This is a genomic window from Sporomusa intestinalis, from assembly GCF_055383785.1.
On sequence record NZ_AP042390.1, the window covers coordinates 1589902 to 1820587 of the forward strand.

The 230686-nt window shown below is 50.8% G+C and carries 193 protein-coding genes, 13 tRNA genes, 3 rRNA genes, 1 pseudogene, 1 CRISPR repeat array and 4 riboswitches (2 of these 215 running past the window's edge); of the genes and pseudogenes, 182 read left to right on the forward strand and 28 right to left on the reverse strand.

Annotated features, from left to right (window positions below; genetic code table 11):
* The 5 genes in view from cas8c to cas2 are tightly spaced (at most 10 nt apart) and all read left to right on the forward strand, a layout consistent with a single transcriptional unit that may run on beyond the window.
* Positions 1–1077, forward strand: the 3' portion of a protein-coding gene (gene cas8c, locus ACZ481_RS07160; protein WP_464769477.1) for a type I-C CRISPR-associated protein Cas8c/Csd1. 753 nt of this gene lie to the left of the window's left edge; only the last 1077 of its 1830 coding nucleotides appear in the window; its start codon lies off the left edge, out of view; the stop codon is at positions 1075–1077.
* Complete coding sequence (gene cas7c / locus ACZ481_RS07165; RefSeq protein ID WP_464769478.1) at positions 1070–1933, forward strand: type I-C CRISPR-associated protein Cas7/Csd2; 864 nt, start codon at positions 1070–1072, stop codon at positions 1931–1933. Before cas8c ends, cas7c begins: the two co-directional genes overlap by 8 nt.
* Positions 1930–2625: a CRISPR-associated protein Cas4 gene (gene cas4, locus ACZ481_RS07170; RefSeq protein ID WP_464769479.1), complete on the forward strand. Its 696-nt coding sequence runs from the start codon at positions 1930–1932 to the stop codon at positions 2623–2625. Before cas7c ends, cas4 begins: the two co-directional genes overlap by 4 nt.
* Complete coding sequence (gene cas1c / locus ACZ481_RS07175; RefSeq protein ID WP_464769480.1) at positions 2622–3653, forward strand: type I-C CRISPR-associated endonuclease Cas1c; 1032 nt, start codon at positions 2622–2624, stop codon at positions 3651–3653. The genes cas4 and cas1c overlap by 4 nt, the downstream gene beginning before the upstream one ends.
* A 10-nt stretch (positions 3654–3663) precedes the next feature.
* Positions 3664–3954, forward strand: a complete 291-nt coding sequence (gene cas2 / locus ACZ481_RS07180; protein ID WP_464769481.1) for a CRISPR-associated endonuclease Cas2 — start codon at positions 3664–3666, stop codon at positions 3952–3954.
* Positions 3955–4121: 167 nt separating this feature from the next.
* Positions 4122–6358: direct repeats of the CRISPR family, unit length 32 nt; unit sequence GTCACGCCCCCTGCGGGCGTGTGGATTGAAAC.
* 381 nt (positions 6359–6739) lie between these two features.
* On the opposite strand, the gene ACZ481_RS07185 is transcribed toward cas2, so the two are convergent.
* Positions 6740–8917 carry a TonB-dependent siderophore receptor gene (locus ACZ481_RS07185; RefSeq protein WP_464769482.1) on the reverse strand — a complete coding sequence of 726 codons (2178 nt, stop codon included), beginning with the start codon at positions 8915–8917 and terminating at the stop codon, positions 6740–6742.
* A 342-nt stretch (positions 8918–9259) separates the two neighbouring features.
* On the opposite strand from ACZ481_RS07185, the gene ACZ481_RS07190 reads away from it, so the two are divergent.
* Both ACZ481_RS07190 and ACZ481_RS07195 read left to right on the forward strand, forming a co-directional pair.
* Positions 9260–10243: a helix-turn-helix domain-containing protein gene (locus ACZ481_RS07190; protein WP_464769483.1), complete on the forward strand. Its 984-nt coding sequence runs from the start codon at positions 9260–9262 to the stop codon at positions 10241–10243.
* 39 nt (positions 10244–10282) lie between these two features.
* Positions 10283–10603, forward strand: a complete 321-nt coding sequence (locus ACZ481_RS07195) for a nitrous oxide-stimulated promoter family protein (protein WP_464769484.1) — start codon at positions 10283–10285, stop codon at positions 10601–10603.
* 118 nt (positions 10604–10721) lie between these two features.
* On the opposite strand, the gene ACZ481_RS07200 is transcribed toward ACZ481_RS07195, so the two are convergent.
* Positions 10722–12878 carry a TonB-dependent receptor gene (locus ACZ481_RS07200; protein WP_464769485.1) on the reverse strand — a complete coding sequence of 719 codons (2157 nt, stop codon included), beginning with the start codon at positions 12876–12878 and terminating at the stop codon, positions 10722–10724.
* 372 nt (positions 12879–13250) lie between these two features.
* On the opposite strand from ACZ481_RS07200, the gene ACZ481_RS07205 reads away from it, so the two are divergent.
* The 3 genes from ACZ481_RS07205 (at position 13251) to ACZ481_RS07215 (ending at position 17298) form a co-directional block, all read left to right on the forward strand.
* On the forward strand, positions 13251–14222 hold the full coding sequence (locus tag ACZ481_RS07205; protein ID WP_464769486.1) for a helix-turn-helix transcriptional regulator: 972 nt from the start codon (positions 13251–13253) through the stop codon (positions 14220–14222).
* Positions 14223–14872: 650 nt separating this feature from the next.
* Positions 14873–15496, forward strand: a complete 624-nt coding sequence (locus tag ACZ481_RS07210; RefSeq protein ID WP_464769487.1) for a hypothetical protein — start codon at positions 14873–14875, stop codon at positions 15494–15496.
* A gap of 41 nt (positions 15497–15537) precedes the next feature.
* The gene (locus ACZ481_RS07215; protein WP_464769488.1) at positions 15538–17298 is read left to right on the forward strand and encodes a BamA/OMP85 family outer membrane protein; all 1761 of its coding nucleotides are present in this window, start codon (positions 15538–15540) and stop codon (positions 17296–17298) included.
* Positions 17299–17392: 94 nt separating this feature from the next.
* Here ACZ481_RS07215 and ACZ481_RS07220 read toward each other — a convergent pair.
* Positions 17393–17965 (reverse strand): annotated as a pseudogene (locus tag ACZ481_RS07220) (TonB-dependent siderophore receptor); the annotation flags it as partial.
* A gap of 230 nt (positions 17966–18195) precedes the next feature.
* Positions 18196–19113 (reverse strand): LysR family transcriptional regulator, encoded by a 918-nt coding sequence (locus tag ACZ481_RS07225; RefSeq protein WP_464769489.1) that lies wholly within the window; start codon positions 19111–19113, stop codon positions 18196–18198.
* A gap of 364 nt (positions 19114–19477) precedes the next feature.
* On the opposite strand from ACZ481_RS07225, the gene ACZ481_RS07230 reads away from it, so the two are divergent.
* From ACZ481_RS07230 to ACZ481_RS07285, 12 genes are all read left to right on the forward strand, one after another.
* Positions 19478–20797 carry an S-layer homology domain-containing protein gene (locus tag ACZ481_RS07230; protein WP_464769490.1) on the forward strand — a complete coding sequence of 440 codons (1320 nt, stop codon included), beginning with the start codon at positions 19478–19480 and terminating at the stop codon, positions 20795–20797.
* Between the two features lie 83 nt (positions 20798–20880).
* Positions 20881–22107, forward strand: a complete 1227-nt coding sequence (locus ACZ481_RS07235; protein ID WP_464769491.1) for an MFS transporter — start codon at positions 20881–20883, stop codon at positions 22105–22107.
* Positions 22108–22196: 89 nt separating this feature from the next.
* Positions 22197–23303 (forward strand): uroporphyrinogen decarboxylase family protein, encoded by a 1107-nt coding sequence (locus ACZ481_RS07240; RefSeq protein WP_464769492.1) that lies wholly within the window; start codon positions 22197–22199, stop codon positions 23301–23303.
* A gap of 305 nt (positions 23304–23608) precedes the next feature.
* On the forward strand, positions 23609–25699 hold the full coding sequence (locus ACZ481_RS07245) for a sigma-54 interaction domain-containing protein (RefSeq protein WP_464769493.1): 2091 nt from the start codon (positions 23609–23611) through the stop codon (positions 25697–25699).
* A gap of 424 nt (positions 25700–26123) precedes the next feature.
* A complete protein-coding gene (locus tag ACZ481_RS07250) occupies positions 26124–28808 on the forward strand; it encodes a molybdopterin-containing oxidoreductase family protein (protein ID WP_464769494.1) in 2685 nt (894 codons plus the stop codon).
* A 5-nt stretch (positions 28809–28813) separates the two neighbouring features.
* Positions 28814–29389, forward strand: a complete 576-nt coding sequence (locus ACZ481_RS07255; protein ID WP_464769495.1) for a 4Fe-4S dicluster domain-containing protein — start codon at positions 28814–28816, stop codon at positions 29387–29389.
* Positions 29390–29393: 4 nt separating this feature from the next.
* Positions 29394–30302 (forward strand): dimethyl sulfoxide reductase anchor subunit family protein, encoded by a 909-nt coding sequence (locus tag ACZ481_RS07260; RefSeq protein WP_464769496.1) that lies wholly within the window; start codon positions 29394–29396, stop codon positions 30300–30302.
* Positions 30303–30379: 77 nt separating this feature from the next.
* Positions 30380–31072, forward strand: a complete 693-nt coding sequence (locus ACZ481_RS07265; protein WP_464769497.1) for a TorD/DmsD family molecular chaperone — start codon at positions 30380–30382, stop codon at positions 31070–31072.
* A gap of 4 nt (positions 31073–31076) precedes the next feature.
* Positions 31077–31685, forward strand: coding sequence for a 4Fe-4S dicluster domain-containing protein (locus tag ACZ481_RS07270; RefSeq protein ID WP_464769498.1), 609 nt, complete (start codon positions 31077–31079; stop codon positions 31683–31685).
* Positions 31686–31695: 10 nt separating this feature from the next.
* Positions 31696–32583 (forward strand): 4Fe-4S binding protein, encoded by an 888-nt coding sequence (locus ACZ481_RS07275; protein WP_464769499.1) that lies wholly within the window; start codon positions 31696–31698, stop codon positions 32581–32583.
* 4 nt (positions 32584–32587) lie between these two features.
* The gene (locus ACZ481_RS07280) at positions 32588–33751 is read left to right on the forward strand and encodes a 4Fe-4S binding protein (RefSeq protein ID WP_464769500.1); all 1164 of its coding nucleotides are present in this window, start codon (positions 32588–32590) and stop codon (positions 33749–33751) included.
* 129 nt (positions 33752–33880) lie between these two features.
* Entirely contained in the window at positions 33881–34036 is a 156-nt protein-coding gene (locus tag ACZ481_RS07285) for a Sec-independent protein translocase subunit TatA/TatB (RefSeq protein WP_464769501.1), read from the forward strand.
* Between the two features lie 186 nt (positions 34037–34222).
* Here ACZ481_RS07285 and ACZ481_RS07290 read toward each other — a convergent pair whose 3' ends face one another.
* Positions 34223–36451: a TonB-dependent siderophore receptor gene (locus ACZ481_RS07290; protein ID WP_464769502.1), complete on the reverse strand. Its 2229-nt coding sequence runs from the start codon at positions 36449–36451 to the stop codon at positions 34223–34225.
* A gap of 399 nt (positions 36452–36850) precedes the next feature.
* On the opposite strand from ACZ481_RS07290, the gene ACZ481_RS07295 reads away from it, so the two are divergent.
* Positions 36851–37834, forward strand: a complete 984-nt coding sequence (locus ACZ481_RS07295) for a helix-turn-helix transcriptional regulator (protein WP_464769503.1) — start codon at positions 36851–36853, stop codon at positions 37832–37834.
* 59 nt (positions 37835–37893) lie between these two features.
* Positions 37894–38529, forward strand: a complete 636-nt coding sequence (locus ACZ481_RS07300) for a LysE family translocator (protein ID WP_464769504.1) — start codon at positions 37894–37896, stop codon at positions 38527–38529.
* 801 nt (positions 38530–39330) lie between these two features.
* On the opposite strand, the gene ACZ481_RS07305 is transcribed toward ACZ481_RS07300, so the two are convergent.
* Positions 39331–39720 carry a hypothetical protein gene (locus ACZ481_RS07305; RefSeq protein WP_464769505.1) on the reverse strand — a complete coding sequence of 130 codons (390 nt, stop codon included), beginning with the start codon at positions 39718–39720 and terminating at the stop codon, positions 39331–39333.
* 17 nt (positions 39721–39737) lie between these two features.
* A complete protein-coding gene (locus ACZ481_RS07310) occupies positions 39738–40088 on the reverse strand; it encodes a cytochrome b5 domain-containing protein (protein WP_464769506.1) in 351 nt (116 codons plus the stop codon).
* A 257-nt stretch (positions 40089–40345) separates the two neighbouring features.
* Here ACZ481_RS07310 and ACZ481_RS07315 point away from each other — a divergent pair, with 257 nt between their 5' ends.
* The 6 genes from ACZ481_RS07315 to ACZ481_RS07340 all read left to right on the forward strand — a co-directional run bounded on the left by ACZ481_RS07315 (position 40346) and on the right by ACZ481_RS07340 (position 46481).
* Positions 40346–40522 carry a hypothetical protein gene (locus ACZ481_RS07315; protein WP_464769507.1) on the forward strand — a complete coding sequence of 59 codons (177 nt, stop codon included), beginning with the start codon at positions 40346–40348 and terminating at the stop codon, positions 40520–40522.
* A 65-nt stretch (positions 40523–40587) separates the two neighbouring features.
* Positions 40588–40920 carry a nuclear transport factor 2 family protein gene (locus ACZ481_RS07320; RefSeq protein ID WP_464769508.1) on the forward strand — a complete coding sequence of 111 codons (333 nt, stop codon included), beginning with the start codon at positions 40588–40590 and terminating at the stop codon, positions 40918–40920.
* A gap of 197 nt (positions 40921–41117) precedes the next feature.
* Positions 41118–41816, forward strand: a complete 699-nt coding sequence (locus ACZ481_RS07325; RefSeq protein WP_464769509.1) for a YjjG family noncanonical pyrimidine nucleotidase — start codon at positions 41118–41120, stop codon at positions 41814–41816.
* 1010 nt (positions 41817–42826) lie between these two features.
* Positions 42827–44509, forward strand: coding sequence for a LytS/YhcK type 5TM receptor domain-containing protein (locus ACZ481_RS07330; protein WP_464769510.1), 1683 nt, complete (start codon positions 42827–42829; stop codon positions 44507–44509).
* 283 nt (positions 44510–44792) lie between these two features.
* On the forward strand, positions 44793–45530 hold the full coding sequence (locus ACZ481_RS07335) for an enoyl-CoA hydratase/isomerase family protein (RefSeq protein WP_464769511.1): 738 nt from the start codon (positions 44793–44795) through the stop codon (positions 45528–45530).
* A gap of 483 nt (positions 45531–46013) precedes the next feature.
* A complete protein-coding gene (locus ACZ481_RS07340; RefSeq protein ID WP_464769512.1) occupies positions 46014–46481 on the forward strand; it encodes a DUF3887 domain-containing protein in 468 nt (155 codons plus the stop codon).
* 523 nt (positions 46482–47004) lie between these two features.
* Here the strand turns inward: ACZ481_RS07340 and ACZ481_RS07345 are convergent.
* Positions 47005–47838 (reverse strand): helix-turn-helix transcriptional regulator, encoded by an 834-nt coding sequence (locus ACZ481_RS07345; RefSeq protein ID WP_464769513.1) that lies wholly within the window; start codon positions 47836–47838, stop codon positions 47005–47007.
* A 236-nt stretch (positions 47839–48074) separates the two neighbouring features.
* Between ACZ481_RS07345 and ACZ481_RS07350 the strand changes: the two genes are divergently transcribed.
* From ACZ481_RS07350 to nrfD, 9 genes are all read left to right on the forward strand, one after another.
* Positions 48075–48626, forward strand: coding sequence for a flavodoxin family protein (locus ACZ481_RS07350; RefSeq protein WP_464769514.1), 552 nt, complete (start codon positions 48075–48077; stop codon positions 48624–48626).
* Positions 48627–49199: 573 nt separating this feature from the next.
* A complete protein-coding gene (locus tag ACZ481_RS07355; RefSeq protein ID WP_464769515.1) occupies positions 49200–49631 on the forward strand; it encodes a hypothetical protein in 432 nt (143 codons plus the stop codon).
* Between the two features lie 178 nt (positions 49632–49809).
* Positions 49810–50202: a GNAT family N-acetyltransferase gene (locus ACZ481_RS07360; RefSeq protein WP_464769516.1), complete on the forward strand. Its 393-nt coding sequence runs from the start codon at positions 49810–49812 to the stop codon at positions 50200–50202.
* 171 nt (positions 50203–50373) lie between these two features.
* Positions 50374–50949, forward strand: coding sequence for a GrpB family protein (locus ACZ481_RS07365; RefSeq protein ID WP_464769517.1), 576 nt, complete (start codon positions 50374–50376; stop codon positions 50947–50949).
* 91 nt (positions 50950–51040) lie between these two features.
* Positions 51041–52600, forward strand: a complete 1560-nt coding sequence (locus ACZ481_RS07370) for an ASKHA domain-containing protein (RefSeq protein ID WP_464769518.1) — start codon at positions 51041–51043, stop codon at positions 52598–52600.
* A gap of 135 nt (positions 52601–52735) precedes the next feature.
* Positions 52736–53521, forward strand: coding sequence for a class I SAM-dependent methyltransferase (locus ACZ481_RS07375; RefSeq protein ID WP_464769519.1), 786 nt, complete (start codon positions 52736–52738; stop codon positions 53519–53521).
* A gap of 643 nt (positions 53522–54164) precedes the next feature.
* Positions 54165–54902, forward strand: coding sequence for a hypothetical protein (locus tag ACZ481_RS07380; protein ID WP_464769520.1), 738 nt, complete (start codon positions 54165–54167; stop codon positions 54900–54902).
* A 212-nt stretch (positions 54903–55114) separates the two neighbouring features.
* Complete coding sequence (locus ACZ481_RS07385; RefSeq protein WP_464769521.1) at positions 55115–55780, forward strand: 4Fe-4S dicluster domain-containing protein; 666 nt, start codon at positions 55115–55117, stop codon at positions 55778–55780.
* Positions 55781–55792: 12 nt separating this feature from the next.
* Complete coding sequence (nrfD, locus tag ACZ481_RS07390; protein ID WP_464769522.1) at positions 55793–56731, forward strand: NrfD/PsrC family molybdoenzyme membrane anchor subunit; 939 nt, start codon at positions 55793–55795, stop codon at positions 56729–56731.
* Between the two features lie 224 nt (positions 56732–56955).
* On the opposite strand, the gene ACZ481_RS07395 is transcribed toward nrfD, so the two are convergent.
* The 3 genes from ACZ481_RS07395 to ACZ481_RS07405 all read right to left on the reverse strand — a co-directional run bounded on the left by ACZ481_RS07395 (position 56956) and on the right by ACZ481_RS07405 (position 59196).
* Complete coding sequence (locus tag ACZ481_RS07395) at positions 56956–57303, reverse strand: transposase (RefSeq protein WP_464770593.1); 348 nt, start codon at positions 57301–57303, stop codon at positions 56956–56958.
* Between the two features lie 446 nt (positions 57304–57749).
* Entirely contained in the window at positions 57750–58541 is a 792-nt protein-coding gene (locus ACZ481_RS07400; RefSeq protein WP_464769523.1) for a transposase, read from the reverse strand.
* Positions 58542–58554: 13 nt separating this feature from the next.
* Complete coding sequence (locus ACZ481_RS07405) at positions 58555–59196, reverse strand: transposase (protein ID WP_464769524.1); 642 nt, start codon at positions 59194–59196, stop codon at positions 58555–58557.
* Positions 59197–59739: 543 nt separating this feature from the next.
* Here ACZ481_RS07405 and ACZ481_RS07410 point away from each other — a divergent pair.
* The 17 genes from ACZ481_RS07410 (at position 59740) to ACZ481_RS07490 (ending at position 76070) form a co-directional block, all read left to right on the forward strand.
* Positions 59740–60948, forward strand: coding sequence for a deoxyguanosinetriphosphate triphosphohydrolase family protein (locus ACZ481_RS07410; RefSeq protein ID WP_464769525.1), 1209 nt, complete (start codon positions 59740–59742; stop codon positions 60946–60948).
* 120 nt (positions 60949–61068) lie between these two features.
* Positions 61069–62037: a phosphotransferase gene (locus ACZ481_RS07415; protein ID WP_464769526.1), complete on the forward strand. Its 969-nt coding sequence runs from the start codon at positions 61069–61071 to the stop codon at positions 62035–62037.
* A gap of 175 nt (positions 62038–62212) precedes the next feature.
* A complete protein-coding gene (locus tag ACZ481_RS07420) occupies positions 62213–64297 on the forward strand; it encodes a thioredoxin domain-containing protein (protein ID WP_464769527.1) in 2085 nt (694 codons plus the stop codon).
* 96 nt (positions 64298–64393) lie between these two features.
* Complete coding sequence (locus ACZ481_RS07425; protein WP_464769528.1) at positions 64394–64906, forward strand: ferritin; 513 nt, start codon at positions 64394–64396, stop codon at positions 64904–64906.
* Between the two features lie 68 nt (positions 64907–64974).
* A complete protein-coding gene (locus ACZ481_RS07430) occupies positions 64975–66354 on the forward strand; it encodes an FAD-dependent oxidoreductase (protein WP_464769529.1) in 1380 nt (459 codons plus the stop codon).
* Between the two features lie 98 nt (positions 66355–66452).
* Positions 66453–67478, forward strand: coding sequence for a spore photoproduct lyase (gene splB, locus ACZ481_RS07435; RefSeq protein WP_464769530.1), 1026 nt, complete (start codon positions 66453–66455; stop codon positions 67476–67478).
* Positions 67479–67670: 192 nt separating this feature from the next.
* On the forward strand, positions 67671–68456 hold the full coding sequence (gene motA / locus ACZ481_RS07440) for a flagellar motor stator protein MotA (protein ID WP_464769531.1): 786 nt from the start codon (positions 67671–67673) through the stop codon (positions 68454–68456).
* Positions 68457–69227 (forward strand): flagellar motor protein MotB, encoded by a 771-nt coding sequence (locus tag ACZ481_RS07445; protein WP_464769532.1) that lies wholly within the window; start codon positions 68457–68459, stop codon positions 69225–69227.
* 223 nt (positions 69228–69450) lie between these two features.
* Entirely contained in the window at positions 69451–70197 is a 747-nt protein-coding gene (locus ACZ481_RS07450) for a polyprenol monophosphomannose synthase (protein WP_464769533.1), read from the forward strand.
* Between the two features lie 126 nt (positions 70198–70323).
* The gene (acpS, locus tag ACZ481_RS07455) at positions 70324–70704 is read left to right on the forward strand and encodes a holo-ACP synthase (RefSeq protein ID WP_464769534.1); all 381 of its coding nucleotides are present in this window, start codon (positions 70324–70326) and stop codon (positions 70702–70704) included.
* Positions 70704–72254, forward strand: a complete 1551-nt coding sequence (locus tag ACZ481_RS07460; protein ID WP_464769535.1) for an NAD(P)H-hydrate dehydratase — start codon at positions 70704–70706, stop codon at positions 72252–72254. The genes acpS and ACZ481_RS07460 overlap by 1 nt, the downstream gene beginning before the upstream one ends.
* An 87-nt stretch (positions 72255–72341) precedes the next feature.
* Positions 72342–72617: a CopG family ribbon-helix-helix protein gene (locus ACZ481_RS07465; protein ID WP_325522140.1), complete on the forward strand. Its 276-nt coding sequence runs from the start codon at positions 72342–72344 to the stop codon at positions 72615–72617.
* Positions 72618–72619: 2 nt separating this feature from the next.
* Complete coding sequence (locus ACZ481_RS07470; protein ID WP_464769536.1) at positions 72620–72970, forward strand: type II toxin-antitoxin system PemK/MazF family toxin; 351 nt, start codon at positions 72620–72622, stop codon at positions 72968–72970.
* A 97-nt stretch (positions 72971–73067) separates the two neighbouring features.
* Complete coding sequence (locus ACZ481_RS07475) at positions 73068–73976, forward strand: ComEC/Rec2 family competence protein (protein ID WP_464769537.1); 909 nt, start codon at positions 73068–73070, stop codon at positions 73974–73976.
* A 6-nt stretch (positions 73977–73982) separates the two neighbouring features.
* Positions 73983–74210: a DUF3006 domain-containing protein gene (locus ACZ481_RS07480; RefSeq protein WP_464769538.1), complete on the forward strand. Its 228-nt coding sequence runs from the start codon at positions 73983–73985 to the stop codon at positions 74208–74210.
* Between the two features lie 134 nt (positions 74211–74344).
* A complete protein-coding gene (locus tag ACZ481_RS07485; RefSeq protein WP_464769539.1) occupies positions 74345–75478 on the forward strand; it encodes an N-acetylmuramoyl-L-alanine amidase family protein in 1134 nt (377 codons plus the stop codon).
* A gap of 13 nt (positions 75479–75491) precedes the next feature.
* Positions 75492–76070: a GerMN domain-containing protein gene (locus ACZ481_RS07490; protein ID WP_464769540.1), complete on the forward strand. Its 579-nt coding sequence runs from the start codon at positions 75492–75494 to the stop codon at positions 76068–76070.
* Between the two features lie 40 nt (positions 76071–76110).
* Here ACZ481_RS07490 and ACZ481_RS07495 read toward each other — a convergent pair whose 3' ends face one another.
* Complete coding sequence (locus ACZ481_RS07495; RefSeq protein WP_464769541.1) at positions 76111–77670, reverse strand: sigma 54-interacting transcriptional regulator; 1560 nt, start codon at positions 77668–77670, stop codon at positions 76111–76113.
* 161 nt (positions 77671–77831) lie between these two features.
* Between ACZ481_RS07495 and thiL the strand changes: the two genes are divergently transcribed.
* The 4 genes from thiL to rimI are packed head-to-tail and all read left to right on the forward strand — an operon-like array spanning position 77832 to position 80485.
* Positions 77832–78860, forward strand: a complete 1029-nt coding sequence (gene thiL / locus ACZ481_RS07500) for a thiamine-phosphate kinase (protein ID WP_464769542.1) — start codon at positions 77832–77834, stop codon at positions 78858–78860.
* 6 nt (positions 78861–78866) lie between these two features.
* Positions 78867–79361, forward strand: a complete 495-nt coding sequence (gene tsaE, locus ACZ481_RS07505; RefSeq protein WP_464769543.1) for a tRNA (adenosine(37)-N6)-threonylcarbamoyltransferase complex ATPase subunit type 1 TsaE — start codon at positions 78867–78869, stop codon at positions 79359–79361.
* Positions 79342–80034 carry a tRNA (adenosine(37)-N6)-threonylcarbamoyltransferase complex dimerization subunit type 1 TsaB gene (tsaB, locus tag ACZ481_RS07510; protein WP_464769544.1) on the forward strand — a complete coding sequence of 231 codons (693 nt, stop codon included), beginning with the start codon at positions 79342–79344 and terminating at the stop codon, positions 80032–80034. Before tsaE ends, tsaB begins: the two co-directional genes overlap by 20 nt.
* Before the next feature lies 1 nt (position 80035).
* Positions 80036–80485 carry a ribosomal protein S18-alanine N-acetyltransferase gene (gene rimI, locus ACZ481_RS07515; protein ID WP_464769545.1) on the forward strand — a complete coding sequence of 150 codons (450 nt, stop codon included), beginning with the start codon at positions 80036–80038 and terminating at the stop codon, positions 80483–80485.
* A gap of 125 nt (positions 80486–80610) precedes the next feature.
* Here rimI and ACZ481_RS07520 read toward each other — a convergent pair whose 3' ends face one another.
* Complete coding sequence (locus ACZ481_RS07520) at positions 80611–80811, reverse strand: small, acid-soluble spore protein, alpha/beta type (protein WP_464769546.1); 201 nt, start codon at positions 80809–80811, stop codon at positions 80611–80613.
* A 125-nt stretch (positions 80812–80936) separates the two neighbouring features.
* On the opposite strand from ACZ481_RS07520, the gene tsaD reads away from it, so the two are divergent.
* From tsaD to groL, 6 genes are all read left to right on the forward strand, one after another.
* A complete protein-coding gene (gene tsaD / locus ACZ481_RS07525; protein ID WP_464769547.1) occupies positions 80937–81965 on the forward strand; it encodes a tRNA (adenosine(37)-N6)-threonylcarbamoyltransferase complex transferase subunit TsaD in 1029 nt (342 codons plus the stop codon).
* The gene (locus tag ACZ481_RS07530; RefSeq protein WP_464769548.1) at positions 81965–82168 is read left to right on the forward strand and encodes a hypothetical protein; all 204 of its coding nucleotides are present in this window, start codon (positions 81965–81967) and stop codon (positions 82166–82168) included. The genes tsaD and ACZ481_RS07530 overlap by 1 nt, the downstream gene beginning before the upstream one ends.
* 232 nt (positions 82169–82400) lie before the next feature.
* Positions 82401–83846, forward strand: coding sequence for a histidine kinase N-terminal domain-containing protein (locus ACZ481_RS07535; protein ID WP_464769549.1), 1446 nt, complete (start codon positions 82401–82403; stop codon positions 83844–83846).
* Between the two features lies 1 nt (position 83847).
* Positions 83848–84429, forward strand: a complete 582-nt coding sequence (locus ACZ481_RS07540; protein WP_144349208.1) for an ANTAR domain-containing response regulator — start codon at positions 83848–83850, stop codon at positions 84427–84429.
* Positions 84430–84635: 206 nt separating this feature from the next.
* Positions 84636–84920: a co-chaperone GroES gene (gene groES / locus ACZ481_RS07545; RefSeq protein WP_464769550.1), complete on the forward strand. Its 285-nt coding sequence runs from the start codon at positions 84636–84638 to the stop codon at positions 84918–84920.
* Positions 84921–84960: 40 nt separating this feature from the next.
* Entirely contained in the window at positions 84961–86607 is a 1647-nt protein-coding gene (groL, locus tag ACZ481_RS07550) for a chaperonin GroEL (protein ID WP_464769551.1), read from the forward strand.
* Positions 86608–86787: 180 nt separating this feature from the next.
* On the opposite strand, the gene ACZ481_RS07555 is transcribed toward groL, so the two are convergent.
* On the reverse strand, positions 86788–87297 hold the full coding sequence (locus ACZ481_RS07555; protein ID WP_464769552.1) for a hypothetical protein: 510 nt from the start codon (positions 87295–87297) through the stop codon (positions 86788–86790).
* Between the two features lie 172 nt (positions 87298–87469).
* Here ACZ481_RS07555 and ACZ481_RS07560 point away from each other — a divergent pair, with 172 nt between their 5' ends.
* From ACZ481_RS07560 to ACZ481_RS07690, 27 genes are all read left to right on the forward strand, one after another.
* Positions 87470–87847 (forward strand): hypothetical protein, encoded by a 378-nt coding sequence (locus ACZ481_RS07560; RefSeq protein ID WP_464769553.1) that lies wholly within the window; start codon positions 87470–87472, stop codon positions 87845–87847.
* A 142-nt stretch (positions 87848–87989) separates the two neighbouring features.
* A complete protein-coding gene (locus tag ACZ481_RS07565) occupies positions 87990–88340 on the forward strand; it encodes a hypothetical protein (RefSeq protein ID WP_464769554.1) in 351 nt (116 codons plus the stop codon).
* Positions 88341–88492: 152 nt separating this feature from the next.
* On the forward strand, positions 88493–89101 hold the full coding sequence (locus ACZ481_RS07570) for a CBO0543 family protein (RefSeq protein WP_464769555.1): 609 nt from the start codon (positions 88493–88495) through the stop codon (positions 89099–89101).
* Positions 89102–89193: 92 nt separating this feature from the next.
* Positions 89194–89835 carry a hypothetical protein gene (locus ACZ481_RS07575; RefSeq protein WP_464769556.1) on the forward strand — a complete coding sequence of 214 codons (642 nt, stop codon included), beginning with the start codon at positions 89194–89196 and terminating at the stop codon, positions 89833–89835.
* 114 nt (positions 89836–89949) lie between these two features.
* On the forward strand, positions 89950–90690 hold the full coding sequence (gene pdaB / locus ACZ481_RS07580; RefSeq protein ID WP_464769557.1) for a polysaccharide deacetylase family sporulation protein PdaB: 741 nt from the start codon (positions 89950–89952) through the stop codon (positions 90688–90690).
* 422 nt (positions 90691–91112) lie between these two features.
* Positions 91113–92633: a glutamine-hydrolyzing GMP synthase gene (gene guaA, locus ACZ481_RS07585; RefSeq protein ID WP_464770594.1), complete on the forward strand. Its 1521-nt coding sequence runs from the start codon at positions 91113–91115 to the stop codon at positions 92631–92633.
* 124 nt (positions 92634–92757) lie between these two features.
* A complete protein-coding gene (locus tag ACZ481_RS07590; RefSeq protein ID WP_464769558.1) occupies positions 92758–92934 on the forward strand; it encodes an FmdB family zinc ribbon protein in 177 nt (58 codons plus the stop codon).
* A gap of 322 nt (positions 92935–93256) precedes the next feature.
* Complete coding sequence (ppdK, locus tag ACZ481_RS07595; RefSeq protein WP_464769559.1) at positions 93257–95914, forward strand: pyruvate, phosphate dikinase; 2658 nt, start codon at positions 93257–93259, stop codon at positions 95912–95914.
* Between the two features lie 506 nt (positions 95915–96420).
* A 16S ribosomal RNA gene (locus ACZ481_RS07600) occupies positions 96421–97978 on the forward strand.
* A 279-nt stretch (positions 97979–98257) separates the two neighbouring features.
* Positions 98258–98374, forward strand: a 5S ribosomal RNA gene (rrf, locus tag ACZ481_RS07605).
* Between the two features lie 303 nt (positions 98375–98677).
* A 23S ribosomal RNA gene (locus tag ACZ481_RS07610) occupies positions 98678–101684 on the forward strand.
* Together the 16S, 23S and 5S rRNA genes with 2 tRNA genes alongside form the textbook arrangement of a ribosomal RNA operon.
* Before the next feature lie 296 nt (positions 101685–101980).
* A tRNA-Gln gene (locus tag ACZ481_RS07615) sits at positions 101981–102056 on the forward strand.
* A 56-nt stretch (positions 102057–102112) separates the two neighbouring features.
* Positions 102113–102188, forward strand: a tRNA-Lys gene (locus ACZ481_RS07620).
* A 204-nt stretch (positions 102189–102392) separates the two neighbouring features.
* Positions 102393–102578, forward strand: a riboswitch (cobalamin riboswitch).
* A 432-nt stretch (positions 102579–103010) separates the two neighbouring features.
* Positions 103011–103973, forward strand: coding sequence for an ABC transporter substrate-binding protein (locus ACZ481_RS07625; RefSeq protein ID WP_464769560.1), 963 nt, complete (start codon positions 103011–103013; stop codon positions 103971–103973).
* A gap of 25 nt (positions 103974–103998) precedes the next feature.
* Positions 103999–106128 carry a TonB-dependent receptor plug domain-containing protein gene (locus tag ACZ481_RS07630; protein ID WP_464769561.1) on the forward strand — a complete coding sequence of 710 codons (2130 nt, stop codon included), beginning with the start codon at positions 103999–104001 and terminating at the stop codon, positions 106126–106128.
* Between the two features lie 117 nt (positions 106129–106245).
* Positions 106246–109971: a magnesium chelatase subunit H gene (gene bchH / locus ACZ481_RS07635; RefSeq protein ID WP_464769562.1), complete on the forward strand. Its 3726-nt coding sequence runs from the start codon at positions 106246–106248 to the stop codon at positions 109969–109971.
* A gap of 136 nt (positions 109972–110107) precedes the next feature.
* Positions 110108–111127 (forward strand): FecCD family ABC transporter permease, encoded by a 1020-nt coding sequence (locus ACZ481_RS07640; protein WP_464769563.1) that lies wholly within the window; start codon positions 110108–110110, stop codon positions 111125–111127.
* A 1-nt stretch (position 111128) separates the two neighbouring features.
* Positions 111129–111938: an ABC transporter ATP-binding protein gene (locus ACZ481_RS07645; protein WP_464769564.1), complete on the forward strand. Its 810-nt coding sequence runs from the start codon at positions 111129–111131 to the stop codon at positions 111936–111938.
* A 503-nt stretch (positions 111939–112441) separates the two neighbouring features.
* Positions 112442–112516 (forward strand) — tRNA-Glu (locus ACZ481_RS07650).
* Positions 112517–112677: 161 nt separating this feature from the next.
* A tRNA-Val gene (locus ACZ481_RS07655) sits at positions 112678–112753 on the forward strand.
* A gap of 107 nt (positions 112754–112860) precedes the next feature.
* Positions 112861–112937 (forward strand) — tRNA-Asp (locus ACZ481_RS07660).
* Positions 112938–113080: 143 nt separating this feature from the next.
* Positions 113081–113156 (forward strand) — tRNA-Phe (locus ACZ481_RS07665).
* Between the two features lie 5 nt (positions 113157–113161).
* Positions 113162–113236 (forward strand) — tRNA-Gly (locus ACZ481_RS07670).
* 7 nt (positions 113237–113243) lie between these two features.
* Positions 113244–113318: transfer RNA gene (locus ACZ481_RS07675), tRNA-Cys, on the forward strand.
* Positions 113319–113326: 8 nt separating this feature from the next.
* Positions 113327–113415 (forward strand) — tRNA-Leu (locus ACZ481_RS07680).
* 169 nt (positions 113416–113584) lie between these two features.
* Positions 113585–116953 (forward strand): maltose alpha-D-glucosyltransferase, encoded by a 3369-nt coding sequence (gene treS / locus ACZ481_RS07685; RefSeq protein ID WP_464769565.1) that lies wholly within the window; start codon positions 113585–113587, stop codon positions 116951–116953.
* Positions 116943–119174 (forward strand): bifunctional alpha,alpha-trehalose-phosphate synthase (UDP-forming)/trehalose-phosphatase, encoded by a 2232-nt coding sequence (locus ACZ481_RS07690; protein WP_464769566.1) that lies wholly within the window; start codon positions 116943–116945, stop codon positions 119172–119174. The genes treS and ACZ481_RS07690 overlap by 11 nt, the downstream gene beginning before the upstream one ends.
* A gap of 138 nt (positions 119175–119312) precedes the next feature.
* Here ACZ481_RS07690 and ACZ481_RS07695 read toward each other — a convergent pair whose 3' ends face one another.
* On the reverse strand, positions 119313–120248 hold the full coding sequence (locus ACZ481_RS07695; protein WP_464769567.1) for a substrate-binding domain-containing protein: 936 nt from the start codon (positions 120246–120248) through the stop codon (positions 119313–119315).
* 303 nt (positions 120249–120551) lie between these two features.
* Here ACZ481_RS07695 and modA point away from each other — a divergent pair, with 303 nt between their 5' ends.
* The 5 genes from modA (at position 120552) to ACZ481_RS07720 (ending at position 125347) form a co-directional block, all read left to right on the forward strand.
* Positions 120552–121358, forward strand: a complete 807-nt coding sequence (modA, locus tag ACZ481_RS07700; RefSeq protein WP_464769568.1) for a molybdate ABC transporter substrate-binding protein — start codon at positions 120552–120554, stop codon at positions 121356–121358.
* A 66-nt stretch (positions 121359–121424) separates the two neighbouring features.
* The gene (gene modB / locus ACZ481_RS07705; RefSeq protein WP_464769569.1) at positions 121425–122111 is read left to right on the forward strand and encodes a molybdate ABC transporter permease subunit; all 687 of its coding nucleotides are present in this window, start codon (positions 121425–121427) and stop codon (positions 122109–122111) included.
* Positions 122112–122783: an ATP-binding cassette domain-containing protein gene (locus ACZ481_RS07710; protein WP_464769570.1), complete on the forward strand. Its 672-nt coding sequence runs from the start codon at positions 122112–122114 to the stop codon at positions 122781–122783. It begins immediately after the preceding gene.
* Between the two features lie 273 nt (positions 122784–123056).
* Positions 123057–124766 (forward strand): methyl-accepting chemotaxis protein, encoded by a 1710-nt coding sequence (locus tag ACZ481_RS07715; RefSeq protein ID WP_464769571.1) that lies wholly within the window; start codon positions 123057–123059, stop codon positions 124764–124766.
* Positions 124767–124912: 146 nt separating this feature from the next.
* Positions 124913–125347 carry a hypothetical protein gene (locus ACZ481_RS07720; protein WP_464769572.1) on the forward strand — a complete coding sequence of 145 codons (435 nt, stop codon included), beginning with the start codon at positions 124913–124915 and terminating at the stop codon, positions 125345–125347.
* Here ACZ481_RS07720 and ACZ481_RS07725 read toward each other — a convergent pair.
* The 5 genes from ACZ481_RS07725 to ACZ481_RS07745 form a co-directional block, all read right to left on the reverse strand.
* The gene (locus tag ACZ481_RS07725; protein WP_464769573.1) at positions 125338–125928 is read right to left on the reverse strand and encodes a carbonic anhydrase; all 591 of its coding nucleotides are present in this window, start codon (positions 125926–125928) and stop codon (positions 125338–125340) included. The two genes, ACZ481_RS07720 and ACZ481_RS07725, sit on opposite strands and share 10 nt — an antisense overlap.
* A gap of 102 nt (positions 125929–126030) precedes the next feature.
* Complete coding sequence (locus ACZ481_RS07730; protein ID WP_464769574.1) at positions 126031–126660, reverse strand: hypothetical protein; 630 nt, start codon at positions 126658–126660, stop codon at positions 126031–126033.
* Between the two features lies 1 nt (position 126661).
* On the reverse strand, positions 126662–127963 hold the full coding sequence (gene thiC / locus ACZ481_RS07735; RefSeq protein WP_464770595.1) for a phosphomethylpyrimidine synthase ThiC: 1302 nt from the start codon (positions 127961–127963) through the stop codon (positions 126662–126664).
* A 66-nt stretch (positions 127964–128029) separates the two neighbouring features.
* A riboswitch (TPP riboswitch) is annotated at positions 128030–128128 on the reverse strand.
* A gap of 43 nt (positions 128129–128171) precedes the next feature.
* Positions 128172–131621, reverse strand: coding sequence for a pyruvate carboxylase (gene pyc, locus ACZ481_RS07740; protein ID WP_464769575.1), 3450 nt, complete (start codon positions 131619–131621; stop codon positions 128172–128174).
* Positions 131622–131765: 144 nt separating this feature from the next.
* Positions 131766–131951: a hypothetical protein gene (locus tag ACZ481_RS07745; RefSeq protein WP_464769576.1), complete on the reverse strand. Its 186-nt coding sequence runs from the start codon at positions 131949–131951 to the stop codon at positions 131766–131768.
* 159 nt (positions 131952–132110) lie between these two features.
* Between ACZ481_RS07745 and ACZ481_RS07750 the strand changes: the two genes are divergently transcribed.
* From ACZ481_RS07750 to ACZ481_RS07890, 29 genes are all read left to right on the forward strand, one after another.
* Positions 132111–134012 carry an ATP-binding protein gene (locus tag ACZ481_RS07750; protein ID WP_464769577.1) on the forward strand — a complete coding sequence of 634 codons (1902 nt, stop codon included), beginning with the start codon at positions 132111–132113 and terminating at the stop codon, positions 134010–134012.
* Positions 134013–134033: 21 nt separating this feature from the next.
* The gene (locus ACZ481_RS07755) at positions 134034–134744 is read left to right on the forward strand and encodes a response regulator transcription factor (RefSeq protein ID WP_464769578.1); all 711 of its coding nucleotides are present in this window, start codon (positions 134034–134036) and stop codon (positions 134742–134744) included.
* Positions 134745–134960: 216 nt separating this feature from the next.
* Positions 134961–137078 carry a CDC48 family AAA ATPase gene (locus tag ACZ481_RS07760; protein ID WP_464769579.1) on the forward strand — a complete coding sequence of 706 codons (2118 nt, stop codon included), beginning with the start codon at positions 134961–134963 and terminating at the stop codon, positions 137076–137078.
* Between the two features lie 101 nt (positions 137079–137179).
* Positions 137180–137872 carry an oxalate oxidoreductase subunit delta gene (locus ACZ481_RS07765; RefSeq protein ID WP_464769580.1) on the forward strand — a complete coding sequence of 231 codons (693 nt, stop codon included), beginning with the start codon at positions 137180–137182 and terminating at the stop codon, positions 137870–137872.
* Positions 137873–137914: 42 nt separating this feature from the next.
* The gene (locus ACZ481_RS07770) at positions 137915–138205 is read left to right on the forward strand and encodes a 4Fe-4S binding protein (RefSeq protein ID WP_464769581.1); all 291 of its coding nucleotides are present in this window, start codon (positions 137915–137917) and stop codon (positions 138203–138205) included.
* Positions 138206–138217: 12 nt separating this feature from the next.
* A complete protein-coding gene (locus tag ACZ481_RS07775; protein WP_464769582.1) occupies positions 138218–139462 on the forward strand; it encodes an oxalate oxidoreductase subunit alpha in 1245 nt (414 codons plus the stop codon).
* A gap of 13 nt (positions 139463–139475) precedes the next feature.
* On the forward strand, positions 139476–140441 hold the full coding sequence (locus ACZ481_RS07780; protein WP_464769583.1) for an oxalate oxidoreductase subunit beta: 966 nt from the start codon (positions 139476–139478) through the stop codon (positions 140439–140441).
* A gap of 129 nt (positions 140442–140570) precedes the next feature.
* Complete coding sequence (locus ACZ481_RS07785) at positions 140571–142151, forward strand: L-lactate permease (RefSeq protein ID WP_464769584.1); 1581 nt, start codon at positions 140571–140573, stop codon at positions 142149–142151.
* A gap of 39 nt (positions 142152–142190) precedes the next feature.
* Positions 142191–142421 (forward strand): hypothetical protein, encoded by a 231-nt coding sequence (locus ACZ481_RS07790; protein WP_464769585.1) that lies wholly within the window; start codon positions 142191–142193, stop codon positions 142419–142421.
* 97 nt (positions 142422–142518) lie between these two features.
* A complete protein-coding gene (locus tag ACZ481_RS07795) occupies positions 142519–143103 on the forward strand; it encodes an HPP family protein (protein ID WP_464769586.1) in 585 nt (194 codons plus the stop codon).
* 6 nt (positions 143104–143109) lie between these two features.
* Entirely contained in the window at positions 143110–144456 is a 1347-nt protein-coding gene (locus ACZ481_RS07800) for a chloride channel protein (protein WP_464769587.1), read from the forward strand.
* A 54-nt stretch (positions 144457–144510) separates the two neighbouring features.
* Positions 144511–145317, forward strand: a complete 807-nt coding sequence (thiM, locus tag ACZ481_RS07805; protein ID WP_464769588.1) for a hydroxyethylthiazole kinase — start codon at positions 144511–144513, stop codon at positions 145315–145317.
* 24 nt (positions 145318–145341) lie between these two features.
* Positions 145342–145851 (forward strand): energy coupling factor transporter S component ThiW, encoded by a 510-nt coding sequence (thiW, locus tag ACZ481_RS07810; protein WP_464769589.1) that lies wholly within the window; start codon positions 145342–145344, stop codon positions 145849–145851.
* 95 nt (positions 145852–145946) lie between these two features.
* Positions 145947–147020, forward strand: a complete 1074-nt coding sequence (locus ACZ481_RS07815; protein ID WP_464769590.1) for an alanine/ornithine racemase family PLP-dependent enzyme — start codon at positions 145947–145949, stop codon at positions 147018–147020.
* 1 nt (position 147021) lies between these two features.
* Positions 147022–147501, forward strand: coding sequence for a GNAT family N-acetyltransferase (locus ACZ481_RS07820; RefSeq protein WP_464769591.1), 480 nt, complete (start codon positions 147022–147024; stop codon positions 147499–147501).
* 69 nt (positions 147502–147570) lie between these two features.
* A tRNA-Cys gene (locus ACZ481_RS07825) sits at positions 147571–147645 on the forward strand.
* A gap of 138 nt (positions 147646–147783) precedes the next feature.
* On the forward strand, positions 147784–148149 hold the full coding sequence (locus ACZ481_RS07830) for an ArsR/SmtB family transcription factor (RefSeq protein WP_464769592.1): 366 nt from the start codon (positions 147784–147786) through the stop codon (positions 148147–148149).
* A 13-nt stretch (positions 148150–148162) separates the two neighbouring features.
* Positions 148163–150586 carry a heavy metal translocating P-type ATPase gene (locus ACZ481_RS07835; protein WP_464769593.1) on the forward strand — a complete coding sequence of 808 codons (2424 nt, stop codon included), beginning with the start codon at positions 148163–148165 and terminating at the stop codon, positions 150584–150586.
* A 295-nt stretch (positions 150587–150881) separates the two neighbouring features.
* On the forward strand, positions 150882–151628 hold the full coding sequence (locus ACZ481_RS07840; RefSeq protein WP_464769594.1) for a class I SAM-dependent methyltransferase: 747 nt from the start codon (positions 150882–150884) through the stop codon (positions 151626–151628).
* A gap of 80 nt (positions 151629–151708) precedes the next feature.
* A complete protein-coding gene (gene nikB / locus ACZ481_RS07845; protein WP_464769595.1) occupies positions 151709–152656 on the forward strand; it encodes a nickel ABC transporter permease in 948 nt (315 codons plus the stop codon).
* Positions 152653–153522 carry a nickel transporter permease gene (gene nikC / locus ACZ481_RS07850; protein ID WP_464769596.1) on the forward strand — a complete coding sequence of 290 codons (870 nt, stop codon included), beginning with the start codon at positions 152653–152655 and terminating at the stop codon, positions 153520–153522. Before nikB (ACZ481_RS07845) ends, nikC (ACZ481_RS07850) begins: the two co-directional genes overlap by 4 nt.
* 3 nt (positions 153523–153525) lie before the next feature.
* Positions 153526–154296, forward strand: a complete 771-nt coding sequence (locus tag ACZ481_RS07855; RefSeq protein ID WP_464769597.1) for an ABC transporter ATP-binding protein — start codon at positions 153526–153528, stop codon at positions 154294–154296.
* 17 nt (positions 154297–154313) lie between these two features.
* Entirely contained in the window at positions 154314–155282 is a 969-nt protein-coding gene (locus ACZ481_RS07860) for an ATP-binding cassette domain-containing protein (protein ID WP_464769598.1), read from the forward strand.
* A gap of 14 nt (positions 155283–155296) precedes the next feature.
* Positions 155297–156823, forward strand: a complete 1527-nt coding sequence (locus ACZ481_RS07865) for an ABC transporter substrate-binding protein (RefSeq protein ID WP_464769599.1) — start codon at positions 155297–155299, stop codon at positions 156821–156823.
* Positions 156824–156858: 35 nt separating this feature from the next.
* On the forward strand, positions 156859–157551 hold the full coding sequence (locus ACZ481_RS07870) for a class I SAM-dependent methyltransferase (RefSeq protein ID WP_464769600.1): 693 nt from the start codon (positions 156859–156861) through the stop codon (positions 157549–157551).
* An 8-nt stretch (positions 157552–157559) separates the two neighbouring features.
* Positions 157560–158519, forward strand: a complete 960-nt coding sequence (locus ACZ481_RS07875; protein ID WP_464769601.1) for a hypothetical protein — start codon at positions 157560–157562, stop codon at positions 158517–158519.
* 281 nt (positions 158520–158800) lie between these two features.
* Entirely contained in the window at positions 158801–160507 is a 1707-nt protein-coding gene (locus tag ACZ481_RS07880; RefSeq protein WP_464769602.1) for an ABC transporter ATP-binding protein, read from the forward strand.
* 13 nt (positions 160508–160520) lie between these two features.
* Positions 160521–162275, forward strand: a complete 1755-nt coding sequence (locus tag ACZ481_RS07885; protein ID WP_464769603.1) for an ABC transporter ATP-binding protein — start codon at positions 160521–160523, stop codon at positions 162273–162275.
* Positions 162276–162327: 52 nt separating this feature from the next.
* Complete coding sequence (locus tag ACZ481_RS07890) at positions 162328–162507, forward strand: hypothetical protein (protein WP_464769604.1); 180 nt, start codon at positions 162328–162330, stop codon at positions 162505–162507.
* A gap of 142 nt (positions 162508–162649) precedes the next feature.
* Here ACZ481_RS07890 and ACZ481_RS07895 read toward each other — a convergent pair whose 3' ends face one another.
* Positions 162650–163849, reverse strand: coding sequence for an ABC transporter substrate-binding protein (locus tag ACZ481_RS07895; RefSeq protein WP_464769605.1), 1200 nt, complete (start codon positions 163847–163849; stop codon positions 162650–162652).
* Positions 163850–164029: 180 nt separating this feature from the next.
* On the opposite strand from ACZ481_RS07895, the gene ACZ481_RS07900 reads away from it, so the two are divergent.
* Positions 164030–164848: a hypothetical protein gene (locus ACZ481_RS07900; RefSeq protein ID WP_464769606.1), complete on the forward strand. Its 819-nt coding sequence runs from the start codon at positions 164030–164032 to the stop codon at positions 164846–164848.
* 72 nt (positions 164849–164920) lie between these two features.
* On the opposite strand, the gene ACZ481_RS07905 is transcribed toward ACZ481_RS07900, so the two are convergent.
* Complete coding sequence (locus ACZ481_RS07905; RefSeq protein WP_464769607.1) at positions 164921–165127, reverse strand: hypothetical protein; 207 nt, start codon at positions 165125–165127, stop codon at positions 164921–164923.
* A gap of 538 nt (positions 165128–165665) precedes the next feature.
* Between ACZ481_RS07905 and nikA the strand changes: the two genes are divergently transcribed.
* The 43 genes from nikA to purH all read left to right on the forward strand — a co-directional run bounded on the left by nikA (position 165666) and on the right by purH (position 215914).
* A complete protein-coding gene (gene nikA, locus ACZ481_RS07910) occupies positions 165666–167285 on the forward strand; it encodes a nickel ABC transporter substrate-binding protein (protein ID WP_464769608.1) in 1620 nt (539 codons plus the stop codon).
* A gap of 25 nt (positions 167286–167310) precedes the next feature.
* A complete protein-coding gene (gene nikB, locus ACZ481_RS07915; protein ID WP_464769609.1) occupies positions 167311–168252 on the forward strand; it encodes a nickel ABC transporter permease subunit NikB in 942 nt (313 codons plus the stop codon).
* Positions 168249–169064, forward strand: coding sequence for a nickel ABC transporter permease subunit NikC (nikC, locus tag ACZ481_RS07920; RefSeq protein ID WP_464769610.1), 816 nt, complete (start codon positions 168249–168251; stop codon positions 169062–169064). The genes nikB (ACZ481_RS07915) and nikC (ACZ481_RS07920) overlap by 4 nt, the downstream gene beginning before the upstream one ends.
* A 70-nt stretch (positions 169065–169134) precedes the next feature.
* On the forward strand, positions 169135–170124 hold the full coding sequence (locus ACZ481_RS07925; protein WP_464769611.1) for an ABC transporter ATP-binding protein: 990 nt from the start codon (positions 169135–169137) through the stop codon (positions 170122–170124).
* Positions 170124–170945, forward strand: coding sequence for an ATP-binding cassette domain-containing protein (locus ACZ481_RS07930; RefSeq protein WP_464769612.1), 822 nt, complete (start codon positions 170124–170126; stop codon positions 170943–170945). The genes ACZ481_RS07925 and ACZ481_RS07930 overlap by 1 nt, the downstream gene beginning before the upstream one ends.
* Before the next feature lie 33 nt (positions 170946–170978).
* The gene (locus ACZ481_RS07935; protein ID WP_464769613.1) at positions 170979–171512 is read left to right on the forward strand and encodes a GNAT family N-acetyltransferase; all 534 of its coding nucleotides are present in this window, start codon (positions 170979–170981) and stop codon (positions 171510–171512) included.
* A gap of 318 nt (positions 171513–171830) precedes the next feature.
* A complete protein-coding gene (locus ACZ481_RS07940; protein WP_464769614.1) occupies positions 171831–173909 on the forward strand; it encodes a sigma-54-dependent Fis family transcriptional regulator in 2079 nt (692 codons plus the stop codon).
* Between the two features lie 255 nt (positions 173910–174164).
* Positions 174165–175190: a molybdopterin-binding protein gene (locus ACZ481_RS07945; protein WP_464769615.1), complete on the forward strand. Its 1026-nt coding sequence runs from the start codon at positions 174165–174167 to the stop codon at positions 175188–175190.
* A 73-nt stretch (positions 175191–175263) separates the two neighbouring features.
* Positions 175264–178020 carry a molybdopterin-dependent aldehyde oxidoreductase gene (locus ACZ481_RS07950; RefSeq protein ID WP_464769616.1) on the forward strand — a complete coding sequence of 919 codons (2757 nt, stop codon included), beginning with the start codon at positions 175264–175266 and terminating at the stop codon, positions 178018–178020.
* Between the two features lie 111 nt (positions 178021–178131).
* The gene (locus tag ACZ481_RS07955; protein WP_464769617.1) at positions 178132–180438 is read left to right on the forward strand and encodes a pyridine nucleotide-disulfide oxidoreductase/dicluster-binding protein; all 2307 of its coding nucleotides are present in this window, start codon (positions 178132–178134) and stop codon (positions 180436–180438) included.
* Between the two features lie 15 nt (positions 180439–180453).
* A complete protein-coding gene (locus ACZ481_RS07960) occupies positions 180454–180666 on the forward strand; it encodes a DVU_1557 family redox protein (protein WP_464769618.1) in 213 nt (70 codons plus the stop codon).
* Positions 180666–181289 (forward strand): DVU_1556 family methyltransferase, encoded by a 624-nt coding sequence (gene trsM / locus ACZ481_RS07965; protein WP_464769619.1) that lies wholly within the window; start codon positions 180666–180668, stop codon positions 181287–181289. The genes ACZ481_RS07960 and trsM overlap by 1 nt, the downstream gene beginning before the upstream one ends.
* A 198-nt stretch (positions 181290–181487) precedes the next feature.
* Positions 181488–181745 (forward strand): hypothetical protein, encoded by a 258-nt coding sequence (locus tag ACZ481_RS07970; RefSeq protein WP_464769620.1) that lies wholly within the window; start codon positions 181488–181490, stop codon positions 181743–181745.
* A gap of 11 nt (positions 181746–181756) precedes the next feature.
* The gene (locus ACZ481_RS07975) at positions 181757–182188 is read left to right on the forward strand and encodes a DVU_1555 family C-GCAxxG-C-C protein (protein ID WP_464769621.1); all 432 of its coding nucleotides are present in this window, start codon (positions 181757–181759) and stop codon (positions 182186–182188) included.
* A 39-nt stretch (positions 182189–182227) separates the two neighbouring features.
* The gene (locus ACZ481_RS07980) at positions 182228–183385 is read left to right on the forward strand and encodes a DVU_1551 family NTP transferase (RefSeq protein ID WP_464769622.1); all 1158 of its coding nucleotides are present in this window, start codon (positions 182228–182230) and stop codon (positions 183383–183385) included.
* A gap of 13 nt (positions 183386–183398) precedes the next feature.
* A complete protein-coding gene (locus ACZ481_RS07985; RefSeq protein ID WP_464769623.1) occupies positions 183399–184523 on the forward strand; it encodes an aminotransferase class V-fold PLP-dependent enzyme in 1125 nt (374 codons plus the stop codon).
* Complete coding sequence (locus ACZ481_RS07990; protein ID WP_464769624.1) at positions 184520–184831, forward strand: hypothetical protein; 312 nt, start codon at positions 184520–184522, stop codon at positions 184829–184831. Before ACZ481_RS07985 ends, ACZ481_RS07990 begins: the two co-directional genes overlap by 4 nt.
* 7 nt (positions 184832–184838) lie before the next feature.
* On the forward strand, positions 184839–186233 hold the full coding sequence (trsS, locus tag ACZ481_RS07995; RefSeq protein WP_464769625.1) for a radical SAM (seleno)protein TrsS: 1395 nt from the start codon (positions 184839–184841) through the stop codon (positions 186231–186233).
* Positions 186230–187582, forward strand: coding sequence for a DVU_1553 family AMP-dependent CoA ligase (locus ACZ481_RS08000; RefSeq protein ID WP_464769626.1), 1353 nt, complete (start codon positions 186230–186232; stop codon positions 187580–187582). Before trsS ends, ACZ481_RS08000 begins: the two co-directional genes overlap by 4 nt.
* Positions 187579–188193: a histidine phosphatase family protein gene (locus tag ACZ481_RS08005; protein WP_464769627.1), complete on the forward strand. Its 615-nt coding sequence runs from the start codon at positions 187579–187581 to the stop codon at positions 188191–188193. Before ACZ481_RS08000 ends, ACZ481_RS08005 begins: the two co-directional genes overlap by 4 nt.
* A 54-nt stretch (positions 188194–188247) precedes the next feature.
* The gene (locus ACZ481_RS08010) at positions 188248–189426 is read left to right on the forward strand and encodes a mannosyltransferase family protein (RefSeq protein WP_464769628.1); all 1179 of its coding nucleotides are present in this window, start codon (positions 188248–188250) and stop codon (positions 189424–189426) included.
* Between the two features lie 53 nt (positions 189427–189479).
* Positions 189480–189581: riboswitch (SAM riboswitch) on the forward strand.
* A 45-nt stretch (positions 189582–189626) separates the two neighbouring features.
* Positions 189627–190175 (forward strand): hypothetical protein, encoded by a 549-nt coding sequence (locus ACZ481_RS08015; RefSeq protein WP_464769629.1) that lies wholly within the window; start codon positions 189627–189629, stop codon positions 190173–190175.
* A gap of 326 nt (positions 190176–190501) precedes the next feature.
* Positions 190502–191071, forward strand: a complete 570-nt coding sequence (locus tag ACZ481_RS08020; RefSeq protein ID WP_464769630.1) for a DJ-1/PfpI family protein — start codon at positions 190502–190504, stop codon at positions 191069–191071.
* Positions 191072–191467: 396 nt separating this feature from the next.
* Complete coding sequence (locus ACZ481_RS08025) at positions 191468–192946, forward strand: class I adenylate-forming enzyme family protein (RefSeq protein ID WP_464769631.1); 1479 nt, start codon at positions 191468–191470, stop codon at positions 192944–192946.
* A 56-nt stretch (positions 192947–193002) separates the two neighbouring features.
* Positions 193003–193830 carry a GNAT family N-acetyltransferase gene (locus tag ACZ481_RS08030; protein ID WP_464769632.1) on the forward strand — a complete coding sequence of 276 codons (828 nt, stop codon included), beginning with the start codon at positions 193003–193005 and terminating at the stop codon, positions 193828–193830.
* A gap of 15 nt (positions 193831–193845) precedes the next feature.
* Complete coding sequence (locus ACZ481_RS08035) at positions 193846–194412, forward strand: UbiX family flavin prenyltransferase (RefSeq protein WP_464769633.1); 567 nt, start codon at positions 193846–193848, stop codon at positions 194410–194412.
* Positions 194413–195090: 678 nt separating this feature from the next.
* Positions 195091–196827 carry a sigma-54 interaction domain-containing protein gene (locus ACZ481_RS08040; protein WP_464769634.1) on the forward strand — a complete coding sequence of 579 codons (1737 nt, stop codon included), beginning with the start codon at positions 195091–195093 and terminating at the stop codon, positions 196825–196827.
* 435 nt (positions 196828–197262) lie between these two features.
* Positions 197263–198639, forward strand: a complete 1377-nt coding sequence (locus ACZ481_RS08045; protein WP_464769635.1) for a sodium/glutamate symporter — start codon at positions 197263–197265, stop codon at positions 198637–198639.
* A 151-nt stretch (positions 198640–198790) separates the two neighbouring features.
* A complete protein-coding gene (locus ACZ481_RS08050) occupies positions 198791–200074 on the forward strand; it encodes an aconitase X (protein WP_464769636.1) in 1284 nt (427 codons plus the stop codon).
* The gene (locus ACZ481_RS08055) at positions 200071–200490 is read left to right on the forward strand and encodes an aconitase X swivel domain-containing protein (protein WP_464769637.1); all 420 of its coding nucleotides are present in this window, start codon (positions 200071–200073) and stop codon (positions 200488–200490) included. Before ACZ481_RS08050 ends, ACZ481_RS08055 begins: the two co-directional genes overlap by 4 nt.
* A gap of 407 nt (positions 200491–200897) precedes the next feature.
* Positions 200898–202013, forward strand: a complete 1116-nt coding sequence (locus ACZ481_RS08060) for a tyramine oxidase subunit B (protein WP_464769638.1) — start codon at positions 200898–200900, stop codon at positions 202011–202013.
* A 30-nt stretch (positions 202014–202043) separates the two neighbouring features.
* A complete protein-coding gene (locus ACZ481_RS08065; protein ID WP_464769639.1) occupies positions 202044–203528 on the forward strand; it encodes a trimethylamine methyltransferase family protein in 1485 nt (494 codons plus the stop codon).
* Between the two features lie 100 nt (positions 203529–203628).
* On the forward strand, positions 203629–204258 hold the full coding sequence (locus ACZ481_RS08070) for a corrinoid protein (RefSeq protein ID WP_464769640.1): 630 nt from the start codon (positions 203629–203631) through the stop codon (positions 204256–204258).
* A 30-nt stretch (positions 204259–204288) separates the two neighbouring features.
* Positions 204289–205086, forward strand: coding sequence for a methyltetrahydrofolate cobalamin methyltransferase (locus ACZ481_RS08075; RefSeq protein WP_464769641.1), 798 nt, complete (start codon positions 204289–204291; stop codon positions 205084–205086).
* 299 nt (positions 205087–205385) lie between these two features.
* Complete coding sequence (locus ACZ481_RS08080; protein ID WP_464769642.1) at positions 205386–207227, forward strand: nitrilase-related carbon-nitrogen hydrolase; 1842 nt, start codon at positions 205386–205388, stop codon at positions 207225–207227.
* Positions 207228–207596: 369 nt separating this feature from the next.
* Positions 207597–208070 carry a NanQ anomerase/TabA/YiaL family protein gene (locus ACZ481_RS08085; protein ID WP_464769643.1) on the forward strand — a complete coding sequence of 158 codons (474 nt, stop codon included), beginning with the start codon at positions 207597–207599 and terminating at the stop codon, positions 208068–208070.
* A gap of 88 nt (positions 208071–208158) precedes the next feature.
* Positions 208159–208260, forward strand: a riboswitch (purine riboswitch).
* Between the two features lie 210 nt (positions 208261–208470).
* Positions 208471–209841: an NCS2 family permease gene (locus ACZ481_RS08090; protein WP_464769644.1), complete on the forward strand. Its 1371-nt coding sequence runs from the start codon at positions 208471–208473 to the stop codon at positions 209839–209841.
* A 125-nt stretch (positions 209842–209966) separates the two neighbouring features.
* Entirely contained in the window at positions 209967–210464 is a 498-nt protein-coding gene (purE, locus tag ACZ481_RS08095; protein WP_464769645.1) for a 5-(carboxyamino)imidazole ribonucleotide mutase, read from the forward strand.
* Between the two features lie 44 nt (positions 210465–210508).
* The gene (purC, locus tag ACZ481_RS08100) at positions 210509–211219 is read left to right on the forward strand and encodes a phosphoribosylaminoimidazolesuccinocarboxamide synthase (protein WP_464770596.1); all 711 of its coding nucleotides are present in this window, start codon (positions 210509–210511) and stop codon (positions 211217–211219) included.
* Positions 211219–212655 (forward strand): amidophosphoribosyltransferase, encoded by a 1437-nt coding sequence (gene purF / locus ACZ481_RS08105; RefSeq protein WP_464769646.1) that lies wholly within the window; start codon positions 211219–211221, stop codon positions 212653–212655. Before purC ends, purF begins: the two co-directional genes overlap by 1 nt.
* A gap of 16 nt (positions 212656–212671) precedes the next feature.
* Positions 212672–213724, forward strand: a complete 1053-nt coding sequence (gene purM, locus ACZ481_RS08110) for a phosphoribosylformylglycinamidine cyclo-ligase (RefSeq protein WP_464769647.1) — start codon at positions 212672–212674, stop codon at positions 213722–213724.
* An 11-nt stretch (positions 213725–213735) separates the two neighbouring features.
* The gene (purN, locus tag ACZ481_RS08115; RefSeq protein WP_464769648.1) at positions 213736–214353 is read left to right on the forward strand and encodes a phosphoribosylglycinamide formyltransferase; all 618 of its coding nucleotides are present in this window, start codon (positions 213736–213738) and stop codon (positions 214351–214353) included.
* A 19-nt stretch (positions 214354–214372) separates the two neighbouring features.
* On the forward strand, positions 214373–215914 hold the full coding sequence (gene purH / locus ACZ481_RS08120) for a bifunctional phosphoribosylaminoimidazolecarboxamide formyltransferase/IMP cyclohydrolase (protein WP_464769649.1): 1542 nt from the start codon (positions 214373–214375) through the stop codon (positions 215912–215914).
* Between the two features lie 218 nt (positions 215915–216132).
* Here the strand turns inward: purH and ACZ481_RS08125 are convergent, their stop codons facing one another.
* On the reverse strand, positions 216133–216849 hold the full coding sequence (locus ACZ481_RS08125; RefSeq protein ID WP_464769650.1) for an SIMPL domain-containing protein: 717 nt from the start codon (positions 216847–216849) through the stop codon (positions 216133–216135).
* Positions 216850–216944: 95 nt separating this feature from the next.
* Between ACZ481_RS08125 and ACZ481_RS08130 the strand changes: the two genes are divergently transcribed.
* Positions 216945–217580 (forward strand): HD domain-containing protein, encoded by a 636-nt coding sequence (locus ACZ481_RS08130; protein ID WP_464769651.1) that lies wholly within the window; start codon positions 216945–216947, stop codon positions 217578–217580.
* Here ACZ481_RS08130 and ggt read toward each other — a convergent pair.
* Positions 217567–219195: a gamma-glutamyltransferase gene (gene ggt, locus ACZ481_RS08135; protein WP_464769652.1), complete on the reverse strand. Its 1629-nt coding sequence runs from the start codon at positions 219193–219195 to the stop codon at positions 217567–217569. The two genes, ACZ481_RS08130 and ggt, sit on opposite strands and share 14 nt — an antisense overlap.
* Before the next feature lie 28 nt (positions 219196–219223).
* A complete protein-coding gene (gene pdxR, locus ACZ481_RS08140) occupies positions 219224–220738 on the reverse strand; it encodes a MocR-like pyridoxine biosynthesis transcription factor PdxR (RefSeq protein ID WP_464769653.1) in 1515 nt (504 codons plus the stop codon).
* 113 nt (positions 220739–220851) lie between these two features.
* Between pdxR and ACZ481_RS08145 the strand changes: the two genes are divergently transcribed.
* The gene (locus tag ACZ481_RS08145; RefSeq protein WP_464769654.1) at positions 220852–221538 is read left to right on the forward strand and encodes an AzlC family ABC transporter permease; all 687 of its coding nucleotides are present in this window, start codon (positions 220852–220854) and stop codon (positions 221536–221538) included.
* Positions 221528–221851 carry an AzlD domain-containing protein gene (locus tag ACZ481_RS08150; RefSeq protein WP_464769655.1) on the forward strand — a complete coding sequence of 108 codons (324 nt, stop codon included), beginning with the start codon at positions 221528–221530 and terminating at the stop codon, positions 221849–221851. Before ACZ481_RS08145 ends, ACZ481_RS08150 begins: the two co-directional genes overlap by 11 nt.
* Here ACZ481_RS08150 and ACZ481_RS08155 read toward each other — a convergent pair.
* Positions 221796–222935: a GGDEF domain-containing protein gene (locus tag ACZ481_RS08155; protein ID WP_464769656.1), complete on the reverse strand. Its 1140-nt coding sequence runs from the start codon at positions 222933–222935 to the stop codon at positions 221796–221798. The two genes, ACZ481_RS08150 and ACZ481_RS08155, sit on opposite strands and share 56 nt — an antisense overlap.
* A 166-nt stretch (positions 222936–223101) precedes the next feature.
* On the opposite strand from ACZ481_RS08155, the gene ACZ481_RS08160 reads away from it, so the two are divergent.
* Together ACZ481_RS08160 and speE are read left to right on the forward strand one after the other, a co-directional pair.
* A complete protein-coding gene (locus ACZ481_RS08160) occupies positions 223102–223638 on the forward strand; it encodes a YmaF family protein (RefSeq protein ID WP_464769657.1) in 537 nt (178 codons plus the stop codon).
* A 244-nt stretch (positions 223639–223882) separates the two neighbouring features.
* On the forward strand, positions 223883–224719 hold the full coding sequence (gene speE / locus ACZ481_RS08165; protein WP_464769658.1) for a polyamine aminopropyltransferase: 837 nt from the start codon (positions 223883–223885) through the stop codon (positions 224717–224719).
* 39 nt (positions 224720–224758) lie between these two features.
* Here the strand turns inward: speE and ACZ481_RS08170 are convergent, their stop codons facing one another.
* Positions 224759–225871 carry an aminopeptidase gene (locus ACZ481_RS08170; protein ID WP_464769659.1) on the reverse strand — a complete coding sequence of 371 codons (1113 nt, stop codon included), beginning with the start codon at positions 225869–225871 and terminating at the stop codon, positions 224759–224761.
* 171 nt (positions 225872–226042) lie between these two features.
* On the opposite strand from ACZ481_RS08170, the gene ACZ481_RS08175 reads away from it, so the two are divergent.
* From ACZ481_RS08175 to ACZ481_RS08190, 4 genes are all read left to right on the forward strand, one after another.
* Positions 226043–226118: transfer RNA gene (locus ACZ481_RS08175), tRNA-Asn, on the forward strand.
* 3 nt (positions 226119–226121) lie between these two features.
* Positions 226122–226196: transfer RNA gene (locus ACZ481_RS08180), tRNA-Glu, on the forward strand.
* Positions 226197–226272: 76 nt separating this feature from the next.
* A tRNA-Val gene (locus ACZ481_RS08185) sits at positions 226273–226348 on the forward strand.
* A gap of 134 nt (positions 226349–226482) precedes the next feature.
* Positions 226483–228123 carry a sensor histidine kinase gene (locus ACZ481_RS08190; RefSeq protein WP_464769660.1) on the forward strand — a complete coding sequence of 547 codons (1641 nt, stop codon included), beginning with the start codon at positions 226483–226485 and terminating at the stop codon, positions 228121–228123.
* Positions 228124–228404: 281 nt separating this feature from the next.
* On the opposite strand, the gene ACZ481_RS08195 is transcribed toward ACZ481_RS08190, so the two are convergent.
* A complete protein-coding gene (locus tag ACZ481_RS08195) occupies positions 228405–229598 on the reverse strand; it encodes an MFS transporter (protein ID WP_464769661.1) in 1194 nt (397 codons plus the stop codon).
* Between the two features lie 315 nt (positions 229599–229913).
* Here ACZ481_RS08195 and ACZ481_RS08200 point away from each other — a divergent pair, with 315 nt between their 5' ends.
* Positions 229914–230303: a zinc ribbon domain-containing protein gene (locus ACZ481_RS08200; protein ID WP_464769662.1), complete on the forward strand. Its 390-nt coding sequence runs from the start codon at positions 229914–229916 to the stop codon at positions 230301–230303.
* A gap of 321 nt (positions 230304–230624) precedes the next feature.
* Positions 230625–230686, forward strand: partial view of a tyrosine-type recombinase/integrase gene (locus ACZ481_RS08205; protein WP_464769663.1) — the beginning only. It continues 847 nt past the right edge of the window; 62 of the gene's 909 nt are visible here — the first part of the coding sequence; it begins with the start codon at positions 230625–230627; its stop codon lies beyond the right edge, outside the window.

Genomic DNA, 230686 nt, shown 5'->3' on the forward strand with positions numbered 1-230686 from the left:
GCTACCGCCCTAAATTATTTGATTTCCAGCGACCTTAATCGGGTGCGGCTGGCCGACACCACCATGGTCTTTTGGGCCGACAAAAAAGGCGGTAAAAAGGCTGAAGCAGTAATCGCCTGGAGCTTGGACCCGGTTATGAGTGATACAGAAGATACCGGGGAAGAGTCAGTGAACCGGAGAATTGATTATAGTACGGCCAGACAGGCGAAAACCATCCTGGAACGGATCAAGGCCGGTCTGCCTGCCGGTGATAGTAATATTGCCGCCGATGCCCGGTGCTATTTACTGGGGCTGGCCCCCAATGCCGCTCGGCTGTCCGTACGTTTTTGGCGGGTTAGCAGCTTTGGCGAGGTTTTGACAAAAATTGCCCGCCATTATCAGGATATGGAGATTGTCGGCATAGAACGGCTAGGCGAGCTGGTGCCGCCCTGGCGGGTTTTGAAAGCACTGGCCGTGCAGGAAGAGGCCAAAAATATTCCGCCCCTGTTGGCCGGGCAGTTTTTGCAGGCCATTTTATCCGGTCAAGCCTATCCGCAAACACTTTATAATTTAGCGTTAAGCCGCTGTCGGACCGGCGGTGAGCATGGCGGCGTCAACAGCATCCAGGGAACCATCCGGGCCGCGGTGATTAAAGCGTTTTTAATGCGGCAATATAGGCTGCGGGATCAAAACGAAAAGGAGGCAATGCTTACCATGGGGTTAAATGAGGACAATAACAATACCGGGTACCAATTAGGCAGATTGTTTTCCTTGCTGGAAAAGGTACAAAAGGATGCGTTGGGCAATCAAATCAATGCCACCATCCGGGACCGTTATTTCGGGGCGGCTTCGGCGGCGCCGGCGTCGGTGTTTCCGCTGCTGCTGCGGTTATCCCGCCATCATATTGCCAAAGCCGAATACGGCAATATTTTGGACCGAAAAATTCAGTCGGTGGTCAACCGTTTAAGTGCCTTCCCCAATTATCTGAGTCTGGAGGACCAGGGACAGTTTATTCTGGGATATTACCACCAGAATCAGGCCAATTACACGAAAAATGAGAATAAACAAGATGCGGGAAAGGGTGATAACAATGAATAAGGTGCTTGATAAGCGGTATGAATTTGTCCTTTTTTTCGAGGTGGAAAACGGCAACCCCAACGGCGACCCTGATGCCGGCAATATGCCGCGCATTGATCCGGAAACCAGCCACGGCCTGGTAACCGACGTATGCCTGAAGAGGAAAGTCCGCAACTATATTGATCTGGTGCAGGATGACAAAGACCATTTTGATATCTATGTCCGGGAAAACGCTGTGCTCAACCGGGTCAACGAAGAGGCCTACAAAGACCAGGGAATTAAGCCGGAAGCCAAAAAACTGCCGAAAGAGGCCAGCCAGGCTGAGGCTATTGTCGGCTATATGTGCCGCCGGTTTTATGATATCCGCGCTTTTGGCGCGGTGATGACGACCGAGGTCAATTGCGGGCAGGTGCGCGGCCCCGTTCAGTTCTCCTTTGCCAAAAGCTTAAGCCCGATTGTGCCGCAGGAAGTCACCATCACCCGAATGGCGGTAACCAATGAAAAGGATGCTGATAAAGAGCGTACTATGGGCCGGAAACATATTGTGCCCTACGCCTTGTATCGGGCCGAAGGGTACATTTCGGCCCCGTTGGCTCGAAAAACCGGCTTTTCTGCAGACGACCTGGAGCTTTTCTGGAATGCGCTGTTAAACATGTTCGAGCATGACCATTCGGCCGCCAGAGGGAAAATGGCTGCCAGACAACTGGTGATTTTTGAACATGAAACCCCGTTGGGCAATGCGCCGGCGCACAGACTGTTTGATTTGGTAACAGGCGATTTGAAGGATAAAACTAAGCCGCCCCGGGCCTTTAGCGACTACACAATTAGTATTGATTATGCCGCCAAACCGGATGGCGTGACCATTATGGTACGATGATAGGCTCGCTTCAGGAAGACGATTTTCTCCTGCTTTCCGGTATTCAGCACATGGCTTTTTGCGAACGTCAGTGGGCGCTAATCCATATTGAGCAGGTTTGGGCCGAGAATGTCCGGACCATCGAAGGCAAGCATTTACATGAGCGGGTGGATGATCCTTTTGCCGACGAGAGCCGCAAAGACGTGCGGATTGTCCGGAGTATGCCACTGGTAAGCCGTACCCTTGGACTGCGGGGTGTGGCCGATGTTGTGGAGTTTCACCGGAGTGAGCAGGGTAGTGCCGGTGTGAATTGCCGGCTGAAAGACCGTGCGGGCTGGTGGCGCCCGGTGCCGGTAGAGTATAAGCGGGGCAAGCCTAAAATGGACGACCGGGATGCCGTCCAGCTGTGTGCTCAGGCTATGGCCTTAGAAGAAATGATGCAGGTGAATGTGGAGTCCGCCTATCTGTTCTACGGCGAAACCAGGCACCGGCAAGAAATTGCCATTGACAAACGGCTCAGGCAGTATACCGAGGAGCTTGCCGGCAGGATGCATCAGTTTGTGCGGGAGGGAAAAACCCCTAAGGCGCAAAAGGGAAAACGTTGTTCCCAGTGTTCACTGATTGAGGAGTGTCAGCCCCATTGGATGCTGCGCCACCGTCCGGTGGACAAGTATCTGGCGCGTATGTGCCGTGTGGAGGAGGAACAAGCATGAGGCGGCTGCTCAATACGCTGTATGTGACTATGCCGGACGCATACCTGGCCTGTGACGGGGAAAACGTGCTTGTTAAGGCTCAGGATGAGATTAAATTCCGGGTGCCTATTCATAATTTGGAAGGCATTATTTGTTTTGGTTTTGCCGGAGCTAGTCCCAAACTGATGTATCTTTGCTGTGAGCGCGGCGTAGCCCTGTCTTTTCTGACAGAATACGGGAAGTTTATGGGGCGGGTGACAGGCGGGATTTCGGGAAATGTCTTATTACGGCGTACCCAATACCGCTGGGCCGATGATCCTGATATCTCGGCCCGTTTATCCCGAAGATTTATTGCTGCTAAAATACTGAACAGCCGGGCATTATTACACCGTGCCTTACGGGATCATAAAGAAGTCGTGGAATATGACTCTTTGCAGCAAGCCATCCAGTGGCTGGCAGGAACGGTAGCCAGGCTGGAAAAAGCTCGGGAGGGGAATGCCATCCGGGGCATCGAAGGGGAAGCGGCCCGCGTGTATTTCGCCAACTTTAATCAGCTTCTCTTAGCTCAAAAAAACGAGTTCCGCATGGAAAACCGTAACCGGCGTCCGCCAACAGATACGATCAATGCGTTGCTGTCATTCCTCTATACGTTACTGACTCACGAAGCAGCTGCTGCCTTAGAAAGTGTGGGACTGGACCCGCAGGTCGGCTTTCTGCACCGGGAACGGTCAGGGCGGCCGAGCCTGGCACTGGATGTGATGGAGGAGTTGCGGCCACATTTTGCCGACCGGCTGGCCGTGACCTTGATTAACCGGAAACAGATTACCGCTGATGGATTTACTGTCAAGGAGAACGGGGCGGTCATCATGGATGATGAAACCCGCAAGGAGGTTCTGACCGCCTGGCAAAAAAGAAAGCAGGAAGAGATTACTCACCCTTATCTTGAAGAGAAGATACCCTTAGGGCTTGTCCCTTATGTCCAGGCTCTGTTGCTGGCAAGGCACCTGCGGGGTGATCTGGAGGATTATCCGCCATTTATCTGGAAATGAGGAGGTTAAGATGTTAGTCCTGATTACTTATGACGTGAATGTTACGACAGATGCGGGCAAAAGACGCCTTCGCAGAGTGGCAAAACAATGTGTAAATTATGGTCAGCGCGTACAGAATTCAGTCTTTGAATGTTTACTTGACCCCACCCAGTTTGCCGAACTGCGTCACCGCTTAGAAACAATTATTGATGCGGAAACAGATAGTTTGCGTTATTATTTTCTAGGTTCCAACTGGAAAAAACGCGTTGAACATGTTGGCAGTAAAGTTACCTATGACCCGGAAGGAATCCTTATGGTCTAATGCGAACCCTAAGTGTACATCAATTTCCTGGGGTATTCGCACCTCTTGCATTTTAAGGCTTAGACGGATTTTGCAAGTTTTAAATTAGGGTTAACATGATAAAGATTGTTAGGTTCGCAAAATCAAGTGTTTGAATGCTTGATTTTTATAATGTGCTAAGGGAGACAGTCACGCCCCCTGCGGGCGTGTGGATTGAAACCCTGCTAGAAGAAAGGGTACTGCGGGAGCAGAGTCACGCCCCCTGCGGGCGTGTGGATTGAAACATAAAGCCGCACACCGTCAATAACCACGTATTGGTCACGCCCCCTGCGGGCGTGTGGATTGAAACTACTGTATAGCCGGTGTCGGCCTGTGTAATTATGTCACGCCCCCTGCGGGCGTGTGGATTGAAACATGCTGTCGGCTAAGTATTGCCAGGCATTAACCCGTCACGCCCCCTGCGGGCGTGTGGATTGAAACTCTTCAATTTGCCGCGTAATATCCATAACCTTAGTCACGCCCCCTGCGGGCGTGTGGATTGAAACTACGAAAAAATAATAGAAGTCGGCCATTTGGATGTCACGCCCCCTGCGGGCGTGTGGATTGAAACTCATGCCCCAGGTAGGACACGCGGACATCCTGGTCACGCCCCCTGCGGGCGTGTGGATTGAAACACCACACTCCCCGCAGAGACCGTTTTTAATACGTCACGCCCCCTGCGGGCGTGTGGATTGAAACATTTAAAGCATTTCCCGGTGTAACAACCTTTAATGTCACGCCCCCTGCGGGCGTGTGGATTGAAACTTCAAGCTGCAAATCATCTATCCAAAAAGTTGTTGTCACGCCCCCTGCGGGCGTGTGGATTGAAACCATCAGTTAAAATAGAGGCTACCGAACCATAACGTCACGCCCCCTGCGGGCGTGTGGATTGAAACGCCTGGGCCGCCACACCAATGCGGCCGCCGTCGAGTCACGCCCCCTGCGGGCGTGTGGATTGAAACTACCGAGAAATGGTGTTTAAACGGGAAAGCATGTCACGCCCCCTGCGGGCGTGTGGATTGAAACTTTAACAAAGCTGGCTTACGATATGTCCAGTTTGTCACGCCCCCTGCGGGCGTGTGGATTGAAACATCCTCACCGGCGGCCTATGAAGAGGAGGTGGGTCACGCCCCCTGCGGGCGTGTGGATTGAAACTGGGTGAGCTGATCGGGCGCCGGCGAATTTTAGGTCACGCCCCCTGCGGGCGTGTGGATTGAAACGCGTCCATTGGTTGTGCTACGGGCCGAACAGCGTCACGCCCCCTGCGGGCGTGTGGATTGAAACTCGGATTTGACCTCTTTGGCGTACGCTTCCAAGTCACGCCCCCTGCGGGCGTGTGGATTGAAACGTTAAATGTTCATGAGTCTGTCTTGCATGAGTTGTCACGCCCCCTGCGGGCGTGTGGATTGAAACTAACCGATGCCTATTACGGTGCCGGTGGATTTAAGTCACGCCCCCTGCGGGCGTGTGGATTGAAACAGAGACGCGCTTAAAGGTGCTTATATCATCGAAGTCACGCCCCCTGCGGGCGTGTGGATTGAAACTTCCTGCAAGGGCAGACGATTTTGTTACAGGGTGTCACGCCCCCTGCGGGCGTGTGGATTGAAACCTGGTTCCATTCTTTTGTTTTCTCTACTAGTATGTCACGCCCCCTGCGGGCGTGTGGATTGAAACCCAGCGAATGAGGCACTTCCAGATTCCTTTAGGTCACGCCCCCTGCGGGCGTGTGGATTGAAACTAAATTGTCATAAATAGGTTACAATCTTCGACATGTCACGCCCCCTGCGGGCGTGTGGATTGAAGCATACGCCGGACTTTCCGGTGTAATCTCGTAATGTCACGCCCCCTGCGGGCGTGTGGATTGAAACTACGACCGCAAAAACACAGTAGACGTGCAAATGTCACGCCCCCTGCGGGCGTGTGGATTGAAACCTCTCAAGCCGCTTTCTATAGCACACTTGGCATGTCACGCCCCCTGCGGGCGTGTGGATTGAAACATTCAAGGATTCAAATTCGCAAAAAAGACACAAGTCACGCCCCCTGCGGGCGTGTGGATTGAAACTACATATATGGGCATGAACAAAATGAATATACGTCACGCCCCCTGCGGGCGTGTGGATTGAAACCCATAACGGCGAAGGAATCATCCCCAATGGCCAGGTCACGCCCCCTGCGGGCGTGTGGATTGAAACCTTTATTTCCAGTCCATATTTCCAGGCCATTCGTCACGCCCCTTGCGGGCGTGTGGATTGAAACTTCTTCGGTTGCTTCCCGCCGCAACATGACTTTGTCACGCCCCTTGCAGGCGTGTGGATTGAAACGTAATCGCTGATAAGGATATACGGGAACGATTGGTCACGCCCCTTGCGGGCGTGTGGATTGAAACGCCATAGAAGTAGCGACACAGGCGAACTATATAGTCCCGCCCCTTGCGGGCGTGTGGATTCCGGAACCTGGAATAAGCCTATCTCATCTCCTATGCAGGAAATGGATAGGCTTATTGCCGTAGGTTTATTTTACAAGCTGGGAGAAACAGGGGGACAGGGGTATGTTTCGAGATGAGAGGTATTGAACCTTTCTAGTGATGAATGATATGGCGCCCCCAAACATCTGTCGGCAGGTTTACCCAGCGAGGCAGCTCGAGCTATGTCAGGTCACCATACAGCAGAGTGCGAGAACAACCGGGTAAACGTCCACCGGTTTGGAAAACCTGAAACGAATAGAAAAGAAGCCGCTTCCGGCTTTGAGGCGGAAGCGGCTTTAGGTATTACCAGCGGCGGGTGGCGGTTAAGAGCACCTTGCGGCCGGTGTCCACAGAGTCGTAATAAGCCCAGTAGTCCTGGCTGGTGACGACGTACTGCTTGTCGAAGACATTGGTGACATTAAGGGCGTAGCGCCAGCTGCCGGTATCATAGCGGACCATGGCGTCGGTTAGGACCGAACCGCCGAATTTGCGGGTGTTGTAGTAGTTGTAGCGGGAGCCGATATAGCGCAGGCCGGTCCCGAAGCTCCAGCCCTCCGCTGTGTCGCCGGGTTTGACGGTGTCCAGCCACAGCGAGGCGCTGTGCCTGGGCACGTCCTGGGTTCGCCGCCCGATTCTGGCAGTATCGTTGTCCTTGGTGACTTTATTATCCAGCAGGGTATAGGCCATTGTCAGATTAACACCATTGAACGCCTGCAGGTTGGCTTCCAGTTCCAGGCCTTTGGAGGTCACTTCGCCGGTCTGGACCTGAAAGAGAGTATTCACAGGGTCGGTGGTGGTGACATTTTGCTTGCGCAGGTCGAAGACGGCGGCGGTAAAACGGGCGTTCATGTTACGTGGTTCAAATTGCACACCGGCCTCATACTGCCGGCCGGTGGTGGGCTTAAAGGCCTTGCCGTGCCGGTCGGCGCCGCCCTGGCCCTCGAAGGATTCGCTGTAGCTGACATAGGGCTTGACGCCGCTGCCGGCGTCATAGACAATACCGGCCCGGCCGGTGAAAGCGTTTTGATCGGTAATAGTAGCTGTACCGGCAGACCAGTTGCGGAACGTTTGGTCATAGCGGTCATAGCGCCCGCCCAGCACGGCTGTCCATCTGTCGCCGAACTTCAACTGATCCTGCAGGTAAAAGCCGCTTTGCTTGGTATGGCCGCCGACACGGTAGGAGTAGGCGGGCGTGGTGATGGCCTGTCCGTAGTTCATCGTGGCTAGATCGAGATCAGGCGCTGTTCCGCCGCCCCACAGCCAATGATAGTTGCCTTTCTGGTAATCAAAGCCCAGCAGGGTAGTATGGCTCACGGCGCCGCCGGACCACTTGGCCTGAAAGTAGGTATCAAGGGAATCGGAACTGCCATAGCGGCTGGTGGCGTTAGCCTTCCGGCCGACAGTTCCGTCGGCATTCAGGGCAGACAGGGTGACACCCTGCTGGTGCATCGAAAAATGAAAATGATTGGCATTTTGGGTAACTGACCAGATATCATTGATTTTATGTTCCAGAATATAACCGGTTTGGCTCTGGTTGCTTTCATTGCGGTCGTAACCTGGTTCGCCATAATAGGTTTTATTGGCGATGCCGGTGCCATAGTAGGGGCTATCCGGCAAATAGACGGTGCGGAGTCTGTCGGTAGTCCCTTTGAGGTCATTTTTCTGGAAATACCCGAGTAAGGTCAGGGTGGTGCTTTCTGTAGGCTGCCAGGTCAAGGCCGGAGCAAGAAAGGAGTGGTCTTTAGTACTGGAATCGGTATAAAAGTCCTCTTTGGATTTTAGTGCGGTCAGGCGGAACAGCACTTTTCCGTCCTTGGTTGCCCGGTCGCTGACATCTAAAGCGCCGCGGTTCCAGCCGCTGCTGCCGGTTTGCAGCTGAATTTCGCGCAAAGGTTCGTTTGTGGGGCGTTTGGCCACATAGTTGACGATGCCGCCGGGACTGCCGGCGCCATACAGTATGGAAGCCGGGCCGCGCAGCACTTCCACCCGCTCCATGGCGTACAGGTCAAAATCACTGCCGTAATTGCTGCCCAGATGGCGGGAGCCGTTGTTATGGGCAGTGGCTACGCTAAAGCCGCGCAGGTTCAAAGCTGGTCCACTTTCTTCACTGTACTGCAAAGCAGTAACCCCCGGCGTATACCCCAGGGCCTCGGCAAAGTTGGTAACGCCGCGGTTATCCAGCTGTTCCCGGGTGATCACGCTGATCGACTGGGCGGTTTCGCTGAGCGGCGTATCGGTCTTCGTGCCGACGCGGCTGCGTTTGGCGACATAGCCGTCGGTTACGCGGCTGGCGGTGATCTCAACGCCTGCCAGCGTAAACTCACGCGGCAAGGCGGCTGCCGTGGCGGCAGTGTTATCGCCGGCGGCCTGTTCTGCCGGCGAAGCGGCTTCCCCGGCTGCATAAGCAGCCAGAGGCCAGACCAGGCTGCCGCTGAGTAAGGCGCAAAGCAGGCCCCGTTTGCTTAGATAATTGCTTTTCATAATTTCACCCTTTGTTGTGTTGGTGTAGCAGGAGGTTGGCAATGGTGTTGATAACGATAATTAATATCATTGATGAAGTTGCAAGCTTGCGGATTCATTATAGCAATACCGTTTTTGCCCAGTCAACGCTCCCGGAACGCCTACAATAGAGGTAGGGAAAAGACAGGCAGGCCTGATTAAATGATAGTGTTTCTCAGTTTGCGGGGGCTTAAAGTATTGGTCAGCTTCAGAATTTGGATTGGCCTTACTCCATTTTGGAGCATTGTTAGTCTGCATAATGGGTTGTTTTCAACAAAGGCATTTGTTATCATAATAGATAATCGATCTCATTTGGAGGATGGTATGGACACTAATGTATACTTGGCCGGTAATTGCGAACTGGCTGAACAGTTTGGCGCCCAACCGGAGGCCTTCCGCAGCGGGACTGCGTATCGTTTGCCTTCGCCCCACGGCGACAATTGGCTGGTCGATATTTATCCCGCCCCCGGCCTCATTTTGACGGATACGCATTTTTCCCTGCCGGAACCTGTTGTCCGGGAATATACCATTGCCGAGGCGGGGCTGTGGCTGTGCTCGTTTAATGGCGGTGACATGACCATTGTGGAAAAGGGCAAAAAAGCCCGACAGTTGCGGCCAGGCATTCATTTGCTGGTTAACCGGGGACAGCCGTTTAAAATGATTTATGGTGCGGGCAAATGGCAATGTTATACCGGCATGTGGCTGTTCGGTGATTATATCGCAACCCAGCTGACCGGACGGATGTCAGACCGGAGTTTTACTCCGGACGAGGCGTTGACCTGGCAAAGTCCGCAGTATGATACGCCCGAGCTATTGCTGGTATTTGAACAGCTGAAAGCCAATGTCCGCAATGCTGCCGCCCCACTGCCGTATTACGAACACAAAGCCTGCGAAGTACTGCTGCTCATCCTGCGCAATATACAGGATGAGCATTGGTGGAAGAGGCATCAAAAATCACAGCGTAAAAATTATTTATCTTATCATGACCGGAAATATATCATAAAAATTAAAGAGGAACTGGACAGGGATATTCTGTCCCCGCCGCCGGTGGAGCAGCTGGCCGTAATAGTCCAGATGAACATCAGCAAGCTGCAGCGCTGTTTTAAACTGTGGTACGGGGTATCCATTGCCGAGTATATTCGCGCGGGAAAGATGAAATATGCCATGCGGCTGTTGTGGAATGATGATCTTAGCATAAAAAATATTGCCGCCATGGCAGGCTATGAAAACGCCAGCAAATTTGCCGCCGCCTTTAAGAAAGTGCATGGTTTTTCCCCGCAATATATCCGTAAATCATTTGGATTATAGAAAATAGTAATCCTGACTGCGGGAGAGGAGGGCCGGTGTGTGCAGGGCAGACGTATTGCCAGAGAGAAAGTCACAATTGAAAAAATGATTCTGCTATATTGCCAGGCAAAGCATCGGACAGGCGGCGGATTGTGCGGCGATTGCCAAAGGCTGGCCGAGTATGCCCGGCAGCGGCTCAGCCATTGCCTGTTTGGCGAGCGCAAGCCGGTATGCGCAAAATGCACGGTCCATTGCTACCGCCCGGCCCTGCGGGCGCAGATCATTGAGGTGATGCGGTTCGCGGGACCACGGATGCTGTTTAAGCATCCGCAGTTAGCGGTGCTGCATGTACTGGACTCGCTGGCGAAACCGCCCCGGTGATAAAACAGCGGTCCATGCGAGGAAAAAAACTGCCGCAGCCATCTGGGATGGTATGCGGCAGTTCTTGTGGTTGCCGGTGTCAGCAAGTAAAGAATAATAAGATACCTGTTTTGGCGTTTTATAGATCCACTGTTGCGGAAAGCGTCAGCGTTCGTGGCGCACCGATGGAGAAGCCGCCGGAATGCCCTTGCCAGTAGCGCTTGTTCAGGGCATTGGTCACGGTGGCCCGGAGGGTAAGGGGAACGCCGTTGTGCTGCAAGGTATAGCGGGCGCCGACATCCAGCCGGGTCCAGGGAGCGATTTTTTGCGTATTGGCGTTGTCTATATATTGCGAGCCGTTATAAATGGCGCGGGCGGTTAAGGTCAGATCCGGCTGAAACGGGGTGTCCCATTCGACGCCCAGCGTGGCTGTCCAGCGCGATGCGCCTGCCGCCGTGTTGCCGTCATTAGAGCCATTGGCCGTACGGACCAGTTTGCCGTCCAGCAGCATGACACCGCCCAGCAGGCGGGTGCCTTTTACGGGCTCGCCAAACACATTCAGCTCCAGGCCGCGGTTGCGCTGCTCACCATCGAGGCCATAAATCCGGGTAACAGGATCAGTTTGACCGCTGGGCTGTTCAATTTGAAAGGCGCTCAGCGTTGTGGCATACAGGCCGCTGTCCAGTTTGACGCCTACTTCGTATTGCTTGGCTTTGTAGGGAGCAAAGACTTCGCCCGCATTGACGGCGCTGCTGGCGGCGGTTGGCCCCTGCTGCAAAGCTTGGACGTAATTGCCGTAAACAGACAGGTTATCTTTGGCTTTCAGGACAATACCCAGGCCGGGGGTGACGGCGCTTTTATCGTAGCCTGAGGTTTTAACGCCGGTTTGGGAATTGAATCTATCGACTTTAATTTGCTGGTGCCGGGCGCCCACTATGAGCTGCAGCCGTCCGTCCCGGGTGGAGAGCGTGTCGGTCAGGGCCAGGCCGGATAAGGTGGTAGTGGAGTTTTTCGGGATACTGCCCCAAGCAGAAAACACCGGTTGGGAAATACCGGGGTGATAAAGACTGGACGGAAATTCGGTAAGCTTCTCCGACAAACTGTACGAGTCTATCTGGCTGCGGGTACCGCTAAGTGTCAAGTGATGCTGCAGGGAGCCGGTGGCAAAGCGGCCGCGGATGCCAAGTTCTCGGGTATGAGCGTTGTTCTTCATGGGAAAGTTGTATACTTCTGTAATAAAATCGCCCTGATTGCTGGTAAAGGTACCGTTTGCATACAAGTAATCAGCGGTGCTCCGTCTGCCGCCGGCAGAGGCAAATACCGTCCAGTCTTGGTTTAAGTCAAATTCACTGTGCAGGACACCGAAGATACTCTCAATGTCGGCATAAGTCCAGGCAGGGCTGATATTCATGGTGTTCTTTGGCGGTGTTTTGGGGAGGGAAAAGCTGGTGGGTCCAATGAATTCAGTGGTTGGGGCGTCAATTTTCCTGTTCTGATAGCCCAGGTCAAAGGATGTGCGCCAGCGGTCGCTGCGCCAGTCCAGGCCGAGGGAGGCAGTGCCGGCCGTTAGCGATTCATTGTCAAAGGCGGTGTCGCCGCTGCGGTAGGAGCCGTTGAAGCGGAGGCCGAATTGCTGGTTTGCCCCGAACCGGCGGCCAATGTCAATATGGCCGCCTACCTGACTGTCACCACTATAGGAGGCAGTGAATTTGGTCAGGGGTTCCTCGCCCGCCCGCTTGGGGACAAGGTTAATGGCGCCGCCGATATTGCCGCTGGCTGTGGCCACGCCGTTCAGGAGTGCGCTGGGACCTGTCAGCACTTCGACCCGTTCGACAAAATCTGAACCGCTAAGCCAATGGGGGCTGACATTGTATAAGCCGTTAAAGCTTACGGCGGTTACTGAAAAGCCCCGGATGTTCCAGAATTGATTATAGCTGCCACTGGAAGTTACCCGTACGGAAGGATTGTTGGCAGTTACCTCGGCGATGGTGGCGGCCTGCTGGTTTTCCATCAATTCGGCGGTATAGCTGGTGAAATTGAAGGGCGTGTCCATAAAATCCCTGTTGCCCAGCACGCCCAGCCGGCCGCCGCGGGCCACCTGGCCGCCTGCATAGGCCGGCGGCAATGGATCCTCATTGGCGCGTTTGGCGGTTACCTCCACACCCTCTAACGTAAATTCCTGCCGGGCCGCTGCGGTATCAGCCTGGGCGAAAGACAGCGGGACAGGCCAGGCTAAACTGCCGCCCAGCAGGAGGCAAAGCAGGCGTTTCGGCATGTTTATTATTCTTTTATTCATCCTATTGGCTCCTTTGGGATTATTAGACTATAATAACAATCATTATCGATAATGGGACATTTGCCGGCTTGTGTATCAGTATAGCAAGGAAATTTTTAGTGCGTCAATTCCGTTGCCGGGGCGGAAAAGGGTTAAAGCAAAAGGCCTGCTTTGCCGGCTGAAGTGAGAATGAATCGCAGTTGAGGGCTTGTTTCCGTACGGCGTGGGGCGTTGCTTTGGTGCACCTTTTTGTTGCTGCGGGGCAGTTGACTGGGGCTTGCGCGGCAATAAGTTATGTTATGATAAAGGCAACAGCAGCTATCTGCCGGCTGCCGCAGTTTGTTAACGGTCAACATTACCCTAAGGCCAATTTATTTAATTATGAGGTGAAACATGGAGACTCGGATGGGCCATGCGCTGCTGGCTGCCGGCTTAGGCTGTGAAACTGTGAAGTTTGATATGGCGGTAAGGCATAAGTTCCCGCCCGGTCACGGCGACAGCTGGATACTTGATGTGTATCCGGCGCCCGGCCTGTGCGTCAGCAATGCCTATTTTACTTTGCATCAGCCCTGTGCCTTTTCCCTAACCCGGAGCGGGCTGGGGCTGTGTTCGCTCGACAAAGGCGATGCGGTTATTCGGGAAAAGGGCCGGCGCAAACGGAGTCTGCAGCGGGGCGTTCACGTGCTTGTCAATCAGGGCAACCCGGTTGATATTGTTTTGGGAGGCGGCGAATACCGGTACACCTGCATCTGGATTTGCCCCGAATTTATCGAAAACTATCTGCATTACCGGACCTTCAAGCAGCCCTTTGCCATTGCCGACGCGTTAACATGGCAAAGCCCGAACTATAATACGCCGGACCAACTACTGGTCTGGGAGCAGCTTAAGTTCGGCATCCGCAATGCCGTGGCGCCGCTGATGTATTTTGAGAGCAAAGTGCTGGAACTGCTGGCGCTGATTATGCTCCACACCAATTGCCGCTGGTATGGCAAAAGATATGTCAAAAAGGAACGCCCCCGCCACCTGACCCATCTTACCCGTCCCTATCTGCAGCAGGTGAAGGCAGCACTGGACAATAACATTGCCGACCCGCCGGATATCAGGCAGTTGTCGCGGCTGGCCGGAATGGGCGTAACCAAGCTGCGGATGGTATTCAAAAATAGTTACGGAATGCCTATTGCCGCCTATATCCGGCAGGAGAAAATGAAGTATGCCATGAGGCTGTTGTCAGGCGAGATGAGCATACAAAATATCGGGAAATTTGTAGGCTATGAAAGCGCCAGCAAGTTTGCCGCCGCCTTCAAAACAGTGCATGGCTTCACGCCCAGCCAGTTTAGAAAATCCTTTGGGCTGTATAGCCGCTAACAATAGCGGCGGGCAAGCCTGATCCGTCGGACCGTTGCCCGCTGCCGGATGTAACCGGCAACTGCCGTCCGGCAATGGCAGTATTCTGCACCCGCCGCCGGTAAAGGAACTGGCCGGCATTGCCGGCATGGCATAACCAAGCTGTGCATCCTGTTCAAGTCGTCTTATGGCCTGAGCATCACCGACTATGGGCGGCGGGAAAAGATGAACTATACGCTGCGGTTGTTATGGCACGATGAGATGCTATCCAGAATAGCAGTTCCCTGTTGGGGATATGTACGGCCGGATAAGTTTGCCAAGGCGTTTCAAAAGGACAGGGCGTAACGGCCCGGCAGGTGAGAAGTCGTTTAATTTATAATAAAGTGCGGGCAGCGCTGAAAACAGGCGCAAGCAAGGAACGGTCGCCAAAGCATCATGCTTTGGCGACCGTTCCTTTTGTGCTTCGCAGCATTCGCTCGCGTTTGCACAGCATGGCCGGTTATGTTAGGTGCTGCCAGTTGGATACTATTGTTCTTGCCCTGAAAGTAAAATGGTTGTTGCGTTTTTTTTTGTTTGTAACAGAATGCTATTGAACTTGTAACCAAGTTGTAATAATCATCCGGCATAATGTAAAAGGAAAATATCGGCAGCAAAAGAAGGAGGCGTTAGAAATGAAAAACACTGCGAGATTAATGCTAATGGTATTTGTACTGATTTGTTTTTCCGGACCTGCTTTAGCCGCTCATTCACCCAACCTGGACGGACCGCCGGCGGCGTTTATAGCGGGTGAAACTACAGGCTATTTCATGTGGCAGGATAAAGAAGGGTTGCATCTTCGAACTACCACTTCCGGGGCGAACCATGTTTTTACCGGCGTAATCCGGACAAATGGCAAATTTGGCGATATTTTGGGAAAAACGGTCGGGACAGATGATTATGTCCGTATTGATCGCAGCCGCAGTGAAATAAATTTTCGGTTTAATATTGCGGGAGGAGATGCCGGCATTGATTTATCTGTTAAGGGGGGAACCTGCATTACCTTTGCTTTGTCGATGGACGGGGAAGGGGTCGATCCTGCCAATATAGTTATTGGCCGTGATGGGTGGCAGCCGGCGGATTCTAAGTTTACGCTTCGCAATGACAGCGATAAAGCTTGTGACCACGATGACCGGGCTGTCCTCATTATTGAGAGCGGCTTTTGGTGGGAATGGGCTTGGCCGCAGCCGCACCGGCATTCTACCAGGCCTATGGCTAACCCCGGATGGGCCAAGATGAGGCCGGCTTGGAAACATTAGCAGGAAGCATTAACAAGAATTAATTGATTAGGAGCTTGAAAATGAACAAGAAAACGGCTAAATTCCTCTTAATGGCAGCTGTCGTTATGATCACAGGCCCGATGTCTTTTGTCCATGCCGAAGATTTCACGGGGAAAACAATCGCAGGTATCCGTATCAGCGGGAGCGAAGCGATAGGGGAAGACAAAATAGCCTCCGTGCTTACCGTTAAAGCTGGCGATACCGTTGACGCTGAGGCTATCAAACAGGATATGAAAGCCATCTTTGACCTGAATTACTTTTATGACGTACAAGCCAACCTTGTCAAAGTACCGGCAGGCATTGAGGTAGTTTATTCTGTTGTTGAAAAAAAAACAATTAAAGATATCGTTTTTACCGGCAATACCAAAGTTGAGGCCGAGGTTTTGCTGAAACAGGTTTCGTTGGTCAAAGGCAGTATCATCGAACACAATAGTGCCAGTGATATCTCGCATGCGATTGAACAGTATTATCATGACCAAGGCTATATACTCGCAAAAGTCACCAATATAGAAATAAGTCCGGCAGGAATAGTCAATATTACCATCAATGAAGGCCTGGTGGAAGAAATCGTGATCAAAGGCAATATAAAAACCAAAACACCGGTTATTTATCGTGAATTAAACATAAAGCCACAAGAACCGTTTAACGCCAAAGCGGCCAGGCGAAGTCTCCAGAAGGTACATAATCTCGGTTTTTTTGAGGATGTCAATGTGAAGTTGAATCCCGGCCGGGAACCGAATGCGGTTGTTGTGCAAATTGATGTTGTGGAAAAAAAGACAGGCACATTTTCTATTGGCGGGGGCTATAGTAAAAGTTATGGGTTTTCCTCGCTGGTTGGCCTGGGAGACACCAACTATAAAGGCACCGGGAACAGTTTGGATGTGGAGCTGCAGCACAGTTTTTACAAAACCCTGGGGACAAGCTGGAAAGTCAATTTTACCAACCCCCATATGGATGATAAAAAAACGTCCTTTAGTATTAGTCTATTCAACACAACCGGCGAATATAGCGATTACGGGCTCGATGGCGACAATACGGCATTGCGCTCAACTTATTACCGGCGTTCCCGGGGCTTTAGCGTTACGCTAGGCCGCCCGCAGGGGGAATATACCCGCAACTACATAACCCTGACCAAGCGGAAAGATATTTATTTAGATTATGTTTCCGGATCGGTTAACTATTTGGCAAGCGAAGACGATGACAACTATAATGCCGCTTATAACGCGGAGTATCTCAGTAATAATTTTGGCGACGTGCATAGCATCACGCTGGCCAGAGTATATGACAACCGGGACAACATTTTTAATCCAACTGCAGGCAAGCGGATTTCTATCGCAAGCGAGTTCGCCGGCAGGGCGCTTGGCGGTCAGTTTGATTTCGACAAATACACCGCTGACTACCGCCAATACGTTAAAGCCGGCAGTAAGCAGGTTGTCGCTTTTCGTCTTGCCAGCGGCGTGGCTACAGGCGACGTAGCGGACGCAAGTCTGTTTACTGTTGGCGGTATTGATACCCTACGCGGCTATGAAGATGATCTGTTCAAAGGTAAAAAAATGCTTGCCGCCTCAGTCGAATACCGTTTCCCTATTGCCAATAAAATACAGGGTCTTGTCTTTGCCGATGCAGGTAATGCCTGGAATGGCAGCTATAAGATAAGTGATTTGCATTGCAGCGCCGGCAGCGGGCTGCGTGTGGAATCGCCGCTGGGACCGATACGGCTTGAATATGGCCATGGCAGTGAAGGCGGTAAGTTCCACTTTAGCTTTGGGACTCAGTTTTAAGGCTCAGGCAGTTCGTCCGCAAGGCGGAACTGCCTGGTTTAAGAAGGAATGTAGAACTCAACCAATACAAAGCGGCAATACAGCGAACCGCTGCTTACCAGTTGCCGGTGGCGGTCAACAGGAAGGTCCGCCCCTCGCCCTGGTAAGTGGTTGTGCTGTTATAGCCGGCAATTTCATGAAAGGTATCAAATACATTGCGGATATTGAGCTTATATTGCCAGTCGCCGGCCTTATAGCCAACCGCGGCGTCAGCCAGCCAGACGTTATCAAGTCTGATGGTATGGCCGTTATTAGCGCGGGCGCCGATGTAGCGTACGCCAAAGCCGCCGTTCCACCCCGGCCGGTCTTGCGTTGCTTTGTCAGTGTCCAGCCACAGGGCGGCGGTATGCTTGGCCACACCGGCGGTGCGTGTGCCGATGTTGGCCGCGTTAGTGTCTTTGGTTACCTTGTTGTTGAGCAGGGTAAAGGAGGCGGTCAGATTCAGGCTGCGGAACGCCGCCATATTCGCTTCCAGCTCCAGCCCTTTGGCGGCAATTTCGCCGGTCTGGATGCTGAAGTTGGTATTGACCGGATCGGGGGTCAGCACATTTTGCTGACGAAGGTCGAACAGGGAGGCGGTAAAGCGGGCGTTTAGGTTGTGGGGCTCATAGTGGAAGCCCAACTCATATTGCCGGCCGGTGGCTTGTAGCCGCCCGGCAGCGGCGCAGCTTAATTAAAAAGAATGACCCTTTGGCGTATGGTTAAAGCCAAATCGCCCGGTCATGCTGTACTGCGGCTGATAGGCGTGAAAAAGGTAACAACCCCAAGCGCCTGTCAGTGAGAAGGAACAAAAGAAGCCGTTCGGGTGACATAATCACCTGAACGGCTTTATCTAATTGGCTCGGCCAAGACGTCGCTTTATATAGCCGTATTATTTGCTTTTATATCAATGGTTTCCAGTACTTTGAGGAACAGCGGGATTGCCGGGTTATTGCGGCTTTTTTTCCATTCAGCCACAATACTGCTGCAGGCGTCTTCGCCCTCCATAGCAACACAAGCCAGATTCGAGGAGACATGACGAAGTACTGCCTGCTCTTTGCCGGTAATGGAAATACCCATACCAGCTTCTACCAGCAAGTAGGCACTTTCCAGCCGTGTTGTTTTGCTGGAAAAAATCGGAGTAAAGCCCCGGCTTGCACAAAAATTTGTGAACCAGTTAAAGCCCTCTGCTGATTCTGCCTCCGACAGTATGATAAAAGGCATATTAGCAAAAGCGGCAATATCAATCGAAGATAAGCTGGCATACGGATGGTTTCTAGGCATCAGAAAACATAATGGCGTTCTATGGATTAAACGCCGCATGAATTTGGCTGAGTTATAATTCTTGCCAAGTATCGGAATAAAGCCGATATCTAATTCTTCAGACTCCAATGATTCTTCGATCATTCTGATGGAAAGCATGTGAATATCAATACTGATTTGGGGATAGATGGAATGGAATCTTCTCAAGGCGTGAGGCAGAAAGGCTTCTTCAACCCCAAAACCGCCAATTTTTATGTTCCCGCGTATTCCGAGTTTCGCTTGTCGGGTTTTTTCAATTGTTTCCGAAACTTTGTCTATAAGGGCTGTGCCTTCTCTTAATAAAGTCTTGCCTGATGGCGTTAGTTCAAGCGGCCGGTAACGGTGGCGAATAAATAGCTCGACCCCCAACTCCTCCTCCAGTTCGGCAATTTGCTTACTTAGCGCTGACTGGCCCAGATATAATTGTTTGGCTGCCTCGGTAAAACTTAGACATTGTGCCGCGGTTAGGAAGGAACGTAAATATCGGATATCCATTAATATCCCCCTAATTTTAAATGCTCTAATTATTTCATAATATATTTCCCCCTATTTGTCAAGCAAGGCCACGCTTATCTGTTTCAGTTTGATACTGCGCAGCACTTGAAATAGCTTGAAAATGGCAGGTTGCAGTGACTAACAAGATGTATATATGTATATATATGAATTGTAAGAATACAATTCAGAATTATAGGAATTGGCAAAAAAATATGCCTTGTATTATATTTAATTAAAGATTATGTTAAACGTTTTAAAGCAAAGAACATAATCTGTACGGAAGTAAAAGGAGGTATGCAGAGGTATGCATTAGTACCGTATCGTGGGCCGAGTTTATTTCTAAAAAATAAAAGGTGGGAAAACAATGAAAAAATTGTTCATGACTCTCGTTGTACTGCTAAGCTTTTGCATTTCCAATCTGGCATTTGCCGCAGGCAGCACCTTTAGTGACCTTCCGGCGCAACACTGGGCTTATGACGCTGTGAGAAGGCTGGCTGACGCCGGTATTGTCGACGGGTATGGCGATGGCACCTTCCGCGGCGACAGAACCATGACCCGGTACGAGATGGCGCTGGTTGTTGCCAATGCCTTGACCAAAGAAGATAAGGCCAATGCCGAGGACAAGGCGTTACTGGACAAATTGTCGGCTGAGTTTTCTCAAGAATTGTCGGGTCTGGGGATCCGTGTCAAAGCACTGGAGGACAAGGATGATAAACGCTTAAAATTTTCCGGCGTCGCGCGCATCCGGCATGAATGGACCGAGAATCCGCGCCCGCTTGTGCCTGACGCCGCTCTTGGGGGGGATCCGTATTACACTGGCCAACCAAAGGATAAATCGGAAATCCGCACAGCTTACTACTTGTTTATAGACAAAAAGTTTGACAGCAACAATTACATTCACGCTACCCTCGGCAATGATTCCATAGCCGGTGATACGAGAACCGACAGCTCGATTCAGTTTGAGGAAGCCTATTATGCCAGTAGGAATCGTAATTTTGAGTGGTCGGCAGGAAGATTTATTGCCACAGTCGGCAAAGGGCTGCTGTTTAGCGCCCCCTACTTGGATGGCGGCAAAGTGAGTTTTGGCAATGCTGTAAAGACGACTGTGTACTCTGGTAAAAAAACAGATTATTCCTGGCTGCTGGCCGATACGCAGTTTAGATTAAATAAGAATACCAATATATCACTTGCTTACGTTTCCAATGGTGAAGATGCCGACAAAGGTCTCGATTTTTATGATTCGAAGGCCGTGGGCGTAGAATACACCGGTATATCTAACATCAACCTGCAGGGTGAGTATGGCGTAAATACGGCAGCCAATGCCAAGGCTTATAATGATGGAAAATCGGCAAAGGGAATGTATCTTAAAGCCAAATATAAAGGGGCAAATCCGTTCACAGTAGGAACAAGCGGTGCCTGGGTAGGGTATAGAAAAGCTGACAATGGCTTTGATCGATTACAATATACCGGCGCATTAAATGCACCCAATAACTGGACGTATCCTGCGCAAGGCAGCAGTATCAACAATGTTAAAGGGTTTGAGTATGGCGTGGAAGTAACGGTTGCGCCGCAGGCTATACTTTCCGTCATATATGGTGATTTGGAAGCTGACAAAATAGGCGATATCGGTTTAGCAGATAAGAGTCAGAAATTCCTGATTAGTCAGTTAACCTGGATTTTTTAATTTAGATTATGACAAAATTTACATAATTTATTAGACCTATGGCAACTACTGCGAGAAAGGTAAACCGTTAGGAGGTTATACAGATGAGTGGTAAATCTCGTGAGTACGGAATTGCAGCGACTGCTATCTGCTTTTTGGCCATGGGGGTTATAATGCTGGATCGGCTGTCCATCAATTTCCTTATGCCTATTTTAGTGCCACAACTAGGCCTCACAAATACGGATATTGGTATACTCAATGCAGTTTTTTCCATTGCCTGGGCGGTTTCAGCATTTCTCGTTGCCGGCTGGTCCGACAAACTGGGCTATAGAAAACGCCTCCTGGTGCCAGGGCTAATTGGCACCGGCGTATTCATGGCCGCGGGCGCGCTTTGCAGCACAGTTACGGAACTAATCATTGTCCGGACAATATGCGGCATTTTCGCCGGACCGTTAGGTGCCCTGATCTATGCCATTGTTGCCGACGCCTCCATCGAGGGCACCTTCGGCCGTAATGTCGGCATTGTAAATGCCGGTATCGGCGCTATCGGGGCAACCATTGGTCCCATTTTCATTACCCAGCTTGCCGCCCAGTATTCCTGGCAAAATACTTTCCTGGTGGCCAGTATTCCCACTTTTGTTATCCTGGCTGCCGTCATCTTATGGATAAAAGAAATCGAACCACAGGCAGCAGACGCTGCCGTAGAACAAAAGGGCGGCAATGTGTATAAAGAGGTAATGCAATTTAGAAACGTTTCCCTTTGTGTCATCATGAATGTATTGGCTGTTATCGGCTATATGACACTAATGATTTTTGCTCCCGTATATCTGGTGAATGTGGCTAAACTTTCCGTGCAAGACATGGGCTGGGTAACTTCAGCCATGGGCGTACTGTATGTTGTCCTGGGCATAGCGGCCACAAAGTTGTCAGATAACTTCGGCCGGAAACCGGTAATGTTTGTATGCATAGTTTTAAGCCTGCTGGGGCCGTTAACTATGTATCTGGCCCCGGGCAGCGCGTCGGCTACCTGGATGTATGTGCTGTTCGGCGGGTTTGTGCCGGCTGTTGTTCCCTTTGTTATGACCATTATCCCCATGGAAACGGTACCAGTCCGTTTAATAGCGACTTCCATGGTGGTTGCTCAGGCCTCGGGCGATCTCATCAGCGGTGCTGTCTGGCCAATTATCGCCGGCAGGATTGCCGATGCCGCTGGACTTCCTTTTATGATGCTGGTTGTAGCGGTTTTAATGGCATTTAGCCTTGTTTTTGGATACTTTCTGGATGAATCCAATCCAAAGTTTCGTAAGCCTGCGAAATCTATCGCCGGTTAAAAAGTTATTATGCTTGCTTTAGCCCAAAGGTCAATTTTGTCAGACGATAACCACGTATAGATAATGATAATTATGGGGGAATGGTAATCATGAAAACAACACAAGAATTGCTCCGGGAACGTACAGAACGGGTAATGAAAGCAATTGCCTTGGAAAAGACCGACAGAACACCGGTAATCCAGTTATTTGACGCTTTTGCCGCCCCTCATATGGGTGTAACCATGAAAGAATATTGTTCAAGCTTTAAACGAGCGAATGAGCTCATGCTCGATTCTTTACAAGCTTTTGGCGATTTGGATGGAACAAATGTTTCTTTTGGGGCGGGTCAGCTGTTTCCGCTAATTTATATGTCTAAAGTTAAAATGCCCGGGCGCGAGTTACCGGATGACGCCGTCTGGCAAGTGGATGAACAGGAACAAATGACCAGGGACGACTATGACACCATTTTGAATAAAGGCTGGACGCCGTTTATGGTCGATTATTTAGGAAACAGACTGGGTATTGATCTGGAAAATCTTTTCGGTCAGTTGGCAGATGCTCCGCAATTAGCCAAAAATATTGAAGCTGCCGGCTATATGGTTTATACCCCGGTCTTGACCTCAGTAGTTACTGAATTTCTTAGCGGCGGACGTTCGATGACAAGCTTTATCAAGGATTTATACAAAATGCCGGATAAGGTGGAGGCTGTCCTGGATATTATCCAAAAGGAGACGGGTGATTCAGTGCGGGCACAAATACGGGCTACCGGGGCTAAGGCTGTATTTGTATCGCCGGCGCGCGGAGCAAGTGAGTTTTGGTCACGAAAATTATGGGAACGCTTTGTCTGGAAATATATCAAAGCGATGGCCGCTGTAGTCATTGAAGAAGGTGCTGTGATCAGCTTGCACCTGGATGGAAATTGGGAACGGGACCTTGCGTATTTCCGCGAGCTGCCAAAAGGGAAAGCTGTGTTTGAAACGGACGGCGCCACTAATATTTATAAAATTAAAGAAGTACTCGGCGATCATCTGTGCATTAAAGGCGATGTACCGGCTGCCAAACTGACCCTGGGTACTCCGGACGAGGTTTACGAATACAGTACCCGTTTAATCAAAGATATGGGAACAGGCTTTATCCTTTCTTCCGGTTGTACCGTACCACCGAACGCGAAGGTTGAAAATGTTAAAGCGATGGTGGCTGCCGCTACCGGGAAATAACCTGGATTGTATATAGTAACCATTTTTGAGGAGCTAGCTAGATAGTTTGCTAGCTCTTTTGTTTAGACGAGTATTTTTTATATTTGCTATCATTATTTTTCTTTATTGTATGAAATAGATTGTCTGATTAAGGAGTTCACTACATTGTACTTTACCTACCTATTGATCTGCCCGCGAAAATCTGTATTACTCTAGACTAACGGAAGGCTTTACAGAAGATTTACAGAAGATTAAAGTATATAATCTTACTGGGTTTAGCTAAGTTAATAACAGTGTTTCGTTGACATAGGAGGACGGTGAGTACGATGGGCGAAAACTACTCAATCGCATTAAATGGACTACATTTTGTAACTAAAGCGCGATGGGACGCAATGACACAAAACAAGGAACGTTTTATAAAAAATGAACTGGAAAATCCATATGATTTTCCTCATATGAATCAGGCGATTGCCGAATCCTGGATAAGATCCCGTAATTTCGGGGTGAATCCGCTTGAACCGCTAAGCTGCCAATACTTAGATCATGCAGAACTTGAATTTGTACTGCAAACAAATAAGATTCTTATCGATATTACCCAAAATCTGTTCAATTCATTCAAAGAACTGGTAGATTCTTCTGGTTACTTACTATACTTATTCGATAAGGACGGCATATTATTGCTGGTTAATGGCGATTTATTTCAAAGCAAAGCGTATCATTGGCTTGCAGGTAATCGCGGCAGAATTTGTAACGAAGGCACAATGGGGACTTGTTCCCATGTATTAAGTATGCGTTATAAAAGGCCAATACAGATAATCGGGCCGGAACAATATTGCGTTGACTTAAAAAATATGATTGGATCATCGGCTCCTATACTAGATGAGAAAGGCGAGACAATTGCTGCTTTGGTATTGAATCAGGAGTTGGTTAATCCGATTTTGGACAGTAATTATCAAAATTTGTGTGTTCATACTCTGGGGCTAATTAAAGCGATGGCAGAAGCAATTAAAGGTCAGATTGAACTGAAAGAAAATAATCAGTACATCTGTTCTGTAAATAATGATTTAAGACTTGCGTATGATACACTGGAAGCCACTCTGGATTGTATTGATGACGGTATCGTTAACGTAAATCAAAAGGGGCAAATAATTCGGATGAATCAGCAAGGTTTGCGGATTTTCAATTTCGAGCCAAACCAAAATATCAATAAAAATATTAGGGCATATATGCATGAAAATTCCAATCTTATGAAATGGATAGCCAGCGGGAAAAAAATCAGTATAGAAGAAACTATTCGCACAAACCACGAAGAGCAACCTTATATTATAGATATTCATCCGGTTTTAAATCAAGATACCCGTGAGCTAACGGGGGCGATACTCAGGTTCAACCATGTTAAAAAAATTAACGCGATGGTAAACAGCCGGTACGGGGCCAGGGCGAGCTATCGCTTCGCCGATATAATCGGTGAGAGCCAGGCCATAAAAAAAGCGGTTGGACTGGGAACCCGCTTTGCCGGTTTGCAGGAAACCATCTTATTATCAGGAGAGAGTGGCACAGGCAAAGAACTGTTTGCACAAGCAATTCATAATATGTCCTGTCCACAAGGCCCGTTTATAGCAGTTAACTGCTCGGCGCTGCCGCGAGACCTGATTGAAAGCGAATTGTTTGGCTATGAAGGCGGCAGTTTTACAGGTGCTGATCGCAATGGTCGACCGGGGAAAATTGAACTGGCTAATGGCGGTACGCTGTTTCTTGATGAAATTGGCGATATGCCGCTGGAGCTCCAATCGGTTTTATTAAGAGTTATTGAAAATAAGCAGGTTATGCGCATTGGCGGACGAGCCTATACAAAAGTTGATTTTAAAATAATTGCGGCTACCAATAAAAATTTGGAAAAACTAATGGAAAGGGGGGAGTTTCGCGGGGATCTTTATTTTCGCCTGTCGGTTTTAACCATTAAGCTGCCAACTCTATTGGCCAGAGAAAACGATATCGAGATACTCAGTAATTATTTTATTGAGAAATATTGCCAAAAAACTGGCCGCCAGGTTCCCAACATAAATGCAGATGTCAAGCAGAAAATAGTAAGCTATAGTTGGCCGGGAAACGTCCGTCAATTAGAAAACGCGATGATCTATGCGATAAATGTCAGCCAAGATAATACGATTACGCTGGAATGTCTGCCTGATGCGATCTTGGGAGAGCGGTTAGGCGTGCTTGATGGAAAATGTACCGATGCAGGGGCAAGCCACCTGATTTCGATGGCGAGTTGGGAACGGGAGGGGATAAAGACGGCGCTAATGCGAACAAATAATAATATTCCCAGGGCAGCTGAATTACTGAAAATTTCTAAACCCACGTTATATAAAAAGATTAAAGACTTTAATATAAAGATTAGAGATTTGGTACTTTAAATGTCCTGGTATACTAAAAAGGTTTTGTTGGAAATTGCAGACTCAGACTATTTGCTAAAACCACTTCCGGCTTAGGTTAGCTGGCAGTGGTTTTTTGTATTCGAATTAAAATTTTTAAAAAATGTTAAATTTTTTTACGGAAAGAGCTGGAGAGAATCCGGAAAAGCCTTGTGATATCAGGCTTTCCGGGTGCGAAGTGATTGGCATCAAACTTGCAAATATATGAATTGAGGGAGAAAAGAGGGCTTCTTATTTGGTTGCAGCGCAACATTAGGCTAGACATAGTGAAACAAGTAAACGGCCACAGGTTAGCTGAAACACAGGAGTCTGAGCCGCGGGAAGTAGCCAATCTGTGAAGGAGGTGGGTAATTTAGAATATGTATGTACGATTCGCCTGATTATTCAGCTGTAGAGGAGCGAAAAAATGAAACAACTAGTACTTACGAGAAGAGAGTTTCTCAAAGCAACTGCCATAACCGGGATTGCGGCAGCCGTTGGCAGCTCGCTACATACGGGATTCACGCAGGGTCAAGCCACGGAGAGCGCGCCAGCATCTGCGACAAAGATTGTTAAGACGAATTGCCGGGCATGTATTGCCAACTGCGGTGTTCTTGCGCATGTCAGAAATGGCCGCGTAGTCAAACTTGAAGGTAATCCCGAATATCCCATGAGCAAGGGCGCGATGTGTGCCAAAGGGCTTGCTGGCATACAAGCGCTTTATCACCCCAATCGTAATAAGTACCCAATGATTCGAGTCGGTAACCGCGGTGAGAATAAATGGAAGCGCATTTCCTGGGATGAGGCGATTGATACAGTCGCTAAGAAACTGATGGAGACTCGCGAGAAATATGGGGCGGAAACTGTCTTTTGCTCCACCGGCGGCGGTGGGAACCCGGAATTTTGGAGTATACCGCGCTTTTGCAATGCCTTTGACACACCCAACTGGTTTGAGCCTGGCTGTGCGCAGTGCTATCTGCCACGCACCTTGGCCTTTGCGTTGATGTACGGGGGTCCTGATACCAGCATCGCTGACTCCAATTGTCTAGAGCTTTACGACCCTGACGACACGCCGATTAAAACACTGGTTATGTGGGGAACGGCTCCTTCCTACTCCTGCCCTGCAGGCGGAGGCGCTGCCGTGGCGGAGCTTCGCGCCCGGGGAATGCATACTGTCGTTGTCGATCCCCGCCTGACGCCGGATGCAGCTAAGGCTGACGTTTGGTTGCCCATCCGGCCGGGAACCGATGTGGCGCTCATGCTTGCCTGGACTCGGTACATAATTGAGAACAAAATCTATGACCAAGATTTTGTTATGAGGTGGACCAATCTGCCGTATCTTGTCGATGTCAAAACACAAATGCTGCTGCGTGCCAATGAGAATCAGGCCGAAGGAACTCCGGATACCTTTATGGTGTGGGACACGACGACCAATTCGGCCCAGCCCCTGGCCTATCCGTGGAATGACAACCTGGCACCGGCTCTTGAAGGCACCTTCCTGGTAAACGGCGTGGAGTGCAAGACCGGTTTTCAATTACTCAAGGAGCGTTCCGAACCATATACGCTTGCGCAGGCGGCGGAGATATGCTGGCTTGATGCAACCAAGATCGAAGAAGCCATTAAGCTCTACGCGCTAAACTCGCCTGGCGGTATCAGCTTGGGCGTGGCGACCGACCAAAATCCCAATTCCGTGCAGGCGGCCATGGGCGCAGCTACGCTCAATGTGCTGATGGGCAACGTGGAAAAGCCAGGCGCGCTGATGCAGCGGTTTAAAACCAGTGGCATTGCGCCGATTTCCACTTATATCGTTCCACCGGCGTTAAAACTTCTTTCTGAAGAACAACTAAAAAAGCGTCTGGGAGGAATAGAGTACAAGGGTCTTCTCCAATGGTGGGCCGCCCAACCTTCAGCAATCCTTGAGGCGATTCTTACGGGCAACCCTTACAAACCGCGTGTATGGATTGAGCGGTCCGGTAATAAGTTTGGCGTGCTTGCTGACAGTTCCTCCTGGGTGCCGGCAATTGAGCAGCTTGACTTCATCGTTCACATGTTTATGTATCCTACATCGTTCTCGACTTACGCGGATATTCTGCTCCCCACCGCGGAGTGGCTGGAGACGAATATGCCGGTTGAGTCCATGAATAAGGTTTTCGCTCGCCAGGCTGTGACCCATCTTTGGGAAACCATGGATGAAACGTTGATCTGGTCTAAGTTAGCCAAACGTTGCGCGGATCTGGGACATGAGAACTGCAAAAAGGCCTTTGATCCCGAATTTATGGGTAAAGATCTCCCGTACTGGCACAGTATGGAAGATCTTCTTGATAATTTTACGAAATCTGCAGTTAATATGGACTGGAAAGAGTTCACCCAAAAGGCACCTATAGAATATATGCCGATGAAGGAATTCAAAGAGTATTATGTTTATAAGAAGCTTGATCCCCTGACAGGGCAGCCTGCAGGCTTTAATACGCCTTCCAAAAAGCTCGAAGTTTATATGGAAAACATGATCATTTTAGGAAGAACCGGAATGCCGTTTAGCACGTATCCTCTGCCTCCCGCATCGCAAGATTATAATCCGCTGCCATATTATCTGGAACCGTATGAAAGTCCGCTTCAAGGCAGTGCGCTTGCCAAGGAGTTTCCGCTGGTCATGACCAACGGCAGACTGCCGTTTTACCACCACGGGACATTACGGAATATTCCCTGGATAAGAGAAATTTACCCTGTGCCTGAAATCTGGATTAACCCGCAGGCGGCAGTTAAATATGGTGTGTCCCATGGAGACTGGGTATTTGTCGAGTCGCAGCGAGGCAAAATTCGGGCAAAGGCTAATGTAACCGCAGGGATTAATCCGGGAGTCGTCTATATGGAGAGATTCTGGAATCCGGAGACACTGGACACTGAAACTCGCGGCTGGCGTGAAATGAATGTTAACGTACTTTCAAAGAAGGATGCTCCGTTTAATGATGTTGTGGGTACCTACACATTACGAGGCTATTTGGTCAGAGTATCCAAGGCCGATGGTCCACCTAAAGGCGTTTGGCTTAAGCCGGAAGAGTTCAGGCAATGGCTCCCCGGGCCGTCCGATCCTACAAAAGAGGTTGAGGTGTAATAATTATGTCACAAAGAACGATGGTGGTTGACTTGGATCGCTGCATCGGCTGTAAATCCTGTGAAGTGGCGTGTAAACAGGAGAACGGGGTAATCCTTGGGTGTGTATGGAACAAAGTGTTGACGGTAGGACCTACAGGTACGTTTCCCAAAGTGGAGATGTACTTTTTGCCAGCGATGTGCCAGCAGTGCAAAGACGCGCCCTGTGTTAGAGTATGCCCGACCGGGGCGTCTTATAAGGCTGAGGATGGTGTTATCCTCGTCAATAAAGAAACGTGCATCGGTTGCCAATATTGTATGATGGCCTGTCCTTATGGAGTCCGGTCCTTCAACCAAGAAACGAAGGTGGTAGAGAAGTGTACGCTATGCACGCAGCTGCAGGCCGTTGGCGAGCAGCCGGCCTGTGTCAAGAATTGTCCGGCTAAGTGCCGGTTTGTCGGCGATATCGACGATCCGAACAGTGAAGTAGCCAAAGTAATTAGTAAGGCTGGCAGCGACAGTGTGCATGTGCTACCGGACGTGGGAAATCATCCTTCCGCTCGGTACGTTCTCCATAGTGAAACCGCTGAATGGAAGGAGTGATAATATGAGCATCCAATGGCCATTAGTGTTGTTTACGCTATTTATCGGGCTGGGGTGCGGAACCTTTGCCGGCTCAGTCGTCATGACCGAATGGTACGGCAAGGCAAGGCAGATCAGAACAATAAGTTCCATTGTTACCATTGCAGCTTTAGGCATCGGCGGCCTGTCAAGCACTATGCACTTAGGTCATCCTGAGCGGATATTCGGTGCGCTGAGTAATCCAAACTCCGGCATCTTTATGGAGTCAACGCTGAGCGGTCTGTTAGGTCTGGCCATTCTGGGTTATCTGCTTGCCCTGCGGAGAAATGCTTCTAATTACACCTGTAAAGTTATCGCTACCGCCGGGGCAGTACTCGCAATTGCGCTGGCCTTTATCAATGGTGATGCATATGTGATGGCTGCCAGACCTGCATGGAACACCTTGATTTTGCCGGTACTTTATGTGGTCTCGGCCGCTGTTATGGGGTGCTTCAGTCTCAATCTGTTGTTTCTGCGTGCAGAAAACTATGGCAAAGCGGCCCTGCCAACCGTAACATCAACAGAAACGGCAGCCACAACGGAAACGGCGGCGACGGCAGTAATGATAAACCGTGCGACACTGGCAGCGCTCGGAGTGCAAGCGGTACTGATTGTCGCGTATTTGATTCACATAGGCGTTGCACCTTATCCTGATGTGACCCGGTCGGTAACGAGGATTTTGACCGGCGATCTGGCACTGCTTTTCTGGGGCGGAATGGTGCTGCTTGGATTAGTGCTTCCTGCGGCCCTAGCGCTGCCGCTTTATGGGAAAAAGGCTAAGCGCATTTCGCCCTTGGCAACGGTAATGCTCGGGCTGGCTTCTGTCCTGGTTGCGGGTATTGCCTTTCGGGCATTGATGTTCCTGGTTGGCAGCAGCATAAAGCAATTTTTCTAAAAATATAAGTATAGGCAAGTGGGGGATGCGATGGGGTGTTTCTTCCCCGCTTTGGCAATAAACAATGGAGGAATATAGTGGATACAGCAGCAGAGCGTTTAGCACTTATTTCAAACCGGGAAAATTTGTACCGGTTACTGGGGCGTATCTATAAGGTGGAAGCAGAGCAAGAATTATTGGAGCAGATGCAAGGTATGCGCTTCCCCGCTGAGTGTGGAGACGATGAACTTGGCGAAGGATACCGGCTGCTTGAAGCCTATCTTCGCAGCCCTGGCAGTGATCCATTAACCGCTTTGGCTATAGATTACGCGAGGGTATTCCTTGGTGCCGGGATAGCCAAAGATGCGGCAGCGTACCCGTACGAGTCGGTTTATACAAGTCCCAAGCGGCTGGTCATGCAAGCTGCGCGCGATCAAGTGATGGCAGTTTATAGTGCCAAAGGCTTGTATAAGGCAGAAGAACTGGCGTTTCCGGAAGATCATCTAGCCCTCGAACTTGACTTTATGGCCTATTTGTGCCACGAGACACAGGCCGCTTTGGCTCAACAGGACTGGCCGGCGGTTTCGGCCTCTTTAAAGGAGCAGCTAGACTTTCTTACGCAGCATTTGTTGAACTGGGTCCCTGCTTTTTGCGCCGATATAGAAAAGTTTGCAGAGACAGGGTTCTACAAAGCGATTGCCAAAGTCACCAATAGCTATTTACGTTTGGAACGTATCATTCTTAAAGAGCTGATTGCCGAAATTGCGTTGGATGCTGCCGATAAAGGCTAGTGGCATGAGTCAATATAAATTAGAAACAAATACCTCGCGGCGCACCTTTCTTAAAATCACTGGCGGAGCCGCTATCCTTCTGCTTGGGCTTGGCGGAATTGGCAAGAGTCTCCCCCGCAAAGCGCTCCTTCGTCCGCCCGGGGGGCAGAATGAGGCAGCCTTTATCGCAAGATGCCTCAGATGTGACCGCTGCAGAAGTGTGTGCCCTACTTCCGTAATCGGTCTGGCGAGCTTAGCGGACAGTATTCTGGATGCCCGTACGCCGGTGATGAAGTTTCATCTCGGGTACTGCAATTTTTGCAGTAAATGTGTCGAGGTCTGCCCTACCCAGGCATTAAAACCTTTCGACAGTAATACTGTGAAAATTGGACGTGCGGCAGTGAGGGAGGAGATCTGCATTGCCTGGGATTCAGGCGGTTGTATAGTGTGCGTGGCGGCGTGCCCTTATCATGCGATTACGCTTGACGAACTGCGCCGCCCGGTGGTGGATTCCGATAAGTGCAATGGCTGTGGTATCTGTGAAAAAGTGTGTCCCGCGCTGGTGCTAAGGGCATACGTTGGTGGCAACATACGCGGTATTATAGTTACGCCAATTGCGCAGCGGCAGAGGTAGAAGGAAGCGTATGAACAAGAGTAAAACACGCGCACTAAGAATAGCAACGATGGCGGTTGTAGCTCTCACTGTCACTATGGGTGCGGTCAAGAATGCCGGTACAGGGTCGATTTCTGCTTTCGGCGTGGAGAATATCTCCGTGATTTGCCCTTTGGGTTACCTGGAAACGGTATTTGCCAGCGGAGAAATTATGTCGCATCTGCTGCTTTCTTTTCTGGTGATCGCCGGACTGACCATCATATTGGGGCGTGTCTTTTGCGGCTGGATCTGCCCCGTTCCCTTAGTGCGTAAATTGTTAATCAACGAAATTGACGAAGGCCAGAAGGCTTTTAAGAATAATATCCCCGATAATGGTGCGGGGCTGCCGGTGCTGAAGGTAGAGGAAAAAGCAAAGGCTTCCGTTCCGCCGGAGAAGTCGGCTAGCGAGAAGAATTCCTCCTCGGGTCTGCTTGTTTTAAGCACAACGCTGGTATCTTCTGCTAGCTTCGGGTTTCCCGTATTTTGCCTCATCTGTCCGCTTGGATTGGTCTTCGCGACTTTATTTGCACTGATCCGCCTCATTCATTTCAATGAGCCGACGCTCGATCTTATTATTTTTCCCGTTATAATTATTGTTGAACTTGTACTTTTGAAAAAGTGGTGCAGCAAGTTATGTCCCATCGGAGCATTGCTGAGCATCTTTAGCAAATTCAACCGGCGTCTTGTGCCTGCCGTAGACCGTTCCCTTTGTCTGGAGGAAAGCCGTGGTATCGGGTGTAGGCGCTGTCATAGTGCTTGCAGCTTTGGTGTGGATATTAAGAACGGCAATGGAACTGGTGACATCAGCGACTGTACTAAGTGTAAAGAATGTGCAGATAACTGCCCGGTTCAGGCCATACGATTTCCCTGGAGGCGATGATTACATGTTGTCTAAACTCGAACTATTTACGGAAGCCTGTGCCAGGCTTGACAAGCGGAGGATCGTCATGCAGGAAAAGAGATGCCTGCGCAAGCGGCATTTTCATAGTTCCTGTCTGCGCTGCTCTTTGGTGTGTCCGAATGGTGCTATTACCTGCCTGGAAGGTCTTGTCTTTGCGGTTGAAAAATGTACCGGATGTGGTGCCTGCGCTTCTGTCTGCCCCAGTGGTGCGCTTTCCGCCGAGCTGCCTTCAAACAAGGAGTTGCGTTCTCTTGTAGCCCGCCATATAAAAAGTTCAGGAGCAGTCGCTTTCGCATGCGAAGTCTATCTGAAAGCTCAGCCAGCAGAGCGTCATCGCACCATCGCTGTTCCCTGTATCGCTCGGTGTGATGAATCTATTCTTGTCGATGCGGTTCTTCAAGGTGCAATCAAGGTAGCCATTATTAACGCTGCTTGTACAGACTGCCAGCAGCACAAGATTTGTGATCTTGTTCAGACAATGGCCGATACGGCAAACCGTTTACTGGGATGCTGGAATTATCCTGCCGTGATTGCGCTTACCCGGAAAATCCCGGAGATAATTAAACCTTTGTCTATTACGGAAGGTGAGGCGGCTGGTATATCCCGCCGTGCCTTTCTCACCGAGTTCAGGAAAAAAAGCACGAGCCTCTTTACGCAAGTGCTTCCAGAAGTCATGCTCGGTGCGGATGATAAGCGTTCGGAAACTAACGGACTGACGAATGCCATCAAGGAAGCAAAGAATTTGCCGGAGAAGTGGCGCTTGTTGGTAAACTCGCTAAATTCCCTCCAGACTACGGCGGCTACTGCGGGCTTCTCCAGCAAGCTCTGGGGGAACATTAGCATTGCTGACAGCTGCAATGGCTGTGGCGTCTGTGCTGACTCCTGCCCGACTTCAGCTATCGTTGTTAACCGGCAGAATGGCCTTTGGAGCCTCTCATTCGATGCAGCGAGCTGCACTCAGTGCGGTTTGTGTCAAGACATATGCTGCCATAAAAGTATCAAAATTACTTCCACAGTAGACTTGGGCGAGATGCTTGCTCCGGCTTCGCGGATACTTATTGTCAAGCGGCAAGAAGAAATTGATACTCTATTGGAGCCTATCGACCAGCGTATGGCGCGTTTGCTGGGGTGCATGGTTAAAAATTGAGGTAAGAAGCAGCTGCACACTTGGTAAAAACGAGAGACTAATTAGATTAATGTGCAGATAGAAAGGGGATATGAAAGCTATGCTCAATTTCAGTATGGCCGAATTAGGGTTAATACTACAATTGCCCTTATGGTATTCGGACCGGGTAAGTTGCCTGAGGTCGGTAAGGCAATTGGCAAAGGGATTGGTGAGCTTAGGCGGGCCGTATCTGCTGAACCGTCTAACCATGATATTATAACTATGGAAGGTAAGCCAACGGAAAACAAAGCGGGAACAGCAAAATAGGGAGAAATCATGGGTAAACAAGACAGGGAAGCAGGCTGTATTCGCAGCAGACGGCGCCACCGATATTTAAAAAATAGGGTTGTCTCAATCAATATTTTGAGACAACCCCTTCTATTTTTTACAGTTATAGATGCGCTCATATCAATTTGTCTACAATGCAAATCATATGCGTGAAGATGAGCGTGCTTACCAGCGGTGTGTGGCCGTCAGCCGGACTGTGCGGCCGGGGCTGACTGTTTCATAGCTGCTGTCTGTCCAGGAGCCGATGACATATTCTTTGTCAAACAGATTATGCACATTCAGCGCGTAACGCCAGCCGCCAGCATCATAGCGGGCCATGGCATCGGTCAGGACAACGCCGCCCATTTTCACGGTATTGGCATAGTCCTGGCGTGAGCCGATATAGCGCAGGCCGGCGCCGAAGCCCCAGCCTGCGGCCTGTTTATCCGCGCGCGCCGCCGGGGCGGCGGTGTCAAGCCAGAGGGAGGCGCTGTGCCGCGGCACGTTTTCCGTACGTTTGCCAAGGCGGGAGGCAATATTGCTTTTGGTTACCTCATGCTTAGGCATGTAGGTATAGGCGGCCGTAATATTCAGACCTTTTACGGCGGCCATATTGGCTTCCAGCTCCAGGCCCCGGGCGGCGGTCTCGCCCGTCTGAACCTGGAAGCTCTCGCTGCCGGTGTTGAGGGGGTCGGTGGTCAGCACATTTTGCTGGCGCAGATCAAAAATAGCGGCGCTGTAGCGGATGCTGCCGTTGGCGGGCGCATATTGGACGCCGAGCTCGTACTGCCGGCCGGTGGTCGGGTCGAAGGGGCTGCCATAGCGGTCTGTGCCGGCCTGGCCTTCGAAGGATTCGTCATAACTGAGATAGGGAAACAGGCCGCTGCCGGCGTCGTAAACCAGCCCCAGACGGCCGGTAAAGGCGTTCTGGTCAATGCGGGTGCGCGTGCCGGTTTTGAGATTGCGCGTATCCTGGTCAAACCTATCGTAACGGCCGGCGGCAAGCGCCGTCCAGCGGCCCCATTTTAATTGATCCTGCAGGTAAAATCCGGCCTGCTTCATTTTGACAGCCGGCGAGGTATAGGGCGACAAGGTGGTGGGGACCGTAACCTGCTGGCCGTAGTTCAGGCGGCTGAGGTCAAGAGCGGGCGCCTCGCCGGCGAGCCAGACATTTTTATATTCAGTATTTTGATAATCAAAGCCCAGTAAAGTGGTATGGTCAACGGCCCCGCCGGACCATTTCGCCTGGAAATGGGTATCAATGACATCAGAAGAGAGATCGGTCTGCGAATAGTAGGCAGTACGCTTGGCAATGCCGTCTGTTACGCTATCTACCGCCAGGTATTTGAAATCCGCGGCCATGTCGGCGTGACGGGCGCTTTGGGTTACCGACCAGATAGCATTGAAGCGGTGTTCAAAAATATAACCGATCTGCTTGTCATCCCGGATAAACCGGTCATAACCGGGTTCGCCGTAAAACAGAGTGCCGGGGTAGCCGTATAGCTTGTGTCCCTTCAGGTAACGGTAGGGATTGGTGTCAAAGCTGCCCTTGATATCATCCTTTTGATAATGGGCCAGGATAGTCAGGCTCGTAGCCTCAGCCGGCTTCCAGGTTAGGGCGGGAGCAAGCATTTGGCGTTTGGCGGAGCTGTAGTCGGCCGGCAGGTCTTCAGCGGCAGTCAGGGCGGTCAGACGGAAAAGGACGCTGCCCTGTTCGTTGACTGTTCCGCCCAAATCGATAGCGGCGCTGCGCATACTATCATTCCCCCCCTGGAGGCGGATTTCCCGGAAATCCTCGCTGGTGGGCCGCTTAGAGACCTGGTTGATGACGCCGCCGGGATTATTGGCGCCATAGAGAATGCCGGCCGGGCCGCGCAGCACCTCAATCCGTTCGAAGCTATACGGATCATAGGCGGAGATGGCGAAGCCCCCGCTGGCCAGGCGCAGGCCGTCAGTAAACAGCGCCTCGCTGCTCACAAACCCCCGGAGGCTGCCGCGGAAAAACCGCGAATCCCGGTTGTAGCTGGCGTCGCTGAAGCCTGGCGTATAGCCGAGGACGTCAAACAGGTCAGTGACGCCGCGGGCGTCGAGCTGCGCCCGGGTGATTACACTGAGGGAGCGGGCGGTTTCTGCCAGCGGCGTGTCGGTTTTAGTACCGGCCCGGCTGCGATTGGCGACATAGCCGTTGTCGGCTGCGGCCGCTCTATTCGCCGTGACCTCGATGCCTTCCAGGTTAAATTCGCGCTGGCCGTCAGCTTTTTCAGCTTGTTCGGCTGCCGCATGGGTTGCGGGTGGTGCCGTATCCCTTGTTTCATCGGCTGCGCCGACCGGCGCAGGCAGGTGCCAGAGCAGGCTGCTGCCAAGCAGGGTATAGAGCAAGCGCTTTTGCGCGGTCCGGGACATTTTTTTATTCATGTTTTCTGGCTCCCTTTACGATAAGATATGCTGTAAATTTGGCGCCAATTAACAACAATAATCATTATCAGTAATATGATTTATTTAGCTCTAAGTTAGTTTTTGCAAGCCGGCTCACCTAACTTGGGTTCAGTATAACAAGGTGATTTTCGATTCGTCAATGAGAGGCAGGCAGGGTTGCTGCCTGGTTGGAAACATGTATAATTTGTTTCTTAGTGATAATAGTTCTCAGGTTTGAGGTGATTGTCTGGTGTTATTTTGGTGCAGTTTACTGTAATTTTGGCATAGAATCCGGCCGGGGACACTGTTTTGTTTAGCAGCACAACATGGTATCATAAAAGTGGCAGAGCATTATCCAGTAAACGTAGGCCTGACGGAGGCGATGGAAAAGGTGAAAAAATGGGGACAGATGAGTATTTTAACGGCAATGCCGGCTTAGCAGCGCAGTTTGGCTGCACCGCCAGCAATTGGGGCAAAGGTATACGCTACGGCCTGCCGCCGGAAAACGGCAACAGCTGGCTGGTGGATATCAGACCTGTACCCGGTCTGGTTCTTACCAATGCTTATTTTACGCTGCGCCAGCCTGTTACCCGTGTGTACGAGATTGAGCAGCCCGGTCTGTGGCTGTGCTCCCTGGCTTACGGCGATATTACGATTGGGGAGCGGGGCAAAAAGCCCAGACGGCTGGAGCGTGGTATTCATTTACTGGTTAATCAGGGGCAGCCGTTTAAAATGATTTACGGCTGTGAAGCGGACCATCGCTATACCTGCGCCTGGATTTTCGCCGACTTTCTGGCGGGGTATCTGCAGGACCGGCGCTGGACAGAACCGCTTACTATCGCCGATGCGTTGACCTGGCCAAGCAGTTATTACAACAGGCCGGAAATAACACTGGCCTTTGAACAGCTCAAACTTACTATCCGGGATGGAGTGGCGCCGTGGATATACCTGGAGAGCAAAGTTATTGAAATTCTTGGTCTTATCCTGCATAGTGTAGAGTTGAAGGGTTATGCGGAAAGGTACCAGAAAACAAGACGGGTTAATTATATTACCTATCAGAACAAGAAATTTCTCTGGCAGGTTAAGGCTGAACTGGATAAGGATATCCTGAACCCGCCAACCGTTCAGCAGCTGGCCGCGCTGGCCGGGATGGGCACCACCAGGCTGCGCCAGCTGTTCAAGTCCTGCTACAAGATGACGATTAGTGAATATGTACGGCGGGGAAAAATGGATTATGCTCTGCGGCTCTTATCCCATGATGAGATGAGCATTCAGAATATCGGCACTCTGTTGGGGTATGAAAGCCATAGCAAATTTACGCATGCATTTAAAAAAATTCACGGCTTTACGCCACGGCATTTTAGAAAAGCACTTTATTTGTAAGCAGCAAGAGCCTACCGCTCTTGCTTACGGTATCGGCCGGAGAGAAAGAAGGTATTTTTATGTCTATTGATTTGCACAGCCTGGTATTATTCATCATAGCATCCCTGGTCTTGGTCTTGATGCCGGGGCCGAACACCCTGTATGTTATGATGCGGGGGATAACGCAAGGCCGGAAGGCTGCTTTGATTTCAGCGTTTGGCGCCAGTGCGGGAGACCTGCTGTATGCATTATTGGCCGCACTGGGGTTGGTTGTTATCCTGCAGCAATCGGCCGCGTTATATGGCATTATAAAAATTTGCGGGGCCTTATATATGCTGTTTCTGGGTGTGCAGACATGGAGAAGTAAAGCCCTGGCCGCGGCGGATATTGTGGTACGGAAAGCAGAGCCTGCGGCAAAATTGTTTGTAAAGGGCTTTTTTACTTCGGCATTAAATCCGAAAACAGCAATATTTTTTATCAGCTTTTTTCCCCAGTTTATTGATGGCAACAGCGAGTCTGCCGCTTTTACCATGCTGCTATACGGGCTTATATTCTTTGTGCTTGGTTTGCTGGTGCTTATTCTTTACGCCCAAGCGTCGGCTTGCGTGGGGAATTGGCTTGTGGCCAAACGCGAGCTGGAGCAATATTGCCGCTGGGCAGCGGGAACCATATTTGCCGGTTTAGGGCTTAAATTAATGCTGTCAGATAACAAATAGTAACCTAGCTGACTTCGGCAGGAGCGCCCTTATGGGAGCAGGAGCCGGTGCCGCCCCTGGCCAGCGGCAGAACAGGCTGTGAGGATGCTAACTAAGAACATAGGTTTTAGTTAGCATTATTAGAGGTCTGTTGTAATGCTGTTATCCCTGGCGCTGTAAGGGCAGGAAAAGCGGATAAAAGTATGTATTCAATAAAGTTATTTGGGACTCTATTGAAGGGTATTGACCTTTATCAGCGATTAGTGTATATTTAAATTACTAAATAATAACAAATGTTAATTGCTGAAACAATGGAAAATTGCAAGTTGACTCCTGGTAATTTTTATATAAACATTTCTAATTATTATGATTCGGAAGGTATTATTAGGTAGTGCTAATAATATATATCTTTACAGTAGTGAAAGGAGTGGGGCCGGTGTATAACGAAGAGGATAAACCCAAAGTTGAGGAAGTTTTGGTTTGTGAAGAATCGCGTTGTGACAGTGAAGACACCAGTTGCTCGGAAAGCTGTGAATTAGTTGAGAAAACTGCTCCTTGAGAAAGATATTTTACCGTAAACTGCCTTTGCAATAGAAGGCAGTTTTTTACTTTCAGCGACCAAAAATGCCATAAAAAAGAGCCCCTTGTCGGGGCTGACCGGAAAGATTATGCAGTTGGGCGGCTTTTTCAGTAGTCTTGGGACTGAGCTTGTAGCCTCGCTATGCGTATCAAGTCAGAGGCTTTACGGGGCTTCTTTACTATGGATAACGATAACTGCCTGTGCAGCATTAGGCATCCCCGGAATAAGCGGCAGGCAAACTGTCAGAAAAGATAGCTGACTGCACCGGGCGCAAGGAGGTGCAGCAGTATCAGGATGGCGGACAGCAGGGCCGCACGTTTGTGAAAGGTAAAGCAGACGGGTTTGCGGGTCAAAAAGAACAGCGTTCCTAAAATGGCCGTGAGGATGAGCATGGTCGCCGCCAGGCTGCCGGTGTGAAGTCGCAATGCACCCAGGACAAGATAGCCGTGAACCGGCGGGACTATCATCAGCATAATGCCAAGCGGCTTGTGGAGCGGCCGCAGCAGTTTCGTCCAGTGATTGAGCGTTTCTCTTGTGAGTACAGGGACAAATTGGTTGCATCGCCGCAGCCAATAGGGAGCTGTGACGGTTAAAAACAGGACGGCACTCGTCCACCCCAGCACCTGATACATTTTTTCACCTCGTTATCTTATTTGGCTACAGACCCAACTATCGGCACTTTCGACAGCTTGCTTATACCATGGGGAGATTTGTTTTTAATTATATCCGTGAGATCCTGTCCAGCCTGGTAGCCGTTATGCTCGCCATTTTTCCAGGCAGGAAGATTGGTTACGTCGTAGATCACACCGTCAACAGCCACATAGGCCGGGTTGCCGTTTTTACCATTGTAGGCGGCGAGCTCCTCCAGTGTCAGCAGCAGTTTTGCCGCTGGCGGTGGCGTGGCCGTATTGTTGTCCGACTGCTCCTGCCGGGTGCAGCCTGCAGATAGGATAAGAAGGGCGGCGATAAGAGCCATAAAGATAATAACTGGCTTTCTCATTTACTTCACCTCCTTCGCAACAGTTTTTCTAAAAATAAATTTTATTTCCTTATTATAGCAATTCGTTATTTACAATACAATCCCCTTTATCCGCCGCCCTTGCTGTTAATCAGCTGCAAATAAAATTCTGGTAGTACGCCAGGGATTCTCTCAAGCAAAGGATGTTGGGACACCCTGTTGCCTTAGCTCATAAAAGGTGGCATAATGTAATCGCCGGAGCATCTGGAAAGTGCGGGCTTTTTTGGGAGGTTAATGCCATGAGACAATTTGGCAATTATATAATTACGTTTCTGGTTTTCGGAGCCTTTATGTACTACGTGCTGCCCTTGCTACGCAAAGGCCTGACGGCTCAGCAACGGCTGCTCAAGACAATCTGGGGAGCGCTGGTGTTTACTCTGATGAAAGTGATACTTGATTTTCTCCCGCCATTTTAGGGAAATGCATTTTCCGGAAATATTATCTCGTTGTCATTGCATTTTAAATTCGGACAGGTGATGTTGTGGATACAGTGGACATATTACGCGCTTTTTTCGAGGCCGAGAATAAGCGTGACTGGGAAAAATACCGGCGCTTTCTTTCTCCAGATGTAGTATGGGTTTTACATTCTAAACAAGCAACAATCGTTTATAATAACGCGGAAGCATATGTAGCGGCCATGATGGCCGCGTATAAGGACAGTAATAACACTTTTGTTTGTGAAGCCCTGTATACAAGCTCTGATGGACAAAGAATTACTGCTATTTTGAAAAACAGCCTTGGGGAACGATCCTGTGATATATTTTATTTCCGAGATGGTCTTATTGTTGAGGAGCATGAATTTATATTAGGATAATGACGTTATCAGAATATGCAAAGTAATTTTGTGGAGCCGTAGACAAATCGTCAGATAGTGAGAATTTGCCTGGTGTAATCCCAAACAATCTCCCTGTCCCCGTGTTTTTGAATTGATAGTAGCCGGCAGGCAATAGAGTAAATTAACTTAGAAAATGTGATGATGTAAAAGATTATTTATATGTTAGGGGGAGGAAAATGAGTTATAAAATACTTTTATTTGATTTAGATGATACCTTGTTAGATTTCGGTGCTAATGAAATCGATTCGTTAAACAAATTGTTTCAGCAACAGGGGTATACCTTTTCGGATGAACTGTTTCGGGTATATCATGCTGTCAACAAACAACTGTGGACTGATTATGAAAATGGAAATATTGCACTAACGGATGTGTTAAACTCACGATTTGCCAAGACTATGTTAAAACTGGGAAAAGCTGTGGATGGCATTGAATGGGAAAATATGTATAGAGAGCTTTTGGGCAATGGCTGTCAGCATATGGAAGGTGCATTGGAAGTGTGCCAGAGCTTATCTGTATCGCATAGACTGTTTGTTATTACTAATGGTATCACCAAAACTCAGATAAAACGCTTGCAGCAGTCCGGCTTATATGAATTTTTTGAAGACATTTTTGACTCGCAAAGCATTGGGTCTCAAAAGCCATCACAAGAATTTTTCAATTACGTGATGAAGCATATTAAAGATTTTGATAGAAAGGAGGCACTTATCATCGGCGACTCATTACATACCGATATCAAAGGCGGCCTCCTGTCAGGCATTGATACCTGCTGGATTAACAGAAAGTCACAAACATGTTCTGCTGAGATTCAAAGTACATACACAGTCACAAGCTTAGTGGAATTATACGATATTTGCGCCCCGAAAAAATGCGGATAATGGGTGGGGCGTCCCTCCTGTGAATGGTTGCTTCGAGATTCTCTCATATTGCAGAACAAAAATCATCGCTGTATACAAGTGCCAAAAGTTAACTGTATTTACATTGTTTTGTTTCGCACATTCTGACGTCCCCTAGAGTCTATTAAAGGAACAATCTTGCTAATGGGCCATGGTGAATGAAAAATTTACCCTGAAAATTATAATAGTGAACTTGCAATTTTACTTGGCCTATGTTATTATTTTATCAAGCACCATCCCTTATAGTGAGCTGGAAATCAAAGCCCAAGTATTTCAGAGTTAGAGTTTTCTGAAGTGGTCAAGTGGTTTAAATTCTGGATTAGGATAGTGTTTTTTGTTTACCGTTAATCGATTTTTATCCTCTCATCAAAAGTATTGGTAAGGACTGTTTGAAACAAGTTTTTTCAGCTAGTAGTGATCCATCTGGAGATTGTTCAGGCGAATCAAATTTCATTGAGTTAGGAATAGGTTGTTTGAGATTGTCGTGTATCAAATGCTATAGGGATGGTGCGAAAATAGGTAGGGGGTTTAACTTCCTATCTATTTTTATTTAGAACATTATTTAGTGTGTTGACTAAATTACGATTAATATTTTAAGGCATGTTATGAAAGACAATACAAAGGTATAAAAGTTAGAATTTATCTAGGTTTACAGGACAATCGATAACGGCATGTGATAGAAAAAATGGAATTTAGATAGGGGTCTAATCCAATTTAACGCAGGAGTGAGCCATGGCTATTCTTTTATAGTAGCTGTGGCTTTTAAATTTGCGCAGATTGACAGAACAGTGTTAGGAGAGGAATGTTTGTGTAAAAAATGGTATAGCGAAGCAAGGAGCTTAAAATTAGACATTAATGTCTAAAAATATTGAAATAAAATACAAAAATTTACAAGGGGAATTCAACGGATATAATGAATTAACAATTAGTGTAATTTATTGATGTATTTTGGCGCAATATACAACCTACTCAATACGAGGAGGGAAGTAATTTTGGATTTATTTAATGACATAACAACTCCAATTAGTAATATGTGTGTCATCATGGTTATAGCTTATGTGTTGAGTCATAGGCGGTATTACTGCGAAATACTTGAAGGAAAACTCACGTTTAAAAACAAGGCTTTATTGATACTAACTTTTGGATTATTTTCGCTATATGCTGCTGCTGCCGGTGGCATGGCTAATGTTAGGATTTTAGGACCAATGCTAGCCGGTTTATTGGGAGGGCCAATAGTGGGAATGGGGGCAGCCTTGTTTGGCATTGCCTATCGAATAGTTGATATGTATAGATATGCTTGGGCAGCCCAAGTTGTTGGCTCGGCCGTGTTAGCAACACTGCTTGCCGGATTAAGCGGCGGTCTCGTACATAAATGGAAAAAGGGACAATTGCCGCGAACGCTTCATGCGGCAATATTCGCTGCTGGCTTTGAAGTTTTTCATATGACTTTGACTCTAGTCATGGGACAATGGCAGGATACAGTAGTCGAGCTTGTCAAGCGGTTTGCTATACCTATGATTATCGCTCATGCGATGGGGGCCGCGTGTTTCATTTTTGTTACAAACAATGTTATCAATACCCGCAAAAATCAATTGGAAAAAGGAATCGCCCAAAGAGAACTGCAAAAAAGCGAAGAGCGATTTGCAACAGCCTTTCATTTTAACCCAAGTCCCATGATTCTTAAAATGATAGAAGACGGACGCTATATTGATGTTAATGATAGTTTCTTAAGCATGTTCGGCTATTCCCGGGCAGAAGTAGTTGGCAAAAAAATCAATGAAATGCCAGTTTTTAACGAAGGACACTATCATATAGCACATGTGTTACAGGCAGAGAAAACAGTTCGCAATTTGGAGGTAACAATTTGTACTAAAGCAGGAGAAAGACGGGCGGGATTGCTTTTTAGCGAAATAGTCAATATTGACGATAAGCCGCATGTATTATCCGTTTTTATTGATATTACTGATAGGAAGAGGCTAGAGAAAGAAAGACTGAGTTTAGCCGGTCAGATGGCGACAGGAATTGCCCACGAGATTCGCAATCCGCTGACTTCTGTTCGTGGCTTTCTACAGTTTTTAAGCAGGAAGAAGGATTTGGCAGGCTACCAGGAGTACATACTCTTAACTATTGGCGAACTAGATCAAATTAATTCGTTAATTAGTGAAATGGTAATATTAGCGGAAAATAAAGCGATAGAGCTGAGACCAACCAATCTTAACTCGATTTTGACGGCGCTGCACCCGGCAATTAAGGCAGAGGGCTTGCTTAGTGAAAAAGAAATTAATATAAGGATGCAAGATATTCCCGATCTGCCATTAGATGAAAGAGAAATGCGGCATCTGATTGTGAATTTGGCGAAAAATGGGTTTGAAGCAATGACTGGTAAAGGAAAGGTGACTATCAGCACATATCTCTTTAACAACGAGGTGGTATTACAGGTGCAAGATCAAGGGACAGGAATAGAGCAGGAGGTATTAAAAAGGATTGGGACTCCATTTTTTACTACGAAAGATAGTGGGACAGGCTTGGGTTTAGCTGTTTGTTATAGCATAGCCGAAAGGCATAAAGCTGTTATAACCATAGAAAGCAGTCCAGCAGGAACAAGCATTCTGGTAAAATTCCCCATGCCGGATACCCAACTGGGAAGTGATGACGTAGCAAGTAAGATAGGATAATGGTGAGACCTAGTATGATATTGACAATGGAGATGTCAGGCTGTGCGAAAACTCCAGGTTTTGTTGAGATAATACCGCATCCGTTTTGTTTTGTCGGTGGGTAAAATGAGATGCTGCTGTGGGTGCCCATGTCATATAAGTGAACCTTTTATGAAAGCGTAATTTTTCCCTATAATTATTAGCTGGCTAATAATTATCTAGCTATTTAGATTGCGCGGCATGAAAGGATTTCGGGTAAGTGTCTTTGTATTAACTAATAATTTTTAATCAGGAGGGATATGGAGTGTATTCATGTATTAAGGTTGAACAAGCAGAACTTGGTATTGGCGTAATCACACTAAACCGTCCAAACAAGCAAAACGCAATATCCATTCAAATGAGGAGAGAAATAACCGATTGTCTCGGCCAATGGAAAGAACTTGATAATATTAAAGTCGGCATCGTAACAGGGGCGGGTACTAGTTTCAGTTCTGGTTTTGATTTAGCCGAATTTGCGCAACAGGAAAAATTTCAGGACTTATATGATTCGTCAGCAAGATATCACAGGGATTTATGGAATTTTTCGAAACCGCTTATCGCTGCAGTGAATGGTCCTGCTTTAGGAGGGGGTTTTGACCTGGCTCTCTTGTGCGACATTAGAGTTTGCGCCGATAGTGCATCGTTTGGGCATCCGGAAATCAGATTTGGGGCCCCTCCTTTTATAACGCCTTTACGGTCCATCGTAGGAGAAGGTATTGCCCGGGATATCTGTTTAACGGGCCGGACGATTGACTCCCAGGAGGCGTACAGGATTGGTTTAGTCAGTCATGTAATCTCTGGCAATGCCCTAAAAAGAGCTATTGAAATTGCTCAAAGTATCCTATTAGCCCCGTTAGACACTCTGGTTTTCACAAAAAACTATCTAATCTCCAATTATGGTAAAAGCTTTGAAGAATCTATCGCCTATGAACATGATAAAGCATTTCAAGAGGTCATACTAAAGAAAGCGTTATCTGGGCAGTTAACACATAGAAAAAAGTGATAAGAAGAGATATGGAGTACAGCTCTGACACAGGGACGTTCCTTTTCTGTCATAAATATAGTAGAATAAAAGTGAGGTGATAAAATGGGCAGACAGGCCAGAAAGATGAGTGCTACAGGCTTTTACCATATAATTTTTCGGGGAATTAACCAGCAGCACTTATTCAAAAACGAATTGACGAATTTAAGGCTTTGTGGTTAAGTGCCATTGATTCAAGTGAACAGAATCAGCATTTAAACTGTATTGATCGGATTGTTTTATGAGCGTGAAGATAATGATTTAAGATTAGAGTTTCATATAAGATAATTAAATGATGTCAAAAGAGAATCTCTTGCTAAATTTGTATTAATTTGGCAGGAGTTTTGTTTTCTGTAGCCAATATCTTGACAATAGGGAAAGTGTATGTATTGTACTTGATGAAATCTGCTCAAACCAGGAAGACTCAGCAGCATCGGTGCAAACTACTAGAAGAGGGGGATATAGATGAAAAAGATTATGGCGATGATAGGCGTCTTTATGTTGTGCTGCCTGCTGAGCAGCGGTGCATTAGCCGCGGAACCAGCTGACTTTTGGCAGTATGAAAAAAATATTGAACAGGTGGCGGAACCGTTAACAGAGCAAATGATGCAGGCGTTTAACGACGAAGATTATGGCCGTTTTCAAAGTCGCCTAAGCGAAAAGATGAAAGCGGCGATTTCTGAAAGTGCGTTTAAGAAAATGGCGAGTGACTTTAAAGAGAAATTCGGTAGCTACAAAACGAAAGAAGTAATGAGCATTGAATTGCGCGAAGGTTATATGGTGGTTAACTACAAAGGCGTTTTTTCGCAAACGGCAGAGCCAGTGCTGATCCGTACGGTACTGGTGCAAGAAAACGGGCAAACCTGCATTGGGGGTGTATGGCTGAATCCGCTGAAGCTGGTTGGTCATACTGATACTAACCATAATAATTAAAGGAACGATGACCGAGACCCAGGATTGGCAATGGGGACGTTTAGAAGTATACCGTAAGATAAAGCTATGCATGGGCGGCCGTGAGCCTCATGAAATGGCAGGGTTACCAAACTAGCCCGCAATACTGCTATATGGCAGTTAAAAGAAAGAGCAGGATGGTCTATTCGCAAATAGAGCGAACTACAGGGATAGCCGAGGCTTAGAGTAGCGAAAAAAAGTTGACAAAAGGGGAGCGTCCCCGAGTGTCAAAGGTGTCCATTGATCGCTGTGGAGTGCGAGTCCATCAGCGGTCATTTTTTTTTTTTGACAGCAACCTTAATAGTGCCAGTTACCAGATTGCAGTTTGCGACGTTGCAATTCGATATCCGGCTATAAAGCCGTCAGCTAAAGAGCGAGCTACAGGAATTTCCGAGGACTAGTGTAACGAAAAAGTTGCCAAAAAAGACCGTTCCCCAAATGTGCTAGCCCAATATGGTTCAAATCGCTTTAAGTACATTGAGACTTTGATGGTGTATGTAATGAGCTAGCTCATTAGAAATTGTTTTATCTTTTTTTCTGTATCTGACCCGGGAATAGCGGTGAGTACAGACAGTTTTAAATTAGAATCAGATATAACCATATAACTGGTAAACTCAAACTTCAATTGACCTAATACCGGGTGGTTGATAGTCTTTAATAACCCCGCATCTTTTTTGACGTCGTGCATGGACCACCACGTATTGAATTCTTTGCTTTCGCTCCTGAGTTCATTTATAAAATCCTCAACCCATGGATCGCCGACGAGTTTTGCATAGACTGTACGAAAGCTGGCAATCATCTCTTGCGCTGCGAACTCCCAGCCAGCAATTGTCTTTTTATATTCGTCATTTGTAAACATGATTCGCAGCAGGTTACGTTTAGAGGCATTAATCTTACCGTAATCGAACAAAATTCTGGCAGCGGCTCTATTCCACGAAATAACATTAAAGCGGACATCAAGAATGATTGCCGGAGAAAATGCTAAGTTGTCCAGCACATGCTGCAGCATGGGATTAACCGTGTCAGTGCCAAGAGGAAAACCGGCCGGTGGCGTATGCTGAGCAAGAGTGTAAAGATGGTTGATTTCATATCTATCAAGCATCAAGGTTCTGGCTAAACTTTCAAGTACTTGTGAGGATATCTGTATAGGACGTCCCTGTTCAATCCACGTATACCATGTTAAACCGATTCCTGAAAGTAGAGCCACCTCCTCTCTTCTAAGACCGGGAGTTCTACGGCGCATTCCTGCAGGCAGGCCAACCTGTGCCGGTAAAATTTTTGCCCGGCGTGATTTTAAAAAATCTCCTAATTCTTTATGTCGTTGCTTTTCATTATCCATAAACCTTTCCTTCCTCTATCCTAGCAATTATACTACTAGTATAAATACATATCTATTACTATGATAAACCAAGTGGTAGTATAAATACAATGCTGATTAAAGAGGGGAGGCATTGTATCTATGAAAAAATGTTATTGTAAACGGCAGACCACATAAGAACAGAAAATACTACGGCACGGGTAACTGAAGTGTCAAAGTCAATGCAGGATAAAGAAATTTTTGATGGAGGTTACAGCATGAAAAAAGTGGTTGCTTTTATAGGGAGTCCAAGAAAAAAAGGCAATACGGCCACCCTTGTTAAAGAAGTTATTCGCGGGGCACAAGCTGCCGGTGCCGAAACAACTATTTTTAATCTTTATGATATGAATATCAAACCCTGTCAAGGCTGTCTTGTCTGTCGCAAGACCGGACACTGCGTCATGCAAGACGATTTCCAGATCATGTTTAACCATATTGTCGATGCGGATGTTGTGGTTTTCGGCTCGCCGGTATACATTTGCCAGGTTACAGCGCAAATGAAGCTGTTATGGGATAGACTCTGCGGCTTGTTTGATGAAACCTTTAAGCCGCGGTATGCTGCTAAAAGCCTGATCATGGTTTATTCGCAAGGAGATCCAAACGCGCAGTCTTTTCAGGCAGCCTTTCAAATCAATGAAGCTTTGCTTAAGATGTTTAACTTACATGTGGTTGATACCATTTTAGTAACAGGCGGCGGAGACCCCAACACCGCGGCTAATAATCAACAACTTTTATCACAAGCTTATGCAGCAGGAAAAGCAAACCGATAGGCAACGGTACGCTTGGCGAAGTAACCAAGAGAGCCTTTTTACCAGGGATTGTCTTTGTAGAAACTTCCTGCCGCCGGCTCATCTGTACTTGCATTTTACCGCAAACAGGCTATAATTAGAAATAGGTGGAAATTAAAAAGTCGACGTGACCTGAAAGTGTTAGCGCACTTCCAGGCCCGCGCAAGGTGCACACACACCTACACGTAACAGCCAAGCTGTCCACGACGACATTTCTATTATACACCGCTCTTCTACTGCGGCACAAGCGGGGGAGCGCGGGAGGAATAGCTGTTGCCGCAGACGCGTCGGGCTGTGAGTGCGACTGGACGCAGCAAATGATTTGGACTAGCCTCATCAGCTACTGAGCAGCAGGCAGACCAGACCAGGACCTACGGGTTTGTGGCCGCCTGGTTGTTTGGCCGGGTATACCGGCTTATTAGCGTTGAGTATGTAACAGACATCGAAACAGGACGCATGTGTAGGGTAAACCCTTTGCATGCGTTCTTTTTAATTTCCCCCTGTAAAAAAGCTGACGGCAATAATGGCCGCAGTCTAAATATAGGGGGTATATGTATGTCTGATGAAATAACGGGTTCCGGTTCAGCCGCGGGTCCCCAGCCAACATCTGTTTTGCCGGCAGCGCCGGACCGGGAGCCACCGCCGCCCGGCGCAGAACCGGACGACCGTCTTATGCTGCAAAACATCTTAAATGAGGCCTTTAATCAGTATATCTTTACCAGGGTGGACAATATCCTCAAACTGGCCGAAACCAATGATGCCGACTACCGTAAGACGGTTCATGAGGTCAGCGGCCTCCTGCACCGTCTGCTGAAGCTGGCCGGAAAACTGCAGGACCAGTATCCGGAATTGATTGACCTGGTCATGGAATTGGAGTCATTTACAGCCCTGGAATCAGGCCAGGCGGCGGACATCGCCTACAAGCAGGGGTTGCGGGACAGCGGCTATATCCACCAGGAGTTTGTAACCTTCCTGCAGCAGCGGTAGGATTAAAGTGCAGTGGTGGTTACTTTCTCCTACCAAGCATTTGAAATGCCCACAGCAGGCAAACGAGTCCATTTTTCTCATTAATTGCTTCCTATTTAAGGCTAGAAAGACGAGTGCCGCTGGCATTCGTCTATTCGCCATAAAGAGAGCTACATAGATATTTGGAGGGTCAAATTATATGCGATATGAATTTTCATCACAAGTTTCTGTAAAAGATATTTCCAAACTCAGAAAATCTGTTGGTTGGAACAGTATGGAAGATTGTTATAAAACTTCTTTAAAGCGATCATATTTCTATATTTGCTGCTATGAAGAAAGTAAACTTATTGGATTTTTAGATGTTGTAAGTAATGGTACTACAGATGCTTATATTCAAGATGTTATGGTAAACCCTGAATATCAAGGGAAAGGAGTCGGAACAAGTCTTATGAATAAGGCAATAAAAAAATTGAAAGAAGATAATATATATATGATCTCAGTTATATTTACAGAAGCATTATTGCCTTTTTATAAGAAATTTGGATTTTATATAATGCTTTCGGGACAATTAGAAACACACCAAATTATATAAATGATATCTATCCCATGTAAACTTATAGATCTTTATAATTAGCAAGCGTTACAGAAATAACAAAAAGGGTAATAGATAGAGTATAGACGCAGACGAAGGGGACAATGAACCTGTCCCTGTGTCCCTCTCCTGTGTCCCTCTGGGCTAAAAGACGAATTAGGAGGCGATGGCATGAAAGAAATGAGTGTAGAAGAATTGTGGCAGCTTTATCCTATTATTCTTAAAGACCATAACCCCAATTATCAATCGTGGTACGCCGAGGAAAAGCAGCGGCTACTGCACATCCTGCATGACTACGATATTTGTCGTATCAATCATATCGGCAGCACGTCTGTCGAAGGGCTTATTGCGAAACCAACCATTGATATTCTATTGGAATTACCTAAAGACGGTGCTGTGAATGACATTGCTCAGCTGTTGCAGAACGATGACTGGATTCTAATGCAGAAAGCTGATAAACAAAGAACGCTTGATCTGGGGAAAGGATATTTGCCCAACGGCTTTGCCGAAAAGGTATACCATCTTCATGTGAAGCCGTTGGGAGATTGGAACGAACTTTATTTTCGAGACTATCTGCGACAATACTCTAATGTTGTACGGCAATATGAGGCGTTGAAGCTGGGTCTTAAAGAGCGGTTTGAACATGACCGTGATGCCTATACCTATGGAAAGTCGGATTTTGTCATGGAACAATCGCAAAAGGCTAAATTGGAATTTGCAGGACGTTATTTGCCGCCTGAGCACTAATTCGCCTTCAAGCAGTAGAAGCCCTAATCCTAAGAAGCCGCCACCTCTTAGGTGGTAGTATGTCACATAATTCACATGAAGAGGAAGACTTATGAAGAATGTAATTTGTAAAAAGATATACCTTGAATTGAGAACGCCGGGTAACGGAGATTTTGTGGCCGATATTGACAGAATCCGTCAGGCTTTAAAACCGGAGTATGGAGAGGTTCAGATTTCTATTGAAACCATTAAATTGTCCTATAAGCTGCTGCGGGATTTTGACTGGAAGCTCACAGTCACCTTAGTACAAAAGGGTTTTGCCTGGGAAATTGTAAACCTTGAGCGGGGAAATACTTCAGCTAAGAATTTTGCTTATGCCGCTGATCTTGGGAGCACAACGGTTATTATGCAGCTGATCGATCTGAATACTGGAAATATTTTGTGTGAAGAAAGCGGGGTCAATCATCAAGTCCGTTTTGGTGAGGACATCCTTAGCCGCATCGTTTACGTTAAGGATAATGATGCCCATTTAAGGGAAATCCAGCAATGTACACTGCTGAATTTTATTGAACTCATGGATAAAATTCAAACTGCCACAGGCATTTCTCCGGACAAATGCGGCACATTTATTATCGGCGGCAACACTACCATGATTCATTTTCTGTTGGGGATTGACCCTTGGTTTGTTTTCTATACTCCCTATACGCCAGCTTTTAACCGGACCGGTTTCTTTGCTGGCCGTGAAATCGGCTTACCCTTTAATGGCTTAGTATACTGTTTCCCTTCTACAGCTAATTATTTAGGCGGCGATATTATCAGCGGGCTGTTGGCGTCCAAGATGTATGAACAAAGTGAACTGGCTCTCTATATGGATATTGGCACAAACGGCGAAATGCTTTTGGGCAACAAGGAATTTCTGTTTTCAGCTGCGGGCGCGGCAGGACCTGCCTTGGAAGGCGGTATCAGCAAGCAGGGAATGCGGGCAAAAGCAGGGGCGGTAGATTCGGTGCAGATTGTTCAAAATCAGTTGCAGATTACTACCATAGAGAAGGCAAAGCCAGTGGGTATATGCGGTTCAGGGATTGTTGACCTTCTTGCTGAAATGTTGCTGGCAGGCTGGATTGATTACTCGGGTCGGTTTATTCCCGGCAGATCAGAGCGAATCCTTAGGCGGGACGGAGAATATGTCATTGTTTACGCATGGGAGCACGAATCAGCCTTACATGAAGACTTAATATTCAGTCAGGCTGACATTTTAAGATTTATGGATACAAAAGCGGCAGCGAACACCATGGTAGCGTTTTTAGTAGAGGCATTGAATATTACACCGGATAAGATTCAACGGGTATATCTGGCCGGAGCTTTTGGAACCTACATAAATATTGAGTCAGGAATTACCATTGGGTTATATCCCGACCTGCCCCGAGAGAGGTTTGTTCAAATGGGAAATGGCTCTATAAAAGGAGCCTGCAAGTTGTTACAAGATGCAGATCAATTGTTGGTTGTAGAAGATCTAATTAGCAGTATAATCTATCTTTCCTTAGCTGAGGCGCCGGATTTCCTGAATAAAATGTCAGCGGCCAAATTTTTGCCCCACACGGATTTTTCATTATATCCCACGGTCATTGAAAAGATCAAGAGCCGTAAACACTTGGAAAGTAGTCCCCGTTAATCGTCTGTCCAGCGATTGGACAATTCCTAACTGGCAACCTATCTTGGTGCAGGAAAAATAAGTAAAATATCGAACTAGAGCCATAGCTATAAATAAAGCTATGGCTTTTTTATGGTTTCAGGAGGAGGGGCGTTAATGAATATTTTATATAAACCCAGCCCAGAATGGTATAAAAAAATATGGTCACTTGATATTCAAGATATGTCTTGGGTTGAACATACTAAAGATGAAATCAATTTTATTGTTGATATTATGGAGTTATCAGGAACCGAAAGAATCTTGGATTTAGCATGTGGTTTTGGTAGACATGCAATAGAACTCGCAAAAAGAGGTTTTTCAGTAGTTGGTGTTGACATTACACCTGAGTATATAAAAGAAGCTAGAAGAATTTCTTCTTTGGAAAAATTGAATACGGAATTTATCTGTGCTGATTTAAGGGATATTTCTTTTGAAAATGAGTTCGACGTTGTTTTAAATATGGCAGATGGTGCAATTGGATATCTTGAAAACGATGAAGAGAATCTTAAGATATTTGATTTAATTGCAAATTCACTTAAAAAGAATGGAAAGCACTTTATGAATATATGTAATGCAGAACATGCTGAAATGCATTTTCCAAAGCGAAATTGGGATATTGGAGAGAAAGAGCTTTCGCTTCCAGAGTTTCATTGGGACAAAAAAAATCGACGGATGCTATATGGAGGATGGAGCATAAAATTTGGAGAGATAGCTAAAAAACCAAGAATTGATGAATTGGCAGCAGATTCAAGTATTCGATTATATTCAATAGATGAAGTGAAAGATATTTTTAAAGCAAGGGAAATAGTGGTTAAAGACACATTTGGTAAGTTTGATAAACATATACCGGCGTCACACAAGGAAATGCAATTGCTAGTCTACTCACAAAAAAATAACCTTTAAGGGACAAAGGGAACAGGTACATTGTCCCAAGAATAAATAGATGTTACTAGTTTGGAGATGATTTAATGCCAAGAGAAGCTAAAATAATGACAGTGGGGACGTTCCTTTTTGTCATAAATACAGTAGAATAAAAGTGAGTGATAAAATAGGCAGACAGGACTAGAAAGATGAGTGATACAGGCTTTTACCATATAATCTTTTGGGAATTAACCGTCAGCACTTATTTAAAGAAAAATTAATTTTACCTTTTTTCTTGAGAGATTAAAGCAATTGAAGATCCGTCTGAGGAAGAAATTTACCGCAAGATAAAGCTATGCATAGGCGGCCGTGAACCTCATGCAATAGCGGGGGTTACTCACTGGTTCGCAATGCAGCTATAAGACAGTTAAAAGGAAGAGCAGGATTGTCTATTGGCTAAATAGAGTGAGCTACAGGTATATCCCGAGGGATGATAATAAAAAAAGTTGACAAAAAGGAACGTCCCCAAGTGTCCTAATAGATAACAAAATATATATTACTAACGGAGTTGAAGGAATTTTCAAACTTAATAGCGAAGAAAATGAATACAGACTTGTAAATTAATTCAAGCTGCAACTTGTTCGTCGCAGATTTACACACAAAAAAAGTGCTAGGAGGAAAACTGATGTCTAAGATGAAAAAGATCACTGCCGGTTTAGCTCTGTCTGTAGGATTATTGGTTTTGAGCGGATGTTCAAGTTCACAACCGGCCCAGTCCGCCCAGTCTCAATCTGCCACAGAGATGAAAGTATTCCAGGGTGTAGGTCAATCCTCCATATTCCGTGTCGGACCGGGAAAAGACGAAAATGGCGGCACTATCTACAGCCTGAACTATGTCATCTGCAGTGCGCTGTTTGACAAGGACGGGAAAATTATCGCTGTTTACTTTGACGGTCTGGAGTTGCTCTCGCCAAACGATGTCGAACATCAGGGTTCTCCCAAATTCTCGGGTTGGCCCGGACAGACCGGCTTTGCAGGAACAGAAGCCAACACGGTCGATGCTGCAGCAAAGCAAGTCGCTGCCTGGAAATCGAAGCGTGAACGAGGCGATAAAGAATATGGCATGAACTGGTCAGAGCAGGTAGCAGTTTACCAGGAATTTTTCAAAGGAAAGACCGTAGCTGAAATTGAGCAGTGGTTTGCAAAAAATTCATCTGATCTAAATGGAAGACCACTGACCGCCAAAATGACCAACCCCCAGGACAAGGAAAAGTACGACAAACTGACTGATGCTGAGAAACAGGCTCTTGTCGATGTGACTTCGGGCGCGACGATCAGCCTAAAAGACCCCCATGGTGATTTTATAAACGCTCTGCAGAAAGCCTACGCGAACAAAACCGAAGTCTCTATTACCGGTAAATAGATTCTGAATAAAAAGTGGGGGTATTCCCTAGAGGATTTATTATCCTTGGAGATACCCCTTTGTTTTACCTGCTGGATTTAGTATCAAGGTCGATAAATGGGGCAGTTTAGCGGTGCTGAGCTCACTTTTGTTGCTTATAGTAGTTTTACGCTCGAACTGGGTTATTGGATATTGATGATACTGGATATAGACTAAGAAAGGTGGGTTCGACAGTGTTTAGTAAGTTTGGTGACCGCATCAGTCGCCGGGATGCCTTAAAGCTCGGTATTTTAGCCGCTGCTACCTTAGGAATGGGTTTGCCATTAAGCGCGCTGACAAAGTCCGCGATTGCCCAGGATTTGGGTTCGGAGCAATTGGGTTTCCTGTTCAACCAGGAATTGTGCATTAACTGTAAAGCTTGTGAGAGAGCCTGCCGGTCGGCAAACCAGGAAGCACGGGATGAACAGGTGAATTGGCGACGCGTTTTGGACAATGGCGGCGATGAAGATGAAGGGCATTTCCTTTCCATCAGCTGCAACCATTGTGCCGAACCAGCTTGCCTGACCGTATGCCCGGTTACAGCCTACACCAAACGGAAGGACGGTATCGTCCTTCATAATGCAGAGAAGTGCGTAGGCTGCGGCTATTGCATGTATGCCTGTCCCTATCATAGTCCTCAGTATAGCCAAAAGACCAAACGGGTCACCAAGTGCCATTTCTGTTACAGCCGTCAGGACCAAGGGCAGCAGCCTGCCTGTGTGGAAGTTTGCCCGAAGAAAGCTCTGCTCTCCGGCAAACTGTCCGAGCTGAAAAAGATCCCAGGCGGGGTTGCAACCCTCGAAGGCCTTCCGTCGCCCACGATCACCAACCCATCCTGGGTCATCATACCGAAAGTGTAGGAGGTTACGGATATGGAACAGCATTGGCAATGGCTTGTCGTTATATATTTATTCCTGGGCGGCTTGGGAGCCGGAGCGTACATCACCTCTTTTCTGGCGGAAAAAGGTTTTTTGGGCATAGCGCCGAGTCTGACCCGGGCAGGATATTTCATTGCGGCTCCTGCCGTAGCCATCGGCACTCTGCTGCTGGTTTTTGATCTCGGGCAAGGGCTCAGGAAACCTTGGCTCATCTTCGGCCTTGTTAGCAACTCTACATCGATGATGACCTGGGGAACCTATATCTTGTCAGCCTTTATTTTTGTGGGACTTATCAAGCTCTATTTTGTGCTCAAAAACAAAAAGGCCCCCGATGTGTTAACCTGGGCCGGAACCTTGCTGGCGCTTTGTACGGCTGCCTATACCGGATTCCTTTTGTTGGCTGTCAAGGCTATTCCTTTTTGGAATTCCAACATAATACCCGTTCTCTTTGTTGTATCAGCTCTGTCAACCGGCCTGTCGGCCACTTCGCTGCTGGCGCCAGTGCTGGAAAAAGGAGTTTTTCAAGAGGGGCGGGCCAGTCAGTTCCATCTGTTTTTGGTTGTGCTGGAGATCATCATAGCGGTGTCCTTCATTATGATGATGCTAAACGGGTTTAATGGTCCTACTGGCACCAAATCGGCGAAACTCCTGATCTCAGGAAAGTATCAGATCGCCTTTTGGGGCGTGTTCCTTGTGGTGGGCCTCGTACTGCCGGCTATTATTTATATACAGGAAATTTTGAGCCGGAGAAAAAAGCCCGGGGATACCGAGAACGCTGTCCTGATGGAAGTTGTAGCCGATAGCAAAATCCACGGAGCTCATTCCCCGCTGGTTATTATTGGCGAGCTGGGTGTGATCATTGGCGGCCTGACCCTCAGAATGCTGATTGTCTTTGCGGCTCTGCCGGTATGGGATGGATTTAGCATATACTAAAGGCGAAACAGGCTGATACATCATTATATCTCAGGCCTTTACAAAGGGGTGTTGAACGCTGGGCTGAATCCAGGCTAGATTGAGTGGATTTGCGAGGTCACGGATCGCCTCCCTAATTCGATGACCTATCCACCTTTGATACAATTAAGATAAATTGTGTCAGAGGTGGATATTTTATTTTTATGAATAAAAGGAACAACAGACTGTGCGAAAAGAGGAACACTTCAGTATGCTAAGTGCCCCCAAAAGCGAATGTTAAGAAGAATAGCGGCAAAATCAAAAGAAAAGCCAGTAGCCTTTCTTCGGATTGCCGCTATCATTTCTTCGGTTCCCAAAATTGAGAGCACACGTTTAAGGTTATACACCAAGCAGTGCATAACCGCTTCCCCTCTCACGTTTTCGATGCCGCGCAGCAAAAAGTATGTATAGCCAAAACCCCGCTTGATTGTGCCAAAAGGGTGCTCGACGATCATTTGGCGTTGTTTATACAGCAAAAGAGTTTTTAGATTATTATTCTCAAGTTGTTGATGGATCTTCAGTATCCTGTATTCCAGATAAGGATATAAACGAATACTTTCTGAGACTAGTTAACTATAAACTAAAATTACTAACAAAGACTAATAATTTAATGGAAGAACGTGAAATGTCTGTAATATCGAGTCATATCGATAATATTAATAATCAAATCAAGATATTATTAAATTCAATTGGAGCTACTCTTAGTCTCATTACTGCAAAGAATTTATTATCATTGTTTTTGCAACAATACGAAATCATCTTACAAAGCTCCAACTACTTACGAAAATATTAAAAAACTTGGTATTATCAGAGAACATATTATTAAGTTATTGACTGAAACAGAACAGTTTGTCAAAGAATATGCCAATGTAATTAACGAAAAACGAATTTCTCTAAGTTTATTTGGTGATACAGCATCTCTTATGACTAAAGTTATATATGAAATTAATCAAGTGTTAATGACAGTGGGGACGTCAGACTGTGCGAAAAGAGGAACACTTCAGTATGCTAAGTGCCCCCAAAATCGAATGTTAAGAAGAATAGCGGCAAAATCAAAAGAAAAGCCAATAGCCTTTCTTCGGATTGCCGCTATCATTTCTTCGGTTCCCAAAATTGAGAGCACACGTTTAAGGTTATACACCAAGCAGTGCATAACCGCTTCCCCTCTCACGTTTTCGATGCCGCGCAGCAAAAAGTATGTATAGCCAAAGCCCCGCTTGATTGTGCCAAAGGGGTGCTCGACGATCATTTGGCGTTGTTTATACAGCTCGGGCTGTTTGGCCATCCGCTCATCGGTACGCGCCATGACTTCCTGGTAGTCTCCATGGATAATTTGCCGGCCCCGCTTGTTTTTGGTGCAATTATCCTTTTCGGGACACGTTTTGCAGGCTTTACTCCGATAGAGTTTTTTCTTGGCATCTTCTTTGCTTACCTGGTTCAGTATTTGACCTTGCGGGCACAGGTAACTGTCTTTGTCTGGGTCATATTTGAATTGATCTAGGGTATAGGCCGGATTACCGGTGGCGGAAGGGGGGGTTTGTTTCGGTATTAGGGCTGTGATCTGATCTTGTTCACACTTTTCCAGGTCTTCTCCGTTGTAATAGCCTTTGTCGGCAAGCACGGTCAGGGTATCGACTCCCAGCTGTTGTTTTGCTTGGGATGCCATTTCATAAAGTTGGCTTTGGTCTGCCGGGTTATTGGTGATATCAACCGCTACGATCAGGTGGTGTTTATCATCTACGGCCGTCTGCATGTTATAGGCTACTTCCATTCCCATGTTGTTGGCGCTCATGAGCCGTGCCTCTTTATCGGTCAAAGAGACTTCGCCGGTTTCTTCGATTTGGTGTTTGAGCTGCCTTAGTTCTTCTATACGCTTGGTTGCTCTGGCCAGTTTGGTCTGCAGTTTCTTCTTTGCTGACTACGACAGCTGTATCGCCTTCGCTCTCGTCGCTGTGCGCTAATAGTTCCAGGTAGCGTTCGGCTGCTTGTTCAAAGTAGGCTAACATTTTAGCCACTTTGTTCTTAGTTATGTTTTTTTTACGGGCATTGTTAGCCCTAAACTTGCTGCCATCAATGGCTACGATTTCTTTTCCTAGTAAACCGAGCTCACTGCATAATAAAGAAAACTGTTGGAAGATATCTTTTAGCTGTGCGATATGGTCTTTTCTAAAGTCAGCAATGGTACGATAGTCCGGCTTTATTTCTTTCAGTAGCCACATCAGCTCAATATTTCTTGTGCATTCTCTTTCCAGCTTGCGGGAGGTTCGAATGCCGTTGAAATAGCCATATAGGTAAAGTTTCAGCAGGTCGCTCGGGTTGTAGGGTTTGCGGCCCGTTTCCTTGGTGGTTGCGTATTTAAATCCTAAGGCCTTTACGTTTAAGCTTTCCACCAGCATGTCAATCACTCGTACCGGGTTGTCTTCGCTAACCATTTCATCCAAGCTCATCGGCAATAGGCTAAGTTGATACCGGTCTGTACCACGGGAGACATAGCGCGTCATCATGCACACCTCAAACCATTTTTTCTTACTTTTATTATATCATTTTTTGGTTTTCATGGCGTTCTGTTTGTGATAAGTTACCCGTTTTCGCACAGTCTGACGTCCCCAAGTGTCCTCCGAAATGGTTCAGAAGCGGATTGATGAGTTTAAGGCATTGTGGACTACTGCTATTAATCCCAATGAACAGAATCGAGCATTTAAGCTGTTGGTTGATCGGATTGTATATGATCGTGAAGATAATGATTTAAGGCTAGAATTTTGTATAAATAGAAAAGAAACTGAGAAACTCCTGCTAAACTTGTATTAATTTGGCAGGAGTTTTGTACTTTTATAGGAATATAAAATTAATAATACCGCATAAGAAAAAAACATGTATGTGTTTGCACTTACCCAATAGCAAGATATAATGGAATTTTCACATGATACTATGAACTTTCATCATTAAAAATTTATCTGCCCTGTTTTTAAAAAATAGAAAGAAGGTGCAATATGGCAAAATATATGCAACTTAGTAAGAAACTACAGGATAGAATTCAAAACGATATCGCTGAAAGAAATAAACCCGATATGTCGTTTGGAAACGATAAGGTTATACGCAGAGACAACAATAAGGATAAAAGTACGGTATGGCGTCCGGCGTTTGCAAGAGATATTGATAAAATTATGCATAGTGCTTATTACAATAGATATGCAGATAAAACTCAAGTTTTTTCATTTTATAAAAATGACGATATCACTCGCAGAGCATTACATGTTCAATTAGTGTCAAGAATTGCAAGAAATATTGGGCAGGTTTTAGGACTTAATTTAGATTTAATTGAAGCAATTGCTCTAGGACATGATCTAGGACATACACCTTTTGGGCATGCAGGTGAAGACTTTTTAAAAGAATTATACTTGAGTGAAACAGGAAGATACTTTAATCATAATGTACATAGTGTACGTGTGCTTGATGGTATCTTCCCGTATAATATTAGCCTTCAGACGCTAGATGGTATCCTATGCCATAATGGAGAATTTGAACTAAAAGAGTATTACCCCAGTGAATTAAATACTTTTACACAATTTGATGAAATAGTGGAACTGGCATATCTTGAACAGGCATCAATTAAAAAAATGATACCGGCGACATTAGAGGGATGTGTTGTAAGAATTTGTGACATGATAGCATATATAGGTAAGGATAGACAAGATGCATTTAAGGCAAAGATTATTTCTTCAGATGATGGATTTGATAAAGGACCTTTAGGAAACAGAAATGCTGAGATCATTAATAACTTGATTGTAAATATTATTGAAAATAGCTATGGGAAAAACTACATAAAATTAGATGAAGAGTATTATAATCATCTTAAGTTGTCTAAAAATCAGAATTATGAGTATATATATAAGAATCCTGAGGTTAGAGAAACATATAATACTATTCAACCAATGTTTGAACAAATCTATAAGAAACTACTTGATGATTTAAAGAACAACATAAAGAACTCAGTTATTTTCAAACACCATATCAATTTTATTGAGAGTATAAGAATAGGATTCAAATGTGTAGTGCCGTATCGTGAAGAAGAACCAAATCAAATAGTTGTTGACTATATAGCAAGCATGACAGATGACTATTTTATCGATCTATATGATTACTTATTTCCGCACAGCCAATATAAAGTTAATTATGTATCATATTTTAGCAATCTTTAAGCCACTATATAGAAACAAAAATCTCAAAATTGGGGCGATATTTCATGAAAACATTTAATTGCTATGATGCCATGATATTTTCGGCTGGGGAAATTTATTAAAATTTATTTGAGGTATCGTATGGAGAACAGGATTATAGCTGACTTAAAAAACAGTTATGGGTTAACTTACAATCAAATTACTCCTGTAACAGGAGGATTGCTCAATAAGAAATGGAAAGTTTCTACAGATAAAGGGGAATTACTGATCAAGCAATATAGCACAAAGCGCTTTGACAGAAAGAATTTGAAATTAATCGAATCTCGACTTCAACGGCAGATTTTTCTTCAAAAAAAAGGCTTTTCTTGTCCGCTTATATGGCAGAGTGGAGGACAAGTAATCCGCTGGTTAAACGAAGAAACGGTATATATGGTAATGGAATTTTGCAAAGGAGACATTAAAAATTCCGACTCAATATCAATAAATCAAATGTATAGTCTAGGAGGCACTTGTGCTTTAATGCATAGAGCACTTTCACAATTACCACAGCCGTTAGTGAAGAGTTTACCTCATTTTGGAGGCTATACACTGGATTCTCTGTGGAAAAAGTTTAGATCTAGATTAAATAAATGCTCATCGGAGGATCATAGTGGATACCGGCAAACCTTACTTGCTTTAGAGCCCATTTTGAAACGGTTAAGTCCCGAATTTTTTGACAAGTTTTCCAAAGGATATGCTCATGAAGATTTTCATTCAGGTAACATTCTGTTTAATATGGATTGTGTATCTGCTGTCGTCGATTTTGATCGCAATTGCTGGAGTTATATTTTACATGATATCGGAAGAGCGATACTGTCTTTTGCACTGGAAGAAGATAAAATGAACATTAAAAAGATATACGCTTTTCAAAAGGGTTATTCACAATATTTAGCGATCACATTATCTGATATTGCAAATGCTTTGCGACTCTCTTGGTGCATTGAAATAGTGTGGTGGATACAACCAGAATTTTTTGAGGAATGTGACAAAACTCCAAAACGTTTTAGAGATGAAATGTTATGGTTGACAAAACACTGGTTTGAAATGGATTCTATATTATATTCATATTAGTTGGAGTGTGTTATGCTGGTATGTTCAATTTTTATAAACTTTACATTGACTTACCACAACATACCAATTACAATAAAAACAACACCTAACGAATAATAACTATCCATTATATAACGTATGTAAAACCCAACCTAAGCAAATCCTAAATGGTAGCTATGAAAACGAGGTGATTTAAGTGACGGTTAAGCACGTTAACCACCTGGCCAATGAAAAGAGTCCATACCTATTACAGCATGCACACAATCCAATAGACTGGTATCCGTGGGGTGAAGCAGCTTTCGCGAAGGCGCGGGAAGAAGACAAGCCGGTATTTTTTAGTTGTGGCTATAGTACGTGCCACTGGTGCCATGTTATGGAGCGGGAATCGTTTGAGGATGAAACCGTTGCCGCGCTGTTGAATAATTATTTTGTGGCGGTTAAGGTGGACCGGGAGGAACGGCCTGATGTGGATCATATCTATATGGCGGTTTGCCAGGCGGTGACCGGACAGGGCGGCTGGCCGCTGACGATTGTGATGACGCCGGATAAAAAGCCGTTTTTTGCCGGTACATATCTGCCGAAGCATGCGATGTATGGGCGGCCGGGGCTGCTGGAAGTCTTGTCAATGCTGAAGGAACAGTGGGACCAGAACCGGGACAAGATTGAGGAGATTGGCGAAAAGCTGGCTCATTCTTTACAGCACCGGCCGGCCCAGGTGGAGCCGGGACAGTTGTCGGTAGAGACGCTGGAGCAGGCTGTGGCCCAGCTGTTAAGTGATTTTGACCCGAATTATGGCGGCTTTGGGCCGGCGCCTAAATTTCCCACCCCTCATAATCTCCTGTTTCTGATGCGCCACTGGCGGCGGACAGGGGATAAAAAAGCCATTGCCATGGTGGTCAAAACCCTGGATGCCATGAGCCGGGGCGGGATTTATGACCATCTGGGCTATGGCTTTGCCCGCTATTCCACCGACAACAAGTGGCTGGCGCCGCATTTTGAGAAAATGCTGTACGACAACGCGCTGCTGTGTTATGCCTATGTTGAGGCCTATCAGTGCACCGGCGACCCGGACTTTGCCCGGATTGCCGAGGAGATTATCACCTATGTAATGCGGGATATGACCAGCCCGGGCGGCGCATTTTATTCGGCCGAGGATGCCGACTCGGAAGGGGTGGAAGGCAAGTTTTATGTCTGGAAGCTGGCGGAGATTACGGCGGTGCTGGGACCAGAGCTGGGCCAGCTGTTTGCGGATGTCTACGATGTTACCGCGGCCGGCAATTTTGAGGGCGAAAATATTCTGAACCTGATTGAGCAGGATTTATATGACTATGCGGCCCGGCACAGCCTTGATATTAATGAGCTTGAAGCCAAGCTGGCTGACGCCAGGGCCAGGCTGTACCAGGAACGGGAGCAGCGGGTCCATCCCTTTAAGGATGATAAGATCCTGACCGCCTGGAACGGGCTGATGATTGCCGCTCTGGCCAAAGCCGGGCGGGTGCTGCAAAGAGAAGAGTATGCCAAGGCGGCGGAGCGAGCCATTAACTTTATTTTTGCCAAGCTGACGGCGGAAGACGGCAAACGCCTGCTGGCCCGCTACCGGGAGGGCAATGCGGCCTATCTGGGGTATGTCGATGATTATGCATTTATGTTATGGGGACTGCTTGAGGTGTACGAAACCACCTTCAACCCTAAATATCTGCGTCAGGCCATTGCGCTGAGCGCCGATCTGAAAGAATTGTTCTGGGACCAGGAAAACGGAGGTTTTTATTTCACCGGCAACGATGGCGAGGAATTGCTGATGCGCCAAAAAGAGATTTATGACGGCGCCATGCCTTCCGGCAATTCGGTGGCGGCGCTGGCCCTGCTGCGGTTAGGACGTTTGACGGAGAATGCCGAGTATATCGGCATGGCGGAAAAGCTGTTCAGCTGTTTCAGCAGTGAGATCTCCCGCTATCCCCGGGCCTATACCTATTTCTTGCTGGCCCTTGATTATTATCTGACCCCGCCGAGTCATATCGTGATTGCCGGGGCGAAGCAGGATCCCAATGTCCAGGCCATGCTGGCGCTGGCCGGGCAGAGTTTTATGCCGGCGACGACGGTTGTCTACAATGACCCGGACTATCAGGCCGACAACTGGGAGCTCGTGCCTGTGGCTGCCGGCCAGGGGGCAGTCAACGGCCAGGCAACCGGCTATATCTGCGAGAACTTTGCCTGCCGGAAGCCTGTCCATACGGTTGAGGAATTTAAACAGGTGTTGCCCAGGGCCAAGCTTGAGGAATAAGCCGTAGGGCTCACGGCCGGGCCGACAAAAGGCTTGTCTGAATTTCGTAAAATTAGTAAAATATAGTTGAATGGAATAGGAAGGGGGCGCAACACATTGATTACTGCCAAATTGCAAGACGCTATCAACAGCCAGATCCAGGCGGAAATGTATTCAGCTAATCTCTATCTGGCCATGTCGGGGTACTGTATGTCGAAAAACCTGAAGGGGTTTGCCAACTGGCTCCGGGTGCAGTATCAGGAAGAAATGATGCATGCCTTAAAGTTTGTTGATTATATCCTTGAGCGCGGCGGCCAGCTGGAGTTACAGGCGCTGGCGGCGCCGCCGGCCGAGTTCGGCAAACCGGTTGAGGTATTTGAGAAAATATTGGCCCATGAAGAGCATGTTACTAGTCTGATTAATCAGCTCTATGCAGTTGCTGTTGAGGAAAAGGACGTGGCAACCCAGATTTTCCTGCAGTGGTTTGTAACCGAGCAGGTGGAGGAAGAGGCTTCGGCCAGTGAGGTGCTCGAACAGTTAAGAATGGTTGGCGACAGTGCCGGTTTGTTCTATCTGGATAAAGAACTGGCGGCCAGAGTCTATCAGCCGCCGGCTGCACCTGCTCAGTAGCAATAAGAGACCCCGGGGACGGGGTCTTTTGTTTAAACAAACCCCCGCCGGGGGCAGGAGGAGTGTTTATGAACAGAATCGTCATCATTGGGGCGGTGGCGGCCGGGCTTAAGTCGGCCGCGAAGATCCGCCGGGAAGACCCGGAAGCGGAGATTATTGTGTTGGAAAAAGGCTCGCTCATTTCTTATGGCGCTTGCGGGATGCCCTTTTATGTAGGCGGCATGATTGCCGATATCAGTGATTTTGTAAAAACCTCGGCCGGGGCAGTGCGCAATCCGGAATTTTTCAAACAGGACAAGGATGTGGATGTACGCATCCGTACGCTGGTTACGGCTATTGACCGGGAAGCGAAAACGGTCGCGGCCAGAAATCTGGACACCGGTGCCGAGATGGTTTTCCCTTATGACAAGCTGGTCATTGCCACCGGCGCCAGCCCTGTCAGGCCGCCGCTGCCGGGGATTGAGCTGGGGGGAATCCATCAGTTCTGGCACCCCGATGATGCGGCTGCGGTCCGGGCCGGAATCGATAACGGCCGGATCAAGCAGGCGGTGATTATTGGCGCCGGGCTTGTGGGCATGGAAATGGCCGAGGCTTTTACGTCCCGGGGCGTTGCGGTAACGGTGATTGAGATGCAGGACCAGGTATTTGCCGCTTTCCTGGATACCGAGGCGGCGGCCGCCGTGGCCGATTATGCCCGGGCTGCCGGCATCACGCTGCGGCTGGGCGAGAAGGTGGCGCGGTTTGACGGTGAAAACGGTGCGGTTAAGGCGGTGGTAACCGATAAACGGGTTATTCCGGCTGATATTGTGATACTGGCGATTGGCGTCCGGCCCAATACGGAACTGGCCAAGGCCGCCGGTCTGGCTATCGGTCCCTCCGGGGCGATCGCGGTAAATGAATATTTGCAGACAAGTGACCCCGCTATTTACGCCGGCGGCGATTGTGCCGAGAATACCAATATTATTTCCGGCAAAAAGGTGTTTGCGCCCATGGGTTCCACCGCCAACAAGCATGGCCGGGTGATCGGCGAGAATATCGGCGGCAACCGCGTTGCCTTTCGCGGGGTGCTGAATACGGTTGCTGTCCGGCTGCTCGAGTTTCATGTCGGCAAGACAGGCCTGACCGAGCGGGAAGCGAAAGCCCTGGGTTATCACTATGTAACCGCGACGGCAGCCGCCCCGGATAAGCCTCACTATATGCCGGACTCTAAGCTGATAACGGTAAAGCTGATCGTTGAGGCAGCCAGCCGCAAGGTCCTCGGCGCTCAAATTTTTGGCAGGGGTGATGTGTCAAAACGGGTTGATGTTGTGGCGGCAGCGATTACTATGGGCGCAACGATTGATGACCTGTTTGATATCGACCTGGCCTATGCGCCGCCGTACAGCAGCCCGATTGACAATGTGGCTATTGCCGCCAATGTCGCGATGAATAAGCTGCAGGCCAAGTAAAGGGAATACCGGCCCAGGCTGGCGAGGAAAAATAAATGAAACCGGTTGGGTAAAATTCATGACGGCGGTTCACACTACTAGTGAGGTGAACTGCCGTCATGAATGTGTTTGTACCCAAACGCGCTTTTTTTGAACCTAAAGCCCTCGATTATCCCCTGGGCAAGGAAATATATGAAAAGCTGCAGGACCTGGCTGTGCCGGTCCAGTTTACCGGCTCTCATAACCGGGTGACCGGGATTCCCGGCAGCACGGCCCGCGAATCGTTCCGCGAGGCTAAGCGCACCTTGGTCGTCGGGGTCAGAAAAGGGACTCAGTTTGCCAGCTGCAAGCCTTCGGCCCATTATCAGCTGCCGCTCAACACCAGTTGTCCGAGTATGTGTGAATACTGTTATCTGGCGACTACCCTGGGCAAAAAGCCCTATCTCCGGGTATATGTAAATATTGAGGATATCTTTGCCCAGGCCGAAGCCTATATCGGCGAGCGGGCGCCCTCTATTACCTGGTTTGAGGGAGCGGCCACCTCCGACCCGATCCCGACGGAATATCTGACAGGCCTGTTGTTTAAAACCATTGAATTCTTCGGCCGCCAGGAGCTGGGGCGGTTCCGTTTTGTTACCAAGCATGACAAGGTGGACAGCCTGCTGTCGGCCCGGCATAATGGCCATACCCGTTTCCGCTTCAGTCTGAATGCGGCCCCGGTGATAGAGAAGTATGAGCATGTGACACCGTCGATGCTGGAACGGGTGGCGGCTGCCGGCAAGGTTGCCGGGGCCGGTTATCCGCTAGGTTTTATTATTGCGCCGATTTTCTATTTCCCCGGCTGGCAGCAGGAGTATGACCGGCTGGTAACGGCCCTTGACGCCCAATTACCGGCTGCGGCCAGAACGGATCTGACTTTCGAACTGATTTCCCACCGCTTTACCAAACGGGCCAAAAATAATATTTTGGACTTGTTTCCCGAGACGGATTTACCGATGGAGGAGAAGGAGCGGAAATTTAAATACGGTCAGTTTGGCTACGGCAAGTATATTTATCAGCCGGAGGTTTTGCAGGAGATCAAAGAGTTTATGACAGGCCGTTTGACCGCTGTTTTTCCTCAGGCGAAAATCGAGTATTTTGTCTGAATTTGCCTTGTCTTGCGAAATTTTCACGAATTCTTTTGCGCTTGCTCAAGTAGACAGACCACTAGGCGTTTCCTGTCGTTATTTGGCAGGACTTTTTTTTTGTTTCGAGAATCCCTTAACTATTGTCCCAAAAATTACGATATACAATTATGTGATGATGTTGTTGCTTATATGTTATTGGGAGGGCTTTCATTGGAGAAGTCAACAGTTATCGGAATCTTCCTGGGGATTTTTGCTATTATTACCGGCATGGCGCTAAAAGGCGCAAGTCCTGCTGCACTTATAAATCCGGCAGCATTTATAATTATTTTGGTGGGAACCGCAGCCAGCCTGTTTAATGCATTCCCTATGGAACATCTCAAAAATTTCCCTGTATTGCTTAAAAAGCTGTTTAACCAGGAAGAACGTATCCCCAAAGAGCAGCTGCTCCGACTATTTGTCGATTTGTCGCAGGTTGCGCGCCGGGAAGGGATTCTGGCGCTGGAAAGCAAGCTTGAGGATATTAAGGACCCGTTCTTAAAGAATGGGATGGGCATGGTCATTGACGGGATGGATGTGGATTTTGTCCGGGATGTGCTGGACGCTGACATTGAAGCGATGGAAGAACGCCATCGCAATGGGGCCCTGATTTTTTCCCAGGCCGGCATGTATGCGCCGACACTGGGCGTTTTAGGGGCGGTAATTGGCTTGATTGCGGCTCTGGGCAGCCTTGATGATATTGAAATGCTGGGCCATTCCATTGCCGCGGCGTTTGTGGCCACTTTGCTGGGGATATTTACCGGTTATGTGATTTGGCATCCGTTTGCCACTAAGCTCAAACTGATTTCCAAGGAAGAGGTAGAAGTCAAACGGATGATGGTCGAAGGGATTTTGTCGCTGCAGGCCGGTGATTCACCAATGGCTATTGAATCCAAATTGCTGGTGTTCATTCCGCAAAGGGTCCGGGAGCTGCTAAAGCCAAAACCGGAGGATAAATAGATGAGCAGAAAGAAAAAAGAACACCATGAGGAGCATGCCGATGAGACCTGGCTGATTCCTTATGCCGACCTCCTGACTTTGCTGCTGGCCCTGTTTATTGTCTTATTTGCCTCAGCCCAGCTGGATCAGAAAAAGTTTGATCAGATCGCAGCCTCTTTTAATGTGGCTTTTAACGGCAGTCCGGCTTTGCTGGAGAGCCCTAAGCCGCCGCAGCCTGAAACCAGCCAGGCCAATCCGGCTGTGCCGCAGATACCTGCTGTAATGAACGCGATGAACGGGATTAATGAAAAGGCGTACATGCAGGAAACGGCGCAATTGATCGAGTTGAAAAAGATGCTTGATAAATATATAGGTGACAATGGCCTGAGCGGTGACTTGTCGACAGCGCTGACTGATGACGGGCTGATGATCCGCATTCAGGATACGGCCCTGTTTCCGTCAGGCAGTGCCGAGCTGCGGGCCGAGTCCCGCCGTTTTGGCACACAGATTGCCCAGTTATTGTCGCCGCTGACGCAAAAAGTTACTGTATCCGGCCACACCGATACGGTGCCCATCAACACCAGGCAGTTTCCCTCCAACTGGGAGCTTAGCTCGCAGCGGGCCGTAAATTTTATGAGATTCCTGATGGTTCAGGAACCGGGGCTCAGGCCGGAGCGGTTTAGCGCCACCGGTTATGGCGAATACCGGCCGGTGGCCAGCAACGATACGGCCGAGGGCCGGTCTGCCAACCGGCGGGTTGAGGTATTCATTCAGCGCAATTATCGCCCCTGAGGCCAGGATATACATTGGGTTTTGTTTGTTTGAACGAGGCAATGGGGCCTCGTTTTTTTATTCCCTGGCAGGAAGCGGCAGCGGCTTGGGCGGATGCATTTTTTTCCAAAGCAAAAAGTTAATATAATTTACCGGCATTTGCCCAATACTATACCGGATGAACAGGAGCGGCACGTTTCGCCCCTGGTGGTGTAAAGGCGGCAGGCAGGGGAGGATGCAGTGTATGCAGCTTGTAATTATTCCGACCTTTAATGAGCGGAGTAATATTGCCCGGTTATTATATTTAATTTACAGGGCTGTGCCCGGTATTCATATTCTGGTTGTGGATGATGCCTCCCCGGACGGGACCGGGGAACTGATTGAGCAATTGCAGGCGGAAACATACGGGGGCAGGCTCTTTCTGCTCAAACGGCCAGGCAAGCTTGGTCTGGGCACGGCTTATATTGCCGGCTTTAAGTGGGCCCTGGCGCGGGGGTATGAGCTTATCTTGGAGATGGATGCCGATTTCTCCCATAATCCCAAGTATTTACCGCACTTTATAGCGGCCAGCGCCCAGTATGATGTGGTGCTGGGGAGCCGGTATGTGGCCGGGGGCGGGGTAACCAACTGGAAGCCTCTGCGCCGGTTGATCAGCATGGGCGGCAGTATCTATTCCCGCCTTATTCTTAATATTCCCTTTCATGACCTGACCGGCGGCTTTAAATGTTTTCGCCGCCAGGTGCTAGAGGCTGTTGACCTTGATAAAATCCAGTCGACCGGCTATTGTTTTCAGATTGAGATGACCTACCGCGCTTACTTGCTGGGGTTTAGGATTAAGGAAGTGCCTATTGTGTTTGAAGAGCGGCTGGGGGGAGAATCCAAAATGTCTCCTTCTATTTTCCGGGAAGCGCTGTTGATGGTTCTAAAGCTGCGGGCCCGGCAAAAATTTTTGCGGCAAAGCCTGGTTATGGGGCCCAATAATCTGAGTTAAGCGCTTTTATGGGGCTTGTATGGGCAATTTTATTGTAGCTAGGTGAAAAAACCTAGTTTTTTTATTGTCTGTTTTAGGTTATAATTAACGTTGAAGTCTTGTCTGTAAATTTATGGAAGGTGACATATGATTATTGGTATTGGCACTGATATTGTGGAGATAGACAGAATTAAGGCGGCTGTGGAGCAGGAGGCGTTCGTCCGGCGGGTGTTTACGGCCGGTGAGGCGGCCTATTGCCGCGGCCGGGGCGTTCAGCAGGCAGCCTCCTTCGCTGCCCGGTTTGCTGCCAAAGAGGCTGTGGCTAAGGCGTTTGGCAGTGGCTTTGCCGGCGGAAAGGTGAAAGACATTGAGGTTGTAACTGCCGCCAACGGTAAACCGGCTATTGTGCTGCACGGCGGCTTTGCCGAGCTGGCCGGTGAACTTGGGGTTACTGCCATCCATATTTCCCTGACGCATGCCCGGCAATACGCGGCAGCGCAGGCAGTCTTAGAGGGGGACGGAAAGTGATGAAAGCGGCAACAGCGGAAGTAATGCGGACGATTGACCGGATTGCTATCAACGAGTACGGTATTCCGGGGGCAGTATTGATGGAAAACGCCGGGGTGGCGGTGGTGCGGCATTTGGAAACAATGCTGGAGCCGCTGTCGGAACGGAAGTTTTGTATTTTGGCCGGCAAAGGCAATAATGGCGGCGATGGCTATGTGATTGCCAGGCATCTGGCCAACCAGGGCGCTAAGGTTAAAGTATTTCTGCTGGGGGAAAAAGCGGCTGTGGGCGGTGATGCTAGACTCAACCTTGATATCATTGATTTAATGGGCATTGACATTATTGAGATTAACCATGAGCGGGTGTGGGACAAGGTAAAAGTTGCCGTGACCTTTGCCGATTGTCTGGTGGATGCCCTGGCCGGCACCGGGTTTTGCGGTGAACCCAGCGGTGATATGGCCCAGCTGATTGAACTGATTAATGCCGCCGGCAAACCGGTCGTGGCGGTGGATATCCCCTCCGGTGTGGATGCTGATACGGGCCGGGTTTACGGCCGGGCGGTGCAGGCCAGCCATACGGTTACCCTGGGGCTGCCGAAGCCGGGCCTCTTCTTATATCCCGGGGCGGAATGCGCCGGCCAGCTCACGGTGGCTGATATTGGTATCCCGGCGGCGATTGTGACCGGGCAGGAAATTAAGCAAAATATCATTATGGCCGATATGATCGGGGCAATACTGCCCCGGCGCAGCCCGGCCGCCCATAAGGGCGAGAACGGACGGCTGGCGGTGGTGGCCGGTTCGCGCGGGCTGAGCGGGGCTGCGGCGATGACCGCCGAAGGCGCCCTGCGGGCCGGGGCCGGTCTGATTACCCTGGCCGCGCCCGCCAGCCTGCAGGCCGTATTGGCAGTCAAGCTGACCGAGGTAATGACAAGGCCGCTGGCGGAAACCGCTGCCGGTACTGTTGCCCAGGCTGCGGTACAGACGATTATCGACCTGGCGTCGGCCAGTGACGTGCTGGCTATTGGGCCGGGGCTCGGCCGGCAGGAAGAAACCGGGGCGATGGTCCGGGCGGTGATCGCGGCGGCCGGCTGCCCGCTGGTGATTGATGCCGATGCATTAAATGCCCTGGCCGGCTATACCGCTATTCTTGCTGACTGCAGCGCGTTGCCGGTGTTGACGCCACACCCCGGTGAGATGGCAAGGCTGACCGGTCTCTCTGTTCAGGCGGTAAACGCTGACCGGGTAACAGTGGCCCGGCAGGCGGCCGGCGAATGGGGCAGCATTGTTGTGCTTAAAGGGGCCCGTACAGTTGTTGCTTTTCCCGATGGAGAAGTATATATTAATACCAGCGGCAATGCAGGCATGGCCACCGGCGGCACCGGTGATGCCCTTACCGGGATTATTGCCGGCCTGATCGCCCAGGGGCTTTCCAGCCATGATGCGGCGGTGGCCGGGGTGTATGTTCACGGCCTGGCCGGTGATGTGGCGGCAGCTGCCGGCATGGTCGGCCTGACGGCGACAGATCTGATAAAAGCGGTGCCGGCAGCATTGTACGGAATAAAAGGCTATTAAAGTATATAAAAAAGTTGACAGTGGTATATAATTGCTTATATAATAATATTATCTTTTAATATGCTCCATACTGGCGGGGGTGAAGGTGTGGCAGAGTTACGGCGGATCATGATAAGTATTCCGAATGCCTTGTTGCAGGAAGTAGACGGCATAATAGCTATGGACAAATTGAGCAGAAGTCAGTTTGTCAGAGAAGCCATGCGTCTTTATATAGAAGAACGCAAGCGAAAAGCGGTACGGGATATGATGAAAAAGGGGTATCAGGAAATGGCGGTCATAAATCTGGCATTGGCCGAGGAAGGCCTGCTGGCTGATATTGACACATTTGAACTGATGCCCGGCCTGCTGGCGGAGCGTGAATAGCGATGATTGTCAAGCGCGGAGATATTTATTACGCTAATTTGAGTCCTGTGGTTGGCTCGGAGCAGGGAGGCCACAGGCCGGTTTTGGTCATTCAAAATGATGTTGGCAACAAATACAGCCCCACGGTTATTGTCGCGGCGATCACGTCACAGATATCCAAGGCCAAACTGCCCACACATGTTGAAGTAAATGCCAGTCAGTATAATCTTGAGAAAGATTCGGTGGTGCTGCTGGAGCAGCTCCGGACTATTGACAAGCGGCGTCTCAGGGAAAAAGTCACACATTTAAGTGAAGAGATTATGACCAGGGTGGACGAAGCGATACGGATCAGTATTGGCTTGGTTCAATTGTAGGGCTAGGTGTAGGCGGGAAACTGCCTATTTTTAGTTTGTCCTGCTGATTTTGCATGCTGCCGGTTTGGGCAGAGCTACATAGGGGAGAGAAAATGTAATGAAGTTAACACGCACTTGGTCATGGCTGGTTATAGCCGTGGCATTGTTTGCCGTTATTATTGCGACTGGCTGCGGCGGTGCCGGGACAACCGCCCAGCCTGGTGGCAAAGTGCCGGCTGCGGCTGCCGCCGGCGCGCCGCTGACTGTGCAGGTGCTTGATGTGGGCCAGGGCGATGCCATTCTGATCCGTACCAATGAACAGGTGGCGCTAATCGACACCGGCGATGTCCCGGCCAGGGATAAGCTGGTCAGGATGCTGAAAAGCCAGGGGATTACCACGGTGGATAAACTGATTATCACCCATCCGCACGCCGATCATATCGGGGGCGCTGCCGCTGTGTTGGCCAATTTTACTGTCCGGCAGGTATATGACAGCGGCCAGAAGACCACCACCAACCTGTACCGGCAATATTTAACCCAGATTAGCAAGAAAAAAATTCCCTTTACTGTGGTTGCGGCCGGAACAACCATCGAATTGGGTAATGAAGCAGTGCTCCGTGTCCTGGCGCCGGAGCAGCCGTTTATCGGCGGTTCGGAACCGGATTTGAACAATAATTCGATTGTGGCCAAGCTAGTATACGGGGATTTCTCCATGCTGATGACCGGGGATGCGGAAAAGGAAGCGGAGGAGCGGCTGCTTAAAAAAGGTGCGGCCGGCCTGAAGAGCACCTTGCTGAAAAGCGGCCACCACGGCAGCAAGACCTCTTCGACCCTGCCTTTTCTGAAAGCGGTGAAGGCCGAGGCTGCGCTTATCTCGCTGGGAGCCGGCAATGAGTACGGACATCCCCATAAAGTGGTCCTGAAGAGATACAGTGACAGAAAAATGCGGGTATACCGCACCGACACGGAGGGAACGCTGACTGTTACGAGCGATGGCAAGACCTATGCGATTATGAAGGAGCGATAAGCCTTTATGAAAGTAAAAGCAGTTATTGACCGGTTTGAGGGCAATAAGGCGGTATTATTGGTGGGGGAGCAGGAGGTGGGGGTCAATTGGCCCCGGGGGCTGCTGCCGGCAAGCAAGGAAGGCGATATTCTGGCCATCGAGATCACTGTCGATGCCGCAGCCACCAAACAGGCCCTGGCGGAGGCGGACGCCCTGCTGGAGCAGATTATTCGACAACAGGGGAATGAAAAATAACCGGCTGGGCGCCGGCTGTAACCCATTCAGGACAAATGTTGTAATTTTTTAGTAAATACGAGTCAAGTCCTGCAGGATTTTTGACAAAGATCACGAATATTATCAGGACACTTCGCGGTTTGGAGGTGCCTTGAGTGCGAAAGATAGCGTTTCTGTTTTTGCTTGTCCTGCTTATGCTTTCCTGGACAGGTGTATATGCCGCTCCGGATACAGCTCCCGCTGCCAAGCCTGCTATCGGCCTGCCGAAAGTAAGTGCCGGCAAAACTGTTGAGCCGCGCGGGTCCGGCCGTCAGTTGGAGTTGAGTCAGGTCAGGTGGGCCAATCATACCGAGGCCTTAACCGGTTCGGCCATGCTGCGGCTGGTCATGGATGTATCCGGCCCTGTGGAAGCAAGTGGTGTTGTTATTGCCGGTCCTACGCCGCAGTTAAGTGTAACCATAAAAGGGACAACCCCGGCCAAAACGATTAAAAATGTTACTTTTGACGGCAAAGTGCTGGAGAAAGTCAGCTTTGCCGTCAGCGGCAAGGATACCAAGGTGATTTTTGACCTGCCGAGCACGGTCGACGATTTGGACTACCGGGTATTTACCCTGCCCAGTGATCCCCAGGCCAAGAGGCCTTTCCGGGTTGTTGTCGATATCAACAAGCCTGTGCCTCTGCCTGATTATTCCTTTGCACCCGGTCTGAAAAACAAGGTCATTGTCCTTGATCCCGGCCATGGCGGCAGTGATCCCGGGGCAATCGGCCCCAGTAATTATATGGAGAAAACCGCAACGCTGGCGGTGGCCAAGCGGGTTCAGGCCTTGCTCGAGAAGGCCGGGGCCAAGGTCATTATGACCCGCGAGGACGACCGTGATGTTTTTGGCCCCAAGGCGTCAGCGGTGGAAGAGCTTAGCGCCCGGTCGGGGCTTGCGAACAGCCGGAAGGCGGATGTGTTTTTAAGTATCCATATAAATGCCTTTACCGACCCGTCTGTAGGCGGCACGTCCACGTATTACTACCAGAAAACAAAATATGATTTGATGTTGGCCCAGGCCTTGCAAACAAGTCTGGTGGAGGCGGGGAAACTGCAGGACCGCCGGGTGAATCCCGCCAACTTTTATGTGATTAAGCGGACCCGGATGCCGGCGGCGCTGATTGAGCTGGCGTTTATTTCGAACCCTGATGAGGAAAAACTCCTCAGCCTGCCCGATTTTCAACAGAAAATGTCTCTAGGAATAGTTCGGGGGCTGGAACGGTTTTTTGACCAGGCTGCCAAGCTAAACTAAAGAGGTGGGTATTATGAAAAATAATTTGAGATTGCTAATAATGGCCTTCCTGCTGACAGTAATGGTTTTGGCTGCCGGCTGCGACAGTTCGGCGCCTGTTAATCAGCCGGCAGCGGGAACGGAGGAGACGACCCCGGTACAATCGCCGCAACCCGGCACGGCTGCCAGTCCGGAACGGACGATGCAGCTTGTTGTTTACCATGCGACGAAAGACGCTATGCTGCTTGTGCCTGAGGTTCATAAAGTGCCTGTCAACAGCCAGCCGGCCCGCACTGCGATTGAATTGCTGCTAACCGGGACGAAAGACCCGGCCCTTGTCAGTGTTATGCCGGCCGGGACGAAACTGAAAAACCTGAAAGTTAAAGACCATATAGCCTATGTGGATTTTGACGATAAAATCATCAAAAAGAATGTGGGCGGCTCGACCAGCGAAACCTTGCTGGTCGGCGCTATTGTCAATACCCTTACCGAGTTCCCCGATATTCACCAGGTGCAGATTTTGGTTGAAGGCAAAAAGATTAACACGATTACAGGCCACATGGATATCAGTGAACCCTTGAGCCGGTCAGACAAGATTATTAAAAAACAGTAAAAAAACAGCAGTTCTTCTGAAGAACTGCTGTTTTTTAAGTTCAGTTCCGTTTTAATGTCAGCCCGTATTTGTGCAGTTTTTTGAGCACTGCTGTATGGGATAAGCCTAAAACGGTTCCTAACTGCCGGGAGGTTGTGTGCTTGGCCATCGCTTTTATGAGGACCTCCTGCTCAACCTCTCTGACAATTTCTTCTAATGTCCGGTTGCAGGCCTGGGGGAGGGCTGGTGTCACCGGTGAATAATCCTGATCGAAGATAATATGTTCGGCCTGGATGATGTTGCCGATAACGATGGTGACGGCGCGTTCAATCACATTCTCCAGCTCGCGGATATTGCCGGGCCAGTGGTAGCTGGTCAGCTTTGCCAGCGCCTGCTGGCTGATGGTGTCGGTCTCTTTCTGGAGACGGGCGGCACAGCGCTTGAGAAAAAGCTGGATCAAGAGGGGGATATCGTCTTTGCGCTCACGGAGCGGCGGGATGAATAAGGGGATTACATTTAGCCGGTAATACAGATCTTCCCGAAAACTGCCTTTCATAATCATACTTTCCAGATTCCGGTTGGTTGCTGCCAGGACCCGGACATTTACGGGAATTTCACGGCTGCTGCCGATCCGCCTGACTTTGCCCTCCTGCAGCACCCGCAGCAGTTTAGCCTGCAGGTGGGCAGGGATTTCGCCGATTTCATCCAGAAAAATAGTGCCGTTGTTGGCGAATTCAAACAAGCCCGGTTTGCCGCCTTTGGCGGCGCCGGTAAAGGCTCCGTCCTCATAGCCGAACAGCTCGCTCTCCAGCAGGGCATCGGGGATGGCGGCGCAGTTCAGCGGCACAAAGATTTTTTTACCGCGCGGTGAGGCGGCATGCAGCGCCCTGGCGATCAGTTCCTTGCCTGTACCGGTTTCCCCCCGGATAAGTACGGTCGACTCCCCTCTGGCAATGGATTTGGCAAAGGTAACGACCCGTTGCATGGACTGACTGGTAAATAGGATCTCATCAAAAGTTACTTTTAACTGGCTGGTCATAGTTAAGACCAGTTCACGGACGGCGCTGATGTCTTTAATAATGGCTACAGCGCCAATGATACGTCCGGTTTTATCAATGATCGGCCGCCCGCTTGACAAATAATGGCTTTTGGTTTTTTCCAGCATAACCTCGCGGTTGTTATAGCGGGTCCCGACATGCAAGGCCTCCAGCAGCGGACTGTTGGCGGGAAAGACAGCAGTAAATGCCTGCCCCAGCACCTCGCTCGCCGGTAGCTGGATAATTTTCTCGGCCGCCGGATTGTATTGGGTAATGCGGCCGTCAAGGTCAATCCCGATTATGCCGTCACTAACCGAGGTCAGCACGGCGTTAAGCTGTTCTGCCCGCTCCTGATGCGGCATGAGGGTAATCTCGTTTACTGCTGTTACCTGCTCAATCCTGCACAGCTCGTGGATAAGCGCTTGTTTCCCGATATCATCCAGCGGCTCGATTTCAATATAAATTGTGTTAAGTTCGAGCTCCATGGAGATAATATTGATTTCTCTGGCCGCAAGCACCCGTGAGATATCAAGGACAAGGCCGAGCCTGTCAATATTGGATATTTTTAATCGCAGCTTATCCATTTTGAGGCCTCCTGACGTTTGTGTCCACTACCTATGGAATAAATTTGCTGTTTTGACAGGAATTCCTTTGTTGCGTACAACTTTTTTTTGGTTTGTGGTATACTACCCTTGCAGGAAATGCCTGCCTAAAAGAGAAGTAATGGTAGAAACATTACGCAGCCATGAAGGTGGTGTGTTTTCCTTTGGATGAGCTTAGCGAATTAGGTGAATTTGGCCTGATTGATTTAATCAAACAGGATACGATCAATGATCCCAGCCGGGTAATTGTTGGCATTGGTGATGATGCTGCGGTGGTTTTGCCTGCGCCCCGTCAGCTGCAGCTGCTGACGGCCGACATGCTTGTGGAAAAAATTCACTTTGATCTGACGACAACAACACCCTGGCAGCTTGGCTATAAAGCGATTGCGGTTAATCTGAGTGATATTGCGGCTATGGGGGGAGCTCCGAGGCATGCGGTTGTGTCCGTGGCTTTGCCCCCGTCTATCCCGGTGGAATTTGTTGTCAATCTATATAAAGGCATGAAAGAAATATGCCGCGAGTTTGGCGTCAACATTGTCGGCGGCGATACCGTTGCCAGCCTGCAGGGGCTGGTCATTAACGTGACCGTAACCGGCGAGGTGGAACCGGCTAAGCTGGTGCGCCGTTCCGGCGCCAGGCCCGGTGACCTGGTGGCTGTTACCGGCACACTGGGCAATTCGGCCGCCGGCTTAGCCCTGCTGCAGGCCGGCAAATGGGAGGATGAGGACTTTGCCTGGCCGTTGGTTACGGCCCATCTGACGCCCCGGCCCCAGGTCAGAACCGGCCAGCTGCTGGCAGCGCTTGGCGCTACCAGTATGGACGATATCAGTGACGGGCTGGCGAGCGAGGCCCATGAAATAGCTAAGGCCAGTCAGGTAGGGATCAGACTGTTTGCCGGCCAAATCCCGCTGGCGCCGGAACTGGCTGCGGCCGCTGCCAGGTTTAGCAAACCGGCTATTGACTATGCCCTGTTCGGCGGTGAGGATTTTCAGCTCGTGTTTACAATGGAGCCGGAAAAATTCGCAACGCTGGTGACCCGGCACCCGGAGCTGGCAGTAGCGAGGGTGGGCGAGGTGGTTGCTGCCGGCGAGGGTGTGACCCTGGTCGATGCAGCAGGCTGCGGGCAAGAACTGAAACCCCGGGGGTTTAATCATTTCCGCCAGGAGGAGTAATACCTTATGCTAGTTATTAAGACTCACTCGCCTGATGAAACGTATGCCTTTGGCAAAAAGGTGGCTAGGTTATTGAAATCAGGCGATGTTTTATGTTTGTCCGGTGACTTGGGCGCCGGCAAAACCCTGTTAAGTCAGGGCATTGCCGCCGGTTTGGCTGTGGCGGCGAGTGTCACCAGCCCAACTTTCACTGTCCTTAATGTATATGAGGGAATAACCGGCAGTGGTCAGGAACTGCCGGTATATCATTTTGATCTTTACCGGCTGCAGCATCCGGCTGAACTTGCCGATATTGGCTTTGATTATTATCTGGGGGCTCACGGCATTGCTATTATTGAATGGCCGGACAAATTCCCGGAATTTTTGCCGGACGAACGTCTGTGGCTGACAATCAAGGCCGGTGGCGGCCCCGGTGAGCGGACTCTTTGTCTTACTGCCGCCGGGACAAGATATGTAGAGCTTTGTGAGGAGTTGAAACAGATTGCCGATTCTTGCCATTGATACAGCCACCCTTGTGTCCAGTGTTGCGATTGCCACACCGGCGGCGCTGGTGGCTGAACTTACAGTTCAGACACGCAAGACCCATTCCGAACGGTTAATGCCTCATATTGCCAGTCTGCTTACTATGGCCGAGATTTCGCAAACCAGCCTTAAAGCCATTGCTGTAAGCAATGGCCCCGGCTCTTTTACCGGGCTCAGAATTGGTCTGGCTACCGCCAAAGCCCTGGCCTATGCGCTTAATATCCCCTTAATCGGGGTGCCGACTTTAGCCGCAATGGCTTTTGCCTGCCCGGCGCCGGGAGTATTGCTGGCACCGATGCTTGATGCCCAGAAAGGCAATGTGTATTTGGGTTTATATGAATGGTGCCAGGGAGTTATGACGGAAGTGGAACCGCCGCGGGTGGTGCCTTTTGCCGAGGCCAAGGCGGAGCTGGCGGCTAAGGGCAAGCCTGCCCTGCTGCTGGGGGAGGCGGCTGTTATGTATAAGGACGAGATTGAGCAGCCGGCGCCGCCCCATGTTGTTATGCCCCGGGCCGGCAGTGTGGCAGTGCTGGCCCAGCAGCTGTATGACCAGGGGGTAAGACATGATGTAGCCACACTGGAACCACTATATATCAGGCGTTCCGAGGCTGAAGAGCTGTGGGAACGGCGGCATTCGCAGGAGTGTCGCTGAAATGCCGGAATGTACCGTGCGGCGCATGCAGAAGGGCGATATTGATGAAGTGCTGATTATTGAACAGGCAGCCTTTGCCACGCCCTGGTCACGGGCTGCTTTTGAAGAAGAAATCGGCAATAATGACCTGGCCCATTACCTGGTTATGAGTGACGGCCGCCGCATTGTGGGCTATGGCGGTTTCTGGCTGATTATGGATGAAGCCCATGTAACCAACATTGCACTGCTGCCGTCCTATCACGGCCGCGGTCTGGGCCTGCTCTTGCTGGAACATATGATTCTTGCTGCCAAAGTCAAAGGCGCAGCCAGTATGACGCTGGAGGTCCGTCCGTCCAACACCGCAGCCCGCAAGCTGTACTCACGGCGCGGCTTTATCGAGCGTGGCATTCGTCCCAATTATTATGCCGAAATCGGCGAAGACGCGCTTATTATGTGGCTTGATAACCTATAGGCATAAAAAGAGGAGCCACGCTAGATTGTGGCCCCAGGGTGATTGTGTAAGATAACATATGCGGGTCCCGGTAAAAAGGTGACAAAATGGAACAGGGCGGCCATAGCCGCCCTGTGCTTTACCATCTATCGGAGAGTAGATTCATACTGTTCGATCATTTTACGAACCATGTGACCGCCTACGCGACCGCAGTCAGCGGAAGTCATAGTGTACCAGCCTTGGCTGCGAACGCGCTCAGCTATACCTAACTCATTAGCTACTTCCATTTTCATTTTGTCCAGAGCGTTTTCTGCACCAGGACTAACGGGCTTGTTTGAGCGTGCCATATTATTCGCACCTCCTTTCCGGGACTGTATGTTGTTGTCCTTGGTTTTAATTTGGCTTACTTTCGGGATTCTAATACATCATTTGCACCATGTAATAATTAGCAGACACTGATGGAGGTCTTTCAATGAAACAAAGCTTAACATTGGCGCTGGAAACAAGCTGTGATGAAACCTCGGCGGCTGTGGTTGCCAACGGACGTACTGTATTGGCCAATATTATTTCCTCGCAAATACCGACACATCAGAAATTTGGCGGGGTTGTGCCGGAGATTGCCTCCCGCAAGCATATTGAAAACGTTATCCCGGTTATCGATCAGGCTCTGACCGCGGCGGGGACAACCCTGGCGGCAGTTGACGCGATTGGTGTTACCTATGGCCCCGGTTTGGTCGGCGCCCTGCTGGTCGGGGTGGCGACAGCCAAGGCGCTGGCCTTCTCTTTGCATAAGCCGCTCATTGGCGTGAACCATCTGGAAGGGCATATCTTTGCCAATTTCCTGGCCCATCCTGAACTGGAGCCGCCCTTTGTGGCCCTGGTAGTATCCGGCGGCCATACGTCGCTGATTTATCTGAAAAATTACAATGAGCTTGAACTGCTGGGACAGACCCGTGACGATGCAGCCGGTGAGGCGTTTGATAAAATTGCCCGGGTCATGAACTTTCCGTATCCGGGCGGTCCGTATATTGATCAGGCCGCTAAACAGGGCAATCCGGCCGCTATTGCCTTTCCCCGGGCTTTTACCGCCAAAAACGGGGAAAATAAATTCGCTTTTAGCTTCAGCGGTTTAAAATCAGCGGTGTTGAACTACCTGAACAGTGCGGCCCAGCGGGGGGAGACGGTCAGCATTCCTGATGTGGCTGCCAGCTTTCAGGCCGCTGTGGTTGATGTGCTGGTTATGAAAACGCTGGCGGCTGCCGACCAGGCCGGTGTTGATAACATTGTTCTGGCCGGCGGGGTGGCGGCTAATTCAGCCCTGCAGGCTGAGTTAACTGTACAAGCTAAAAGCCGGGGCCTTGCCGTTTTTTATCCGCCGCCGGTGCTGTGTACAGATAATGCGGCAATGATTGCCTGCCGGGCTCATTATCAGTACTTAGCCGGTGATTTCTCCGACCTTAATCTGAATGCGGTGCCTTCACTGACATTGGGGGCCCGGTAATGTGGACAACTATCTGTAAAATAATTGTGGATAATGTGGGTAAGATTATAAAAATAGCATATTTTCCTGTAATAAAGGGCCATATTGCTGTGCATAACCCTGTGGATATTGTGGATAACCCGGGGATAACCCTGGGGATTTTGTCAAAAGCGGCAGTAGAGTGTAACTTTGTAAATTTAGTACCAGCTAACAAGGAATTTTGAAAGTTGCAGTTGAATACATACAAGATTAAGCAGGTCTGTGTCTTGGCCATGTTATATTTTAGTTTTAGGGCGAGACAAAATGGCAAAGGGCAAGGAAGCACCGACGACGCATACTGGAAGGGGTCTGCTAGGAGGGGCTGACGCCGCCATTGGCCATTTTGGCCGTCATCAAACTAAAAAGATAATGTGGTCAAGACACTAGGTCTTGTTTCAGGGAACGGGGGAAAAGTTTATGGGGGTAGCGGCAGATATTTGCCGGAAGATAACGAGTTTAACGCCAAGCCAGACTCAATTTATTGATAAAGTATCAAGCGTTCTGGGGCTGGCTGCCGACCTCGCGCATGCTCAGGTTACCCTGTATGCTGCGGCCCGCAATGAAAACTTTTTGGCTATTGTCGCGCAGGCTAAACCCAATACCAGTTATATCGATTTTAAAACCAATATTTTGGGCAGTACCGTGCAGTCGAGTGAAGAGCCTTTGGTATGGCGGACGCTGGTTTCCGGTGCCAATATCGCCGGCCAGCGGGAATGGGCCCTTGGCATGGATGCACTGGAGATGAGGGTTTTCCCCATCAAAGACCCGGACGGCCAGATTATTGCCGCCGCCAGCTTTGAGACCAATAGCCAGGAGGCCAGCGCCAATGGTCACGGCATGCTGGTGGAAACGGCTTATATGCTGTTGACGATGGCTGCGGACGGCGGTTCGCTGGGCCGAAAAATTTACCGGCCTCTGGCAACCCGTGACGGTATTGTGATCATTGATGAGCGGGGGCATATTGTATTTGCCAATTCCGCCGCCGATGCCATTTACAAAGTGCTGGGCATCAACCATATTATCGGCCGGCGGGTATCGGACCGGCAGGTTAATATGAAACTCGCCCAGCAGGCCCTGTCGACAGGGCTGCCGGTGGAAAAAGAAGCCGAAGCCGGCAACATGATCCTGGTACAGCGGGCTATTCCGATCTTTGTCGGCGGCCTGGTGGTGCGTACTGTCTTTATTGTGGCCGATGTTACCGAACTCAGGAAAAAAGAAAAAGAACTGCTGGTCAAGTCAGCGGTCATTCAGGAGATACACCACCGGGTCAAGAATAATCTCCAGACGATTGCCAGCTTACTCAGATTACAGGCCAGGCGTACTACCACGCCGGAAGTGAAGGCCGCGCTGCGGGAAAGCGTCAACCGGATATTGAGCATATCGGTTGTGCATGAATTTTTGTCGCAACAGGACCGGGAATATATTGATGTGGCGGAAGTCACGAAAAATATATTGGATTTGGTTATTCAAAATATGCTTGAGCCTGATTTTAATATTGAAACAGTGCTTAACGGCCAGACGGTAATTTTGCCGTCTGAGCAGGCCAGCAGTCTGGCCCTGGTAATCAACGAGCTAATACAAAATTCGATTGAGCACGGCTTTGTCGGACGTAAAGAGGGATTAATTGGTGTGGATATCGCGACAACACCGGATAGTTATCAAATAGATATCTATGACAACGGTATCGGTCTTCCTGCGGAGTTTTGCCTGCAAAGTACCAATAGTCTGGGCCTCCAAATTGTCAGAACACTGATAGAAAACGACCTTGGCGGGCACTTCCGCCTGTTCTCCAGTGCCGGAACCCATGCTTTTATTACCATTCCCCGGCTGACAGAAGGGGCTAAAGAGGCGAAGGAGGAATAATATGGACGCTTTGCGGATAGTAATTGCCGATAATGAGTCAATTATCAGGATGGACCTAAAAGAATTACTGGAAGAAGCGGGACATACTGTGGTCGGCGAAGCGGCAGACGGAGCCAAAGCCGTTGAGCTGGCTCGCAAGCACCGCCCTGATCTTGTTGTTATGGATATTAAAATGCCGGAAATGGATGGCATTACCGCTGCTAAAATTATTTCTAATGAAAAACTGTCGCCTGTGCTCCTCTTAACTGCTTTCAGTCAGAAGGAAATAGTAGAAAAGGCTAAGGACTCGGGCGTATTAGCCTATCTGGTCAAGCCTGTTAAAGAAGCGAACCTGTTTCCGGCCATGGAGATTGCTTTATCCCGGTTCCAGGAGTTTGCTGAGCTGGAACGGGAACTGGAGGAGGTTAAAAACTCACTGGAAACCAGGAAGGTTCTTGACCGGGCCAAGGGAATCCTGATGGATGCGTATAGTTTAACCGAAAGCGAGGCTTATCGCCGCATTCAGCAGTACAGTATGAGCAAACGCAAATCAATCCGGGATGTGGCGGCGGCTATTGTGGAGTCAGCCACCCGCAAACGTTAAGAGCATATTTGCTGCCGGGCAGGGGTTTTAACAGTCCCTGCCCTCAGTTTTGATATTTTTTTTTATTTTTTATGCATTTTTTACTGAAATGGACTTGATTTTTTCGAGCGAATTCTATATTATAAATTATGGAATTAGCACTCAACTTAAGTGAGTGCTAACAACAAACAGTTAATTTTAACACACTATAAAGGGAGGTTCTTTACATGATTAAGCCATTAGGCGACAGAGTTGTAATTGAAGCTTTGGCAAAGGAGGAAATGACCAAGAGTGGTATCGTTCTTCCTGACACAGTCAAGGAGAAGCCGCAAGAGGGTAAAATTGTGGCTGTTGGTACAGGAAAAACTCTGGAAAACGGCCAAAAGGTTGCCTTGGATGTTAAAGTTGGCGACAAAATTATTTTCTCTAAATATGCCGGCACTGAAGTCAAGGTTGAAGGCAAAGAATATCTCATCATCAGTGAGCGCGATATCCTGGCTATTATTGAATAATCAGCTAATTATCATAAAATGAAAGGTAGGTAATACATAAATGGCTAAACAAATTTTGTTTGATGAAGAAGCACGCCGTGCACTGGAGCGGGGCGTAAATGCCCTGGCTAATGCTGTTAAGGTTACTTTAGGACCTAAAGGCCGCAATGTAGTGCTTGACAAGAAATTCGGTGCTCCAGCCATCACGAATGACGGTGTAACCATTGCCCGTGACATTGATCTGGAAGATCCGTTTGAGAATATGGGGGCCCAGCTTGTTAAAGAAGTTGCCACCAAAACAAATGATGTAGCCGGTGACGGTACAACTACCGCTACTCTGTTAGCTCAGGCCATGATTCGCGAAGGCATGAGAAATGTGGCGGCCGGCGCTAATCCGATGATCCTGAAAAAAGGCATTCAGCAGGCAGTCAACGTGCTTGTTGACGAAATCAAAAAAAGCGCCAAGAAAGTGGAAACCAAGGACGCTATCGCTCAGGTTGCCTCCATTTCCGCCGGCGATGAAGAAATCGGTTCCCTGATTGCCGAAGCGATGGAAAAAGTCGGCAAAGACGGTGTTATCACTGTGGAAGAATCCAAAACCATGGGCACCGACCTTGATGTTGTGGAAGGCATGCAGTTTGACCGTGGTTATATCTCCCCGTACATGATTACTGATCCGGACAAAATGGAAGCTGTTTTAAGCGATCCCTATGTCCTCATTACCGACCGTAAGATCGGCGCAATTGCCGACCTGCTGCCGGTCCTGGAAAAAGTCGTTCAACAGGGCAAAGAACTGCTGATCATTGCCGAAGATGTGGAAGGCGAAGCCCTGGCCACTTTGGTTGTTAACAAACTTCGCGGCACCTTCCGCGCTGTCGCTGTGAAAGCTCCCGGTTTTGGCGACCGCAGAAAAGCTATGCTGGAAGACATCGCTATCATAACCGGCGGGGCTGTGATCACCGAAGAACTGGGACGCAAGCTTGACAGCGTAACCCTTGAAGATCTTGGCCGCGCCCGTCAGATCCGCGTGTCCAAGGAAGAAACCACGATTGTTGACGGCAGCGGTCAAAATGACGAAATCAAAAAACGCGTGAATCAGATTCGTGCGCAAATCGAAGAAACCACTTCTGATTTCGATAAGGAAAAGCTGCAGGAGCGTTTGGCCAAACTGGCTGGCGGCGTAGCTGTTATCCAGGTAGGCGCTGCTACCGAGGTTGAACTGAAAGAAAAAAAACTCCGTATTGAAGACGCTCTGAACGCAACCCGCGCTGCGGTGGAGGAAGGCATTGTTGCCGGCGGCGGTACTACCTTCATCGACATTCAGGATAGCCTGGCTAACCTGAAACTGATCGGCGATGAAAAAACCGGTGTTGAAATCGTGAAACGCGCGATTGAGGAACCGGTACGTCAAATCGCCAACAACGCCGGCCTGGAAGGCTCCGTTGTTGTTGAGAATGTTAAGAAAACCGGTAAGGGTATTGGCTTTAATGCCCTGACCGAAGAATATGTTGACATGATTGCCGCCGGCATTGTTGACCCGGCGAAGGTTACCCGCTCCGCCCTGCAAAACGCGGCCAGCATTTCCTCGATGGTTCTTACCACCGAAACCCTTGTTGCCGATAAGCCGGAAAAAGACGCAGCAGCTCCTGCCGGCATGGGCGGCATGGGTGGTATGGGCGGCATGGGCGGCATGGGCGGCATGATGTAATCAGCCCCTGGAACCCCAGTAAAATCGGGATTCTAAGTGTTGCCTAACGTTTAACGCAACTATTTTGTTGCCGCAAGTAGCATAAAAAATTAGAGGTTGTCCATGAGTTGTGATCGAACTTATGGACAGCCTCTTTTTCATTTTATATCTTTAATTAAGACAAATATGGCTGGCAGTAAATTACTTCCCCGGCCGGTCTGCCGGGTCTTCGTCAAGCGGTTTGCCGGCGGCAGGCTGCAGATCCGGTACTGCTGCGCGTACTGGTTCACTTTCCTGCCAGCGCTGGTAGCCATAGATAAAGACAGACAGCGTTGTAGTAATTAGTAATATTTGAAAATAGGATATGTAAGACACCCACACGCCCCGCCGGACAAACCAATCAATCAGGAAAAAGATTAACAGATAATCCAGCACAATATTTGTGGTCAGATACAGCCAAAAGCGTCCGTACGTGTATTTGAGTATCCAGACCGGGGCAAGCAGATACGGGCCGTAAACGAAAGCGGGAATATTGACAAGCGGGTAGGACGGTTCGGTAACTGCCCACAGGCGCAAGGAAATTCCTGTTTCAAAAATAAAGATAAATGCAAGCGAACAAAATAAAGCAGCAGGCATATACCGTTTTATATCTGCTTGCCTGAGAAACACCGTGGATAGCCAGGCTAAGGCCACACTTGACCATAAAAGCATTTGATTGCTCAAAGCGATCAGCTCCATTCTTGCTATTACTATCAGTATTGCTTTGTCAGTGGTAATTATGTATGCGGCCGGCCTTCATTTTACTGGGAGCGGAAACGACTGTCATACTTTTGTCACATTTCCATATTATGATGGAAGTAGTAAATACAGGGAGGAAATGCTTATGAACAGCCTCGTTAAGAAAACCGTGGTTTATTCCCTGGTCGGGATTCTGCAATCTGGCCTGTTTGCAACCGTAGCCGAGGCTTCAGCATTATATAATTCCAATTCGCAGCAAATCGTTCAGCTTGGCCGGCATGACCGGCATGACCGGGATCGGCATGACCGCGAGCGCTATGAACGGGAGCGGCGGCGGGAGCACAAAGAGCGGTTGCGCCGGGAAAATGAACGGCATGAACGGGAAATGAGACGCCGTAAGCACGAAAGTGAACGGGCCTGGCGGGAGCGCCAAAGGCATGAAAAAGAACGCCATGACCGCCACTTGCGTGAAATTGCCGCTTTATTGATTGGTATTGCCATCGGCAGCTCGTCCAAGGATTAAACGTGTAGCCTGTCTAATAGCCATACCCTGAGGGTATGGCTATTTTAGTTTTCCACCAATATTTTCTAAAGAAATTCAAAGGAACGGATGATATAGTAAAAGTATAATAAGAAAAAGGAAGTGTATCGATATGAAAATAGCAATGAAAAAACTAGTCGTTTATTCTATGCTTGGCCTGCTGCAGGTGGGGATGTTTTCTTCCGTAGCGGCAGCGGCACCAGGCCCCTTACATAATAACGGTTCACAACGCATAGCCCATCTTGACCGTAATGATCATGACCATAAGCGGGAGCAGGAGCGGCGGCGCGAGCATGACGAACGTAAACGCCAGGAAAATGAACGCCATGAACGGGAGATGAAGCGGCGGCCGCATGAAAGCCACCGGGAATGGAAGGAACGCCAGGAACGGGAAAAAGAACGCCATGACAAGGCATTACGTGAAATCGCCGCTTTATTGATTGGTATTGCTATTGGCTCCGCTTCAAATAATTAGCTATGATGGAAGCTGTTCGCCCGCAGGGGTGAGCGGCTTCTTTTTTCTACTGGCGGCAGGCGGAGATGATCCTCAATTTTTGTTTGCCGATTGCCGATTTTATTATGTCTGATAATAGTCTGTAGAAAACTGGGGACTATATGTTATAATCGATGATTCCAGTACTTCCTGTCAGGGAGGCTATTTGTTTTGGCATATTAGAATTTAATTTGAGGGTACATACAGAGATGTTGATCTTCTTTTTTAGAGTGCTTCTGCTTTCTTCATTCCTGGTTGCGGCAATTAAATTAGGAGATTGGAAAAACTGGCAAAGATATTATCCGACTGTTCTCTTTGTTATGGTTGTTAATTTGGCTGCAAGTTTCATAACCTATCATCACATTTTGTGGAACTATAATCCGGATATATTCGTACAGACCCAAACAACTATAGAACTTATTAATGCGTTTGTACTGCTGCCGGCCGTGGTATTTATATATTTGTCCCTGTTTCCGTTTGACAGCAGCAAAGTGTATCAAGCCGGCTATATTGCATTCTGGATCCTGCTTTTCAGTTGCATAGAGTTGTTCGCCCATTATATAGTCGGCAGTCTCTCTTATAAAAATGATTGGTCATGGCTTGATTCTTTTGTTTTTGATATCGCGATGTTTTCTATTACCCGTCTGCATTATTCGCGACCTGTCTGGGCCTGGGGGATCAGTCTGATCATTACGGCCATCATTTATACTTGTTTTGGCCTTAGCGGCGGTGAGTTTAAATAGAATGAAATAAGTGGCGGACTACCCCTTCCCTGAGAAGGGGTTTCCTTATATACTAATAGTATTAAAAACTTTCAGTCGATGGAGGTAAACCGGTGGAATACAAATACATAGAGCAAAGTCGATTGCCAGCCTGTACCTTTGATGAAGCATTATTTTTCAAGCTGTGGGAGATATTTGGCCAGGATGGAGAATTCCTCTGGCATGCTGTGGTTGGCACCGGTGATGACATCCTGGGCAAGCGAGAAGAACGCTCGACTCAGACGGTTCAAAGCCAGGACGAGCTGATTGCTCTGACTAAATCGTTGTCTCATATTGATCAGTTTTCCCTTACCATTGAAGTGCCGGAAAAAGGCACCATGGCTTTGGCTTTTAAAAATTTTGTTCCTGTCAGTGGCAGAATCATCATCACCGGCCAGGAGGAAAAATGGGTACAGGATCGTTTTGATGCCTGTATAGCCCTGTTCAATGCCAGAAAAAAGGATTTAAACACATTAATTTATACCCGGCTGGGCTTTGGCGTTATTCAAACAGTCATACCGCTGGGCAGTATGTTTGTCGTTGTTATGCTGGCGGCCGGCTTGCTGATTCCCTCGGAAATCAGGCATAGTGAATGGCTGTGGTGGATAACGGCTGCAACCGTTGTTATCACTTTGCGCCTGGCCTATACGGTATCAGATAAGCTTATTTTGTATTGTATGACAAACTACCCTTATATAAAGTGGCAAGAGCGCTAGTAACTAAACTATCAGCCACGCCATTATTCTGCTGTCTTAGAGCTGACAGGCTCCTAGCATAAACGCCCTGCCTGCCGCATACATACTATTGTAGCTGCGGGAGGAGGGAGAAAGATGATTATTAACTTGCGCCGCCTGTTTTATCACCGGAATATCTTTTACAGCATCATTGGCTTGTTTGCGATATCGGCTATGTATGTACAGGTGACAGATGTAATTGCCGGCGGTCCAATGGCTATTGCCGGCACGCGTACCGACCAAAAGGTAATAGCACTTACATTTGACCATTCGTGGGGCAATAAGTTTACACCGTCGATATTAGATACATTACAGAAAAACAATATTAAATCGACATTTTTTATTATGGGGCCATGGGCTACGAAATTTCCGGAAGTAGCCCAGCGTATTGCCAAAGACGGGCATGAAGTGGCAAGCCATGGCTACCGGCATGAAAACTACGGCGACATGTCGCCGGAGTGGGTCAAAGAGGATATCTCAAAAGCTCATGCCCAGATTAAAGAGGTCACCGGTGTTGAGCCACGGCTGCTGCGGCCGCCGAATGGCCACTACAGTCAAAAGTCATTAAAAGTTACCGATGAACTTGGCTACAAAACGATTATCTGGAATGTGGATTCCCTGGACTGGAAAAATCCCGGGCGGGATGTCATTATCGAGCGGGTCATGAAAAGACTTAAACCGGGCGCAATTGTGCTCATGCATGCGTCCGATACGCCTGTACAAACAGCCGAGGCATTGCCGATTTTGATTGAGCGGATTAAGGCCGAGGGGTACACGTTTGTAACTGTCGGCGAACTGCTGGAAAAGTATAGTGATAAAGGGATACAGAGACACTAATATGGCTGAATTCAGAGTGAATTTTCCCCGCGCTTGTGCAATGCCGGCAAAGAGCCGGACATTGCCAGGCGCTGGCGTGATTTCACTCTTTTATTTTTATTCTGGCCGGTCTGCAGGAATTTGGCGATATGTAGCGAAACTGATATGATTGCATAAAGTACCTGGGTTATGCCGATAACTAAAATTACTGGCAGTTCCTGAGTATTTTCTATACATTGCAAGGTATGTGCCTTATATACGACTGCTAACATGTCAGTTGGCACAGACCGGCAGGCCGTACTGGTTACTGCTTGCCAGCCAGCCTATGGCTATGCCTTTTGAGCATGTACCCGGCCGGAATTTGGCCGGTGTGGGTGTATGAGGCCTTAATCCAAATAGCGCTAATTAGAGGAGGATTCCACGTGACGACAGGAAATCAGGAAATGATTTTAGTTATGGATTTTGGCGGCCAATACAGCCAGCTAATTGCCAGACGAATCCGCGAATGCGGGGTTTATTGCGAAATAGTTCCTTTTAATACCAGTATTGAAAAAATCCGTCAGCTGGCACCCAAAGGCATTGTTTTTTCGGGTGGTCCGTCAAGTGTATACGGCGACGATGCGCCTAAATGTGACCCGCAGGTATTTGAGATTAACCTACCGGTGCTGGGAATTTGTTATGGTATGCAGTTGACGGCCCATACGCTAGGCGGCAAAGTGGCCCATGCCACCTCCCGGGAATACGGCAATACCCGCCTGCATGTCGATAAAAATGAGGGCATATTTGCGGATATCAAACCTGAGACACAAGTGTGGATGAGCCACGGTGATTATATTGCCGAACCGCCGCCCGGATTTTCGGTTACGGCTCACACCGGCAGCACCCCGGTAGCGGCTATGGAAAACAGCAGCAGGGGGATTTACGGCGTGCAGTTTCACCCGGAGGTAGTCCATACTCCGGAAGGAATGAGAATGCTCAAAAACTTTTTATTCAATATTTGCCGCTGTGCCGGTAACTGGAATATGGGTTCTTTTGTTGATCAGGCAATTGCCAGGATTAAGGCCCAGGTTGGCAATAAACGGGTATTGTGCGCCTTAAGCGGCGGGGTGGATTCCTCCGTTGCGGCCGTTTTGGTGCACCGGGCGATCGGCGATCAGCTGACCTGCGTATTTGTTAATCACGGCTTTTTGCGCAAAGGCGAGGCCGAGCAGGTTGTTAGAACCTTCCGGGACGGCTTTAAAATGAATTTGGTGTATGTAGACGCTGTTGACCGCTTTATGGCGCGTCTGCACGGCATCACCGAACCGGAGGAAAAACGCAAGCTCATTGGTGAGGAATTTATCCGGGTGTTTGAGGCCGAAGCCGCTAAATTAGGCGAGATCGACTATCTGGTGCAGGGGACGTTATATCCGGATGTTATTGAAAGCGGCACAGCCACAGCCGCTGTCATCAAGAGCCATCATAATGTGGGCGGTTTGCCTGAAGATATGAAGTTTGAGCTGATTGAGCCGCTGCGGGATTTATTTAAGGATGAAGTGCGGGCTTTAGGCCTGGAAATCAATCTGACAGAAGACATTGTTTATCGTCAACCCTTTCCGGGGCCTGGCCTGGCAATCCGGATTATTGGCGAAATCACGGAAGAGCGGCTGGAGATTCTGCGTGAAGCCGATGCCATTGTTTATCAGGAAATTAAACAGGCCGGTCTCTACCGCAAAGTCTGGCAGTCATTCGCTGTCCTGCCGGCGATGAAAAGTGTCGGGGTTATGGGCGATGAACGGACTTATGCCTATACGGTTGGCCTGAGAATTGTGGAAAGCGAAGACGGCATGACGGCTGACTGGGTGCGTCTGCCCTATGAAGTCCTTGATGCGATCTCGCGGCGCATTGTCAATGAAGTCAAAGGGGTAAACCGGATTGTTTATGATATTACCTCCAAACCACCGTCTACAATCGAGTGGGAATAAGATAAGAAAAACCCGTAAGGCTAGCTGCTCCGCTTTTGGGGCAGCTTTCCGTTTGCTGAGAGCAAGGTAAAGGCAAGGTAAAGCTGGCCGGCAGACCGGGCGGTGTTGATAAAGGAGGCAAGAAATGAGTAAAACTGCAAAATGTATGAAGTGTGGAACCGTATTTGATGCTGAGGTAACCGTATTGAGACCAATAGGTGACGGTGGCTATCTGGCATGTTGTCCTAAATGCGGTAGTACGAATGTTTATTATCTGGATGACTTCCCCAGCGACGAGGAGAACTCCTGGCGAGGATTTTGAGAAGGCAATGAATTGTTCCGTTGTGGATGAAAGTAGCGCATGGTGTAAGTTGTTTATATGCTTAGTAATAATTTAAATCGCATGGGAAAAAGTAAACAGGTAAAAAATATGGCTGGCTGATAGCCAGCCATATTTTTTTTTAGGCAGGAAGGAGAAAAAACAATGTGTGTAGAATAAAATGAATTAGAATATGCTAATTAAAATTATGAGCTTAATTAGCATATGTTATTTTTGAAAACGCTGTTATAGAACCGGCAATTTACCTAGATCTGGTATCGAAACCTTAGGGTGATAAAGTATTTATGGGAAAGGGTAGTGAGGTATGGCTAAGTTTGTATATCTATTCAAAGAAGGAAAAGCAGAGATGAAAGCCCTTCTGGGTGGTAAAGGGGCCAACCTGGCTGAGATGACCAACATTGGTCTGCCTGTACCGCCGGGAATGACCATTACCACTGAAGCTTGCACTGAGTATTATCGTCTGGAGCGCAGATTGCCTGAGGGACTGATGGCAGAGGTTAAGCATAACTTACAAATTATTGAGGAACAGGCCGGCAAGAAGTTTGGCGATATTGCCGATCCATTGTTGGTATCGGTACGTTCAGGGGCGATGTTCTCCATGCCGGGAATGATGGATACTATCCTGAATCTGGGCCTTAATGATGTAACCGTACAGTCGGTGGCCAGAAATACCGGCAATGCCCGCTTTGCTTATGATGCCTACCGGCGTTTTATCCAAATGTTCAGCGACGTTGTGCTGGAGATTCCGAAATATGATTTTGAAGATTTACTGCATAATCAAAAAGAAGTTCAGGGTGTTCAATACGACCAGGAGCTTACTGCCGAATCGTTGCAAATCATTATTGACAACTATAAGAAATTAGTATTGGACCGGACCGGCCGCCCCTTCCCGGAGGATCCGATGGAACAGCTGACTTTGTCGGTGGAGGCGGTGTTCCGCTCCTGGAACAACGACCGGGCGATTATCTACCGCAACCTGAATAAGATTGACCATGACCTGGGAACTGCGGTTAACATTCAATCAATGGTATTTGGCAATATGGGCAACGACTCAGGTACCGGCGTTGCTTTTACCCGTAATCCCTCAACTGGTGAAAATGTACTATATGGTGAATTTTTGACAAATGCCCAGGGCGAGGACGTAGTTGCCGGCATTCGCACCCCCCGGCCGATTGCACAGCTGCAAGATGAGATGCCGGAGCTGTACAACGAGTTTGTCCGGATTGCCCGCTTGTTAGAGAGCCACTATAAGAATATGCAGGACATTGAATTTACCATTGAACGGGGCCGCCTGTATATACTCCAGACCCGCAATGGCAAACGGACAGCCCAGGCCAGTGTCCGCATTGCTTATGAATTAGCCAGCGAAGGCTTAATAACCAAACAAGAGGCCCTGTTACTGGTTGATCCGGGCCAGCTTGACCAATTACTCCACAGGCAGATTGACAGTCAGGCAGAACTTAATGTGATTGCCAAAGGATTGCCGGCATCGCCGGGAGCCGCTTCCGGGCAGGTCGTATTTGACTCCGATGAGGCTGAACGTTTGGCTAAAACCGGTAAGAAAGTGCTGCTGGTGCGTACGGAAACGACTCCTGATGATATTCATGGCATTGTTGCTGCCCAGGGTATCCTGACAAGCCGCGGCGGCATGACCAGCCATGCCGCTGTGGTCGCCCGGGGCATGGGCAAACCTTGTGTCTGCGGTTGTGAAGCCATCCGGATTGATTATATTAAAGAAGAATTCAGTGTTGGCGCTGTTGTTATTAAGAAGGGGGAGCTTGTCTCTATCGACGGGGCAACGGGCAGAGTAATTCTAGGTCAGGTACCGATGAAAGACCCGGAAATTTCAACTGAATATACGACCCTGCTGACCTGGGCGGATGAAGTGAAGTACCTTGGGATCCGGGCCAACGCCGATACCCCGGAGGATGCCAGAAAAGCGCGGCAGTTTGGCGCGACAGGCATTGGTTTGGTCAGAACAGAGCATATGTTTATGGGTCAGGACCGGCTGCCTTATGTGCAGCAAATGATTTTGGCTGAGACCCTGGAAGCAAGACAGGAGGCTTTGACTTATCTGTTGCCAATGCAAGAGGGGGATTTTTACGGTATTCTGCAGGCAATGACTGGCTTTCCGGTAACTATTCGCCTGTTGGATCCGCCATTGCATGAATTTCTCCCCAGTCTTGAGGATTTGCTGATAGAAACCACTGAACTGAGAGTAACCGGAGAAAATCCGGCTCTGCTGGAAGAAAAATTGCAATTGCTGAAAAAAGTGCGCAGCCTGCACGAGTTCAACCCGATGTTAGGACATCGGGGCTGCCGGTTGGGAATCACCTTCCCTGAAGTTTATGAGATGCAAATCCAGGCTATTTTTAATGCGGCAGCCCGCTTAACACAAGAAGGCCTGAAAGTTTTGCCGGAGGTTGAAATTCCACTGACCATTGACGTCAGCGAAATGAAATTCTTTAAAACCAGAATAGACAATATTGCGGCAGCTACGATGGCAGGTTATCATGTCAAATTCCACTACTCTGTGGGCACAATGATTGAACTGCCACGGGCCTGCGTTATCGCCGGCGAGCTGGCCGAGTACTGTGATTTCTTCAGCTTTGGTACAAACGATCTAACGCAAACAACCTTTGGCTTTAGCCGCGACGATGCGGAGGGAAAATTCTTACCCCACTATCTTGAAAGAAAAATCCTGAAAGAGAATCCTTTTATCTCCATTGATCAAAAAGGTGTCGGCAGCCTGATGGATATGGCCGTTCAGGGCGGCCGCAGGACCAAACCTGATTTGGAAATCGGCATTTGCGGCGAACATGGCGGCGAACCGACTTCGATTGCTTTTTGTCATAAGGTTGGGCTAAACTATGTCAGTTGCTCACCGTATCGCGTGCCTATTGCCAGACTGGCTGCCGCGCAAGCCGCAATCAGTGAAGGGGAAATCATCGGCACAAGGTAATTAGAGTATAAAGAGGATCGCTCTAAAAAATATACCTCCAGGTGCGAAGCGGTGCACCTGGAGGTATATTAATGCCAGTAAATACAAATAGTAAACTTATTGACATAGTAATGAACTATGTGCTACTATAAGTAGGTCACTATTGAGAACGACAAAATATTCCAAAATACCTGCTTATATTTTTATTATGGAATAGTGAATTTGAAAAGATATATTGACACGGTGATTTGCACGTGATAATATATAAAAGCTGTCGCATTCCAGCGGCAGGCAAAACACATTAGCGCATCCATGCGCGTCGGTCCCGGGCAGAGCGTATCGTCCATGATACGCCCGTGACACTAGCGCATCCATGCGCGTCGTTCCCTGAAAACTGAACAATGTAAAGAAATGCATCATAAAAGCCAGATGTGCGGTGTGCTGCCATGCAGCACAACCAACAACAATTTTGATTGAATTGAGCCGATAAAACGGCTTCAATATATATAGTCGCAAGACTATGAACTTTATTGGAGAGTTTGATCCTGGCTCAGGACGAACGCTGGCGGCGTGCCTAACACATGCAAGTCGAACGGAGTAGTTAGCAATAGCTACTTAGTGGCGAACGGGTGAGTAACGCGTAGACAACCTGCCTCTCAACTGGGGACAACACCGCGAAAGTGGTGCTAATACCGAATGTGGTATCTTGGTTGCATGACTGAGATAAGAAAGGTGGCCTCTCAAAGAAGCTACCGTTGAGAGATGGGTCTGCGTCTGATTAGCTGGTTGGTGAGGTAACGGCTCACCAAGGCGACGATCAGTAGCCGGTCTGAGAGGATGAACGGCCACACTGGGACTGAGACACGGCCCAGACTCCTACGGGAGGCAGCAGTGGGGAATCTTCCGCAATGGACGAAAGTCTGACGGAGCAACGCCGCGTGAGTGAAGAAGGCCTTCGGGTCGTAAAGCTCTGTCGTTTGGGACGAACGTATCCTATGTAAATAATATGGGGTAATGACGGTACCAAAGGAGGAAGCCACGGCTAACTACGTGCCAGCAGCCGCGGTAATACGTAGGTGGCAAGCGTTGTCCGGAATTATTGGGCGTAAAGGGCGTGTAGGTGGCCTGGTAAGTCGTGTGTCTAAGTGCGAAGCTCAACTTCGTATGGGCGCAGGAAACTGCCAGGCTTGAGTGCAGGAGAGGAAAGTGGAATTCCCAGTGTAGCGGTGAAATGCGTAGAGATTGGGAGGAACACCAGTGGCGAAGGCGACTTTCTGGACTGTGTCTGACACTGAGGCGCGAAAGCCAGGGGAGCGAACGGGATTAGATACCCCGGTAGTCCTGGCCGTAAACGATGGGTACTAGGTGTAGAGGGTATCGACCCCTTCTGTGCCGGAGTTAACGCAATAAGTACCCCGCCTGGGGAGTACGGCCGCAAGGTTGAAACTCAAAGGAATTGACGGGGGCCCGCACAAGCGGTGGAGTATGTGGTTTAATTCGACGCAACGCGAAGAACCTTACCAGGGCTTGACATTGAGCGAAAGGTCTAGAGATAGATCCCTTACCTTCGGGTAACGCGAAAACAGGTGGTGCATGGCTGTCGTCAGCTCGTGTCGTGAGATGTTGGGTTAAGTCCCGCAACGAGCGCAACCCTTATCCTTTGTTGCCAGCGCGTAAAGGCGGGAACTCAAGGGAGACTGCCGCAGAGAATGCGGAGGAAGGCGGGGATGACGTCAAGTCATCATGCCCCTAATGTCCTGGGCTACACACGTACTACAATGGGCTTAAACAAAGCGAAGCAAACCTGCGAAGGCAAGCAAAACGCAGAAACAAGCTCTCAGTTCGGATCGGAGGCTGCAACTCGCCTCCGTGAAGTCGGAATCGCTAGTAATCGCAGGTCAGCATACTGCGGTGAATACGTTCCCGGGCCTTGTACACACCGCCCGTCACACCACGAAAGTCAGTCACACCCGAAGCCGGTGGGGTAACCAGAAAAGGAACTAGCCGTCGAAGGTGGGGCCGATGATTGGGGTGAAGTCGTAACAAGGTAGCCGTATCGGAAGGTGCGGCTGGATCACCTCCTTTCTAGGGATAAGCAGAGAACCAGGTTTTTAGGAGCGAAAGCGACGCGGAAACCTGAGTGAATCGCTTAGTTCTGAGCGCAAGCGAAGAACATCATTAAGCGAGCTCTATTCCAGGTCGGTACATTTGGCAGATGCAGGAAATACTAGACGCACCATATGCGGTGGCTGTAGTAAATCCATTTACATTGTTTGGTTTTGAGGGAATGCTTTTGTTAGCAAAAGTTACTTGTTGAAACATACAGGCAACGATGATAACCTAGATATTCCTGAAAACAAGATATCCAGTGACGATAGCTGTGGGGTTCCACCTGTTCCCATACCGAACACAGAAGTTAAGCCCACAAACGCCGAAGGTACTTGGCTGGAAACGGCCCGGGAGATTAGGAAGTTGCTGGTTTTGATGAACACAGTTGTGTTCATCAGTTTAACATGTTCTTTGAAAACTGCACAGAAGAAAGCAAAGTAAAAGTACCTCTCATATGCAAATATGTGAAGTAACTTAACGAAGCGCAATTAGGATTTATTTTAACAAAACTTAAAACTGAGCGCAAGCTAAGTTTAAGTTGAGGCGGAGACTGGCTAGAAGGTGCCATATGCTAGGCGCCCCGGAAACCCGAGCCGTGCCGCGTACTCGCGTACGCAAACAATCGGGTTGAGGAGCAACAACGCAGATGGCGGCTTATAGACAGTCGGAGCTAGAAGTCAAGTTAGTAAGGGCATACGGTGGATGCCTAGGCGCCAAGAGCCGAAGAAGGACGCGGTAAGCTGCGAAAAGTCATGGAGAGCCGCAAGCAGGCCCTGATCCATGAATATCCGAATGGGGGAACCCAGTGGTGGTCATGCACCATTACCCGGCGTAAGTCGGGAGGTAAGCCGGGGAACTGAAACATCTAAGTACCCGGAGGAAAAGTAATCAAACGAGATTCCCCAAGTAGCGGCGAGCGAACGGGGAAGAGCCCAAACCGGTTGAGAGGTGAGAGGCGGGAAGTTGGAAGTGAGATTTAAATGAGAGAATTTGCAGAGCAAATTCCAACAAGAACTCACCTCTAGCATCTAACTTCTCACATCTCAATCGGGGTTGAGGACCGGCGGAAGTTTCGTCAGGCCTAGCCGAACTACCTGGAAAGGTAGGCCGCAGAAGGTAACAGCCCTGTAAGCGAAAGGCAGAGCGAAATGGCCGGAATCCAGAGTACCACGGGACACGAGGAACCCTGTGGGAAGCAGGGGGGACCACCCTCCAAGGCAAAATACTCGAGGCGACCGATAGCGCATAGTACCGTGAGGGAAAGGTGAAAAGCACCCCGGGAGGGGAGTGAAAAAGAACCTGAAACCGTATGCCTACAAGCAGTCGAAGGCCCGTAGGAGGCTGACGGCGTGCCTATTGAAGAATGAACCGGCGAGTTACAATATCCAGCAAGGTTAAGTGGAAGACACGGAGCCGAAGCGAAAGCGAGTCTAAAAAGGGCGAAAGTTGGATAGTGTAGACCCGAAACCGCAGTGATCTATCCATGGCCAGGTTGAAGCGCAGGTAAAAATGCGTGGAGGACCGAACCCGTGAGCGTTGAAAAGCTTTGGGATGAGTTGTGGATAGGGGTGAAATGCCAATCGAACGCGGAGATAGCTGGTTCTCCCCGAAATAGCTTTAGGGCTAGCCTCAGGAAGTAAGTACAGGCGGTAGAGCACTGATAGGGCTAGGGGCCTAATGGGTTACTGAACCTTGTCAAACTACGAATGCCTGTAGTGGAATCCTGGGAGTCAGACTACGAGTGATAAGACCCGTGGTCAAGAGGGAAACAGCCCAGACCATCAGCTAAGGTCCCCAATGCCGTACTAAGTGGCAAAGGATGTGGAGATACAAAAACAACCAGGATGTTGGCTTAGAAGCAGCCACCATTAAAAGAGTGCGTAATAGCTCACTGGTCGAGTGTCGCTGCGCCGAAGATGTCCGGGGCTAAAGTACGGAACCGAAGCTATGGCATGTCGAAGGACATGGGTAGGGGAGCGTTCTATACCCAGAGAAGGTATACCGTAAGGAGTGCTGGAGAGTATAGAAGTGAGAATGCCGGTATGAGTAGCGAAAAGACAAGTGAGAATCTTGTCCACCGAAAGCCTAAGGATTTCTGAGGAAGGATCGTCCGCTCAGAGTCAGTCGGGCCCTAAGCCGAGGCAAAAAGCGTAGGCGATGGACAACTGGTAAATATTCCAGTACCACCTAGGATCGTTTGAGCGAAGGAGTGACACAGGAGGGCAGGCAAGCGCGAGGATGGAAAATCGCGTCTAAGCTTGTAGGGTGCATCACAGGCAAATCCGTGATGCTGGAACCTGAGGAGTGATGGGTAGCTGTTAGAGATAATGGCGAAATTGCTGATCCCAGACTGTCAAGAAAAGCTTCTAGTGAGAGACTAGGTGCCCGTACCGTAAACCGACACAGGTAGGCGGGGAGAGAATCCTAAGGTGCGCGGGAGAACCCTCGTTAAGGAACTCGGCAAAATGTCCCCGTAACTTCGGGAAAAGGGGAGCTTGTAAACCGTGTAGACCAGAAGCGGTCGAAGCGGGAATGAGTTGCAAAAAAGAGGCCCAAGCGACTGTTTACCACAAACACAGGTGCCTGCTAAAGCGAAAGCTGACGTATAGGTGCTGACACCTGCCCGGTGCCGGAAGGTTAAGAGGAGAGCTTAGCGCAAGCGAAGGTTTGAATTGAAGCCCCGGTAAACGGCGGCCGTAACTATAACGGTCCTAAGGTAGCGAAATTCCTTGTCGGGTAAGTTCCGACCCGCACGAAAGGTGTAACGACTTGGGCACTGTCTCAACGAGGGACCCGGTGAAATTGAAATACCTGTGAAGATGCAGGTTACCCGCGACTGGACAGAAAGACCCCATGGAGCTTTACTGCAACCTGACATTGAGTTTTGGTAAATGATGTACAGGATAGGTGGGAGACTAGGAAGATAGGACGCAAGTCTTGTTGGAGTCAATGTTGGGATACCACCCTTTATTTACTGGAGTTCTAACTCAAGGAGTAACGAAACTGAGGACAGTGTCAGGCGGGCAGTTTGACTGGGGCGGTCGCCTCCGAAAGAGTAACGGAGGCGCCCAAAGGTTCCCTCAGCGCGGATGGAAATCGCGCGAAGAGTGTAAAGGCAGAAGGGAGCTTGACTGCAAGACAGACAAGTCGAGCAGGGACGAAAGTCGGGCTTAGTGATCCGGTGGTACCGAGTGGAAGGGCCATCGCTCAACGGATAAAAGCTACCCTGGGGATAACAGGCTAATCTCTCCCAAGAGTCCATATCGACGGGGAGGTTTGGCACCTCGATGTCGGCTCATCACATCCTGGGGCTGAAGTAGGTCCCAAGGGTTGGGCTGTTCGCCCATTAAAGTGGTACGTGAGCTGGGTTCAGAACGTCGTGAGACAGTTCGGTCCCTATCCATCGCGGGCGTAAGAGACTTGAAGGGAACTGCTCCTAGTACGAGAGGACCGGAGTGGACGGACCGCTGGTGTACCAGTTATCCCGCCAGGGGTAGAGCTGGGTAGCTACGTCCGGAAAGGATAAACGCTGAAAGCATCTAAGCGTGAAACCAGCCTTAAGATGAGGTCTGTCATTCGTAAGAAGTAAGGCCCCTTGGAGAAGACAAGGTTGATAGGCCAGGAGTGGAAGTGGAGTGATCCATGGAGCGGACTGGTACTAATAGGCCGAGGACTTGACTTTAAGCAGCGAACCAACTTGCCGCGAGCGAGAGCGAAACGGGAAGTTGTGTGAGTCGCTTAGTTAGAGCGGAGCGATAACATCCTTATGGAATGTTGTAACTCCGAACTGGCAACCAGTATCATTGATAATCCTAATTGTAGTGGGAACGAGAGTAATAAGGAAGTTCCGCGCTCCGCTTGGAACTAAGCGATTCACGCAGGTTCCAGCGTCGCTAACGCTCCTAATAACCTGGTTCTCTGCTTATCTTCTGTGAAGTTTTTAGGGAACATACTCTTACGAGATGTTCACCTATTAACAGGGGCGTCGCCAAGTCGGTAAGGCAACGGACTTTGACTCCGTCATGCGTTGGTTCGAGTCCAGCCGCCCCTGCCATCCAACTCTACCGTAATATTGTAGAGTGGCAGATATTGTATATCGTATTATCAATTGACCTACTAGCTCAGTCGGTAGAGCACCTGACTTTTAATCAGGGTGTCCCGCGTTCGAGTCGCGGGTGGGTCACCAGAATTCAAGCCTCTCCGGGCATAGTTTCCGGGAGGCTTTCTTTTTGCAACCTTGAATGCCTGAAATCGATTGTAAAAACCAGGATATTCCACATTTTTGCGCCTACTTCTGGGCCCCGGAGGAGCACTGGAAAAATGGATTGACTCAGCTGTAACAATATGCTACCATAAACATGATTTAAGTAAACCAACACTGCCTTCGACAATTACATGTATGGAAACAGGTGCCCTTTAAGGGGGCTTAATAGGGAAGACCGGTGCAATGCCGGCGCGGTCCCGCCACTGTAATGAGGAGTGACCCTGCATAAATACCACTGGGACGAGAGTTCTGGGAAGGTGCGGGCGAACGATGATTCAAAGCCAGGAGAACTGCCTGTTTGACAGTCACCGTAGTGCCGTTATTCTATGCGGCATTTACCCACGCGCGATGGGGAGGGGATTATGAAAGCATTTCGGCTATCTAACCTTCCTGGCATTTTTGCCGGGAATTTTTATTTAGTGGAATATCGCTGTAAAATTGACCTTTCCGGCAGGGAGAGGTCAATTTTTTTGTTGCCCCCATTCCTCATTTTGGCTGCTATGTATAACACTGCTGATGGCAGCGGGCTCCGGTCGTTTTCATTGTTCTTGTATTCTGGCAGCGCCTTGTCGCCATACGGGCGGACAGGCTGTGTTATGGATAAATAAAAGCAAAGGAGTGACAATTTGAAAAGACAGATTGACGTGGTTTTTTCCGCAACCGGGCCGCCGCGGGGCAGGATGTTTGGCGTTGACGGGAAGTTCGCCGTATCGTGATGGGCGCGGCTAAAGGAGCGAGGGGTATATGAGGAGCCAACCAGAGAAATATAGGCGCTATGCGGTTTTTTTGCTATTGTTATTGTTACTTGTGAATATCACCGGCTGCGGGCCGAAAGCGGCGGCGCCGGCGTCTGCCGTCTACCTGACCGTGACGGACGATGCCGGACGGGTTGTCACTTTACCTAAGCGGCCGCAGCGGATCGTGCCGTTGGCCGCGAGTGCTCTTGACCTGCTCTATGCGGTCGGCGGCGAGGCTGTGGGCAAGCCCAGCTCCAAGACCGGCGATACGCCGCCAATGGCGCAAGCCCTGCCGGAGGTGGGGCATATCTCGAATATTAACGCCGAGCAGCTGCTGGGGTTGCAACCCGATCTCGTTATCGGCTTTCACGGCATGCACGAAAAGCTGATTCCGATTCTGGAAAGCAGTAATATCCCGGTTATTATTGTAAAAATGAAAACAGAACAGGACGTGGCAGACAAGATCAAACTGTTCGGTGAACTGGCCGGTACACAGCAGCAGGCCGCAAAGGTAGCGGACGCCATGCAGTCACGCATCAACGCGATTGCCAGCCGTGTGCCGCCGACGGCGAAGTCGGTCGCGATTCTGCATGCTACGGCCAGCAGTGTGACTGTGCAGCTTGACAACAGCATCGCCGGCGATATTGCCCGCATCCTGCGGCTGAAGAATATTGCCGCCAGTGTTGACGGCAGCCTGGAAGCGGCGCCGTACAGCATGGAAAAGCTGGTGGAGGGAGATCCCGATATTGTTTTGATTACCTACATGGGCTCTATGGCTGATATCGAAAAGCGGCTGCGGGACGATGTCAAAGCCAATCCTGCCTGGAATGGTCTGCGGGCTGTGAAAAATGAGCAGGTCTTTTTCCTGCCAATGGAATTATTTTTATTAAATCCGGGCATTCGCTTTGACGAGGCTGTAACCTATATGGCCAAGGTCGTCTATCCGGAGGTATTTGGTGCAAATAAATAATGGGTAAATCAAGGGGGATTTTGGCATGAAAAAAGGCTCCATGATCAGAAAACAAACCACGGCGGCAGTCCTGGCCGCCTGTTGGACGCTCAGCCCGCTGGCGACAGCGGCTGAGCAAGCTGAGAAAACCGAGTTTAACCTGCCGGAAACCATTGTTACGGCAACTCGTACGGAACAGACGGTTAAGGAGACTCCGTCCACCGTTCAGGTTATCACCAGGGACCAGATCGAGGCGATGCAAAGTCAGACCCTGGCCGACGTATTGCAGCAGGCCACCGGCATTGTCATGTTCAATGACTTCCAGAGCCGCGCCAATGTAAGCATCCGCGGCTCGGAATCGCGCCATGTATTGATCATGGTCGACGGGCGGCGGTTGAGCGGCGAGCTTTCTTATAATTCCGCGAACGCCTATGATATCAGCCGCATCCGTATGGACAACGTGGAGCGGATCGAGATTGTCCGCGGTTCGGCCGGCGCTGTGTACGGCAGCGACGCCATGGGTGGCGTCATTAATATTATCACCAAAAAGCCCGCGCAGAACGAAGGCCGGTTGTCCTACGAATACGGTTTTTGGGACGGCCGGGAAAAAGCCAATCAGAATATGCAGTTTTATTATCAGGGCGTCAATGAGGACGGCAACTTTACCTGGAACCTCAGCGTCGGCCAGCATAAGCCGCAGCCCTTTACGGCTATGGCGAGGGGAACGACAACGACCATGAGCGGCATGCCTCCCAAACCGGTAGTGACGCCATACAGCCTGCCGTATACCGTGAATTATTACGGCGAGGAAACGCCGCTGGCGCTGAGCGGAACCTGGCAACTGGATAATGGCAGTCATGTGCGGCTGGATTACAGCAAATTGTGGGAAAAAACATATAAAAACACTGTATCAACAATGGGCAGTGTTAAAACCGAGTTAGTCAAGAACGATAATACCAGAACCGACTGGTCCCTGGAGTACGGCGGCGCCGACCCCGGCGGGGAATGGCTGATCAGAGCCTATCAGTCCGCCTATGACAAGGATTATAGCGGCTATGACAATGGCGCCCTTAAACGGTTTGATTTGGTTGACCGGAAGATAACCACCCTGGAAGGACGCAATTCCTGGCAGGCAGATGCCCGAAACCGGATTAGTGCCGGCTGGGAATGGCGTAAAGACCAGTCGGAAGGGACCCGGATTGATAAACCGGGGAGTGCCGGCAAACCGGTTAATTATGGTTCTCTAACCGGTATTTCTGATAAAGCGTCTTTGGAATATCGTGCTTTATACATACAGGATGAATATAAAGCAGACGATAAATTGCTGTTCATTTCCTCACTGCGTTACGATTGGAGTGATAAATTCAGTTCAGAAGTTACACCGCGGCTTGGCATCACCTATAAGGCGCAGGATGATTTGCGGATTAAAGCGGTTGTCGGCAAAGGCTATAAAACACCGACCGTTAATGAACTCTATCATAACTGGGAAATGTTCCAGGGCGGGGGCCCGACCTTTGGTCAATATTTCACCGGCGCGCCTGATATCCAGCCGGAAAGTTCCACCGATTATGAACTTTCGCTGGAAAAGGACTGGGACAAGTCTGCGGCCCGGATCAGCGTATTTCGCAGCAATGTCAAGGATTTGATCGACAGTTATTTTACCGGTACATACATGAATAGGGATGACGGTTCGACAACAACGACTAAGCCGAGCGGCATGGTAGGGGCGGATTGGAATCAGATCATGTCTTATACCAATATCGATAAAGCGACTATCCAGGGCTTTGAGACAGAACTGTCCCGCCAATTGTCAGACTCCGTCAAAGTCCGGGCCGGCTATGTCTATCTCGACGCCAAGGATAAAGAAACCAATGCCCGCCTTGCCCAGCGCGCCCGTCATCAGCTTACGCTCGGCGTCAGCTACATGCCGCCGCAGTCGACCTGGAACATGAATCTCAATGTGGTGACACTGAAGGATTATCTAACCAACGAAGGCAGTGCTATTAGCAGCCCCCTTACCAATCAATCGTACAGCGTTGTTAATCTCATGGTGCAGAACCATATCAGCAGCGACAAGATGCTATATCTGGGCATAGACAACCTCACCGACCATACCGACTACGTCCACGGCAATCCCGGCCGCGTCTACCGCACCGGCGTGCAGTACAAGTTCTAAATTAAGTAAACAGGCGGAACAGGAACGGACAGATGGCATTATGCCTGGCGGGTAGCCGGAGCCGTTTCTTTCCGTCCCCTTTGAAATATTATTTTCTCTGACAGAAAGGGTGTCAACATGAAACTGGTTGTTTTGTCCGTAGCCAATAGCGGCCTGGCCGACCTGGCCTACGCCTGGCGGGAACTGTCGGCTGACGCCCCCGGCCAGCTTCGGTTGCAGCTATTTTATGCGGCCAAGCCGCTGGACCGGCAAGGGGCCGAACAGATCCAACAGGCGGTTGCGGCGGCTGATTTTTTGCTGCTGGACCTGATGGGAGCCGCCCGCGAGTATGAAGAGCTTGTGCTGCGGGCGGCCTCCGCCTGCCGTGGCCAGATTGCGCCACTGGGCGGCGATAATGACGACATCCGCGCTTTGCTGCGGCTGGGCGGCTTTACCGGCAGGGATATGGGTTCGGGGAAAAGCGAGGGTTCGATTTCCCCCGATTCGCTGCAGAAGATGATGTCGATGGCGGAAAAGCTGGGAACGCTGCTGCCGGTCGGCAAGCTGAAGGATATGAAAAACTATGTGCAACTGGTGAAATACTGGAAGAACGCCAGCGAGGAAAACTGCCGCAGCCTGCTTTGCCTGATCGGCCGCGACTATGGCGGCCTTTCCCTGCCGAAACCGCGCGCGCCGATGGACATGGCGGATACGGGCATCCTCGATCCCGCCATGTCCTGTTGCTATGCCGGCGTGGCCGAGTACCGGCGCGCCGCCGGCTTTGACGCTGCCAAGCCGACAGTTGCCGTTCTGTTCTACGGCCACAGCTACCCGGTCAGGACCAGAGGCTGTGTCGCCGCTTTTATTGATAAGCTGAAACCGTTTGCCAATGTGCTGCCGGTCGCGTTTGCCCGCGCTACCAGCCGCGACCTTGCCAGGCTCCGGGAACTGCTGGCAGTGGAAAGCGGCGGCCTTGACCTGATTGTCAGCTTTCTCTCCTTCCGTCTCGGCGCCGGGCCGATGGGCGGTGATGCCGAGACGGCGGTCCGCCTGCTGCGGGAACTGGATGTACCGGTTTTGCACCCGTTCTTTATGACCCGGCGGCAGATCAGCGAGTGGCAGGCCTCGCCGCAGGGCATTAATCCGGCGGAATTTCTCGTGCAGATTATGCTGCCTGAACTGGACGGCTGTATCGAGACCGTGCCGGTCGGCGGCCTGGACGCGACCGCTTTCGACGATGAACTGGCGCTTGAAATTCAGGAACTGCGGCTGATCGAAGAGCGCGCCGATAAAGCCGTCCGCCGCATCGAGCGATGGCTGAACCTCCGGCGTAAGCCAAACGCGGCAAAAAAGATTGCCGTTATTTGCTATAATTATCCTCCCGGCGAAGACAACGTCTTTGGTGGCGCTTTTTTAGACACCCTGGCATCGCTGGCGGCTATTTTGGCCAAACTGGCCGACGCCGGCTATACGCTGGAGGCGGTTAATGCAGAAAAATTGCGCGAGATATTTATGGACGGCAAATTGGTGAATTCCGGCCGCTGGGCCGGCGACACGCGGCAAATCCCCTTTATTCGCTACAGCGGCGAAACCTACCGGCGGCGTTTGGCGCAGCCGCCGTGGCTGGACGCACTGCGGCGGCTGTGGGGCGAGGCCCCGGGCGAGATCATGAGTGAAGAGCAGAATTTACTTATCCCCGGTGCCGTCTTCGGCAATGTCTTTGTCGGTTTACAGCCGTCACGCGGCATCCATGAACAGCCGGACAAGTTTTACCACGATCAGTCGCTGCCGCCGCATCATCAATACATCGCTTTTTATCAGTGGCTGCGCCATGAATTTCAGGCGGACGCGATTATTCATGTCGGCACCCATGGTACGCTGGAATTCCTGCCAGGCAAGGAATGCGGCCTGTCGGGCGACTGCCTGCCGGATTATCTGGTGGGCGACATGCCGCATATTTATTTGTATTATGCCGGCAATCCGGCGGAGGCGATGATTGCCAAACGGCGGTCCCACGCCCTGCTGGTCAGTTATCAGGCGCCTGCTTTTTGCGAAAGTGAACTGTACGGCAAACTGGCTGAACTGGATAATCTGCTGCAGGCGCGGGCAGAGGCCGCCCGTATCGATCCCCAGCGCCTGCCTGCTTTAGCGGCGCGCATCGGCGCCATGGCCGCCAGTCTCAACCTGCCTGCCGATGAAGATGAGCTGGAACAGGAATTGTACCGGCTGCGGCGTTCGCTGATTCCGCATGGCCTGCATATCTTCGGCCAAGGGTATAATGCGGCGGAAGCCGCCGCCTATATGCGGTTTATCCTGCGCTACGGACGGGCGGAGGCTCCCGCTTTGCAGCGGATTGTGGCCGAGGACCGCGGGCTTGATTATGATGAGCTGCTGGCCGGTCAGGCAGTAACTGAACTGGCTGCTCTCGATCAGGCCGCCGCCGCCATCGCCGCCGCCTATGCAACCGACGGCGCGCTTCCGTCCGGCCTGCTGCATCAGGAGCGGCTGCGCCCGCTTTGCGAGCAGGTGCTGGCATTTGGCTACAACGCCTGTCAGGCCAGCCGCAGCAACAATGAGCTGGTCGGGCTGGCTGCCGCGCTTGACGGACGCTATCTGCCGGCGCGGCTGGCCGGCGACATGATCCGCAATCCGGCAGTATTGCCGTCCGGTTACAACCTTTATCAATTCGATCCCCGTCAGGTGCCTGCGCCGGCGGCGATGGAGAAGGGGGCAGTCATCGGCCATAATACCCTTGAGCAATACCGCGCCGCCCACGGCTGCTATCCGCGCAGCATGGCGGTGGTGCTCTGGGGACTGGAGACGTCCCGCACCCAGGGTGAGACTGTCGGTCAAATCCTCTACTATCTTGGTGTGCGGACCGTCAATAAAAAAAATCAGTTCTTTCCCACCTTTGCAATAATCCCCCAGGCTGAACTGGGGCGGCCGCGCGTTGATGTCGTTGTCACTATCTGTGGCTTTTTCCGCGATTTGTTCCCGCTGCTGATTGACGCCTTGCACGCTGTGTTTCAGCAACTGGCAGAGCTGGACGAGCCGGCTGCGGTCAACTATCTGAAAGCCCATACGGCTGACATCCACAGGCGGCTGCTGGCGGAAGGCTACCCGCCGGAAGCGGCGGCCGAACTGGCGGCGGCGCGCATTTTCGGACCGGCCCAAGCCGAATACGGCAGCAAGGTGTCGAAGCTGATTGAACTGAAAACCTGGAGCGAGGAACAGGAACTGGCCGCAACCTATGTCGCGAGTTTGCAGCATGTTTACAGCCGCCGTTTTCGCGGTCAAACAGTCAGCGGCTTGTTGACAGCGCATTTGGCGGCAGTGGATGTCGTCTCGCAGATCCGCAGCAACCATGAATATGAACTGGTTGATCTTGATCACTATTACGAATACGTCGGCGGGCTGGCCAAGTCGGTGGAGGCAGCGAAAGGCCGCAAGGCGGCAGTGTATGTCAGCGACACTACCGCCGAAACTGTGACGACAGAGCCGGTTGGCCGCTCGATCGCCCGCGGCGTGCGCACGCGGCTGTTAAATCCCAAATGGATCAACGCCATGCTGGAACATTCCTATCATGGCGTGCAGAAGATCAACGACCGGTTTGAAAATGTGCTGGGGCTGGCCGCTACGACTAATTCGGTCGAGAATTGGATTTTTAGCGGCCTGCATCAAACCTATGTCGCCGATACGGACCTGCGGCGGCGACTGACGGCAAATAACCGCTGGGCCTACTACGGCATGCTCGAACGGCTGCTGGAATGCCATAAACGCGGTTATTGGCAGCCGTCCGCTGCCGAACTGGCTGAGCTGCGCCAGGCTTTCCTGCAGCTTGAGGGCGACATCGAGGATGAGTAAGCCCCGCAGGTGATTACGTTGGCTGGCGGCAGGCAAATCCTGTTGTGCATAAACCGCTGCGAGATTTAACAAAGTGGTAATGTTGTTGGCAGAAGTGAAACGGGGAATTTTTTGATGAGATCACATAGCGGGGTATATGGCGATGCAAAATAACGAAATCAGGCTGCCGGCGGGCAGCGGCAAAACGATCCGGCGGCTGGCTTTGGTGCTGCTGTTTGGCCTGCTGGCCGCAGCCGGCTGTATCATCAGCCTGGCTAAAGGAGCGGTGAACATATCGCCCGGGGATATTGCGGCTGTTTTGGCAGCCGACAATAGTAGCAATGCCCAGTCGCAGGTTATCTGGAATATCCGTCTGCCACGGACGCTGGTCGCCGCGCTGGTCGGCGCCAATCTGGCGCTGGCCGGCGGCATTTTGCAGGGAGTCATGAAAAACCCGCTGGCAGACCCCCATATTATCGGTATCTCCTCCGGTGCGGGCCTGGCGGGGGTGACGGTGCTGATCCTGTTCCCGGAAAGGGAGGTCTGGCTTGTGCCGGCCGCTTTTCTGGGCGCGATGACTGCCGCCGTGCTGATTTACATTCTCGCCTGGAAGGGCGGCATCAAACCGATGCGGATTGTATTGGCAGGCGTGGCGGTATCGGCGTTTTTCGGTGCCGCCATTTCCGGGTTGCTGGTGTTTTATAGCGACCGGGTGCATGGGGCGCTGATGTGGATGGTGGGCGGGCTGTCGGCGCGCAGCTGGCCGCATTTTGCCATTGTCGCCCCCTATAGCCTGGCTGCCGGCTGTCTGGCGCTTTTATGCGGCCGGCGTTTGAATATCCTGACGCTGGGCGACGATATGGCCAGAGGTCTTGGCCTCAATGTCGAACTTACCCGTCTGCTGCTGACAGCGGTGGCGGCGCTGCTGGCAGCCAGCGCGGTCAGCGTTGTCGGTTTGCTGGGCTTTGTGGGTTTGATTGTACCCCATACCGCCAGGCTGTTGATCGGTTCCGATTTCCGTTATTTGCTGCCGGCTTCCGCGCTGCTGGGCGCGGCGGTGGTCACTGTAAGCGATACGTTGGCCCGAACCCTGTTTGCGCCTGTTGAAATACCGGTGGGCATCATTATGGCTTTTTTGGGCGCACCATACTTTCTATACCTGCTGAGGAGGGACTAACATGCCTGTCTTGAAAACAGAAGCCCTCTCGCTGGGGTTTGGCAGCCGTGTTATCATCGACACAATGGACCTGGAGGTTGAAAAAGGCGAGATCATCAGCATTCTTGGCCCCAACGGCTCCGGCAAAAGCACTTTGCTCAAGGGGATTGCCCGCAATCTGAAACCGCTGGGCGGGGCCGTTTATCTGAACGGACACGATATCCGCACACTGTCGGCGAAAGCAGTTGCCCGGACGCTGGCCGTGTTGCCGCAAAAACATGAGACGGCAGGCGATGTCAGTGTCCGGGAACTCGTCGAATATGGCCGTTTTCCTCATCAGAAATGGTGGCAGGGGACGAAAAGCGAAGACGCTGCGATTGTCGGGCAGGCCATGCGTCAGACCGGGGTTGCAGGTTTTGCCGGCCGCGCCGTGTCAACGCTTTCCGGCGGTGAACTGCAGCGCGCCTGGATTGCGATGGCTCTGGCACAAAAACCCCGGATACTGCTCTTGGACGAGCCGACCACGTACCTTGATATTTGCCACCAACTGGAAATTATGGAGTTAGTGCGCCAGTTGAATCAAGGACAGGGACTGACCGTGGTCATGGTGCTGCATGACATTAATCACGCCGCCAAATACTCCTCCCGCATTCTGGTGCTTAATCAGGGACGGCTGTACGCGGCCGGCAGCCCGGAGCAGGTTATTACCCGGGAAATGCTGGGCGCCGTCTTCGGCGTAGAGGCCGAGATCCTGACCGACAGCGACGGCTCGCCGGTGATGATCCCCCGTGGCTTGTCCCGCCGGCCCCGCGGCCATCAATCCTTGCTTTAAACGAATGACCTGGCGCTTACTACTACCTAAACTCGACAGCTGGATGAGCAGCGATTACTTTGCAGATAACCGGGAACCTAGGTGAACTGTTTGTCTGACATTAGATCATATACCTCATTGTGCATAGTGACATTTGCTCAGAATAATTATGGGATGCCATTATCACAGACTAACTGCAATTTAGATAAAAAGTATTGCCAAATGCAGTTAAATACGATATAATACCATTCGTGGCGCCAGGCAGGTGGGCTGACAAACACGGCCTTTTGTTAGAACGGTCTCAATATGCTCGCACGTGCAGGCAGGTGAGGGTTTGCCGAACAACCCTGCCGGAGCATGGTTGTTCGTAACAAGCTACAACAATGTGGTGAAAACAGGCCGGTGACAGTTTTGGCAATAAAATGCAGATTTTTCAGTATTTACAGCGTTTTGGCAAGAAAAAATGTATAAAAGTATTGCATAACATTATGTTATCTGGTATACTAAGTAAGTCACATAAATTTGGCCCGTTGGTCAAGCGGTTAAGACACCGCCCTTTCACGGCGGTAACAAGGGTTCGATTCCCTTACGGGTCACCATAAGCAGCGAACCAGGTTCTCACGAGTCGATAGACGAAATGCGAACCTGTGTGATAAGCAGAGAGCCAGATTTTTAGGAGCGTAGCGACGCGGAAATCTGTGCGAATCGCTTAGTTCTGAGCGTAGCGAAGAACCTCCTTTCTCAATATCAAAATTAATACGGGCGATTAGCTCAGCCGGGAGAGCGCCTGCCTTACAAGCAGGATGTCGGCGGTTCGATCCCGTCATCGCCCACCATAAGCAGAGAACCCAAGAAGGCGAGCCGTGAGGCGAAGACTGATTGGTGTGAATCGCTTAGTTCTGAGCGACAGCGAAGAACCTCCTTATCCTGTTATCAACTTTTTGGCCCTGTGGTGTAGCGGTCTAACATGCCGCCCTGTCACGGCGGAGATCGACGGTTCAAATCCGTTCAGGGTCGCCATCTTTCCTTAGTTTCCCGCGGGTGGCTAGAAATGTCCATATGCTAGGCGCGACGAGAACCGTAGCGGAGGCGTACACGGAGTACGTTGAGCAACGGATCGCAGGAGCAACAACGCAGATGGGCGTTTATAGACAGCTGCACACGCCTCGGTAGCTCAGTCGGTAGAGCAGAGGACTGAAAATCCTCGTGTCGGCAGTTCGATTCTGCCCTGAGGCACCATTTATGCGGAAGTAGCTCAGTGGTAGAGCATCGCCTTGCCAAGGCGAGGGTCGCGAGTTCGAATCTCGTTTTCCGCTCCATTGTGCCGGCGACATAGCCAAGTGGTAAGGCAGAGGTCTGCAAAACCTCTATTCCCCAGTTCGAATCTGGGTGTCGCCTCCAAGTTTTATGCCGGGGTGGCGGAACTGGCAGACGCAACGGACTTAAAATCCGTCGGAAAGAAATTTCCGTACCGGTTCGATTCCGGTCCTCGGCACCAATAATTTAAAGACTTCGCAAGCAATGCGAAGTCTTTTTTATTTTCAAAATGAATCCCAAAAATATACATTGTTTACATTTAGCAGGATTATATTGTCAATGTACAGAAATTATATATATAGGATGTTTCATGCTAAGCAACAGGCAGTGCTATAGGAAGGAGATGAATAATGAAAAACAGTAAAATTCATCAAGAGAGTCAGCCGCATTGGTATAAGGATGCTATCATATACCAATTGCATGTCAAGGCCTTTTATGACAGCAATGGCGACGGTATTGGTGATTTCCGGGGATTGATTGAAAAACTGGATTATCTCGCTGACCTGGGTGTAACCACGCTCTGGTTGCTGCCATTTTATCCATCGCCCTTACGGGACGACGGGTATGATATTTCTGATTATTTGAAAATTAATTCCTTGTATGGAAATATGAATGATTTTCGTGTTTTTCTCCAGGAGGCTCATGCACGGGGGATTCGCTTGATTACTGATTTGGTGCTGAACCATACGTCTGATCAGCATCCGTGGTTTCAGCGGGCCAGGACATCTCCTCCCGGCAGCCGCTGGCGTAATTACTATGTATGGAGTGATACAACCGACAAGTTCAATGGCGCCAGGGTTATCTTCAATGATTTTGCGTCATCAAACTGGACATGGGATTCTGTGGCCCAGGCGTATTACTGGCATCGCTTTTATCCTCATCAGCCGGATTTAAATTATGACAGTCCGGATGTGCGCCGGGAAATTTTAAAGACGGTCGATTTTTGGCTGCGCCTTGGTGTTGACGGTTTCAGGCTGGATGCTGTCGGCTATTTATATGAGCGGGAAGGGACAAGTTGCGATAATCTGCCGGAGACGCACGCATTTTTAAAATATCTCCGCAAATATATCGACGAAAAATATCCCAACAGGATGCTGCTGGCTGAGGTCAATCAATGGCCGGAAAATGTAATTCCCTATTTTAATGAGGGCAATGAATGCCATATGGTATACCATTTTCCGATCATGCCGCGCTTGTTTATGTCACTGGGAATGGAAGACAGCTTTCCCCTTATTGAAATAATCCGGCGCACGCCACCCATACCGGATACCTGCCAGTGGGCTATGTTTTTGCGGAATCATGATGAATTGACCCTGGAAATGGTCACTGATGAGGACCGGGATTATATGTACCGGATGTATGCCAAGGATTCCCGGGCCAGGATTAATTTAGGCATTCGCCGGCGCCTCGCGCCTTTGTTAGGCGATAACCGGCGCCGCATAGAGCTGATGAACGGGTTGCTGTTTTCCCTGCCGGGGTCACCGATTATTTATTATGGTGATGAAATTGGCATGGGTGATAATATTTACCTTGGCGACCGGGATGGAGTACGTACACCTATGCAATGGAGTGCCGACCGCAATGCCGGTTTTTCCTGGACCAGCTCGCAACGCTTGTATTTACCGGTGGTGGCAGACGCTGAATATCATTATGCGGCCGTGAACGTTGAGTCTCAACAAAACGAACCAAGCTCTCTGCTCTGGTGGATGAGGCGCCTTATCGCCTTGCGTAAGCGCTATAAGGCTTTTGGCCGGGGCACCATGGAATTTATTGATTCGGATAATCGCAAAGTACTGGCTTTTGTCCGCCGCTATGAGAATGAAACCATCCTGGTTGTTGCCAATTTATCACGGTTTGTAACGTATGCGCAGCTTGATCTGGCAAACTACCAGGGCTTGGTGCCTGTTGAAATGATCGGCAGGACGCCATTTCCGGCTATCAATGAGGACCTTTATTTTATGTCGTTAGGTCCGCACACCTTCTTTTGGTTTACGCTGGAGGAGCCACGCAGTCTGCAGCTGCGGCCCTTAAGCACCGGTTCGATTGAATCATCACCGGTAATAACGGTGAAGGACTGGTGTGAATTATTTGGGCGAGCCGCGCAGCATGAACTGACAGAGGCTTTTTCCGCTTATTTACATAGCTGCAGCTGGTTTGGCGGTAAAGGCCAGACAATTAAGGCGGTAACAGCCCGGGAATTTATTCCGCTGCTTGATACGGGTGTCCAGATGGTATTTATTAGCGTGGAATATCTGGAGGGTAGTCCGGAGGTATATTTGCTTAATCTGATGATGAAAGCGGCAGAGGAATTGAGCGGGAGACCGACTGGCTGCAGTGTCATCCTCCGTGTTCGCAAGGCCGATGAAGAACGTTTGCTATGCGAGGTCAGTGATGAGAAAAAATTTCATCAGGCGCTGTGGGCGGTGATTGACAAGCGGCGCAGATTAAAGGGCCAGTCAGGAGAAATGGTTTCCAAGCACAGCAAATTTTTTAGGGGGCTGGTGAAGGCCAACCGGACAATTCCCGATTCGCAAACTCTGGCTAATGAGCATAATAACAGCTCTATTTTATTTAAGCCTTTGTTTGTGCTTAAAGCATACAGGAAAATAGACACCGGCATTAATCCGGATCTGGAGATATTGCGGCATTTTTCCGAGATCGGATTTGGCTATGTTCCCAAAGTGCACGGGTCCATGGAATATGTCAATGACCGCGGTGAAGTGACTACAATTGCTGTCCTGCAGCAATTTGTGCCGCATCGGGGCACTGCCTGGGAGTGTGTGCTGGATCATCTGGGGGATTTTTATGAGCGGATTTTAAGCAGCCGCAAGCCGGCTTTATTGCCAGTCTCATTTTGGACGGCAATAAAAAAAGAAGTTCCTGAGAGTGTAAGCCAAATGACGGGCTCGTATCTGGAATCGCTGGTGCAGTTAGGTTTACGGACAGGAGAAATGCATATTGCTCTGGCGGGCGGGGGCGAACAACTGGATTTTACGCCAGAGCCCTTCAATGATTTTCACCGGCAAGCGCTGTATCACGGGGTGGCCCAGGAGCTAAGCGGCGTAAAATGGTTATTGAAAAAACAGCTGTTCTCTCTCTCTTCGGAGGACCAGCTGTTGGCGGCCAGGATTTTTGAATATGAGCAGGAAGTCATGCGCCGGATAGAAGCGATGAAAGTCATGGAATTTAGTGCCGCCCGTATCAGATGCCACGGAGATTACCGGCTGGAGCAGCTGTTATATACCGGCAATGACTATATGATTATTGATTTTGAAGGCAACCCGGACCGGCCGTTCAGTGAACGGCGCCTGAAACGTTCACCGCTTTTAGATGTGGCAAGTATGCTGCATTCTTTGTACTATGCCTCGCAGGCTATTCATCTGGGGGTGGTTCCGGGCATAGAGGTTTCGGCAGAAAACCAGGAGCTGCTTCAACCCTGGAGTCATTCCTGGTACAATTGGGCTGCCGCCTCATTTTTAAAGGGCTATATACATTCTGTCAAAGATACCGGCCTGCTGCCGGCTGACCGGCAGCAACTGGAGATATTGCTGGATGTTTTTCTGCTGCAGCGGGGTCTCTATCAAGTGGTTGCCGAACTGAAAAAAGACCGTCCGCCCTGGATCAACATTGTCCTGCGCGGCTTATTATGGTCCATTGAGTTTGATAAGCCAAGGCTGCCTGTAACCGCAAACTATGGAGGTGAAGAAAATGGGAAATAAATCCGATATTAAGCGTCTGTTGGTAGTATCCAACCGTCTGCCGGTGACGGTTGATAAAAAGCAGGAGGAGTACATTTTCAAAGAAAGTGTAGGCGGGCTTGTTTCCGGTTTCAGCGCCTATTTTAATTCTTTGCAGGATACCACCTTTTCTGAGAAAGACTCGGTTTGGATAGGCTGGCCTGGCATATCGGTTGCGCTGGAGGACCAACAGGCGATTAGCGAGCGCCTGGCCCGGGATTTTAGTGCCAGTCCGGTGTTTTTGGATGAAGTCACTATGGATAAATTTTATCTCGGGTTTTGCAACAAGACAATCTGGCCCCTGTTTCATTATTTTTTTAGCCTGACGACATTTGAGGATGATCTCTGGGAGCAATATGTGGCGGTGAATAAGGCTTTTTGTGAAGCCGTCTGCCGGATTGCCCGCCCTGGTGATGTGATCTGGATCCATGACTATCATCTCATGCTGCTGCCGGCCATGCTGCGGGAGCGAATGCCTGACGCGCCGATCGGTTTTTTTCTGCATATTCCGTTTCCGGACTATGAAATTTTCCGGCAGCTGCCCCGCCGCTGGGGGGCGGCTATCGTGGAAGGCTTGCTGGGCGCTGATCTTATCGGCTTCCATACCATTGACTATACCCAATATTTTTTGAATTGTGTAACCCGTATCCTGGGCCTTAGCCATACGCTTGGCCGGGTTGGGGTTAATGAAAGAACCGTGCGGGTTGACACGTTTCCGATGGGGATTGACTTTACCAAATATAATAATACAGCGAAGCACCCCCGGGTTGTGCGCGAGTCTGAGCGGCTGCGGCGGCTGCTTGGCGACCGGAAAATTGTCCTTTCCGTAGACCGGCTGGATTATACCAAAGGCATCGCCAACCGCCTGGAGGCGTTTGCCTTATTTCTGGAACAGCAGCCTCAGTGGCAGGAAAAGGTGACACTGGCCCTGATTGTGGTTCCCTCCAGAGTGGGCGTGGATCAGTACCAATCCATGAAGAGGAATATTGATGAGACCGTCGGCAGGATCAATGGCCGGTTTGGTACGCTGCGCTGGGTGCCAATTGTGTACCAATACCGCTATTTGCCATTATCGCCGCTTGTCGCCTTATATAGTGCCAGTGATGTTGCTTTGATTACCCCCCTGCGAGACGGCATGAACCTGGTGGCTAAGGAATATGTGGCTTCTAAGGCCAGCCAACAGGGCGTATTGATTTTGAGCGAAATGGCCGGCGCTGCTAAAGAACTGGACCAGGCCATTATGATTAATCCTAACAGTATTGAAGAAATTGCCGACACAATTAAGGAAGCGCTGGAGATGCCGGCAGAGGAACAACAACGGCGGAACCAGAGCATGCAGGTATTGCTGGCCAAATATGATGTGATCCGCTGGGCTGATCTATTTATTAAAAAGTTGCTTGGCATACGGGAATCAGAGAGAAATGCGGCGGCAAAATTTGTGGGCCGGCCATTACGCGATTCCATTGGCAACGAGTATAAAGCAGCGCGGAAACGTCTGATTTTGCTTGATTATGACGGAACGCTGGTGCCCTTTGCCAATGAACCGCTGCTGGCTGTTCCCGGTGACTGCCTGCTTGAGACTTTGCAGAGGCTTGCCGATAATGAACAAAATGATGTGGTTATTGTCAGCGGCCGCGGCAAGGATACTCTGCAGGAATGGCTGGGGCATATTCCCCTGCACATGATTGCTGAGCACGGTGCCTGGCGGAAGAAAAAATCAGGCGGCTGGGAAAAGATCATTCATATGCCTGCAGACTGGCGTACCCAGGTCTTGCCTATTTTTCAGTTTTACGTTGATTTATTGCCAGGTTCATTTATTGAAGAAAAAGACTGTTCTATTGTTTGGCATTACCGAAAAGTTGAAAAAGAGATTGCTGAGTTTCGCGCTAACGAATTGAAATGGGAATTGATTAATTTCACCTTGCATACTGACTTACAGGTATTGGAAGGCAACCGGGTGCTGGAAATCAGGCATAAACTGAGCAATAAGGGGGCGGCCATAAAATCCTGGCTTGATCAGGCCGAGTATGATTTTATTCTGGCCGCTGGTGATGATAGAACCGATGAGGATTTGTTTGCAATCCTGCCGGCCGAGGCTTGTTCAATTAAGATTGGCATGGGGGAAACAAAAGCCAAATATATTGTGCACAGCCAGGAAGATTTCTGCGGGTTATTGGCAGATCTGGCCGGTAATAAAAAATAGCAGGGCCTAATAAGACTGCGCAGATCATGCGCAGTCTTATTATATTGGAGTAGGCCGGCAGAAGTCTGGCTATGTATCCTTAGGCCATTTATAAGTAGGGCATAAAAAAAGAAAAGCCGGCAGCGGCTTTTCCTCTAGCTAGATGTTACCCATTAACTGACCGGTTTTGGATAAGTCATAACCACCCATACCGGCCACTTCATTGCGGAATGCATCGGAACGGATTACTGTCAGCAGCGCCTGAAAATGAGGCTTATCGGCATCTTCCTTGCGGAAGACAATATCATAACGTTCTTTCTTTTGTAATATAAAGTCAATGCCGTTAACCTGCAGGGCCGCTTTTTCAATACCAATGCCAACATCGGCTTCGCCCCGGGCAACGCAGCTGGCGACTGCCAGATGGCTGGTTTCTTCATTGGCATAGCCTTTGATCTGCTGGTAATCAATCGCCAGCACGTGCAGCATTTCGTCCAGTAGAACCCTTGCGCCGGAACCGCGCTCCCGGTTGATGAGCGTTACATCAGCGCGGGTCAGGTCATGCCAGTTGCTAATGTTTTTGGGATTGCCCTTGGCGACGTAAAAACCGGCATTGCGGTAGGCAAGGTTGTAGACCAGTGTCCGGTGTCCGGGTAAAAATCTGCGGATGTAAGGGGTATTATAGGTATCGGTGTCGCTGTCCCATAAATGAGTGGTCACGACATTGGCCGTCCCCCGGTAAAGGGCCAATAACCCGTCAATGCTGCCGGAATGGTTGCGGAAGCAGCGGATGCCGGGCATAAGTCTTTCCAGGTGCCGGGTCAGGATATCAAGGATAATATCCTGGCCGCAGATAATGAGGCTGTCCGGTTCGACGGCAGGCTGCTCGGCCGGAGACGGGGCCGCCTGCTGCTGGAGGGGACTGTTTTTTTTGGAATTCTGGATATATAGCTCTAAATCCGGGGCTTCAACCCGGACCTTCCGGCCAATGCGGTAAGCGGGAAAGTCACCCCTCTTGATCATTTCATAAACGGTGAAACGGGATATTTTCAGGATTTTGGCAATCTCATCCGGTGTATACGAAGTTGTATCGCTCATACTGCACCTCTATAAAAAAATTGTATTAAATACAGACAGGCTCTTGCAATTATCATACAACAAATATTATAATAACACCATAGAGATTATGTTTGTTTTTGTTAGTTTATATTTGAACAAATTGAACGCTATAGTCTTTCATATTACTATTGATAGCAATTTCAGTTGTGATAATCAGCTGAATTGATACATAGATGTATCAACTAACTTAGTTACAGTTTAATTATGTTAGTTGATTTTTGCTTTAAAGAGGGGGAGAATACTGCGGACAGAACGAATCGCAAAGGGGAGAAGAGGATGAAAATGATGAACAAAAGGGTCTTTCTTATTCTGGCTTTAATCGTAGCCATGGTCTTCAGCTTGGCTGGCTGTGGCGGGGAAAAGCAAGCACCGCCTGCGGCCCAGCAGGCGCAGCCTGTAGAACTAAATATTTCGGCAGCAGTGAGTCTTAAGGATGCCCTTGCTGAAATTCAAAAGAATTATCAGACCAAGAATCCGAATGTCAAGCTTGTTTTTAACCTGGGCGCATCGGGGGCGCTGCAAAAGCAAATTGAGCAGGGTGCTCCTGCCGATATCTTCATCTCAGCTGCTCCCAAGCAGATGAATGAACTGGAAGCGAAAAACCTGGTTAATAAAGCCACCCGCAAAAATCTGGTTGAGAATAAGCTGGTAGTTGTTGTGCCCAAAGAAACTAAACTCAACATAACCAAATATGAAGATCTAACCCAGAATGGCGTGCAAAAGATCGCTTTGGGTGAGACCGCCACAGTGCCTGCCGGCCAATATGCCCAGGAAGTATTACAGAAACTCGCCCTGTGGGATAAGCTGCAAGACCGGATTGTGTTTGCCAAAGATGTCCGTACGGTATTGGCGTACACCGAAACAGGCAATGTCGAAGCCGGGATTGTCTATAAGACAGATGCTGTCGCCAGCGATAAAGTAAAGATTGCTGCTATTGCTCCCGAAGGCAGTCATCAGCCGATTGTCTATCCAATTGCTGTAACCACCGGCACCAAGCAGCAAACAGCGGCAGAGGCTTTCAGTGAATATCTGTTTAGTCCCGAGAGCAAGGCGGTATTTGAAAAAAATGGCTTTGTTATGGGGCAATAGGCGCTGGCGCTGATGTTTAAAATACGGCTTTAGTTGAACGGTGTAAGCCATGAAGCAGGTGACAGTATGATAGAATGGCAACCGGTCTTTTTATCGGTCAAGGTTGCGCTTGCCGCTTTAATTTTTGTATTTATCTTCGGGGTATCTGCTGCTTATGTGATGCGCAGCTTTGAGTTTCCCGGTAAAAGCATAGTCGAGGCGTTTTTTGCCTTGCCGTTAGTATTGCCGCCTGTTGTAACCGGTTTTTTGCTGCTGGTGCTTGTTGGCAAACAGGGACCTATTGGACGATTCTTATCAGAAAGCTTACATACCCAGATTATTTTTACCCCTTATGCCGCTATTCTGGCGGCAACCGTTGTGGCTTTTCCGTTAATGTATCAAAGCACCAAAGCTGCCTTTCTGGGGGTGGACCACAAGCTGGAGGATGCTGCCCGGACGCTTGGCGCCGGCAGCTGGCGGGTTTTCTGGACAATAACCATTCCCCTGGCCTGGCCGGGACTGATAGCCGGGCTGGTATTATCTTTTGCGCGGGCCCTGGGTGAGTTTGGGGCCACCATTATGATTGCCGGCAATATTCCCGGTAAAACCCAGACTATTCCGCTGGCGATCTATTTTGCGGCCGAAGCCAATGATTTGTCACTGGCCGGCGCTTATGTACTGCTGATTAGCGGCATCACCTTCTTGCTGATTTTTTGGTTAAATGTCTGGTCTAAAAAACGGGGCGGCGAATCGTCTGTAAGGGGGTTGTTCTGAATGTTGCAAGTAACCGTAAAGAAAAAGCTCGCTGATTTTACGCTGGACATCCAGTTTTCTGTGGCCAACAAAATCCTGGTTTTGTTAGGTCCTTCGGGCGCGGGCAAAACAACGATCCTTCGCGCGATTGCCGGACTTTTGCGGCCGGATGAAGGAACGATTGCTCATGGTGAACGTATTTTGTTCTCGTCGGCGGCAAAAACGTTTGTACCACCCCAGCTGCGGCGGGTGAGTTATATGTTTCAGGAGTTTGCCCTGTTTCCGCATATGGATGTGAAAACAAATATTTGGTATGGTGTCAAAAAGAATAATAAGGCAGCAAATGAACTGTATGAGCGGCTGATTGAACTGCTGCATATTGAACACCTGACAACACGCTATATTGCCAACCTGTCAGGCGGGGAGAAACAACGCGTGGCTCTGGCCCGGGCGTTGATGGCCGAACCGGAAATTCTCCTGCTTGACGAACCTTTATCGGCCCTTGACAGCGATACCCGTCTGGAACTGCAGGAAGAGCTGAAAAGAATTCAGGGGCTGTGGAATATTCCCTTTGTTCTTGTCACCCATGACCGGGCGGAAGCGAAAGCATTAGGGGACAAATTTCTCTTTATGGAAAAAGGCAGGCAAACAGATCGTCAGCCCTTATGGCAGGATGTGCTGCTCCAATGTTAATGTAAGACAGGCTGCGGACCCCGCCGGGGATGGGCAGACCCAGGGGCTGCAAAACCAAAATGAGCAATCAACGGTAAAACTTCTTATCCTGTTTAATAGCGGGATAAGAAGTTTTTTTGTTCCCCTGCAGCGGCTGTGGTTTATTAGGCGGTGCAAAGAGGGGTTTGCACCTTCCTTTTTGTAAATAAGATTCACAAAACAGCGGCAGGGGAACTATGGTAAATAACGAATATTCCAACATATGGAATTATTTAATATTGGAGGCGGACATATATGTACCGGTTATCTGATTTTAAAACCGCGACAAAGATTTATGGGTTAATTATGTTTATGGTGCTTTGTTTATTGGGGGTGGGGGTGGCTGGTTTATTTGCGGTACAAATTCTGAGTCATGAGTTGACCCTGATGTACCATGAACGGCTGGTGCCTGTCCAGATGCTGGGCGAGGTCCGCTTGCTCAGTAAAGATTCCGAATCTAAGCTGCTTGAACTCATGCTGACGCCAGATGGGAATAAACATAAACAAATTATTCATAATATTGTGAATAATACTGAGCGAATTAATAAATTGCAGACAGACTATAAACAGCTTGCGCTTGATTCCTATCAAAAAAGCAAGCTGATTGAATTGGAAAAGGAACTGGCAGCTTACCGGCAGGCACGCCAGGATATTATTCAGCTGGCCACAAGCGGTCAGCAAGCTGCGGCTTTTGCCTTATATACCCAAAGTATGCCGATATTTATGAAAGCAACAGAGCTAAGGCGGGAATTAATCGGCTATAATAAAGATACAGCGGCAGCTGCTAACCGGCAGGGGCTTGCTGATGCAGCCCGGGTAACAAAGGGTATAGCTGCGGTTACAGGTTGTATGATTCTGCTGGCCTGTATTGGCGGTTGGCTGATCGTAAGGTTCATTGCCGACCCGTTAAAGCTGTTGACGAAAGCCGTGGCCGCCGTGGCCGGCGGCGATTTGTCCCAGCGGGCCGGACTTACGTCCCGGGATGAAATCGGCCGGTTGGGAACTGCTGTTAACAGTATGACCGCAGACCTGGGACATTTAATTGGCCGGGTAATTGATACAACCGGACAGGTCGCGGCATCTTCCCAGCAATTGACGGCCAGTGCTGACCAAGCGGCCCTAGCTGCCAGCCAGGTTGCCACAGCCATCACAACGGTCGCCCAGGCCTCTCAGGCGCAGTTCCTTTCCCTGGAGCAGACCCTGGGGTCTGTGGAGAATATGGCGGCACGCATCCGGTACATGGCGGCAAATGCCGGCGCGGTTGCCCTGGACGCAGATAAGGCGGCTAGTGCGGCCCGGGGGGGCAACCAGGCGATTGAAACTGCTATTAATCAAATGAGCCGTATTGAAAAGACGGTAATGGAATCAGCTGCGGTGATTACCGGTTTAGAGGCCCGCTCCGCCGCGATTGGGGAAATCGTGAATGTAATATCAGGCATTGCCGGTCAAACCAATCTCCTGGCTCTGAATGCAGCGATTGAGGCCGCCCGGGCCGGTGAACAGGGGCGGGGGTTTGCGGTAGTTGCTGATGAAGTCCGCGAACTGGCAGAGCAATCGCAAGCGGCGGCCAAGAAAATCGCCGCCTTGCTTGGGGAGATCCATAAAGATACCGATAAAGCGGCTGTGGCAATGCGGGCCGGCACCCAGGAGGTTATAACCGGCACGGAGGTAGTCCATTCGTCCGGGGCGACGTTCCGGGAGATTGCCGGTTTAATTGAGAATGTCTCGGTTCAGGTCAAAGTCATATCTACAGAGATTCTGGCGGTGGCGGAGAATAGCAGGCAGATTGTGACAGCAGTACAAGCTGTTGAGGAAACAGGCAAGGCTATCCTGGGACAAACAGAGACAGTTTCGGCCGCCACGGAGGAGCAATCAGCGGCCATGGCGGAGATTGCCGCTGCCAGCCAGGCTTTGGCCAGAATGGCCGAGAGACTGAGTACAGCGACCCACCGGTTCCGGATTTAGAACCGACAATAATCAACCGTATGGGCAGGACGGAAAAAAAGGCTTGTGCCGGCATCTCTACGGGACCCGGCAAAGCCTAATATTTAAATGTTTAAAAATTCCAAATTTTGTAATACTAAGTATTATTGGCAAAGGAGTGATACTTAGTGGACAAATGCGGCCATAACGGTGAACGGAATGAGTCGAAACTGCTGTGTGTTAGATGCAATACAACCCAGTTTGAGGTGGTCGATAAACTGGGGACAGATGAGGTGGTGGCCCGCTGTGGCTCGTGCGGGCAGGAAACCGACCTGGGAGTGATCGTCGGCACCCGCTATAGCGGAGCCGTGGAGGTCATTGCCGCACTCCGGACCTTATATGCTGTCAGCCATTATAAAGCCCGGAAAAATCAGGATGAGCTGGGCGTGCTCAGATATTGCAAAAAACATGATCAGCTGCAAGCGATTATTACCGGAACCATGTATCATAATCCCCTGGATATGGCGGCTGACTTATATAAGCTGATTGAGAATAGGCCGATTAATATTGTTGAAGCCAAACAAATCATCGCGAATATGGTTAAGAAAGGCAGTCATGAGTGATTACCGGTGTAATCCATGTCTACGTTGCCATCATAGATATTATGAATGGCGCCAATAATCTGGAGACCTTTGGCAGGGATTGCTTTTCTGAGGACAGGGCTGGCTGACTTTAATTTGTCAATGTTAAAGTCGATGTTAGCCCTGATTGCATTTGGGAGCAGTTCACCTGTACAGTGTTTGGCGTTTTCAACGGCCGGGACAATCGCCTGCAGGATTGAGCAAAGATGCAGGGGCGCCTCGGCCCCGGACAGGGCAGCCTTCACTGCGCCGCAGTCCTGATGCCCCAGGACGAGGATCAGCCGCACTGCCAGGTGTTCAACGGCATATTCCAGGCTGCCTAAAACAACAGTGTCCACAACCTGGCCGGCAGTTCTGACGACAAACAAATCTCCCAGTCCCTGATCGAAGATGATCTCAGGGGGGATGCGTGAATCGGCGCAGCCCAGGATGGCGGCAAATGGCTGCTGCCCTCGGATCAGCTCCAGCCGTTTTTTATAACCAATGTCAGGCTTGGCATACCTTTCGGTTACATAGCGCTTGTTGCCGGCGATTAGTTTCTCCAGGGCTTGATAAGCATCCATAAAAACACCCCTTCTGATAATTAATTTTGGCGTCAGATAATAAAAGTGGTACTGTTACAAGTAATAAATGCTTAATTACTTGCCAACAGTACCACTAAGAGCTTACAGTGCAGATGATCTGCGGCCTGAGCGGGCATGAGAAGTTGCTTGGCGAATAGTTGTTTGCGGTTTTGCCGGCAGAATAGAGACTAAGTTGCCGATATCTTTTAAAATCGTAAACAGCAAGAGGGGGTTTATCAATTCGGCCGTATACCCGTAGGTCGTGATATAATGCTGGCCGCGGTAACTTGTCAGGGCAAGGCGGCCGCTTTCCGCCAGAATGGTTTGCTGGCGGAGTAAGCTTGCCTGCATGCTATCCAACAAGTCAAAGGCGCGGGCGAGATCGGCCTGGCAATTCTGTTGGCATACCTGGCGGTAGACTTTGCCAAGAGGCTGATTTATTGTTTCAGCCTGTAATCCCGGCTGGTCTGGGGTTAAGCTCGCCAGCAGGCTGCCAATACAGTCAAAGGCTGGTTGGAAAATGATGAAGGTGATGATCCAGCGGAAATTTTGCTGGTGCCGATGAGCGCCCGGGCGACAGCAGGTAAGGTTCTGAAGCATTTTTTTAAAAAACTGACTGCGCCCATCATCGACACCGAACTTGTCACATGCCAACAATAGTTTCGAGCGATAGAAATCGACTAATTCCTGCAATAGTGCCGGTTCCGAAACAGATGTCATGGGTGTGTCCATGTTAGGCGATGCTCAGATCTTCCCCATTGAGGATTTTTTTCATATTTTTCATGGGGCACATTTTACCACACATCGTACAGGTATCTTCACACTCCGGTTGCGACTCCGCCCGGTATCTGCCGGCTTTTTCCGGATCAATAGCCAGTTCAATCATCCGGGGAAAGTCCACATCAGCCCGGGCTGCGCTCATCTGGTTATCCCAGGCGCGGGCCCCGGGAATTCCTTTAGCGATATCGGCCGCGTGAGCCGCTATGCGGGAGGCAATAATCCCTTCCTTCATGTCATCCAGGTTGGGCAGGCGCAGGTGCTCGGCCGGTGTCACATAGCAAAGGAAATCGGCGCCATTGGCCGCGGCGATGGCACCGCCGATCGCACTGGTGATATGATCGTAACCAGGCGCAATATCAGTGACCAGCGGGCCTAAAACGTAAAAGGGGGCGCCGTGGCAAAGCCTTTTTTCCAGCAGCATGTTGGCGGCAATTTCATTAATAGCCATATGCCCCGGGCCTTCAATCATCACCTGCACATTCCGCTCCCAGGCCCGTTTGGTTAATTCACCCAGGGTAATAAGCTCCTCAATCTGGGCAGCATCGGTGGCATCCTGAATAGAACCGGGACGGCAGGCATCGCCCAGGCTCAAAGTGACATCATATTGCTCGCAGATAGCCAGCAGCCGGTCATAATACTCATAGAAGGGGTTCTCCCGGTTGTTAAGCTCCATCCAGGCAAACAGCAAGGAGCCGCCGCGGGAAACTATATTGGTCAGCCGTTTGTTCTGCTTCACCCGTTCGGCTGTTTTCCGGTTCATACCACAGTGGATGGTCATAAAATCCACGCCGTCTTCAGCATGGCGTTCGACAACGGAAAAGAATTCATCGACAGAGATGTCTTTTAAATCCTTGTCAAGCATGCCGACCGCGTCATACATCGGCACTGTGCCAATCATAACCGGCGAGGTCTCTATCAGCCGGCGCCGGAATTCGCGGGTTTTGCCATAGCAGCTTAGGTCCATGATGGCTTCGGCCTTTAACTCAATGGCTTTTTGCGCTTTTTGCAATTCAAGCTCAATATCATAACAGTCTTTGGAAACACCGAGATTGACATTAATTTTGGTGCGGAGTTTTTCGCCGACTCCCATGGGATGAAGGCGGGTATGATGACGGTTTGCAGGGATAACCACCCTGCCGCTTGCCACTAATGTACGCAGCAGCTCAGGCTCAAGCTGTTCCTCCCGGGCTACAATTCGCATCTGGTCGGTAAGGATGCCCCGCTTCGCGGCATCCATTTGAGTTGTGTACATAATCTTTTTCCCCTTCCTCTGTAATTATATTTAGCTATAGGCAAAGGTGAGGGTAGGCAAGCTTCTGTTCTGGCAATGTAAAAGCTTTCCTACGGTGGTACTAACCACATCAGGTTCGAGGGTTGGAGTTTTAGTCCTCTCAGCCGTTGGGCACCCCTAGCTATAACTAAGCAACAATAATCATGCTGTCTTATCAGACAGTACTAGGCAGTTATGCTTTCACAGTTTTCAGCAGTTCAATCAGCAGGTCGCCTGTTTCCACAGGGTCCTGGGGTTTAACATACAGTTCCTTGATAAGGCCGTCAAAAGGAGCCTGAATCGTTGTTTCCATTTTCATAGCTTCGGTAACGACCAAGGGATCTCCTTTTTTTACATGATCTCCTTTTTCGACCATTACTTTAACCGCTTTCCCGGTCATGGAGGCGCCAAGATGGTTAGGATTGTCTTTTTCCGCTTTAATACGGGAAATGACAACTGTTTTAATATTCTTATCCTTGACAATAACCTCCCGGGGTAAGCCATTGAGTTCAAAATTAACTACCCGCGTGCCGTCAGGCAGTGGTTCCTCGACGGAAATAAACTTAACGACAAGAGTTTTTCCTTCCTCAATGTCGACTCTGATTTCCTCTCTGGGTTTTAAACCATGGAAAAAGGTTGGCGTATCGAGCATGGCTACTTCGCCGTAGGTATTGATAAAGCCGGCCCAGTCGGAGAATACTTTCGGGTACAGGGAGTAAGCCAGCACATCGGCGGTCGTAACCGGGCGCTGCAGGATACCTGCCAGGGTATCGCGGATTTCAGTAAAATTGGCCGGTTCCAGCAATTCACCCGGGCGTTTGGTCAACGGTTTCTTACCCTTAAGGATGATGCGCTGCAGTTCCTTGGGGAAGCCCTGGTAAGGCTGACCGATTTGGCCGGCGAAGAATTCTACCACCGAGTTAGGGAAGTCCAGGGTGTCGCCTGTTTCATAAATTGCATCCTCTGTCAGGTTGTTTTCCACCATAAACAAGGCCATATCACCGACGATTTTCGAGGAGGGGGTTACTTTGACAATATCCCCAAACATATCGTTCACCTGACGGTAGACCTCTTTAACCTTATCCCACTGGCTTTCCAATCCCAGCGATTTGGCCTGCTGCCGCAGGTTGCTATACTGGCCGCCGGGCATTTCGTGCTGGTACACCTCAGGATTGGGAAAGAAGAGACTGCTTTCAAACTCTTTGTAATAGGCGCGGACATCCTCCCAGTAATGGGACAATTCATTCATTTTCCGGATATCGGCAACAGGCTGCCGCGGATGTCCCTGTAAAGCGTAATACAGGCTGTTGCCGCTTGGCTGTGACGACATGCCGGACAAGGAGGAGATGGCCGTGTCGACAATATCTACACCGGCGTCAATGGCCCGGGCATAGGCATAAATGGCGTTGCCGCTGGTATCGTGCATATGCAGGTGAATCGGGATTTCCACCGTATCTTTCAGGGCCGAAACCAGGCGGTAGGCCGCCTCCGGTTTCAGCAAGCCGGCCATATCTTTGATGCACAGCATATGCGCGCCGGCCTGTTCGATATCTTTGGCCATATTTACATAGTATTTTAAATCGTATTTGGGACGGGCCGGGTCCAGGATGTCGCCGGCATAGCAGATCGCCACCTCGGCCACCTTGCCGGACTGCCGCACGGCGTCAATGGAAGTTGTCATACCGGCAAGCCAGTTCAGACTGTCAAAAATCCGGAACACGTCGATACCGGCCGTGGCGGCGTGAGCCACGAAAGCGCGAATGACATTGTCGGGGTAACTGGTATAACCCACCGCGTTCGAGCCGCGCAGCAGCATTTGAAATAATATATTCGGCGTGCGTTTTCTCAGTGCTGCCAGACGCTGCCAGGGGTCTTCCTTGAGAAACCTGTAAGCCACGTCAAAGGTTGCTCCCCCCCACATTTCCAGTGAGAACAGATTGGGCAGCATATGGGCAGTAGGCGAGATAACATTCAGCATGTCATAGGTGCGCATCCGGGTCGCAAGCAGCGACTGGTGGGCGTCGCGCAGGGTGGTATCGGTTAATAATACCGCCTTTTGTTCTTTAACCCAGGCCATTAATCCCTCCGGTCCGCGCTCGTCCAGAATTTGCTTGGTGCCATCAGGCAGCGGGCCCGGGGGCGTTTGGGGAAGCCTAAGCGGCGGGAAGCTGGGCTTGGCGCGTTTCGGCAGTCCCTCAAAGCCGTTAACCGTTGTTTCGGCCAGGTATTTGAGCAGTTTGGTTCCCCGGTCCTGCGGGATAGGAAAAACAAAAAGCTCCGGGGTGGTATCAATAAATGTAGTGTAATAATGACCGCTCAGAAAATCAGGATGATTGACTACATTATAGAGAAAAGGGATGTTGGATTTGATGCCGCGGATGCGGAATTCATGGAGGCAGCGTTTCATTTTCGCGATTGCGCTTTTATGGGTGAGACCGGAGGTGGAAACCTTGACCAGCAGCGAATCGTAATAAGGGGTGATAACAGAACCGGCATAGGCGTTGCCGGCATCAAGGCGCACCCCAAAGCCGCCGCCGCTGCGGTAGGCTGTTATTTTACCGGTGTCGGGCATAAACTGGTTCGCCGGATCTTCTGTCGTTACCCGGCACTGAATGGCATGGCCGTTACAGGTTATAGAAGCCTGACCGGGGATGCCGATAACGTCGTCGCTCAAACGGGCGCCGTCCGCAATATACAGCTGGGACTGGACGATGTCGATGCCTGTGATCATCTCGGTAATCGTATGTTCTACCTGGATACGGGGATTAACCTCGATAAAATAAAATTGCTCGTCCGGCGTAACCAAAAACTCAACCGTGCCGGCACTGACATAATTAACCGCTTTCATCAGCTTGACGGCCGCATTGCAGATAGCATGGCGCAGTTCGTCGGCGAGGGAGATGCTGGGCGCGATCTCAATCACTTTCTGATGGCGCCGCTGGACGGAACAGTCCCGTTCGTACAGGTGAATGATATTGCCGTGCCGGTCGCCCAGGATCTGAACCTCAATATGTTTGGGGAACTCCAGCAGGCGTTCAAGGTAGATCTGGTCATCGCCAAAGGAGGCCTTGGCTTCCGATTTGGCGCGCATATAGGACTCCTCAAGCGCAGCAGCCGTCCGGACAATCCTCATTCCCCGGCCGCCGCCGCCTAAAATTGCCTTAATGATGAACGGATACCCATATTGCCGGGCGAAGGCCCGTACATCCTCGATCCTGTTTACCGGGCCGTTGCTGCCGGGGATGACCGGCAGGCCGGCGGCTACTGCCTGGGCCCGGGCATTAATTTTATCCCCAAACATGGCTAAATGTTCTATCTCCGGGCCAATAAAGAGGATGCTTTCTTCTTTACAGCGTTTGGCCAGATTAATGTTTTCCGCCAGAAAGCCGTAACCGGGATGAATGGCATCTGCACCGCGGGTTTTGGCAATACGCAGTATGCTTTCGATATCCAGGTAGGCATCAACCGGGCTTTTATCCTCGCCGATTAAATAGGCTTCGTCGGCTTTATAGCGGTGCAAGGAGAAGATATCTTCTTTGGAATAGACTGCGATTGTGCGTATTCCTAACTCATTACAGGCGCGTATAACCCTAATGGCAATTTCGCCGCGATTGGCAACAAGTACTGTCTGAATATTTTTCATCTAATTCCCTCCCAAAGCAAGCAATAGTGCATGATAAAAATACAACTGTCATTGGTAATTTACCACCGATTTACAAAAAACACAAGCTAATATTGCGAAAAATATTAGCGTTATCATAACAAATCATACGGAGGGTCCGGCAAGCTATAAATCTACATTTTTCGCATACTCCACATAACTTTTTACCAGCTCTTTTAATTCTTTGCTTACTGTCTGTTTAATAGAGTCTGACGCTAGTGCATTTTCCGGGACTGCTGCCTCAGATACAGCAGTTTCCGGGGGCGTTTCAACAGGCAGGGAACTTTCCGGTACAGGCTCCTTCTGGCTCACTTGTGGTCCCTCCAGTCGTTATAGTTTGATAAATCAGAAAATTACTGTGGAAAATAATGTAATATAGTTATATAATAAGTAATAGTAAGTAGTCTAGTCAATTAAAGCACAAAAAAAACAAATAAAAAAACAAAAAAACATGAAGTCAGGTGGTAACAAATGGGGTGGCTGGTGCGGATACTTGAATCGATTAAACAGGAGATCATTACCGGTACGGTTTGCGGCCTTAATATGGAGGGCGAGCCGGCTTCCTATGTCAGAATACCAAGGGATCATTTTACGGCCGAGCTTAATCAGCTGACCGAAGCCCTCATCGAATCGGTTCAGAGTAATACGTTTGCCCCGCTCAAGGTGTATATCAGCTGGATGTGTAAGCTGCGGCTGGAGCAGGGGGTCAGGTTGTCTGATATTATGGCTTTTTTTGATTTATATGAAACCGCTGTTAAAGACGCCATGTCGATTTATCTGAAAGAGGATTTGGTCAGCCTGAACCGGTACCGCCGGGAAATTGATTCTTTGCTGGACCGGGTCCGGGTTTTTGTTTCCGAGTATTTTTTTACACTCTATGAGGAAACGGTGTATGAGCAGTTTGAACAGTTAAGGACAATCAACGAAATTACGGCTTACCTCACATCTTCCCTTGACCTGAATGAGGTCCTGGACTTTATTGCCGTCAGCTCCATCCGTTTATTCAAGGCTGACTGCGGCAGCATTTTGCTTATTGATAAAAACGGCACCCTCCACGCGCCGGTTACGGCCGGCTGGAATGATGCCGGCTCGTCCGCCGTTATTGCCGACACCATTGCTTATTCAACAGGGGTTATGGAATGGAATTATGAAGACTTATTGTCAGAGCATATGCACAATACCTTTAAAAACGAGAGTCTCTCCAAGGTAAAGGCCATCAAGCTTTATCTGCAGGACCTGACAATTGGCGTTTTGATTATTGGGTACCGGTCAAACCGGCACACGACACCGGTTGATCAAAAACTGCTGGAGACCTTTGCCAATCATGCGGCTATCGCTGTGCATAACGCGCAATTATACGGGGATGCTGATTTTAAATTACGGCAGCGGATTCAGGAAGTCACAGTCATTCTGGAGCAAAAACGGGCCATTATGCATTGTATGCGGGAAGGCGTGGTCGCCATCAATGCCGACGGCTATATTGATCTGGTCAATCATGAAGCCAAGCGCCTGCTCGGCCGGGAAGACAATATTATCGGCAGGCATATCCGTGATATTATTCCCAATTCGCGCCTGCCGATTGTACTGAAAAACCGGCAGGCAGAGTATGACCAGGAGCAGGATATCGGCACCAAGGTTATTATTACCAACAGGGTGCCGCTGCTGGTGGACGGGGCGGTCATCGGTGCGATTGCCACCTTCCGGGACAAGCAGGATGTCAAAATACTGGCCGAGGAGCTGGTAGGGCTAAAAAGCCTGCTCGAATCCATGCGGGCCCAGTCCCACGAGTTTGCCAACAAGCTGCACGCCATATCCGGCCTGATTCAGATGAAACAGTATGATAAGGTGGTTGAGCTGATCACGCTGATGTATAAAAGTCAGCAGGATTTGGTCAGCTCGATCGTCAAGCGCATCAAGGATCAGGCAACAGCCGGGCTACTTATCGGCAAAATCAGTCAGTCCAGTGAACAGGGGATTTCACTCCGGCTTAATCCCCGCAGTAAACTGGGGGATTTACCGCCTGCTTTCAGCAGCCTGTCGATGGTGACCGTGCTGGGAAACTTAATCAGCAATGCGATGGAGGCGGTGGCGCAACTGCCAGTTGAACGGCGGGTAATTGACGTATATGTCTTTGAAGGCAAACAGTCCCTGAATATCAAGGTAAGCGATCTGGGCAAAGGGATACCTGAACCGTATAAGCGAAAAATATATCAGCGTGGTTTTTCCACAAAGCAGGGCAACCGGGGGGTTGGCCTGGCGCTGGTCAAGCAGGAGGTAAAAATTTGCGGCGGCAAGATTAGTGTTAATTCACGGGAAAATGAAGGTACCACATTCTGGATAAGAATACCGGTAAAGATAAACAATGGAGCCTAAACAGTAGGGAGGGGCCGGAATATGGGAATCGATATTGTTATCATAGAGGATGACCCGATGGTGCTCGAACTGCACCGGCAATACATCAGCCAGGTGAAAGGATTTAGGTTAGTGGGACAAGCTGCCAATGCTGCGGACGGCTACAGCATTATCAGGAAGGTGAGTCCCCAGTTGGTGATACTGGATGTTTACATGCCCGGCGACAGCGGTATTGAGCTGCTGCGCCGGGTGAGGGCCGAGGGGATTAATATTGACGTGATTCTGGTTACGGCGGCTCACCGTTCTGAAACTATTCAGCAGGGGATGCAGTGTGGTGTTGTGGACTATATTATCAAGCCCTTTACCTTTCAGCGTTTTAAAAAAGCCCTGCGAGGTTACCAGCAGTATATTGACAGGATAAGAAACAGCCAGCAGCTGTGCCAGAAGGATATCGACTGTTTGAAGGGTACGTCCGTCAAGGATAGTACCCCAAACAGTCTTGAAGATCTGAAAGAGAATATCCCTAAGGGGCTGGATAAAGCAACCCTGGAACTGGTATTAAGGAGTATTAATATGCAGGCCGGATACTTTACGGCCAGTGAAATATCCCGGCTGGTGGGGATTTCTCGGGTAACGGTCCGCCGCTATCTCAACTATCTGTACAGCTGTGGCTGGCTGAAGGGAATTCTCTCCTATGGCCCTGTCGGCAGGCCGTTGCATAAATATATTAAGGATGATCCGTTTTCAATATAAAACACGGTAGGCTTTATATAGGCAAGGATGGTAGACGACTCGGACATACGAGTTGTTTTACCATCTTTCTTATGTTTTTTGAGGCAAGCTTATGAATTATATTTACAAAATTATCCTTATTTACCATACGGTTTCCAAGCAGGAAGGTTTACTTTATAATTACAACTGTAAGATGATGTCAGGATAGACCAGCTTCTAGAGGAGGATAAGCAGACGATGGAAAAAATCCTATCCTTCAGAGTAGCAGATGCTATGCCGGAAGATGTCGGCCAGGGTTATATCCGGATTGATAATGCGGACATGGATGAGCTTGAAGTCATAATTGGTGATATTGTTGAAATTCAGGGCCGGAAAACAACGGTGGCCAAAATAGTCCCTTGTTTCAGCCAGTTTAAAAATCAAAACCTGGCGCAGATTGAATCCATCATCAGAGAGAATGCCGGTGTTGGGATTGACGAACGGATAACCATAAGAAAGGCTGTCCGTCAACCGGCGCAGACAGTAATTTTGAGCCCGCTGGATGTTACCATAGATTTTAGTGACGCCCAGGATCTTAAGCACTTGGAACGGGTGTTAAACGGGCTGCCGATTATCACCGGCGACCGGCTCAAGGTAAATCTGGCCGGGGCAAGAAGCCAGTTTTTCACGGTTATCGGCACAGCGCCCAAGGGGCCGGTCGTTGTCAATGCCGGCACAAAACTTAAAGTAACCCAAGCCGATGGCGGGGAGGACCGGAGTTTCCGGGCGTCCTATGAAGACGTGGGCGGTCTGGACAAAGAGCTGCAGCGGGTTCGCGAGATGGTAGAGCTGCCGCTTAAATATCCGGAGATTTTCCGACAGTTAGGGGTGGATGCTCCTCGGGGTGTTCTGCTCTACGGCCCGCCGGGGACGGGGAAAACACTGATGGCCAGGGCGGTAGCCAGTGAGACCAACGCCGCCTTTATGCATATCAACGGTCCCGAAATTATTAATAAGTTTTATGGGGAAAGTGAGGCGCGGATCCGGGAGATTTTCGAGACTGCGCAAAGGCGGGCGCCGGCCATCATTTTCATTGACGAGATTGATGCCATTGCTCCCCGGCGGACCGACGTAATCGGTGATGTGGAAAAGCGGGTTGTCGCCCAACTGCTGGCCCTCATGGACGGATTGAAAAACCGGGGTCAGGTTATCGTAATCGGCGCTACCAATGTGCCGGATATGGTTGACCCGGCACTCCGGCGTCCCGGCCGATTTGACCGCGAATTATCCATCAATCCGCCTGATAGAGTCGGAAGATTAAGAATATTAAAAATTCATACCCGTTCCATGCGGGTCGACACCTCCGTCAACCTGGAAAAACTCTCGCAAATGACACACGGGTTTGTCGGCGCCGATATCGCTATCCTGTGCAAAGAGGCCGGCATGAACGCCGTCCGGCGGTTATTGCCGCACCTTGACTTTACCGCCGGGATCAGTGAAGCGGACTTAGAAAAATTCAATATAACCATGGATGATTTTTATACCGCTTTCAGGGAGGTTGAGCCTACGGCGACCAGGGAATTTTTCTCCGACCGGCCCAACCTGAAGTGGGAGCAGGTCGGCGGCATGGCTGCTATTAAAGAGAACCTGAAGACTATGATTGAGCTGCCGCTGCGGCACCCGGAACTATTTACCGAGACGCAGAGCAATATGCCTAAAGGCTTTATGCTGACAGGGCCGCCGGGAACCGGCAAAACCCTGCTGGTTAAGGCTCTGGCCGGGTCCAGTGAAGCCCACTTCATCAAGGTTGACGCGGCAACTCTCAACTCCCGCTGGTTTGGCGAAGCCGAGAAAGGCCTGCGGCTGATTTTTAAACGGGCCAAACAGATTGCTCCCTGTATTCTGTTCTTTGATGAGATTGATGCCCTGGCACCTGTCCGGGCGGTAACAGACCGTACCGGCACAGACCGGCTGGTGAGCCAGCTGCTCCTTGAACTGGATAGTTTGATGGACAGCGCCCATGTGATAGTAATTGCGGCAACCAACCGGCCGGATATGGTGGACCCGGCGCTGATGCGTCCCGGACGCTTCGACTTTATCGTCGAGCTGCCTCTGCCCGGCCAAGACGAGCGGCTGGAGATATTCAAAATTCATACCGCGCGAATGAATCTGGCCGCTGACATTGATCTCGATAGCCTGACACAAGCCACCGAAGGAGCAGCCGGCTCTGATATTGAGGCCATCTGCAAGCATGCCTCGTTAGCGGCCCTGAAACGCTATGTTAGCCAATCGCAGAGTTTAGCCGCATTGTCCGGTGCCTACAAGGTACTGGGCGAGGATTTCAGCTTTGCTCTGCGGCAAGTATTAAAAAAATAAGCTGGCAATATTGCCAACGGAGGTGAGTATCAAATCTAGAGTAAAAGGTTTTGACGGTCACCTGTTGCCAAATCTCAAAGTAGGAAAAAGGGGGAGAAAAAATGACGCTGGCAGTTGCTGTTGACGCCAAGATGCAGGAAGTTACTGTATGGACCAGGGGGGTCACCCTGGCCAAAGAAGCCCGCGACACGGCTACCCTGCTCGCCAAAGCAGGCAGCCTCGAAGGAAAGTATAATCAGTCTTTCGACAACTACGTTGACTTGCCTGACCGGATCAATGTACCGGTGAAGAGTTATGCCCGCATTAGTCCTGAGCCGATTGAAACCTATTACGAGTATGAGAACTATCGTCCTGATGTTGTTGTGCTGGCTGAAGAAACACTTGTAAAAGGCAATCATGTTTTAAAAGGCTGTAAGGATGGCACCGTTGTTATTATCAATACCAAGCGGGATGTTAACAAATTGGTCAAATATCTGTCACCCCAGGAAAACCTGAGTAAGGTAAAAGTGGTCGCCGCGATTGACGCTGATGCCTTAGGAGCCGGTGTTTTCCATACCTTTGATGGTACTGAGGGCTGTATTGACGACACCAAAATTGGTGCCGGTGTTGGTGCGGCCATGGCTGCTGCTGTGGCCAAAGCGAGCGGTATCGTTAAATTAGAGTCGCTGCTCAAAACCGCTGAAAACAAAACAGCTGTTCAGCAAGGCTGGGATAAAGTAGTCATATTACCGCTGTGCAACGGCGAAGCCGGTTGCCCTGTAAATCCGAGCAAGCTGGAGTTGGAGTGGAAATAACCGGTTTGATGCTGATAGGGTAAATTTCAAGGAGGTGTAACCATGGCAAAAGTTTATAAACAAGTGCCATTTGCGGCTATTGTTCCTTCCCCTCAAACAGAAAATGAGGGTATGATTACCGGTAACTGGCGATTCCTTCGCCCAGTAGTGGATAAAGAACAATGTACAGAATGCAAAACCTGTTATATTTATTGTCCTGATGCCTGCGTGAATTTTGCTAAGGATGATGGCGTCAGCTTTAATCTGAAGTATTGCAAGGGTTGTGGTATTTGCAGCAACGTTTGTCCGGTAGGGGCAATAAGTCGAGTGCCTGAACTTGATTTTGATGAATAAGGAGTGAATAAGATGCCAATTAAGAAAAAAGGTACAGGTTTAACTGCGGTTGCAGATGCCTGGCAGCTTGCGGATATTGATGTTTCGGCGTCCTATCCTATTCGCCCGTACACTGCAGTTATGGCTGAATTGGCCAAACGGATTGCCAACGGGACTATGAAGTGTGAAATGGTCCATGGCGAAGGGGAACATGCCCAGTTTTCTATCGCCCACGGCGCTTCGATGGCCGGTGCCCGGGCCACAACCGGATCTTCCGGTGTCGGTGTCACTTATGCATTTGAAACCTATTCCCCAATTGCCGGCAGCCGTTGCCCGATTCAGGCGCTTGTTGGCGACCGCACCCTTGATCCCCCCGGTGATTTTGGGTCCGAGCATACTGATTGCCTGACGCTGCGCGATAATGGCTGGATTTATGGCTGGGCCCAGGACGCGCAGGAATCGCTGGATAACAGCCTGATGTACTTTAGGATCGGGGAAGATCCTGACATCATGCTGCCGCAGATTGTGGCCATGGACGGTTATTTTGTGACCCATATCGCTCAGGACTATATTATGCCTGATCAGGATCAGGTTGACAGATTCCTGCCTAAATTCAATCCGAAATTCCGCCTCGACGTAAACAACCCTGTTATCATGGGGCCGCAGATCGAGCCGGAAATGGGACCGCCCCTGGAATGGGACCGTCACATTGTCATGAATAGAGTCCGGGAAAAGATTGTTCAGGTTACGGAAGAATTTGCCCAGGTTTTCGGCCGTAAATATGCTCCCTTTGTGGAAGAGTATATGACCGAAGATGCCGACATGGTATTTGTCCTAATGGGGGCTCACGCCGTTACCTGCCGCAGCGCGATTAAATATCTCCGGGAAGCAGGCTACAAGATTGGTTTATGCAGACTTCGTTGGTTCCGGCCGTTCCCGGATACCGCCCTTGCTCAAATCCTGCCTAAGTTTAAAGTTGCCGGCGTTATTGATACAGGAACATCCTATGGCGCACCCTGTAGCGGCGGTGTACTGTCAACAGAGGTTAAAGCTGCTATGTCTGAAGTTGCGGGCAAGCCGATCATTCAAAGCTTTACCTCCGGGTTGGGCGGCGAGACCATTACCCATGAAGAGTTTTTTGCTATGGCGGAAATGATGAAGCAAACCCTGAAAGCCGGCAAGCTGATTCAAAGCGGCACCTGGGTTAACTTCAATGATTATCATGAAGGCGCTTCTCAGATCAATGCTGCGAAAACTGAAGCTGCCCCCAGTAAATAATAAGGAGGAGTAAATGATGGCAGTTGCTGAGTTAATTAAGTCAATTGCACATACGACTGATTTGCGGGACACTTATGTTCCCGGTCACCGTACCTGTGCTGGTTGCGGTCCGGCGCTTGCGTATCGCCTGGTAGCCAAGGCTGCCGGTAAAAATACAATCTTTATTGGTCCAACCGGCTGTATGTATGTTGCCAACACCAGTTATGCCTGTGGTCCCTGGGCAGTACCCTGGACGCATGCGCAGATCACCAACGGCGGCGCTGTAGCTTCCGGTATTGCCGAAGCTTTCCGCATGATGATCAAAAAAGGGAAAATCCAGGATGAATTCCCCAATGTAATTGTCATGGCCGGTGACGGTGGCTGTTCCGATATTGGCCTCCAGGCCATGTCGGCGATGTTCTATCGCGGGCATAAGGTGCTTTGCGTAATGTATGACAATGAGTCCTATGCCAATACGGGCATTCAGGTTTCCCCATCCACCCCGTATGGTGCCACCACTATGTTTACCCCGGCCGGTCCGGCTATTCCCGAAGCCAAGAAACACCACATGAAAGACCCGATGCCGATATTCCTGGCCGGCGGTCATCCTTATCTCAAATATGGGGCAACAGCCTCCATCGGCTATCCCATTGACCTTATGAACAAGATCCGCAAAGGTCTTGCCCAAGACGGTCCGGCGTTTGTTCACCTTCATTCTCCATGCCCGAAAGGCTGGTCTTTCCCGGCCGACCGGACGATTGAGATTGCCAAACTTGCGGTTGAGACCGGTATGTGGAATCTTTACGAAATTGAAAACGGTGACTGGGCTCACAAGAAGTTCAGTGTTGTGCCGAAAAAACTTAAACCTGTTGACGAGTATCTTCAGACCCAGGCCCGTTTCTGCCATCTGCAGCCCGAGCATGTGGCTGAAATCCAAAACTTTGTCAACAACCGGGCCAAAGCGCTTGGTATGGAAGTTCCCCTGCCGCCTGCTCAGTAAGGCTGCATAAAATTCTACAGGCATTACGCCGTAAGTCCCTGGTTTCTTGTGAACAAAAGGAACCAGGGGCTTACTAATGTGAACATGCTTTGTTTAAAATAAACAAAGTGTTGGAGGAGGCACGGTTGTATGGATAAGGGTGTTGCCTTAACCTTTACGAACTGGATACTGGCTTTCCTACCTATCTTAGTTTTGTTATCTACCATTTTACTATTTAAATGGGGCGCGCCGAAATCCGGCGCAGTATCCTGGTTTACAGCGGTTATCATTGGTTTGTTTGTTTTTGGCGGCGATCCGCGGTTACTCGCGTTAGCCAATAGCAAAGGTATGGCCATGTCGCTTTATGTATTGCTTATTATCTGGGGTGCCGTTTTTCTCTATAACCTGGTTGAGAAAATTGGCGCGATCAAAGTAATTGGGGACACCATGATCAAAATAACGGAGGAGAAGCTGCTGCAATGCCTGCTGATGTCCTGGTGTTTCGCCAGCTTTATGCAGGGGATTGCCGGCTTCGGCGTACCTGTTGCCGTTGTCGCGCCGATTATGCTGGTCATGGGTTTCCCGCCGGCGATTGCGGCCGCTACCTGTCTGGTAGGGCACTCGTGGTCCATCAGTTTTGGATCCATGGGCTCTTCCTATTATACAATTCAGTTGGTTACTAAAATCCCCGGCGAGATTATCGGTCCCTGGATGGCACTTTTGTTTGCTATACCTATCTACGCAACCGGTGTTGCCGTATGTCATATTTACGGTGGCTTTGCCGCAGTCAAAAGAGGTTTGCCTGCTGTTCTGATTACCGGTACGGTTATGGCTTTTATGTGCTGGTTCATGAACAAGCTCGGCGCTGCTCAGCTGGCTACGCTGATTCCGGCGCTGTTTGGCTGTGGAACGATGGCTGTTCTGGCCAAGACAATCTACCGGCATGAGGCCGAAGCGGAGGCGCAGCAGCAGCAAGCACCGCTGATGGGCTTTAATATGGCGTTTTCGCCGTATTACATCCTGATCGCGCTCTGTATTATGACCCAGATTAAAGGGATTGCCAGCATTTTTGCTCCTTATACCTGGGGGCTTAATTATCCCGCAGTGACAACGGCGGCAGGTTTTGCCGTCAAGGCCGAAACCATGTATTCTAAAATCAATATCTTTTCCCATCCGGCCCCCCTGCTGGTTGCAGCTGCAATTTGCGGCTATGTTATTTTTAAAATAGCCGGCAAATGGAAGGCGGGAGCGGCCTCCGAGGCCCTTAAGTCCACCTTCTCCCAGTGTGTGCCTACCAGTATCGGCATAACAACCATGGTCATGATGGCATTAATTATGAACGATACCGGGATGACCAACATGCTGGCGCAGGGGATCGCAAATTCCACCGGTATTCTCTTCCCCATCTTTTCACCGTTTATCGGTGTGCTGGGAGCATTCCTCACCGGCAGTAACACAAACTCGAATGTAATGTTTGGCGCATTACAATACGAGACCGCCAAGGTGCTGGGAATTAGTACGGTCATTATGTCGGCCGTTCAGTCTGTCGGCGGTTCGGTCGGCTGCTCAATCGCTCCCTCCAAGGTGCTCATTGGTTCGGCCACCGTTGGTCTGGATGGCCGTGAAAGTGAGGTTCTGAACCGGACGATACCTTACTGTATCATCATTTCGCTGCTGGTGGGCATCAACGCCTGGATTTTTGCCTACATGCTGTTCAAGGATCTGCCTTAGGGCAACCAACCATGCGGAATAATAAAAGGAGGTATCAGGATGTCGACAAATCCCACACCTGGTGTTAACCAAAATCAGAATGTTGTTCTCAAGCCGGTTCCCTGGGGCAAGAAATATCGTGCACCGTTAATGAATGCTGCGTTTTGGGCATTCTGGGCAGGCTTTGCGCTGGCGCACCAGGGCGGTGTAAACAATGACAGCTTGCTGATTAATCTGTCCTATCTGGTATTTGCGCTGGCCTGTCTGGTGCCCTTGGTTACAAAAAAATAAGGATTGCAGGAAATGCCGTTTTTTACGGCATTTCCTGTTTCCATTGTCAGTACTATAAAATTTTGCTCAAATAGATAGAGGTGAAGGAGGAGCATTAATGTCAAACGGCGTACCGCAACAAAAACCCCGGGTTTCGTCCGCAGCCTGGGCGGAGCACATCGTTCCGTCAGGGCGTGAATATTGCCACAAGATAGCCACAGTGGGAAAATGCAGCGTCGCCTCACCGCCGGCATCAGAATGTTTCTGGGCTTTTGTCGGATCCTTTGCCGGTATTGCCTGTGTTACCTATCTGACTTTTCTGCAAGGCATTCCTGTTCTGGTTGCCTCGCTGGGGGCGTCGGCCTGCCTGATTTACGGGGCGCCGACAGCGCCGTTTGCGCAGCCGCGGAATGCGATTGCCGGTCATGTATTGTCAGCCCTAATCGGGGTTATGATTTATCAGCTGGCCGGGGCCTACTGGTATACGGCCGCTCTCAGCGTCGGCCTGGCAGTAGCCGCTATGGTAGGAACAAGAACTATTCATCCGCCGGCCGGGGCTACGGCCCTGATTGCTGTAATTACCGGGCAGGGCTGGCTGTTTCCCCTGCTGCCGGTAGGTGTGGGTATTTGTATTTTAGTGCTTGTGGGCATAGTGATTAATAATCTGGCTGCCAAACGGCAATATCCGTGTTATTGGTGGTAGACAACAATGCTTAAGGAAAAACGGCTTTGGTTTGACGAGAGCCGGTTAGCCCAGCGCTACTCAATTATGTATGTTGTGAAATGGGGTTTGCTGGGGATCACAACCGGGGGCATTGCCGGGATAGGTGTAACTGTTTTTTTGCAGCTGCTGACCTGGGCGATCGGCGTCTGGACGCAGCTGCCGCACTATTACTTTTTTATCGCTGTCCTATTACTGTTTAACAGCTGGCTGGTGACCCGGCTGGCCCCGCAGGCAGCAGGCGGCAGTGACAAGGTAATTGCCGCTATTCATCAACAGAACGGCTTGCCGCGCCTGGCGGCCGTGCCGGTAAAAATTCTGGCGACAGTGATAACTATTGCCGCCGGCGGGTCGGCCGGTAAGGAGGGACCTGCCGCCCAGATCGGTGCTACTCTTGCCTCGTCCTGGGCAAGCTTTTTACGGGTCAGTCAGGAAGATTGCCGCAAAATAGCCATTTGCGGCTTAAGCGCCGGTTTTGCCGGCGTGTTTGGTACGCCGGCGGCCGGGGCAATGTTTGGGGTAGAGGTATTATTTGTCGGCAGAATTTTGTATGATACCTTATATCCGGCCTTTGTAGCCGGTTTGACAGGCTATTATGTCTGCCGGCTGGCCGGCGTTTCGTATTTTTATCTTCCGGTTAGCGTACGGCCGGAGTTTCATCTCCTTATCCAGGCTGTTATACTGGGTTTGATATGCGGGCTGATGGCCATATTTTTTATTAAAATGATTTTTTGGCAGCAGCGCCTGTTTAATGGCTTACGGGGAGGCTGGCCGGTGAAAGCGCTGGCCGGCGGCATACTGCTCACCCTGATCGGCTATTATGTCAGCCCGTCGTATCTGGGGCTGAGTCTGGGATTGCTGGAAACAAGTCTCGGAGGCCAGGTAATTGCCTGGGACGCTTTTTTCTGGAAAACGGTGGCTACCGGCATCACCCTGGCCTGTGGCGGTACAGGCGGGATTATTACGCCCATACTGGTAGTGGGAGCCGTTACCGGCAATCTGTTTGCCCAGCTTGCCGGGGTTATGGATATATCCTTTTACGCGGCCACCGCCATGGCGGCGTTGCTGGCCGGGGCGGTAAACACCCCGGTGACGGCAGTCTTCCTGGCGGCTGAATTATTTGGCAGTGACCTTATTCCTTATGCCGCGGTAAGCTGCCTGGTGAGCTACCTGGTTTCAGGGCATCGCAGTGTTTACCCGAGCCAGATTATCGCCACAGGCAAGCGGCCGTATTTGTGGGCTGATGAAGGCAAGTGTGTCGGCTCTGCCAAGCAGGAGCAAGGTGCAAGTTTTATTGCGGCCGGGCGAAGGAAGTCGCAGCCTAAGAGCGAATAGTTACAAGAACAGCGATAGCAGGCCCACTGCGAGGCAGCACGGAGGTATTGGCTGATGTATATATTAGACAGCATTGTTGACAGTCTGCGCTTAGTCCGGGAAAAACGCCCGCTCATTCATCATATGACAAACTATGTCAGCATGAATGACTGTGCCAATGTAACACTGGGGCTTGGCGCCTCGCCGGTTATGGCCGAAGACAGCAGCGAGGCCGGGGAAATGGTTGCTTATGCCGCGGCGCTGGTAATAAATATTGGTATGCTGAATCCGCGCAAGCTGGAAGCAATGCTTATTGCCGGCCAGCAGGCAGCGCACAAGGGGATTCCGATTATTTTTGACCCTGTTGGCGTCGGCGCGACCACGCTGCGCAGGGAGGCGGCTCACAGAATTATTACCGAACTGCCGGTAACGGTCATTCGCGGCAATCAGGCGGAGATCAAAGCGCTGCTCGGTTTAAGCCGCAGCCACCATGGCGTTGACTGTCTGGCAACAGAGGAGGATAACCGGGAAATTGCCCGGCGGCTTTCGGAAAAACTGGCCTGTGTTGTGGCGATAACCGGCAGGACTGATGTAGTTGCCGCCGGCCGCCGTATCTGCCGTATCCATAATGGCCATCCCCTGTTAGCCGGAATCACCGGGACCGGTTGCATGACCGGCTCCCTGATTGCCTGCTGCTGCAGTGTGGCCAATGATCCTTTTTGCGGGGCCGTTGCCGGCCTTGCCGTTATGGGGATCGCCGGCGAGCTGGCGGAACAGAGTCTGGCGGCGGCAGAGGGACCGGGGACTTTCCGGGTGCGGCTGCTTGATGCGATCGCGGCGCTGCAGCCGGAAACGCTGCTGCAGCTGATTAAGCTCAGTTAATCTCGCAATGAGGGGTAGGCGCCTATGCAAACCAGAAAACTAGCGTATACCGGTATTTTTATGGCTGTTGGTGTTCTTTCAGCCCACCTTGTTTATATTCCTGTGGGTATTGCAAAATGTTTTCCAATACAGCATGTCATCAATATATTGCTGGCGGTGCTGCTGGGGACACGGTATTCTGTGAGTGCCGCTTTTGGCATATCACTGTTGCGCAATATGCTGGGAACAGGGTCTTTGCTGGCTTTTCCCGGCAGTATGGCCGGAGCGGCTTTGGCCGGAATCTTATACAAAAAGACCAATAGTATTGGGGGAGCTATCATCGGTGAGCTTATCGGCACCGGGGTTATTGGCGCCTTACTGGCCTATCCTGTTGCTCATTATTTTATTGGTTCCCCAGCAGGGGCCTTCTTCTTCATTGTCCCTTTCCTTATCAGCAGCGCCGGTGGCAGTATGTTAGCCTACGGCCTGCATAAGACCCCTATTCCTGCCTTGCTGCAGGAAAAAATCAAAGCCGGCGGCAGCGGTTCAGCATAAATACATAAGAAATTTTTAGGAAGCCTGTCAACAGGGCTTTCTTTTATTTAATTGTGGAAATACTATAGCGATGACATGCCTGACGGAGGTAAAAAATGGTCAGCTCATTACTTGAGATTGATTTAGATAAAATCAGGTACAATACGGCGCAGGTAAAAAGAATATGCGGCCGGCAGGGCATCAAGGTGCTGGGGGTGACGAAGGGCTTCAGCGCCATTCCCCAAATCGTGGCGGCTATGGTGGCAGGCGGCGTCGATGGTCTTGCCGATGCCAGAATGGAAAACATAATCGAACTAAGAAACTGCGGTTTTGACGAGGAGATTACCCTGCTGCGAATACCGCGGCTCAGCAATGTTGAAAACGTTGTACAATATACCAATGTCAGTGTCAACTCTGAGCTTGCCGTTATCAAGGCCCTGGCGCAGGCGGCGGAAAAGCTGCACTGCCAGCATCAAATCGTACTAATGATTGATGTTGGCGATCTCCGTGAAGGCGTAATGGTCGAGAATGTACTGGCGATGGCGAGGCAGATCTTACGGTTACAGGGGGTCCGGCTCATTGGCATAGGCACTAACATGGGCTGCTTTGGCGGCGTTCTGCCGAGCATGAAGAATTTAGGCTTACTTGTGGAACTGGGAACCAGTATTGAAAGGCAGCTAGGCCTGCAGCTTGAGATTATATCAGGCGGGGGGACCTCAACCTTATCCCTGGTTGAGACCAATACAGTCCCGGCCGGTGTCAATCAGCTGCGAATCGGGGAAGGCATATTATTAGGGACAGACAGTACGAATAACAGAAAGATTCCCTGGCTTTGTGACGATGCTTTCCTGCTGCGGGCCGAGGTGATTGAGTTTAAGGCCAAGCCCTCGGTCCCGATCGGCGATATCGGCCGGGACGCTTTTGGGAACATACCACAGTTTGAAGACGAAGGCATCAGAAAGAGGGCCATTCTGGCTTTGGGAAAACAGGATGTAAATATTGAAGGCATTACACCGCTTGATGAAAACCTGAAAATTCTGGGGGCAAGCAGTGATCATCTTATTGTCGATGCCACCGATGCGACGGAGAAAATCCAGGTGGGCGATGCCATCTGCTTCCGGCTGAATTATTCGGGGATTTTATCAGCCAGTCAATCGAGATACATCGGCAAAAAATTTTACGGAGGCTAATATGATTGAGCTGATTACCACCTTTGACAGGGAAACCATCCGCCGCTTAGTCGAACTGGAAGCAGCTGCTTTTGGAGCCGGCGGGATGAATGAGTGGCAGTTAGTCCCCCTGATCCGGCACGGCCACGTTTATGTCACCCGCAAGGAGGGAAAAGTGATCGGCGCGGTGCAATATATGCGGGACTGGCACAATCCCCAAAAAGCCTACATGATCGGCGTGTCCATCGCCCAGGAACAGCGGGGCCGGGGGGCAGGCACCGGTTTTATTAAAGAGACATTTAATTTATTAGCGGCCGAGGGCATCAAAGAAGTCGAATTGACCGTAGCGCCTGCCAATGCAGCGGCCATCAAGGTGTATGAGGGCAAACTGGGGTTCACGGTTACAGAATTCAGGCGGAACGAATATGGCCCAGGCGAAGACCGGCTGGTAATGAAGCTGCTGCTGAATAATGGCAATTCGTTCGCAGGACATGAAGCTTGACTGTTTTAAGATTTTAGTATATAATAATTTTTGCTCCCTGCGGGAAGCAATTATGAGTAATTTATTGCCGGCGATATAGCCAAGTGGTAAGGCAGAGGCCTGCAAAACCTCTATCCCCTAGTTCGAATCTGGGTGTCGCCTCCAAACAATTTTTCATATGCCTATATGAAAACCTAAGACTACCTGTGGGTAGTCTTTTTTTTGCAATTTGCGGCTTGACAAGCGGGAGACAATAGCATATCATTACATATGAACATATAATCATATATTAAGAGGTGTGCTATGAAAGATTCGGAACGTGATATTTGTGAGCAATACTGTATTCATCCCCAGATCATAGAACGGCTGAAAACAGCTATACTGGACGATAGCACCGTGCTGGATCTGGCGGAGATGTTTAAGATACTGGGTGATCCTACCCGGATTCGAATTTTACATGCCTTATCACAGCAGGAATTATGTGTGTGCGATATTGCGGAAACGCTGGGGATGAACCAGTCGGCCGTTTCTCATCAGCTGCGGACCCTGCGCGGGGCCCGTCTGGTAAAATATCGCAAAGAAGGCAAAGAAGCATGGTATTCACTCGATGATGATCATGTAATCACATTAATGTGTCAGGGCCTTGAGCATATTTCTCATAAACGCTAGGAGGTAGAATAAGATGCATAACCAGGAAGAACAGCATTGCGGCTGCGGCTGCTGCGGTGAAATGGCCGTGACGGCTACTGCCGGGACGCTGGCGCTTGACAAGGCCCAGCTGCTGAATATTACCTTTCAGGTTGACGGCCTTGATTGCGCCGACTGTGCAGCGAAGGTCGAAAAAGCGGTAGGCCGTATGCAGGGGGTTGCTGAGGCGCGGATGAATTTTGCCGCCGCTAACATGAAGGTGAGCTATGACAGCACTGTTATGGGGGCCGAAGAAATTGTGCAGGTGATTACCGGGTTTGGCTATGGGGCCAGAGCCGTCAGTGACGTACCGGGGTCCCGGAAGACTGTTTTTCGTTTAACAGGCCTTGATTGCGCCGACTGTGCAGCCAAACTGGAAAAGCGGGTTGCAGCCCTTGACGGTGTGCAGGCCGTGGCCGTAAATTTCGGTGCCGGCAAAATGACAGTGGAACATACGGTTACTGATCAGGATATTATTGAGACTGTAGAGCAGGCCGGTTATCAGGCGGCACTTGACCAGGCAGCAGGCAGCAAGGCTGCTGCAAAGCAGGTTTGGTGGCAAAAACCGCGAATGCTGGCAACCATTGTGTCCGGTCTGCTGCTGGCCGCCGCCCTTGTCATGGACTGGACCGGGACGGGTGAGCAGCTGCTGATACCTCTTTATGTTCTGACTATGATTATTGGTGGCTATCATGTAGCCAAGAGCGGTTTATACGGCCTGAAAAGTATGACGCTGGACACCAATTTCCTGATGGTCATCGCTGTGGCCGGGGCGGCGGCGATCGGTGAGTGGAGCGAGGGGGCAACGGTAGTTTTTCTCTTTTCCTTTGGCAATGCCCTGCAGGCTTATACGCTGGATAAAACCCGCAGTTCTATCCGGGCGCTGATGGAGCTGGCCCCGCCGGAAGCCCTGATTAGGCGCAATGGCGAAGAGGTGCGCCTGCGGGTCGAGGAAATTGCTGTTGGCGACATCATGCTTGTTAAACCCGGTGAACGGCTGGCGATGGACGGTGTGGTGGCAAATGGCAGTTCCACTGTCAATCAGGCGGCCATTACCGGTGAATCCATGCCTGTGGAAAAACAGGCCGGGGATACGGTGTATGCCGGCACGGTTAATGAACAGGGGGCTCTGGAAATCAGAGTGACTAAACTGGCTGAAGACTCTACCCTGGCCAAAATCATGCATCTCGTGGAGGAAGCCCAGGCGGAAAAAGCGCCAATGCAGCAGTTTGTTGATGTTTTTGCCAAATATTATACCCCGGCCGTCATCGTGGCCGCTGTGGGCCTGACCATTATTCCCCCGCTCGTTTTCAATGCCTCCTTTGACTTATGGTTTTACCGGGCGCTGGTCCTGCTGGTCATTTCCTGTCCGTGCGCGCTGGTCATTTCGACGCCGGTATCCATTGTTTCGGCGATTGGCAATGCCTCGCGCCATGGTGTGCTTATCAAAGGCGGGGCTTATCTGGAACAAATGGGCAAGGTCCGGGCCGTTGCGTTTGACAAGACCGGTACTTTAACCGTTGGCAAGCCAATGGTAACTGATGTGATCCCGCTAACCGGCAGCCTCGATAAACAACAAGTGCTGTCCCTGGCCGCTGCTGTTGAAAAATGGTCGGAGCATCCGCTGGCTGAAGCCATTGTTGCCTGTCACGGCAATCAGGCCTTACCGCCGGTAGCTCATTTCAAGGCCCTTGTTGGCCGGGGGGCACAGGCCGATCTGGATGGTCAGACCGTCTATGTAGGCAATCAAAAGCTGTTTGAGGAATTAGGTTGTTCCCTTGCGGCGCAGGAGAGCAGCTTATCAGCCCTGGAACAGCAGGGAAAAACCGTTATGCTGGTAGGCAACAGCCGAGAATTATATGGTATTGTTGCCGTTGCCGATACCCTGCGCGCTAACAGTCCGCAAGCGGTGGCTGCCATTAAAGCGGCCGGGGTTGAACATGTTTCCATGCTGACCGGTGATAACGGCCGGGTCGCACAGGCTGTTGCCGGCAAACTGGGGCTTGATGCCTTCTACAGTGAACTGTTGCCGGCCGATAAAGCAGCAGCCCTCAAGCAGCTGGCCGGCCAATACGGCCGTGTAGCCATGGTCGGCGACGGCGTAAATGACGCCCCGGCGCTGGCGACTGCCGATGTAGGCATTGCCATGGGGGTTGCCGGTTCGGACACCGCCCTGGAAACAGCCGACATTGCGCTTATGTCCGACGATTTGAGCAAACTGGCCTATGTAATGCAACTCAGCCGGAAAACAGTAGCGATCATCAAGCAGAATATTACTTTCTCGCTGGTCGTGAAACTGCTGTTTGTCGTTGGCACCTTTGCCGGTTTTGCCAATCTCTGGCTGGCTGTGCTGGCCGACACCGGCGCCGCCCTGCTGGTGACCGTGAACGGGATGCGGCTGGCCCGGGAACTCCGGTAGCAATGTCAGATTAATTAGTAAGTAGCGAATCTTTTTACAATAATATATTGCAGTGATCTTCAGAATACGTTATAATTTTAACAAATACCGATCTGAAGGTCGGAACAGTTACTTTTTTTGCCATCTGTAAAAAGCCAAAGCACGGAAGCATATCCACGAAGGGTACGCAGGACGCTGATTGTCGTCCTGCCCCTTCGTGGTTTTGTTTTTTCTGACCAAAAGACCGTCTTGCTGCGCTATTGGCTTTACAGGGAGCTGCCACAGTTTATTTAATTAAATCGGAGGAGAGAACAGGATGCTGGAACAACGGATTGAAACTTACTGGGATGGTCGTGCCGACAGCTATAACGCGCATGTGCAGAAAGAAATGGCCTGCCGGAAGAAACAGGCCTGGGAAGCCTTATTGCGAAAGTACGCCGGCGATCAAGCAAACCTCCGGGTACTGGATGTGGGAACCGGGCCGGGATTTTTTGCGGTTTTGCTGGCCGGGCTTAATTATTCGGTGACCGCGATTGATAAATGCGGGGAGATGCTGAAGCAAGCCCGGAAGAATGCCCTGGCTGACGGCAAAACCATTACGTTTATGAAAGCCGATGCTCATGCCGTCGCGCTGCCTGATGAAAGCCTCGACCTGATTGTGTCCAGAAATGTTACCTGGCTGCTGCCTGATCCGTTAGCGGCTTACCGGGAATGGCACCGGCTGTTGAAACCGGCCGGCAAGGTACTGGTTTTTGATGCCAACTGGCATTTGCACCTGAGCGATCCGGCCCTGGCGCTTGAACAGGAGAAATATCTGCAGCTGGCCATCGCCAAAGGGTATCAGCAGAATACCTCACCGGCCCAGCAGGCAGAAAATGCGGCCATTGCCCGGAAACTGCCCTTAACTTACGAGCGGCGGCCGCTGTGGGATGAACAGGCTTTCCGCCAGTGCGGTTTTACCCAGGTTGAGATTGATGAGAATATCAGCCGCCTGGTCCATGATGAATTAGAACAGCTCTTGTATACAACGACGCCGATGTTTGCTGTTTGTGCCGCCAAATAATACATGCCATTAGCCGTTGGCCCTGCTAAGTCGTTGTATCACAAAAGCAAGCACTGGCGCGGCTGGGAAAGGCAGGGGTTATGCCGTTACATTTCTTTGTCCATCGCGGTATTTCGTTTATTATCTTACTGTTTGGCATTTCTTTGGTCGCTTTTGGATTAATGGCGCTCGTCCCGGGTGATGCTCCGGCCATGATCCTCATTTCCATCGGGGTGGAGGCGCCGCCGGCGGCAGTTGAAGCTCTGCGCGGCCAGCTGCAGCTGCATGATCCGGTCTATGCGCAATACGGCCGCTGGCTGTACCGGGCGCTGCACCTGGACTTAGGTGTATCCTACCGGTCCGGTCTGCCGGTTGTGGAGGAATTAGGCAGCAGGCTGGGGGCTACAGTCCAGCTGACTCTGGCTTCACTGGTTTTTTCCCTGCTATTTGCGGTGCCGTTAGGCCTTCTCTCGGCCCTGTATCCCCAATCAAGGCTTGATTTTATCGGCCGGGTCACTGTGCTGGCCGGTGCTTCCATTCCCAGTTTCTGGCTGGCTTTGCTGCTGGCCTATCTGTTCAGTGTGCGGCTGCAATGGCTGCCAATCGCCGGCTCCGGCAGTTTTGAGGGCCTGATTCTGCCGGCAGCAACCCTGGGGTTTGGCATGGCAGCCGCGTATACCCGGCTGCTCCGGGGCAGTATGATTGATGCTTTGTCCCAGGGGTTTATCCGGGTTGCCAGGGCCAAGGGCCTTAAAGAGCGATGGCTTATCAGCCGGCACGCTCTCCGGTACGCCCTGCTGCCGGTGCTGACCTGGTTTGGCATTAGTGTTGGTCATCTGTTAGGCGGCAGCGTTGTGGTGGAAACGATATTCTCCTGGCCGGGGCTGGGCCGGTTTGCCGTGGAGAGCATTCAGGGGCGGGACTACCCGGTAATACAAGGGTATGTTCTCTTCTCCGCCCTGATTGTTGTTAGCATAAATTTGGTGATTGACTGCATTTATTCCTATCTTGATCCCCGGATCCGGCTGGGAGGTGGCCAGGAGCAGTGACGCTAACTGTCTGGAGGCTGTACTGGCAACGCATAAAAAAAGATAAAGCTGGCCTGGGGGGCTTGATTACCCTCCTGATTTTCGGCATGATTGCACTGGCGGCTCCCTCGTTAGCTTTGCATGACCCTCAGGCCGTACAACTGGGCGACCGGTTGCAGGGGCCTAGCGGGCACTATCCTTTTGGTACTGATCATTTGGGCCGGTGTATTTTTAGCCGGGTGGTGCATGGTTCTCAGGTTTCATTACTGGCAGCAGGCATTGTCCTGACCAGCGTAATTTTAATCAGCCTGCCTGTGGGGATGCTGGCCGGCTATGCCGGGGGCATGGTGGACCAGGTTTTTATGCGGATTGTTGACACGATCCTGGCTTTTCCCATGTTGATTTTAGCTTTGGCGATTGCCGGCTTTCTCGGTTCCGGCCTGACTAATGTCATGCTGGCTCTGGCTGCGGTGTGGTGGGTCAGCTACGCCCGGATTGTCCGCGGCCTGACACTGGCCGTCAAAGAAAAAGAGTTTGTGCTGGCGGCGAAGGCCTCAGGCACCAAAACCCTGCCGATTTTGTACCAGCATATTTTGCCCCATGTTTTCTCAACCGTCATCGTACTGGCTACCCTGGACATGGGCAAGCTGATTATGGCTGTAGCCGGCCTTTCTTTTCTGGGTCTGGGGGCTCAGCCGCCCACACCGGAATGGGGCAGCATGCTGAATGACGGCAGGCCGTATTTTCAGGCAGCACCTCATGTTATGCTGTTTCCCGGCCTGGCGATTGTTGTTGTTGTACTGGCCTGCAATCTTTTTGGTGATGCGCTCAGGGACGCACTTAATCCGCAGGGAACGTCACTTGGTGAAGAACAGGGGAGAGGATAAGCAATGGCACTGATTGTTGAGGACTTACACACCTGCTTTTTTCAGGACAATCAGGTCGTGCAGGCCGTTAACGGGGTGAGCTTTACGGTGCTGCCGGGCAAAACCCTGTGCTTAGTTGGCGAAAGTGGCTGCGGGAAATCGGCGGCTGCCTTGTCGGTACTTGGCCTGATTGAAGCGCCGGGGAAAATCGTAAGCGGCCGGGTCAGCCTGGACGGGCGTGATCTTTTACATATGCCGCAAGGGGAACTGCGGCAGCTACGGGGCCAGGAAATTGCCATTGTTTTTCAGAATTCGCGCTATTCCTTACATCCCTCGCTGACTGTCGGCGTTCAGCTTGTGGAGACCGTTTTGTCCCACCGCGACAGCAGTGCTGCAACTGCCAGGGACATCGCCGTGGACATGCTCCGGCGGGTTCGCCTGCCGGAGGCGAACAAAACTTTTAACCGGTATCCGTTTGAATTAAGCGGTGGTATGCGGCAGCGGGTGATGATTGCCATGGCGCTTTTACTGAAGCCCCGGTATCTGATTGCCGATGAACCGACCTCCTCCCTGGATATCACTACTCAGTCCCATATTCTGGACGAGTTGATGGAGCTAACAGAACAATATGGCGCAGGTATGCTGTTCATTACCCATGATTTGGCCGTCGTTGCCGAAGTTGCCGATGAAGTTGCCGTTATGAACCAGGGGCGGATTGTTGAATATGGTTCCGTTTATGAAGTGTTTCAGAACCCGGTCCAGCCTTATACGCAGCAGCTATTGCGCTCATTTTAGATTTTGGGGGGTGGAGTATGAGCCAGCCATTGTTACAGGTGAAAAACCTGAGAAAGCATTATCAGCTGCGTGGTTCTTTCTTTGCCAGGAAAAAAATCCTGACAGCGGTGGAGAATGTTTCTCTCCAGGTGGGTCATAAGGAAACGCTGGGAATTGTGGGCGAGAGCGGCTGCGGCAAAAGCACTTTGGCCCGTTGCCTTATGGGCCTGGAGAAATGTACCAGCGGCCAAATCCGGTTTAACGGCGTCGAAATGACTACCGCAAAACCACCGCAGCTATGGCAGCTGCGGCGCAAGCTCCAGATCGTGTTTCAGGACCCTTATGCTGCCCTCAATCCCTTCCGGACAATCGGGGCCAGCATCGCCGAGCCGTTGGTAAACTATAGCCTGGGGAACCGTGGACAACAGCAAGACAAGGTGGAGTTTCTGTTAACTGTGGTAGGGCTTAAACCGGAATATAAGACCCGTTATCCGCACCAGTTCAGCGGCGGGCAGTTGCAGCGGATTAATATAGCCCGGGCTTTGGCCGTCAATCCGGCGATGGTGGTGTGCGATGAGGCGGTATCCAATCTGGATGGTATTGTTAAGGGGCAGATTATCGATTTATTTATTCAGCTGCAAGCCGAATTTAACATGTCCTATATTTTTATTACTCATGATTTACATGCCGTGAGGCGGATTGCCGACCGGGTGGCGGTAATGCTGGCAGGCAAGATCGTTGAGATACTGCCGGCCGGCGACCTGGCCGGCGCAATTCACCCGTACAGCCGTTATTTGCTGGCCGCCACTCTTTCCGGTGATCCGGGCCGGCGCCGGCAGCGGGGGCGGGGGAGTCACCTCGGCGAGGCCGGGTATAACCGGTCTGATTCCGGCGGATGCGCCTTGCAGCACCGGTGTCCGGAATTTTGTGAGCAGTGCCGGCTTGAGGAGCCTTTGTTAAAAAAGATTGGTGCTATACATCAGGTTGCCTGTCATGCGATTGGATAAAGGGAGGATGTACTGTGTGTAAGAGATCAGGAATATGTTTATTATTGCTGCTTGTTTTTGTGGCAACGGCGCTGTCCGGCTGCGGCAGCAAGCAGGCAACTGCACCTGCCGGCACAACCCTTAAGGTCGGCTGGGATTTTGAGATGCCGATTGCCGACCCGGTTAAGTCAGGCTATTTTTTTGTGCGGAGCGGTATTATGGAAACCTTGGTTGATGTGGATTTTGACGGTAAGCTTGTGCCCGGACTGGCTGTTGAGTGGCAGTCCGTAGACCCTGTTACCTGGCGGTTTACACTGCGGCCTGACGTAAAGTTTCACGACGGCACGGCGATGACCGGCAAGAGTGTCAAGCTGGCGATCGAGCGTTTTGCTGAAACTGCCAAAACAATTCCGCTGCAGAGTATCGAGCTGGTTTCTGACAATGAACTCCTGATTAAAACCAAGACACCGGTGGTGGCGCTGCCAGCCTATCTGGCTACCCCGGAATCGGCTATCTATGGGGAAAAAGCCCTTGTTGACGGTAAGTTCACCCAGGTAATCGGGACAGGGCCTTATAAGCTGGTGCAGGTGGCGCCTGACAAAAGCATTATCACAGAAGGGTTTGCTGATTACTGGCAAGGCGCTCCCCGGTTTAAGCAGGTTATTAACCGCCATTATCCTGACGCGCAAACCCGTTTTATGGCCCTGCAGGCCGGAGAGATTGATTTTATGCGCAATATTGCCCCGGCTAACGCTAAATCACTGCAGGGCAATGCCGGCTATACGGTTGCCGTTCAGCCTGTGGGCCGGGTCCGGGTTCTCTATTTCAATACCGCGGCCGGCGGTCTGGCCGACCTGAATGTCAGGCAGGCCATCAACTATGCCCTGGACCGGGAAGGCATTATCAACAACGTTCTGGAGGGATATGGCCAACCGGCCACCGGGCTGTTCCCGGCCAATCTGCCCTGGGGCAATCCGGCGATTAAAGGGTACGAGTATTCTGTGGCCAAAGCCAAAAACCTGCTGGATAAAGCCGGGTGGGTGGATAACGGCAGCGGCATCCGGGAAAAGCACGGCCAAAAGCTGGACATTACGCTGATTACTTACAGCAGCCGCCCGGAACTGCCCAGTGTGGCCCAAGTGATTCAGGCCCAGCTGGCGGCAGTCGGCATTAAAGTTAACATTCAGGTTGCCGACATGGGCGGGGTTGAAAAAGCCCTGGTTGAAAAAAAATTTGATTTGGTTCTCGTAGCCCGCGGACTGGCCTTTACCCCGGATCCGTCGATAATCTTTGAGGATTTCCGCTCAACCAGCCAATCAAAATACCGCCCCAACTATGTGAACAAGGAGATGGATGCCTTGCTGGCCGGGGCCCTGACCGAGACCGACCAGGCTAAACGGCAGGCGGCGTATTACCGGGTGCAGGAGATTATTGAACAGGACGTTCCGGCCACCTTTTTGAACTATTATGTCCAGATAGACGCCTATAAGAAAACATTGCAGAATTACCGCATTCATCCGACGGAGGCTCATGTATTGACAGGAGACCTGCAGTTTCAGTAAAGTATACTGGAAGATATATAATATGGAGGAGAAACATGATGCAGCAAGACAGGTTATATGACGTGTGGTGGCAAAACCGCGCTGAAGGGGAGCAGCAGATGGAGGAGCGGCATCAGCGGGGCTGGCGGGAGGTTATTCAGCTTATTCAGGAACAGGACCTTTCGCAAATGACGGTGCTTGATTTCGGCTGCAACCAGGGAGGTTTTTTACGGCACCTGTATCAGGCCAGGCCTTTTAAAGAGGGTTTTGGCATTGATCTGGCCCAGGCGTCGATAGAGGTTGCCAATGCCCGCAAAGGGGATCTGCCGCTGACCTATGTGGCCACAACCACCCCGGAGCAGTTTGCCGGCAGATTCGAGCTGGTCATCAGCCAGGCAGTTATTTATTTGATCAAGGACCTGAAAACGCACGCCTGGAAGGTTAAGCAGCTATTAAAGCCAGGCGGGGTTTATTATGCTACCTACACCGACTTAAACGCCAATTCCAGCCGCGAACATTTTACCAAATGGATCAACGGCAACAGCCTGGTGGAGTCAAATGCCCATACGCTGGATTTTATTGCCGAAACCTTTGCCGCCGAAGGCTTCGGGGTGGAGCTTCAGCGGCGGCGGCCCCAGGGATTTATTGATATTTCCCGGGACGAGGATGGCTTTTTGAGTATTGCCGACAGGATGAAGGCAACTTATGAACAGGCGTACATATTCCGGTTTGTGCTGGCGGGGAAATAAGGGTACCTATGAATATATCCTTAGTTCTGGGGGATGTCTGGGCGATGTGGAAAATAGCGCTGCCGGCCATGTTTTTAGGCTGTTATTGCGGTATTGTCCTGAGAACCGGCAAGTTTTTCATCTTTTTCAGCAAAGCTCTGCGCCCCATGACAGCCCTGGGCAGATTGCCGGCGGCCCTGGGACCGTTTTTTATCCTGTGCCTCTTAAACAGGTATGCGGCGAATGCGATGTTAGCCGACTTCGGCCGCAGCGGTGCTGTCAGCAAAACAACGCTCCTGGCCGTGTATTTAATGGGGTCGCTGCCGACAGGCATTTATTTTACTATCTTCTATTTTACCCCGCCGCTGGTGGCCGGTCTGGGGTGGGACCTGGGACTGTCATTTATTGCAATCAATATCGGGATGAGCACCCTTGTGACCATTATCGGCTTTGTATGGAACCGGCTCATGTATAAAGCCGGGCCGGCAGGCCGGCTGCGGGAACTGCCGGCAGACAGCCGGCCCCGGGCAGATAAGACCGATCTAATTGCGGCCGGAAAAAAAGCCTGGCAGCAGTTTGGGGACATTGCCGTAGTATTTATGCCGGTTACCCTGGCTTTTACCTTTATCATCCATACGGAATTCACCCGGGAGGCCATTGCCGGCCTTGATTCCTTTTTACGCTGGTTTAACCTTACGGCCGCCGGGGTATTGGTTATTATTGCCGGTATTCCAACTCTGATTGCGGCCATCGGCGTCGCCGCCACGCTGCTGCAAAGCGGCGCCCTGGCGCCGCAGGAGATTATCTTTGTCCTGCTGCTGGCATCCTTTTTTCATAATATTTATGATGGCCTCTCCCGGGTTCTGCCTGCCAATCTTGCGGTATTTGGCGCCAGGCAGGGCCTGACTGTCACCGCCGTAGGCACCGGCCTTTATCTGCTGATTGTGGCCGCCGGGGCGGCTATCGCCTTATATTTGCGCACTGTATAAAATTGGGGGTAGTAACAGCGATAGCGATAGCATAGCGCCGTGCGGGCAAACAAAAAAGACTGCCGGAAAGCAGTCGGCGGAGTGCTGCAGCATTCCCGGTCCCTCAGCCTCAATTAATGGCAACCGGCGCCTGGTATTGGACATATTGAAATTGTCAGTAGCTGGATGCTGATTGAAACCATGAAGGTATTGTCTTGAAAGCAGACTTTATTTTTTGTGGTTTTTTTTCTGCCTTTTGAATATTAAAGTTGGGGTGAAGCCTGATGTTGTTCTTTTTAAGGATGTTTACTCTGCTGCAGGGGGTTTACCGGCATGTTGCCGGCAAAACACTTTTGGGAATTAGTATTACGGCTCTGTATGTAGCCCAGGCGTTTGCTGTAGCCAAGGGCCTTAACAGCGTTTTTATCAACAACAGCCTCCAGGGACTGGGGGCCATCCTGTTATTCATTGGGGCCATGGTGGCCTTGCGCGGCGTTTTGCACTGGCTTGATGAAATTTACGCTAAAAAAATCGCCTTTCTCGTCAAGAGCAGACTGAGAGAGCGGTTGTTTGAACATATACTGCACCTGGGGCCGGCTTATCAGGAACGTTACCGGAGCGGCGGCCTGCAGGCAGTGCTTACCGAAGGCGTAGAGTCGCTGGAGCCGTTTCTGACTTCCTATATCCCGCAATTGCTGATTGCCTTGTTCGGTTCCGGCCTGATTGCCATATATATCTGGCATTTGGACTGGCTGGTAGGGGCAGTGGCCTTAAGCGGGGTGGTGATTGCTGCTTTTTTCCCGCTGCTGATGAGCCCGCTGGTCGGGAAGATCCTGCTTGATTACTGGCGTTCTTACGCCAGGCTGAATGCCCAGTATATTGACGCGATGCAGGGGCTGCCGACCCTAAAGGTGTTTAATGCCAGCCAGCGCAAAGGGCTGGAGCTGGATGAGGAAGGCTGGCGGCATTATCATCATTCGATGAAAGGCTTGGGGACCGCTTTGTCTGACACGGCAATGGTAAAATGGGCCGGCGCCGCCGGCACAACCCTGGCTGCGGGCCTGGGGGCCTGGCGGGTGGCTGACGGTGTGCTGCCGCTGGCCGATTTATTTGTTATTCTGTTTTTAGCAATCGAGTGTTTCCGGCCGCTCAACGACCTGGTTATGTTCTGGCACCGCAGCTTCCTGGGGCTGGCGGCCGGCCGGGAGATTTTCGCCGTGCTGGACTCAGCCGCAACGGTGGACGACCGGCCGGCTGCCGCCGGCAATTATGTATCGGCCCAGCCGGCGGTAGAGTTTGAAAACATTTCTTTTGCCTATGAAACAGGCAAAAGACCGGCACTGAAAAATGTTTCCTTCCGGATCAATCCGGGTGAAACTGTCGCTGTGGTTGGCAAGTCCGGTTCCGGTAAATCGACGCTGGTTAATCTGCTGCTGCGCTTTTACGAGCCCCGGCAGGGCCGCATTTTGCTTGATGGCCGGGATGTCAGGGACTATTCACCGGCAGAACTGCGCCGGCAGATCGCGGTCGTTTTTCAGGATACCTATCTGTTCTACGGGACGGTGGCTGACAATCTGCGGATTGCCAAGCCGGAGGCGACGGAAGCGGAGCTTGTCCGGGCCGCCGAACTAGCTCAGGCCCATCGTTTTATCACCGAACTGCCGGCAGGATATCAGACCCATATCGGTGAGCGGGGGTTACGGCTCTCCGGCGGGCAGAAGCAGCGGCTGTCGCTGGCCCGGGCGATCCTGAAAGACGCGCCGGTCCTGGTACTTGATGAAGCAACTTCGAATGTGGATGGGGTGAGTGAGGACCTGATCCAGCAGGCCCTGGAAGGGGTGACAAAGCTGAGGACCACACTGATAATTGCTCACCGGCTGTCGACGATCCAGGGGGCTGACCGGATCGTGGTGCTTGATGACTGTGAGGTGAAAGAAACAGGCACTCATCAGCAATTACTGTCAGCAGGAGAATTTTATGCGCAACTGGTGAGAGCCCAGCGTGCCTAAGGAGGGATTGGCGTTGTCCAGAATACTGAATAAATTACATCTGACAGGCTGCATCAGGCTGATACCGTATTTACGCCCCTATCGCCTGGGCCTGGCGGTCACCGTGCTATGCGGGATATCCCATCATCTGCTGGCCATTGCCGGGTCCTCCCTGGCTGCTTATATGGTAGGCCTGGCCGCCGCCGGCCGGGGCACAGCGGAAATTGTCAAGCTGCTGCCGCCCCTGGCGGTTGTGGTTACCCTGCGGGTCGTTATGCACTTTGCCGATATATGGGTAGCCCATGCTGTCGCTTTCAAAATATTAAAGGATTTCCGCGGCCAGCTGTACCGGGCAGTGGAAAGGGTAACCCCCGCTTACTTGCTGAATATGCGTTCCGGCGATCTGGCTTCCACCCTGATGTCTGACACGGAGGTGCTGGAATGGTTTTTTGCCCATACGGCCGGTACGTTTTTAGTGGCGGTAGTGGCAGCCACCGTAACCCTGGCGGCTATGGGCTGGATTCACTGGCTGCTGCCGCTGGCGGTTATTCCCTGGATGCTCTTATTGTTCAGTGTGCCGCTGTGGCTGCGAAAAAAGGCCGACAGGCAGGGGCAGGACGTCCGGGCCAGAATGTCCGGGATTACGGCTGAGACGGTTGATGGCGTACAGGGGCTGCGGGAGATTGTCGCTTATAATTTTGCCGGCGGTTTTTTGCAAAGATTAAGACGCCAGTCTGAAGGCCTGGACCGCAGTCTGATGGTTTATGGGCAAAGGCTGGGGCTGGAAGGGGCTTTGCTTAACACCTTTACGGCGCTGGCTCTCATAGCGATGCTTGGCACCGCCGCTTATCTGATTGTATCAGGCCGGATGGCTTTTTACTGGCTGCCGGTGACGGTTATTATGGCTGCCAATATCTTTGTCCCCGTCCTGGAAATCACCGGCATGGGCAGGAATTTCGGGCTGATTCTGGCGGCGGCCAACCGGGTATTTGCCGTTTTAGAGGCCAGGGAAACGGTGCAGTTTATCAATGACGGCAGTAACGCCGGTATTGCGGCAGCCGACATTCAGTTTGAACGGGTCTCCTTTACATACGGCCGTGATCTGCCCTATGTTCTGGACGGGGTGAATTTCTCAGTGGCCGACGGCGAATCGGTGGCGCTTATCGGCCAATCAGGCGCCGGTAAAACAACCTGTCTTAATCTCTTACAACGGTTTTGGGATGTACAGCAGGGACGGATTACAGTTGGCGGGAGAGACCTGAGAGATTTATCGGTTGACGATTTGCGCGGCCTGATTACGATTGTGCCCCAGGATGTCTACTTATTTAACACCAGTATTTTAGAGAATATTAGACTCGGCCGGCCTGATGCTCCCTTAGAAGCGGTTTATGATGCCGCCCGGGCTGCTCATATCCATGAGTTTATCGCCGGCCTGCCGGACGGCTATGACACCAATGTCGGTGAACGGGGGCTGCGGATGTCCGGCGGCCAGAAGCAGCGGGTGGCGATTGCCCGTGCCTTGCTGACAAATGCCCCGATTCTGATTATGGATGAGGCGCTAGCCAGCCTGGATACTGAAAATGAGCGGCTGCTGCAGGAATCAATCAAAAATCTGCGCCGGGGCCGGACGACCCTGATTGTGGCTCACCGTTTGTCGACCTTCCGGGAAGCGGATAAGCTTGTAGTGCTTGACCAGGGGAAGGTTGTGCAAACAGGATCGCATGCAGTCCTTAGCCAACAACCGGGCTTTTATCGCGATTTTGTTTCCTCCCAGGTTGCGGCCGGTTAACCCCAGCGGTAAGAATAGGGAAGAAGGGTGTTTCACTCTGCATCAACTGGATATGGCCGCCTGCTATGCCGATGAAATCGTCGTTTTAGCTGAGGGGGAGGTGTATGCAGCCGGCCAACCGGCAGCAGTGCTGACGCCGGACATGCTTGGGACTGTCTATCAGGTACAGGCCGTTGTTCATCAGGCCAGTGGCGGTGTTCCTTATGTAATGGCAATGAACTCGATAAAATGATACCGACAAAACACTCCATGAACAAGCCGTTTACTTGCCGTTAACCTATCTGAGCAATAGTGCGGTTATTATAAAAACCTGACCGGGGTAACATCTCCCGGGTGCGGGAGGATGATCTTTGGGCTCATATAGACTAAAGATATTACATAGTAAAGCTCCTGTTCAACTGAACCAATAGTTTTTCCGTATCCCGGCTGCGGATGTAATCCCAGCCAATCCAGGTTAATGACGCTGCTGCCGGCAATTTGTACTCTGCCTGCGGATGAAGGGAGGGGAACCAGGCACCGGCACAAATACGGCCCAGCTCAGGTCCGGACAAATAGGCCAGTAAATCGACCAGTTCGGCCGCCTTTGCTGTTTTTACCAGATATGACAGCGGGGTTAGCGGCGTGCCATCCCGCGGCCAGATGATGCTGGCATCAACTGAAGGCGGGAGAGTATTGGCAAAGAAGCAGGGCATTATATAGATCGGCGGCCGGCCGGGCTGATTGCCGGCCATGGTTTTGATCATTTGCGAGGGATGCATGCCGGTCCGGACTGACCGGCTTAAGGCGGCAATACCGGCATCGCCATATTGTTTATAAATGTTCAGCAATACGATATCATCGAAATCACCGCTGGCGCCGTTCAAAACGATCAGCTGTTCATATTCGGGCTGTAACAGATCGGCCCAGGCAGCCGGCACCGGCAGGCTGCCCAGCTGTTTATGATCAACGACCACTACGACGGGGTTGACGGCAATTACCTGATACCAGCCCTGCGGATCAGGCAGGCCCAGGCCGTTCAGCATAGCGTGCACAGGCTGGAGCTGTAAAGCGGTATACAAGCCGGTGTCGATGAACCGGCTGGCAAAATGTTTGTTAAACAGATTGTAGTCAGTGGTCAGGATCAAATCGGGGGCGGCATCAATGTCCCGGACCTGGCGGAGATAATCAGCGAAAGCAAGGATATCGTTACTGCATGACCAGATATAGTAATTTAGCCGCAGATTTTTTTCTGACTGCAGTAGCTGCAGCCGGTCACGCAAGGCATACGCAAGCGGTAGGTGCAGGGCACAGGGCAGCTGGGCCACGAAATTAAAGAGCCCCGGCTTATTCATTCCCACCGGGGACAGCCGCCGATGGTATGCCGTCTCTTCAATCCTGTCAGCCAGCAAGCGGGTAAAGGTGGCCTTATTTATTTTTTTAAGCTGCAGCAATGTCCGCAGCCGTAAGATAGCCCCGGTTCCATTGCTTATAGCGTCGCTGGTAAAAATATTGAACCCGCTGAAAATGTCCCCTGTTTCAGGATATTGACTGACAATTTCCTGGACAGTACAGTCAAGCAGATTGGTCTTTGTCACCCTGTTTCCCTCCCGCGCCCGGCAAAAATTCAGTTTGTTACTATTATCATAACATATCTGCAGCCAACCGTAAGGCCAGTGCATAGCAACACTAATTTTTTCAAAAAAGATAAAGCAAATAATAGGATAAATTAGGATAATTAAAGAATATATGTAGTAATAAACAGGAGGTGAATTTGCATGAGTCGTCGATTCTATGTCCGGTTGCTTATCGGTGTAGCCGGGAGTCTGATTTGCTTTTCCTTAATCATGCCCGGGGCAATGGCCCAAACCAGGACATTGTCCAAAGATACCAAACTTCATCCCCAGGGCTGGAGTGTTGGTGATTTCATCAAATTTAAAAAAAATACTGTGGTTAGTATGAATGAAATGGGAGAAGTGGTCTCCGGGACGCTTGATAAGGATACCTTGCTGCCACCGCGGGGCTGGGACCGGGTGATTAACGATTATTACGCGACAACCGTTCACGCCGATATCAGCCCGTATTTTCACCGGTTTTACTACCGGCCGTTTATTGGCCGGGACTATAAGGTGGTTATTCCCGGTTATGGTCATTTGCTGTATAAAGGCGGTACTGTTGTCACTTTTAGCGAGCAGGGGGACATTATTTCCGGGACAATTGCCGATAAGGCAACCATTCGCTTAATCGCCGGCAAATATGGCTTTGTAACCTTTAAAAGCGATACGGTTCTGACTTTTTTTGCTTCCGGTGCCGTCCAGTCCGGTGTTTTGGATGAGGACACCCATCTACGGCCTGTTGGCTGGAAAAAGCGGGTTACCGGTGACGATACGGCCGGTTATATTAAATTCAGCAAGGACAAAACCATTACTTTTAATGAAGCGGGCGAGGTAGTTGCCGGAACCATAAAAGAGGCGGTGACTCTGCCGTCTGCCAGGGGGACGGATCAGGAATTTCCTGCCGGTTCGCTGGTCGAGTTTGATGATCTGGGGGCAAGCGCCAGCCGTGATAAATATGAGCAAAGCATGTCAAATAACTAAAATAAGGGACAGTTCCGGGGGGCGATACCCCGGAACTGTCCCTTATTTATATGAAGAGGAGGATACGCTGCGTTAGTCAACAGCTATGACTTTAAAGCCATAAGTCTCAATGGCCCGGGCCAGCTCCCGTTCGGTATATTTGTGGTGGTTGAAGGACAGGGACAGAACATTATCGGTAACCGTTACAGCACTGACTGTTTCCATTGCTTCCAGGGATTGTTTCACCTGATTCAGATCACCGGCACTGTCAAGGGTAAATTTAGCGTTAACCTGACACATGATTTAGCACCTCCTTTAATAAATTACAGAAAAAATAAAACCATGAAAAAGCTGGTCATTCTTGACCAATCCCTTCATGGTTGCGAAAACAGTAGAATTAATTCCCTTACTGATCCTGAAGTTGTGGCCTTCATTGCCACCTGTACTCAGTATAAACCATAGCGGCCGGAAATACAATACGATTTACGAAAAGAAAGATAATTTTTTCACTATTTACAAAAAGGTGACACCATTGTACAATATTAAGGAATAAGGAGTTTGAAAACTCCAGCAAATTATGATATTTACCGCTAAAAATATAAAAACGATAATTTGGCATGAAGCCGTTGCGGACGTGAAGTCCCCTTTGGTTTTTATGCCTTTTTTTATCCTGATAGAAAGTTATAACTTTCCCTGGATAAGGGCAACATCGGCTTCCGCTTTCGCCAAAGGCTCGGCGCAAGCCGTGTTTTCTTTATGAAAAAAACTGAAAGGCTGTCAGATTTCTGGAATGAGGATGTTTTGCGGAAACAAGTGGAAAAAGGAGAGAGAGATAACTATGTCAGAAACGACAAAAGCGCTTAAAAAATGGAAAAGGATTGCAGCCGTACTCATTGCCTGTATGCTCCTGGTGAGCCTGGTGGCCGGCTGCGGATCTAAGTCAGGCCAGGCGCCGGCTACAGAGAAGGTTCTGAATTTTTCCTGGGCGAAGGATATTGGCGCCTTAAATCCCCACATGTATAATCCCAATCAGATGTTTGCCCAGGCTTTGGTATATGAATCTCTGGTTCAGTACAGCGACACAGGCAAGATTGTTCCCTGGCTGGCCGCAAGCTGGACCATATCGCCTGATGGCAAAGAGTACATATTTACACTGCGCAAGGATGTAAAATTCTCAGACGGCTCCGCTTTTAACGCGGCCGCTGTCAAGAAAAATTTTGATGCCGTACTGGCGAACGGCAAGCGGCATGACTGGCTGGCCTTTATCCGGCAAATCAAAGAAACCCAGGTCATTGACGACTATACATTCAAGCTGGTGCTTAAAGATGCGTACTATCCTGTACTGCAGGAACTGGCGCTGATCCGGCCGCTCCGCTTCCTGGCCCCGGCCGCTTTTCCTGACAGCGGCAATACCGGGGAGGGGATTAAAAAGCCGGTGGGAACAGGCCCCTGGGTGCTGAGTGAGTATAAACAGGGCGAAGTGGCCGTATTTGTCCGTAATGAACATTACTGGGGCCCTAAACCCAAGGTGGATAAACTGGTAATAAAAATAATTCCTGACAGTGAGTCCCGGGTGGTTGCCTTTGAAAAGCAAGAGCTAAACCTGCTTTATGGCAATGGCAGTATTAGTCTGGATGCCTTTAAGCAGCTCCAGGCTACCGGCAAATATGAAACCAAGCTGTCAGAACCACTGGCTACCCGGGTGCTGGCAATCAACTCCAATAAAGGGGCAACGAAAGAGCTCAAGGTCCGGCAGGCTTTGCAGCATGCAGTCAATAAAGATGCTTTTGTCAAAGGGGTTCTGTTCGGGACTGAACATAAGGCCGATACCCTGCTGGCCACAAATTTCCCCTACTGCAATCTGGGTTTAACGCCTTATGAATACAGTGAAGACAAAGCCCGGTCCCTGCTGGATGAAGCCGGCTGGAAGGTGATTCCCGGCAAGGAATTCCGGGAGAAGGACGGCCAAACGCTGGAACTGGAATTTTGTTATGAAAGTACGAATGCCATCCAAAAATCGGTGGGCGAGGTTTTGCAGGGCGACCTGAAAAAGGTCGGGATCAAGGTCAAGCTCACCGGTGAGGAGCAGGGGTCGATTGATCAGCGCCAAAAAGACGGCAACTTTAATATCATTTACGGCGATACCTGGGGCGCCCCTTATGACCCTCATTCCCTGGTAGGCTCGATGCGGGAGCCGGCCCATGCCGACTATCAGGCCCAACTCGGCCTGCCAATGAAAGCCGAGCTTGATAAGATGGCGTCCGCCGTATTAGTCAGCACCGATGAACCCAAGCGGCAGGAGCTATACAGGCAGATATTTACTACCCTCCATGAGCAGGCCGTATATCTGCCGCTGTCCTATCTGGCAAATTTGGCGGTATATCCTAAGAACCTGAGCGGAGTTACCTTTATGGGCAGTCAATATGAAATTCCTTTCGGAACGATTGATATTCAGTAATTTATGGGGGAATTGAGGTGGCAGTATGTTGGCTTATGTTGTCAAACGCCTGCTTAGCCTGATCCCTGTACTGGTAGGTATCTCCATGATTACCTTTCTCATACTGCGCCTCACGCCGGGAGACCCGGCGGAGGCGTATCTGAGACTTTCCCAGATACCGCCGACAGAGGCAGCCGTAGCGGCAGTCAGGGAGGAACTTGGCCTTGACCGCCCGCTCCTTGTCCAGTATGGGGATTGGCTGGTAAAGGCACTCACGCTTGATTTTGGCAAATCCTATGCCACCCACCGGCCGGTGTGGGATGAAATGATGTTTCTGCTGCCGGCGACAGCTCAACTGGCCGGGGTATCGCTGATTTTTACGCTGGTTCTCAGCATACCAATGGGTATTTTTTCTGCCTTGTATAAAGATGGCTGGTTTGATAATTTTTGCCGGTTTATCGCCTTTACCAGTGCCGCTATGCCTAATTTCTGGCTTGGTTTTATGCTAATGTATTTCTTTGCCCTTAAGCTTGATCTGTTGCCCACACTGGGGCGGTGGTCGTGGGCGCATTTTATTCTGCCGGCCCTAACGCTTTCCTTTAGTTATATTGCCACCTATATCAGGCTGCTGAGAACCAGTATGCTGGAAAACCTGGATCAGCCGTTTGTGTTGTATGCCAGGGCCAGGGGCTTGCAGGAAAGCCTGGTTATAGGCCGGCATGTCCTGAAAAATGCGATGCTGCCGCTTGTTACCGCTCTGGGGATGAGTATCGGCCATCTGCTGTCAGGCTCGGTGATTGTCGAAAGTGTATTTTCCTGGCCGGGTATTGGCCGGTTTTGTGTATCTGCTATTTTAAACAGGGACTATCCGGTGGTCCAGTGCTTTGTCCTGATGATGGCCGGTGTTTTTGTTATTGCGAACCTGTTTGTTGATATTGCCTACGCGTGGCTTGACCCGCGGATCCGCCTGAAAGGGGAGTCCTCATGAGGCTGGAGAGTACCTTGACAGGACTGGCGCTGCTGATTATTCTGCTAACTGTGTTCATGGCGATTTTCGCACCGGTCATAGCGCCTCATGATCCGAATGATGTTGCTTTGGAAAGAAAATTGATGCTGCCTGATCATAGTTATCTGTTAGGGACCGATCATTTAGGCCGCTGTATTTTATCCCGCCTCATTTACGGGGCCCGGGTTTCTCTGGGAGCGGCGTTTGCCGTGATGTCCGCGACTTTGGCCATCAGCACCGTGGTGGGAGCCGTGTCCGGTTATGCCGGCGGCAGGGTTGATGCTGTTATCATGCGGATATGTGATGTGTTTTTGGCATTTCCCAGTCTTATTCTGGCTTTGGCTTTAGTCGGTGTGATGGGGCCGGGCTTGCCCAATGTCGTGCTGGCGCTGGCTCTTTCCCAGTGGGCCTGGTATGCCAGAATGATCCGGGGCATGGTGCTTAGCCTGAAAGAAAGGAACTACGTTCTGGCTGCCAGGGTGGCCGGGACGCCACGGCCCACCATTATTGCCAGGCATATTTTGCCGAATATCCTGCCGCAGATTGCGGTGTTGGCCACTCTGGATGTAGGGTGGGTTATCCTGCATATTGCCGGCATGTCATTTTTAGGGTTAGGGATTCAGCCGCCCACACCGGAGTGGGGGGCGATGATTAACGACGGGCGTCAGTTTTTACGGGGCTATCCCTGGCTGATGGCTTATCCCGGTCTGATGATTCTCAGTGTGGTTATGGCTTTTAATCTCCTGGGTGATGCTTTGCGGGACATGAGTGATCCGATGATCAAGAAAACGTAGAATCAGGCCGGGGCTGATGCCGGTTGCATGCTTTACAGGGTAAAAAAGATAGGAAAGGACGGTAACGCGTATGGGAAAGCAGCCGCTGCTGACAGTAGAAGGTTTGCAGGTGGTTATTAAACGCCAGGATAAAACTGTGCCTGTCGTGCACCAGCTCAGTCTGCAAATCGAGCCGGGAGAGATTTTTGGGCTGGTGGGCGAAAGCGGCTGTGGTAAAACACTGACCTGTCTGTCCATATTAAACCTCCTGCCTGCCGGTATTGTCCGGACCGGCGGGCTGATTCAACTGGCCGGGAAAAGCCTTAACGGTCTGACCGCAGCCCAATGGCGGCAGCTCCGGGGGAACCGGATTGCGTTGATTATGCAGAATCCGATGAGTGCTTTTGATGCCATCCGCACGATTGGCGATCATTTTATCGAAACACTGCTGGCTCATGGGAAAACCGACCGCCGGGCAGCCACAGCAACGGCGATTGAATATCTGACAAAAGTGGGCCTGCCGGAGCCGGGGCTGCTGCTGCGGCAATACCCTTTCGAACTGAGCGGCGGTATGCTGCAGCGGGTAATTATCGCTATTGCCCTGGCTCAGCAGCCGGATCTCATTATTGCTGATGAACCGACTACTGCTTTGGATGCTACCTCTCAGGTCCAGATTCTTGATCTTTTGGCGGCAGTGAGGCGGGAATTTGGCACAAGTATGCTGTTGATCTCGCATGATCTTGGTGTCATTGCCCGGCTGGCGGATTCGGTAGCTGTAATGTATCGCGGCCAGATTGTTGAACAAGCCGCAGTCGCCGAACTGTTTGACCAGCCTCTTCATCCTTATACCCAGTCGCTGCTGAACGCCCGCCACAGTATTGGGCTGCCCCGCCGCCAACGCCTGTCCTTCCTGACGGCAGATGAGACCGGCTGTTCGCCTGCCGGCTGCGGGTTTTCCGGACGCTGTCCGCGGGTTAGTCCTGCCTGCCGTGCCTCACTTCCCGGGAAAGTGGCGGCTAATGCCGGCGGCCACTGGGTACGCTGCCTGGATATAGGCGCAGCCCAGATGGGGGTTGGCTGATGGCTGTTAGCGCGCCCTTGCTTGAAGTACGGGGAGTCAGCAAGCACTTTCACGGCGGCGGCATCTTCAAGCAGGGGCGCAGGGTGCAGGCGAATAAAGAAATCAGCCTTTCACTGGCGGCCGGGGAGTGCCTTGGCCTTGTTGGTGAAAGCGGTTCGGGCAAGAGTACTCTGGGCCGTATTATTCTCGGTATTGAGAAGCCCGAAAGCGGGACGGTGTTCTTTCAGGGCGTTAATTTGTATGGGCCGGACAAAGCCGCCATCAGGGCGGTGCGGCGGGACCTGCAGGTCGTGTTTCAGGACTGCTTTAGCTCGGTCAATCCGCGCCGCACCGCCGGGGAGAGCATTGCTGAACCGCTGCAAAATTTCGCCTGCCCCGGAGCCCGGGCTGTGCTCCTGGCCGTGGGGGAATTACTAGAGCTTGTGGGGCTTACCGCCGGGGACGCCGCCAAGTACCCCCATCAGTTCAGCGGCGGCCAGCTGCAGCGGGTATGTATTGCCAGGGCTATTTCCCTGCGGCCTAAGCTGATTGTTCTGGATGAGGCGGTCAGCAGCCTGGACGTACTGGTGCAAGCCCAGATTCTTGATTTACTGTCTGATTTGCGGGCAGAACTGGGGATGTCCTATGTATTCATTTCCCATGACCTGGCGGCGGTAGCCCATCTGTCCGACCGGCTGGCTGTGATGTGTGCCGGTGAGATTGTGGAAAGGCTGGACAATATGGAAAATCTCAACTGTCTTACCCATCCGGTGTCCCAGGCACTGTTAGCAGCTATACTGCCTGCCCGGCCTCTGAACAGGGATACTCGCAAACCGTACTGATATATAGTAAATTAACACGAAACGAGGTTGCCTATGGACTTGAACAATAACAACAGCGACTGGTGCATTCGCCGGATTACCGCGGCTGATGTCGGGCCGGTACTCGACTTTATCCTGCCAATGCTGCAGGAAGTATATCCCAATATACCGGGCGTTGCTGACCGCTGGGATTTGGCCCAGCTGGAGGAAGCCTATGTTTTACCGGTGAATGCCGCTTTATTTGCCGCTTTTGCCGGCAACGGCCAGGTTGTCGGCACAGTTGCGGTAAATCCCTATGATGACAGGCTGCCCGCAGTCGCCGGTTGCTATGATTGTGCCATTACCGCTGAACTGTCACGGTGTTATGTGAAAACATCACTGCGCCGTCAGGGCATTGCCTGCCGGCTGGTAGCCGCTATTGAGGAATATTGCCGGACCCATGGCTACAGGCGCATCTGCCTGCACACCCACAAATTTTTGCCGGGCGGCTTTCCGTTTTGGCTCAGTCAGGGGTATCTGATCCGCCGGGAGAACACAGATGCGCTGGAGACCGTATATATGGATAAAGATATCTGCGCTACAGATTAGCTGTAGCGTTTTTCCATTTATGGAAATTATTCTAACGCCAAGCAGGATTTTGGTTTTTTATAGAGAATGCTATATTTGTAATAAATTGAATATTTAGTCACTCCGACTCTGTTTACCTAATAGAAGTTAGGATAACCAGATCGAGGTTTTACCCGGCAACCGGTAGACCTTCCGATGCGAAAGGAGTATAGAATACCTACTATTAAGGGACAGGGTGCTCGCTGCTTTTGGCGTACTCTGTTTTTTTCTTGCAATAGGTTTGCTTGCCATGCACGTCAAAAAAAATAATCAGAATATTGAGAATAGGCAGGTGGGTATATGAGTTTTTATGCTGAAACCAGTAGTAACTGTATTTCTGAAGCCTGGCACCAATTTACCGCCACTCTCCCCCATACCAGTCGCGGCTATGATTTTCCTGTCCGGTCTGAGGTCCTGGATTCATGGACGCGTTGCCGCGATGCCGGGGTTAATCCCAATGATGCCTGTATCCATCCCCAGCTTGACAGTATCAGCCTGCGGGTGATGCTTAGAGAAAACCGGGAGCTTATCAATATTGCCAAACCGTTTATGACTAATTTGTACAAGGTTGTCGAAGGCTCGGGTTTTGTTGTGGTGTTAACAGACCGGCGCGGTTATATCATGGAGCTGTTTGGTGATGAGGATGCAATGACCAATCCGATGACGGTTAGCTTTTTTCGCGGCGCCAGCTGGTGTGAATCCCAGGTGGGCACAAACGCAATCGGCACAGCACTGGTTATAAAAAAACCGATTCAGGTATCCGGTTCTGAACATTACTGTTTTGACCACCACTCTCTGACCTGCTCGGCGGCGCCTATTCTTGACGGCCAGGGGAATGTACTGGGGATACTGGACGTTTCCGGCGCGGCGACAGCCGCCCATCTCCATACGCTGGGCATGGTTGTGGCCGCAGCGGAGGCAATCATGGCGCAAATCAGCATTCAGAAAAAGAACAATGAATTGAGTGTAATGAATAACCGGCTTACTAATATTTTCAATACTATGTCGGATGGCGTAATTTTAGTTGACAAACAGGGGGTCATCAGCGAATTAAACCCGGTCGCGAAACAAATTCTCGGCTCTGGTTTAAACAGGGTTGAGGTGAAACCGGGAATTCAGGTGGAAAGCATTTTGGGAACGAGAAATCCGCTGCTGGAAAAGATATTAAAGCGCAAGGAAGCCTGTACGGAAATGGAGCTGATGCTGGAGACCGGCAACGGGCTGAGCCACTGCGTGGCCTCCGGCGAAACGGTGACCGATGCCCAGGGACAAGTAACCGGCGGAGTTATCATTCTCCGCCCGATCAAACAGATTCAAAGCCTGGTAAACAGATTCAGCGGTCATTACGGGACGCTGCAGTTCAGTGACATCATCGGCGGCAGCAAAGCCTTGCTGGAAGCCGTCAGGGTGGCGTCTCTGGCTGCCGCCTCCATGTCCAACGTCCTGCTCCAGGGGGAAAGCGGCACAGGCAAGGAAATTTTTGCCCAGGCCATTCACAACCGGAGCAACCGGCAAGCCGGGCCTTTTATTGCCGTAAACTGCGGGGCGATACCACGCGAGCTTATCGGCAGCGAATTGTTCGGTTATGCCGAAGGGGCCTTCACCGGGGCGAAACGGGGCGGCAAACCGGGAAAATTCGAACTGGCCTGCGGCGGTACGCTGTTCCTGGATGAGATCGGCGATATGCCGCTTGAACAGCAGGTGTCCCTGTTGCGGGTATTGCAGGAGCGCCGGGTGATGCGGATTGGCTGCGATAAGGTCATTCCGATTGATGTCCGGGTGATCTGCGCCACCAATAAATGCCTGATGAGGGAAGTCGAAAAAGGCACTTTTCGCAAAGACCTCTATTACCGGCTTGACGTTATCTCTATTACCATCCCGCCGCTGCGGGAGCGGTCGGAAGATATCGTCGCCCTGTTTAACTATTTTCTTGACAAACAGGATAAGCACAGCCGGCGCTTTGTTGTCAGCCCGGAGGTTATTGAGCGGATTGTTCGCTATGACTGGCCCGGCAATGTGCGGGAACTGCAAAATGTAGTGGAGCGGATCGTCAGTCTTACGGAAGGTCAGGTTGTAACCCTGGCCAACCTGCCGCAGGAGATCTGCAACTGTAAGGCCGCCCCCGCTCACTCCGGCCGCGAGCGGCTGCATTTTCCGACTTCTAATATTGTGGAGACCTTTTGCCGCCGGGAGCAGCGCCGACGGGTTCTTGATGAGAATGAAAAACAGGAAATTCTGGAGTTGCTGTACAATCATGGCGGCAATGTCAGTATGACCGCCAGGGATATGGGGGTTTCCCGGAATACGCTCTACCGGAAAATGAAACAGCATTCTATTTACAAAGAATTAAAATGTAAAGTTGAACAAGTGTCACTTTAAAGTGACACTTGTTCCGGCAAATGTAGCATGATGCAATACTAAACAATGAGGAATCAACAGCCAGCAGGCGGTTGGTTCCTTATTTATTTGCAAGAAAGGTTAACTTTTCGCCCGGATTAGGGGAACTGCGGCCGTTGTTTGGCTGGGGGCTTACCGCCGTGTTTTTTTTGGCATAAATCTTGCATTTATATTTGATATAACGCTTAAGCAAGTGATCAGCGTAGCAATTAAGCAGCAAAGCAGGGAGGGTGGTTAATGAGAGTAGTTCCCGTCTATCAGGCGGAAGGCATGGTTCTTTGCCACGATGTGACTGAAATTGTTCCTGGCAAGTGTAAAGAAAGAGCGTTTAAGAAAGGACATATCATCAAAAAAGAGGACATTCCCAGATTGCTTACGATTGGTAAGGAACATATCTATGTCTGGGAGGTCAATGAACAAAAGCTGCATGAGAATGACGCGGCGGCAAGACTGGCCAGGGCCGTGGCCGGTCCGGGCCTGCAACTGGCAGAGGCTGCCGAGGGCAAAGTGGAATTAAAAGCAGGGATTACCGGTTTATTAAAAGTAAATGCGGCGGCCCTGGACAGGATTAATGCTAGCGATCAGCTGGCTGTGGCAACCTTACATTCGAACCAGATGGTAGCGGTTGACCGTAAGGTCGCCGGCTGCAAAATTATTCCCCTGGTAATTGCTGCAAATAAGCTGCAAAGGATTGAGCAGATCTGCGCTGCGTATTATCCGGTAGTGGAAGTCAAGCAACTGCAGGCCTGCAAGGTGGGGGTGATTACTACCGGCAGCGAGGTGTACTATGGCCGGATCAAGGATTGTTTCGGACCGGTGCTGACAGAAAAGTTTCAGTGTCTGGGCAGTTCGGTCTTAGAGCAGATTTTTGTGCCTGACGATATCACGATGATTGCCGAGGCTATCCACCGCCTGCTGCAGGCCGGTGCTGATCTGATTGTCACCACCGGCGGCATGTCGGTTGATCCGGATGATGTAACCCCGGCCGGTATCCGGGCCGCCGGCGGCCGGATTATTACCTATGGCGCACCGACATTGCCCGGGGCCATGTTTATGCTGGCTTATTTCGGGTCAGTGCCTGTTCTCGGTTTGCCCGGCTGTGTCATGTACCACCGGAGTACAATCTTTGACTTGGTTGTACCCCGCCTGCTGGCAGGCGAAGAACTGACACGAAAGGATATTACCAGACTTGGCCATGGCGGTTTGTGCCTGTCCTGCGAGGAATGCCGTTATCCGGAATGCGGCTTTGGCAAAGGCCGGTAAGATAGCGCAGTGCGTATTTCGGGGAGTTACAGTCCTCTGAGATATAGGTTATTAATAAAGGAGAGAAGAGACAGTGCAAAAAAAAGTGTTGAATATCAATGGGTTGCCCAGAACATTAATTGTTGACACCGAAGCCAGTCTGGCCAGTGTGCTCAGGGAACAATTGCTGCTGACCGGCTGCAAAGTCGGCTGTAATCAGGGCCAATGCGGTACATGCTCCATTATTCTCGACGGCAGGGTAGTAAGATCCTGTGTCGTGAAAATGAAAAGAGTGCCTGATGAAGCCAATGTAACAACAATCGAAGGCCTGGCAACTCCTAATAATCTCCATCCGCTGCAGGTTGCCTGGATGGCTTATGGTTGTGCTCAATGTGGTTTCTGCAGCCCTGGTTTTATATTGTCGGCGAAGGTTCTGCTTGATGAAAACGCCAATCCGACCAGAGAAGAAGTCCGCAACTGGTTCCAGAAAAACCGCAATGCCTGCCGCTGCACCGGGTACAAGCCGCTGGTGGATGCCGTAATGGCGGCTGCTAAAGTAATCCGCGGCGAAGTGCGCAAGGAAGAGCTGATGTATCAGCCTGTTGGCAATAAAATCTACGGTACTACCTACCACCGGCCGTCTGCCCTGCAGAAGGTTACCGGTACCTGGGATTTTGGGGCCGATGTCGCCTTGCAGATGCCGCCGGGAACACTGCGGCTGGCGCTGGTGCAGGCGGAAGTTTCCCACGCCAATATCAATGGCATTGATACTTCGGTCGCGGAAAAAATGCCGGGCGTATACAAAGTCATCACCCATAAGGATGTCAAGGGCAAGAACCGGATTAGCGGCCTGATTACGTTCCCGGCGAACAAGGGTGACGGCTGGGATCGCCCCATCCTCTGCGACGAGAAGATATTCCAATTTGGCGACGCGGTTGCAATCGTTGCCGCCGATACCGAAGAACACGCCCAAGCGGCGGCCAAAGCCGTTAAACTCGACTTGGAAATTCTGCCGTCCTACATGAGCGCGCCGGCCGCTATGGAGCCCGACGCCATTGAAATACACCCCGGCACTCCCAATGTGTATTATGAGCAAGGCGTTGTAAAGGGTGAGGACACCAAGCCGATTATGAATGATCCCGATGTTGTCGTCGCTGAAGCGGAAACCTATTGCAGCCGGCAGCCGCACCTGCCGCTGGAACCTGACTGCGGCTCAGCGTACATTGATGAAGCAGGCCGCCTGACGATTCACTCCAAGAGTATCGCCCTGCACCTGCATCATGCCATGATCGTCGCCGGTATCGGCATTGAGCCGGAAAAATGCCGTCTGGTCGCCAACCCGACAGGCGGAACTTTCGGCTACAAATTCAGCCCGACGAACGAGGCGTTGCTGGGTGTTGCCTGCCTGGCCTGCGACGGTAAGCCGGTTTCGCTTAATTTCAACATGTACCAGCAAATCACCTATACTGGCAAGCGTTCGCCCGCGCTCGTAAAAACCAGGCTGGCCGCTGACAAAACCGGCAAACTGCTCGCCATGGAAACCAACTGGTGGCTCGATCACGGTCCCTACAGCGAATTTGGCGACTTAAACTTGATGCGCCAGGGGCAGTTTATCGGTGCCGGCTACAATATTCCGAATATTCGCGGCAAAGGCCAATGTGTATGCACCAACCATGCCTGGGGCTCCGCCTTCCGTGCTTACGGCTCGCCGAAAGCATTCCTGTCGTCGGAAATCTGCGTTGACATTCTGGCGGAAAAGCTAGGGATGGATCCGCTGGAATTCCGTTATAAAAACATCTACCGCCCCGGCGCCACCACTCCGACCGGCCAGGTACCGGAAGTATTCTGCTTTGAAAATATGTTTAATACGCTGCGGCCCCTGTGGAAAGAGGCAAAACAACGCTGCCAGGAATTGTCCACGCCTGAGAAAAAACGCGGGGTAGGCTTGGCGCTGGGGATTTATGGCTGCGGCCTTGATGGTCCGGACAGCTCGCACGCCTGGGCGGAACTGACCAAAGACGGCGTAGCTATCGGCAGCTCCTGGCAGGATCACGGCCAGGGCGCTGATCTTGCTTTCCTGACTCACGCCCATGAAACCCTCCGGCACGCGGGCATCACACCGGAACAGATCAAACTGGTCATGAATGATATGGCCTTTACGCCGGCCAGCGGGCCATCGGGCGGCAGCCGCCAGAACGTCATGACCGGCAACGCCACCCGCGTCGCCTGCGAAATGCTGATAAACGCCATGCGTAAGCCTGACGGCACGTTCCGTACTTATGAAGAAATGGTGGCGGAAAACATTCCTCTACATTATGACGGTTCCTGGGCAGCCTCCATGTGCACCGATTGCAGCCCCGACACCTGCCAGGGCAACCCGTTCTGCATCTACATGTACGCCGTTTTTATGCCGGAAGTGGAAGTCGATATGAAGACCGGCAAAGCCACCGTGGTCAAGTTCACGACCGTACAGGACATCGGCACGCTCACCAACAAGACGACCTGTGACGGCCAGATATACGGCGGCCTGGCGCAGGGCATCGGCCTGGCTCTCACCGAGGATTTCGAGGACCTGAAAAAGCACACCAACCTTATCGCCTGCGGTTTGCCCTTCATTAAGGATATCCCGGATGATATGGAGATTATCTACAATATCAGTCCGCGCGAGCAAGGGCCTTACGGTGCCGCCGGCGTGGGCGAAAGTCCGCTGACCGCACCGCATCCCGCTATTCTCAATGCGATTTACAACGCCTGCGGCGTCCGCATTCTCGCAGTGCCGGCGTTGCCGGAAAAAATAAAAGCGGGCTTAGAGGCGCTGGCCGCTAAAGAACAAGCCGCCGGCGGCAAATAAGCCGGGATAATGGACGACTAAGCTTCAGCCGGGCTTTTGCCGGCTGAAGCTTAGTCAAAATTATCCTTAGGCTTAAACTGATGTTTGCCGCGCCGGGAGAGGGGGAACGCCATGAATCAAAAACTACTGCGTCAGCGGGAAGCGAAGTGTGTGCAGGAAAATCCGCCTGGCTGTACGGCCGCCTGCCCTGTTCATGTCGATGTCCGGGGAATCGTTAACGCTGTGCGTAAGGGGGACTATACGGCTGGATTTGCCTTGTTGCACAGGATAATCCCCTTTCCGGGGATTATCAGCCGGATTTGTGAACAGCCCTGTCAGCAGGCCTGTAAGCGGAATGAGGTGGATGAGCCTGTTTTTGTCCGGGCGATGGAAAAGATATGTGTTGATAATAATACAAATATGCCGAAGCTTATGCTGCCGCTGCCCAAACAACAGAAAGTAGCGATTATTGGCGCCGGCCTGAGTGGTTTGACCGCGGCCGTGGAACTGACCCGCAAAGGGTACCGGGTGACTGTTTTTGAGGCGGCAGACCGGCTGGGCGGCAATATCCGGGCATTTCCGGGAAATATATTACCCCTGCCGGTCATTGAGGCTGATTTCGCCCTGCTGCAGAAACTGCCTTTGACGATCAATACGGCTATGCCGGTTACGGGGTTAGACAGCCTGTATCCGGATTTCGACGCCATCTATCTGGCGACCGGCACCCAGGCCGCTTACCTGCGGCTGGATTTGCAACAGGACGCCGGGGGGGCGATTGTCGTTGATCCCCTGTCGCTGGCAACAAGCAACAGCAAGGTTTTTGCCGGTGGCAGTCTCCGCCGTGGGGCCGGCGGTTATTCGGCGATTTTTTCCATTGCCGACGGCAAGGCAGCAGCCATTTCGATTGACCGTTTATTTCAGAACGCCTCCCTGACCGCCAACCGGAATACGGAAGGACCGTTCAGGAGTACGCTTTATACCAATATAACGGCTGTAAAGCCTGAGCCTATGGTACGGGCGGCTGCGGCTGATACGGGCTACACCAGGGAGGAAGCCGGTGCGGAAGCCGAACGCTGCCTGTTGTGCCAGTGTCTGGAATGTGTTAAGGTTTGTGAATATCTGGCCCATTACCGGGCTTATCCCAAGCGGTATGTGCGCGAAATATATAATAATTTATCTATTGTAATGGGCATCCATCATGCCAACAAAATGATAAATTCCTGCAGCCTGTGCGGCCTGTGCGAGCAAGTCTGCCCGGGCAATTTAAATATGGGCGAGGTGTGCCAGCAGGCGCGGCAGATGATGGTGGACAAAGGGAAAATGCCGCCGTCAACCCATGAATTTGCCCTGCAGGATATGGATTTCAGCAATAGTGACCGCTGTGCCCTGGCCCGGCATCAACCCGGTTTTGCCACAAGCGCGGTTGTGTTTTACCCCGGCTGCCAGCTGGCGGCGTCATCGCCGCAGTATGTAAGCGGGGCCTACCGGTTTTTGCGTGAACAAATCGCCGGCGGGGTTGGACTGATGCTGGGGTGCTGCGGTGCTCCGGCCAAATGGGCGGGACAGGAGCAGAAATACCAGGAAACGCTCCGCCAGATTGATCAGAACTGGCGGGCTTTAGGGAGTCCCAGGGTAATTACTGCCTGTCCCAGCTGCTACAGCCTGTTCAGGCACCATGTTCCGGCTATGGCGGTTGAGAGCCTGTGGACAGTGCTGGACCGCATTGGCTTGCCTGCCGGCGCGGGCGGGGCCGGTATTGACCAAAAACTGGCGATCCATGATAGCTGTACGACCAGGCATGAGGCCGAACTGCAGAACAGTGTGCGCCGTATTATGGCGAAGCTCGGGCTGCAGACGGAGGAACTGCCGCTTAGCCGGGATACTACTGTCTGCTGTGGTTATGGCGGTCTAATGATCTATGCCAATCAAGAGGTGGCCCATAAGGTAATCCGGCGGCGGATCCAGGAAAGTGAAGCAGACTACCTGACGTACTGTGTGATGTGCCGCGACAATTTTGCCAGCCAGGGCAAACGGGTGGTATATCTGCTGGATGCCATCTTTGGCCACGATATCAATTACCTTGCAGCCCAGCCGGGCCCGGGCTATTCAGCCCGTCAGGAGAACCGGGCCCGGCTGAAAGCAACGCTGCTGCAGGCGGTTTGGAGGGAAGCGGGTGTGGAGGCACAGGCAAAGTTTACCGTGATTATTCCTGACGATGTATTGCGGATTATGGAGGACCGAAGGATTCTTGTCGATGATGTGACCCGGGTGATTGAACAGGGGGAAACCAGCGGCAACAAGCTTAAGGACCCTGCCAGCGGCCATTATATCGCTTATTTTCAACCGGCCAATGTGACCTACTGGGTCGAATACCTGCCGCAGGGTGACGGTTTTGTCGTGCGGAATGCCTATTGCCACAGACTTGTTATTACCAGCTAGTGGAGGAGACAGCCGATGAGCGCTTACAAGGTTCAGCAGCAGCAAATGGTTATTGTTTGTGTTAAGTGTGGTATTCAGCTGACATTGGGGCAAGTGACGCTATCCTATCTGGAGAGCAGCTTTCCGGTCGAGCTGTATAAATGTTCTGCCTGTGGCTTAGTGTACATACCGGAGGAACTGGCCAATGGCAAAATGAAGCAGGTGGAAGCCGCCCTGGAGGATAAGTGATGATTCATCAGCATCCCGGCGGGCTGCGGCTGACTAAACGGGCTGTTGAGTGGGCGGCCTTTGGTCGGGGAGCCCGGGTTGTGGATATTGGCTGCGGCACCGGTCAGACGGTGGAATACCTATGTAATACCTGCGGCTTACAGGCCGTGGGAATCGATGTGGCTGAGTCACGGCTGGAGCAAGGGCAGGCACGGGTGCCCGGTTTGCCCCTGATCCGGGCGACCGGAGAAGCGTTACCCTTTGCCGCGGCCTCAATGGACGGGGCACTGGCTGAGTGCAGCCTGTCGGTTATGGCCGACAGGGGCAAGGTTCTGGCAGAAATACACAGGATCCTTGTTGACAAGGGAAAACTAGTGATTACTGATCTGTATGTGCGCAAGCCGGCGGCTGCTTGTCCGGCCAGTGCCGCCGCTGGCAGCGAATGGCAACAGCAGCTGGCGGCTGCTGGCTTTCGCGTCCTGGTATGGGAAGATCAGACAGCTTATTTACGTGAATTTGTGGCCTGCTTTCTTATGCAGTCCGGTTCAATGGAAGAGCTTTGGCAATGCACTGCGAATGGTAAGATGAACAAACAAATGGGATATTTTTTGCTGATGGCTGAAAAATGCCAGACGAAAGGGTGAATGTTATGACTGATCAATCATGTCCGCGCTGTCAGACCCCGATAAACAGCGTGCCTTTGTATCAATGCTGCCGGTGCTTTACGATCTATTGCAGTAACTGCCGGGACACGCAGGCGGGGCGGGCCTGTCCGAAATGTGGCATGGGTTCGCGGTTAATACTGGCACAGGGAAAATAAAAGTTTTCTTGGGGGTGAGAGGATGAAAGAGCAAGAGCGGCAGGTTTCAGCAGATAAAATTGAGGCTGACTCTATTATTGTGGAGGTTACCGATAAAACCACCGGCAAAACATTCCGGCGCAGCCTGCCGGTGCGGTACCTGGAAAACGATAACGGCATCATTTTATACGGGGAAACAATGGATGCTGTCCCGACCCAGATTAGTCTCCTGTCGGAAACGGCGCTGGCAAAACTCAGTGGTTTGTTTGGCCGGGGGCCGGATCAGCCACGGTGCAACTAGGAGGGGCGACGATGACAGAAAGGTTCTTTCAGCTGATGGAATTATCGCAGGCCGGGTTTTACTGCAGCCAGATCCTGCTTATTATCGGCCTCGAGGCCCAGGGCAAGGAAAATCCGGATTTGGTGCGGGCCATGGCGGGGTTAACCGGCGGCCTGGGCTTTTGCGGCAAAACCTGCGGTGCTTTGACCGGCGGTGCCTGCCTTATCGGCCTCTATGCCGGCAAGGGAACAGCTGAGGAAATGGAAGACAGCCGTCTCAACGATATGATCAGAGAGCTTGTGGAATGGTTCGAACAAGAGAATCTGCCCCGGTTTGGCAGTATTAACTGCCAGGAAATTTTAGAGGGCAATCCTGCCAACCGGATGTCACGCTGTCCCCAGCTGGTGATGCAGACCCTGGATAAGGTCAGAGACATTCTGGCAGCTGGCGGCTACAGCCTATAGACGGGGCTGATCCGGCCTCAGATGGAGCGTGGGGTGTGTATGAACGATTCATTCAGGTCAGGGCCGGGCGGGAAAATGGGTACAGGCAAGATCGTCGGCCTGGTGGTAGCGGCAGGCTATTCCGCCCGCATGGGCGATTTTAAACCACTATTGCCCTTGGGGGAAAAAACAGTCATTGAAACGGCTGTGACCAGCCTGCGCCAGGGCGGAATCAGTGATATCCGGGTTGTGGCCGGGCACCGGGCCGCCGAACTCCGGCCTGTGTTAGCACAGCACAAGGTAGGTATGGTCGAGAATCACAACTATGCACAAGGCATGTTTTCCTCTGTTGCGGCCGGAGTAAAAACACTTGCCGGTGAGGCTGATGCCTTTTTGCTGCTGCCAGGCGATACGCCGCTGATCAGAAGACACACCATCAGGCAGCTGGTTCAGACCTACCGGAAGCTGGCGCCAGCCGTTGTTTATCCGGTCTTTAACGGGCTGCGGGGCCATCCGCCGCTGATTAGCGGCCGCTGCTGCGATGCTATTCTTACTGATCCCGGTGCTGACGGACTGCGGGGGATACTGGAGCGGTTTGCTGCTGACGCCGTAGAGGTCAACGTGGCCGATCAGGGGGTGGCCCTTGATATTGATACACCTGAGGATTATAAAAAGCTGCAGGCTTTTTACGCCCGGCAGGAAATACCCACTGTTGAAGAATGTCTGGCCATGCTGCACCGATATCAGGCTGATGCCCGGGTAATGCGCCACGGGCAGGCAGTGGCCGAGGTCGGCCGGCGTATCACCGGGCTGCTCAACCAGGCGGGACTTACTCTGAATGAGGAACTGGTGGTGGCCGGCGGGCTTGTTCACGATCTGGCCAAAGGCAAACCCAATCATTCCCGGCGGGGGGGACGGCTGATTACCTGTATGGGATTTCCGGCGTTGTCAGGCATTGTCGCAGCCCATATGGAACTGGAATTTACCCCGGATTGTGTGCTTGATGAGGCGGCGGTGGTATTCCTGGCCGACAAATTCGTTCAGGGCGACAGGATCGTACCTCTTAACGAGCGGTTCAGGCCGGCTTTGACCCGTTTTGCCGACAGCCCGGAAATTATCAGTTCAGTTTTGCAAAGGCAACGTACTGCCGAAGCCATCAGGGACCGGATCGGCAGTCTGTTAGGAGTCAGTAGTTTTGAGGCAATAGTCGTTAATTAGGGAGGAGAGCTTGATGAAGCCTGTCTACTTAAACAATGCGGCGACTGCATGGCCCAAGGCACCACAGGTGGATGAAGCGGTGGCGGCAAGTATAGAACGGCTGCCATTCCATGCCGGGCGTGCCGGCTTTAGCGGGCCCGATGTGCCGGGTGAGTGCCGCCGGTTATTGGCGCGTTTGCTGCAGATACAGGAACCGAGCCGCATCGTTTTTTGCCCTAATGCCACGCATGCCCTGAATATTGCCCTGCAGGGCATGCGCTGGCAGCCGGGGGCGGCAGTTGTGACTACTGCCGCTGAACATAATTCTGTCCTGCGCCCGCTATATTATCTGGCCAAGACCAGGGGAATTAATGTCCATTTTATCCCAGTGGATAAAATGGGCCGGGTTAGTACGGCGGCATGGGCGGCGGCTATGCGGCAGATTAAACCGCAATTGGCTGTTTTTACCCATGCCTCCAACGTCACCGGTGCGGTTAACGATGCCGCGCTGCTGGCCCGGCTGGCCAGGGAAGCCGGGGCGGTTACGCTGCTGGATGCCTCGCAAAGCCTGGGAATTATCCCGGTGCTGCCCGCAGCCTGGGCGATTGATATGGTGGCTTTTACCGGCCACAAGTACCTGCTGGGGCCTGCAGGCACCGGGGGACTATACATAGCCCCGGCCACAGAGCTTGAACCTGTATGGGTGGGCGGGACCGGAATTCACAGTGACCTGGAAGAGATGCCGCCGGTTATGCCGGCCCGCTTCGAGGCCGGTACACCCAATGACCCGGCTTTTGCCGGCCTGGCGGCGGCTGTGGCCTGGGCAAGCCAGTGCCAGGCCGATGCAGCGGCGCTGCTGGCAAGGACTGAGCGGTTAGCCAGCGGTCTGGCAGCAGCCGGCGCCAGGGTCATAACCGTGGATGCACCGCGGACGCCGGTCATTTCTTTTACCCTGCCCCACTGGGAGGTGGAAGATGCCGGCGATGTCCTCCATAAGAGTTTTGGCATTGTCTGCCGCACCGGTCTGCACTGTGCGCCCCGGATTCATTCCTGCCTCGGGACGGCGCCGGCAGGCACGATACGGTTCAGCCTGTCACGGTTTACCACCGAGGTGGAAATCAATTATTGCCTGGAAGCCATAGGCACAATGCTGGCATGAAACCGTACGAATGGAAGAAAGCGGAAAACTGCTTCGGCGGGGCTAATATATATGAATACCGCCTGGCGGTCAAAACCGATGAGGCGCTGATAACAGACCTGGGCACAGCCGGTACGGTCAAATATCACCGGAACTTTCCCCGGCCTTTCTTTCAGGCCAATCTTAGTGATGGCACACTGGTAAAAGGGGTAATTGCCGATTTGGTAATAAAAGTAAGTTTTCCCCAGGCTGACTGGGAAAGCAGCAAAGAACAGTTTGAAAGTTTCCTGGCCGAACTGATTAGCCGGCATCCGGGAAAGGAGCGATAAGCTAGCTATGAATGCAACAAGCCACAGGCAAGAAGAGATTGTGCTGTCTGAGACCCAGAGTGTTTGTCCGGAATGTTTGCAACGTATTCCGGCCCGGCGGGTGGCCGACGGGGACCGTGTGTTTCTGCGGAAGTCCTGTCCTGAGCACGGGGAATATCAGGTATGTGTATGGCAGGGAGAACCTGATTATACCAGCTGGAATAATGTCCAGACGCCTGCTTGGCCCCAGACCGATACAGCCACAGGCAGCCGCGGCTGTCCGTTTGACTGCGGTTTATGCCCGGAGCATCGTCAACAAACCTGTTGTGTACTGCTGGAAGTGACTGACAAGTGTAACCTGCATTGCCCTGTTTGTTTTGCCTCAGCCTCACCCGGCAGCGGGGCTGAACCGGATCTGAAGGTCATAGAGGGCTGGTACCGGCTGCTTATGGACAAAGGAGGCCCGTACAATATCCAGCTGTCAGGCGGTGAGCCGACCGTCAGGGACGATCTGCCGGCGATCATTACCCTGGGCCGCAAACTGGGGTTTGAGTTCTTTCAAGTCAATACCAATGGTCTGCGGCTGGCGGCAGATGACAGTTATGCGGCCCGGTTGAAGGCCGCCGGTTTAAATTGTGTATTTCTGCAGTTTGACGGGCTGGATGACGACGTGTACGCCAAATTGCGCGGCCGGCCGCTGCTTGCTGTAAAAAAACGGGTAATTGAGGTCTGCGCCGCCCAGGATATCGGGGTTGTGCTTGTGCCGACCCTGATGCCGGGGGTTAACGACAGCCAGATAGGAGCTATCCTGAATTTTGCCGTCAGTAAGATGCCGGTAGTAAGAGGGGTCCATTTTCAGCCGGTCAGCTACTTCGGCCGCTGTCCGGAAAACCCCGGCGATACAGACCGGATGACCATTCCCTTGATTATCCGGGAGATTGAACGGCAGACCGGCGGACAAATGAAAGCCAGGCATTTTTTCCCTCCCGGCGGTGAACATGCCTATTGCTCTTTTCATGGCAATTTTGTACTGATGCCTGACGGCAGTTTGCAGCCTTTGTCGCAGGCTAACAGCAATTCCGGCTGTTGCCAGGCGCGGGCAACCCAGGGCTCCCGGCGGGCCCGTCAGTTTGTTGCCAGGCAATGGTCGGCAGCCGGCAGCAGGAAAACCGGCAAGCAGGAACAAAGCCCGGCCGAACAGCTGGCCGGCGATGTAACCAGCCTGGATCATTTCCTGGAACGTATCAATACCTATAAGCTGGCTGTATCGGGTATGGCTTTTCAGGATGCCTGGACCCTGGACTTAGAGCGGCTGAAACACTGTTTTATCCATGTGGTCGGAGCCGATAACCGGTTGATTCCTTTTTGCGCCTATAACCTGACCGACCGGCACGGGCGGTCTCTGTACCGGGGGAGACCATGACAGGGAAAATACCGGTAACACCGTTAGAGGCCTGGCTTGCAGGCAAAATCAGAGCTGCCGCGGGTTGTACAATCCAGGCGGCGCTTACCGGCTGGCAACTGGCCCGGCTTAACGAAACCTTGGCCCGGGTGCGGGCCTCCAGCCCGTTTTATCAGCGCCATTTGGCAGCGGTGCCGCCGCCGGCGCTCGTACAACCCGAGCAGCTTGCCGCGTATCCTTTGACGACACCGGCTGATGTAGAGGAACAGGGCCTGCGGATGGTAGGCGTATCCCAGGGGGAAATCAGCCGGGTGGTGACACTGAATACCTCAGGCACTACAGGCAGCCCTAAACGCCTGTATTTTACAGCGGCGGACCAGGAACTGACGACAGACTTTTTCCGTTATGCCATGTCAACCTTTGTGCAGCGGGGCGACCGGGTCCTGATCCTGCTGCCGGGAGAACGTCCGGGCAGTATTGGCGACCTGTTGGGGCAGGGGTTAGGCCGCAGCGGTATCGGTGCGGCTGCTTTTGGCTTTGTTACGGATTTAGCGGCGGCTGTTGCCGCCATGGGCCGGGAGCAGGCAACCTGTCTGGTGGGCGTTCCTGTGCAGGTGCTGGCCATGGCCCGCTACTGGGAGCAGGTTCGGCCCCATGACTGGTCACCGCGTTATGTATTGTTAAGCACCGACTATGTCCCCGAGGCGCTGGTACGGGAATTGGAACGGATTTGGCAATGTGAGGTGTACGAGCACTATGGCATGACCGAGATGGGGTTTGGGGGCGGGATCGAATGCGCCGCCCACCGGGGGTATCACCTGCGGGAAAACGACCTGTATTTCGAGATTATTGACCCTGTTTCAGCGCAGCCGCTGCCGGACGGCGAGTATGGCGAGCTTGTCTTTACTACCCTGACGCGGCAGGGAATGCCCCTTATCCGCTACCGGACCGGCGATATCTCCCGCTTTATCCCCGGGCAGTGCCCGTGCGGCAGCCAGTTGCGGCGGCTGGAGCGCATACAAAGCAGGGTAACAGGCCGGGTCTCCCTGGACGACGGGCTGTGGCTGACAATGGCTGAGCTTGACGAAGTACTGTTTACAGTGCCTGGCATTGTTAATTTTCAGGCTGTGTTATGTTACGGAGATTCCCCGGCCAGATTAATGCTCACGGCGGCGGCGGTGGGAGTAATCCCGGAACCTGCCAGGCTTACCGAGGCCTTACGGAACATCGCAAGCATCAGGGCAGCGGAAGCGGCGGGGCGGCTGGCGATTCAGGTCACGGCAGAAAACTACGGGGTCGGTTTTGCCACAACCCCTGGGAAAAGGATGATTCATATTGCCGGCAGGGCCGGGAGTGGTGGCGGGCTATGAGCGGCAGGAATATATATATAATCCGTCATGGCGAAATCTCAGTCCGGGATCAGATTCGCCGGTATATAGGCCAGCTTGATGTCCCTTTATCGGCTGAGGGGATTCGTCAGGCCGGGCTGTTAGGCAAAACATTAGCCGGCAAAAGTATCACCACTATTTTCTGCAGTGATCTGCTGCGGTCAGTGGACACGGCCGGGATCATCTCCCGGCAGATTCATATACAACCGGTAGTCAGGGCTGATATCCGGGAGATTGCCATGGGCGAATGGGAGGGCAAAGCTTTTTCGGAAATTCAGCAGACCTACCCGGAAGAGTATCTGCGCCGGGGGCAGAATCTCGCCGATTACCGGGTGCCGGGCGGGGAGAGTTTCCGCGAGGGCCAGGCCCGGGTGGTTGCCGCTTTTGCCGATATCTTGGCCGCCAGTGAAGGGAATATTCTGATAGTGGGGCATGCCGGCATTAACCGCCTGCTGTTTTGCTTTGTTCTGGGGATCCCGATTGCCAACAGTTTTCTGATCGGCCAGGATTATGGCTGTTTAAACAGGCTGGTGCAAAGCGGCGGGGGCTATTGTGTACAGGCATTGAATATGTCTGTGTATAGTCAGCCTTAAAATCGTACAAATTACCTGGAGACACTCTGCAGTTTCACTGGAGGTACCGGTCGTTTGCCACACGGAAATATACGGGCTCATTCTTTTTCCAGGGCGGTTAGCCCTGCCGGCGGCAGCGATGCTGCCGCCTTACGAATAGTTATCCTAACCTATGGTCTTCACACCCTGTTAGTATTAACCGCGCTGCTGTTCACCGACCTGGTACCCGGCCGGGAAGCAGCCGGTTTTCTTAACCCCGGTGCCGGGCAAACACTGCCGTTCATCGGAAACTTTATTAAGTGGGATGCTCATTGGTATACCTATATTGCCGAGCATGGGTACAATATTCAAAATATTGTTTTCTTTCCGTTCACCAGCCTGCTGATCAAAGCCGTGGCCGGCATCGGTCTCGGTTATGTGACGGCCGGCTTTGTTGTGTGCAACCTGTTTACATTGATCAGTTACTTTGTGATGGCTAAATTATTTTTACTCGATTTTACGGCCAGGGAAACCCAGCGGGCACTGCTGGCCTATGCCACCTTGCCAACTTCTTTTTTCTTAAACAGTGTTTATACCGAACCGGTATTTATTGTTTGCTCCCTGGCCTGTTTGTACTGCCTGCGGACCAACAGGTGGTGGCGGGCCGGTTTATTTGCCGCGCTGGCGGCCCTGACCCGTAATCTGGGGGTATTGCTGGCTGGTGTTTTAGTATATGAATTCGTCAAGCATTATTATATTAAACGCAAATGGGAACCGTCGATGCTGTCGGCCTGTTTGCCGGTGGTGGCATTCGGGGCTTTTTGCGCCTATAATAACAGGCTGTTCGGCAATCCGCTGGCTTTTATCCATTCCCAGCAAGCCTGGGGGCGGCAGTTTGGCTTTCCCTGGGATAGTTTTTGGAATAATTTTGCCTTGATCCAGGCCGGCGTTCCCCTGGTCGAGGCCGGCATTTATCTTGATGCGGTATTGACCGCGCTGACTTGTATGGCCCTGGTATTTGCGACAGCCGTGCCTGGATACAGGCTGCCCGCAAAGTACGTACTTACAGGATGGCTGTGGTTTTTACCGCCTTTGTTCTCCACCTCGCCGATTTATCCGCTGTACAGCATGGCCCGTTTTGTGCTTGTCATATTTCCCCTTTATTTATTTTTGGCCAGGCTGCCAACCAGGTGGTTTTTTGGCTTGCTCTGGCTGCAGTCCGCCGGCCTGGTCCTCTGTACGGCGCTGTTTATTAACTGGTGCTGGCTGGGCTGATGTATTGACAGTTGCTATTTTCTCATGGTAAAATTGTCTGGAATTCAATAGGGCTCTTATCTAGAGTGGTCGAGGGACTGGCCCGATGACGCCCGGCAACCGGCAGTTTCTGCAGTGGTGCTAATTCCAACAGGAGTTATCCTGGCAGATAGGAGGAAAGTGTGTAAACAGTTGCCCCTTTCCTCGGAAAGGGGTTTTTTATGATTAACACACTTAAACAGCTTGGTCTCTGCCACCGCTACGGCTTAGAAACTGATACTGATATTGCCGGGGAAGACCGGGACATTAGCTTTACCTATGACAAGTCTGTGGTTTTTATACGGATTAGCAGTTTAAACCAGGCCGGTGCCACCGCTGTTTTTTCCGCTTTGGAAGCGGCCGGCATCGCTGTCGATATGGTCTCAGTACAGCCCTGTCAGCTTAGTTTTGCTGTAAAGACCGGACTGGCGCCTGTAGCAGCAGCAGCGCTTGCTGGCATCACCGTGCCGCCTGATTTGGTTACTGACTGCGTAAAACTGTCGGTGCGGGGCCGGTGCGGGCAGCCCTTGCTGAACACCATTATCACGGTGACGGACATACTGGCCCGGGCTAATGTCCCTCTGTTGCGGCTGGCTGAGTCGTATGGCTTAATTGAAGGTTTAATTGCCCCCAGGCACCTAAGTGCCGCCTGCAAGGCCTTAGCCAGACAGTTTACCTGCTACGGGCAGGGGAAAAGACAAAGCTGTGCCGTTTGCCGGCAACAGGCCTGACTGGCTTACCTGACACAACATAGGTGTTGCGCTACTATTACAAATATCACTTATATAAATGCCTTATTGGCTGATCAAAGGCTAAAGAACTTCCCTGGCAGGAGCTTCTTTAGCCTTTTTTATTTAGATAAACAATGATGGGCAATTATATTGATCTAAGCGGCAGCCTTGCCGGCACATTGCTTTTTTAGCGGTGCAGCCAAATATGACAGTGCTGGCAATTATATTCCCGGCTGGCCAGGCGGGGTGGCAGGGTAAATAGCCAGCAGGGAAAAACAGGGTTTTATAGAATATATAACCATATTGCGAAATAAGGAGGTTATACAATGGCTAAAAAAATTCTGTTACTTACCGGGGATTGTGCTGAGGATTATGAGGTAAAAGTACCGCAGCAGGCGCTGCAGATGCTGGGTTACCACGTTGATGTCGCCGTACCCAACAAAAAGGCCGGCGATATGGTGCAGCTTGTTGTTCATGATTTTACCGGCTTAGACACCTATATTGAACTAACCGGCCATCGCATCGCTGTGGACATCGCCGCTAAAGATGCCAGGGCAGACGACTATGCCGGCCTGGTCGTTCCCGGCGGACGTGCGCCCGAATACATCCGGCTGTATGACGAAGCTGTCAAACTGGTACAGGACTTTTTTGCTGCCGGCAAGCCGGTAGCCGCTATTTGCCATGGTACGCAGCTTTTGGCTCCGGCCAATGTGCTGGCAGGCCAGACTGTAACCTCTTATCCGGCCTGCGCCGCTGAGTGCCGGCTGGCTGGCGCCGAATGGAAAAATGAGCCGGTTGTTGTCAGCGGCAAGCTGGTAACTGCTCAGGCCTGGCCGGACCATCCAGCCTGGTTAAGAGCCTTTGTTGAACTGCTCGGGGCAAAAATCAGTATTTAGCATGTAGGATAAGTAGGCCTGACTATACCCGGTCAGGCCTATTTTTATTGGTTTGACAGATAAACAGTTGTTAAATTTGTCCCTGTAAAAGGAAATTTAGGCCTGTTGCTGCCTGTGGCAGTCTGGTATAATGGATTTTGTTAAGGCCGCAACGTGAACTTGCCTGTTTGCCGTGGCTGAAAGGTTTTATGCAAGCGGTAAAGCGCTGGAAGATAAGACTGGCCGGTGTCCTGCCTGGTGGCCTCGACATAAGCCAGTCTTATCTTTGGTGACAATTTTAATTAACCGCAGGTTAAGGTATACTAGTAGCGGGCGGCGGCTGTGGAAAATGAGACGGCAAAGTCCTTTTGCTGCTGCTGCATTTTTGTTTATTTATTCGTTGGAGGGGTGCATGCCTTGTTTGTTCATAATCTTATTTTTCAGGGTGTAAAAGACAATACCGCATTTACCGGCAGCGACAGTGTGTCCTATGGCCGGTTGCAGGAGCAGGTAGAGCTATACCGGAATGTTTTTTATGCCAGAGGTATCCGGCCCGGAGAGAATGTTGGCTTGTTCGCCCGCAATTCACCGGAATTTGTCTATTGTTATATGGCTATTGTCAGTCTGGGCGCCGTTGTTGTTCCGCTTAATTTTCAGCTGGCTGCCCGGGAAATTGCTTTTATTGTTAAAGATGCCCGGATGAAAACACTGGTTACAATGGAACAGCTGGATATTGACAATGAACTTAGCCGGCAAAATTACGGGCAGACGGTTACCCAGCTTGTCATACCGGCCTTGAAACGGCAGCTGGCCTGTGAACACTGGCCGGCGGCTCCGGTTGCAGACCGCGGCCTGAATGCAGACAGCCCCTGTGCCATTATCTATACCTCCGGCACGACAGGACGCCCCAAAGGGGCTGTTTTGAGCCATAATAATCTGATTGCCAATGCCAGGGCGCTCCGGGAGCGGCTGCCGGTTACCGCCGCCGATAATGTGCTGTGTGTGTTGCCCATGTATCACTGTTTTGCCTGGACCTGCGCCGTTCTCAACCCTTTGCTCTGCGGTGCTGCCATTACTATACTGGAGGCTTTTGCGCCGAAAGAAACCATTGCCGCCATTAAGGCGTACAAGGTAACGGTTGCTTATGGTGTGCCGCCGATGTATAATCTCCTTACCAGAATTGGTGAACCGGGCGGTTTTGCCGGTGTTAAATATTTAATTTCCGGCGGTGCTTCGCTGCCGGAGAAAGTAGCCAGGCAGTTTACGGATAAATATGGTATACAGATTCTGGAAGGCTATGGCCTGTCTGAGGCTTCGCCGGTGGTCGCTCTTAACCCTGTCGATCAGCCAAAATACTGTTCTATTGGCAAGGCGCTCCCCGGTCTAAAGGTTAAAGTGGTCGATGGTGACGGGCAGGAGCTGCCGCCAGGCGAGGTTGGCGAGATTATTGTCAAAGGGCCCAGTGTTATGCTGGGATATTTCAATCTGCCGGCCGAGAGTGCAGCTGCGCTGAAAGACGGCTGGCTTTATACCGGTGATCTTGCTTACCGGGATAACGAAGGCTATATATTTGTTGTTGACAGATTGAAGGACCTTATTATTGCCAATGGTGAAAATATATATCCGCGCGAAATTGAGGAACTGCTGTATTCTTTCCCTGGTATTGCGGAGGCAAGTGTGATTGGTGCTGCTGATGAATTGCGCGGTCAGGTGGCACTGGCTTATGTAGTCATTCAGGCAGGCTGCGATTTTGATAAAAAAGCGGTAAGGGAATATCTGCAGGCAAATATTGCCGCCTATAAAATACCACGGGATTTTATTATTGTTGACGAACTGCCGAAAAATCAGACAGGTAAGATCTTAAAGCGCGTGTTGCGCGAACAACTGGAACCGTAAGCTTGCACAAGCAATGAAACTTACCATTATTCTGGCTGCAGGGGAAGGCGGATCATGTGCTCAGGTTGTTGACAGGCGGTGATATTGCCGCGGTCCGGTCGTATTTGGAACGAAATTATCTGGAATCGGTGGTGCTCGATGGCAATATTACCCGCTACGGGCTTGATAATAACCGGATCGACCGCCGTTGCGGGGATTACTACGGCTATTTTCAAGCAGGACTGTTACAGGGCATAGTGGCTTTTTATAATCTGGGCAGCGTTATCCCTCACTTCGAGTCGCCGGGTGCTGTACCAGCCTTTGGGGAAATCCTGCGCCAGCGCCGGTTTGAGGTGCTGGCTGGAATGAAGCGGGTGGTAGAACCGCTTAATCTGGTTCTGCGCGGCTATAAACGGGTTCTAGATTATGAAGACAGCGATTTTCTTCTTAACAGGGAGAATAAGCTGCCTGCTGCTTTGGCCCCGCTCGAGCTTGCCCATGCGGGAGAAATTGAGCGGCCTGCCGCCCTGCGGTTTGTTGTCGAAGCATACCGGCAGGGCTTCAGACGGCGCTTTAATTATGAGTTGGCGGCAAAACTCATTGCTGAACGGGGCCCGGAGGAAGATTTCATTTTTTTGCTTGAGGACGGTGCACCGAAAGCCCAGGCCATGATCCAGGTAACCACAAACCGGGTTAGCCAGATTGGCGGCGTATATACCAGCGCAAGCAGCCGGCAGCAGGGTTTTTGCAAAATCCTTGTCGCCGAACTATGCCGCCGTATTCAGAAAGCCGGCAAAATACCGGTGCTTACGGTGCGAAAGGATAACAGCCCCGCCGGCAAGGCTTACCAAGCTATCGGCTTTGCTCATTATGATGATTATTTAGTCATAAAATACGGTGTTTGAACAGGAGGAGTCTGTATGCGCTTGGCTGTTGGTGTTACCGGCGCCAGCGGCGCCATTTATGGCTGTACCTTAATAAAAGTCTTGTCAGAGCTGGGGATTGAGGTGCATGCCGTTTATACCGATATGGGCCGTAAGGTGCTTGCCTATGAGTGTGGGCTTACCATGGCAGACCTCAGGCCGTATGCGGTAATTTACGACAATGAAGATTTGTTTGCGCCAGTGGCCAGCGGCTCCTTCAAAACAGGCGGCATGGTTGTGGTACCCTGTTCGATGCATACTTTAGGGGCCCTGGCAACGGCCAGCGGCCGGGACCTGCTCACAAGGGCGGCCGATGTTACCCTCAAAGAAGGACGGCGGCTGATCGTAGTACCGCGTGAGACACCGGTGACAGCCATTCATTTAACCAATATGCTGGCCTTGGCTCAAGCCGGGGCGGTAGTAATGCCTGCGGCTCCCGCCTTTACCCATAAACCGGGTACTGTAGATGAGCTGGTAAACGGTATGCTTGGCAAGATACTTGATGGCTTTGGCCTGGAGCACTCACTATACAGGACCGGAGGGAGTTTCAGCAGGGCGGATTGAGCTCCGTTTAGTAGTGAAGTGAGACCGGGGTAAGGTAACAGCCCAGACGCGTTTGAAAAATACCACATAGAAATTGCCAGGATTGTGGCGTGTCCCCGAAAAGTTAGACAAATAGCCTAAGCAGCTTTTTTGGAATGAGTTCTGTATTTTACCGGACTCATTCCTTTTCATTTTGCTTTTATGCAGCGATGATTATAGTCATCAATACACCTAGTACCTCATCTCCCTTAAACCCAAGGATAGTTTGCGCATCTTTTCCGCACTGCTTCGTTGTCGTCGCCAGGCTAAGAACAGCTTCGTTCAAGGGCGAGTTTACTCCCCCTGAACTGACGCCGCGGTAGCGGCGAAAGTCTGATGGCTGCTGCGGATAAACGAATAAAAACTGCCAGAGCGTATGGCAGTTCTTTTGATGTAAACATGGCCCGGCTAATTGCCAGCCTGATCAGGAGCCCTGAACGGATATTTCTTGATAATTTAAAGGAGGTAAGTCCTTTCTGAAGAATATTTTATATATTCAGTTATTTTGCGGCAATAATCATCATTTCGTCCGGCAAGTTATCGCCGATATAATCCTGCGCATTGGTGAATGAGTCGCATAACAAGAGTTCTCACTATGTTACCTTTGTTGTTCCGCTTTAGCACGCAAGCTGGTATTACATCTTTGGGGGGGGACGATATTTGGCAGAACTCAGCCTCATTAGTCAGGAAGTCCAGCAAATTGCCGAGGCCATCAGTTTGGCGGTTGGCTGCGATGTCGAGGTTATAGACGATACGAGAACCCGGATGGCCGCAACCGGGACGATAAAACATACCCAAGGGCAAAAACTGAGCCATGGCCATGTTTATCAATATGCGATGCAAAATAAGCAGACCGTCATTGTCGATTATCCCGGCAGGCATTTTCTCTGTTCAGGCTGCACCATAGCGCAGGAATGCTATTACTTGTTAACTATTGCGGCGCCGATCCTTGTTGATGGTTCACCGGCCGGAGTCCTGGCAGTAATCGCTTTTGACACGGAGACTGCCAAGCAAATCCGGCAAAAGATGGTGAACCTGACCGATTTTGTGGAACGGATGGCCAGTCTTATGGCCGCCAAGATTAAAGAGTATCGCTTGCTCAAATCGCTCGACCTGGCGATGGCCGAATTAACAGGAATATTGAATAAAGTAGAAAAAGGCCTGGTGGCATTTTCTGCTGACGGCAATGTACTGCACTTTAATAAAACTGCCGTCGATTTGCTGGGGCTGCGCAATCATCCGGAGATCGCCAGGGGTATTCAGGCGGCCGTGGGGCATTTTATCGGCATGGATTCCCAAAACAGGCCAAGCGTAGTTACCCTCGGCCTTAAAACTCTTTTGCTTGATGTGGAGACGATTGCGATTTCAGGCGACGCGCAAAGTGAAACCCTTACCCTGGTCAGTTTTCGTGATTACTCTGCTGTCAAGAAGACCGCCAGCTGCATGACAATCGCCGCCCGCCCCATCACGTTCGCGGATATCCTGACACAGAATGCCGGCATGCAAAAGTTAATCAACTTTGCCAAGAAAATTGCCAAATCGTCCTCAACGGTTTTACTTCGCGGCGAAAGTGGCACCGGCAAGGAATTATTCGCCAGAGCCATTCATTATGAAAGTGGCCGCAGCGGGCCGTTTATTCCAATAAATTGTGGAGCAATTCCCGAGACTTTGCTGGAAAGCGAGTTTTTTGGCTATGACTCGGGGGCGTTCACCGGGGCAAGACGCGAGGGGAAACCGGGAAAATTTGAATTAGCCGAGGGCGGTACGCTTTTTCTGGATGAATTGGGGACAATGCCAATCCATCTGCAGTCAAAGCTGCTGCGAGTGCTGGAGGAGCGCAGGGTGGAACGGCTGGGGGGAAAACAATCTTTCGCGGTAGACGTTCGCATTGTCGCTGCGACGAATGAGAACCTGGAAGAACTGGTACAGGCCGGCAGATTTCGCGAAGATCTCTTTTTCCGGGTAAACGTGATTCCAATCTATCTTTTGCCGCTGCGGGAAAGGTTAGAGGATATTCCTCTGTTAGCGTCATATTATCTTAAGCATTATTTCGAAAAGATGGGCAAAAAAATCGATCGCCTCGCCGTTGCGGCAGAAGCAGCCATGATGAAATACGAATGGCCTGGTAACATTCGTGAGTTTGCCAATGTGCTTGAATATGCTGTTAATGTGGAAGAAAGCAATGTGCTGACACTTAGCAGCCTGCCTTCACAATTGGCCAAGGCACCGGCCAAGGCCAGCAACCCGCAATATCAAACGAAAAGGCAGGAGTTGCGAAACCTATTGCATGAACACGGCTGGGGTAAGGCAGGAAAACAGCGGGCCGCAGCAAGCTTGGGAGTTAGCCTGGCAACCATATATCGATGGGTCAATGCCTTTAACCTGAAACCCCAATAGACAAACACCTGTCGAAGGAAGGTAATTTCTTAGCTGGAGAAGCGAGAATGTTTTGAGAATATTTTGAGAATATTTTGATAACCCTGGCAAAATTAATGCTTGGTCGATTAAGAACCCTTGTAAAATAAGGGTTCTTAATTTATCGCCGCCTGGATCGTCTTGGCATGCTTATTGCAATGTAGTATAGTCACTCGGTTGTAAGTAGCGAACAAGGCGGCGCTTTATTACTCTCTTAAAATACGAGGGTAAATAATTTTGGCGAAGGAGGTTATTTAGGAGACCGGCTATAAGCAACAATGCCTCATTTGCTGCAGAAACAGTCGAGAAATCAGCGGGGAAGCCATGGGAACCGGATTAATCCCCAATATGGAATTAAGCTTAGATTATCCCGAATTTGAGGTAAGTTATTAATTGCCAAGGAAAGGTGGGGGAATTATGCCATTCGGACCATACACCATGCTGCTGGATTTTTGTATCGTGGCTGGTTTGCTGTTTGTTGGTCAACTTCTCAGAGCAAAACTTCGGATAATTCAAAACTTGTATTTGCCGGCATCCGTTATTGCCGGGGTGTTAGGAATTTTACTGGGGTCACAATTTCTCAATATTTTGCCCTTTTCCAATAATATAGGCACATATCCGTATATGCTGGTTGTCGTGCTGTTTGCCACCTTATTTCTCGGCAATGAGAAAATGGATTCGCCGAAAAAAGTTGTTTCCGAGGTTGGCGACACTTTTTCTTATAGTATGATAGCGGAAATCGGTCAGTTCGGTATAGCGCTGCTGTTTGGCATACTGGTTTTCAAGCAGTTTTTTCCCGACTTACACCATGCTTTTGCCTTAATGCTGCCGGCCGGCTGGGCCGGAGGTTATGGTTATGCAACTGCTATCGGCGGGGTCTTGCAAAACTATGGGTTTAAGGATGCGTTGACGGTGGGGTTCACAATGGCTACCGCCGGGATGCTGTCAGGCATATTCGGCGGTTTGCTGTTCATTAATATTGCCACAAGACTGGGCATAACCCGGTTTGTAAAGGCAATGGCCAAGCTGCCTGAAAGCATGAAAACCGGTCTGATCCCGCCGGAGGAACGCAAATCTATCGGGATGGGAACGGTAAGCTCGGGCTGCATTGACCCGTTAGCCTGGCATCTGGTGCTTGTGTTGATTGCTGCAGCCTGCGGCTATTATTCCAACCAGTATTTTAAGGTTATTATGCCTAAATACGATGTTCCCATGATGTGTTTGTCAATGCTGGCCGGCGTGCTTTTACAGCTGCTTTTGAACCGGATGAATTTAGGTCAGTATGTTGACAAGCAGGTTACGACGAGAATTGGCAGTTGCGTAACCGATTTCATGGTTTGTTTTGGCATAGCCTCAATCAAGCTTGCCATAGTCGCCCAATACGCAGTACCGTTAATTTTGCTCTCCATTCTGGGATTTGTCTGGTGCGGCGGCTTCTTATGGTTCTTAGGACCCAGAATGTTCCATAATTATTGGTTTGAGCGCGCGCTGTTCTGCTGGGGCTGGGCGACGGGCGTAGTGGCAACAGGGGTTACTTTGCTGAGAATCATTGATCCGGAATTCCGCAGCAAGGCGCTGCAAGACTACGGGTTGGCTTATATTTTTATTGCCATGGTTGAAATATTCCTGGTTTCACTTACGCCGGTGTTTGTCGGTTTCGGCTATGTGGGAGAAACCGCGGCTGTGCTGATTGGGGTATCTTTACTAATTTTTGTGCTGTCGATTAAGGCCGGCTACTGGTATAATCCCAGTCAGACGGAACTGCGGCCGGGCGAAGAAAAAATAGGTATGTAACATTTCTATTGTCTCTGTCGGCAGGCAGAGGCTTTTTTTCCTGGCCAAGAAAGGCTGCCGCTGACAATGTCCAACATATAAAAATATTTGACGCAAAACAGAACGTATATAATTCACTTTGTACGGCTAAACCCTTATAGGAGGAGAATATATGGTTAATTTGACGGAGTTTGAACAGAAAATGCTTACTGGCCAACTGGGAGAGTTTAAGCAAAAAGCCTTGCAATTTATTGTAAGCTATGCAAATGTGCTGGGAGCCAAAGAATTATGTGAAATCAGCCGGGCAACTCTGTTTATTGGTGCACAACATTATCTAGAAGGCTTTACAACCGATGATTATAATGAAATTTTTTCGAAATTTTACCTAAATAGTGATCAGACTATCCCTATCGGTCAATTTGATGAAACCTGTGCCGTACAGACCTGTGTGGCTGCCTGTGTTACCAGAAATTTTGCAACCGTCCATTTGCGCAAGGAGTTTTTTGATAAGAACAATAAGTTTTATGCTATTACCAGGGAGGCAGGAGCTTCAGAAGTACATACCTGCACACCGTATTTTTCCGGCTGGATTCCTTTGCCAGGCGAGCACTTTGTCACCACAGAATCCAGCAATGTCTTACTATGCAACTCAGTCTTTGGCGCGTGTGGCAATGCCGATGGCATTGAAGCCGCGGTTTGTTCGGCGATTTGCGGCAGGACACCCCGGTGGGGGTTGCATATTAAAGAAGAAAGATACGGTAACGTTGTGTTTACTATACAGTGTCCTTCCGCAACCTCTTTCGACTGGGACGTTATTGGCTATACTATCGGCAGGTTTTTGCCCCGGGCAGGCAAACCGGTCATTACCGGCAATTTCAAGCGACCGGACATTAAAAAGCTGAGACAATGTTTTTCCTCGCTGGCAACAGCCTCTAATGCGGAAATTTGCCATGTTGTCGGCATTACACCCGAGGCCAGGACCGTGGACGATGCCCTGGGCGGCAAAAAGCCAGCCGCTTATTTCGCTATTACGCAACAAGATTATGATGACACTTGCCGGCTGGTGTGCGACCCGGGCAGCGGACCTGTGGATTTTGTCAGTATCGGCTGCCCGCACCTGGCTATTGAGGAAATTAGGGATATTGCCAGCTATTTGCGAGGGAAAAAAGTAAAACAAGGTGTTGAACTGTGGATTTGGACGACAAAATCCAATCAGGCCTTAGCCGATTATAACGGTTTTACCAAAATAATTGAAGAAAGCGGTGCCCATTTGCTGGACAGCACCTGCCCGATATGCATGAAGCATGAATCCCATAAACATGCGAAAGCCATGGTGCTCAGCGGAATTAAGCAGGCAAAAGGCCTCAGAGCGCAAACTGCCGCCACCGTATATTGCGGAGAAACGCTAACCTGTATTGATGCCGCAATTGAGGGAAGATGGGAGGCGCCGGCATGAAAACAATCATTCTCAAAGGCCGGCCGGCCTTTGGCGGTACGGCCGAGGGCGAGGCGCTGGTATGTCCGGACAGCATTGCCGGCAATACCGGCAGCCTGGGTGAAACCGACGGGATAATCTACGAACACGGCAATCCCAACAGCGGCAAATGCATTAAGGATACTATTTTAGTTCTTCCCTGCGCCAAAGGTTCGTGTGGCTGGTCCTGTCACTTTAAAGCCGCAAAAATCAACGGCAACGCGCCGGCCGGCTGGGTAGTAACGAAAATCGATTCCCGCATAGGGGTTGCCATTGCGTCGTTAGAAAAACCGGCTGTTTGTGATTTTGCGGAAGCTGACCCGGTAAAAATTATTAAGACCGGGGACTGGGTTAAAATTGACGGCAGTACAGGTATTGTGGAAATTACCCCTAAATAATGTACAGTAATTCTCTGTGCCAGCAGGCAGAGATTTTTTCTAAGCCCGCCACACCTGCAAAACAGGTGTACGGATGGGCCGCGTGCGAAATATATCTACTTTTTTTCCTGTCTCTGCTATAATTTAGGGTAAATAATAATTTGACGAAAAATTCAATATTTTTAAGAACTTTTTGAGAATAGTTTAAGAACAATTTGAGAATAGCTTGAACCTTGTTGCGATTCGTCTGAAAGGCCGGTTACAAACCCTTGGCAATTGGAGGGTTTCTTGGTTTCAGCCCCCTTTTATCTTTTTGGCACGGTTATTGCGATAACAATAAAATAACCTCGGTTATAGGTAACGAACAAAAGAAGGTACCATTTTTTTGTTCGTTACGAGGGTAAATATTGTTGGAGGGATGATCAATTATGCCTGGCAAGAAGACAACTTTTTTGTATCTGTCCGAGCAAGACATGGTAAAAGCGGGAGTTCTCGACGGTAAGCAGTGTGTGGATACCATTGATGATATGTTTAAGGTGGTCGGCGAGGGCGACTACCTTATGGGCGGAGTCAGTGAGAACGAACATGGGCAGCGGATTTACTTCCCGGAAGAAAAGCGGTTTCCCAATATGCCGGTGGCCGGACCTGACCGCCGGTTCTTATCAATGATTACCTATCTGGGCGGCAGGTTTAACCTGTGTGCCTGCAAATGGTACGGCTCAAATATTGAAAATACAAAACGCGGGCTCCCCCGGTCGGTGTTAATGGTAACACTGAACCATGTGGAAACCGGCGAACCCTTTGCCTATATGTCCGGCAATCTGCTCAGCGCCATGCGGACAGGTTCGATCCCGGCTGTCGGAGCCAGGTATCTCGCCAGCAGGGATGCCAGGGTAGCGGCCATTATTGGCGCCGGGGTAATGGGGCGGGCGACCATTACCTGCCTGAAGGCGGCCCTGCCGCGCCTGGCCAAAGCTGTGGTCTACGACTTAGTGCCAGCGAAAGCCGCAGCGTTCTGCGCGCAAATGAGCAGTGAGCTTGGATTTCCCTTCGAATCGGCAGAATCCATGGAAGCAGCCGTTCGAGCAGGGGACGTGATTAGCATCGCCACTGCCGGCAGTGCCAAGCCCCTCGTCCAGAAAGAATGGGTTAAGCCGAATGCTTTGCTTGCCACACAAGGGACGGCAGACATTCCGGATGACTTGTTTACTTCTTCCCGGATCGTGTTTGATGAGATAAAAATGCATCAGGCCTGGAAAGAGGAGGAAGAGAAAATTCCATCGGCAAAACGCCTGGGCTTTCCGGGGGCAAGCGTATTCCGCCTGTGTGAACAAGGCAAAATTAATCAAACCGACCTGGTCAGCCTCAGTGAAATCGCCTGCGGCAAAAAACTTGGCAGGGCGAACGAAGCCGAACGCTTTATCTTGATCATTGGCGGCATGCCGGTGGAAGATGCGGCCTGGGGACATACGCTGTACCATAATGCCCGCAAAATGGGCATTGGTCAAGAGCTTGTCCTGTGGGAAGAGCCACACTGGCTGTAATCATATACGACAAATAGGAGCTGAGAGAAAATGGCAAGACAACCAAGACGCCCTATTAATTATTTCCCGGGAGGACTGGTTGGGGGCATTTATCAGCCTCTGACCCAGGCTGGAATCGAGAGAATTCACGCCGCCACCATGCAAGTGTATGAGCGCTCCGGCATCCAGGTCAACTCGGAAAGAGCCTTGCGCGCTTTCCATGCGGCCGGTGCAGACGTCGATTTTCAGCGGCATCTTGTCAAGGCCGATGAAAACTGGATCAAGGACAAGCTTAAAACAGCTCCGGCCCAAATTACCCTGTATGGCCGGGAAGAACGCCACAATTTGGAGCTTGACGGATTCAAGGTGTATATCGGGACCGGCGGCACGGCGGTTAATGTGCTGGACATCGATACCGGCGCCAGACGGCCTTCGACCCTTACTGATGTCCAGATGGCGGCAAGGCTTGTGGATGCGTTGGCTAATATCCACTTCTATGTAATCTCCTGCCTGCCCACTGAACTGGCCAAGAACGACATTGATGTAAACCGCTTTTATGCGGCTATCCGTAATACGGGCAAACACGTTATGGGTGGTGTGTATTCCACAGAAGGCGTCAAAAATGTAGCCAAGTATGCGGCCATGATCGCCGGCAGCCGGGAAGCATTATTGAAGAAACCCTTTATTTCTTTTATTACCTGCATAATGAGCCCGTTAGTCATGGATAAGGATTATACTGAACTAATGATCGCCGCCATAGAGACTGGATTGCCGCTGGCGACCCCGACGGCCCCCATGGCCGGCAGCACTGCCCCCGGCACTCTGGCCGGAACGCTGGTGCAGATGAATGCCGAAGCATTAAGCGGCGTGCTGCTTACGCAAATACTAAATCCCGGTCATCCGGTACTGTACAGTTGTGTTCCCACTACTACCGATTTACGGACAGGCGCTTTCTGTTTCGGCTCGGTGGAGATGGGGCTTATGAATGCAGCTTGCGCCCAACTGTCCCGCTTCTACCATCTGCCTAACTATACGACGGCCGGCGTGACCGAAGCGAAAATACCAGATGCCCAGTCCGGGTACGAGAGTATGGCCAACATTATGCTGGCGGCGCTGGCAGGGTCCAATTATATCCATGATGCGGCAGGCCTGATTGAATCCGGCTTGAGTATCGCGTTCGAACAGTATGTTATGGATGACGATATTATCGGTATGGCAATGCGCGCGGTAAAGGGGATTGAGGTAAACGACGACACACTGGCCGTGGCTGTAATTAATGAAGTCGGCCCTGCCGGCAATTATTTGGCCAATGATCACACCACCAGGCACATGAAGCCGGAATTTTTCTATAACAAGGCCGCAGACCGCAACTCAAGAGCAAGGTGGGAAATGAACGGCTCCCTTGATGCCAGGGAGCGGGCGCGGCGTATGGCCAAGGAGATGCTGGCAACCCATAAGCCGTTAGGTATAGAGAATAAAGTCGAAAAGGAAATACTGGCGACCGTGCCGGGAATGCAGCAAAACTGGCTTGACTAGCTAAAATCGGCTTTCCCGGTTGTGAGTTCTGAATCAGCAGAAATAAATTATGCAACTGCGCTACAGGTGAATAGCAATAAAATTTGGGGGGCATGTGCAAATGATTAATTTTCAGGATATTGAAGATGCCGTTGTTGACGGGCAACATAAGGAAATCCCCAAGCTGATTGCCCAGATGCTTGAACAGGGTGCGGCGCCCATCGATATAATCAAAAACGGGTTGCTGGCGGGAATGGGCGTTGTAAGTCCCCTGTTCAAAAGCGGCGAAATGTTTATGCCGGAAGTCATGCTGAGTGCCAAAACCATGAATGCAGGCCTGGACCTATTAAAACCGCTCCTTGTGGAGGGTGACATGGCGATTGCCGGTAAGGCAGTTTTGGGTACGGTTGAGAGTGATTTACATGACATTGGGAAGAATCTGGTAAAAATGCTGCTGGAAAGTTCCGGCTTTCAGGTGATTGATCTGGGCATTGACGTACCGGCAGAGAAATTTGCCGCAGCCGTTGCCGAGCATAAACCGGATGTGCTGGGCCTGGCGGCCCTGCTGACCACTACCATGCCCAACATGAGAAAAACCATTCAGTTATTAGAAGAAAAAGGTTTGCGCACCAGCGTCAGAGTGCTTGTCGGCGGCGCGCCGGTGTCAGAAGATTTTGCCCAGGCGATTGGTGCCGATGGCTATGCGGCCGATGGGGCAGCAGCGGTTGATTTTTGCCGTCAGCAGCAATAGTTTTAGAACCACCGGGGGGAGTGATGGATTTTGTTAATAGTCGGCGAACTGATAAATGCCAGCCGCATATGTGTGCAAACTGCGATTAAAGAAGCTGACAGCCCTTACATCCAGCAGGTTGCCACCGAGCAAGTTGCCGCCGGGGCCCATTATATTGACGTCAATGCCGGTGTTTTTGTTGAGGACGAAGCGCGGCATCTGAAATGGCTGATTACCCAGGTGCAGCAGGCCGTGGCTGTCCCTTGCTGCATTGACAGCCCGGATCCCAAGGCGATTGAAGCTGCATTGTCGGCTCATAAGGGTATACCGATGCTGAACTCTATATCCCTGGAGAAGGAGCGCTTTGATGTGTTTTTGCCCCTGGTTGCGGGAACTGATTGCAAAGTTGTCGCCTTATGCATGAGTGATGAAGGTATGCCGGAAACAGCGGCGGCCAGGCTTAACATTGCCGACAAGCTGATTAATGAGCTGGTGAAAAACGGCATTGCACCGGCGAATATTTATGTTGATCCGCTGGTGCAGCCGCTGTCGACCAGCGATACCTACGGCCGGGAGTTCTTACAGGCCATCGAAGCAATCATGACTGCCTATCCGGGTGTCCATACGATTTGCGGTCTCTCCAATATCTCCTATGGTTTGCCTGAGCGCAGGCTTTTAAACCGAACTTTTGGCATTATGGCGGTTGACCGGGGACTTGACGGTATGATTACCAACCCGCTGGACAAAGAATTCATGGCCGGCATAATTGCCGCCGAGGCATTACGGGGTAAGGACGAATATTGCCGCCAGTATCTGTCGGCCTATCGCAAAAAAAAGTTTGCGTTTTAAATTTGCCTGTTTATCTCTGTCAGCCCTGACAGAGATATTTTTTAGGGTGTGCTGTGAAAAAGCGCCTTGTCCTAACAATAAAACATTTGAGAACATTTTGCGAATGTTTTATAGGCGCTGACAAAGGCGGATGGGTAGTTTAACACCATTGACAAGCAAGGGGGGAATATTTGGCAGGCACTGAAGATACTGGCATAGTTATTGCAATAATTTAGTTTATGCTCTGTTCTGAGTCTGGATTTTAGCTTAACTGCTGCCACACCGTATTGGCATAAGTAATATGAAAAGGGGGCTCACAAATGTATGCAAAGCTGCGGCTCTTTACCCTGTGCCTGGCGTTAGCAGGTACGATTACCCTGATTTTAGCGGGGACCATGACTAATACCGTAGCCGCGAAAAGCAGTGATAACAAATTACAGCCCTTCAGGGTTGCTGCCGTTCAGTTTAATCCCAGCCTGAACGAGCGGGATAAAAATATTGACGAGTTATTACATGTAATCGAACAGGCGTTTAAAAACGGTGCTAAACTGGTGGTAGCCCCGGAGATGTCGACTACCGGGTATTACTACCGGGACCGGGAGGCGATACGTCCTTTTGTTGATACCATTCCCGGCACAGCAACCAAGCGGGTAGCACAGCTAACCAGGAAATATAATGGCTATGCCGTTTTTGGCATGGCGGAAAAAGATGCCCGGACCGACCTGTTTTATAATGCGGCAGCGCTGGTTGGGCCTGAGGGATATATCGGCAAGTACAGAAAAACCCATCAGTGGGAGACAGAGGAGCATTGGGCTGCGTGGGGGGATTTGGGAGTTCCCGTATTTACTACCGGTATCGGCAGGATTGCGATTAATATTTGTATGGATGCCGCTTATTTTGAATCCGCCAGGTTAGCAGCGCTGGGCGGGGCGGATATCCTGGCTTTTCCGACTAACTCTTCCGCCCAGGCTATTGCCGCTTTGCCGGCAAGGGCGCAGCAAAATGGGCTGTATATTGTCAGCGCCAACCGCTCCAACACGGAAAATGGATTTCATATGATCGGGGCCAGTGCAATCTGGTCACCAACAGGGGTGAAACTGGCGGAAGCGCCGTTAGCAGCGGATAAAAGCCAAGCCGTTGATGAACCATTGATTCTTTACGGAATAATCGATCCCCAAGCGTACAAAAACAAGAATAAACAGCGATTGGCAGCCCGGCGGCCGGAACTGTATAAGGATTTAATGCTCTATATTGCACCGTGGGACTACACCAAGAATACCACCCCCCATGAACTCAGGGCAGGCCTTGTCCAGTACGAGCCGGTGGTCGGCGATAAAACGGCCAATAAAGCCAAGGTGGCCCGGCTCATTTCCGCAGCGGTAGAGCAGGCCCGCCAGGAGAATAACAGCCTGGATATTATCGTTTTGCCGGAACTCTCTTTGACCGGCCCGGTGGAAGATCAGAGTATTGCAGCCGTAAAATCCCTTGCCGAACCGGCAGATGGCGGCATAGCCGCGTTTATGGCTGAACTCGCCCAAGCCAGCCAGGCAGCGATAGTATATGGCCTGATTGAGCAAGAGGGAGATAAACTGTATAACGCCGCGATTGTTGTTGACAAAAGGGGCAGCGAGATTGGCAAATACCGCAAGACCCATCTCAGCGACAGTGATAAAAGATGGGCCACTGCCGGCGGCAGACTGGCAGTATTCAGCGCTCCGGAACTGGGCAAGTTCGGCATAGTAATTGGTGAAGATGCGCTCTATCCGGAAGCGGCCGGGGTTTTGGCCGTTAAGCGGGCTGATTTTATTGCCATACCGTCGGCCTGGCATGGCCAGTACGGTTCTTATATGACAATGCATCCGGCTATGTCGGCCAATAAGTATCCCGCAGGCTCGATGATTACCTGGGATGCCGCCGCCATGGGCGCGCAGGCGTATACTTTGGTTGCTAATTTTGTAGGAACCAAAGCGGGCTATTCAGGTCATAGCAGTCTGTACACCCTGGATCCGCTGTATGGTCTTGATCAGCCGGCTGTGGCAGCCGGCGACCAAGAAGAAGTTCTGGTGGTTACCTTTAAGACCATTCAGCCGCAATGGTGGTTTAACCAGGAGAAGCTGCTGCTGTCAAGGCGGACGCCCTATTATGTTCCCCTTGTACAATAGCCGCCCTTTTGCAAAAAAACAGACAAACTCCACAACCCCTTGGCCTTAGGCCAACGGGTTTTTTTTTGCGCTGCCAATATTGAATACCACAATCAGGGCGAGGCAGGCAGCGGGGATAGGGGGGCAGTAAGCTTGTGCATCGGGATGTACTGTTTGGCGTTATCCGTATGGCAAAAAAAATGAAGGATTTGCCAGAATTTTGCCGAAGAATATTGACAAGCTAATTATAACCAACTGGCAGAGTCCCATCTGCAGCCTGCTGTAAAGCCTGTCGCCGCATGCCGGCAATCGCAGGCGTGGCTTGTTTCGTTTTCCCGGCCGCGGTAGCTTGGCGCCGGTAGATTATAATACAACATTGGAGGAGTATATGTGATTTTCGGACACATTTCAACCCTGGCAAAGGATGCACCATTACTGCCCCGGGCCCTTGTCAAGGGGCTTGCATATCTTACAACAGCAAACCTGTCTGCGCTGCCGGCCGGCAAGCATGAGATTGAAGGCCGGGACATGTATGTGGCGATTAATGAATATGAGACCCAGCCCCGGGAAATGCGCAGGGCCGAGGCGCATGTGGAGTATCTGGATATCCAGTATATGATTGCCGGCGAAGAACTGATTGCTTACAGCTTGCTGGCCGATGACAATGAGGTATTGTCAGACGAGCTGGCAGCCAGGGATGTCATTTTCTATAACACTGCACGGCCCGAAACCGATCTGGTGATGACTGCCGGCATGTATGCCGTATTTTTTCCCTGGGACGTGCATCGTCCGAACTGTGCATGGCAGCAAGCGCAGCCGGTCAAAAAGGCGGTTGTCAAGATCAGGATGTCCCTGCTGAAATGAGCGCTGCCGGTGGTTTCCGAACAATAATTCCAAAATGATTATTAAAGTTCGATTTTTTCATTGACATATTTTGTCCACTCCTGGTACAATACAAGTAAATCAATATACTCGTATATATTTGAGGATATGGCTCAAAAGTCTCTACCTGGCGACCGTAAATCGCCCGACTACGAGTGAAAGTGCGCCTAGGGTTCCGCAGAGCTTCTATGCTGTGGTCTGTGACCAAGTGGCGCAGGTGTTGCTTGTTGACACTACACCGATGGGATAAAAACCCTGGCGGGGAAGTTTCGCTCTATAGTTCATGCGAAAATTCCCTGTCAGGGGTTTTTTGCGTTTTCGGATAAACTGTAGCGTTTGCGGCAACACTCCAACTATATTGCCGAAGGGGAGAAAAAAAGAAATGTTGGAAAAACTTTTTAAGCTCAGTTCCCGCAAGACCGATGTCAGAACTGAGGTAATTGCAGGCAGTACCACCTTTATGACTATGGCTTACATATTGTTTGTAAACCCTAGCATTCTGGGGGCAGCGGGCATGGACAAGAATGCGGTGCTCCTGGCTACCGCAATCGGCGCCGGCCTGGTATCGATTATGATGGGCGTTTTTGTCAATTATCCGATTGCCCTGGCACCGGGCATGGGGCTTAATGCTTTTTATGCTTTTACGGTTGTTATTGGCATGGGGGTTCCCTGGCAGGTTGCGCTGGGTGCCGTATTTATTTCCGGTCTTATTTTTATTTTGCTTACTGTAACTCAGGTGCGGCAATTGCTGGTCGAGGGTATGCCCACTTCGTTAAAACATGCCATTACCGTGGGGATCGGCCTTTTTATCACTGTTATCGGTCTAAAGCTGTCAGGCATTATGAGTATCCGCCTGTCGCTGATCCCGCCTACGCTGGAGAAACTTGTTGCCGCTAAAGGCAATGGCACGCCTCTTAGCTTTGAAACTATTATTGAGATGGGGCAGCTGGCCCGGCCGGAAGTCTTATTGGCCGTGTTTGGCTTTATCTTTATTGGCGTGCTGATGGCCCGTCAGGTAAAGGGTTCCATGCTCATCGGCATTTTTATTACCACCGTTGTGGGCATCATCATGGGTATTGTAAAAATTCCCGCCGGTTTTTCGCCTGTTGCCATGCCCGACTTCAGCAATAATGCCTTTTTGGCCCTGGATATCATGGGGGCTTTGAATATGGGCCTGCTGGCGATTATCTTTACCTTCACTTTTGTTGAATTGTTTGACACCATGGGGACCCTGGTGGGCACTGCTTCCAAGGCCGGCCTGATGGATAAGAAAGGGAAATTCCCCGGTATTGGCAAAGCCATGCTGGTTGACGCCACCGGTGTCAGTCTGGGGGCTATGCTGGGAACCAGCACCATTACCGCCTATGTTGAGAGTGCGGCCGGTGTGGGGGCGGGCGGCCGTACCGGACTGACTGCAGTTGTCTGTGGTGTGCTTTTTTTTCTGGCCCTGTTCTTTACACCCCTGGCCGGGCTTATTCCTGATGCGGCCACGGCGCCGGCCCTGATCATTGTCGGGGCATTAATGATCGAGTCGATCCGGCATATTGACTTTGGTGACCTGACAGAAGGGCTGCCGGCGTTTCTGACCATTGTAATGATGCCGTTTACCTACAGTATCGCTAACGGCATTTCCGCCGGCCTGGTCATGTATCCGCTGCTGAAACTGGTTACCGGCCGGGGGCGCGAGGTACACTGGATCGTCTATGTTCTGGCGGTGCTTGTTGTATGCCGGTTCGTATTCCTGGCTGAATAGCGGGGAGACTAAACCCAGATATTTAATCAAAATATCTGGGTTTACTTACAGAGCTAACACGGTTCATCATGACTATATATTTTCCACAACACGGCGGCAGGCTGCGTAAAGGAGAGGATGAGGATATGAAGGTAGCAATTATTATGGGCAGTGATTCCGACTGGCCTGTACTGGAACCGGCTGTTGCCCAGCTGAATGAATTTGACATTGAGACAGAATTACTGGTGGCATCGGCCCACCGCACACCCGCTAAGGTGCACCAATTTGTGGCCGGGGCCAGGGACCGCGGTGTCCGGGTCATTATTGCCGCGGCCGGAGCAGCGGCTCACCTGCCGGGGGTGATTGCCAGTTTTACCACCCTGCCGGTCATCGGTATTCCCGTTAATGCCACTCCGCTCGGGGGCATGGACGCGCTGCTAAGCATCGTCCAAATGCCGGCAGGCATTCCGGTGGCGACGATGGCGATTAATGGTGCCAAAAATGCGGCCCTGTTTGCGGCCCAGATATTAGCGGTTCAGCAGGAGGGCCTTGCCGCTAAGCTGACTGCTCACCGTGAACAGATGGCCGCCGAAGTAGAAAAAAAAGATGCCCGCCTGGCTGAGAAGCTTGCCGGGCGTGGTTAATACTTGAATTCTTAAGCATTGAATATTTTAGGAGGCAGAAAATGATGACGCAAAAACCGATGTATGAGGGAAAGGCAAAACAAGTATTTGCCACAGAGAACCCGGATGAATTGCTGGTGTACTTTAAGGACGATGCCACCGCCTTTAATGGTGAAAAGCGCGGCACCATTGGCAACAAAGGGGTATTTAACAATAAAATCTCGACCTTTTTCTTTAATCTGCTGGGCCAGGAAGGCATTCCCCATCATTTTATCAAAATGCGCAGTGAGCGGGAAATGCTGGTAAAAAAGCTGGCTATTCTGCCGGTCGAGGTTGTTGTCCGCAATATTGCCGCCGGCAGTCTGGCGAAGCGCATTGGCTGGGAAGAAGGGCGCAAACTGCCGTCCACCGTTATCGAGCTTTATTATAAGGATGACGCACTGGGAGACCCGCTGATCAATGACTATCATATCAAGGCCCTTGGTCTGGCAACACCGGCCCAGGTGGAAACGATGGAAAAATATGCCCTGAAAATTAATGAAATTCTGGCCGCTTTCCTGAAGGATAAAAAAGTGGAGCTAATCGACTTTAAGCTGGAATTTGGCGTGCATAAGGGCGAGGTGCTGCTCGGGGATGAGATCTCGCCTGATACCTGCCGGTTCTGGGACAGTGAAACCGGACAAAAGCTGGATAAGGACCGTTTCCGCCGGGATTTAGGCAATGTTGAGGAAGCCTACCGGGAAGTGCTGAAAAGACTGACAGGTGAGAATTCCTAATGCTTTACGATAGACAAAGCGATAAATGGCGGGAAGAGTGCGGCGTATTCGGTATCTTTGCCAGTCAGGAGAATGTGGCGCTGTCCACTTATTGGGGCCTGTATGCACTGCAGCACCGGGGGCAGGAGAGCGCTGGCATTGCCGTTACTGACGGTCAGGTCATGGATGTACAGCGGGGCATGGGGCTGGTGAACGAGGTGTTCCGGCATAACCTGCCTGAGCTGCCGGCGCGTATTGCCATCGGCCATGTTCGCTACTCGACCACCGGTTCCAGCCTCTTGCGCAACACCCAGCCGCTGTTGGTCAATTATTCCGGCGGCCAGATCAGCCTGGCCCACAATGGCAATCTGACCAATGCTCATGAAATACGGGAGGAGCTGGAAAGAAAAGGCAGTGTATTCCAAACCTCCATCGACAGTGAAGTGCTGGTAAATCTCATTGCCCGTTCCGGCAAGACGGCGGTTGAGGACAAGATTATCGACAGCCTGGCTAATGTTCATGGTGCCTATTGCCTGGTTATTATGACCGAAACCAAGCTGATTGGCGTGCGCGACCCGCACGGGTTCCGGCCGCTGTGCCTGGGACGTCTGGGCGATGGCTGGGTACTGGCCTCCGAATCCTGTGCGCTGGATACGGTCGGTGCCGAATTTGTCCGCGACATTGAACCAGGCGAGATGGTCATTATCGACGACAGCGGCGTGGTGTCGCGGCGCTTTGCCGAGGCTGACCGGCGGGCCGGCTGTGTTTTTGAGTATATCTACTTTGCCCGGCCGGACAGCGTCATTGACGGCCAGAGTGTATACCAGGCCCGCTTCAGCATGGGCCGCACCCTGGCGCGCGAGAGCGGCTTTAAGGCCGATATCGTCATCTCGGTGCCCGACTCGGGGACAACCGCTGCTTTGGGGTACAGCCATGAATCGGGCATTCCCTTTGCCGAAGGCCTGATGAAGAACCGTTATATCGGCCGGACCTTCATCCAGCCGGAGCAGAAAAAGCGGGATATGGGTGTCCGGATTAAGCTGAACGCCGTCGGCTCAGTGGTGAAAGGCAAATCGGTGATCATGGTGGATGACTCCATTGTGCGGGGCACCACCAGCGGCAAGATTGTCCGCATGCTGAAGGAGGCCGGTGCCACAGCCGTGCATATGTGCGTAAGCTCGCCGCCCATCGGCTTTCCCTGTTATTACGGCATTGATACCTCGGCCCGCAAGGAGCTGATTGCCTCCTATAAAAAAGTAGAGGAGATCAGGCAGTTTATCGGTGCCGATTCGCTGCATTATCTGAGCCTGGCAGGCCTGCATGCGTCGATTGACAAAATTCCGCAAAAAACCCTGTGCAATGCCTGTTTTAACTGTGATTACCCGGCCCGGACCCCCGGCGAGGGTGATTGTGCGAATAATAAATTTCTGTTTGAACCAACAGCAAGTAAATGCTAGAGCAGGAGGTCGAAAAATGACCGATAAGCAAAAGACAAATGTTGAACTTACCTACCGGGATGCCGGGGTGGATATTGATGCCGGCAACAAGGCCGTGGAATTAATGAAGCGCCATGTGCGCTCCACCTACCGCCCCGAGGTCCTGGGGGACATCGGCGGTTTTGGCGGTTTGTTCGCCCTGAATGCCGGTAAATACCGCCAGCCTGTGCTGGTAAGCGGCACCGACGGTGTGGGCACCAAGCTGAAAATTGCCTTTATGGCCGACAGGCATGATACCATCGGCCAGGACGGCGTGGCCATGTGTGTCAATGATATCCTGGTACAGGGAGCTGAACCGCTCTTCTTCCTGGATTACCTGGCTGTCGGCAAGCTCGAACCGGAAAAGGTGGCGGCGATTGTCAGCGGGGTGGCGATGGCCTGCCGTGAGTCCGGCTGTGCCCTTATTGGCGGTGAAACCGCCGAGATGGCCGGTTTTTATCCGGATGGTGAATATGATATTGCCGGCTTTGCCGTAGGTGTTGTTGACCGGGAGAAGATTATAACCGGCGAAAAGATCGCGCCCGGCGATGTGCTGATTGGCCTGCCTGCCAGCGGTATTCACTCCAACGGCTATTCCCTGGTGCGCAAGATCTGTTTTGATGTAAAAAAACTGAGTGTTGACGACTTTATTCCCGAACTCGGGCGCACGCTGGGCCAGGAACTGCTGGAACCAACCCGCTTGTACCCCAAAACCTGCCTGCCGCTGATTGCGGAATTTGATATCCATGGCATGGTGCATATTACCGGCGGGGGCTTTTATGATAACATTCCGCGGATATTGCCGGCCGGCTGCGCGGTTGAGGTAGATTCCCGCGCCTGGCCTCAGCCGGTGATCTTTAGCCTGCTGCAGCAATGGGGCGGCGTTGCCAAAGCCGAGATGTTCCGGACCTTTAACATGGGGATTGGCATGATTTTGATCGTTCCTGCCGGGCAAGTGCCGGCTATCCAGGCCAATCTTGCCGACCGCGAGGAAAAATCCTATATTATCGGCAGGGTGATTGCCGGTGAGGGCCAGGTGGAACTCAAATAGGAGGCTGTGCTATGAAAAAAACGGTAATCGGTGTATTGGCATCAGGCCGGGGCAGCAATCTGCAGGCGATCGTCGACGCCATTCAGGCCGGCCGGCTTGATGCCAAAATTGGTGTGGTTATCAGTGATAACCCGGAGGCGAATGTGCTCAAACGGATGGCAGGGCTGGATTTTCAGGCTTTGTGCATTGACCGGCGTTTATTTGCCGGTCGCCGGGAATTTGAGGCCGCTGTTGCCGAAGAACTTGCCCTTCACCATGTTGAACTGGTGGTATTGGCCGGTTTTATGCGGATTTTAAGCCCCGATTTTATTGACCGTTTTGCCGGAAAGATCATGAACATCCACCCTGCGCTGCTGCCGTCCTTTCCCGGCGAAAACGCGCAGGCCCAGGCCCTGGCTTATGGGGTGAAGGTTGCCGGTTGTACAGTACACTTTGTTGACGCCGGGATGGACACCGGCCCGATTATTCTGCAGGAAGCCGTACCGGTCCTGGAAACGGACACTGTTGAGACCCTGGCGGAACGGATTTTGCACGCCGAACATATTCTCTACCCCCGTGCTCTCGCTTTATACTGCGAGGGGCGACTGACTTTGACCGGCCGGCATGTACATATACTAAACAAAGAGTAAGTGATAGCGAGGGATACTGATGAAAATAAAGCGCGCACTCTTAAGTGTGTCGGATAAAACCGGGATTGTTGAGTTTGCTACTGCTTTACATAATCTTGGAGTGGAGATTATCTCAACCGGGGGGACGATGCAAGCCATTAAAAACGCCGGCATACCTGTCACCTATGTTAGTGAAGTTACCGGTTTTCCGGAGATTATGGACGGCAGGGTAAAAACGCTAAATCCCTATATCCACGGCGGCATACTGGCGATTCGCGATAATCCCGCTCACCTGGCGGCGATGGACGAGCACCATATCGCCGGGATTGATCTGGTGGCTGTTAACCTGTACCCCTTCCGTCAAACGATTGCCAAAGCGGCGGTGACGCTGGCAGAGGCTGTGGAAAACATCGATATCGGCGGTCCGGCTATGATCCGGGCCGCGGCCAAGAATTTTCACTATGTGACAGTGATTGTCAACCCGGTGCGGTACGGGGAGGTTATTGCCCAGCTGACGGCCGGCGGGGAGATTGACTGCACAAGCCGGATGGCCCTGGCGCAGGAAGCCTTTAGCCACACGGCCGGCTATGATGCCTGTATCGCCCGTTATTTGAGCGGCCGGCTCGGGCAGGGGCTGTTCCCGGCAACACTGCAGCTGGTGTATGAAAAGGCTCAGGATCTGCGTTACGGGGAGAACCCCCATCAGGCGGCCGGTTTTTATCGTGAACAGCATTACGCCGGGCCGGGGGTGGCCAATGCCAAACAATTGAACGGCAAAGAATTGTCTTTCAACAACATTGTTGATGTTGAAGCGGCTTATGCGCTGGCCGCTGAATTTGAACAACCGGCAGCAGCCATTATTAAACATACCAATCCTTGCGGCACCGGCACGGGGGCGACCTTGGCCGAAGCGTACCAGAAGGCGTATCAGTCTGATCCTGTTTCGGCCTATGGCGGCATAATCGGTGTAAACCGGGAAGTGGATCAGGAAACGGCCCAACTGATCAGCGGGCTGTTTGCCGAGGCTGTCATCGCCCCGGCTTTCAGCCAGCCGGCTCTTGACATTCTGACAAAAAAGAAGAATGTCCGTTTGCTGGCTGCCGGCCTGCCGCAGCCTGACAGCACCCGGCTTGATATCAAGGCAGTGGCTGGCGGGGTGCTGGTGCAGCAAACCGATATGACGACTGCCAGCCGGGACGATATGAAAATCGTTACCAGGCGCCAGCCGGCGGCCGCAGACTGGGAGCAGCTGCTGTTTGCCTGGAAGGTTGTCAAGCATGTTAAATCCAATGCGATTGTCATTGCCAATCACAATCAGACGCTGGGCGTTGGCGCCGGCCAGATGAACCGGGTCGGGGCGGCCGGCATCGCTTTGGCCCAGGCCGGCGACCAGGCCCAAGGGGCTGTTTTGGCCTCGGACGCATTTTTCCCCTTTGCCGACACGGTGCAGGCGGCGGCGGCGGCCGGGATTAAAGCGATTATTCAGCCTGGCGGCTCAGTGCATGATGCAGATTCAATCAAAGCCGCTGATGAACATGATATGATTATGATATTTACCGGTATGCGGCATTTTAAACACTAGTGACTTGGCCATGTTATATTTTAGTTTTAGGGCGAGACAAAATGGCCAAGGGCAAGGAAGCGCCGACGACGCATACTGGAAGGGGTCTGCTAGGAGGGGCTGACGCCGCCATTGGTCATTTTGGCCGTCATCAAACGAAAAAATAATGTGGTCAAGACACTTAGATAAGCAAAGGGTCAGGCACCGGGCCTGACCCTTTTGTTCATTGCGCTATGGTCTTATTCCAGTTCTACCACTATCTGGGCATTGGCGGAAAGCATCACCAGCCCGGCTGAAACCGGGGTGGCATCGGCCATCAGGCTTTTGCTGTACACACGGCCGGCCAGTTCCGGCGATTGCAGATTGATGCCGGTTTCGGTAACACTTTTAACCCGGACAATCCGTTTATTTAAGGTTGCGGCAACCGCTTCGGCTTTGCTCATCGCGTCGCGGACGGCCTGGGCCAGGGCGGCGTTTTTAATCTCGGACTCGTCTTTTTTGCCAAAACGGATGTTGTTGACCTGATTGGCGCCGGCTGTAAGCGCCGTATCAATAATTTCACCGGCCTGTTCCGGCGCAGCGGTTACGGTAATGCTGTTGGTAATTTGATAGCCGATAATGCTGGGCAGGCGGCGGCCATTGTCATCATTTTTGTAGAGCGGCGTTACCGTATAGTGCGCCGTTTTTATGTATTCAGGCTTAATTCCCAGGTCAGCCAGCTGGCGGCGCAGGTTGGCCGAGATCTCAGCATTCTTGGTCTGGGCAGCGGTCACCGTAGCCGCTTCCGTCAGAGTCCCCAGATTGATATAGGCGATATCGGGCGCCATTTCCGCCTGGTGGCTGCCGCCTACCTGAACTTCGGTAATGTTGGGATTTTTCTCGGCCGCCAGCGCCGCCGGCAGCGCAACTGTCATAATTAGCAGCGCCATGGTTAAAACTTTAATGAATTTATACATGTGTGATCAACTCCCTTTGCCTATATAAACGCAGGCGCAGAGGGAAAGTAACGCCCGGTAACGGAAATATTGGAAAAAAACCAGGAGGCATTGTTATGGCGCAACTTTCGCCGCGCTGGCAGGCTCTGGCCGGCAGCTTAGGCGTGAATAACCAGGCAGGGGCCGGGGTCCTCCGGTTATTGCTGGACAGTTATCAGCAATATTTCCGGCACTATCATGGCCTTGCTCATCTTAGCGATTGTTTCCGGCAGCTGGATAAGATTAAGCCCCGGTTGCTGCAGCCGGAACTGGTGGAGTATAGTTTATGGTTTCATGATATTGTCTGTGTACCCGGGGCCGCAGGCAATGAATTTTTAAGCGCTGCCGCGGCCCGGCAGGCGGCGGCTGAGCTTGGTCTGCCGGCCCGGTTCGGCCGCCAGGCGGTTCGTCTCATTCTGCCGACAGATCACCGGCAGGCTGCCGGCAGCCGCGACGGAGCATATCTGGCCGATATTGACCTGGCGGTGCTCGGGCGGGCCGAGGCGGGTTTTTTTGCTTACGAGCGGCAGATCAGGACTGAATACGGCTATTTGTCTGACGCTGACTATTGCCAGGGGCGTCAGCAGGTTATTCAACAGTTGCTTAAGCGGGAGGCAATCTATCAAACCCCGTTTTTCCGGGAACGGTACGAACAGGCCGCGCGCAGGAATCTATTGGCGCTCAGCGAACAGCTCAGGCTTAATAACCGATAGCGGCACCGTCACCGCGCGGATCAGAACCGCCGTGTTTTACGTTGGTAACAGGGTGAATCAGGATCGCCCCGGCATGGCCCATAATATCATCAAAATCCCCGACAGTTTGGACCGGATGACCCCGGGCGGCAAGCTGACCGGCTACTGCCGGCGGCACCCGTCTTTCCAGCCTGACATTATTGGCCGCCGCGCCCCAGCTGCGGCCATAGAGCCAGCGGGGGGCAGCGATTGCCGCCTGGACAGCAAAGCCGAAATCGATAATTCTTGTCACCAGGGCGGCCTGGGTTTGCGGTTGGCCTTCGCCGCCCATCGTTCCATACACCAGGTAGGGCTTATGATCTTTTAGCAGCATGGCCGGATTGAGGGTGTGGAAGGTCCGCTTGCCCGGGGCCAGACAGTTTACATGCGCCGGATTCAGGGAAAAATAGCTGCCCCTGTTTTGCAATAATACGCCTGTTCCCCGGGGGATAATGCCTGAGCCGAAATCATAATAAATACTTTGAATAAGCGAAACGGCATTGCCGCCGTTATCCACCACCCCCAGCCAGACCGTATCACCGCCCGGGTCTAGGGCGGTAATCCCGCCGGCGGCGCGGCTCATATCAATACGGGCGGCCAAATCGCAGCCATGCTGCCGGGAAAGCAGCGGGCCTAGCGGTATGTTGGCGAAATCAGGGTCTGTCAGCCACCTGTCCCTGTCGGCAAAGGCCTGCTTGGTGGCTTCAATGAGCAGGTGATAATAAGCGGCTGTTCCCTCGCCGAGGGCGGAAATGTCAAAATTATTGAGGATGTTCAGCAGGGATAGTGAGGCCAGGCCCTGGGTATTAGGCGGCAGGTTATAGGCCTGATAGCCCCGGTAGTCTACACTGAGGGGCGGCACCCAGTCGGCCGTGTGGCGCTTAAAATCGTCAAGGGCCAGTACGCCTCCGTGGGCCTGCAATTCCGATACCAGCCGGGCTGCGATTGTCCCCTGATAGAATTCGCCGGCCCCTTTGGCCGCTATCAGCTTCAGCGTGGCGGCAAGGTCCTGCTGGCGGAATAATTCGCCGGTTTGATAGGGGCTGCCGTCTGCTTTCAGGAATAGGCGCCGGAACTCGGCATAGCAGCTCTGGCTGCCAAACCGGGTATTCGCCGGCGCCAGCGCCGCCAGTGTCCATTTTGCCTGGCCGGGGGTAACCGGGAAGCCGTTGTGGGCATAATCAATGGCTGCCGCCAGCAGGTCCGGCCAGGGACAGCGGCCGGCCAGGTGCTGCCGGGAATACTCATAGGCCTGCTGCCAGCCGGAAATGATGCCCGGCACCGTATTGGCCGCCAGATAACCGCGGGTGGGGATTGTCCCATAGCCCTGCGAACGATAGTAGTCAATTGTGGCATAGCTGCCGGCCCGGCCGCTGGCATTCAGGCCTTTCACCTCCGCGGCGCCGGCATTATAGATAAGCCAGAAGTTGTCGCCGCCGATCGAATTCATATGAGGGTAGACAACACTAAGGGTAGCGGCGGCGGTAATTGCCGCTTCTACCGCGTTACCCCCCTGCTTGAGCATAGTCAAAGCTGCCTGGGAGGCAAGCGAGTGGGGCGTGGTTACCATACCGTGGGGCGCCATTGCAGTTGTCATACTGTAACCTCCTCCTACTGTTACTAGATTAGATAAGGGGAGTTACCGCCGGCCGCGGCTGGCTGCCGGTATTGCTGCCGGCGAGGACCTGGAGCGCCGCGCTCAGGCGTCTGATGCCTTCCAGCAGGCGTTCTTCCGGATGGGTGGCAAAGCACAGGCGCAGCTCGCCGGTGCCGGCAGCGTCGGCATAAAAGGCCTCACCGGGAACGAAAGATACCCCCGTTTTGCCTGCTTCATGCAAGAGCTGCCTGGTCAGGAACCCCTGGCTCAGGGTGCACCAGAAGTAAAAGCCGCCTGCCGGCAGGGTGAAAGCGAGGTGCGGGCTGCAGTATTGCTCCAGGGCGCCGGCCATTAAGTCCCGGCGCTTTGTGTATTCCGCGCGGACTGTGTGCAAATGGTCCTCAAGCAGGCCGGCGGCCAGATAATCAAAGAGCAGCTTTTGGGACAGATTGCTGCTGTGCAGGTCTATGTATTGCTTTTCCAGGGCAAACCGGTTAATTACGGTCTCCGGCGCCGCCACCCAGCCTGTGCGCAAACCGGGAAAAAGAATCTTGGAGAAAGTGCCGAGGGCGATGACGCCGCCAAATGGATCAAGGGCTTTAAGCGAAGGCGGGGGCTGTCTGTCGTAATATAATTCGCCGTAGGGATCATCCTCAACAATGACCAGACGGTGTTTGGCCGCAATTTCTAATAGTCTACGCCGTTCCGCCAGTCCCATAACCCGGCCGGTGGGATTTTGAAAGGTCGGCATAACATAGAACAGTTTGGGCCGGTAACGGACAAGATAGTCTTCCAGCAGTTCAAAGGGCAGGCTGTTTGCCGCCGGCAGGCTGAGCAAACGGGCCCCGGCGGCGCTGAATACCTGGATGGCGCCAAGATAGGTGGGAGCCTCAACAATTACATAGTCTCCCGGTTCCAGAAAAACTTTAGTAATTAAGTACAGGCCCTGTTGGGAACCGCTTACGATCATAGTATTTTCCGCCGTTATGTCATAGCCCTTTGTTAGCAGCCTGTCTGCCAGCATACGGCGGAGCGGCATGTAGCCCTCGGTTGGGATATGTCCCAGTTCGGCGGCGCTGAGGAGGGAGGACTGCCGGCCAAACAGCCGGTGAAAGTGCCCAAGCGGATAGAGGGCCGGATCAGGCATACCGGCTGCCAGGGAAATGCTGTCGTCTGTGTAGGCTGATGCTATCAGTTCCCGTAAAATGGAGGACAGCTGCGTATTGGGACTGGGGGTAAATAACTGTGACCAGGGAATAGACGGGGGGGACGGCGGCGATGGCAGCAAATCGGCCACATAAGTACCGCTGCCCACTTTGGTGATAATGAGGCCCTGTTCCTCCAACAGCCGGTAAGCGTTGATTGCTGTTGTCCGGCTAACCTGCAAAAGAGCAGCCAGTTCCCGTTCCGGCGGCAGTTTACTGCCAGGCGGCAGCAGGCGGCTGTTGATTTTTTCTGCCAGCAGGCCGGCAATCTGCTTATAGAGCGGTGTTTTCGTTCCAACGGTAAGCAACCGGTTAGCAAAAATCCTGGATATATCCATTTTTAAAAATAACTCCCTAATATCCAATTATCTGTATCTGAATTAAGAATTGGATATTTACAATGTTTTTCCTGCCAGGTAATATAAAATAAATTACAAAAGGTGGTGTGGTTATGGAAGAGTACAGGCAAGGGGTGCGGGACAGCCTGCCGGTTATGCTGGGGGTCGTGCCTTTTGGCATTACCTGCGGGATAATGGGCCTTGCTGCAGGCCTTACGCCTGTGGAAACAGTCCTGATGTCATTGCTGGTATTTGCCGGTGCAGCCCAATTTATTGGCATTACTATGTTAGGCGCAGGGGTTACCGGCTGGGGACTTATTGTATTTACTACCTTGTTGATCAATCTGCGGCATTTGCTGATGGGGATGTCTTTGGCGCCATATCTGTTGAAGCTGCCGCTCGCCCGGCAGTTGCTGCTGACTTTTTCCCTGACAGACGAAGCCTACGCCGTTACCATGAGCCGTACGGACCGGGAAGGGTATAATGCCAATTACCAGATGGGAAGCAGCTGGGCTTTTTATTTTATTTGGGCGGCATCGACAACGGCCGGCGTGCTGGTAGGGCGCCATATACCTGACCCGCTGGCCTGGGGACTTGATTTTGCCATGCCGGCCACTTTTTTGGCTATGCTGGTGCCGCGGCTGACTAACTATGTCAGCCTCGCGGTCTGTTCAGTGGCTGCGGTTGTGGCCGTAGCGGGAGCCGTATACCTGCCCGGGAAATGGTATATCATAGCCGCCTGTTTGGCAGCAAGCATAACAGGCGGCTTATTGGAAAAGGAGGACAAGCATGCGGTCTGAAATTATACTGATTATCCTGGGGATGGCGGCTGTTACCTTCTTGACAAGGTTTGGGGCGGTTGCCTTATTAAAACGAACCGGTCTGCCATCCTGGTTTGAACGCTGGTTTAAGCATCTGCCGACTGCGGTTTTAACGGCGTTGATTGTGCCGGGGGTAGTTTTACCGCAAGGCTGGATTGATCTGTCAGTGCATAATCATTATCTCCTTGCCGGAATCGTGACGGCATTGGCGGCTTATCTGTGCCGGAATGCCATACTTACAATGGGGCTGGGGTTGATCTCGATACTGTCGCTGCGGTGGCTGGGTATATAGAGACTGTATTGCGGCCGGCATTTTTAGCGTATTGCAGCGCCTGTTCAACCTGGGTAATGAGCTGCTGCACCAATATGGGCTCACCCGTATAGGTGCTGATGCCGATGCTGACCGTGAGCTTATGGCCGGGCTGATGTTCTTCATCAGGAAAGGGAAGTTTTTCAATGCTGGCCCGCAGTCTGTCAGCAGCGGCCATTGCCTGGGGCTTGTTAACATCAGGCAGGATAATAATAAACTCTTCGCCGCCAAACCGTCCGGCCAAATCGCTACTGCGTATATAGGTTTTCAGTAAGGTGGAGATGGTTACCAGCACTTCATCGCCCCGGGTAAAGCCGGAGCGGTCATTGTAATGCCGGAAATGGTCAATATCCAGCATCAACACGCTGAGCGAGCCGCCATTGGCAGCTACCCTGGCCATGGCTTCATCCAGCAGCCTGATCGACTGGCTGGTGTTGCACAGACCGGTTTTACAGTCAATAAGGGCCGCCTGTTCCAGGATATTTTGCACATGGGCAAGTTCAGCGGCTTTATTTTTCAGTTTGGCGGTCATCAGATCCAGGTCTTTTTCCGTCTCACTGATGATGCCGACAGGCAGACGGTACAGCAGGGTATTGGTTAACAGGCCCAGGCCGACAAAGATACCAACTAAGAGTATGGTAGACATAATAACAGGAGCCGCTGTGACTGTCAGCTCAACGTAGCCGTAGGCTGTACCGTGGACAATGATATCTGCGCGTTTCGTTATATCGAATATTGATGGGGAAGAAGCCGGGGCTGAGTTTTCACCGGCCAGCCGGTTGACAGCAATCGTAAGCTGCTTGATATTAGGCTGGTGCTGGTAGGCCGAGGCCAGCTTGTTAAGCTGCTGCTGGTTGTGCTGCTGCCCGTAAGGGGGGCTGCTGATGATGGCCTGCGCTTCCCGGGCAATTTGCTGCGTGAGGGCTGCAGTTTCGGACTGTTTGGCTTTCCAGGCCCAGCCGAGATAAGTCAGCGGCGTGCACAAAGAAATTAAAAGGCCGGTAATTAAGGCCAGGACAAACATGCGGGTTGCCAGTGGTTTACCGATTTTTTTTTCTTTCGGCATAGGTCCCTCCATATAAGAACTTGACTACTTGTTACTATACTATATGCTTCCCTAATTTAAGTTGACACATCTTTGTAATATGTAAACTTAAATAATAGTGGCGATTGCCCGGCAGACTGCATAGGATATGGTGTAGGAAATCTTTTTTTTGGAGGTGCGACAACCTATGCCGATTAGTGAAGAAGAACGTAAATCTAAACATCACCACCACAATAAACCCCGGCCCAATATGCCGCATGTGCATACTTATCTTACTGAAGTTGATGTCGCTGATGATCATCAGCATATTATTCTGGGCGTGAGCGGTCCGGCCCGGGAACGGGGCAGGTGCCATGTTCACCGAATCCATGGCCGGACTTCATTTATCGTCGAGGAAGGCGTATGCGGCCACTGGCATACGGAAGATGTCATGACAGGCCCGGCTATTGAAATGCCTGACTGTAGTCATGTTCATTATTTCGATGGCACGACCAGTGAAGAGGATAAGCATTGCCATAGCTTTACCGGTGCCACCGGTCTTGGGCCATCTGACCGCGACACTGATGAAGATGACTGTTGTGACCATGACGACGATGACTGCTGTGATGACGATGATGATTGCTGCGACGATCATGACGACTGCTGCGATGATGACGATGACTGCTGTGATCTGCCTAAATATAAATACAAATACAAGTATGGCAAGCGGCCGGAAGAAGAATAACAGCTTGCGAAAACAGCCTTCAGCACTAGTGCAGAAGGCTGTTTTTTCGGCTGTAAACGTGTGCGTTGGCTATTGACCGGTACCGCCGCAGGCGCTAAACTAGAAACTAAGCAGGCCGGTAAAAGATTACAGCACTTTGCGGTATTGGCGATGTATTTACTATGGCTTTATAATAAATGGTCTGAACAAATTATGTGAATTAGGGGAAGCTATAAGAGTTAAAATAAATAAGGAGGATTAATTAATGGAGTTATGGTTTACGGAATATCAAACTGAAAATTTGGGTCTTACCGCGCGGATTAAGGAAACCCTGTATGCCGGCAGGTCGGAATATCAGGAGGTTGCGGTAGTTGACTCGCTGGAGTTTGGGCGGATGCTGGTGCTGGACGGCGTATTCCAGACTTCGGTTTTTGATGAGTTTATCTATCATGAAATGATTGCCCATGTACCGTTGTTTGTGCATCCTGATCCCAAAACGGTTCTGGTCATCGGCGGGGGCGACGGCGGGACCGTCCGCGAAGTCGTTAAGCATCTGTCGGTTGAAGTGGTGGAGATGGTGGAAATTGACGGCCTGGTTGTGGACGTCAGCAAAAAATACCTGCCAGAGATCAGCGTGGCTTTAAATGACAACCATCCTAAGCTGCGGCTGAAAATTGGGGACGGGATAAAGCATATACAGGAAGTGGAAAACAAATATGATGTGATTATCGTAGACTGCTCTGATCCCATCGGACCGGGGGAAGGGCTGTTTACCCGCGCCTTTTATCAGAATGTACATAAGGCTCTCAAGCCTGACGGCTTGTTCGTACAGCAGACAGAATCACCTTTTTTTCATCAGGACCTGATTAAACGGCTTAAGGCTGACATCTCGTCCCTGTTCCCCGTTACCCGCCTGTATTTGGCGAATATCCCGCTCTATCCAAGCGGGCTGCATTGCTTTACCATCGGCTCCAAACAATATGATCCCAGCCAGGCCGAGCTGAACCGAATTCCGGAAAACCTGGGCACCCGCTATCACAACCGGGAGATTCAAAAAAGTTGTTTCGCTTTACCAACCTTTGTGCAGGCTTTATTAAAATAAGTGCAGTAAAAAAGCGAGCCGGCCGGCTCGCTTTTGACATTACTGCAGGTTTTCAGGATTCAAGCCTGCCAGCTCAGGCAGGGTAAAACGCCCGTCCTTGCGAATCAGCTTGTCATCAAACCGGATTTCGCCACCGCCGAAGGCCGGGTTCTGGATGCAGACCAGGTCCCAGTGAATCGCTGATTTATTGCCATTGAAGGCGACATCGTAGGCGTTGCCGGGGGTGAAATGGAAACTGCCTTTAATTTTTTCGTCAAATAAAGTATCTTTCATCGGGTTATCAATGTAAGGATTGACACCTAAGGCAAATTCGCCGATAAAGCGGGCACCTTCATCGGTATCGAATATCTTGTTGATTTTCTCCGTGGCGTTGGCTGTGGCTTTGACAATTTTCCCGGCTTTAAATTCGAGGCGGATGTTTTCATAAGTGAATCCCTGGTATACAGCCGGCGTATTATAGGTAATAACACCATTCACAGAATCCCTGACAGGCGCAGTATATACCTCGCCGTCGGGGATATTTCTGAGGCCGGAGCATTTTACCGCCGGAATTCCCTTGATGGAAAAGGTAAGCTCGGTTCCGGGGCCGGTAATACTCACTTTGTCAGTTTGTTCCATGAGGCTGACCAGCGGGTCCATAGCTTTCGCCATTTTGCCATAATCCAGGTTGCACACATTGAAATAAAAGTCCTCAAATGCTTCGGTGCTGGTGCCGGCCGACTGTGCCATGGAGGCATTGGGCCAGCGCAGGATGCACCATTTGGTTTGGGGGACGCGAATATCAAGATGCACCGGCTTTACCCAGTCCTGCTGGTAACGCTGCAGCTGGGCGGCGGGAACATCGGCCATTTCTGTGATATTAAAGCTGGCTCTGATCGCAATATAGGCATCCATCTCGCGCATCCGGGCCTCTTCCCAGGTCGCTGCCAGCCGGAGTTGCTCACTGGTCGCATGCAGCAGCAAGGCCCGCTGCAACTGGCTGTTCTTAAGCTCCAGAAAGGGGATGCCGCCCACTGCATAAGCCTCATCTACCAGGGCCTTAGCCAGCGGCAGGGCATCGTCAAACATCTCGATTAATATTTTTTCACCCCGTGCAAGGCCGGTTGAGTAACCAATCAGGTTTTTGGCAAGTGTTTTTATCCGTGGGTCCAAGGGGTTACCTCCTTATATGATTTTTGTTGATATATATCAGTATTTGATGTTTTAACAAAAATATCCTTTTATTTATCAAGGATTTCCGCTAGGCGGCAATTGACAATAAAAATATAAACGACTACTTGCATTTTTAATTTACCTAGTATATAATTCATTATGTTATAAGATTCCTCGATAGCTCAGTTGGTAGAGCAATCGGCTGTTAACCGATCGGTCGTAGGTTCGAGTCCTACTCGAGGAGCCATCTGGCCCGTTGGTCAAGCGGTTAAGACACCGCCCTTTCACGGCGGTAACAAGGGTTCGATTCCCTTACGGGTCACCATCTTCGTTGATTCGAGGTTCGATAGATCGCGAGTTCGAAAGGAACGAACTGACGAACGAAGCGAACCCACGAATACGGGCGATTAGCTCAGCCGGGAGAGCGCCTGCCTTACAAGCAGGATGTCGGCAGTTCGATCCTGTCATCGCCCACCATACAAAGAGAAGCTTGCAGTTTAGGCGCAAGCTTCTCTTTGTGTTTATTTGTGAAAAATTCGGCAATCTCTGCTTACTTTGCAGGAAAAGTCTGAATTTTGGCGAATTGTGTCAAAAAAAGGTGGTGACAAGTCTTGCTTTCCGGACGTAAGAATAAAATGGTGTCAGGGCTGGTTGGCACCATTCTGATAACGATAATCGGCGGCTTGATTGTTAATTATTTTAATTATCAATATCGGCTGGTAATGGCTGACGAGCGGGAGCGTCTGGCGGTGGCGGCCAATTACCTTGATATGTATTTTGATACCAGACTGGCGGGAATCAAGATGTTAGCTGCCTGTCCGGGGGTTAAAAGCCTTGAGCCTGATCTGGTACAAGGCGATTTATTGACCGCAATGGATGTGCTCGGCCTGGCTAATCTGGCTGTATATGACCGGAGCAGCCGCCTGGTTGCCGGCAGGGGGCGGATTGCAGACGCCGGCGGGTTATTGCCCCGGCAAGAGCATAATGCGGATTTTAAGGCTGTCCTGGCGGGAAAGGTTGTGGTCTCCGACCGGATGGTTTACGGAAATCTGGAGAATGCTTATATCAGCATATTAGTTCCCATTACCGACGACCGTGACCAGGTAACCGGAATCCTGTCAGCGCAGGTGCCTGTCCGGGAAGTAAGTGTGTCAGTCCTGCAGGAACAGATGCCGGAAAACCAGTATATTTTTGTTATCGACAGCAGTGCCCAGGTAGTCCATCACCCCCGGCTGGCAGATCTTTATCCTGAAAACGCTTCCTACAGAGAGCAGTTTGCCCGCATGCTGAACGAGCCGGCAGGGACAATGGAGTTCAATTCGTTTTTGGATGGCATGGATAAAGTATTCATATATACAGACCTGAACAATGCCGACTGGCGAATCATTATGGTTATGCCGCTTAATACCCTGCATGCCAGAGTTCTGAGCAAATCGCTGGAAGATGCGGCTAGCTTCTTTTTTCTAGCTATTTGCTTTGGACTTTTATACGGTGTCTGGCGTCAGGCCAAGCGGCATGAGCGGGAGCGGGAACAGCTGCGGCTGGAGCGGATGGTCTGTGTTAATCAGTTAGCCGCCGGTATTGCCCATGAAATCAGAAATCCGCTTACGGCAATAAAAGGCTTTATTCAGCTGATGGCGCGGCGCAATGACCGGCCGCCGCGAGCAGAGCACCTGGATATTATCGTTGATGAAATCGGCCGAATAGACAGTTTGATTAGTGAATTCCAAATGCTGGCGAGACCGCCGAAAGAACCATTGTTTGAAAAGGTGAACATTTGTAAGCTGCTGCAGGATGTTACCCTGTTGATGGAGGGACAGCTGCATAGTAAAAATGCGGTTGTCACGGTAAAACTGCCGCCGTTAGGCTGTGTTACCGTCGGCGATATCTGCCAGCTTAAACAGGTATTTATTAATTTATTGAAAAATGCTGTGGAAGCGGTGCCTTATGCGGGGCGGGTCATTGTATCCATGGGCCGGCAGCAGGGAATGATGGCGATAACAATAGAAGATAACGGCAACGGCATCCCCCGGGAAATTGTTGAGAAACTGGGAACTCCCTTTTTTACGACGAAGGAATATGGCACAGGGCTTGGTTTATCCGTATGCTACAGTATTGTGCAGAACCATGGCGGCAGGATTATCGTTGACAGTCAGGTGGGCCAAGGCACTGTCTTTACTGTCCTATTGCCGGCGGCAGGGGATGAAAGCGTGGTGCTGACCGTAGATAAGCAATGCAATTTTGGTGTATGAGATTTGAGCATTATCCGCACTTCTTTAGCCTGTAAGAAAGTATGACTTTCCGCCTGGATAAGGGCGACATCGGCTTCCGCTGCCGCTAAGGCTCGGCGCAAGCCGTGTTTCTTTATCATTTAGATAGGTGGACTTCGAGATTAAATATAAGCAGAGCCCCTGATCCGGACTTCACAACTGTCCAACATCAGGGGCTCGGTTCATATAGGCCTTCACTTTTTCTTCCTATGACAAGATCGGCAGAGCGGGTTTGCGAAAGGCTGTGTTTTAATCAGGCAAAGTTAACGCTTAAACAGCCTGCCGGGCAAAAATGAGGCCAGGGCCAGACCGACAAGCGGCAATACTGACAATACGGTAAATACGCTGGGGACGCCGAAATGGTCGGCGATATAGCCTAAAATAGTAGCCCCGATGCCGCCCAGACCGATGCTGAAACCAATCGTCAGGCCTGAAGCCATGCCGACATAGCCGGGCATCATTTCCTGGGCGAGAACTACTGTTGTGGCAAAGGAGGATATGAGGGCCAGGCCGGTTAAGGCCAGTATGAGCAAGGTCGCAAAACCGCTGGAGTATTGAAATAAACTGATTAGCGGCAAGGTGGCGAGTATAGAACCCATAATAACTGTCTTGCGGCCAAAACGGTCGCTCAACGCCGCGCCGGCATAGGTGCCGACAACCCCGGCGAAAAGGAAAACGGCTAAAAGATAGCTGGCATATACCGGGCTGCCTGATAAAAATTCAATATAGTACATTGGTATATAGGTAGTCAGGCCGGTATGAATGCTGGATCTTACAAATATAAAGCCCAGGAGGACGGCGAGCAGGCTGTAGTTTAGCGGCCGGCTTGCGACTGCCGCCGGCTGGGAAGCAGCGGCTGACTGCACGACCGGTTGCTGCGGGGAAAGGGCCTGAAGGTTGGTATACAGCAAGAATGACATGATTAACCCCGGGATGATGAAATATAAGGTGTTTGTTAATACGCCCGGGGCATTAAGCGCTATTGACATTGCGATGGAGCCGAGGGCCAGCCCCAGATTGCCGCCCACTGAAAATAGGCCCATGCTGCGGCCCTTGGTTGCCGCATTGCTAATAAGGTGGGTGGACTTCGAGGCCTGCGGGTGAAAGCAGGCAATTCCCAAACCACCAATAATTACTGCCAGCAGTAAGGTAGAGTACGAAGGCATGAGGCCGATGACCGCTAAGCCGATGCCGGCAACCAGCACACTGGCGGGGATTAACCACGGTAGTGAAACCCGATCGGTAAGGTAGCCAAATACCGGCTGTATTACGGAGGAGGTTAGATTCTGGACGAGGACAATGACGCCAACCTGGGTATAACTTAGGTTAAAGGCCGTTTTTAGGAAGGGCAGCAATACAGGCAATGCCCCCTGACCGAAGTCGGTAATTAAATGTCCTAATGTTAAAAGAATCAGCGGCTTCGTAAAAAGCTGTTCTTTCTGCTGGTCTTGCGGCATATAACTTCTCCTTTGTATTGCAAAATACTATTTACTAATAATAGGCTCATAAGGTAAAAATATCAAACCCGATAAAAGGCTGTTTTCGGCTGTATGCTGGTATCTGGCGCAATTGTGCCTGCTTTTGGCGCGATTTAAAAAATAGTTGCCATTTTGATACAGGACAGGCTATAATACTGATGACCACAGCGCTGCAGGCCAGAGTGGCCCGATACGCCTCAAGCCTGGGGAGTTTAGGCCTTGGTGCGCAAGCCAGGTTTCTTTACCTGCTTGGATAAGGTATGGTATAATAATGCTGCTGGGAGGCGGTTGCTTATGATGACGACTTTTGGGCTATTGATTGCTGCGCTGGCCGCGTATTGGGTCTATAATGACGCCAAAGGGCGGGGCCAGGAGACCGGAACCGCATTATTGTGGGCTGTGGGAACTCTGGCCGCGCTGGTTGTGTTTTTGCCGTTATATCTGCTGCTTGGACGCAAACAGCCTATGAAACCGCGGCGCAACGACGATATTATCGATATTGAGGCCATACCGGTGGAAGAGACCGTGAAATGCCCGATGTGCGCGAGCCAGGTTAAAGACGATTTTAAGGCCTGCCCTTATTGCGGTTTTGCCCTGAAACCTGCCTGCACTGCCTGCGGCAAGGAGCTGAAGCGTGAATGGCGCCTGTGTCCATATTGCCAGACACCAACTGATGCCAAGTAGGGTTTTTGCCTTGTCTCATAAAAACCTAAAAAAAATAATGATTTTTATTGGACATGATCGATTTGGTATGTTATAATCTTATTCGTGGCTAAGACAACATAACGCGCCCGTAGCTCAGGGGATAGAGCACCGGTCTCCGGAGAATACATTATGGTTAACTGCCGCTGATCTTAGGAAATACCTAAGGTTGGCGGCTTTTGTGTTTTTCTACAGCATAACTCAAGGGTTTACACGCAAAACATTAGTTGTTTCAATTGATTTCGTTCGTTTGGACTATGCTCTTAGTCTCCTACATTATGTAATATAGGGGGATTATAAGGTATGGACATTAGTGAAGCTAAAAAAATATTTTTAGTAGCCAAAAAAGGCGAAAATGTTACCGG

Bases quoted from the DNA above. Each gene is read 5' to 3' on its own strand.
- ACZ481_RS07880 (WP_464769602.1), top strand. From the start codon at position 158,801: ATGTTTACTCTGCTGCAGGGGGTTTACCGGCATGTTGCCGGCAAAACA.
- ACZ481_RS07955 (WP_464769617.1), top strand. From the start codon at position 178,132: ATGAATCAAAAACTACTGCGTCAGCGGGAAGCGAAGTGTGTGCAGGAA.
- thiL (WP_464769542.1), top strand. From the start codon at position 77,832: ATGAAGGTGGTGTGTTTTCCTTTGGATGAGCTTAGCGAATTAGGTGAA.
- ACZ481_RS07520 (WP_464769546.1), bottom strand. From the start codon at position 80,811: ATGGCACGCTCAAACAAGCCCGTTAGTCCTGGTGCAGAAAACGCTCTG.
- ACZ481_RS07830 (WP_464769592.1), top strand. From the start codon at position 147,784: ATGAAAGATTCGGAACGTGATATTTGTGAGCAATACTGTATTCATCCC.
- thiM (WP_464769588.1), top strand. From the start codon at position 144,511: ATGTATATATTAGACAGCATTGTTGACAGTCTGCGCTTAGTCCGGGAA.
- ACZ481_RS07275 (WP_464769499.1), top strand. From the start codon at position 31,696: ATGAACAAGAGTAAAACACGCGCACTAAGAATAGCAACGATGGCGGTT.
- ACZ481_RS07960 (WP_464769618.1), top strand. From the start codon at position 180,454: ATGAGCGCTTACAAGGTTCAGCAGCAGCAAATGGTTATTGTTTGTGTT.
- ACZ481_RS07400 (WP_464769523.1), bottom strand. From the start codon at position 58,541: ATGAGCGCCAACAACATGGGAATGGAAGTAGCCTATAACATGCAGACG.
- nikA (WP_464769608.1), top strand. From the start codon at position 165,666: ATGTCAGAAACGACAAAAGCGCTTAAAAAATGGAAAAGGATTGCAGCC.
- ACZ481_RS07795 (WP_464769586.1), top strand. From the start codon at position 142,519: ATGTCAAACGGCGTACCGCAACAAAAACCCCGGGTTTCGTCCGCAGCC.
- ACZ481_RS08195 (WP_464769661.1), bottom strand. From the start codon at position 229,598: ATGCCGCAAGACCAGCAGAAAGAACAGCTTTTTACGAAGCCGCTGATT.
- ACZ481_RS07890 (WP_464769604.1), top strand. From the start codon at position 162,328: ATGGCCGCCTGCTATGCCGATGAAATCGTCGTTTTAGCTGAGGGGGAG.
- ACZ481_RS07815 (WP_464769590.1), top strand. From the start codon at position 145,947: ATGGTCAGCTCATTACTTGAGATTGATTTAGATAAAATCAGGTACAAT.
- ACZ481_RS07875 (WP_464769601.1), top strand. From the start codon at position 157,560: ATGAATATATCCTTAGTTCTGGGGGATGTCTGGGCGATGTGGAAAATA.
- ACZ481_RS07295 (WP_464769503.1), top strand. From the start codon at position 36,851: ATGGGGACAGATGAGTATTTTAACGGCAATGCCGGCTTAGCAGCGCAG.
- ACZ481_RS08060 (WP_464769638.1), top strand. From the start codon at position 200,898: ATGCCTGGCAAGAAGACAACTTTTTTGTATCTGTCCGAGCAAGACATG.
- ACZ481_RS07345 (WP_464769513.1), bottom strand. From the start codon at position 47,838: ATGGATAATGAAAAGCAACGACATAAAGAATTAGGAGATTTTTTAAAA.
- ACZ481_RS07245 (WP_464769493.1), top strand. From the start codon at position 23,609: ATGGGCGAAAACTACTCAATCGCATTAAATGGACTACATTTTGTAACT.
- ACZ481_RS08070 (WP_464769640.1), top strand. From the start codon at position 203,629: ATGATTAATTTTCAGGATATTGAAGATGCCGTTGTTGACGGGCAACAT.
- ACZ481_RS07190 (WP_464769483.1), top strand. From the start codon at position 9,260: ATGGACACTAATGTATACTTGGCCGGTAATTGCGAACTGGCTGAACAG.
- ACZ481_RS08005 (WP_464769627.1), top strand. From the start codon at position 187,579: ATGAGCGGCAGGAATATATATATAATCCGTCATGGCGAAATCTCAGTC.
- ACZ481_RS07475 (WP_464769537.1), top strand. From the start codon at position 73,068: ATGAAGTTAACACGCACTTGGTCATGGCTGGTTATAGCCGTGGCATTG.
- ACZ481_RS07750 (WP_464769577.1), top strand. From the start codon at position 132,111: ATGGGGTGGCTGGTGCGGATACTTGAATCGATTAAACAGGAGATCATT.
- ACZ481_RS07230 (WP_464769490.1), top strand. From the start codon at position 19,478: ATGAAAAAATTGTTCATGACTCTCGTTGTACTGCTAAGCTTTTGCATT.
- ACZ481_RS08090 (WP_464769644.1), top strand. From the start codon at position 208,471: ATGTTGGAAAAACTTTTTAAGCTCAGTTCCCGCAAGACCGATGTCAGA.
- ACZ481_RS08055 (WP_464769637.1), top strand. From the start codon at position 200,071: ATGAAAACAATCATTCTCAAAGGCCGGCCGGCCTTTGGCGGTACGGCC.
- ACZ481_RS07770 (WP_464769581.1), top strand. From the start codon at position 137,915: ATGGCAAAAGTTTATAAACAAGTGCCATTTGCGGCTATTGTTCCTTCC.
- ACZ481_RS08145 (WP_464769654.1), top strand. From the start codon at position 220,852: ATGGAAGAGTACAGGCAAGGGGTGCGGGACAGCCTGCCGGTTATGCTG.
- ACZ481_RS07530 (WP_464769548.1), top strand. From the start codon at position 81,965: ATGTGGACAACTATCTGTAAAATAATTGTGGATAATGTGGGTAAGATT.
- ACZ481_RS07555 (WP_464769552.1), bottom strand. From the start codon at position 87,297: ATGCTTTTATGGTCAAGTGTGGCCTTAGCCTGGCTATCCACGGTGTTT.
- ACZ481_RS07285 (WP_464769501.1), top strand. From the start codon at position 33,881: ATGGTATTCGGACCGGGTAAGTTGCCTGAGGTCGGTAAGGCAATTGGC.
- ACZ481_RS07565 (WP_464769554.1), top strand. From the start codon at position 87,990: ATGAAAAAACTAGTCGTTTATTCTATGCTTGGCCTGCTGCAGGTGGGG.
- ACZ481_RS08150 (WP_464769655.1), top strand. From the start codon at position 221,528: ATGCGGTCTGAAATTATACTGATTATCCTGGGGATGGCGGCTGTTACC.
- ACZ481_RS07925 (WP_464769611.1), top strand. From the start codon at position 169,135: ATGGGAAAGCAGCCGCTGCTGACAGTAGAAGGTTTGCAGGTGGTTATT.
- ACZ481_RS07280 (WP_464769500.1), top strand. From the start codon at position 32,588: ATGTTGTCTAAACTCGAACTATTTACGGAAGCCTGTGCCAGGCTTGAC.
- thiW (WP_464769589.1), top strand. From the start codon at position 145,342: ATGCAAACCAGAAAACTAGCGTATACCGGTATTTTTATGGCTGTTGGT.
- ACZ481_RS07410 (WP_464769525.1), top strand. From the start codon at position 59,740: ATGGCAAAATATATGCAACTTAGTAAGAAACTACAGGATAGAATTCAA.
- ACZ481_RS07945 (WP_464769615.1), top strand. From the start codon at position 174,165: ATGAGAGTAGTTCCCGTCTATCAGGCGGAAGGCATGGTTCTTTGCCAC.
- tsaE (WP_464769543.1), top strand. From the start codon at position 78,867: ATGCTAGTTATTAAGACTCACTCGCCTGATGAAACGTATGCCTTTGGC.
- ACZ481_RS07640 (WP_464769563.1), top strand. From the start codon at position 110,108: ATGGCGATGCAAAATAACGAAATCAGGCTGCCGGCGGGCAGCGGCAAA.
- ACZ481_RS08080 (WP_464769642.1), top strand. From the start codon at position 205,386: ATGTATGCAAAGCTGCGGCTCTTTACCCTGTGCCTGGCGTTAGCAGGT.
- splB (WP_464769530.1), top strand. From the start codon at position 66,453: ATGAATGTGTTTGTACCCAAACGCGCTTTTTTTGAACCTAAAGCCCTC.
- ACZ481_RS07560 (WP_464769553.1), top strand. From the start codon at position 87,470: ATGAACAGCCTCGTTAAGAAAACCGTGGTTTATTCCCTGGTCGGGATT.
- ACZ481_RS08065 (WP_464769639.1), top strand. From the start codon at position 202,044: ATGGCAAGACAACCAAGACGCCCTATTAATTATTTCCCGGGAGGACTG.
- purN (WP_464769648.1), top strand. From the start codon at position 213,736: ATGAAAAAAACGGTAATCGGTGTATTGGCATCAGGCCGGGGCAGCAAT.
- treS (WP_464769565.1), top strand. From the start codon at position 113,585: ATGAAAAACAGTAAAATTCATCAAGAGAGTCAGCCGCATTGGTATAAG.
- pyc (WP_464769575.1), bottom strand. From the start codon at position 131,621: ATGAAAAATATTCAGACAGTACTTGTTGCCAATCGCGGCGAAATTGCC.
- bchH (WP_464769562.1), top strand. From the start codon at position 106,246: ATGAAACTGGTTGTTTTGTCCGTAGCCAATAGCGGCCTGGCCGACCTG.
- ACZ481_RS07360 (WP_464769516.1), top strand. From the start codon at position 49,810: ATGCGATATGAATTTTCATCACAAGTTTCTGTAAAAGATATTTCCAAA.
- ACZ481_RS07205 (WP_464769486.1), top strand. From the start codon at position 13,251: ATGGAGACTCGGATGGGCCATGCGCTGCTGGCTGCCGGCTTAGGCTGT.
- ACZ481_RS07785 (WP_464769584.1), top strand. From the start codon at position 140,571: ATGGATAAGGGTGTTGCCTTAACCTTTACGAACTGGATACTGGCTTTC.
- ACZ481_RS07405 (WP_464769524.1), bottom strand. From the start codon at position 59,196: ATGAGCTTGGATGAAATGGTTAGCGAAGACAACCCGGTACGAGTGATT.
- ACZ481_RS08035 (WP_464769633.1), top strand. From the start codon at position 193,846: ATGCGCTTGGCTGTTGGTGTTACCGGCGCCAGCGGCGCCATTTATGGC.
- pdaB (WP_464769557.1), top strand. From the start codon at position 89,950: ATGATTATTAACTTGCGCCGCCTGTTTTATCACCGGAATATCTTTTAC.
- ACZ481_RS07820 (WP_464769591.1), top strand. From the start codon at position 147,022: ATGATTGAGCTGATTACCACCTTTGACAGGGAAACCATCCGCCGCTTA.
- ACZ481_RS07225 (WP_464769489.1), bottom strand. From the start codon at position 19,113: ATGGATATCCGATATTTACGTTCCTTCCTAACCGCGGCACAATGTCTA.
- ACZ481_RS08020 (WP_464769630.1), top strand. From the start codon at position 190,502: ATGGCTAAAAAAATTCTGTTACTTACCGGGGATTGTGCTGAGGATTAT.
- ACZ481_RS07480 (WP_464769538.1), top strand. From the start codon at position 73,983: ATGAAAGTAAAAGCAGTTATTGACCGGTTTGAGGGCAATAAGGCGGTA.
- ACZ481_RS07430 (WP_464769529.1), top strand. From the start codon at position 64,975: ATGAACAGAATCGTCATCATTGGGGCGGTGGCGGCCGGGCTTAAGTCG.
- ppdK (WP_464769559.1), top strand. From the start codon at position 93,257: ATGGCTAAGTTTGTATATCTATTCAAAGAAGGAAAAGCAGAGATGAAA.
- ACZ481_RS07305 (WP_464769505.1), bottom strand. From the start codon at position 39,720: ATGTATCAGGTGCTGGGGTGGACGAGTGCCGTCCTGTTTTTAACCGTC.
- ACZ481_RS07200 (WP_464769485.1), bottom strand. From the start codon at position 12,878: ATGAATAAAAGAATAATAAACATGCCGAAACGCCTGCTTTGCCTCCTG.
- ACZ481_RS08200 (WP_464769662.1), top strand. From the start codon at position 229,914: ATGATGACGACTTTTGGGCTATTGATTGCTGCGCTGGCCGCGTATTGG.
- ACZ481_RS07535 (WP_464769549.1), top strand. From the start codon at position 82,401: ATGGGGGTAGCGGCAGATATTTGCCGGAAGATAACGAGTTTAACGCCA.
- guaA (WP_464770594.1), top strand. From the start codon at position 91,113: ATGATTTTAGTTATGGATTTTGGCGGCCAATACAGCCAGCTAATTGCC.
- ACZ481_RS07210 (WP_464769487.1), top strand. From the start codon at position 14,873: ATGAAAAACACTGCGAGATTAATGCTAATGGTATTTGTACTGATTTGT.
- ACZ481_RS07715 (WP_464769571.1), top strand. From the start codon at position 123,057: ATGTACCGGTTATCTGATTTTAAAACCGCGACAAAGATTTATGGGTTA.
- ACZ481_RS07375 (WP_464769519.1), top strand. From the start codon at position 52,736: ATGAATATTTTATATAAACCCAGCCCAGAATGGTATAAAAAAATATGG.
- ACZ481_RS07315 (WP_464769507.1), top strand. From the start codon at position 40,346: ATGAGACAATTTGGCAATTATATAATTACGTTTCTGGTTTTCGGAGCC.
- ACZ481_RS07970 (WP_464769620.1), top strand. From the start codon at position 181,488: ATGAAAGAGCAAGAGCGGCAGGTTTCAGCAGATAAAATTGAGGCTGAC.
- cas7c (WP_464769478.1), top strand. From the start codon at position 1,070: ATGAATAAGGTGCTTGATAAGCGGTATGAATTTGTCCTTTTTTTCGAG.
- ACZ481_RS07495 (WP_464769541.1), bottom strand. From the start codon at position 77,670: ATGGATAAGCTGCGATTAAAAATATCCAATATTGACAGGCTCGGCCTT.
- ACZ481_RS07935 (WP_464769613.1), top strand. From the start codon at position 170,979: ATGGACTTGAACAATAACAACAGCGACTGGTGCATTCGCCGGATTACC.
- nrfD (WP_464769522.1), top strand. From the start codon at position 55,793: ATGGAACAGCATTGGCAATGGCTTGTCGTTATATATTTATTCCTGGGC.
- ACZ481_RS07990 (WP_464769624.1), top strand. From the start codon at position 184,520: ATGAAACCGTACGAATGGAAGAAAGCGGAAAACTGCTTCGGCGGGGCT.
- ACZ481_RS07415 (WP_464769526.1), top strand. From the start codon at position 61,069: ATGGAGAACAGGATTATAGCTGACTTAAAAAACAGTTATGGGTTAACT.
- ACZ481_RS07445 (WP_464769532.1), top strand. From the start codon at position 68,457: ATGAGCAGAAAGAAAAAAGAACACCATGAGGAGCATGCCGATGAGACC.
- cas4 (WP_464769479.1), top strand. From the start codon at position 1,930: ATGATAGGCTCGCTTCAGGAAGACGATTTTCTCCTGCTTTCCGGTATT.
- ACZ481_RS07450 (WP_464769533.1), top strand. From the start codon at position 69,451: ATGCAGCTTGTAATTATTCCGACCTTTAATGAGCGGAGTAATATTGCC.
- ACZ481_RS07860 (WP_464769598.1), top strand. From the start codon at position 154,314: ATGAGCCAGCCATTGTTACAGGTGAAAAACCTGAGAAAGCATTATCAG.
- groES (WP_464769550.1), top strand. From the start codon at position 84,636: ATGATTAAGCCATTAGGCGACAGAGTTGTAATTGAAGCTTTGGCAAAG.
- ACZ481_RS07800 (WP_464769587.1), top strand. From the start codon at position 143,110: ATGCTTAAGGAAAAACGGCTTTGGTTTGACGAGAGCCGGTTAGCCCAG.
- ACZ481_RS07355 (WP_464769515.1), top strand. From the start codon at position 49,200: ATGTCTGATGAAATAACGGGTTCCGGTTCAGCCGCGGGTCCCCAGCCA.
- ACZ481_RS07645 (WP_464769564.1), top strand. From the start codon at position 111,129: ATGCCTGTCTTGAAAACAGAAGCCCTCTCGCTGGGGTTTGGCAGCCGT.
- ACZ481_RS07460 (WP_464769535.1), top strand. From the start codon at position 70,704: ATGAAAGCGGCAACAGCGGAAGTAATGCGGACGATTGACCGGATTGCT.
- ACZ481_RS07340 (WP_464769512.1), top strand. From the start codon at position 46,014: ATGAAAAAGATTATGGCGATGATAGGCGTCTTTATGTTGTGCTGCCTG.
- ACZ481_RS07975 (WP_464769621.1), top strand. From the start codon at position 181,757: ATGACAGAAAGGTTCTTTCAGCTGATGGAATTATCGCAGGCCGGGTTT.
- ACZ481_RS07365 (WP_464769517.1), top strand. From the start codon at position 50,374: ATGAAAGAAATGAGTGTAGAAGAATTGTGGCAGCTTTATCCTATTATT.
- purC (WP_464770596.1), top strand. From the start codon at position 210,509: ATGACGCAAAAACCGATGTATGAGGGAAAGGCAAAACAAGTATTTGCC.
- ACZ481_RS07270 (WP_464769498.1), top strand. From the start codon at position 31,077: ATGAGTCAATATAAATTAGAAACAAATACCTCGCGGCGCACCTTTCTT.
- ACZ481_RS07590 (WP_464769558.1), top strand. From the start codon at position 92,758: ATGAGTAAAACTGCAAAATGTATGAAGTGTGGAACCGTATTTGATGCT.
- trsS (WP_464769625.1), top strand. From the start codon at position 184,839: ATGAATGCAACAAGCCACAGGCAAGAAGAGATTGTGCTGTCTGAGACC.
- ACZ481_RS07255 (WP_464769495.1), top strand. From the start codon at position 28,814: ATGTCACAAAGAACGATGGTGGTTGACTTGGATCGCTGCATCGGCTGT.
- ACZ481_RS07900 (WP_464769606.1), top strand. From the start codon at position 164,030: ATGAGTCGTCGATTCTATGTCCGGTTGCTTATCGGTGTAGCCGGGAGT.
- ACZ481_RS07235 (WP_464769491.1), top strand. From the start codon at position 20,881: ATGAGTGGTAAATCTCGTGAGTACGGAATTGCAGCGACTGCTATCTGC.
- ACZ481_RS08000 (WP_464769626.1), top strand. From the start codon at position 186,230: ATGACAGGGAAAATACCGGTAACACCGTTAGAGGCCTGGCTTGCAGGC.
- ACZ481_RS07710 (WP_464769570.1), top strand. From the start codon at position 122,112: ATGTTGCAAGTAACCGTAAAGAAAAAGCTCGCTGATTTTACGCTGGAC.
- ACZ481_RS07350 (WP_464769514.1), top strand. From the start codon at position 48,075: ATGAAAAAAGTGGTTGCTTTTATAGGGAGTCCAAGAAAAAAAGGCAAT.
- trsM (WP_464769619.1), top strand. From the start codon at position 180,666: ATGATTCATCAGCATCCCGGCGGGCTGCGGCTGACTAAACGGGCTGTT.
- modA (WP_464769568.1), top strand. From the start codon at position 120,552: ATGATGAACAAAAGGGTCTTTCTTATTCTGGCTTTAATCGTAGCCATG.
- ACZ481_RS07760 (WP_464769579.1), top strand. From the start codon at position 134,961: ATGGAAAAAATCCTATCCTTCAGAGTAGCAGATGCTATGCCGGAAGAT.
- ACZ481_RS07380 (WP_464769520.1), top strand. From the start codon at position 54,165: ATGTCTAAGATGAAAAAGATCACTGCCGGTTTAGCTCTGTCTGTAGGA.
- speE (WP_464769658.1), top strand. From the start codon at position 223,883: ATGGAGTTATGGTTTACGGAATATCAAACTGAAAATTTGGGTCTTACC.
- ACZ481_RS07855 (WP_464769597.1), top strand. From the start codon at position 153,526: ATGGCACTGATTGTTGAGGACTTACACACCTGCTTTTTTCAGGACAAT.
- ACZ481_RS07695 (WP_464769567.1), bottom strand. From the start codon at position 120,248: ATGAGCGATACAACTTCGTATACACCGGATGAGATTGCCAAAATCCTG.
- ACZ481_RS07755 (WP_464769578.1), top strand. From the start codon at position 134,034: ATGGGAATCGATATTGTTATCATAGAGGATGACCCGATGGTGCTCGAA.
- ACZ481_RS07240 (WP_464769492.1), top strand. From the start codon at position 22,197: ATGAAAACAACACAAGAATTGCTCCGGGAACGTACAGAACGGGTAATG.
- rimI (WP_464769545.1), top strand. From the start codon at position 80,036: ATGCCGGAATGTACCGTGCGGCGCATGCAGAAGGGCGATATTGATGAA.
- ACZ481_RS07690 (WP_464769566.1), top strand. From the start codon at position 116,943: ATGGGAAATAAATCCGATATTAAGCGTCTGTTGGTAGTATCCAACCGT.
- ACZ481_RS07870 (WP_464769600.1), top strand. From the start codon at position 156,859: ATGATGCAGCAAGACAGGTTATATGACGTGTGGTGGCAAAACCGCGCT.
- ACZ481_RS07215 (WP_464769488.1), top strand. From the start codon at position 15,538: ATGAACAAGAAAACGGCTAAATTCCTCTTAATGGCAGCTGTCGTTATG.
- ACZ481_RS07765 (WP_464769580.1), top strand. From the start codon at position 137,180: ATGACGCTGGCAGTTGCTGTTGACGCCAAGATGCAGGAAGTTACTGTA.
- ACZ481_RS08050 (WP_464769636.1), top strand. From the start codon at position 198,791: ATGGTTAATTTGACGGAGTTTGAACAGAAAATGCTTACTGGCCAACTG.
- ACZ481_RS07300 (WP_464769504.1), top strand. From the start codon at position 37,894: ATGTCTATTGATTTGCACAGCCTGGTATTATTCATCATAGCATCCCTG.
- ACZ481_RS07780 (WP_464769583.1), top strand. From the start codon at position 139,476: ATGATGGCAGTTGCTGAGTTAATTAAGTCAATTGCACATACGACTGAT.
- ACZ481_RS07325 (WP_464769509.1), top strand. From the start codon at position 41,118: ATGAGTTATAAAATACTTTTATTTGATTTAGATGATACCTTGTTAGAT.
- tsaD (WP_464769547.1), top strand. From the start codon at position 80,937: ATGAAACAAAGCTTAACATTGGCGCTGGAAACAAGCTGTGATGAAACC.
- purF (WP_464769646.1), top strand. From the start codon at position 211,219: ATGCTTTACGATAGACAAAGCGATAAATGGCGGGAAGAGTGCGGCGTA.
- ACZ481_RS07930 (WP_464769612.1), top strand. From the start codon at position 170,124: ATGGCTGTTAGCGCGCCCTTGCTTGAAGTACGGGGAGTCAGCAAGCAC.
- nikB (WP_464769595.1), top strand. From the start codon at position 151,709: ATGCCGTTACATTTCTTTGTCCATCGCGGTATTTCGTTTATTATCTTA.
- ACZ481_RS07790 (WP_464769585.1), top strand. From the start codon at position 142,191: ATGTCGACAAATCCCACACCTGGTGTTAACCAAAATCAGAATGTTGTT.
- purM (WP_464769647.1), top strand. From the start codon at position 212,672: ATGACCGATAAGCAAAAGACAAATGTTGAACTTACCTACCGGGATGCC.
- ACZ481_RS08130 (WP_464769651.1), top strand. From the start codon at position 216,945: ATGGCGCAACTTTCGCCGCGCTGGCAGGCTCTGGCCGGCAGCTTAGGC.
- ACZ481_RS07570 (WP_464769555.1), top strand. From the start codon at position 88,493: ATGATTCCAGTACTTCCTGTCAGGGAGGCTATTTGTTTTGGCATATTA.
- modB (WP_464769569.1), top strand. From the start codon at position 121,425: ATGATAGAATGGCAACCGGTCTTTTTATCGGTCAAGGTTGCGCTTGCC.
- ACZ481_RS07290 (WP_464769502.1), bottom strand. From the start codon at position 36,451: ATGAATAAAAAAATGTCCCGGACCGCGCAAAAGCGCTTGCTCTATACC.
- ACZ481_RS07310 (WP_464769506.1), bottom strand. From the start codon at position 40,088: ATGAGAAAGCCAGTTATTATCTTTATGGCTCTTATCGCCGCCCTTCTT.
- nikB (WP_464769609.1), top strand. From the start codon at position 167,311: ATGTTGGCTTATGTTGTCAAACGCCTGCTTAGCCTGATCCCTGTACTG.
- ACZ481_RS07725 (WP_464769573.1), bottom strand. From the start codon at position 125,928: ATGGATGCTTATCAAGCCCTGGAGAAACTAATCGCCGGCAACAAGCGC.
- ACZ481_RS07940 (WP_464769614.1), top strand. From the start codon at position 171,831: ATGAGTTTTTATGCTGAAACCAGTAGTAACTGTATTTCTGAAGCCTGG.
- ACZ481_RS07185 (WP_464769482.1), bottom strand. From the start codon at position 8,917: ATGAAAAGCAATTATCTAAGCAAACGGGGCCTGCTTTGCGCCTTACTC.
- ACZ481_RS07985 (WP_464769623.1), top strand. From the start codon at position 183,399: ATGAAGCCTGTCTACTTAAACAATGCGGCGACTGCATGGCCCAAGGCA.
- ACZ481_RS07905 (WP_464769607.1), bottom strand. From the start codon at position 165,127: ATGTGTCAGGTTAACGCTAAATTTACCCTTGACAGTGCCGGTGATCTG.
- ACZ481_RS07840 (WP_464769594.1), top strand. From the start codon at position 150,882: ATGCTGGAACAACGGATTGAAACTTACTGGGATGGTCGTGCCGACAGC.
- ACZ481_RS07980 (WP_464769622.1), top strand. From the start codon at position 182,228: ATGAACGATTCATTCAGGTCAGGGCCGGGCGGGAAAATGGGTACAGGC.
- ACZ481_RS07260 (WP_464769496.1), top strand. From the start codon at position 29,394: ATGAGCATCCAATGGCCATTAGTGTTGTTTACGCTATTTATCGGGCTG.
- ACZ481_RS07775 (WP_464769582.1), top strand. From the start codon at position 138,218: ATGCCAATTAAGAAAAAAGGTACAGGTTTAACTGCGGTTGCAGATGCC.
- ACZ481_RS07250 (WP_464769494.1), top strand. From the start codon at position 26,124: ATGAAACAACTAGTACTTACGAGAAGAGAGTTTCTCAAAGCAACTGCC.
- ACZ481_RS08045 (WP_464769635.1), top strand. From the start codon at position 197,263: ATGCCATTCGGACCATACACCATGCTGCTGGATTTTTGTATCGTGGCT.
- ACZ481_RS07470 (WP_464769536.1), top strand. From the start codon at position 72,620: ATGATTGTCAAGCGCGGAGATATTTATTACGCTAATTTGAGTCCTGTG.
- cas1c (WP_464769480.1), top strand. From the start codon at position 2,622: ATGAGGCGGCTGCTCAATACGCTGTATGTGACTATGCCGGACGCATAC.
- purE (WP_464769645.1), top strand. From the start codon at position 209,967: ATGAAGGTAGCAATTATTATGGGCAGTGATTCCGACTGGCCTGTACTG.
- ACZ481_RS07835 (WP_464769593.1), top strand. From the start codon at position 148,163: ATGCATAACCAGGAAGAACAGCATTGCGGCTGCGGCTGCTGCGGTGAA.
- ACZ481_RS07730 (WP_464769574.1), bottom strand. From the start codon at position 126,660: ATGGACACACCCATGACATCTGTTTCGGAACCGGCACTATTGCAGGAA.
- cas2 (WP_464769481.1), top strand. From the start codon at position 3,664: ATGTTAGTCCTGATTACTTATGACGTGAATGTTACGACAGATGCGGGC.
- groL (WP_464769551.1), top strand. From the start codon at position 84,961: ATGGCTAAACAAATTTTGTTTGATGAAGAAGCACGCCGTGCACTGGAG.
- ACZ481_RS07370 (WP_464769518.1), top strand. From the start codon at position 51,041: ATGAAGAATGTAATTTGTAAAAAGATATACCTTGAATTGAGAACGCCG.
- purH (WP_464769649.1), top strand. From the start codon at position 214,373: ATGAAAATAAAGCGCGCACTCTTAAGTGTGTCGGATAAAACCGGGATT.
- ACZ481_RS08155 (WP_464769656.1), bottom strand. From the start codon at position 222,935: ATGCCGAAAGAAAAAAAAATCGGTAAACCACTGGCAACCCGCATGTTT.
- ACZ481_RS08160 (WP_464769657.1), top strand. From the start codon at position 223,102: ATGCCGATTAGTGAAGAAGAACGTAAATCTAAACATCACCACCACAAT.
- ACZ481_RS07540 (WP_144349208.1), top strand. From the start codon at position 83,848: ATGGACGCTTTGCGGATAGTAATTGCCGATAATGAGTCAATTATCAGG.
- ACZ481_RS07630 (WP_464769561.1), top strand. From the start codon at position 103,999: ATGAAAAAAGGCTCCATGATCAGAAAACAAACCACGGCGGCAGTCCTG.
- ACZ481_RS08125 (WP_464769650.1), bottom strand. From the start codon at position 216,849: ATGTATAAATTCATTAAAGTTTTAACCATGGCGCTGCTAATTATGACA.
- ACZ481_RS07625 (WP_464769560.1), top strand. From the start codon at position 103,011: ATGAGGAGCCAACCAGAGAAATATAGGCGCTATGCGGTTTTTTTGCTA.
- ggt (WP_464769652.1), bottom strand. From the start codon at position 219,195: ATGACAACTGCAATGGCGCCCCACGGTATGGTAACCACGCCCCACTCG.
- ACZ481_RS08015 (WP_464769629.1), top strand. From the start codon at position 189,627: ATGATTAACACACTTAAACAGCTTGGTCTCTGCCACCGCTACGGCTTA.
- acpS (WP_464769534.1), top strand. From the start codon at position 70,324: ATGATTATTGGTATTGGCACTGATATTGTGGAGATAGACAGAATTAAG.
- ACZ481_RS07490 (WP_464769540.1), top strand. From the start codon at position 75,492: ATGAAAAATAATTTGAGATTGCTAATAATGGCCTTCCTGCTGACAGTA.
- pdxR (WP_464769653.1), bottom strand. From the start codon at position 220,738: ATGGATATATCCAGGATTTTTGCTAACCGGTTGCTTACCGTTGGAACG.
- nikC (WP_464769610.1), top strand. From the start codon at position 168,249: ATGAGGCTGGAGAGTACCTTGACAGGACTGGCGCTGCTGATTATTCTG.